The organism is Streptosporangium amethystogenes subsp. fukuiense, from assembly GCF_042665875.1.
GTDB lineage: Bacteria > Actinomycetota > Actinomycetes > Streptosporangiales > Streptosporangiaceae > Streptosporangium > Streptosporangium fukuiense.
This window is the reverse complement of the sequence record NZ_JBHTEE010000001.1, coordinates 5496490-5727175: the sequence shown is the minus strand read 5'-3', so window position 1 is coordinate 5727175 and position 230686 is coordinate 5496490. Positions and strand designations below refer to the sequence as shown.

Here is a 230686-nt window from a genome sequence, read left to right as displayed (position 1 = left end):
CGAGGGTGGCCAGGGCGAGCGAGCGGTCGAGGGTGACCAGGTCGCCGTCGCGGAGCAGGCCGAGCGCGGGAGCGTCGGGGTCGAGGGGGCGTCCGTCCAGCCAGAGCGCCGGGGGCTCGGCCCCGGCCGCGTCACGGCCCAGCCCGTACGGGGCCTTGCTGCGCGTCAGCCGCACCACGTTGCTCGGACGCTCGCCGCCCTGGCCCGCGAGTGACTCGGCGAGCCGTGCCACCGTGGTCGTCTCGTCGCCCTCGACCACGACATCGCGGTCGGCGTGCTCGCTGAGCACGGTGAGCATGATCCGCATCGACGCTCTCCTCGGGTCAGGCCCCCGGGGCCACCGTACAGAGGGAAAACGGGGTCGGAGAGGGTGTTCGCGGCAATCTCATGGCCCGCGACCCGGTATGTGGAAAACATCCCAGCCTGTGGATAACTCTCCGTAGGTAGCGGCTGTTTATACCGATTTATGGGGATATTTGGTGATTTATCGCCTCGTGGGCGCCGGCCTGCCCGAGGTGCGGAGCTGTGGAAAACCTGTTCGGAGAACCGGCGGAACGGCGGGCCGAGGCCCGGGCCCGAAGCTCGCCCGTCTTCTCCTCCAGCAGCCCGGCGTACGCGCTGACCTCGGAGGTCACCTCGGCCAGCCCGACGGCCACGCGGTGCAGCCCCTCGATCATTCGCTCGGTCATTCGCTCCGTCGCGGGGGCGGCGGTGAGGCGTTCGGCCCCGCGACGGCGTATTCGCCCGGCCGCCGCGCGGAAAAGGAGCCTGACGCGTCCCCCGCCCGAGGCGTCACGCCCGGATGATGTGGCCATATCTCCAGGGTGCCACATTTTGAACAGGTTCAGGGTTAAGGAGGGCGCACACCCGTGAGCGGAGAAGGGTGACGGGACGCCGTAATGACGGAGGTAAATGCTGTGACGATTGGTGCAAGAGTTAATTACCGTCCATATCACCCGGATAAGTGTTCCGTCATCTAGCGAAACCGCCACTTTCTTCTGAAGCGGCGTTGACAGACGTGTTCCTATCAAACGAGCATGGGTTCTGGTTTTTGTCCGGCAGCCCGTCGGCATGGTGCGCATAATGGCGTAAATTCAACCAGTAGTCCCCATATTTATGATCACTCTGGGAGTCCCCCTACCCATGAGGACCAGTCAACGACCCCCTCCCGAAGGAGGGGACTTGAGGCGCAGCGATGCGCCTGACAAGCCCCGCGTTGACCAGCCCTGGCCATCAGCTCAAGGAGGTGCGTTGTGATGGCCACGTTGAACACAAGATCGCAGACCCACCGGCGGGTGCTTCCTCAGCCTGCCGCTCTGGAATCCGTGGGAGCAGACACGCCCGAGGGTGGGCACGAAACGGCTCACGGACACCGCCTCGCGGCGGTACCTGGTGTTCGACCTGGGCGAGGGGAGACCGAGCAGGCCGGCACCCGGTCTGCTCGGCGTCACCCCGAGGACGCTTCGGCGCCTGAGGGAGCGAACCGTGAGGTTCACCCCGTCGTGTTCGTCCTGGATGTCCGCGGCCATCCGCTCGACCCGTGTCACCCTGCCCGTGCCCGTCGTCTGCTGGCGGCCGGGCGGGCGGTGGTGGTGCGTCACACCCCGTTCGTCATCCGTCTCAAAGACCGGTCGGTAGCCGACTCCACCGTGGCAGGCGTACAGGTCGGTATCGACCCCGGCAGCAAGCACACCGGCCTGGCCGTGTTCACCGGCCACGGTGGAAGCCGGGGTGGACGGTACGCGATCCAGCTCGACCACCGGGGCGCACTGATCCGCGACAGGCTCGCCGCCCGCTCACGGTATCGACGGCGACGCCGTAGCGCGAACCTGCGCTACCGCGCACCCCGGTTCCTCAACCGCACCAAACCGAAAGGGTGGCTCGCGCCGTCCCTGCAACACCGGGTGGACACCACCGTGTCGTGGGTCGCGCGGTTGACCCGGTGGGCGCCCGTGGCCACTGTGCACGTGGAGAAGGCCTCCTTCGACACTCACACCCTGTCGGCGGGCAAGCCGTTGGAAGGCGTGGAATACCAGCAGGGCACCCTGGCCGGGTACGAGGTCCGCGAATACCTGCTGGCCAAATGGGGCCGGGCATGCACGTACTGCGGCGCGAGCGGCGTACCGCTCAATCTCGACCACATCCACCCGCGCTCCCGGGGCGGCTCGGACCGGGTCGGCAACCTCACCCTGGCCTGCATCCCATGTAACCAGGCCAAGAACGCCACCCCGATCGAGGAATTCCTCAACGGCAGGCCCGCCCTCCTGGCAAAGATCCTCCGACAGGCGAAAGCACCGCTGCGCGACGCCGCCGCCGTCAACGCCACCCGGTGGGCACTGTGGCGGGCACTGAAAGCCACCGGCCTGCCCGTTCACACCGCCTCCGGAGGGCGCACCAAATGGAACCGCTCTCGCACCGGCGCGCCGAAGTCCCACACGTTGGACGCGTTGCACGTCGGCGAACTGGAGACCGTGACCACCTGGCCGTCCACGATCCTGGTGGTCACCGCGACCGGGCGCGGCAGCTACGCCCGCACCACCCCCGACCGCTACGGGTTCCCCCGTCTTGTCCGGCCACGGACTAAGCTGCACCGCGGCTTCCAGACCGGCGACCTGGTCCGGGCGGACATCCCGGCAGGCAAGAAGGCCGGAGTTCACACCGGGCGAGTCCTGGTCCGCTCCTCCGGCTCCTTCGACATCACCGCCCGGTGCGGTCGCGTCGCGGGGATCAACCACCGGCATGTCCGTCATCTTCAACGCGCGGACGGCTACGGCTACACGACCCGGAAAGAAGCCGATCGACATGACTGACCGGTCAGGGCACGCTCGGGCCTTGACAGCCCTCCCGCTCCCGATTCCTCCCCGGCCTGAAGGCCGGGGCACCCTCGGGAGGTTGCGGTGAATCCCGTGAACGCCGAGCGTCGGTCGTCGGCGGGCACCCTGTCCGGGCCGGCGTCGCGCAAGCTTCCCGTGCCCCCACGCGAGCGCAAACCAGCCCTCGCCGCCCTCGCCGTCCTCCTCATCCTGGGCGGCGCCCTCGCCACCACCCTGCTCGTGTTGCGCAGCGGCGACCGCGTCTCGGCGATCGCCGTCTCCCAGCAGATCGGTGCGGGCCAGCAGTTCACCGAGGCGATGCTCAAGGAGGTCCAGATCGCCGACACCGGCATCGGCTACGTGGCCTGGTCCCAGCGCGCCCGCGTCGCGGAGAACTTCGCCCGCGTCACCCTCATCCCCGGAACGCTCCTGACCCGCGAGATGGTGGTCTCCGCCAGCAGGGAACTGGGCCCCGGCAAGGCCCAGGTCGGTCTCGCCCTCAAACCCGGACAGTCACCGGGCACCCTGGAGCGCGGAGACCGGGTCCAGGTCGTCTACGTGCCGAGCAGGGGCGGCGGCGCCGGCCAGGAGCGGCGGGTGCTGGCGCAGAGCGCACTGGTCCACCAGATCGGCACGCCCGGCAGGAGCGGCGCGAACGGCCTGGTCACCATCATCGTGGACAGTTCCATCTCGCCGGAGGTCGTCGCGTACGCCTCCACCGGTGAGATCGCGCTCGCCGAGCTGCCGGGAGCGCGCTGACGTGGCGCTCATCGTGCTGGCCGCGGACAAGGGCGCACCCGGGGTGACCACGGCGGCCACCGCGCTCGGCGCGATCTGGCCGCGTCCGGTGCTGCTCGCCGAGTGCGACCCGGCGGGCGGCGATCTCGCCTACCGCCTGCCCGCGGCCGACGGCGGCGTGCTCAACCCGGCCAGGGGCCTGCTCACCCTGGGGGCCACGGCCCGGCGCGGGCTGCACCCGGAACAGATCCACGAGCACACCCAGAAGATCATCGGTGGTCTGGACATACTGGCGGGACTGACCCACGGCGAGCAGGCGGCCGGGCTGACCTGGCTCTGGGGTCCGCTCGGCCGGGCACTGGCCACGATGCCCGGCGCCGACGTGCTGGCCGACTGCGGACGCCTCGGCGGCCACCCCCAGCTGGCCGAGCTGACCGCGGAGGCCTCGCTGGTGGTGCTGTTCACCAGGGCGAGCCTGGACCACGTCGCCCACCTGCGGGAACGCCTGCAGATCATGCCTCGCGAGCCGCAGGTGGGCGTGGTCGTGATCGCCGACCCCCGGCAGTACCGCACGACGATCGAGGAGGTCCGCCGGATCGTCGTGGGCACCGGCAGGAACCTCGCCTTCGTGAGCGGGCTCGCGCACGACCCCAAGGGCGCGGAGCTGCTGCGCGGCCAGTGGGGCGGGCGCCTGGACCGCTCCCTGCTGATCCGCACCGCCCGGGAGCTGGGCGGCCGCCTCGCCGCACAGGTCAGCGCTCCCGAGCCGGTGATGGGCATGCCCGTCGAGCCGTCGAGCGGAGCCAGGCCGTGACCATCGACCACACGCTGGTCAAGCGCTTCCGGCAGGACGTCGGAGACAGGCTGGCCCACCAGCGCCGCCTGGACCAGGCCAGCGGCCTGCAGCCGATGACCGGTGAGGACGAGCGCCAGTTCGCCCGCGCGCTGATCGCCCAGATCCTGGAGGAGTTCGCCCGCGGCGAGATCGGTGTCGGCAGGACCCCGCCCACCGCCGAGGAGGAGGAGGCGCTGGCCGCGGGGATCCACGCGGCCCTGTTCGGCGTCGGCCGCCTCCAACCCCTGCTGGACGACCCCGAGGTCGAGAACATCGACATCAACGGCTGCGACCGGGTGTTCGTCGGCTACGCCGACGGCCAGGAGATCATGCGTGAGCCGGTGGCCGAGTCCGACGAGGAACTGGTCGAGCTGATCCAGATCCTCGCCGCCTACAGCGGCCTGTCCAGCAGGCCGTTCGACACCGCCAACCCCCAGCTCGACCTGCGCCTTCCCGACGGCTCCCGGCTCTCGGCCGTGATGGACGTGACGGTCCGCCCGTCCATCTCCATCCGCCGCTCCCGGCTGGGCAAGGTCTTCCTCAGCGACCTGGTGGGAAACGGCAGCCTCACCCCGGAGCTGGGGCGGTTCCTGGCGGCGGCTGTGGCGGCCAGGAAGAACATCATGATCTCGGGTTCGACCAACGCCGGGAAAACGACACTGCTGCGCGCCCTGGCCAACGAGATCCCGCCTTCCGAGCGGCTCATCACCGTCGAGCGCGCCCTCGAACTCGGCCTCGACCAATTCCCGGAACTCCACCCCAACGTGGTCGCCTTCGAGCAGAGGCTGCCCAACTCCGAGGGCCAGGGCGAGATCACCATGGCGGAACTGGTCCGCCGCTCCCTGCGGATGAACCCGTCCAGGGTGATCGTCGGAGAGGTCCTCGGCGACGAGATCGTCACCATGCTCAACGCGATGACCCAGGGCAACGACGGCTCGCTGTCGACGATTCACGCCAACTCCTCGATGGAGGTCTTCAACCGCATCGCGACCTACGCGCTCCAGGCCACCGAGCGTCTGCCGATCGAGGCCACCCACATGCTCATCGCGGGCGCGATCGACTTCGTGGTGTTCATCGAGAAGCGCAACGACTACGCGGTGGGAGGCAGGCTGCGGCGCTTCGTGTCGAGCGTGCGCGAGGTGGCCGGGGTGGACGGCAGGGTGCTCTCCTCGGAGGTGTTCGCCATGGCGCCCGACGGCCGGGTCGTGCCGCACGCGCCGCTGTCCTGCCTGGAGGAGCTCGCCCACTTCGGCTACGACCCGGGAGGCTGGACATGACCTCCCTGCCTCCGGGCCTGTTCGACCCGCTGGTGATGCTGGCCGGCATCGCGATCGGCGCGGGGCTGTTCCTGCTCGTCGTCGCGCTGTACGGGGTGCGCCCCCGCCCGTCGTCCCCCGGCAGGAAGGCGGGCAGGCGCGAGTTCGTCCGCGCCCTGTCCACCCGTACCGCGGTGGGGGCCATCGTCGGGGTGGTCGTGCTGGTGGTGACCGGGTGGCCGGTCATGGCGGTCGGAGCCGTGCTCCTCGCCCTGGCCTGGCGGGGCCTGTCCGGCGGAGCCGCCGAGGAGCGGACCGCGATGCGCAGGCTGGAGGCCCTGGCCGCCTGGACCGAGTCGCTCCGCGACACCATCGCCGGAGCGGCCGGGCTGGAGCAGGCGATCCCGTCCTCGATCCGGGCGGCGGCCCCCACGCTCCGCCCGCACCTGCGGTCGATGGTCGACCGCCTGCACACCAGGATGGCGCTGCCCGACGCGCTGCGGCGCTTCGCCGACGAGCTCGACGACCCCTCCGCCGACCTGGTCGTGGCCGCCCTCATCCTCAACTCCAAGCTGCGCGGCCCCGGCCTGCGCGACGTGCTCGGCGCGCTGGCCGTCTCCGCCCGCGAGGAGCTCGACATGCGCCGCCGGGTCGAGGCCGAGCGCCGCTCCACCCGGCGGAGCGTGCAGATCGTGGTCGGCACGGCCATCGCCTTCGCCGTCATGCTCGTGGTGTTCAACCCCTCCTACGTCGAGGAGTACGACAACGCGCTCGGCCAGGCCGTGCTCGTGGTGGTCGCCGGGCTGTTCGGCGCGGGGTTCGCCTGGATGCGCCGCCTGGCCCGCTTCGACAAGCCCGCCCGCCTGCTGGGCCTGCCCTCCGGGGGGGAGGTGTCCGATGACTGAGGCACTGCTGGCGGGCTCCGTGCTCGGGATGGGCCTGTTCCTGTTGTTCCGGGCGCTGTTCCCGGCCCGCCCGGGACTGGTGACGCGGCTGCTGGCGCTCGACGCGGCCCGCGAGGGCACCGACGCGCCTCGCGCCCGGCTCATCCTGCCCGACGAGGAGGTCAGCGTCCTGCGGCGCGGCCTGGGGGAGCGGATGGCCCGCTTCTACGCGGCCAGGGGCTGGGAGGCGCGCTCCGCCAGGGCCGACCTGGCGCTGCTCGGCAGGTCGTTCGAGGGTTTCCTGGCCACCAAGGTGCTGCTGGCGGTCTCCGGGCTGCTGGCCTTCCCGCTGCTGGTCGGCTGGCTGGTACTGATGGACTGGGGCGTCTCCCTCACCGTCCCGCTCTGGGCGGCGCTCGTGGTCGCCGGGGTCTTCTTCGTCCTGCCGGACCTGCAGGTCAAGCGGGACGCCGCGCGGATGCGCCGCGACTTCCGGCACGTCGTCGGCTCCTTCCTGGACCTCGTCGCGATGAACCTGGCGGGCGGGCGCGGGGTGCCCGAGGCGCTGATGATGGCGGTCTCGGTGGGCAGCCCCGGCCCCGACGAGGAAGGCGCCAACTGGGCGATGTCCCGCATCCGCGAGGCGCTCGGCAACGCCAGGATCGTCGGCATCACCCCCTGGCAGGCCCTCGGCCAGCTCGGTGACGAGATCAACGTGGACGAGCTGCGCGACCTGTCCGCGGCGCTCGGCCTGGTCGCCGACGACGGCGCCAAGGTCCGCTCGTCCCTCACCGCCCGTGCCGCGACCATGCGCCGCCGCGAGCTGGCCGAGATCGAGGGGCAGGCGGGCGAGCGTTCCCAGTCGATGCTCGTCGCCCAGCTGCTGCTCTGCGCGGGTTTCGTGATCTTTCTAAGTTTTCCGGCCGCTATGAAGATGTTGGGGTCCTGACCATGCTGAGCCATCCGTGGATCACTTACGCGACCGCCGTTCTGAGCGTCCGGATCGAAAGGGCGCGCAACGCCCCCACCAGGGGGGCCTCCGCCGTCGAATGGGTCATCATCACGGCCATCATCGCCGGGGTGGCGCTCGGCCTCGCCACGCTCATCAAGACCCTCGTCGAGGGGAAGCAGGCGGAGATCTCCAGTCAGTTCGGCGGCGGAGGCGGCGGGGGCGGGGGCGGCGACCTTGGAGACCCGTGACCGTGAGCGGGGCCGCCCCGGGAGCGGGGGGGCCAGGCCAGGCCGGGACGGCGGCCGGGGTGACGAACGCGGCGCCACGGGGCACGGTGCGCGTCCGGCCGCGCGCCGACGAGGCCGGGCCGGTGGCCGGGGCGGTGAGCGCGGCGCCACCGTGATCGAGTTGGCGATCATCATGCCGGTGGTGCTGGTCGTCATCCTGCTCATCGTGCAGTCCGCCCTCTGGTTCCACGGACGCCAGATCGCCGACGCCGCGGCCAGGGAGGGGGCGCGGCTGGCCCGGGTCGACACCGAGTCCTGGCAGCAGGACGCCGAGTCCCGCGCCCAGGAGGTGATCCGGACCGTCGGCCCGAAGCTCCTGGAGGGCGCCACGGTCACCGCCTGGGCGGAGGGCGACCAGCGGGGTGTCGAGGTGACCGCCTCGGCGGTCCAGGTCGTCCCGCTGCTGCCCTCCACCACGTTCACGGTCACCGCGCGCTTCGGCGGTCCCGTCGAGTGTTTCCGGCCCGACGACGGAAGCGAAGGATGCCAGTTAGCCGACTGATCCCCGCGATGGGGAACGATCGAGGGTCGCTCAGCGCCGAGACGGTGCTGCTGGCCCCGGTCTTCCTGCTCTTCCTGCTGTTCCTGGTCGGCGCGGGAAGGGTGGTGGAGGCCCAGGGCGAGGTCAACGGCGCCGCCAGGGACGCGGCCAGGGCCGCCTCCGTCGAGCGCACGTTGGCCGATGCCGAGGACGCCGCGGCCGAGGTGGCCCGTGCCGCGCTGTCCGGCGAGTGCGAGCCCGAGGTCAGCCTGGCCGGCACGGACTGGAAGGAGGGCGGCCGGGTCCACGCCCAGGTGACCTGCTCCCTGGATCTGGAGTTCCTCGGCTTCGGCGCCGCCAAGGAGATGAGGGGCGACTCGGTGGTCCCGCTGGAACAGTTCCGGAGGGTGGAGTGAGACTCACGGGCCCGTCCCCGGCACGCCGGGGCCCCGGGCACCTCGGGCGTTCGGCGCGGTCGGCGCGTTCGGGTGGCGGTGGGGGACGCCACGGTGAGCGGGGATCGATGTCGATCTTCACGGTGATCTTCTCGGTGGTGGTGTTCCTGCTGGCCGGGCTGCTCGTGGACGGCGGGGCCGCCATCAACGCCCGGCTGCGGGCCGCCGACATCGCCGAGCAGGCCGCCAGGGCCGCCGCGGACCAGATCGACGTCGAGCACCTGCGCGCCACCGGCCAGGCCCGGCTGCTGGGAGAGGGGGAGGTCTGCGCGAAGGCCGAGGAGATCGTCTCCGCGCACGGCGCCGGCGACGTCCGGCTCACCCGGTGCGCGCTCGGTGGCGCCCAGGCCGAGGTCACCGTGAACGTCTCCGTCGGCTGGAAGGCGTTCTTCCTGGCCGCGTTCGGCTTCCCCGGCTCGGACATGGAGGCCCTGGCCGCGGCGGGGCCGGACATCGGGGCAGACCAATTGCCGTGAATCGCTGGCCCACCGGTTGACCGACGACGAATCTGGACGGGGAGGGAGACGAATGCCCACGCGACAGCCCGTGCGTATCAAGGACAGGCGCACACCGGGAGACCTGCTGGCGGGCCTTGGCGCGCTGGCCGTCCTGGTCGCGCTCATCGCGGGGGTCCCCTACGCCCTGTTCCGGCTGGCCGGGCCGCCGCTCCCGCCCGAGCTGCGCGACCTCGACCTGCTGACCAGCCAGGTGGGCACGAGCACGATCGTGGCGATCCTCGTGCTGCTGGTCTGGCTCGCCTGGCTGCAGATGGTGGTCTGCGTACTGGTCGAGATCTACGCCGGAGTGCGCCGGGTGGGGATGCCGGCCCGGGTGCCGTTCTCCGGGGGCACCCAGATGTTCGCCAACCGGCTGGTCTCGGCGGCCATGCTGCTGTTCACCGTCTCGGCGGTGGCCCTGCCGATCGCGAAGCTGACCAGCCTGCCACCCGCGACCTCCTCGGCCATCGTCTCGACCGGGCTGTCGGCGGCGTCGGCCGCGGCGGACGCCGAGCGGGTGGAGTTGGCGCCGGTGCAGAAGGCCAAGAAGGTCTACGTGGTGCAGCCGCCGCACGGCCGTCACCACGAGAGCCTGTGGGAGATCGCGGAGAAGTGCCTCGGTGACGGGCGGCGGTATCCGGAGATCTACCGGCTCAACCAGCACAGGGAGCAGCCGGACGGCAGCCGCCTGCGGATGGCCGACCTGATCAGGCCCGGCTGGGTGCTGGACATGCCGGACGACGCGCGCAACGTGCACATCGTCCCGGCGTCCCAGCCGCGCGACGACACCCTCAAGGACCACCCCGGCAAGCCCGCCGAGCTGGACGGCCGTACCCAGACCTTCACTCCGGGCGGTGCGGACCTCCCGGCGGAGCCCGCACCCGAGATCTCCACTCCCGGCGAGGGTGCGGACCAGGCGCGGGAGAGCGGGCGCCACGACACGGCCGAGCGCCGTCCCGACGCCGCCGAGCGCGGCGCCTCGCACGACCCGCGCCAGGTGCCCGTCCCCAGGGCGACCGCCGAGCGCGGTCCGGACACGGCGGCCACCACGGCGGCCACCACCGCGCCCGGCACCAACGCGCCCGAGCGGCGGAATTCCGGTGCGGCGGACCCGGGAGCGGCGGTGGCGGGGCCCGCGGAGAACGGGCAGAACACCGGGCTGGAGATGCTCGACTATCTGGCCGGGGCCTCGCTGGCCGCGGCCGGGCTGCTGCTGGCGCTCGGCCGTAAGCGCAGGCGGCAGCTCTGGCACCGGGCGTTCGGGCGCCGGATCACCCGGCCGAGGGACGACGCCGCCCAGGCCGAGCTGGCGCTCAGGCTCGGCGCGGACGCGCCGGGCAGCCGGATGCTCGACGTCGGGCTCCGGCTGCTGGGCAGGTCCCTCGCCGCCCAGAACCGCGTCCCGCCCACGGTCTACGCGGCCCACCTGTCGCCGCGGACCCTCGACCTGTGGATCCACCCGCCGGACCCCGACGCGCCCGCGCCCTGGAGTGCCCATGACGGAGGCCAGGTCTGGCGGCTTCCCGCGCACGAGGGCCGGATGCTCGACGAGCAGGCACTCGCCGACGCGCCCGCGCCGTACCCGGGGCTGGTCTCGCTCGGTTCCAGCGGTGAGGGCAGGGTGCTCGTCGACCTGGAGGCCGCCCACGGTCCGATCAGCATCGGGGGCGCCCAGGCCACCGCGGCTCTGGCGGCGCTCGCCGTGGAGCTGGCGACCAACCGCTGGTCGGACCGGATGCGCGTCACGCTGGTCGGCTTCGGCGAGGAACTGACCGTGATCGCCCCCGACCGGATCAGGTACGTGGGCGGCCTGGCGGAGATCCTGCCCGAGCTGGAGGCGTCGGGCAAAGGCGGCGGTAACCGAGGTGAGGTGCTCACCGGCAGGATCCACGGACGCGCCGCCGACCCGGTCTGCACCCCGCACTACCTGCTGTCCGCGATCGCCCCCACCGAGGAGGAAGGCCGCCGCCTGGCGCTGCTCGCCAGGAAGGGCGTCAGGACCGCCGCCGGGTACGTCATCGCGGGTGACGTGCCGCACGCCACCTGGAACTGGACGATCACCGAGGAGGGCCGCGCCAGGGTGGACGCGCTCGGGTTCGACGTGGCCGCGCAACTGCTGCCACGGCGGCAGTACCGGGCACTGATCGATCTGTTCCTGGCGACCGAGCGGCTGGAGGGCGAGCCGCTCGCCGACGAGCCGGAACCGGTCACCGGGACACCCTCGGTCGAGGTGCGGATCCTCGGCCCCGCCGAGGTCGTCGGCCCCTCGCCGATGGAGGAGGGGCGAGCCGTGATCGCGGTCGAGCTCGTCGTCTACCTGGCGACGCACCCCGGCGGCGTCCACCCCGTAGTGCTCGGCGGCATCCTCTGGCCACGTGGCGTGCAGGCGGTCGTCAGAGACGCCACGATCGCCAGGGTCGTCGCGTGGCTGGGCACCGACAGCCAGGGGCGGCCCAACCTCTACGCCGACACCTCGGGGCGCCTGCGGCTCGGCCCCGAGGTGCGCACCGACTGGATGCTCTTCCGCGACCTCGTCCGGCGGTCGCACGCCAACCCCGGCGGGCATCCCGAGCTCCTCGACCGGGCACTGGGCCTGGTACGGGGTCCGCTGCTGAACGACCGCCCGCGTGGTCGCTACGCCTGGCTGGCGGCCGACGACCTGGAGTACAACGTGGCCGCGGGCGTCGCGGACGCCGCGCACCGGCTCTGCGAGGTACGGCTGGCCCGTGGTGAGACCGACCAGGCGGTGGCGGCGGTGCGGGCCGGGCTGCTGCTGGCCGCCGACGACGAGGGGCTCTGGCGCGACCTGCTGCGGGCCACGCATCTCACCGACGACCCCGTCCGTCTGCGTGCCGTGGCCGACGCCCTGCACCGGCGGGCCGCCTCCCACCCCTACGGCGGCGGGATGGCGCCGGAGACCGAGGCCCTCATCGACGAGCTGCTGCCCGCGTGGCGGATGCGCTCGGCTCCGACGGCATGACGGGCCCGGCGGGTCCGGTCCGCGCGTCGGAGGTCACGCGGGGGCGTGGCACGGTGGGCCGCCGGGTACGGGGCGAGGGCGGCGGGGGAGCCATGCCGAATCGTGCATATCGGTGGTTCCGGGCGGCGGGCGCCCCTAGCGTGATCGGTGTGCGTGTGGTGATCGCGCTGGTCATGCTCCTGACGGCGGCCTGTACCCCGTCGGAGGCTCAGCCGTTCACTCCCGTCGATCTTTCGGACACCTCTCCCGCCGAGACCTCCTCGCGAGCTCCCGCGGGGTCCTCCCCGCAGGACCCGGCACGGCCGGCCGCGCCGCGAGAGGAGACGGTCGAGGTCGCGCCGGGAGTGCGGGTGGTGGTCGAGTGGCCCGCCGCGCCCGACGCCGACACGACCACGATGATCGAGGTTCTCCGCGACTACTTCGCCGGAGCCTTCCGGGCGGTCGTGAGCGGGGGCCGTGACACCGGCTACCTCGACGTGGTCGAGTACGACGCGGTCGACGACGCGTCCTTGTGGGTGGGGGTGTTTCTCGACGAGCGCAGGTCGGTGCGGGGGACCGCCCGGCTGTACGCCCTGAACGTCAGCGCGGTCAGCGGCTCGGGCGACGACCGGGGGGCGCAGCTGGACGTCTGCGTCGACGAGTCGAAGATGCGCCTTCTCGACTCCTCCACCGGCAAGCCCGTCACCAGGCAGCCCGACTGGACCAGGAAGCCCTTCCTGCAGTCCGCCGTGATGGGGCGGGCCGCCGACGGGGGCTGGCGTATCAGGCTCTTCCGCCACGCGAAACTCCCCGACGAGCGCGCGAAGGGCTGCCTCAGATGACTCTCTGCCCGCTGCCGGGACCCGGTCCCCACACCGGAGGTGTTCGATGATCGGAAAAGTGATCCTCGCGGGGGCGCTGCTGTTCGCCCCCTCGGTGTCGTCCGCCCCGCCCGACACCGGGGGAGTGACCGGCGAGGCCCATCAACGCGGCCGCGAGGCCGGGGTCACCCTCAAGGACTCCCGGATCGTCGTCACGGGCACCGGGCTCAGCGGGAAGAGCGACGGATATCGGATCAAGCGCCCCTGCTGGTACGAGCCCCGGGGCAACGCCGCCGACATGCTGGACTCGCAGCGAGACGCCCTTCCCGACGCACTCCCCGGGCAGGAGTGGGAGAGGCGGAAGGAGGCGCTGGAGCCGTTCGAGGCCCGGATCGGCCAGGAGGGCACCTGGTGGCAGCGCGCCTACAACTCCGCCGACCCGAACGGGCTGGCGTGCGTGGCCGCGCTGGGCGAGCCCTACGTGTTCGCCCCCCCGAACACCACGCCGCCCGCCGGGATCACCATCGCCGAGCTGGTCGAGATCGCCCGCGCCGCGCTGACCGTGCCCGAACCGAAGATCGAGCTCAACCCGGACGCCAGGAGCTACGTCAACCTGCCGACCTGGGTCTGGCTGAGCGGCATCGGCGAGACCACCAGGTCCGTGACGGCGACGCTGCCCGGGGTGATGAGCGCCACCGTGACCGCCACCCTCGAGGACATCCGGATCGACGCGGGCACCACCGCCGACCGGGCGGAGGTCAAGGAGGAGTGCGGCCCCGGCGGCAAGCCGTACGCGAAGGGCGCCGCGTTCACCTGCGGCGTGCGCTACCTGCGAGCCTCGGTCGATCAGCCGCGTGACGCCTACGTGCTGACGGTCACCTCGGTCTGGCCCATCGAGATCGAGGACGACGTGGTGCCCTTCGCCTACGACCCGGTGGAGGTCGGGGTCACCCGCGACGTCCCGGTGGGCGAGGTACAGAGCACCGTCAGGAAGACCGGCTGAGGCGGTCACCCGCACCGTCCGGGCCGACCTCGACGCCTTCGACGGCGGGAGGCAGGTGAGGCTGCCTGGCCGGACACCTCCGCTCGCGCTACTCGCCGGCGATCGCCTTCTCATGGGTGAGCAGCCACCGCTTGACCGGCGTGCCGTAGTAGTAGCCGCCGAACCCGCCGGTGGACGGCAGGATGCGATGGCAGGGGACGAACGGCGCGATCAGGTTCTGCGCGCACGCGCCCCCGGCCGCCCTGGCCGCCGTCCTCGGCAGGCCCGCCCGCTCGGCGAGCTCGGCGTAGCTGATCGTGGCGCCAGGCGGGACCTCGCGCAGGGCGGTGAGCAGCCGCTGCCGCGTGGGGGTGCCCGGCTGTTCCAGCGCCACGGAGTCGAGGGCCGCGAGGTCGCCGTCCAGGTAGTCGCGTACGGCACGCGCCGGGTGGCCCAGGTCGGCGGTCAGGGTCAGGCCCTCCGACCGGAGGCCGGGGGAGAGGCGCGCGAACATCTCGTCCGGGGCTTCGGTGAAGCCCGCCGCGACCAGGACGCCCTCGCGGGCGAGTAGGGCCAGCGGACCGATCGGGGTGGTGAGTACCTGTGCTTCTATCATTCGGAACTCCAAAGGTGCAGTGCGGCGTACGCCCGCCATGGACGCCACCGCTCGATGTGGTCTTCCGGGATGCCCAGGCAGGCCATGGCCCGCCGCAGGCCGAGGTCTCCGCCGGGCCAGGCGTCCGGGTCGCGCAGCGCCCGCAACGCGATGTAACCCGAGGTCCACGGCCCGATCCCGGGAACCTCGAGCAGCCCGGCCACCGCCTGGGCGGGTTCCTGTGCCCCGTCCAGGTCGATCTCGCCGTCCGCCACCCTGGCGGCGAGCGCCTTCAGCGTGGCCACCCGCCGCCCGGTCAGGCCCAGCCCGCCCAGATCCGCCTCGTGGAGCTCGGCGGCGGTCGGGAACAGGTGGGTCAGCCCCTCGTCGCCGTCCGTTCCGTGATGCGGGCGCCCGGCCCGGGCGGTGACGCGCCCGAGGATGGTGCGGGCGCCCGCGACGGAGATCTGCTGGCCGATCACGGCGCGGACGGCCACCTCGAAGCCGTCCCACGCGCCGGGCACTCGCAGCCCGGGGCGGGCGGTGACGAGCGGTTCCAGCGAGGTCTCGCCAAGGGCGGCGGAGATGGCCGCGGGGTCCGCGTCGAGGTCGAGGAGGCGGCGGCAGCGGGCGACGATCCTGGCCAGGTGGCTGGTGTCGTCGACGCTCACGTCCAGCCGGACGTGGTCCACCTCGGGGGTGAGGGTGACCGCGCCGCCGGGGACGGCGCGGCGGTAGGACGTGCCGTCCGTATGCTCCAGACCGGGGATCGCCCGCGCGGCCAGGAACCGCATCAGGGTCGCGGCGTCGTACGGCTCCCTGCGGTGCAGCCGCAGGGTCAGCGCGTCGCCCGAGACGTCGGTGCTGCGTCGCGTGGTCGCCCGCAGCTCGCCCGGGGTGAATCCGTAGGTGTCCTTCATGGTCGCGTTGAACTGCCGGACGCTGCCGAAACCCGACGCGAACGCCACGTCGACGATCGGCAGCCCGGTCTCGGTCAGCAGTTGCTTGGCCAGCAGCAGGCGCTTGGTCCTGGCCACGGCCAGCGGCCCCACGCCGATCTCCGTGGTGAACAGCCGGTGCAGGTGCCGCCCGGTGATGTGCAGCCGCCCGGCCAGCCGGGCCATCCCGCCGTCGTCCGCCACGCCCTCGTCGATCAGCCGGAGCGCCCTGCCGACCAGGTCGCCCCGGTGGTCCCAGCCGGGGTCGCCGGGGCTCAGCTCGGGCCGGCACCGCTTGCACGGCCGGAACCCGGCCGCCTCGGCGGAGGCCGCGTGACGGTAGAACCGCACGTTGCGGCTGGCGGGGGTGCGTGCCGGGCAGATCGGCCGGCAGTAGATACGGGTGGAGGTGACCGCCGTGTAGAAGCGCCCGTCGAACCGGGCGTCCCTCGCGGCCACCGCGCGGTAACAGGCGTCGAAGTCGAGCTCTCTCACGGACATGCTGACGACGCTACTCGCAGCCCATCCCGTACGGCTGGCGGGAATCGGACATGGTCGTGGCGGCCGTCGGGGGGAGGGCCGTGTCCCGCTGAGTCGTGCCTCGCGGGCGCGTCACTTGGAGGAGACGCCGACCCCGATCTCGAACTCCCGGTAGACGCGGGCCCAGAATCCGTCGCGCAGCCAGACGCGTGCCTCGGGGTAGGGGCGGAGGGAGTGACCCAGCTCCTTCTCCGCCTCGATGAGCAGCTCGGTGTCGATGACGGTGGGCAGGATCGGCCCCGGGAGCAGGTCGCGGATGTTGTCGCGGCCACGGGTGAGGATCCACTTCTGGGCCACGTGCTCGCCGACCTCCTCGACGCGCGGGCGGCTCGGGCCCAGCTTGGTGACCTGGCCCGCGGGGGTCTTGGGCTTGGCGGTGGCGGCGGTGCGCCCGGCGAAGACCTGGGCGGGGGAGGGGGCGATCGGGGCGGCCGGCACCGGGACCGGTGCGGGGGCCCGGCTGAAGAAGGAGCGCAGGAAGTCGGCACTGATGATCTCGACGGTGTCGGACTCCCAGACCAGGCGCTCGGCCTGGTTGGTGCCGTACGGTGGCTCCACCCCCCACAGGTGGATCCGCACCCCGTAGGCCTGGGCGGCCTCGACGGCGGGGACCATGTCCTCGTCCCCGGCCAGCAGAATGGTGTCGCTCACCGCGTGGTGCCTGGCCAGCGCCTCCAGGTCGCTCCTGATCTGCGCGTCCACGCCCTTCTGCTGGCCTCTCGCGTTGAGGTTGCCCAGGCGGACCTTGACCCAGGGGAGCTGCGCGATGACCCGCTGGTCGACGGTCGGCACCCGGTCGCGGGCGGCGTCGTACCAGTAGATCCTCAGCAGCTCGCCGTGGATCCGCTCCTCCGCGTGCTTCTGCAACGCCTGGATCAGTTCGTCCGCCGCGACCCGGTACTCCTTGCGCTCCTTGGCACTCAGAAGCACCTCTCCCGCCGCGGCGTACAGGTACCCGACGTCGACCAGGACGGCGTACTTCGCGGCGATGGGGTGTGACGTGAGGTCCAGGATGGTCATGTCGTCCTCCAGGCCTCGGAACTAGCTGATCGGCTGACTATATGCGCCCATTTCTTAGATGGTCCCAACTCTCGTGCAAGTTGACACCCCGTTCTGAGGATCTATCTCGGCAGTGCGCTCGATCTCCATGCGCCTTGTCCGGTAGGAAGATGTTTTCGCATGCGATGTGAGTGATTGCTCCAGGATTTTGGCGTCTGCAGGGCTTTCGGGCTCGAAGTCGCGGCCGCGGTATGCACGGAGAGAGCGATCACCACCGCGGCGATCTCCTCGGGGGTCGCATCCCCTTTAATGATCTTCAGGTGTCTCACAGCGGGATGTTCCCATGCTTCTTCGGCGGCAGGGCCGCGCGCTTGTTGCGCAGGGTCCTGAGCGCCTTGACGATCTGGACTCGGGTGGCGGAGGGACGGATCACCGCGTCCACATACCCACGTTCGGCCGCGAGATACGGGTTGGCGAGCGTGTCCTCGTATTCGGCGATGAACCGGGCCCGCTGGGCGTCCGGATCGGCGGCCGAGGCGAGCTCGCGCCGGTAGAGGACGTTGACCGCGCCCTGCGCTCCCATCACCGCGATCTGCGCGGTCGGCCAGGCCAGGTTGATGTCGGCGCCCAGGTGTTTGGAACCCATGACGTCGTAGGCTCCACCGTACGCCTTGCGGGTGATGACCGTGACCAGCGGCACCGTCGCCTCGGCGTAGGCGTAGAGCAGCTTGGCGCCGCGGCGGATGATCCCGTTCCATTCCTGGTCGGTGCCGGGAAGGAATCCGGGGACATCGACAAATGTCAGTACCGGAATGTTAAAGGCATCGCATGTACGTACGAATCTCGCGGCCTTCTCCGAGGCCGCGATGTCCAGCGTGCCCGCGAAACTCATCGGCTGGTTGGCGACGATCCCCACGGAGCGCCCTTCGACCCGGCCGAAACCCACCAGGATGTTCGGCGCGAACTGCGCGTGCACTTCAAGGAATTCGCCGTCGTCCAGGACGTGTTCGAGAACCTTGTGCATGTCGTAGGGCTGGTTCGCCGAGTCGGGGATCAGCGTGTCGAGCTCCCGGTCGGAGTCGGTGGTCTCCAGCACCACCTCGGTGTCGAACACCGGGGTCTCGTCCAGGTTGTTGGACGGCAGGTAGGAGAGCAGTGCCCTGGCGAACTCCAGGCAGTCGGCCTCGTCGGAGGCCTCGTAGTGGGCGACACCCGAGCGGGAGTTGTGCGTGTGCGCGCCGCCGAGCTCCTCGAACGTCACCTCCTCGCCGGTGACCGTCTTGATCACGTCGGGGCCGGTGATGAACATGTGCGATTTCTCCGACACCATCAGCACGAAGTCGGTGAGGGCCGGCGAGTAGACGGCGCCGCCCGCGCACGGGCCCATGATCAGCGAGATCTGCGGGATCACTCCCGAGGAGTGCACGTTCCGCTTGAAGATCTCGGCGTACAGGCCCAGCGAGACGACACCCTCCTGGATGCGCGCCCCGCCGGAGTCGTTGATGCCGATCACCGGGCAGCCGGTCTTCAGCGCGTGGTCCATGACCTTGACGATCTTCTCTCCGAAGACCTCGCCCAGGGAACCGCCGAAGACCGTGAAGTCCTGGGAGAACACCGCCACGGGGCGGTCGTCGACGGTGCCGTATCCGGTCACCACCCCGTCGCCGTACGGACGCTCGCGCTCCATGCCGAAGCTCGTGGACCGGTGCCTGGCCAGTTCGTCGAACTCCACGAAGCTGCCCTCGTCCAGGAAGGCGAGGACCCGCTCCCTGGCGGTCATCTTGCCCTTCGCGTGCTGTTTCTCGATGGCGCGCGCGGAACCCGCGTGGGCGGCCTCGTCCAGACGGCGTTCCAGATCGGCCAGTTTGCCGGCCGTCGTACGGACATCGGGTTCGGCGGCTGTGGTCTCGGCGCTCAGAGGCTCGCTCATGCCAGCAGGGTAAACCGCCCTCTGGCAGTGCGAACTATCGGGGGCGACCGTTCGTTTTCCGGGTGAGTCGGCTGATCGCCGGAGCCGTGACCCTGGAAGGGGGGAACATGCCGGACGCCATCGAGGCGGTGCGAACGCAGGGGCTGTTCAAGAGATTCGGGCAGCAGGTGGCCGTGGGAGGCGTCGACCTCGTGGTGCCCAGCGGCAGTTTCGCCGGACTGGTCGGTCCCAACGGGGCGGGAAAGACCACCACGCTCAGCATGGTCACCGGCCTGCTGCGTCCCGACGGGGGCTCGATCCACATCGGTGGTGTCGACGTCTGGCGCGACCAGGTCGCGGTCAAGAGCCGCATCGGCGTGCTCCCCGAGGGGCTGCGCCTGTTCGAGCGGCTCTCCGGCAGGGAGTTGCTGTCCTACAACGGCCAGCTCCGAGGCATCCCCAGGGCCGAGGTGGAGCAGCGGGCCGACGGGCTGCTGAAGGTCATGGGCCTGACCGAGGCGGCGGACAAGCTCGTCGTGGACTACTCGACGGGTATGCGCAAGAAGATCGGCCTGGCCGCCGCGCTGCTGCACAACCCCGGTGTGCTCTTTCTCGACGAGCCGTTCGAGGGCGTCGACCCGGTCAGTGCCAACACGCTCGTCGAGGTGCTCAGGCGCTACACCGACTCCGGCTCGACCGTCGTCTTCTCCAGCCACGTCATGGAGCTCGTCGAGCGCCTGTGCGACTGGGTCTCGGTGATGGACGGCGGGCGGATCGTCGCCCAGGGGCCGCTGGACGAGGTCAGGGCGGGCCGCAGCCTCAACGAGGCGTTCCTGGGGCTGGTCGGCGCCCGGGGTGACGGCGCGAGCGGGCAGGAGGGCCTGTCATGGCTGGGCGCGACCCCGGCATGAGCGCGCCGGACCGGCGAGGAGCCGCGACAGGAGCCGTGCCCGGGACCGTGCGGGTGGGGCCCTCGGTGTTCGTACGGCTCAAGCTCCGGCTCGTCGCCGGCAACCTGCGCGGCAGCGTCCAGCACCTGCTGGGGTTCGTCTTCACGGTGATCGCCGCGATCGTCTTCGCCGCCCTGGGCTTCTTCGCCATGACCACGCTGCGCCTCGCGTCCGCCGAGGTCGCGGGCGACGTCGTCACCGTACTGTTCACCGTCTTCCTGGTGGGCTGGGCGGTCGTGCCGCTGCTCGCGTTCGGGCTGGACGACACGCTCGACCCGTCGCGGCTGGCGCTCTTCCCGCTGCGGACCGGCCTGCTCGCCACCGGCATGTTCGCCGCCTCGATCACCGGTGTCTGGCCGATCGCCACGCTGGTCGTCATGATCGGGGCGGTGGCCGGCCTGGCGGGCGGGGCAGGCGGGGTGCTCCTGGGCACGGTGGCGGTGCTGCTCCACTTCGCGCTCTGTGTCGTCCTCTCCCGGCTGGTCACCACGGCGCTCTCCGGCGTGCTGCGCACCCGCAGGGGCCGCGACGTGCTGGCCGTCTCGGTGATCTTCGTCGTGCTGGGGGCGCAGCTGCCCAACCTGCTGCTCAACGGCGGCCTGTCGGCCGACCCGGGGGCGATGCTGCGCGGTGTCGCCTCGGTGCTGCGCTGGACCCCGTCGGGTATGGCGGCGCACGCCGTCGCCGACGGAGGAGCGGCGGCCCTCCTGGCGATCGTCGTGCTCGCCGCCCTGGTCGCCGGGGTGGGGTGGCTGTGGATCGCGGCGCTGCGCCGCGCCCTGGTCTCCCCTGACGCCTCCACCCAGAGCTCCTCGGTGCGCAACTCCCGGGGCCTGCTGGCCGGGGTCCTGCCCGACGGCCCGCTCGCCGCGGTGGTGGGCAAGGAGCTCAGGTACGCCCGCCGCGATCCGCGGGGCAGGGTCGGCTGGTTCGCCGCCGTCGCGGTCGCGGGCATCATGGCCTTCTCGCTGAACGGGGAGGGCGGTCCGACCGGGGTCGCCCTGGCGGTCGCTCCCGCCTGCATCGGGGCGGCGCTGATCAGCATGCAGTGGTGCAACGCCTTCGGCATCGACGGCCGCTCGCTGTGGATGAACGCCGTCGCCTACGGCACCGACCGCGACTGGCGCACGGACATCGCGGGGCGGCACCTGGCCGTGGCGACGATCGGCGTGCCGTTGCTGCTGGTGCTCTCCCTGGTCGCGGCCCTGCTCGCCGGGTCCGCCGAGGGCATCGTCTGGGCGGTCCCGGCCACCCTGACCGCCTGGGGCGTCCTCGGGGTCGGGCTCGGGGTGGGCGCGCTGACCAGCGTGCAGATGCCCTACACCGTGCCGGAACGCCTGAACGCCTTCACGGGTGCGGCTCCGGGGCAGGGCGGCATCGCCTTCGTCGCCTCGTTCGGCGCGCTGATCGGCACCGGCCTGCTCTCGCTGCCGATCGTCCTGCCGGTGCTGCTCGGCCTCACCTGGGTCTCCGCGCTGGCGGTGCCGTACGGGCTGCTGCTCTCCGCAGGCGGCCGGAGGATCGCGGGTAAGGCCGCTTTCGCCAGGTATCCAGCGCTGTTGCAGGCGACCTCCAGGGCCACCTGAATGGTCTAGTCCAATGGGTGAGACCGGTCTCCGCCGGAGAAAACGGACTGGGTACGCTGACAAACATGCCAGCCACCGTGTCTCATCAGGTAGAGCGCTCCTCCGCTGTCACCGAGATGCCCGACGAGCTGCGCGCGGACGTGCGACTGCTCGGTGAGCTTCTGGGGCAGGTCATCGCCGAGCATGGTGGCGATGACCTGCTCGCCGACGTCGAACGGCTGCGCAAGGCGGTCATCGGCGCCCGCCGCGGGCAGGTGTCGGTCGACGAGATCACCGCGATGGTGGCCGAGTGGCCCGTCGATCGCGCGGTACAGATCGCCCGCGCGTTCACGTGCTACTTCCACCTGGCGAATCTGGCCGAGGAGCACTTCAGAATCCGCACGCTCAGGGTCCGCGACACCGGCGAGGAGCCGCTGCCCGAGTCCCTGGCCCAGGCGGTCCAGGAACTCGGCGGCGAGAAGGTCGCCGGCCTGGTCGAGGGGTTGCGCCTGCACCCGGTGCTGACCGCGCACCCCACCGAGGCCCGCAGGCGTGCCGTGGTCACCGCGATCCAGCGCATCAGCGGCCAGCTCGCCCTGTACAACAGCCCGGAGCGGGGGGCCGCCGAGCGGGCGGAGACCCGCCGGCGGCTGCTGGAGGAGATCGACCTGCTCTGGCGGACCGCCCAGCTCAGGTCCACCAAGCTCGACCCGCGAGACGAGGTCCGCACCGCCATGGCGGCCTTCGACGAGACCCTCTTCCGGGTGGTCCCGCAGGTCTACCGCGCCCTGGACGCCGCGCTCGGCGGGGGCGGCGGCACCGAGAGGCCCCGGGCCCGCGCCTTCATCAGGTACGGCAGCTGGATCGGCGGCGACCGCGACGGCAACCCGAACGTCACGGCCAAGGTGACCAGGGACGCCGTGCTCATCCAGGCCGAGCACGTGCTGATCGCCCTGGAGACCGCCACCGGCCGGATCGGCCGCTCGCTGACCCTCGCCGCCGGCTACGCCCCCGCCTCGCCCGAGCTGCGGGCCGCGCTGTCCGCCGCGGTGAACGACCACCCCGAACTGGTCTCGGAGATGGCCACCCGTTCCCCGCAGGAGCCGCACCGGCAGTGGCTGATGTTCGTCGCCGCCCGCATCGCGGCCACCAGGCAGCGCGGGCTCGACCTGGCCTACCGCTCGCCCGAGGAACTCCTGGGCGATCTGCGAATCGCCCAGGAGTCGCTGGTCGCGGCCGGGGCGAGGAGGCAGGCGTACGGGGAACTGCAGCACCTCGTCTGGCAGGTGGAGACGTTCGGCTTCCACCTGGCCGAGCTGGAGGTCCGCCAGCACTCGCAGGTCCACGCCGCCGCGCTGGAGGAGATCGCCGCCGGGCGTACCTCCGAGCGGACCGAGGAGGTCCTGGCCACGATCCGCACGATCGCCTGGATCCAGGAGCGGTTCGGGGTGGCCGCCTGCTCCCGCTACGTCGTCTCCTTCACCCGCTCGGCCGACGACATCGCCGCCGTACACGCGCTGGCCGCGCACGCGCTGGGCGAGCGGGCCCCCCGGCTCGACGTGGTCCCGCTCTTCGAGTCCGGCGCCGACCTGGCGGCCGCCCCCACCGTGCTGTCGGGGATGCTGGAGATCCCCGAGGTCCAGGCCAGGCTGGCCGACGACCGGCGCCTGGAGGTCATGCTCGGCTACTCCGACTCCGCCAAGGAACTCGGCCCGGCCGCGGCGACGCTGAAGCTGTACGAGGCCCAGGAGGCGCTGGCCGCCTGGTCGGCCGAGCACGACGTGCCGCTGACGCTCTTCCACGGCCGGGGCGGCGCCCTGGGCCGGGGCGGCGGCCCCGCCAACCGGGCGGTGCTCGCACAGGCCCCGGGGTCGGTGGGCGGCAGGTTCAAGGTCACCGAGCAGGGCGAGGTCATCTTCGCCCGCTACGGCCACGACGCCATCGCCCGCCGTCACATGGAGCAGGTCACCTCCGCGGTGCTGCTCGCCTCCACCCCGTCCATCGAGGCGCGCACGGCCGAGGCCGCGGGACGCTTCCGGGCGGTGGCCGAGCAGGTCGCCTCCGCCTCGGAGAAGGCGTACCGGCTGCTGACCGAGGCGCCCGGCTTCCCGGAGTGGTTCTCCCTGGTCAGCCCGCTGGAGGAGATCGGCTCGCTCCGCCTGGGCTCCCGCCCGGCTCGGCGCGGCCTCGGCGCGCCCCGGTCCCTGGACGACCTGCGGGCCATCCCGTGGGTCTTCGCCTGGGCCCAGACCAGGGTCAACCTGCCCGGCTGGTACGGCCTGGGCAGCGGCCTGGAGGCGGTCATCTCCGAGGCGGGCCTGGGCGAGCTGCGCGCCGCCTACCGGGAGTGGCCGCTGTTCGCCTCGCTGCTGGACAACGTGGAGATGTCGCTGGCCAAGACCGACCGGGACATCGCCGCCCGCTACCTCGCGCTCGGCGCCAGGGACGACTTCGTCGCGCAGGTCCTGACCGAGTACGACCTGACCCGCCGCCTGGTCCTGGAGATCACCGGCCACACCCGGCTGCTGGAGGACCGCAAGGTGCTGTCCCGCGCGGTACAGCTCCGCGACCCGTACGTCGACGCACTCTCCCACCTGCAGCTCCGCGCCCTGTCCACGCTCCGCGCGGACGAGGGGCTGTCGGAGGAGGAGCGCGAGCGCCTGTCCACGCTGCTGCTGCTCTCGGTCAACGGCGTCGCCGCCGGCCTGCAGAACACGGGCTGATCCGCTCGCCACCGCCCGCCGGCCCCCGCACGGGGCCGGCGGGCGGGGCTCACGGGCCGACGCGGTGCGCTCCCGCGTAGAGGTTGAAGCGCTCCTCGCGCAGGAAGCCGACCAGCGTCATCCCGAACTCCCTGGCCAGGTCGACGGCCAGGGAGGAGGGCGCGGAGACCGCGCAGACGACGGGCAGGCCCGCGGTGAGGGCCTTCTGCATGATCTCGTAGCTGGTCCGCCCGCTGACCATGAGCAGGTGCCCGCCCAGCGGCAGCCTCCCGGCCATCATGGCCCAGCCGACCAGCTTGTCCACCGCGTTGTGCCGTCCCACGTCCTCGCGGACCGCGAGCGGCTCGCCTTCCGCGGTGAACAGCCCGGCCGCGTGCAGCCCCCCGGTCTTGCCGAAGACCCCCTGGGCCCGCCTCAGCAGGCCGGGAAGGCCGTACAGGACCTCGGGGGAGACGCGCAACGGGTCATCGGCGGCGGGCAGCGGTGAGCAGCGGTCCCGCAGCGCGTCGAGGCTGGCGGTGCCGCAGACGCCGCACGCGCTCGACGTCATGAAATGCCGGTCGAGCGAGGGCAGATCAGGCAGGGCGTCGCCGTGCAGCCGCACGGTCACCGTGTTGTAGCGGGCCTCGGGCGGCACGTCGTCGTCCGTGCAGTAGGCGATGGACGCCACGTCGGCGGGTGCCGCGACGCCCTCGCCGTACAGGAACCCGGCGGCCAGTTCGAAGTCGTGCCCCGGGGTGCGCATGGTGATCGCGACAGTGCGGCGCCGCTCACCCGCCTGGATCCGGATCTCCAGCGGTTCCTCGGTGGCCAGGTCGTCCCGGCGCTCGTGGAGCGTCCCCGAGCGCATCTGCCCGACCCGTGCCCGCGTGGTGGGTCCCGGCCTCCGCACGGCCTCCACCTCGATACCGTCCCGCGGGTCAAGGTCTCTGCTCATGCGGTCTTTTTCTCTTTCGCTGCCGTCCGAATGCTTTCATCCCCGTTCGGAAAGCCGGGCTTCGCCTGCGCGCCCAGACTTCGTTAATAGTATTCCCTGGTCATTGCCCTAATTCGGTAACAGGGGGTCGTTAGGGGAGGCAAGATGGCTAAGTGCTCGACTCGCCCTTCACTGATCTCGACCGTCCGCCGCTCTCCCAGGCGGCGCTCACCCGCGCGCTGGTCCGCCCCGGCGGCCTCTGGTCCGACATCGCCGTCGTCGCCAGGACCGGATCGACCAACGCCGACCTCGCGCAGGCCGTCCGCGACGGCGCGCGGCAGGGAGCCGTCGTCGTCGCGGAGGCTCAGTTCGCCGGGCGCGGCAGGCTCGGCAGGGCCTGGAGCGTCCCGCCGCGCTCCGGCCTGACCTTCTCGGTGCTCCTGCGCCCGGACCCGCCCCCGACCAGGCAGAGCTGGCTGTCCCTGCTCGTCGCCCTCGCGGTCGCGTCGGCCGTGCGGAAGGTCGCCGAGGTCGACGTCCGGCTCAAGTGGCCCAACGACCTGCTGATCGGCGGGCGCAAGGTCGCCGGAGTGCTCGCCGAGCGGGTCGACAACGCGGTGATCGTGGGCGTCGGGCTCAACGTGAGCGTGCGCGCCGAGGAACTGCCGGTGGAGACCGCCACCTCCCTGGCCATTGAGAAGGCCGCCTGCGTCGACCGCGACCCGATCCTGCGGGCGGCGCTGCGGGAGATCGAGCTCCACTACCGGGAGTGGTCGGAGGCGGACGGCGACGCCGAGGCGTGCGGCCTGCGGGCCGCCTATCTCGCGATCAGCGCCACGGTCGGCCAGGAGGTCCGGGTGGAGCTGCCGGGCGAGCGGGTGCTCACCGGCACGGCCACCGGCGTCGACGGCGCCGGCCACCTGCTTGTCAGCTCCAAGGGGCAGGAGCACGCGCTCAGCGTGGGAGACGTCGTGCATGTTCGTCCGCACGGCTCATGACGTGGAGCACGAAGGCGTGTCACGATTTGCCCCATGGGTCTACCCGATCACCACATGACGGAGGGGGAGCGGCGCATCCGGTCGTTCCACCCGCACTGGAAGCGCCTCATCGGCCCGTTCCTCGCGTTGATTCTGATCATCGCGGGGTCCGGTGCCGCCATTTTCTTCATGCCCGCCTTCGAATACGACTCCTACGCGCGCATCGCGGTGGCCGTGGTCGCCGTCGGCCTGCTGACCGTGTGGTCGTTCGTGCCGTACCTGAGGTGGAAGAACACCTCGTACGTGCTCACCTCGCACCGGTTCACCATCAGTACTGGGGTGCTGAACAAATCCATAGACGACATCCCGATGGCCAAGGTCAACACGGTCAGCGCCGACCAGACCCTGATGGAGAGGGTCCTCGGCTGCGGCACGCTCGTCGTCGAGTCGGCGGGCGACCACGGCCGGATCACGCTGCGGGACATCCCGCGGATCCAGGACGTGCGGGCCGAGGTGTTCCGCGCGCTCGACGACGCGATCGACGGGGAGCCATCGGAACACGGCGGGCGGTGACCGGCGGTGGGGCGTAACCTTCTGGGCCGGGGTGAAGGCGCGGGTGAAGAGGGGGAGGTCTTCACCGGCCGTCCCACGGCCGAGCAGATCGAGCACCTGTTCGTCGGCACCTCTCCCCGCTACACCCGGATCCAGGTGGCCAGCCTCGCCGAGCTTCCACAGGAGCTCACCGAGCGGATCTGGCGCGCGCTGGGGTTCGCCACGCTCCCCGACGACGAGGTGGCCTTCACCGACGCGGACGTGACGGTGCTCAAGCGGGTCCGGATGATGATGGAGAGCGGCCTGCTGGACGACCGGGCCGTCATCCGGATGGCCAGGGCACTCGGTCAGACCACGGCCAGGCTCGCGCAGTGGCAGGCCGAGATCATGATCGGCGCCATGCTCGACCCCGGCCGGCGTCCCACCGACGAGGACCTGGCGGGGATCATGGAGACCTCGCGCCGGCTGCTCCCCGACTTCGAGCAGGTCCTGATCCACGTCTGGCGGGCCCAGCTCGCCGCCGCGGGGACCCGCCTGCTGACGATCACCGACATCACCGACGAGATCGTGCCGACCCGGCTGACCCTCGCGGTGGGCTTCGCCGACCTGGTGGCCTTCACCCGGGTCGCCCGCGAGCTGGACGAGCGGGGCCTGGCCGAGCTGGTCGAGGGCTTCGAGGCACGGGCCTCCGACGTGGTCGCCGAGCACGGGGGGCGGCTGGTCAAGACACTCGGCGACGAGGTGCTCTTCACGGCGGTCGACCCGCGGACCGTGGCCATGATCGCCCTGGATCTGGTCGGCGTCATCCAGCGGTACGGGCTCGACGTGCGGATCGGGCTGGCGTACGGTCCGGTGCTGCCGATCATGGGCGACGTCTTCGGGACCACGGTCAACCTGGCCGCCAGGCTCACGGCCATCGCCCGCCCCGGCACCGTCGTCGTCGACAGCGAGCTGGCCGAGGCGCTGGAGGGCGCGCCGGGCGTCGAGGTCGGCCGTATCCGGCGGCGGCCCGCCCGAGGTCTGGGGGTGGTGCAGCCGTACGTGTTGCGCCGGGCTGGTAATGATTGAGGCGGGCCTTTCCAAGGCCGTTCGACCAGTAAGCGAGCCCGTACGGCTCGATGAGTTTCACGACAGATGAGGTGCAGGACATGCCGTACACCGTCCAAGGCGTGGTCGCGCGTGGCAAGGGCGAGCCCGTCTCGCTGGAGACCGTTATCGTGCCTGATCCGGGGCCGGGCGAGGCCGTGGTGACGGTACAGGCCTGTGGTGTCTGTCACACGGACCTGCACTACCGCGAGGGCGGCATCAACGACGAATTCCCGTTCCTGCTCGGCCACGAGGCCGCCGGAGTGGTCGAGGCCGTCGGCGAGGGGGTCACGGAGGTGGCACCCGGTGACTTCGTGATCCTGAACTGGCGGGCCGTCTGCGGCAACTGCCGGGCGTGCCTGCGCGGCCGTCCCTGGTACTGCTTCAACACGCACAACGCCACCCAGAAGATGACCCTGGAGGACGGCACGCCGCTCAGCCCCGCCCTGGGCATCGGCGCCTTCATCGAGAAGACCCTGGTCGCGGCCGGGCAGTGCACCAAGGTCGACGCGTCCGCGCCGGCGCAGGTGGCCGGGCTGCTCGGCTGCGGCGTGATGGCGGGCCTGGGCGCGGCGATCAACACCGGCGGGGTGACCCGCGGCGACAGCGTGGCGGTCATCGGGTGCGGCGGCGTCGGCGACGCGGCCATCCTCGGCGCCAGGCTGGCGGGCGCCTCGAAGATCATCGCGGTGGACGTGGACGACCGCAAGCTGGAGTGGGCCAAGGAGTTCGGCGCCACCCACACGGTCAACTCCGGCGCCTCGGACATGGTCGAGGCGGTCAGGGAGCTCACCGGCGGCAACGGTGCCGACGTGGTCATCGAGGCGGTCGGCCGTCCGGAGACCTACAAGCAGGCGTTCTACGCCCGTGACCTGGCCGGGACCGTGGTCCTGGTCGGGGTGCCGACCCCGGAGATGAAGCTGGAGCTGCCGCTGCTCGACGTCTTCGGCCGCGGTGGCGCGCTGAAGTCCTCCTGGTACGGCGACTGCCTGCCCAGCCGTGACTTCCCCATGCTCATCGACCTCTACCTGCAGGGGCGGCTCGACCTCGACCGCTTCGTCTCCGAGACGATCGGCCTCGGCGACGTCGAGGACGCCTTCGCGAAGATGCACCGCGGCGAGGTCCTGCGTTCGGTGGTGGTCCTGTGATCGACAAGGTGGTCACCTCCGGCACCTTCTCGCTGGATGGCGGGACGTGGGAGGTCGACAACAACGTCTGGATCGTCGGTTCGGCCGATGAGGTGGTCGTCATCGACGCCGCGCACGACGCCGCCGCGATCGCCGAGCGGGTCGGTGACCGCGAGGTGAGGGCCATCGTCTGCACCCACGCGCACAACGACCACATCGACGCGGCGGCCGACCTCGCCACGCGGGTGGGCGCGCCGATCCTGCTCCACCCGGCCGACCAGGTGCTGTGGGAGATGGTCTACGCCGACCTGCCGTACACCCCGCTGAAGGACGGTCAGGTGATCTCGGCCGGAGGCGTGGACCTGACCGTGCTGCACACGCCGGGTCACGCTCCGGGCGCGGTCTGCCTGTACGGGGCGGAGATCGGCGCGCTCTTCAGCGGCGACACCCTGTTCCGCGGCGGTCCCGGCGCGACCGGGAGGTCCTTCTCCTCCTTCGACACGATCATCGAGTCGATCAAGGGGAAGCTGCTGACCCTGCCGCCGGAGACGGCCGTGTACACCGGCCATGGCGACTCCACCTCGATCGGCGAGGAGGCCGGGCATCTGGAGGAGTGGCTGGCCAGGGGACACTGACCGGCGAGTCCGCCGCGAACGCGCCCCGGCCCGCGCCGGGGCGCGTTCGCATGTCCGGTGTCGTGCGTGATGGGGGAGATCATGGCTGTGTGTCGTATCTCACGTAGGCAAGCCTAACCAAATGAGTTACTTTAGGTGTGCCTAACCTATGGTACTCTCCTGAGAGGTCGCACCCCCGTGTATGTATGCGTCTGCCGCGCGGTCACCGAGAATGAGGTGCACGACTGCATCTCGGCAGGGGCGAAGAGCGCTCGCCAGATTCGCGACGCTACGGGTGCCGGTGGCGACTGCGCTTCTTGCGTGCGCAAGATCTGTGCGATCCTGAAGCGGTCTGAGGATCTGATTCCGACCGCATAGCACGAGGAGCCCGCCATGCAGGGCGACAAGAAAATCATCGAGCTGCTCAACGAGCAGTTGACCGCGGAGCTGACCGCGATCAACCAGTACTTCCTGCATGCCAAGATGCAGGAGAACTGGGGATACACCAAGCTCGCGAAATACACTCGCGAAGAGTCCATGGACGAGATGCGGCATGCGGAGAAGCTCACCGACCGCATCCTCTTCCTTGAAGGACTGCCCAACTACCAGAAGCTGGGCATCCTGCATATCGGCCAGACCGTCGCGGAGCAGCTCCGCGCCGACCTGGACGTCGAGCTTGAGGTGGTCGGCCGTCTGAGGCCCGCCATCGCCCTGATGCGTGAGAAGGGCGACATCACCTCGGCCCGCATCTTCGAGGAGATCCTTGAGGACGAGGAGCACCACATCGACTATCTGGAGACCGAACTGGGGCTGATGGACAGTCTCGGGGAGCAGCTCTACCTCGCCCGCTACGCCGAGCCGCCGTCGCCGTCTTGAGGTGAATTGACTAGAACACGCCCGCCGGATCCCCTCTGGTAGGGCGTGTTCTGCTTTGCCGGTCAATCCTTTGGTACGCCTGTGCTTTCGAGGGACTTCCAAGGTGGGAGACCTACTCCGAAAGCCTCGGCCGTTGCGGGATGACTATCCGGGATTTATCAGTGTTTGCCCAGGTCAATGGATAGGTCAACGACGAGTCAAACCGCGCGCTGTACCCGGGAAACGATCCTCTAAGGTCCTACGATCGCAACATGACCTGTGTACTACTCGCCGAGGATGACACCTCGATTTCCGAGCCACTGGCGCGAGCTCTGCGCCGCGAGGGTTATCAAGTAGAGGTGAGCCCTGACGGCCCGCAGGCTCTGGAGCGGGCTCTGTCGGGTGGCATCGACCTGATCGTTCTCGACCTCGGGCTGCCCGAGATGGACGGCCTGGAGGTGGCCAGGCGCATCCGCGCCGAAGGCCATGGAACTCCGGTGTTGATCCTCACCGCCCGCGTCGACGAGGTCGACACCGTGGTGGGCCTCGACGCCGGGGCCGACGACTACGTCACCAAGCCGTTCCGCCTCGCCGAGCTGCTGGCGCGCGTCCGTGCCCTGCTGCGGCGCGGCACGTCCGAGACGCCCGTGGTCCAGGGCGTGCGCATCGACGCCGACTCCCGTCGGGCGTGGATGGGCGACAAGGAGCTGCATCTGACCACCAAGGAGTTCGACCTGCTGAGGGTCCTGGTCCGCGACGCCGGAAAGGTGGTCACCCGCGAGCAGATCATGCGCGAGGTGTGGGACACCAACTGGTGGGGCTCGACCAAGACCCTGGACATGCACATCTCGTGGCTACGCCGGAAACTCGGTGACGACGCCGCCAAGCCCCGGTACATCACAACCGTTCGAGGGGTCGGCTTCAGGTTCGAGCGCGAGTAGGAAATGCGCCGACGCCTGCTCTCCTCAACCCTCCTCGTTGCGGTCATCGGGGTGTTGCTGCTTGGCATACCCCTCGCCGTGGCGGTCAACAGGCTCATCGAGGAGGAGGCGACCCAGCAGCTCGCCTCCCATGCCAAGAGCCTGCTGGGGGAGGTCGAGTACGCCCGGATCCAGGATCAGCCCATCGACGAGCAGCAGCTGGAGCGTAAGTATTCCCAGCTTTACATTCAGATCTATGCAAAAGGCACGCCTCCCCAGGTGATAACGGTGGGCACCGAGCCTCCCGAGAGTCAGAAGATGACCGCGGACGCACAGTCGGAGAACGGCGTGTACGTCGCGGTCAGCCGGGACAAGACGGGGGTGGAGCGTGAGGTCCGCGCATGGCTCTTCCTCATCCTGGGGCTCGCCGCGGCTGCCCTCGCGGTCGCGGTCGGGCTTGCCATCGTGCAGTCGCGCCGCCTGACGTTACCGCTCAGCGACCTTGCGATGATCGCTGAGCGGCTCGGCTCCGGTGACGCGAGGCCGAGCAAGCACCGCTACGGTATCCAGGAACTCGATCGGGTGGCCGAGGTGCTCGACCGTAGCGCGACCCGCATCTCCGATCTCCTGGCCAGGGAGCGGGAGTTCGCGACCGACGCCTCCCACCAGCTCCGCACCCCGCTCACCGGCCTGACCATGAGGCTTGAGGAGATCGTCGCCGCCGCGGACGAACCGGGAATCGTCAAGGAGGAGGGCGAGGCCGCCATCGTGCAGGCCGAACGGCTCACCGCGGTCATCGACGAGTTGCTGGCCACCGCCAGGCGACAGCGTCAGGCGCAGGCCGAGAGCGTCAAACTCGATGCGCTGCTCGACCAGCAGTTCATCGAGTGGGGCCCGGCGTTCCGCAGGGCCGGGCGGCAGCTGAGGCTGGCGGGCACACGTGGGCTCCAGGCACTGGGCACCGGCGGCGGCATCAGTCAGGTGATCTCCACCCTGCTGGAGAACTCGCTGGAGCACGGCGGTGGCACGGTGACCGTGACCACCAGTGCCAAGGACAAATCCATCGTGATCGAGGTGGCGGACCAGGGCAGGGGCATACCCGAAGACCTCGCCCCGAGGATCTTCGAGCGGAACGTGAGCGGGGCCGGCGGTACAGGTCTCGGCCTGCCCCTGGCGAGGGCGCTGGCCGCCGCCGACGGGGGGCGCCTGGAGCTGGTGCGGCCGCGTCCCGCGGCGTTCGCCTTCTTCCTGCGCGAGGTGGGCGACACGGGCAGGAACCGGGTCGTCCGGGGACCAGCCTGAGCGGGCCCTAGCGGGGCAGGGTCGGCGGCGAGTTCTCCTCCGAGCTCTTGTTCAGCAGGTACACGTGGCCGTTGACCTGGCTCTTCGACGCCGTCGGCGGACTGGCGTCGACACCGGGCAGGAAGACCCACTTCTTGTACGACCAGAACCTGAAGAGGGTCCCGAGGGCGGTGCCGGTGAGCATGGCGATGTTGTAGCTCAGCGGATCCTGCAGGCCCAGGGTGTAGGTCACGAAGCCGATCACCAGCAGCGAGATCAGCAGGCCGATGGCGTTGAGTATGAAGAACAGGGTGTACTCGCGGGCCAAGCCACTCTGCTCCCGGTGCCTGAAGGTCCAGTAGCGGTTGCCGAGATAGGCGAAGGTGGCCGCGACGATCGTGGCGATGACCTTGGAGGTGAGCGGCCCCCAGCCGATGCCGAACCGGAGCAGGTTGGTGCCGCCCGTGTCGATCACGAAGGCGACCGCACCGATCGTGCCGAACTTGGCCAGTTCTCGCGCCAGTTCGGCGAGCCGCCGGTAGGCCTGTCGGAGAAACTCCACGTTTCCTGCACGGTCCTTTCGGGGTCGGCCACTGATCCGCCACGTTGGAGGACCTCGAACACTGTCGAGCCAGGTTACCGGTGCTCGGCCACGCTCCGCGCGGCATCGCTCCACCGGAGCACATAGTCGTCATCAAGCGCTATTTCAATAAATATCGCATAACGCCGGTTAAATCGGCTCGTCCGACGTTACGCTAATCCGGTAGATCACGGAATGCCGCTGGAGAACCGTGATCGGTCCTGACGGACTGCCGTACGCGACGGCCACTACCCCGGGGATCAACCCTTGCGCCGCCGACTCCTCGCTCTGATTCTTGGTCTGTCGATGATGACCGGTTGCGGCGCGAAGAGAGACGCTCAAGGCGCCGCCCCCGAGGCCGACCCGTCGCGCGAGACGTCCGCCGGGGTGGAGCTCGCGGAGGCGATCCAGGCCTTCACGCTGCTGAGAAGGCTTGACGACGCCTGGCGTGACCGGGACTGCGCGGCCGTCGGCAGGCTCACCACCTGGGCGGAGCATGCGCTGGGCGGTCGTGCCTGTGAGGCGACCCGGAACGGCCGCCCAGCCCCCGCCAGGAAGTCCTACACCGAGGCGGAGTTCTACCTGCCCGGCACCGCCGGCACCGACCGCTGGTTCGTCGCCCTGGCCCGCGAGCCCGACCCGGCCTACTTCCTGTTCGTCCATGAGGGGGGCGAGTGGCGGCTCGGCGCGGGCCCCATCCCGATACGGGGCGAGGTCCGCGAGCCGACCGAGGGGGCGGTGCCCACCGACGATCCCGCCATGGGGGTCAGGGCCCGTCTCGTCCCGCAGCGCTATCTGACCTACCTGACCGACCCCGCGGGGGTGAGCGGGGTGACCTTCCCCAAGGACGACCCGGTACGCGGCCTCTTCGACGAGTTGGTCAGGCGCCCGCAGAAGGTACGGCCCGACCGGCTCACCGCGGACGTCCGCCTGCTCGTCGGCCCGCAGCGCGCACTGCGACTGCCCGACGGCGGCGCGCTGGTCATCCACGCCCTGGAGATCGAATACCGGCAGCGGTCCCGTTCCGGCCGATCCTCCCTGGCCCACCCGATCTACGGCAAGGCCGACCTGCGTGGCTTCACCGGCCGTGCCAGGGCGGCCGAGCTGACCGGGACCGAGATCGCGCTCGTCGCCACCGAGATCGCCGGTACGGGTGCCAGGCTCACCACGGCCGGCCTCCGCCGCGGCCTCGCCACCCTCACGGCGAGCTGAGAGCCGCGGCAGGGCCCCACGACGGGGGCCCTGCCGGGGCCCCCGGCGGGCGAGCCGCCTTCACGACGGCCTGTCGCCGCACCGGGAGCGGTTGCCGGAATCGGCCGAGAGCCTCCCACCGGCCGCTCCCGGTCCCTGCCCCCGTGCCGTGTGCCGGTAAACTTAACCCCCGTGAGCAGCCCTTCCTTGGCCAGTCCCATCGGACCCGTCGTCGGCGTGATCGGAGCGGGCCAGCTGGCCCGGATGACCCAGCAGGCGGCCATCGCCCTGGGCGTCGAGCTTCGGGTCCTGGCCAACTCGTCAGACGAGAGCGCCGCCCGCGTGATCGCCGACGTACGCCTGGGCGACTACCGGTCCCTGGCGGACCTGCGCGACTTCGTCAAGGGGTGCGACGCGGTCACCTTCGACCACGAGCACGTGCCCACCGAGCACATCCGTGCCCTGGTCGAGGACGGCTTCGTCGTGCATCCCGGCGCCGACGCGCTCGTACACGCCCAGGACAAGGCGGTGATGCGCGAGCGGCTGACCGGGATCGGCGCCCCGTGCCCGCCGTGGCGGCGGGTCGAGACGGCCGCCGACATCGAGGAGTTCGCCGCGGAGAACGGCTGGCCGGTCGTGCTCAAGGCGATCAGGGGCGGTTACGACGGGCGTGGCGTCTGGATCTGCCGCTCCGCGGATGACGCGGCCGAGCCCCTGGCCTCCGGGGTGCCGCTGATGGCCGAGGGGTTCGTGCCGTTCGAGCGGGAGCTCGCCGTGCTGGTCGCCCGGTCGCCGCACGGCCAGGGCGTCAGCTACCCGGTGGTGGAGACCGTCCAGCGTGACGGCATCTGCGTCGAGGTCCTGGCCCCCGCACCCGGCCTCGATCCCGAGCAGGCCGCGGTGGCCCAGCGGATCGCCCTGAACATCGCCAAGGAACTGGGCGTGACCGGGCTGCTGGCCGTGGAGATGTTCGCCACCTCCTCGGGCCTGGTGGTCAACGAGCTGGCCATGCGCCCGCACAACAGCGGCCACTGGACGATCGAGGGGGCCCGCACCTCCCAGTACGAGCAGCATCTGCGCGCGGTCCTCGACCTCCCGCTCGGCTCACCCGCGCCGGCCGCCCCCGTCGTGGTGATGGCCAACCTCCTGGGCGGTGACGACTCCGACATCTTCTCCCGGTACGAGCACGTGATGGCCCACGACCCGGGGATCAAGATTCACTTCTACGGCAAGGAGGTGCGGCCGGGGCGCAAGATCGGCCATGTCACCGCGCTCGGCACCGACCTGGAAGAGGTCCGCGCGCGCGCCCGGCACGCCGCCGTCTACCTCACCGAGGGAAGATACACCTGAGCCGGCAGGCCGGGCTGTTCCTCAAGGACACCTCGTCGTCGGCCGCCGCGCCGGGATCATCGCCGGAAGGCCCCGGGCCCGCGAGGGCTTCGAGGCCGCCCAAGGCTCTGGCAGCACAGAAAGCCGCCGCCCCGGGGCGGAGCACGGCACCATCGCGAACGCGCGGCCGGTCGGCCGCGAGGCATAGGGAGAGAACATGACCACCGTCGGCATCGTCATGGGCAGCGACTCCGACTGGCCGGTGATGAGGCTCGCCGCCGAGGCGCTGGCCGAGTTCGGGGTGGAGTTCGAGGCCGACGTGGTCTCCGCGCACCGGATGCCCGAGGAGATGATCGCCTACGGCGCGCAGGCGGCCGGGCGCGGGCTGAAGGTGATCATCGCGGGTGCCGGGGGAGCCGCGCACCTGCCGGGCATGCTCGCCTCGGTGACCCCGCTGCCGGTGATCGGCGTGCCGGTCCCGCTGAAATACCTCGACGGCATGGACTCCCTGCTCTCGATAGTCCAGATGCCCGCCGGTGTCCCGGTCGCGACGGTCGCCATCGGCGGCGCCCGCAACGCCGGCCTGCTGGCCGTCCGGATCCTCGCCGCCGCCGACGAGGAACTGCGGGCGAAGATGGAGGCGTTCCAGCTCGCTCTGGCTGAGCAGGCCCACGCCAAGGGCGCCAGGCTCCGCGCCGAGGTCGCCCAGCTCGGCGCCTGATATCGCCATCTTTGCCCGATAGCTTGGTGGTATCGGGGATATACGAGGACTCGTAGGGAAGGGGGGAATCGACAGAGACTTTGGAGGTTGAGAATCATGAGGAACGCGATCCGCGCCCTCCTCGGGATCACGACGGCCATACTGGCGGTGTTCGGAAGCCTGGGCGCCGGCGAGAGCCACCGGCCCGCCGGCTCTGACGTAAGCTCCGTATCCGCGCATTAGCCATGAGTCCGTTCGACGCCTCTGTCATTGCGGGCGTCAAAGGCGGCCCGGGTACTGTATTTGTGGAGGGCACGTCACAGACCATCCCCAGGGCATGACGAGACGTGCGAGCCTTACGGAGCGATCCGCCCGTACGGGCGATCGGCGGCCTCAGAGCGAAGGGGATGACGACATGGAAGCGGACCTGAGCAACGCCGTCTGGCGCAGGGCGGCTCCGGGCGACGACGTCGGCGGGGACTGCGTCGAGGTGGCCGTGGTGGACGGTCTCGACGAGGGGCACAAGGCCGGTGCCGGTCCCCTGTACGTGTTGCGCGACTCCAAGAACCCCGACGGGCCGAAGTTGTTCTTCACCCAGTCGGAGTGGGACGCCTTCGTCGGTGGCGTGAAGCTCGGCGAGTTCGACAACTGACGGAGCCAGGCTCGAAGACCCCCGTCCGAGACGGGGGTCTTTCCGTTCGGTGGTCCATCGCCTTCCCGAGGCGGTCGGTGCCTGCATGGAGGCCCGTCCGGCCTTTCTGGTCTGTGCGGCCTGGCCCTGCTCCTTTCCCGGCCTTGAAGGAGGAGCCCCGACCTGTCCCTCCCGGAACCCGGACTCCCTGCCCCGACCTGGGTGAACATTCGACCAGCCGAGCCGGTGGGATCGGCCATGCGCGTGAGATCGGCCGGGCGTTGTTGAAAATACAATATTCCCCAAAAGCATTCTTATACTAAATTAGGAGTGTTTTTGTGAGTTTGTGTGGATATGGCGTATATGGTGATTGTTGGGGGATTAGCAGGATTGGCATGAGGGGGGGTTATGAACTTCAACATGATCTTTCCTGGAGGGGATCGGCCCGAATGCTGCGGCTGGAGGCGCCGCCGCTGGCACCGCCGCTGGCGCAGGCGTTACTGGGACTGGTGGTGGTGAGGCTCCCGAGCGGTCAACGCGCGTTCGAACGGGTTCCCGGCACGTGCCGGGAACCCGTTGTCGTGTTCGGAGGCGGTTCACGTCGTCCGCCCATCCTGAAGATCCTCCGCCGTTCCGGCTTCACACTCGTCCACCTGCGGCATCGAATGCCGGGATGTGGGGAGCGCGTCCCGCATGGTGCTCCGGCCGGCCGTCGGGATGTCGCCACGGCCCGCTCCGCGTATCGCGGAGCGGGGGCCGTGACGGAAGAGGCGACGGGTACGTCAGGGGCGGCCGAGGGCGCGGTAGTGCCAGCCTGCGGCTCGCCAGGTTTCGGCGTCGAGAGCGTTGCGGCCGTCGACGATCTTGCGGGAGGCCACCACGGAGCCCAGCTCCTCGGGATCCATGGTGATGAACTCCTGCCACTCGGTCAGCAGCAGCACCACATGGGCGTCCCTGGCCGCCTCCAGGGCGGAGGTGCCGTAGGAGAGCCGGGGATGGGCCCGGCGGGCGTTCTCCTGGGCGACGGGGTCGTAGACGGTGACCTGGCCGCCCTGCTCACTGATCTTGACGGCGACGTCCAGGGCCGGGGAGTCGCGGATGTCGTCGGAGTTGGGTTTGAACGCGGCGCCGAGCACGGCGACGGTGCAGTTGCGGAAGGAGCCTCCGGCCAGCTCGCGGGCCAGGTCGACCATGCGGGCCCGGCGGCGCATGTTGATCGCGTCCACCTCGCGCAGGAAGGTCAGCGCCTGGTCGGCACCGAGCTCCCCGGCGCGGGCCATGAAGGCGCGGATGTCCTTGGGCAGGCAGCCGCCGCCGAAGCCCAGCCCGGGGTTGAGGAACTTGCCGCCGATGCGGTCGTCGAAGGAGAGCGCCAGGGAGAGTTGCTTGACGTCGGCGTGCGCGGCCTCGCAGACCTCGGCCATCGCGTTGATGAAGGAGATCTTCGTGGCGAGGAAGGCGTTGGCGGCCACCTTGACCAGCTCGGCCGTGGGGTAGTCGGTGATCACCATCGGGGTGCCCATCTCCAGCATGGAGGCGTACACCTCCCGCATGACCTTCTCCGCCCGGTCGGAGGCGACGCCGAGCACGATCCGGTCGGGGTGCAGGGTGTCCTTCACCGCGAAGCCCTCGCGGAGGAACTCGGGGTTCCACGCCAGCTCGGCGCCCGCGCCGATGGGGGCCAGCCGTGCCAGCTTGTCGGCCAGGCGCTGGGCGGTGCCGACCGGGACCGTGGACTTGCCGACGACCAGGCACTCGCGCGTCAGGTGAGGGGCCAGCGACTCGATCGCGGCGTCCAGGTAGGACACGTCCGCCGCGTACTCTCCCGGCTTCTGGGGGGTGCCCAGGCACAGGAAGTGCACGTCTCCGAAGGCCGCGGCCTCCTCGTACGAGGTGGTGAAGCGCAGTCGCCCGTTGGCCAGGTTGCGCCGCAGCACCTCTTGCAGGCCTGGTTCGTAGATGGGCAGGTCACCGGCCTGTAGGCGGCCGATCTTCTCCGCGTCCACGTCGAGGCTGAGGACTTCGAAGCCCAGCTCGGCCATGCAGGCGGACGTCGTCGCACCGAGGTATCCGGTTCCCACCATGGTCAGGCGGTAGGCCACTGGTGCTCCTTTCGGTTCTGCCCGATTATTTGCCGCCAGAGTATCGGCATCTGGCACTTCCACTTTGCCACCTGCATAAACGCGGGAGGGCATACCACATGAGGTGGAGCGCTCCAGTGTTTGTTGGACGTCCTACTATTTCCCTATGAGCTACCCTCTCTACGCACTGCCCGAGGAGCACCAGATGCTCCGCGAGACGGTCCGCGCCCTCGCCGACGAGAAGATCGCCCCTCATGCCGCGGAGGTCGACGAGGCCGGGGAGTTCCCCTCGGACGCCTACAAGGCGCTCGTCGCGGCGGACCTGCACGCCGTGCACGTTCCCGAGGAGTACGGCGGCGCCGGTGCCGACGCGCTCGCGACGGTCATCGTCATCGAGGAGGTGGCGCGGGCCTGCGCCTCGTCCTCGCTGATCCCCGCCGTCAACAAGCTCGGGACCGTCCCGTTGCTGCTGTCGGCCTCCGAGGAGCTCAAGCAGCAGTATCTTCCGCCGGTCGCGCGGGGTGACGGGATGTTCTCGTACGCCCTGTCGGAGGCGGAGGCGGGCAGCGACGCCGCCGCCATGAAGACCCGCGCGGTCGCGGACGGCGACCACTACGTGCTCAACGGCGCCAAGATGTGGATCACCAACGCCGGCGTGTCGGAGTACTACACGGTGATGGCCGTCACCGAGCCGGGCGTCGGAGCCAGGGGCATCTCCGCGTTCGTCGTGGAGAAGGCCGACGAGGGCGTCAGTTTCGGGGCCAAGGAGCGCAAGCTCGGCATCAAGGGCTCTCCGACCCGCCAGGTCATCCTGGAGAACGTGCGGATTCCCGCCTGGAGGATGATCGGCGCCCCCGGCACCGGTTTCAAGACCGCCCTGGCCACCCTGGACCACACCCGCATCACCATCGCCGCCCAGGCGCTCGGCATCGCCCAGGGCGCGCTGGACTACGCGATCGGCTACATCAAGGAGCGCAAGCAGTTCGGCAAGGCCGTCGCCGACTTCCAGGGCGTCCAGTTCATGGTCGCCGACATGGCCATGAAGCTGGAGGCCGCCCGCCAGCTCACCTACGTCGCCGCCGCCAAGTCCGAACGTGCCATGCACGGTGAGCCGCAGGCCGACCTCACCTTCGTCTCCAGCGCGGCCAAGTGCGCCGCCTCCGACGCCGCCATGGAGATCACCACCGACGCCGTCCAGCTCCTCGGCGGGTACGGCTACACCAGCGACTACCCGGTCGAGCGCATGATGCGCGACGCCAAGATCACCCAGATCTACGAGGGCACCAACCAGATCCAGCGCATGGTGATGGCCCGCCAGCTGCTGAAGTAAGCCCTGAAGTGCACGAACCCCGCCTCCATCTCTTCGGGGGTGGGGTTCGCCGTCTCCTGGTTTCGACGCCGAACGATCACTGTTCCGGGAGTGCCCGGCCGGCGCAGCGCTCCCGCACCTGCTCCGGCGGCTGGTCCCAGGCATGATCCCGCCCATGACGGCGCCTCGCCGGCGGCACTGGTGGGGGAGTGAAAGGCGCACTAAGGTCATTTCGTGCTGCCTCTCGCGCCTGCGGATCCGGGTCAGATCAACGCCTTCCGGCTGAGCGGTGTACTCGGCCGAGGCGGGCAGGGGTCGGTGTATCTGGGGCAGGACGCCGCCGGGGCGAAGGTCGCGGTGAAGGTGCTGCACGCGCGGATGGAGGATGCGGAGACGCATCGGCGGTTCATCCGGGAAGCGGAGGCGGCGCGGCGGGTGGCGCCGTTCTGCACGGCTCGGGTGCTGGACGTCGGGGTCGCCGACGGCCGACCGTACATCGTGAGCGAGTTCGTCGCCGGGCCCTCGCTGGAGCGGCTGGTGAGAGGCGAGGGGGTGCGGTTCGGCAGCGGGCTGGAACGGCTGGCGGTGACCACCTTGACCGCGCTGGCCGCCATCCACCGGGCCGGGATCGTGCACCGGGACTTCAAACCGAGCAATGTGATCATGGGGGCCGAGGGGCCGGTCGTGATCGACTTCGGGATCGCCAGGGCGCTGGACCAGACCGCCACCAGCAGTGTGATGGGGACGCCCGCGTTCATGGCGCCCGAGCAGTTCGCGGGGGTGGTCGGGCCGGCGGCGGACCTGTTCAGCTGGGCCGGCACGATGGTGTTCGCGGCCACCGGGCAGCAGGCGTTCACGGGGGACACGATGCCCGCCCTGATGCACGCCATCCTGACCACCGAGCCAAATCTGTCCGGGGTGCCGGAGGGGTTGCGGCCGCTGCTCGCGCGCTGCCTGGCCAAGGACCCGGCGGCCCGGCCCGGCACCGAGGAGTTGCTGGGCCTGCTGACAAGGCAGGGGCCGGGGGCCGCGGCCGGATCGTGGCCCGCGCCGGACCGCCCGGCGCCCCCGCGGTCCGGGACGTTGCTGCTGCCCGGCCCGGGATCGCAGGCAACGGGGAGCCGGGCTCACTCCCATGCCCCGCAGCCGGTCGCCTCCGTGGTGGCGCTGGTCCTGATGACCCTGCTCGCACTGACCCTGTTCGCCCAGGGGCTGGACTTCCTCGCGGGGTGGGTCTTCGAGGGCCACAGGTACCTGCTGAGCCTGCCTGTGTGGATCATGGTCAGCATGGGCTGCCTGATCCCGGTGGTTCCCGCCTTCTGCGCGGCGGTGTGGCGGCACAGTGTGGCCTCGGCGATCAGCATGGCGCTCGTGATCCCGCTGGCACTGCTCTTCCTGTTCTGGGGGCTCGTCCTGGGCGCCGAGGACGACCTGCCCGAGGTGCTGGTCGCGATCGTCCCCGCCGTCCTGCTGGGCGTGGTGGTCGCGGCGGCCGCACTCCTGCTGTGGCGGCTGAACGCCTTCGTCGCGGTGCTCGGCGGGATCGGCGGCCTGCTGATGTCGGTGGAGACCGTCGGTCACTTCGTGGACCTGATGCCGGGGCCGACGGGGCGTACCTTCAAGGTCCTGATGATCGTGGTTCTCCTGCTCACCAGGTTCACGCTCGGTGCCTGGCTCATGCTGCTGGGCGGCATGCTCACGCTGCGGGCCGTACAGAGCAGAGGAACATCAGGTCGCGGGCACGGCTGAAGACCGTTTTCTGGCCCGTACGGCCTGCTCGCCCTCTCCTGGCCAACGCTCTGAGCTGCACGTTCTCCCCTCGGTACCCCTGGCTGTACCCCCGTTGGGGTGTACGCGGGAACGACCGGAAGGGCCCGCTCCTGGTGTGCTGATCGCTGTCAGTCAAGCTCCGCCAAGGGGAAGATGAAATGGCAGTCAACAGCCGGCCGAGTGTCGGGCGATATCCGAGTCGGACCGGGTTCCGGGGTTTCATCCGTAGCCGTCCACTGATCAGTTTCTTCGTCCTGGCCAACCTGATGAGCTGGGTCGCCTGGGTCCCCTACATTCTCTCGGCGACCGGCCTGGGGGTGTGGGACTTCACGTTCCCCTCGCTGCTCGGCACCACGCAGTTCGCCGGCGTTCTCCCCGGCGCCTATCTCGGACCCATCCTCGCCGCGTTCATCGTGACCGCGGTCGCGGACGGCAGGGAAGGTGTCCGTCGCTGGGTCGGGCGGATGACGAAGTGGCGGGTCGGCTGGGTCTGGTACCTCGTGACCCTCGTCGGCGTTCCCGCCGTCATCATCGTCACCGGTCTCGCGGTGTCCGAGGGCGACATCCACCTGCCGCCTGTCGCCGTGCTGGCGGCCTACCTGCCGAGCCTGCTGATCCAGATGGTCACCACCGGTCTGGCGGAGGAGCCCGGCTGGCGTGACTTCGCGCTGCCCCGCATGCAGCGCAGGTTCGGCCCGCTGGGCGGCACCCTCGTCCTCGGCCCGCTGTGGGGCCTCTGGCACATGCCGCTGTTCCTGAGCGAGTGGGGCGGGTGGCCGGACGTCACCTGGATGAGGGTCGGTGAGTTCGTCGCCTTCTGCTGCGTCTTCAGCGTGATCGTCACCTGGGTGTTCAACCGGACCGGCCAGAGCCTGCCGCTGGTCATGCTGCTGCACGTCGGCGTCAACAACTTCATGTCGATCGGCTACGCGGACATGTTCCCGTCGATCGCCACCGCCGAGCAGGCGTCCCAGGTCACCCTGCTGGCGGGCACCACGGCGGCGATCGTGGTGCTCGCCGCGACCCGTGGCCGCCTCGGCTACCGTCCGACCGAGGAAACCGAGGAACCCGTACCGGAGGTCGCCCGTCAGAGCTGAACGACATGTCGCAGTGCGTCGGCGCCCCGGCCGGGTCCGGCCGCTTCCGCCGGCTGCCGGGGGTCGGGGCCGTCGTCGGGTATAGGTAAAGCCATGATCTTCCTGAGGCGGACAGCCCACGTCGCCGTACTCACCCTCGTACTCACCCCGATCACCTCCGCCCTCGCCACCCCGCAGGCGGCGGCCGAACCGCGCGAGCGATCATCGGCAGAGGCCACGGCCCTCGCCCGGCGCATGCTGGCTCAGCTCAAGGTCGCCAGGCCCCTGTCCATCCGGGGCTACAGCCGCGAGCGGTTCCAGCCCCGATCGGCGCACCGCAAGGGCAGGTGCAGCACGCGGGAGCTGGTCCTGGCCCGCGACGGGCGGAACGTACGCCGCGACGCGGCCTGCCACCCGGTCAAGGGGCTCTGGTACAGCCCGTACGACGGCAAGTGGCTGAAGAGCGAGAAGTACGTGGACGTCGACCACGTGGTGCCGCTCGCCTATGCCTGGCGCTCGGGCGCCAAACGATGGAGCCAGGCCAAGCGGCGCGCCTTCGCCAACGACCTGATCCGCCCCGAACTGCTCACCGTCAGCCACTCCGCCAACATCGCCAAAGGCGGCAAAGGCCCGCAGGGCTGGCGCCCGCAACGCCGCGCCCACTGGTGCCGGTACGCGACCTCATGGATCACCGTGAAGCGCCACTACCGGCTCTTCGTGACCCGCAAGGAGAAGGTGGCCCTGCTCAACATGCTCCGCACCTGCCGAAGCTAGCGTTTGCCGGTGTTCCTTGGACGGAACTCCGCCTGGAGCACGTCGTGAAGATGCCAGGGGAGTTCTGCCGGGAGTACATCCCGCACTCGACCGTGAACCCGCTCCCCGAGGCCGGTCACGCCATCTTCGGTTACTTGGTCCAGACGGCCTGGGCGCCACTGTGGCCGGCACGCACCACCTCGATGGTGCCTACGACGCCGCCGATCAGGGCGAGGGCCGCCAGGGCGACCACCGTTACGGCATGCCACCGCGATCGGGGGCCGGTGCGCTCCGTACGCGACCGCGCGCTGTGTCCCATGAGACGGGCCCTCAGGGAGATACCCAGGGTCGCGAGCCAGAGCACGATGACGAACGGCAGCACCTGCTCGCTCTGCTCCGCGTGGGCTTCGACGAGCGCGCTCTCTCCGACCTTCTCCTCAAGCGTCTCGCCGCTGCTGGTCGACAGCGGCACGGCGGCCAGTGCGATGGTGGCGACGAACAGCACCGCCGGCCACAACCGGCGTGCCGCGGCCGGCCAGAACGCCATCAGGATCGTGCCGAGCGCCGCGAGCGGCACGCACACCACGACGGCGTGGACGACCAGTGGATGCAGAGGTAGACCGAAGAACATGTTCGCTCCCTGTCTTGCCCGGCCCGAAGCACGGGTGATCGCGGCTGGGGAGAAGGCGGCGAGGCCGGGAGCAGTGACGGCGTGTACGCGTACGGCATCGCCCGGACAGTCCTGTGCCCCCTCGGGCAAGCCGGTCACGGCCCGCTCAGGGCAGCCGGTCCAGCGCCTGCTGGAAGGCGCGGGCGTGCCCGGCCTCGTCTTCGGCGTTGTTCGAGAAGAGCGCGGCCGCCTGGTTGTCGCCCGCCGCCTTGGCGCGTTTGGCGAAGGTCGGGTACATGGTCTGGGACTCGTACCGCTCGCCGGCGATGGCCTTGGTCAGGTTGGCGCGGGTCGTCCCGACAAACCCGGCCATGTCTGCCGTGTCGGCGAAGTGCTCGTGCAGTTCCACATCGGCGCTGCCCCGGAACAGCTTCGCCACGGCCGGGTTCTTGGAGTGCTCGGCGTACTGCTGGTACTTGGCGTACGCGAGTGCCTCACCGTGCATGGCCGTGTCCAGGTTGGTCTTGGTCTGCTGCGCGTGGACTTTCGGCGGACCCTGCGGGACCTGCACCGGCTTGGCCTTCGGCGGTGCGGGGACGTTTCCCTGGCCGGATTCGACGGCGCGCAGCGCGGTGCCGAACGCCCGCGCGTGCCCCCCTTCGTCACGGGAGATCTCGGAGAAGAGGGTGGCCGCCGTGCTTTCACCGTCGGCCCTGGCCTGCCGCGCGAACCCGGGATACAACTTCTGGGACTCGTACGTCTCACCGGCCATCGCGGTACGCAGGTTCGCGGCGTCGTCGCCCACCAGGCCGCTCAGGGCGGCCCCCTCCTTGAAATGCTCGCCCAGCTCCACATCGGCCGTGCGCTCGAACAGACGGGCCACCGACGGCAGCCCCTCCCGCTGGGCCTGCGCCGCGTAGAGCCGGTAGGAGGCGTTGGCGAACGCCTCACCCCGCATCGACTGCGCCAGGTCCGCGCGGGTTTGCGGGCTCGGTGCGTCCACCGTGCCGGCGGAGGTGCCCGCCGGTACGGCCGAGGCGGCGAGCGCGCCGCTTACGGGAGTGCTCAGTGCGATCGTGAACGCGCCGGTCATGAGCGCGCGTACCGGGAAGGGGATCATGCCTCGACCTCCGCCAGTCGGAGTGTGCGTGGACATCTGCTGGCCTTCATCGAGTATCTAACCTGGTGAAGTGATCGATAACGACCCATCGCGGCATAACTGCGTAATGCTTATGCGGTCAACGTAAAGCATGTCCTGTGCCCCCGGATGTCCCCGGATACAGAGGTCGGCCGCGTTCCCGTACCGATTCAGGGCCCACGGTGCGGGTCTGGGCGCCGGTCCGGCCCAGGGCGGCTTCCAGACAGGTGAGGAGTGCCGGGGGGTGAACTTCTCCGGTGCGGGGCGGGCGGGAGGAGTCGGCCGCCCGCTGTTCCGCCGAAGATCGAATGATGCCCGTTATCCGGCATCATTACGGTGTGATCGAGATGCCTGACACCGGCTGGTACGCGGTTCGATGTGTTTTCCGCTGGGGGGCGCCACACGACACCTATGAGGAACGGGTCACCCTGTGGAGGGCCGGTTCGTTCGACGAGGCCATTGTCATGGCGGAGCGCGAGGCCGCGAGGTACGCCACCGGTACCGCGTTCGAGTATCTGGGACTGGCGCAGGCGTACCGGCTGTCAGACGACGTGATCGAGCCGGGCACGGAGGTCTTCTCCCTCCTCCGGGACAGCGATCTCGAACCGGAGGAGTATCTCAGCACCTACTTCGACACCGGTGACGAGCGGCAGGAACAGACCTCGTAGGGCCGCGCCCGGTCGCCGGCGCCTGTTCACCCGCCGAGAGCGGCGGGGCCGCGCGGGTTTCCCGGCGAGCGTGCCCGTCACGACCGGTCGGCGGGTCAGAGTCGCGTGACGGATCCCGGGTCAGCCCGGGGAGGAACTCGGCTTGGGCGACGGAGGGGTTTTCGAGTACTCGGCGCACTTGGCGTCCCACTCGGGGATGCGGAGCAGTGCCGGGTTGGCGACACCGCTCTCGCCGCGTGCCCCGCTCGACGTGCTGGCGAAGGCCAGGCCCTCGACACAGATCCGGGCGACGTTGGGGAAGTTGTCGGCGTTGCGGAAGACCTCGATGTAGTCGACGTCGCCGACCCTGTCAGGCGCCGCGTTCTCCTTCCCACCGCGATCGCCCAGCTGGTCCGAGGAGCAACCGGTCAGCAGGAGGGCGGCGACAACCGCTCCTGTCCAGGCGACAGCCACCGAGCGTGCCATTAGTCACTCCCTGTAACCGGCAAGGTCATCTCGAATATCGGGCGCCGATCTTCCCGACACGGCCAGCATATCCACCGCCGGTCGGCGGTGATCGGCCGACGAATCCCCCATTGAGCCGATCTGGTGAACGGCACCGAAATCACCCTTGAGTCGTCCGCCGAACCCGCCGTGCCTCGCCGGCGGGCAGGAGGCGGGGGTGCCTCCTGCCCGTGGGTGGGCTAGCTGTAGACGCCGAACTCCCAGAGGGAGTGGCCGTACGCGGTGCCGCGCTGGGTGAGGTTCACCCGGACGTATCTGGCCGACGCGGTGAGGTCGATGGAGTCGAACCCGCCGTCGCCGGTCGTGGTCGAGTAGGCGTTGCTCCAGGTCGAGCCGTTGGCCGAGGTCTGGATCTGGTACGCCTTGCCGTACGCGTCCTCCCAGCCGAGTCGGACGTGCCTGATGGCGGTGGTCGCGCCGAGGTCCACCTGGATCCACTGCGGGTCGGCCCACTCGCTGGCCCAGCGGGTCGAGAAGTCGCCGTCGGTCGCCCGGCCGGGGGTGAACGGGCCGCCGTCGCCGGTCGCCTGGTAGCTGGAGGCGGTGGTCGGCTTGCCGAGCGCCACGTTGGTTCCGGCGACCGCCGGCGGGACCACGCGGAAGGAACGTTGCTCGATGCCGACGTTGCCGTGCCCGTCGAAGGCGTACACGTACACCTTCCACACGCCCATCCGCTCCGGCGCGGTCACCGAGAACCTGCCGGGGCCGGTCTGGGTGAACCTGACGTGGTGGAAGCCGCGGTTGCCGTTGACGTGCTTGTCGCTGAACATCAGGTTGTGACGGATCAGGTCGTTGTCCGGGTCGGAGGCGGCGACCTCGACGGTGAAGGGCTTGCCGGCCTGGACCGCGGTCTGCGAGCCGACGGTCATCGAGGTGATCTCCGGGGGCGTGTTCGCCGAGGGCTGCCCGGTGTAGGCCGCCTTGAGCGCGTGGTAGCCGTGCCGGCGCCAGCCGCCGGTGGTGGTGTTGAGCCACACCCCGCCGAAGTCGTTCTCCAGACCGTAGTGGAACTCGGTGGCACCGAGCGCGACGCCCGGGTGGCCCCTGACCGCGTTCCAGGAGGCGGTGTACTGATCCCGCTTCCGCAGGTCGGTCGGCTCGTCGGGCACGCCGTTGACGTCGTTTGGAACCTCCCACTCGCCGTCCGGTCCCGCCTCGGTGACGATGTACGGCTTGGTGTACCCGCCGCTGACCCAGTCCTGCCTGACCGTGTGGATGGCGCCGTAGGAGTTGACCGCGAGCAGGTCGAGGGCGGGGGAGTGGGCCCTGTAGTAGGTCCAGGCGTGGGTGTAGGCGTCGGTGGAGGTGACCGGGTGGCCGGGGTCGGCGGCGTGGATCGCCTCCGCCACCTCGTTGACGAACTTGGCGTACGCCACCCGTCGCTGCTCGACCAGGTCGGCCGGCAGGCCGTGGTCCTGCATGGTGAGGATGACCTCGTTGCCGACGTCCCACATGAGCACGCCCTGGCGGCCCTTGAGGGCGTTGACCCGGGCGACGATCTCGTTCTTCACGCTGGTCTTGTACGCGGTGTCGTTGACGTAGTCGGCGCCCTGGTTGAGCCAGTGCCCGACGATGACCTTGATGCCCTGCCGGGCGGCCCGATCCAGCAGGGCCGGGGTGTGGGTGTCGTCGACGCCCCAGGTACGGATCGTGTTGACGCCCATGGCCGCGAGGTCGCGCATGTAGCCGTCGGCCGCGGCCTGCGGCGGGCCGTAGGTCAGGCCCTTGATCACATACGGCGAACCGTTCACCTGGAGCTGCCAGTTGCCCTGCGAGCCGGTCACCCTGACCGTGCTCGGGCCGGCCGGGGTCACCGGGTCGGTCATGGCGGCGGGGACGGTGCCGGTCTGCCTGGAGACCGAGACCCGGTCCACACTCAGCACGCCGCCCGAGGTGGTGGCGGCGGTCGGTGTGGTGACGCCCGCGAGCGCGTTGGGCAGCGAGCCGCCGATGGCCAGGTCGAGGCGGAGGTAGAAGCCGTGGTGCAGGGCGGCCTTCCAGGCGGCGACGCCGACCTGGCTCTGGCGCACGACCCAGGTCTGCCTGCCGTCGAGGTAGAAGCGGATCTCCTCGTCGGTCCTGGTGCGGTCGACGACCTGGGTGTACTCGTGGTAGCCGCTCTGGCAGCCGTCGCAGGTGGCGAAACCGCTGGTGCGGCCGTCGTACTCGTTGCACACGCCCTCGGGGGCGGTGCCGCAGTGCAGGGTGTTGGCCAGCTGGTCGCGGCCGTTGACGCCGGTCATGATGTCGGTCTCGCCGACCGAGGGCCAGTTGTTGTAGTCGCCGCGGTAGGCGGCGCCGGTCGCCCGGAAGCCCGGCCAGTAGCCGAGGGCGTTCGCGACGTCGGGCTGCTTGAGCCGGGCGCTGAACCTGAGCATCTCGCCGGGCCTGGGCTCGAAGTCGGTGCGCTGGGTCTCGATCCGGCCCGAGGTCCAGTTGCCCGCGCCGTCCTTGATCGCCCTGATGTTCAGGTTGCCGGCGCCGTCGAGGAAGACGTTGGCCGTCCCGGCGCTCATGGTCTCGACCTCGCCGGTGCCCCAGTTCGCGGCGCCGCCGGGATAGGAGGTGCCGGTGCGCAGGATCCAGTCGGCGGCCGAGGGGGAGGTGCCGGCCGCTCCGTCGAAGTCGTCCTTCCACACCTCGGTCCAGGTGCCGGGCTGCTCGGGGCCGCCGGTGCTGCCGTAGATCTGGAACTCCCAGAGCGAGTAGCCGTAGCCGGTGCCCCGGGCGGTGCCGTACATCCGCACGTAGCGGCCGGTGCTGGTCACGTCCAGGGTCTGGGTGCCGCCGGTGCCGGTGGTGGTCGAGTAGACGTCGGTCCAGGACATGCCGTTGCCGGAGACCTGGAGCTTGAACGCCCTGCCGTACGCGGCCTCCCAGGTCAGCACGGCACGGCTGATCGTGGCGGTGGCGCCGAGGTCCACCTGGAGCCACTGCGGATCGCTGAACGCGCTGGACCACCGGGTGCCCGTCAGGTTGCCGTCGACCGCCGCCGCCGCCTCGTAGGCGGCGCCCTCGGACGACGAGGCGGTCGCCGTCCTGCCCTGTGACAGCAGGGTGTCGGCCGCCGCCGCAGGACTGACGAGCGCCAGACCGGAGACGACCAGGGCCGCGAGGGCGGCGATGACCAGAGCTGACCGGAATCGGCCCGAACCACGAGCTGGATGCACGATCTCTCCTCAGAAAGGGGATGCCTGCCGTCGACACGGCAGGGGGGAGAGCGCTCTCCGTAACCGAGGGTGCTGCCGGAGATCGAGCGGTGTCAAGGTCCTTCCTCGCGTGAGCCCGAAACGCGCCGTCGGAAACCTGCCCCCGGCCGAGACGCCCTCTCGGGGGCCGCAGGGGACGCACTCCATGTGTCACGAACATGAACGACGGGCTTCGGGTTGGCTGCCATCCCGCCTTGACAATCCGCAACAAAAGGGATCAACCTCATAGGAGAGCGCTCTCCGTGCCGCCGTTTCCGACGGCCACCCCCCACAGAAGGAGAGGCAATGCACCCATCCCGAAGCCCGGTCAGGCTCCGCCTGGGACTGGTCGTCGCCACGCTCACCGCGCTGGTCGCGGCCGGTCTGGCGATCATCGCCCCGGCCGCCGCGGCGGACGCCCTGCTCTCGCAGGGCCGGCCCGCGACCGCCTCCTCCACCGAGGGAGGCGGGTACGGTGCCGGAGCCGCCTTCGACGGCAGCGACGGGACCCGGTGGTCCAGCGCCGCCGCCGACCCGCAGTGGCTCCAGGTGGACCTCGGTGCCACCGCGACCGTCTCCCAGGTGGTTCTCAACTGGGAGGGCGCCTACGGCAGGGCGTTCAAGATCCAGGTCTCCGGCAACGGCATGTCCTGGACCGACGTCTACTCGACCACCGCCGGCACCGGCGGCACCCAGACCCTCGCTGTCTCCGGCTCCGGCCGCTACGTGCGGATGTACGGCACCGCCCGGGGCACCGGATACGGCTACTCCCTCTGGGAGTTCAAGGTGTACGGCACCGGCGGCGCCGGGAGCACCCCGAGGCCGAAGCCGACGTTCACCGACGAGGTGACCCACCACGAGTTCCAGGCCAACTGCTCCTGGACGGCGGACCGGCCGGACGACCCGATCGTCTACCCCGGCCTGCCCGGCGCCTCGCACATGCACACCTTCGTCGGCAACAACACGACCAACGCGAGCAGCACGGCCTCCTCGCTCCTCGGCGGCGGTACCTCGTGCACCAACCCGCACGACAGGTCGGCCTACTGGTTCCCGAGCTTCTACAAGGGCGACCAGCTGGTCCGGCCGACCGGCGACCAGGTCATCTACTACAAGTCCGGCATCCTCGACTACTGGCAGGTGCAGCCCTTCCCGCAGGGTCTGCGCTTCGTCGTCGGCAGCCCGACCGCGACGCTGGCGGAGTTCCGCGACTCTCCCGGCACCGTCGAGGGCTTCGAGTGCGGCGACCTCTCCCACAGCTGGGACATCCCGACCTCCTGCGTGGCGGGCAGCCAGGTGAACGTCCGCTACCAGTCGCCGAGCTGCTGGGACGGCGTCAACCTGGACAGCCCCGACCACAAGAGCCACATGTCCTATCCCGTCGACGGCTACTGCCCGGCCGGCCACCCGGTGGCGGTGCCGATGCTGGAGTTCAAGATCGCCTTCCCCGCGAGCGGTGACCTGTCACAGGCGCGGCTGGCCAGCGGCCGCGGCTACACCTGGCACTACGACTTCTTCAACGCCTGGGACAGCCCCGCCATTCTCGACGCACTGGTGACCCACTGCATCAACGGTGGTCTCCAGTGCAACCCGCGTGGCTACGACCTGTACAAGCCGCACCGCGGCGCCGCCCTCACGGAGAACTTCGAGCTCCCCTGACCGCGAACGCCAGGTCCCGGCCCGGCGGCCGGGGCCCGGCACCCGCCCCTGACAGGAAAGGCCCAGATGAGACGTGCCGGCGCGATTCTCACCCTGCTCCTCGTGTCCGGCCCGGTCGCAGGCTGCGGTGCCCACTCCCCGGCGGCCGCGCCGGGCCACCGACATGAATCCCCGGCCCCGATCGTCTCCACCGCCCCGGCCGCCACGCCGGCGGCCGGTTTCAACACCACGGACACCGCGTGGCTCCAGTTGATGATCCCGATGGACGAGCGGACGCTGCCCCTGCTCGACCTCGGTGCCGAACGCGGGCACGACCCGGCGGTGCGGCGGCTGGCCGCCCGGATCAGGAAGGCCCATCTGGCCGAGCTCGAACGCCTCAGGGAGACACTGGGACGTACCGGGCTGCCCGCGACGAACGTGCACGAAGGGCATGACATGCCGGGTATGGCCACCGCCGCCGACCTGGCGGCGCTGAGGAAGGCCACCGGCCCGGCCTTCGACCGGCTCTTCGCCGACCGCCTGCGCGAGCACCTCGACCAGTCGGCCGCGGTCGCCCGCTCCGAGCAGGCCGCGGGTGCCGACGAGGGGACGAGGGCTCTGGCCGCCGCCGTCGAGCGGACCCGCGCCGCGCAGCGCGACCTGCTCGACGGCATCCGCTGACCGGATCCCCGCCGTCGGGGCCACCGTTTTCGGACATTTACCATGCGCCGGCGGCATGACGTATTGGAGAGCGCTCTCCGGAAGTGATCTCCAACAGCGAAGGGAAACCAGGTGAGCATCGACGAGCTCGACCGACTGGTGGAGAAGCGGTGGACATCCCGGCGCGGGCCTTCCAGCACTGGTCTGCCGAGCACCACGGCCTGGCGGACTGAGGAGGGCGCCTTCGCGGTGCTCGCCGGACGCTCGGCCGCCGACCTGCCGTTGAGCGTCGGGGTCCTCGCCGGTGAGCAGGCGCCGGCCCTGCGGAAGCCCTCGGGAGAGCGCTCTCTCGTTGTGCTATAAAAGCTTATCGACGTACTCCCACAGCTGAGGCCGGGGGTCTCCACGCTTAAGGAGAGGCGATGGTGTCGGCACCCCCCACACTGGAGGATGTGGCACGGGCGGCGGGGGTCTCCCGGGCCACGGTCTCGCGCGTGATCAACGGAATTCGCAACGTCGATCTCGCGATCCAGGAGAAGGTCAGGCAGGCGATCGCCCGCACCGGCTACGTGCCCAACCAGGCGGCGCGCTCGCTGGTCACCCGGCGGACGGGGGCGATCGCCCTGATCGTCTCAGGGGCCGGCGGCGACGAGGAGAACCCGTTCCCCGGCCATGTCTTCGCCGACCCGTTCTTCGGGCGGGTGGCCGGAGGCGTCGTCGGTTTCCTGCGCCCGCTGGGCATCCACCCGATCCTGATGTTCGCCGACACCCCGGAGAGCCGCGACCAGGTCATCGCCTACCTGCGCCAGGGCAACGCCGACGGGGCCATCCTGGTATCCATCAGTGCCGAGGACACGCTGCCCGGACTGCTCGCCGAGGCCGCGCTGCCCACCGTGCTCTTCGCCAGGCCGGTCAGGCCGATCCCGATCAGCTACGTCGACGTCGCGCACCGGGCCGGGGGCAAGCTGGCCGCCGACCATCTCGTCGCCCGGGGCTGCCGCCGGCTGGCGACCGTCTCCGGCCCGCTCGACGTCCCGGCCGGCCAGGACCGCCTGGCGGGCTTCCAGGAGGCGATGGCCGTCCACGGCCATCCCTACATTCCCTGTGTCGAGGGCAACTTCACGCTTGCCAGTGGCGAGGCGGCGATGGAGCGGCTGCTCGCCGAGCACCCCGACATCGACGGCGTCTTCGCGGCCAACGACCTGATGGCCCAGGGTGCCCTGCTGGTGCTGCGCCACCACGGGCGCCGGGTGCCCGACGACGTGGCCATGGTGGGCTTCGACGACAGCAGTGCGGCGCTGGTCTGCCGCCCGCCGCTCACCACGGTCCGCCATCCCGTCGAGGACATGGCCGCCGAGATGGGACGGCTGCTGCTGGCCCATATCGAGCGGCCGGACCACCCGGTGACCTCACGGATCTTCGAACCGACCCTGGTGGTCAGGGAGTCGGCCTGACCCTGGAGACCGCCACACCGGCGGAGGCGGCCGTGGTAGCCCGCCTCCGCCGGTATGGCGGGGCCGCCTACCGGTCGGCGAGGGGGGTGATCGCCTGGGCGGGCGGTGCGTGCTGGGGGCGGCTCGGCGGGGGGCCCATCGTCTCCGAGCGGGAGATCACCGTGAAGGAGGCATCGAGATGGGTGAGCTTCAGCAGCTTGAGGACCACGGGTGGCGCTCCGGCCAGGAGCAGCGGGGTGTCGTGCTCGCGCGCGTACCGCTTGATGCCGATCAGCGAGCTCAGGCCGCAGGCGTCGATGAAGGTGACCCCGGAGAGGTCGATGATGACCGTGCCGTGGCAGGCGTCGATGGCTTCCTGTACGCGGTCGGACAGTTCCGGCCTGGTGGCCAGGTCGAGCTCGCCGGCCACCGTGATGACCACGAAGCCGCTCGCGTGTTCGCTCGTGAGTTGAAGTGCGTTCATCGCCCACTTCCCTGCAGGCTCACGTGAATGTACGTATCCGGCCGGGGAGTGTCACTCTGACGTCCGGCCTCAGCTCGTCCTCCAGGTCGCGTCTTGCCCGGCGCGAAGAAGGATGGACGATCTGAAGCCACGATACTCCCTAACGGTGCGAACCATCGCTTTCCGTGATCGTGTAGCTTCGAAGCGAAGTGTAGATGCCTACCCGTATATGTGCCAGCTATTCGAGGAAACAGTTTGCGGGTGGCGCGTGCCGGCCCTCGGCCGGAGGGCTCGAAAAGGGTTGGGGCGGTGGTGCGAGAGTTGGCGAAGAGGGCGGTGATTCGGCTGGGAAAGGTGCTCTGAGCTGGGGTGATTCAGTTCGGCGAGTGGCTTGGGGCCAGCGCGTCCAGCGCCTCGCGCAGGCTGCCGCGTACCTCGAAGTGCCGGTCGAGATTGGTGATCGTCAGCAGGTGGGTGATCATGCCGGGGCCCACCACCAGGATGAGGCGGCAGTGGGCCTCCCTGAGCCGGGTGAGGGTGCCCACCAGGACGCCCAGCCCCACCGAGTCGCAGAACGGCACCTTGGTCAGGTCGACCACCAGGCCCGGGACGCCGGCGCCGTCCAGGACGCGGTCGATCTCCGCGCGCAGCCGGGGAGCGACGGCCAGGTCAAGCTCGCCTGTCGCCCGCACGACCGCGCAGGGGCCGCTGCGCCATGTCTGAACGTCGAATGTTGAGATCACGGTCATCACCTCCGTGCCTCGCTGACTGCCCTGGCCGAAGATTGTTATGCGTATAAGTCACTTTTTGCAGATGTTCTCCGTGGCCGTCCTCGCCGCCGGGGTCGCCGAAGGGGAGGCGGTCGGAGTCGCCGGTGCGGCCGGCTCCTTCACGGTGACCTTCTTCGGCGGCTCGTGTTTCAGGCCGACGACCACCTCGATCGCGTCACCGAGGCTCTCCACCTGGCGCGACTCCGCGCCGGGCAGCGCGGCGGCGACGGTGCGCGCCGAGTCCTCGCGGCCCGGGCCGTACCGGACGACCGTCCTCTCGAAGCCCTTCTGCGGGGTGTTGCCGGCCGTCTCCGGCACCAGGAATCCGACCTTCTGCAGCTCGGCCCTGGTCTGCGCGCCCAGCCCCTTGATCGTGGTGCCGTTGAGAACCCGGAGGGAGATCCGCGCGGGCGGTACGGTCAGCGCGGGAGCCGAGGGGGAGGCCGAGGCGCTCGGGGTGGGTGTGGACTTGGCGGGTTTGGTCGGTTTGACGAGCGTCTCGTCGGCGGCGATCCGGCGGAACAGATCCTTGGCCGCATCCTTGTCCCAGAGCACCGCGGACTCGCCGGTCGGCGTCCGGTAGTCGACGTCGGCGAGCGGGACCGTGGCGAAGGCCACGTCGTCCGTGGAGACGTCCTTGAGCTGGTCGGCCAGGCCGAGCAGGTCCTTGCGGAGCGCGTCGTCCACCCGGACCGTGTCGAGGGCGGTGTCGACGAAAGAGGCCAGCCTGATCGGGTTGGTGAGCGTGTCGCCGCTCAGTGCCTGGTTCAGCAGCGCGGAGATCACCTGTTGCTGGCGGTCGATGCGGTCCAGGTCGGAGCGGGCGGTGGCGCGGGTGCGGGCGTAGGAGAGGGCCTTGACGCCGTCGAAGGAGTAGGTGCCCGGCTCCAGGTTGAGCGCGGTCTTCGGGTCGTTGATCGGGACCGGTGTGCAGACCGAGATGCCGCCGAGCGCGTCGACCACGTTGATAAAGCCGAGCACGTTGACCTCGACGTAGTGGTGGAGGGTCAGGCCGGTGGCCGCCTGCACCGTGCGTGTCGCGAGCTTCGGGCCGCCGAGCTGGTAGGCCGCGTTGATCTTGTGCTGGCCCTTGCCGGGGATCGTCGTCCAGGTGTCGCGGGGGAGGCTGACCACGGTGACCCTGCGGTGGTCCTCCGACAGGTGGATCACCATCATGGTGTCGGTGCGCTCGCCGCTCTCGCGGCCCAGCTTGAGCTGGTTCTGCTGCTTGCGGGTGAGATCGTCGCGCCTGTCGACGCCGACCACCAGGATGTTCATCGCGCCGGTGCTCGGCCGCGACTCCTGCAGCCCCGCGTCGACCGACTTGATCTTTGTCGTCGCGTAGTTCGTCAGCGCCCAGGTCACTCCGGAGCTGCCCAGGACCAGGCACGAGAGCGTGCCCGCGATGACGAGACCGCGTCGCCTGGTGCGGGCACCCCTGGCTGACCTGCGGTCACGTCTCGGGTTCAATCGGACGCTGCCGTAGGCGTCGCCGCCCACGTGCACACCCGAATCCTCATGCGGGTCACGCATGCATGGCCCCCTAGGCTCCTGCTGGGTCGATGAGGTACCCGTTCGTACAGTAGCGTGAGCGACGCCATGAAGCAGTTCCCCGACTCGCCCGCGCCGGCGTCGTCTTCCGAGACACGTGTCTGGCCTCCGATCTCCATCGTCATCCCGGTGCTGAACGAGGAGCGCCATCTGCGGGAGGCGGTGCGCCAGGTGTTGTCGCAGCGGTACGAAGGACCGATCGAGGTCGTCCTCGCGATCGGCCCCTCCCGCGACCGCACCCAGGAAGTCGCCGACGAGATCGCCACCGCCGACCCCCGTGTGATCGTGGTCCCCAACCCCACGGGCCGCACTCCCAACGCGCTCAACGCCGCCATCGCCGCGTCGAGCAACAAGATCATCGCCAGGGTGGACGGCCACGCGATGCTCCCCGACGACTACCTCCGGGTCGCGGTCGAGACCCTTGAGGAGACCGGCGCGGACAACGTGGGCGGCATCATGGCCGCCGAGGGCGTCACGCCGTTCGAGCAGGCCGTGGCCCGCGCGATGACCTCCAAGATCGGTGTCGGCGGCGCCAGGTTCCACACCGGCGGCACCGCGGGCCCGGCCGACACGGTCTACCTCGGCGTGTTCCGCCGGGAGGCGCTGGAGCGGGTCGGCGGTTACGACGAGCACTTCCAGCGGGCCCAGGACTGGGAGATGAACCACCGCATCCGCGAGACGGGCGGCCTGGTCTGGTTCCAGCCCCGGATGCGCGTCTCCTACCGGCCGAGGCCCAACCTCAAGGCCCTCGCCAAGCAGTACTTCCACTACGGACGCTGGCGCAGGGTGGTCGCCCGCACCCACGAGGGCACGATCAACCTGCGCTACCTGGCGCCGCCGCTGGCCGTGCTGGCCATCCTCGCCGGCCTGGTGGTCTCCCCCTTCCTCTGGCCGGGCCTGCTGATCCCCGGCGGCTACCTGGCGGCGATCCTGGCCGGCTCCGCGGTCACCGGCAGCGGCCTACCGGCTCAGGCGCTCATCCGGCTGCCGCTGGTCTACGTCACCATGCACATGTCGTGGGGCTGGGGTTTTCTGACCAGTCCGAGAAGGCTCGGCAAGCCGGGCTGACCCACTTCACCGAGGCGGGAACCGGTCAGGGGCGGGCGTCGACCACCTGACCGGTGACACCGGAGGCGAGCACGTCCAGCGAGGTGCGGGCGACGGTGCGCGGGGCGTCGCTCCGCCCGGGGACGACGCAGTTGACCCGCACCCCGCAGCAGGCCCATTCCCCCGCCAGCGCCCGGGTCAGACCGGCCACCGCGGCACCCGCGGCGGAGCGCAGGCCGTCATCGGCGCCCTCGACCCGGGCGGGGGCGTGGAACAGCAGATGGCCCCGGGTCTCGCGAAGATGGGGGAGGGCGGCCCTGGCGATGTTGACCGGGCCCAGGTGGTGCACGTTCACGCTCTCGGCGATCGCGGTGTCGTCCACCGCGTCGAGCCGGCCAGAGGGCGCGGCTCCGGGGGCGTTGACCACGTAGTCGATCCCGCCCGCCTCCTTGGCGGCGTGGGCGAGCGCGTCGGCCACGGCGCCGGGGTCCTCGACGCGCACCCCTTCGAGCGCCCCGGGGAGGCCGGACGGCCCGGGGAAGCGGAACACGCGGGCGCCGTACTCTCCGGCCAGCTCCGCCACCTCGGCGCCCGCGCCGAAGACCACCACGGTCCTGCCCTCCATCGCCTCGCGCAGGGCGAGGGCCGAGGCGGCGGGAACGTCGCTCGCGGCGAGCCGCAGGAGCGTGTCGGCGATGAGGAGGTCCACCGGGTGGGTGACCTTCATGTTCCGCTCGCTGCCGGTCACCACGTGGATCGGCACCTCGGGCAGGTAGCGCAGCAGCACGCCGCAGTCGTCGGTGGGCGGCCGGTCGCCGAAGCCGGGGTCGGCGAAGGCCCGCTGGTACGCCTCGCGGATCACCGAGAGCCGGAAGCACTGCGGGGTCTGGACGCGGCGCAGGGTGGCGCGGTCGGGGACGTCACGGACGATCTCCCCGTCCGGCCCCTGCGAGGTCACCACGATCGTGTCGGAGCTCGGGATCGCCACCTCGACGGCCGAGCAGGTCCTCAGCGCCTCGACGCAGTCGGCGATGATCCTCCTGTCCGCCAGCGGGCGCACGGCGTCGTGCAGCAGCACGTCGCACTCCCGCGGCCCCAGGGCCCGCAGCGCCCGCCAGGTGGTCTCCGGGCGGCTCTGGCCGCCCTCCAGGACCTGAGAGACCTTCGCGAAGCCGTTCCGCTCGACGATCCGCTCCACCTCCCCGGTGAAGCCGGGCGCCATCAGCACGATGACCTCGTCGATCTCCGGTGCCTCCTCGAACAGGGCGAGGGTGTGCTCCAGGATCGTCCGGCCCGCCACCTCCAGCAGCTGCTTGGGGGTGCCGAGGCCGACGCGCCGGCCGACGCCGCCTGCCAGGACCACTCCGACGGTTCGAAGACGCGGTTCACGTTCGGCCAAGACCAGATTCCTTTGACAGTTCGGATATGGCGAGCGTAATGGGTGCGTACCTGATCGTCCGGCGCGCTCCCGTGCTATCCCGTCAAGATCTAGCTACCCTGAGTGCGCACTCCCCGATTCGTACGGTGATCCCGTCGGATACGAAGGAGCCCGGATTGCCTGACTCTCACGCCACCTCCCAGACGGCCGCGGTCGTGCTCGCCACCACCGAGGCGTCCGCGCTGCGCTGTCCCGCCGGAACGCTACTCGACAGGCTGACCGGACAGCTTGCCACACTCTCGGTGCGTGAGGTGCACCTGGTGGCCCGCTCCAGCGACATCATCCACGCGCCCGGCGGCACCCACATGATCGGGGCCGAGGGGTCACGGGGGCTCGCCGACGACCTGCGCAGGGTGGCGAAGGTGGCCCGCTCGTCCATCGGCCCCGTGCTGCTGGTCGCCGGTGACCTGGTGGCGCACACCGAGGCGCTGGCCATGCTCACCGAGCATCCGGCCCGTGACACCCGCGCACTGGTGAGCGAGGCCGACGGGGCCGCGCCGGGGCCGTCACGCCCGCCGGTCAGGATCGACGGCGGGAACGTGGTGGCCGCGGGCACCTCCTTCCACGAGGTGGGCGAGGCGGGTGGCACCTTCAGGGGCGCGCTCCAGGTGGGCGTGTCCGACCTGACGCGCCTCGCCGAGGCCGCCGAGGCGCTCGCCGAGCTCGCCGAGGCGGGCGGCTTCGGCCCGATGGAGGGCGGCGAGGCCCCGCAGCTGCTCCTGGTCGGCCTGGTCCGCGCCGGTGTCCCGGTGCGCGCGGCCGGGCTCGGCCGGCTGCACGGCGACCGGATGGTCGAGCAGGCGGACGTGGACTCGGCGGTGCCGAGGCTGGCGGAGGTCGACGAGGCCGAGGCCCGGCTGGACGGCGCGGTCAAGACCAACGACGGCTTCTTCGCCACGTACGGGGTGAGCTCCTGGTCCAGACACCTGGTGAAGCTCGCCGCCGGACTCGGCCTGACGCCGAACGCGATCACCGGCATGTCCGTCGGCCTGGCCGCGCTCGCCGCGATCTGGTTCTCCACGGGCACCCGGCAGGCTCTGATCGCCGGGGCGGTACTGCTCTACCTGTCGTTCGTGCTCGACTGCGTCGACGGCCAGCTCGCCCGCTACACCCGTGCCTTCTCACCGTTCGGGGCCTGGCTGGACGCCACCTTCGACCGGGTCAAGGAGTACGCCGTCTACGTGGGCCTCGCCTTCGGGTACGCGGCCGGGCTGGACGCCACCGGCGGCGGACCCGACGGCATCTGGGGGCTCGCGGTGGCCGCGATGATCCTGCAACTACTCCGGCACATGATCGATTTCTCGTACGCGGGGGCGCGCGGCGACGCGGCCCGGGTGGGCGCGGCCTGGGCCAGGACACCGGGCTCGCTGGGCGACCCGGCCGACGACGCCAGACGGCCGGTGCCGCTCCGCGAGCCGGAGCGGCGAGCCGCGCCGGCGGGTGCCGGTGCCGTGCGGGCCGCGGACGGCGGGGCCGGGCAGGACACCGGGAGAGCGGCCGGGGACGGCGGCGGGCCGGGCATGGGCAACGCGATCGTGCGGCTCTCGCGGACCATGGAGAAGGCGTCCCCCACCCGCTGGTTCAAGAAGATCATCGTGCTGCCCATCGGAGAGCGGATGGCTCTGATCGCGGTGACCGCCGCCCTCTTCAACGCCCGGGTGACCTTCGTCGCGCTGCTGGTCTGGGGCGGGATCGCCGCGACCTACACCCTCGCGGGCCGGATGGGCAGGTCGTTGAGCCGGTGACCGGAGACGACGGGCGGGCGGCAGGGCGGGGTGGACCCGCCACGGGACGGAAGAGCCCGGGGCGGCGGCTCCCGCCGAGTCGGCCTGCCAGGGGGCAGGCGGTGTCCGTCGCGGGGCGGGCAGGAACGGTCGGGATTTCCGCGGGGCGGCTGGAAGAACGGATGTGATCATGGTTTCTGTGCATATGGCGCCGGTGCCGCGTAGTGCCGTGGTCGCCTACCGGGACGACGGGGTGCCGTCGAGGGCCATGGGCGCGCTGGTCGCCGGGCAGCTACCGCCGCTGCCGCCCGCCATCGTCGGGATGTTCGTGACCGGGGTGCTGCTGCTGGTCGGCGTGGCCGGCACCGACGGGCCGGCGGTCTTCGCCCCCGCGGTGGCGCTGCTGCTCGCCGGTCCGGGCAGCTCCCACCCGCACGACGGCCGGCTCGACTGGCTGGTGCCGCCGATCCTGCGCCTCACCGAGTACGGCTTCGTGGCCTCGGTGGGTTTCGCGCACGACGTGCCGCCGTGGTTGATCCTCCTGCTGCTCGGCGCGATGGCCTTCCATCACTACGACGTCGTCTACCGCCTCCGGCAGCGGGTCTACCCGCCGACCTGGCTGGCCACATCCGGCCTCGGCTGGGACGGCAGGATGCTGCTGGTCGCCCTCGGCGGCCTCGCCGGGCAGGTCACGCTGATGTTCGTGCTGCTCTCGCTGTACCTGTGGTGCCTTTTCGGCTGGGAGAGCATCACCTGCTGGCTGGCCGCCCCGAGGTTCGGGATGGACGCGGCCGACCTCGGCGCACACGATTGAGAACGCCCGGCAAACCCTCGATTACACGATCAGGGCCTGAAGGCAACTAACCTTTGGGGCCTAGGAGTGCCCGCCGGGAGGCTCTCACCCGAATGAGGAGTGCGCGTTGCTGGGAATGGTGCTGGCCGCCGGGGCCGGACGGCGTCTGCGGCCGTACACGGACACGCTGCCCAAGGCGCTCGTGCCGGTCGACGGCGACACCACGATCATGGACATCTCGCTGCGCAACCTCGCGGCGGCCGATCTCCGCGATGTCGTGGTCATCGTCGGCTACCAGGCACAGGCCGTACACGAACGCAAGGCCGAGCTGGAGCGGCGGCACGGCGTGAAGCTCACCCTCGTGCACAACGACAAGGCCGAGGAGTGGAACAACGCCTACTCCCTGTGGTGCGCGCGCGACTACTTCGACCAGGGTGTGCTCCTGGTCAACGGTGACACGGTGCACCCCGTCTCGGTGGAGGAGACGCTGCTCTCCGCGCCCGCGACCACCGACATCCTGCTCGCGGTCGACGACGTCAAGAAGCTCGCCGACGAGGAGATGAAGGTCACCCTCGACGGCGGCCGTCACCTGCGGCTGATCACCAAGCTGATGGACCCGGCCGAGGCCGCCGGTGAGTACATCGGCGCCACGCTCATCCGTCCCGGCATCGGTGAGCGCCTCGCCGACGCCCTCCAGGCCACCTTCGAGCGCGACCCGCAGCTCTACTACGAGGACGGCTACCAGGAGCTCGTCGCCCGAGGCGAGAAGATCGCGGTCGCCCCGATCGGCGACGTTCCGTGGGTCGAAGTAGACAACCACGACGACCTCGCCAAGGCGCGGGAGATCGCGTGCCGATACTAGCCAGGATGCTCCCGGCCCCCCTGTCCATGGAGGTGCGCCGGGGCGCGATCGCCCAGCTCGGATCGTTGCTGGCGGACAGCCGGGTGGCGACCTCCGGGCGGGTGGCGGTGGCGGTGGGGCCGGGCCAGGGAGACCGGATCACCTCGGTGATCGCTCCCTCACTCGACGAGGCCAGGTTCTTCCGGGTCCCCGACGGCTCGGTGGACGAGGCGGTCTCGCTCGGCGCCGAGCTGCGCAAGGGCGCGTACGAGGCGGTCGTGGGCATCGGCGGCGGCAAGACCATCGACGTGACCAAGTACGCCGCGTCGCTGGCCGGGATCCCGATGGTGGCGGTGGCCACGAACCTGTCGCACGACGGGATCTGCTCGCCGGTGGCCTCGCTGACGCATGACGGCGGCAAGGGCTCCTTCGGTGTGCCCATGCCGCTGGCCATCATGGTGGATCTCGATTTCGTCCACGACGCGCCCGCCTCGCTGGTCCGTTCCGGGGTCGGCGACGTGGTCAGCAACCTCTCGGCGATCGAGGACTGGCAGCTCGGCGCGAGCGAGCGCGGCGAGCCGATCGACGGCCTGGCCTGCGCGATGGCCCGCACCGCGGCGGAGGCGGTGATCGGCAGGGCCGACTCGATCGAGGCCGACGCGTTCCTGACCGTGCTGGCCGAGGCGCTCATCCTGTCGGGCATGTCGATGGTGGTCGCCGGATCTTCCCGTCCTTCGAGTGGCGGAGACCATGAGATCCTGCATGCCGTGGATCAGCTTTTTCCCGGCACCTCCAACCACGGCGAGCTCGCCGGGATAGGTGCCGCGTTCTGCTTCTTCCTCCGCGAGGACTCACGGAGGCTCAACCAGGTCGTCGACTGCCTGCGCGGGCATGAGCTGCCGGTCAGCCCCACCGACGTGGGGCTGACCGCGGCCCAGTTCACCGAGGCGGTCATGCTGGCGCCGGCCACCCGTCCCGGCCGCTACACGATCCTTGAGCACCTGCGTCTGTCGGAACCGGAGATTCGCGATCGGGTGGAGGATTATGTCCGGGCCGTCGGTCGCTGAGCTCCGTGCGGTGGCCCAGCCGCACTCGACCATGGAACGCAACAGCGGCGAGCACTGGGCCGGCGTGCTCTACATGCGCAAGTTGTCGATCTACGTCACCTGGTTCCTCGCCAAGACGCCGATCACGCCCAACCAGACCACCTGGCTGATGATCCTCACCGGGCTGCTGGCCGGAGCGGTGCTCGCGCTGCCCGGCCTCTGGGCCGCCGTGCTGGCGGCACTGCTGGTCCAGCTCTACCTGCTGCTCGACTGTTCCGACGGCGAGCTGGCCCGCTGGACCCGGCGCACCTCCATCACCGGTGTCTACCTCGACCGGGTCGGCCACTACTTCGCCGAGGCCGCCCTGCTCATCGGGCTGGGGTTCCGGGCGTCGGAGATCCTGCCCGACTGGTACACCGTGGCGGGTTTCGCCGCCGCGCTCGGCGCCATTCTGATCAAGGCGGAGACCGACCTGGTCGACGTGGCCCGCGCCCGCTCCGGGCTGGTCGCGGCGAGTGAGGCCTCGGCCGAGCACTTCCAGTCGCGCGGTCTGGGCCTGGCGCGTAAGGCCGCCGCGGCGCTGAGGTTCCACCGGATCGTGCAGGCGGTCGAGCTGTCCCTCCTCGTCGTGGTCGCGGCGATCTGGGACGCGATCAACGGAGGGTCGGCCGCGACGAGGGTGCTCGTGGTGGCCTGCGTGGTCGTCGCGGTGCTGCAGATGATTCTGCATCTGATCAGTATTCTGGCGTCCAGGCGGCTTTCATGAGGAACCGGATGGCGTCCGGGCGCGTCGTAGGTGCGAACACCTTACTGTTTGGCAGGTGTTCGCCGACGGTTCCGATACGCTTGTTTCCCGGTAAACAAGGAAGCATTGACCCCGCCAGAATTGCCCGATCCAGCAGACTCGGTGATCATGAACGTATGCTCCGTACGTGCTTTCGACGCGTCAAGGCGATGACCCGTTGAAGATCTCGTGCGTCATCCTCACCATGGGCAACCGGATCCCAGAGCTGGACCGGGCGGTCGAGTCCGCGCTGAACCAGGTCGACGGCGACGTCGAGGTGGTCATCGTCGGTAACGGCACCGATGTCCCCGAGTTGTCGGCCACCGTGCCCGAAGGGTCCTCGGCCTCGATCAGAAGCGTGCGGCTGAGCCACAACACGGGCATTCCCGCAGGCCGCAACCGCGGCGTCGAGGAGTGCACGGGCGATGTCGTCCTCTTCCTCGACGACGACGGCTGGTACGCCGACCAGTGGCTCGTCTCCCACCTGCGGGAGCGCTTCTCCACCGAGCACGACCTCGCGGTCGTCTCCTTCCGGGTGAAGGACCCCGACGGCGGCATCGGCCAGCGCCGCCACGTTCCCCGCCTGCGGGCGGGCGACCCCGAGCGATCCTCCCCGGTCACCACCTTCCTGGGCGGCGCGTGCGCCATCCGCAGGTCGGCGTTCCTCCAGGTCGGCGGGCTTCCCGAGCGCTTCTTCTACGCCCATGAGGAGACCGACCTGGCCTGGCGGCTCCTCGGCGAGGGCTACCGCATCGAGTACGACGCCAAGACGGTCATGTACCACCCGCAGGTCCCGCCGACCAGGCACACCGACTTCTACCGGCTCAACGCCCGCAACCGGGTCTGGCTGGCCCGCCGCAACCTTCCCTGGGTGCTCGCGACGCTCTACCTGCTCAACTGGAGCGTGCTGACCCTGATCCGCGAGCGCTCGGGGCCCGCCCTGCGCGCCTGGTTCAAGGGCTTCGGCGAGGGGCTCAGGGAACCCGCGGGGGAGCGCCGCCCGATGGGCTGGAAGACCGCCTGGCGCATGCTGCGCCTCGGCCGCCCGCCGATCGTCTGAGTCCGGTCCGGTATGGACGTCTACACCCTCGGCGAGGCCTTCGGCGTGGTCACCAGCGGCCGGATCCGCCATGAGCACGAGGCCAGGCTGGACGTCGCCGGAGCCGAGTTCAACGTCGCGATCGGGCTGTCCAGGCTCGGCCACCGGGTGAGCTGGCTGGGCAAGGTCGGCGGTGACGAGCTGGGGTCCAGGATCCTCACCGTGCTGCGCGGCGAGGGGGTGGACGTCTCCGACACCCGGGTGGACGAGGGATCGCCGACCGGGATGCTCCTGAAGGAGACGAGGCTCGGTCAGGCCGCCAGGGTCACCTACTACCGCACGGGCGCCAGGCTCGCCCAGGGGAACGTTCCCGTCGACCGGGTCGCGGCCTCGCGCGTCCTGCACGTCAGCGGGATCACCGCCGCGCTGAGCGCGCGCGACGCCATGCACGCCGCGGTACGGGCCGCGCGGACCGCGAGGGTCCCCGTCTCGGTGGCGATCGACTACCACGACCAGCTCTGGCCCGACCTGCGGGAGGCCGAGGAGACTCTCAGCGTGCTGGCCTGCTCGGCGGACGTGCTGTTCGTCCGGCAGAGCGAGCTCGACCTGGTCAAGCCCGCGCTCGCCGGAGACCGCGAGGTCATCGTGATACGCGGTGCCCGGGGGGCGAGCGTCCGGGTCGACGGCGTCCGTCATGACGCCGCCGGCGTCTCCGCGCCGGTGGTCGATCCCAACGGCTCGGGGGACGCCTTCGTCGCGGGCTATCTCAGCGCGGCGCTGGAGGGACTGCACCCGACCGACCGGCTGCGCCGCGGGTTCCTGCTCGCGGCCTTCGCCTCGTCCGGCCCCAGCGACTGGCAGGGCCTCCCGACCAGGGCCGAGCTGCCCCTGCTGGAACTCGACGGCTGACTCCGTACCCGACCCGTCAGTGGGCCGGAGCCGTTCACCCGGTCGTTATCGGGTCGCTCGCCGCCCTCCGTTGAGTGATCATTGACGTATGTCCGCACGTGAGATCGTTGTGCTCGGTTCCGCCAGTGCGGTTCCCACCCGTACCCGTAATCACAACGGCTATCTGCTGCACTGGGACGGACAGGGCCTGCTGTTCGACCCGGGAGAGGGTACGCAGCGGCAGATGATCCACGCCGGGCTCAGCGTGCACGACATCGACTGGATCTGCCTGACCCATTTCCACGGCGACCACTGCCTCGGAGTGCCGGGAATCGTCCAGCGGATGTCACGTGACGGGGTGGCCGAGGCGAACGCGGCCTTCCCCGCCAGCGGTGCGCTCTACTGGGAGCGGCTGCGGCACGCGACGATCTTCCACGACACCATCCGGATCCGCGAGCAGCCGCTCGGCGGCTCCGCGGTGGAACTCGACACCGCCGACGCGCCGTTCACCCTGACGGCCCGCCGGCTCGACCATCCGGTGGAGGCGTACGGCTATCGCCTGGTCGAGCCCGACGGCATCACCATGCTGCCGGACGAACTCGCGGCCCGAGGCGTGCACGGCCTCGCCATCCGCCGGCTGCGGGAGGACGGCCAGGTCACCGCTCCGGACGGTACGGTGGTGACCCTGGGCGAGTGCAGCGTGCATCGCCCCGGGCAGCGGTTCGCCCTCATCATGGACACCCGCCTCTGCGACCCGGTCTTCGAGTTGGCCGACGGGGTGGACCTGCTGGTCATCGAGTCGACCTTCCTGGACGAGGACGCCGCGCTGGCCCGTGACTACGGCCACCTCACCGCCGGCCAGGCCGCCAGGGTCGCCGCCGAGGCCGGCGTCCGGCGGCTGGTCCTCACCCATTTCTCCGAGCGGTACCGCGCCGAGGACGAGCACCGCTTCGCCGACCAGGCGGCCGCCGTGTTCCGTGGCGACGTCGTCGTCGCCCACGACCTCGACCGCATCCCGGTCCCGCCCCGCAGACGACCGTGAACACCGGGCCAGGCCGCGGGCATCAGGTTGCCGGGGCCTCGGTCCGGGGCGGTTCCCAGGTCCAGGTGATCGTTCATGGTGCGAAGGTCACGGCGAGCGGACAGGCTGGAGGTGTGAACACCCGGTCGCGGTACGCCGGTCGCCGTGTTCACCTCGTGCCTGCCGACCCGAGTGAGCCGACCGGGCCTGTCGCGGGGGCGTGGAACTCCCCAATCCGGGCCTTCGCGGTACTAGGGCTCCTTGGCCTCGTTGAAGGTCATGGCCATGTGGGAGACCGTGGCCGTGGCCAGGGCTCGTTTGGGCAGGCCGAGTTCGCTCAGTTCCTTGGCGATCGGGTGGTTGCCCAGGCGGATCAGGGCGCCGCCGGGGCGGGTGCGGATGCCGTGGGGGGACATCGACCACGGGATGCGGCGGGTGACGCCGTCTGAGTGACTGTAGGCGTCGAGGGCGGTCATCATGCCGGTGCCCGGCACCGGGACGCCGGGTTTGATCAGCAGGTCCAGCACCAGGCGGCCGTCCTTACGCAGGATGCACCGCTTGTAGGGGGAGGAGGTGCGCAGGTCGATGTCGGCCAGTTCCTTGGGGAAACCCCAGATCGTGCGGCCCGCCTCCAGGGTGAGGCCCTGGTCGACCGGGAGCCAGTGGACGAACGCCCCGGCGCCGGTCCTGCGTAGCTCGGACAGGTTCGCGCGCAGTCCGCCGCCGGGGGCGTGGTCCGCGCCGGGTGGCCTGGCCAGGAAGGCGATGCCGAACTCGTGGTAGGGGCCCAAATCGCCGTCGCGGTAGTCGGCGAACATCAGCGTGCACAGGGCCTTGCCGGGCAGCACCTCGGCGACGTCGAGGTGGGAGTAGGCGATCACGGCCCGTGCGGCGTCCGCCCGGACCAGATAGGAGGCGCCGCAGACCATGGCGTCTCGGACGCGGACCGGCATGGCGATCTCGCGCCCCTGAATCAGATGGCGTGCCATGCCTCCAGTAGACCAATCTCCAGGCCGGACGTCACCGGTCTGCCCGCCCATTCCTCCAGCTGCCCGACGAACGCGCCCGCGTGGTCCGGCCAGTTGTGGTGGGCCAGGGCCTCGGCGTGGCCGCGCCCGCCCATCTCCGCGGCACCGGTGGGATCGTCCCGCAGCGCCAGCACCGCGCGCGCCACCGCCCCGACGTCGCCGAAGGGCACGACGACCCCGCAGCCGGTGCGCTCGACCAGGGCGGCACCGGCGGGCAGCGGCGTGGTGACCACGGGGACGCCCCGGGACATGTAGTCGATGATCTTGGCCGGTACGGGCCGGCGACCGGGCGCGTCGCGCGGGAGCGACAGCCCGGCGATCGCCCCCTCGGCCATCCGCAGCGCGTGCCGGTTGGGCACGTAGCCGTACCAGTCGAGCAGGCCCTCCCGCTGCGCGTCCCGGAGCAGCGGCCTGACCCCGGCGTCGGCGGAGCCGATCAGGTCGAGCCTGATCCCGTGGGGGAGCAGCCGCCTGGCCGTCTCGATCAGCTCGGCCACGCCTCCCGCCTCGGAGAGGTGACCGATGTGGACCACCCGGTCACGGCCGGGCCGCGCGGGCGGGTTCTCGGGTACGCAGGCGGTGTCGGGGACGACCGGGTGGGGCAGGGAGAAGCGGTCCCGGTAGGAGTCGTCGGCCAGGATGAGGCGCAGCCGGTGTTCCGCTCGGGCCTCGGCCCGGCGTGCCGGCGAGGGCAGGACCCGGCGCGGGGATGTGGCGCCGGCTTCACCGCGTACGTCCCAGACGGTGGCGGGGCGGCGCCTGGGCAGGCGGGAGAGCAGTTCCGGGTCGTACACGATCAGCAGGTCGGCGCCCTCGACCCCGCGGCTGAGAGCTCCCCTGGCGGCCTTCAGCGCGCGCCTGCGGTGGTTGCCGATCGCCCGGGGCACGTCGATCGCCCGGATCCGCGGATCCGGGGTGACGTTGCAGTCGGTGAAGGGGGCGACGTAGGTGATGTCGTGCCCGGCGTCGAGAAGCGCCCGGATCTGCCGATGCGCGATCCGGGCGTCTTCTGGATGATGAACGATTGTCGCGACGCATACCCGCATATGCCGATGCTGGGCGGCTGTTCCGTCAGCACCGGATGCGTTGAGTTAATTACCGGGGAACTGCCGCTGAACTCTCCTTGGCGGTGGGCGCGGCCTCGGCGGTGGGCGCGTCCTTGGCGGCGGGGGGCGGGGAAGGTCGCCGGTAGAGCCATACCAGCCTGGGTTCGAGCAGCCACTTGAAGAGTTTGCGGGTCTCCGGCAGGCAGAGCACGATGGCCAGGGCCAGCGAGCTCGACGCGATCGCCGCCACGCCCAGCGGGCCGTACAGCCAGGGGAAGCTCAGCCAGCCCTGGTCCTTGGCGATGACCACCACGACGCCGTGCAGCAGGTAGGCGTACAGGGTGCGGGTGCCGAGGTCGGAGAACCAGGTCTCGCGGCGGGGCACCAGCGCGAGCACCGCGGCCGTCATGATCAGCGCCGCGACCAGTACGGCGGCGCGCACGCCGAAGCCCATCCACCAGGACATGTCCATGGCCTTGAAGCTGTAGCGGAAGTAGATCGGGTCGCGCGGGACGTGCGGCGCGATGAGGATCGCCACCCCGGCGGCCCCGACCAGGACGACAGCTGAGGTGATCTTGACCCAGGTGGGCTTGAGCAGGTCGAAATGCTCGGGCTTGAGCAGCAGGCCGAGCACGTAGAACGGCAGCAGGCCGAAGAAGCGGTCGATGCTGAAGTCACCGGAGATCTCGGAGAAGCCCGCCGCCATGTAGATGACCACCGCGACCAGCAGCGGTTGCCGCATCCGGGTCCAGATGGGCGTGGAGATCCGCCAGAGGACCAGGGCCACCAGGTACCAGTTCAGCCAGGCCGGATCAATTATCGTCAGCGTCCACTTCTGGCCAAGCCCGTAGCGGAGCAGCGCGTAGCCGATCTCCACGACCACGTACGGGATCAGCAGTGTGTCGACCAGCTTGTTGATCTTCGCGTTGGAGTGCCAGAAGTTGCGGCCCAGGTAGCCGCTGATCAGCACGAACGCCGGCATGTGGAACATGTAGACGAACAGGTACACCGAGCTCGCCGAGTGCGCCTTCAGGGTGGGAACCAGCGAGTGGCCCATCACCACCAGGGCGATCAGGACGAACTTCACGTTGTCGAGATACGGCTCGCGCTTCTTCTTGGCAGGGGGGGGCCGCGGGCTCCTCCTCGACCTGCGGCTCGCGCTCCCGCTCCGCCCGCAACTCCTGCTCGGCCTGCGGTCCCTGGTTCCAGAACGAGGATTCGCTCTCCCGGCGGTTGTTCTCCCAGTAGGAGAAGGGGCGTTCGCCGCCCGCGGGCGGTGCCTGCCGGGGGGGCGTGGCGGCCTGCGGGTGCCCGGCGCCCGGGAGCGCCCCGGGCTGCCCGAGAGCCTGGGGCGCTCCCGGGCCGGGTGCCTGGGACTGGGGGGCGCCATAGGGGTGCGCGCCCGTCTGCGGCTGTGACACGGGCGGCGGGGCCCAGTCAGGCCGGGGGAGTGGTACCTGGGGGGCGCCCTGCGGGGAGGAGGCCTCCCGCACCCAGGACGGCTCCTGGGCCCACACCGCGCTCTCCTGGGCCCATGCGGCGCTCTCCTGGGGAGCCCATGCGGCGCTCTCCTGTGCCCAGGCCGGGCCGTCCTGAGTCCACGGCTGGGGCGTCTCGCGGGCCCAGGTGGACTCCTGGGGCACCGGTTCGGGCGCCAGGGGCTTGGACAGGTCGAGCGGGTCGCCGGGGTGGGGCTCCCGGTATGCCGGGTAGCCGCCCCACTCGGTGACCTCGCCGGGGCTCTCCTCTTCCCGGGCGTACCGGGACGGGCGGCCGGCGGCCGGGCCACCGTCCGGCGGCTCCGGCCATGTGGGCTGGTGTCCGCCGGGCGCCTGTGCCTGGCCGGGCATCGGCCACGGGGCGGGCTTCCGGCCCTGTCCGCCGGCGGACCCGCCGTGGCCGTCGGAACCGCCGTCGTCCTGGGGGGCCGGCACCTGGAAGGATCGGATGTCGCTCACGAGGGGAAGGCTCAGCTATCTGTCGGAGACCGGGGAGTAGTCGGGCAGACTGGCGGGGGCGCCCGGGGCTGGCCGGGGGTGTGGCCGGGCGAGCGTTCGCCTCGCCGCCTCGACCACCCTAGACCGACTGTGAGCCCGCTGTCGCACGCACGCACTCTGATTCGGGAGGTTCTCGGGTAATCGTGACTGTCCAAAACCCGGGAACGGCGGGTGCTCGCCGTTTTCCCGGGCGGTGGCGTCCCGCTGTCCGGTGACGGGTGTCCGGTTCGCCTGGTTCTGCGGTGGCACCCGGTCGTCCGGACGCCGTGGCCTCGCGGCTCGGCCAGGTCACGAGGCCCGGTCACGAGGCCCGGTCACGAGGCCCGGTCACGAGGCCAGGTCGCGAGGCCCGGCCGGGGTGTCCGGGCACAGTGCCGCCTGGACGCCCTCGCCCGGTCGCGTGCCGGGCGAGGATGTCAGGTGCAGGGGTTGGTCTTGCTGTCGACGACCTTGTCCGTGAGGGCGTCCGGGATCTTGGGAAGGACCCGGACCCCCGGCCAGTCGGCGCCGATGATCAGCTGGATGACCGGTCCGGTCGGGGCCTTGGCACCGGGGGTGGGTTTGGGGGCCGTGGGCGGCGTGTACTTGTCGGTGGTGACCGGTTTGACCTTGCCCGCGACCGGGGCGCGCTTGTCGCCGGAGAGCCTGGCTGCCACCGCGTCGCCGTAGGCGGGGCCGTCCACGGTGTCCTTCTTGGCGTAGCGCACCGTGGTGGTGGGCACGTTGCCGGCCGCCGGGCGGGCGTTGCCGACGTGGGTGACCACGAAACCCTGCTCGGCCAGCTCGTCGGCCACCTGCTTGGCCCGGCCCGGGGTGTCCGTGCCGTTGAACACCTGGAGCCTGACCTGCTCGCGGTTGACGGTCTTGACCTTGGTGTCCGGGGGCGGGGTGACCTCGGTGTCGTTCTTGATCGCGGCGAAGAGCTGGTCCGCGTACGGCTGCACCCAGGCGACCCGGTTCTTGTCGTCCGGGTGCGGGCCCCACGGGACGGTGATCAGCTTGACGCCGTTCGCGGTCAGCTTCTGGGCGCTCTGCCCGATCTGGAGCAGGGTGCCGGTGTCCTTCGCAAGGTCCTCGTCCATCCGGACGGACTGGGCGGCGACCTTGATGAAGTTCTGCAGTTTGAAGGGGTCGGTCAGCAGCTCGCTGCTGGTGGCCTTCTTCACCACCTGGCTGAGGAAGACCTGCTGGCGCTTGATCCGGCCGATGTCGCTGCCGTCGCCGTAGTTGCGCAGCCGGACGTAGCCCAGCGCCTTCTCACCGGCCAGCAGATGCCAGCCGGCCGCGAGGGTGAGCTTGGACTTCTTGTCGTCGACCGGCTTGGTCAGGCAGATCCGGACACCGCCGAGAGCGTTCACGATGTTCTTGAAACCGGTGAAGTCGACCTCGACGAAGTGGTCGATCCGGATGTCGGTGAGCGCCTCGATGGTGGAGATCGTGCAGGTGATGCCGCCCTCGTTGTAGGCGGCATTGATCATCTCGGTGCGGGCCGCGACCGGCGCGCCGGTCTCGGACGTGCAGGCGGGCATGGCGACCACCGAGTCGCGGGGGAAGCTGACGAACGTCGCCTTGTCGCGGTCGGGCGCGATGTGCATGAGGATGATCGTGTCGGTGCGCTTGCCCGCGTCGGCCATCTTCTGGCCGTACTTCAGGTTGTCGCCCTCGCGGGTGTCGGAGCCCACGATCAGCACGTTGAGCGCGCCCGTGGCGTTCACCGGCCGATTGTTGCCGAGTTTGCCGGTGAGGCTGATCGTCTCGACCTCGCCGAGCGTGTCCCGGTAGACCTTGTAGCCGCCCAGGGTGCTGAGCACCAGCAGGCCGGTCGCCGCGATGCTCGCCCAGGCGCCGATGCCGAGCCGCTTCTGCTTGCGGCCCCGGCCCTTCGGCGGACTCTCCTTCGGCTGCGGTGGAGGGGCCGCCGGGGGAGGGCCTTCTCCGCCCGCGCGCCGGGCCCCTCTGCGGCCGTGGGAGGCGGGTGCCGTCCGCTGGTCTCTCGCGGAGGCCTGCCGGTGGTCGCTCATCCGATTCCCCTGCTTGGCGGCATCGTCCGGTTCTCGCGCAGCTCGCTCATCGCGCCCAGAGAGTAGATCACGAGGGGCGCGCCAGGAGACGTGATGATGCGAACTTGGCCAAGACCGCCCCCTGCCACCGCCGTGATGATCCGGCGGCCAGCATACTCAAATGCGGACATTTAGTGGAATGTTACTGAAATTAGGTTTACGTACGGCCAGTGCTGCCGCGAGGCAGGCGGCGGGTACGGCCGGCAGGACGTACCGGTAGTCGAACTCCGCCACCGCGGGGGGCATCGCGAGCAGCACCACCGCCACCGACCAGGGCAGCACCCACGCCGTGCCGGCCGGGCGGAACCGCCGGACGCACGCCGCCGCGGGTGGCAGCAGCAGGATCACCAGCACCGCCGCGCCGGGCAGTCCGGCGCCTTTCTGGTAGGTACGGATCCAGCCCGCGTACGGTTCGACGATCCGGGTGGTGATCGGACCCCGCTGGTAGCGCTCCGCGGCCTGGGCGCCCACGGTCGCCGGGTGGCGCCCGGGCGGCGCGGGCGGCGTCGCGGGGAACAGGTAGTGGTCGTAGATCTCCTGATCCGGGTAGACCGGGCGGCCCACGGTGAACGAGCGGGCCAGCTCCGAGGCGACCGAGCCCAGGTAGTCCAGCGGCTGGCTCCGGATCGCCAGTGACGCGAACCGCCCGGCCAGCGCGTCGTTCCCGCGGCTGAAGGTGATGCCGGGCAGCCTGACCAGCGGCGAGTCCTGCGCCCAGACGTACTCCTGCGCGGGCGGGCGCAGGGCGGGCGGGCGGGGGTCGCAGAGCACCGCCAGGTCCGGTGGCGGGCGCATCACGTCGCAGTCGGCGAAGGTCATCGTCTTGGCGTAGAGGAAGACCCCGTTCGCGCCCACGATGCCGATCCGCTGGTACGTCGCGTGGAACCAGGCCCCGTACCCGAGGATCGGCACCGCGGCGGCGGCGATCATCACCCCCGCCGCGGCCACCCGGCCCCGCTGCTTGAAGATCAGCCAGGCCGCGAAGAGCGCGACCAGCGGCAGCCCGACGGTCCTGGTCAGCGTGGCCGCCGCGAGCAGCAGCCCGATCCCGCACGCGGTACGCCGGCCGACGGATCGGCGCACGGCCAGGCAGACCGCCGAGAGGACCAGGACCGTGAACAGGGTGTCGGAGACCAGCAGGTGTTCCAGCTCGATCTGGTAGGCGTCCAGCAGGGAGGGGACGGACGCGAGCGTCGCGGCCCAGGCGGGCGCTCCCAGCCGCCGCGCGGTGAGGTAGACCAGCACGCCGACACCCAGCCCCAGCAGGTGCTGGGCCAGCGCGACGAGGGCGAAGTCGTGGAACGGTTCGAGCAGTCGCAGGAACATCGGGTACCCGGCCGGGCGGACCAGGTCGGGCCGGGGCTTCAACGCGGTGACGACGTAGGTGTAGGAATCGGGGAACCAGAGCGCGGGCCGGTAGCCGAGCATGGCGATAACCCGCAGCACGGCCCCGGCGCCCAGCACGAGCAGGAACCAGCGGTGCTCGGAGAACCGGCGACGGTCCGGGAACCGCCGCCGACCGGGGGGCCGGCCACGTTTCGGGAGCTCGCGAGGAGCGGGGAGGACGTCGTCGCTCATGCGGTGGCCACGAATCCCGGCCGGGTTCCGGTCACCGCCCCGCCGAGGCCGCCGTGCGAGATCGCGAGTCGCCGGTCCCGGCCGACACGCGCGGTCACCGTCCCCCGGGACCGGTGATGCCGCAGCCCAGCCCACCCGACCACTCTTCTCTTCCCCCTTCTGACGCGCTGCGCGTACGCTACCGGCTTCCATACCCGGGAGACGCCGGGCGGCACGGCGCCGCCGTCCCGCGCGCCCGTGCCCGGCGCGGGCCTCGGTTGCCAGTACGCTCGGGTCGAATCATGACCACCGGCCGGCTGGATCGTACGCGCGGGCCCTCGGCGGGCCTCTCGGCGGGCAAGGTGCTCGCCGTGGTCTCGGTCGTGCCCGCACTCGTCCTGGCGGGCTGGCTGCTGGCCGGGCTGCCGCTGCTGCTGCTCGGCTGGTTCCGGCCGCTCGCCGCGGTCCCGCTGGGCCTGCTGGCCGCCGCACTGCTCTGCCGGTACGGTCTGCGGCGCCTGCCGGAGGCCGTACCGGCGACGGCGTGGCAGGTCATCGGGGTGATCGCGGTCGCACTGGCCTCGGGGGTCTTCAACGGCCTGTTCCGCAGCGAGCAGCTGATCGTCCGGCGCGACCCCGCCACCTACGCGCAGTACGGCCTCTGGCTGGCCGGGCACGGCTCGCTGCCCGTTCCCTTCCAGGAGCAGGCCTTCGGCGGCCTCGACCCGGCGCTGCACTTCGACAGCGTGGGCTTCTACGGCTTCGACGGCGCGGTCGTGCCGCAGTTCATGCCGGGGGCGCCGATGCTCCACGCGGTGGGCGCCTGGCTCGGTGACGTCGCCGGGCTGCTGCTGGTGCCGCCGGTGCTGGGGGCGGCGGCGGTGCTGGTGCTCGCCGGGGTCGTGGCCCGGCTCGTCGGGGCCCGCTGGGCGCCTCTCGCCGCCCTGGTCTTCGCCGTCAGCCTGCCGATCCTCTACACCTCGCGGACCACCTTCAGCGAGATCCCGTCCCTGATCCTGCTCTTCGGCGGCCTCGCCCTGCTGTACGACGCCGAGGCCGGGCTCCGCTCCGGTGCCGTCGCCTCGCCGTCCGAGCCCTTCGGCACCGGACCGGCGGCGATCCGCTCCGCGCGGACCGGGGCCGCCCTGGCGGGGCTGGTGTTCGGGCTGGCCGTCATGGTCAGGATCGACGGGCTGCGCGACGTGCTTCCCGTGCTCGTCTACGCCGGGCTGCTCATCGCCGTCCGCCGGGCCGGGAACCGCGACGCGGGACGGCTGGGCGTGCCGCTGCTCGGCGGGCTGGCGGTGGGGGCCGGGCTGGGCTTCGCCGCCGCCTATCTGCTCTCCCGCCCCTACCTGAAGTACCTGTCGGGCTCGCTCGTCCCGCTGCTGGCCATCTGCGGCGCGGTCGTGGTGCTCACCGTCGCGGTGGCGGCGCTCGCTCCCCGGCTCGCGGCGCCGCTGCGGCGCGTCGCCCGGATGCCGAGGCTGCCCGAGATCGCCGGCGGCCTGGTCGTGCTGGTCGGGGCGGCCTTCGCGGCCCGGCCCTGGTTGCAGACCGTGATCCGGCCGCCCGCCACCGTCGAGGACCGGCTGACCGCCGACTTCATCGCCGGGGTCCAGCGGGTCAACGGCCTGCCGATCGACGGTTCCCGGCTCTACTACGAGAACTCGGCGTACTGGGTGATCTGGTACGTCGGGCTTCCCGCGGCGCTCCTGGCCACCTTCGCCGCGGCGCTGCTCGCGCGCAGGCTGGTGCGGGGGGCGGCTCCGGAGTGGCTGCTGCCGCTGGCCGTCATCGTCTGGACCACGGTCACCACGCTCTACCGCCCCGGGATCACTCCCGACCAGCCGTGGGCCGCCCGCCGGCTGGTCCCCGTCGTCATCCCCGGCCTGATCCTGCTGGCCGTCTGGGGCCTGGACCGGGTGCGCGAGCGGGCCCGCAGGTCCGGGTACGGTCCGCGGGCCCGCAGGGGCCTCGCCATGGCCGGTGCGGTCCTCCTCCTCGTCCCGGTGGCGTTCGTCTCGGGGGGGACCGCCTTCACCCCGATCGAGCGCGGCGAGCGTGCCGCGGTCGAGGCGCTGTGCGCGGCCCTGCCCGCGCGCGCCTCGGTGCTCGTCGTCGAGCGCGTCACCGCCGCCCGCTTCACCCAGCTCGTCCGGAGCAGCTGCGGCCTGCCCGCCGCCCGGGTCACCCTCTATCGCACCAACGTCCCCAGGAAGAGCGACGTCACCCGCCTGGCGGCCCGTATCCGGGCGGCCGGCCGCGTCCCGGTCCTGCTGGCCGCCGAGGCCCGCCAGGTCTCCGGGTACGGCACCCCCGTCCACATCATGAACCTCCGCGTCCGCCAGGACGAGCGCTCCCTCGTCGACCCCCCCAACGGCACCTGGTCCCTGGCCGCCGACGTCTGGATGACGGTGCCACACGGGGATCGGAAAGCCTGAATGACCCTGCCATCTCGGCGTGACGCGTCGTGGGCGGCCTAGTGGTACTTCCCGATGTGACCCGGCCCGCTTGGATCGTCGGGTGAGTCCGGGAACCCGCTCTGTTGCCGGTGATCAAAGATCAGGCGTTTGTGTCGGGATATGTAAATATCGGGTTATTGCGGTGAGTGGCGTGTTGAATGCTTGCCGGATCGGAAGCCCTTACGCCAGGACATCAACATGATGTTGGCGGTGGGGAAGGGGCCGTTCGCGGAGCGAGCGAGGACGACGAGGTCTCGTCGTCCTGGTCAACAGGCGGCGAGTACGTCGATGGCGCGGACGGAGTCCGCCTTTTCCGCCTCCCCGAGGTGGCGGCCGACATGGCTGGAAAGCCGTCCGGGGCATGTGATGTGCGCTCGGCTTCCGGCTGGGCAGAGTATCCTCGCCCGTCGGAGAGCATGCCCGAGAGCCCGAGAGTGGATCAGCTGTGGACGCAACGCCGTACGTGACCATCGTCCTGCCCTGTTACAACGAGCAGGACCACGTCATCGCCGAGGTCGAGCGCATCTGCGAGGCGATGGACCACAGCGGATACACCTACGAGCTCGTGGCGGTCGACGACTTCTCCACGGACCGGACCCTGGCCAGGCTCGAAGAGGCCGCGCCGAGGTTTCCGCACATGCGGATCAGGGCCTTCCACCGCAACGGCGGTTCCGGCACGGTGCGCAGGATCGGCACCCAGGAGGCGCGCGGCGAGATCGTCGTGTGGACCGACGCCGACATGACCTACCCGAACGAGCGCATCCCCGAGCTCATCCAGATCCTGGAGAAGGACCCGGCGATCGACCAGGTCGTGGGCGCGCGGACCAGCGAGGAGGGCTCGCACAAGTTCCTCCGGGTGCCGGCCAAGTGGTTCATCCGCAAGGTGGCCGAGCGGCTGGCCGGGCAGAAGATCCCCGACCTCAACAGCGGGCTGCGGGCGTTCCGCAAGTCGGTCGCCAAGCCCTACCTGCGGCTGCTGCCGCCGGGCTTCTCCTGCGTCACCACGATCACGCTGTCGTTCCTGTCCAACCAGCACGACGTCTACTACCTGCCGATCGCCTACAGCAAGCGGGCCGGTAAGTCGAAGTTCAGCTTCGTCTCCGACGCGTACCGCTACATCCTGCAGGTACTGCGGATGATCATGTACTTCAACCCGCTCAAGGTCCTCATGCCGCCCGCGATCTGGCTGATCTGCATCGGGCTGGCCAAGGGGGTCTACGACAACGTCAAGACGCCGTTCTACCTGGCCAGCAACACTATCGTGATCTTCATCTCCGGCCTGCTCATCGGCTCGCTGGCGCTGCTGGCCGACCTCATCGTGCGCTCCAGGAGCGAGTAGATGCGGATCGCCGTCGTCGGGCCGACGTACCCCTACAAGGGGGGCGGCGCCGCGCACACCACGGAGCTGGCCCATCGGCTGAGAGCGGCCGGGCACGACGTGGTGATCGAGTCGTGGCGGGCGCAGTACCCCTCCTTCCTGTACCCGGGGCAGCAGACCGTCGACACCCCCGACGGTGAGCCGTTCCCGCACGTCCGGCGTGACCTCGACTGGCGCCGCCCGGACGGCTGGGTCCGCGCCGGACGACGGCTGCGGGGCGTCGACCTGGTCGTCCTCGCCGTCCTCAGCCCGGTGCAGGTCCCGTCCTACCTGGGCATCCTGTACGGCCTGGGGCGCAGGACCCGGGTCGTGGCGCTCTGCCACAACGTCCTGCCGCACGAGCGCAAGCCGTACGACACCCCGCTGATGAAGGCGCTGCTGCGCAGGGTGGACGCGGTGCTCGTGCACTCCGGGCGGCAGGCCGCGCAGGCCCGCGAGCTGACCGCCGCGCCCGTGCGGGTGGCCGAGATGGCTCCGCACCTGCCGTCGGGAAACGCGGGGCGCGGCCCCGCGGAGGGCGTGCACGACCGGCTGCTGTTCTTCGGCCTCGTGCGGCCGTACAAGGGGCTCGACCTGCTCGTCCGAGCGCTGCCCGAGGGCGTGTCGCTGCGGGTGGCCGGGGAGTTCTGGGGTGGCCAGGAGGAGGCGACGAGGGCGCTGGTCGCCGAGCTCGGGCTGACCGGGCGGGTGGAGCTGCGGCCGGGCTACGTGCCGGCGGCGGACGTGCCCGAGCTGTTCGCGGACGTGGACGCGCTGGTACTGCCCTACCGGAGCGGGACGGCCAGCCAGCAGGTGTGGTTCGGACACGAGCACGGGGTGCCGGTGATCGCCAGCCGGGCGGGCACGCTCGGCGACCACGTCACCGACGGGGTGGACGGGCTGCTGGTCGAGCCGGGTTCGGTGGAGGAGCTGCGCGCCGCGCTGGCCGCGTTCTACCGCCCCGGCGAGCCCGAGCGGCTCCGCGCCGGGGTCAAGGCGGTCGACCCCGAGCCGTACTGGACCTGCTACGTCGAGGCACTGGTCTCGCGCTGAGCCGGGCCGGGTCTCAGGCGGTGCCCTCCCGCGTCGCCACGGGCTCGGGGCCCGCCTGCCGGCCGGGCTCCCCGGCGGCGCCGGAGACCCTGCCCCACAGGAAGCCGATCCCGGCCCAGCTCACGTCGGCGAGGGTGAACATCACCCGGGACACCACCGCGGCCACCAGTGCCCTGGGGGAGTCGAGCACCGGGGCCAGGGCGAGCACCATCGCCCCCTCGCGGACGCCGATCCCGGCGGGGACGACCACGGTGAGAATGCCCGTCGCCCAGGCCAGCGCGTACGCGCCGGTGGCCACCAGGTACAGGGAGTCGCCGGAGGCGCCCAGGTCCGCCATGGGAAGCAGCAGGTGGGGGCCGTAGGTCAGCCAGCCGGTCACGGTGAGGGCCACCGCGGTGAGCACGGCGCGGCCGCTGAGCAGCCGGCCCTGCCCGAGCGGCTCCTGACGGGCGATCCGCATGGCCAGGTTGAGCCCGAAGGTGAGCACTCCGGGGTGCAGGCAGACGGCGATGACCGGGATCAACGCCAGCAGGTACCACGCCTGGGTCATGGTCTCGCGCAGGGTCACCGCCGCCACGACGAGGGCGCAGCCGAGGGAGACCAGCACCGACAGGGTGATGGAGCCGAACATGCGCCGGGGCGGGACGCGGTGGTCGCGGCCGAGTTCGATCATCGCGGCGTACGCCCAGACGCTGCCCGGCACGTACTTGCCGAGCTGGCCGATGAAGAAGATCCTCGCGGTGGTCCCGAGGGGCAGCGGGGAGCCCATTCCGGCCAGCAGCGCCCGCCAGGCCAGCACCATCAGACCGATCCCGGCCATCACCGACAGGTAGGACCCGGCGAGCGACCACCAGGAGAGCTGCGAGATCGCGGCCACGGTCTCGTCGCGGTTCCTGGCCAGGCCGTAGCCGAGGAAACCCACCGCGACCAGCGCGAGCAGCACTCGGAGCAGGCGGCTTGACCGCAGTCGGCTGAGCATCCGCCAAGGGTACGACGCTCTTCTTACTCGGCGGTAGGGTCACCGGTCACCGGTACTCTTGGGCGGCGTGGTGGCGCGCCCGCGGGCGTCGTGCGCGGTCCGGCACCATCCGGAGGGGAAGTCCCGGCGGCACGCGAACCGGCGGCACGCGAGGGGGGAAGAGGAGCGGTGAGCGAGTGATGAGCGCCGAGCGGGTCGCACAGCTTGAGTACTCCGAGTTCCAGGCGGCGATGCTGGACGAGGAGAAGCGCCGCAGGAAGGCGGCGAAGATCGTCGCGGTGCTCGGGCACTTTCTCGGCAGGGAAGAGGACGTCCTCGCCGGTCTGACCGTCGCCGACATCGGCTGCTCGGCGGGGTTCATCGCCGACGAGCTGGCCGCGGCGGGCGCGAGCCGGACGTTCGGCGTCGACATCGACGTGCCGGGCCTGCGCAAGGCGGCCCAGCGGTTCGGCGAGCGGGTCGAGTTCGTCTGCGCCGACGGCACCGCACTGCCCTTCCCCGACGGTTCGATCGACGTGCTGGTCTTCAACCACATCTACGAGCACGTGGTCGACCCGGACGCGATCATGGCCGAGATGCGCCGGGTGCTCTCCGCGGACGGCGTGCTCTATCTCGGGCTGGGCAACCGGCTCGGCGTGATGGAGCCGCACTACAAGCTGCCGTTCCTGTCCTACCTGCCGCCCGCGGCGGCCGACCGCTACGTGCGGCTCTTCGGCCGGGCCGACAGCTACTACGAGCGCTATCGCACCCGGCGCGGCCTGCGCAAGATGGTGCGCGGCCTGCGGGTGTGGGACTACACCTTCCCCGTGCTCGCCACCCCGGCGGCGTTCGCGGGCGACGAGCTCTTCGGCGGTGTGGCGGGACGGGTGGCCGGTGGCGTGCTGTCGCGGCTGCCCCGTCCGGTGCTGCGCGCCCTGCTGCCCGTGGTGCCCACCTACCTGTGGGTGGCGACCAGGGGTGAGCGCCGCCCGGCCGGGCGGTCGCTGCCGCAGCCGCCCGAGCCGGTACGTCCCCTGTGAGCCTGCGGTGAGCGAGGACGGAGGCGCCGTCCGATCCGGCGCCTCCCCACTGAGACGGCTGGCCCGCGTCGCCTTCCTGCTCCTCGCGCTCGGGTTCGGCGCCTGGGTGGTGCTGGGTCAGTGGGACGACATCCGCGCGGGGTTCGCCCGGCTGTCCGTGTTGTCGCTCGTGTTGTCGCTGCTGGCGGTGCTCGCCGCGCTGTGCGGCGGGATGATGACGTGGCGGGCGCTGCTGGCCGACCTGGGTTCGCCGCTGCCGCTGCGCGCGGGGGCGAGGGTCTTCTTCGTGGGCCAGCTCGGCAAGTACATCCCCGGTTCGCTCTGGCCGGTGATCGCTCAGATGGAGATGGGGCGGGAACTGGGCGTTCCCCGGTCGCGCAGTGCGGCGGCGTTCTTCCTGACGCTACCGGTGCAGCTCGGCAGCGGTCTGGTGGTCTCGGGGGTGACGCTGCTGGCGGCCCGGCCGGGGGCGGCCGCGCCGTACGCCTGGGCGTTCCTGCTGATCCCCGTACTCGCGGTGGCCTTCGAGCCGAGGGTGGTCAACGCGGTCCTCGGGTTCGGGCTGCGCAAGCTGAGGCGCGAGCCGCTGGAGCGCCCGCTCACCCGCAGGGGCATGTTCACCGCGCTGGGCTGGGCACTGGGCGGCTGGATCGCGTACGGACTGCACCTGGCGGCGATCGTGCACGACCTCGGACCCTCCGGGTTCTCCGCGGTCCTCTTCTCCGTCGGCGCGTTCGCCCTGTCGTGGTGCCTGGGCATCATGACGTTCGTCGTCCCGGCGGGGGCGGGCGTGCGGGAGGTGGCCATGGTGGCCGTCCTGGCGCCCGTGCTGGACCAGGGGTCGGCCATAGCGGCGGCGCTGTGCTCCCGGATTGTGATCATTCTTGGCGATCTCGTCTGCGCGGGTCTCGCGGGTCTGGCCGCGCGCCGCGCCACGGCTTCCAATAAGGACCACGCTTCGGGAAAAGCCGTGTGATTTCCCCCATGATTTCGGAGACTCTGGCAATAGAGTGAACGAAGGAGGGGGACGGCCGTCCCGTGTGAATCATGAGGGGAGCGATCCTTCTTGACGCCTAGAGTGCTCGTCGACGCGGCCGCGGTTCCGGCCGATCGCGGTGCGCTGATCAGGTACGTCGATGGACTCGTCGCCGCGCTGGACAGGGCGGGCGCTGATCTCGTGGTCGTCTGCCAGCGTGCCGACGCCGCCCGATATGCCGGACTGGCGCCCTCCGCGCGGATCGTGCCGGGGCCTCACGGGATCACCAACAGGGCCGCCCGCCTGACCTGGGAGCAGACGGGGCTGCCCTTCCTCGCCCGGCAGGTCGCCGCCCAGGTCATCCATGCCCCCTACTACTCGATTCCGCTGAGCTCGGGCCTGCCGACCGTGGCGACGGTGCACGACCTCACCTGCTTCACCGAGCCCCTGCAGCACGACGCGGTCAAGGCGGCGTTCTTCCGCGCGGCGACCCGCACGGCGGTCCGGCACGCCACCCGGGTGATCGTCCCCTCCAAGGCGACCAGGGACGAGCTGATCAGGCTGCTCTCGGCCGACCCGACCCGGATCGACGTCGCCTACCACGGTGTCGATCCGGCGCTGTTCCATCCGCCGTCCGAGCGTGAGGTCAAGCACGCCTCCGACCGGCTCGGCCTGCACGGCACCCCCTACGTGGCCTTCCTCGGCCCGCTGGAGCCCCGCAAGAACGTGCCGAACCTGATCCGGGGCTTCGTGCGCGCCGTCGAGGACATCGCCCACCCGCCCGCCCTGGTGCTCGCCGGGGGGGGTCCGCGACGTCGAGGTGGACGCCGCGGTGGAGCAGGTCCCCTCGACGGTGCGGGTGCTCCGTCCCGGCTTCCTGTCCTTCGCCGACCTGTGCGGTTTCCTCGGCGGGGCGGTGGTCGCGGCCTTCCCCTCGCGGGGTGAGGGTTTCGGGCTGCCGGTGCTGGAGGCCATGGCCTGCGGCGCGCCGGTGCTCACCACGCACCGCACCTCTCTGCCGGAGGTGGGGGGCGACGCGGTCGCCTACACCGAGCCGGACGCCGAGAGCATCGCCGCCGCGCTGCGCACGCTGCTCTCCTCACCCGAGCGCAGGGACGTGCTGTCCGCGGCGGGTATCGCCCGTGCCAAGGAGTTCACCTGGGACGCCTCGGCCGAGGCACACCTGCTCTCTTACCAGCGCGCGGCCGAGTAGTGAGTTAACCTCTCGGAATGATGGAGACACCTTTGCCGGACCTAGAGGCGATTCTCCTGGTCGGTGGACGAGGGACGCGTCTGCGTCCGTTGACGCTGGACACCCCGAAACCCCTGTTGCCCACGGCGGGAGTGCCCTTCCTCTCCCACCAGCTGGCCCGGGCCAGGGCCTTCGGGGTGCGGCGCATCGTGTTCGCCACCTCCTACCGGGCGGAGATGTTCTCCGAGGCGTTCGGGAACGGCGAGGCGTTCGGCCTCGAACTCGAGTACATGACGGAGGAGGTCCCGCTCGGCACCGGAGGGGCCATCCGCAATGCCGCCAAGGCGCTGACCTGCGGCCCCGACGACCCGGTGCTGGTGCTGAACGGCGACATCCTGTCCGGTCACGACATCGGCGACCAGATCGCGACGCATGTCGCACGGGGGGCCGCGCTCACCCTGCACCTGACCGAGGTGGACGACCCCTCGCGCTTCGGCTGCGTGCCGACCGACGATGACGGGAGGGTGACCGCCTTCCTGGAGAAGACCCCGAACCCGGTCACCAACCGGATCAACGCCGGATGTTACGTCTTCACCCGCTCGGTGATCGACACGATCCCGGAGGGGCAGGTCGTCTCGGTCGAGCGCGAGACCTTCCCCGGCCTGATCGAGGACGGCGCCCTGGTGCTCGGCTACGCCGACGCGTCCTACTGGCTCGACGTGGGCACGCCCGCCGCCTTCGTGCAGGGCTCCCGCGACCTGGTCCTCGGCCGGCTCGTCTCGCCCGCTCTGCCAGGTCCCACCGGTGACTTCCTCGCCCTGCCCGGCGCCATGATCTCGCCCGAGGCCAAGGTCTCCGGCGGTTCGGTGATCGGCGCCCGCGCGATCGTGGAGTCGGGGGCGCAGGTCGGCGGCAGCGTGCTCGGAGACGACTGCATCGTGCACTCGGGCGCGGTGGTGGTCGACTCGGTGGTCGGCATCGGCGCGCGCGTCGACTGTGGAGCGGTCCTGAGGGATGTGGTCGTCGGCGACGGCGCGGTGGTCGGCCCCGGGAACGAGCTGCTCGCGGGCAGCCGGGTCTGGCCCGGTGTGGTGCTCCCCGAGTCCGCGATCCGCTTCTCCAGCGACATCTGACCGGTCCCGCCGTACGGCGTGCGGGAGATCGTGGCGGATCGGTCGCGCCCGCTCTCTCAAAGAACGCGGGGCCGGCCGGCCGCCAGGGTCGGGCGGTGCGCGGCCATCCGCTCGCGGGCCGTGGCCGCCCGCGCGTGACCGGTGGTCGTGCTGAGGGCCCCCTCGTCGGGGGAGGGTTCCAGGCGATGCCAGTCGAGGCTGTCGCGGGTGTCGGCGCCCACCAGCGGGGCGAGGACGGCGACGGCGACAAGGGCAAGGAGAAACCAGAACATTTTCGGCTCCTGGGGGTGGGGTCCGAGGTAGGTGCCTCGGAGGAGGGCCGGGGATCTTCGCGGCTGCGGAGGTTCCGGCTGACATGTCTAATCTATGTATCTGCAAGCATTTATGTCTATCGAGACCTGCTTGTGGTGAGTCTTTAGCGAATCTGAAATGTCGGATCGAGGCCCGGTACCCGCCGCCGGGCATGTGAGCGCCGCGCCGTACTGTGACGTCATGAGTCCCAACCCCACCGACAACGCGATGCGCCGGGCTCTGGCCAGGGCACGCGATGGCAAAACTCTTGATATCGCTGAGGCCACAACCCTGTTGCATGCCAGGGACGCACATCTGGAGACCCTCCTTGACCACGCCGGGAGGGTCAGGGACGCGGGTCTGGAGGCGGTCGGACGACAGGGGATCATCACCTACAGCCGCAAGGTCTTCATCCCCCTGACGAGGCTCTGCCGGGACCGCTGCGGTTACTGCACGTTCGCCACCGCCCCGCACAGGCTGGAGAGCCTGTTCCTGAGTCCCGACGAGGTGCTGGAGATCGCCGCGCAGGGCGCGGCCATGGGATGCAAGGAAGCGTTGTTCACCCTGGGGGACCGGCCGGAGGACCGCTGGCACCAGGCCCGCGAGTGGCTGGACGCGCACGGCTACGACGACACGCTCTCCTACGTCCGCGCGATGGCCGTGCGGGTGCTTGAGGAGACCGGGCTGCTGCCGCACCTGAACCCGGGCGTCATGACCTGGCGGGACCTGCAGCGCCTCAAGCCGGTCGCGCCCTCCATGGGCATGATGTTGGAGACGACCTCGCGGCGGCTCTTCGAGGAGAAGGGGCAGCCGCACTACGGTTCGCCCGACAAGGACCCCGCCGTGCGGCTGCGCGTGCTGGAGGACGCCGGGCGGACGAACGTGCCGTTCACCAGCGGCATCCTCATCGGCATCGGGGAGACGGTCCCCGAGCGCGCCGAGTCGCTGTTCGCGCTGCGCAAGGTGGCGCGCGAGTACGGCGGCATCCAGGAGATCATCGTCCAGAACTTCCGCGCCAAGCCGGACACCGCGATGCGCGGCATGCCCGACGCGGACCTGCAGGAACTGGCCGCCACCATCGCGGTGACCAGGCTGGTGCTGGGGCCGAAGACGAGGGTGCAGGCCCCGCCGAACCTGGTCGACTCCGAGTACGAGCTGATGATCAGGGCGGGTATCGACGACTGGGGCGGCGTCTCGCCGCTGACGCCCGACCACGTCAACCCCGAACGCCCCTGGCCGCAGATCGACGACCTCGCCGCCCGCACCGCCGCCGCCGGGTTCACGCTACGCGAGCGGCTGACCATCTACCCCGAGTTCGTGCTGGCGGGGGAGCCCTGGCTGGACCCGAGGCTCAACGCGCACGTGGCCGCCCTGGCGGACCCCGACACCGGCCTCGCCCGCGAGGACGCGGTCGTGACCGGCCGCCCCTGGCAGGAGCCCGACGGGGGCTTCGTCTCCCTGGGCCGCGTCGACCTGCACACGGAGGTCGACACCGAGGGCCGTACCGCCGACCGCCGTGACGACTTCGACCACGTCTACGGAGACTGGGAGGCGCTGAAGGAGCGCCTGCCCGCCGCGGAGGACACTGCCGGGGGCGGCGCCGTCAGGGGCGATGTGCGGGAGGCGCTGCGGCAGGCCGAACGTGACCCGGCGGGACTGAGCGACGCCCAGGCGCTCGTCCTCCTCGACCTCGCCGGAGACCCGTCGGGCGCCGGCGCCGACGACGCCGCGCTGGACGAGCTCTGCCGGATCGCCGACGGCCTGCGCAGGGAGGCGGTCGGCGACGACGTCACCTACGTGGTGAACAGGAACATCAACTTCACGAACGTCTGCTACACGGGCTGCCGCTTCTGCGCCTTCGCGCAGCGCCGCACCGACGCCGACGCCTACACCCTCTCGCTGGACCAGGTCGCCGACCGCGCCTGGGAAGGATGGCAGGCAGGGGCGACCGAGGTGTGCATGCAGGGCGGCATCCACCCCGACCTGCCGGGCACCGCCTACTTCGACATCGCCAGGGCGGTCAAGGCCAGGGTGCCCGGGATGCACGTCCACGCGTTCTCGCCGATGGAGGTCATCAACGGGGCCAGCCGCACCAACCTGTCCATCGAGGACTGGCTGGTCGCCGCCAGGGAGGCGGGCGTCGACTCGCTGCCGGGTACCGCGGCGGAGATTCTCGACGACGACGTCCGCTGGGTGCTGACCAAGGGCAAGCTGCCCACCGCCGAGTGGGTCGAGGTCATCTCCACCGCGCACCGGGTCGGCATCTCGACGACCTCCACGATGATGTACGGCCACGTCGACAACCACGCGCACTGGGTGCGGCACATCCGGCTGATCCGCCGCATACAGGAGGAGACCGGCGGGTTCTCCGAGTTCGTGCTGCTGCCGTTCGTCCACCACAGCGCGCCCATCTACCTGGCGGGGATCGCCCGCCCGGGGCCGACGGCACGGGAGAACCGGGCGGTACACGCGCTGGCCCGCGTCCTGTTGCACGGCGCGATCGCCAACATCCAGTGCTCCTGGGTGAAACTCCAGGACGGGCTCTGCCGCGAGGTGCTCATGGGCGGGGTCAACGACCTGGGCGGCACGCTGATGGAGGAGACGATCAGCAGGATGGCCGGGTCGGAGAACGGGTCCTTCAAGACGATCAGCGAGATCGAGGCCATGGTCGCCCCGACCGGGCGGCCGGTCCGGCAGCGGACCACCTCCTACGGCGTGCCCGACGCCGAGCGGCTGGCCGCGGCCAGGGCGAGCGACGGGGTCTGCCGGAGCGTCCGCCCCAACGCCCTTCCACTGCTCTCGCTGGAGGCGTCGACAAAATTATAACAAGTTCTATATTTGCTTGCCTTGCGTGAGGGGTTCGTTGACACAATCGTCTTTCTCCTCTAGCGAGAGGTCTCCGTGTGCCCTCCTCCGGTCGACACCGTGTGGCCGTCGGCGCTGAGCGGCGTCGACGTCAGGTCCTGCTGCGTCTGTCGCTGGCGGCGGTCGCGATAGCGGTCGCCCTGGCGGGGAGCACCGTCCTGGTGCTCGACCAGGCGGGGGGTTCGTGCTCGGCCCGCGACCCGGTGCTGGTCGGGGTCGCCGCCGCCGTCGACATCGCCCCGACCGTCATGGAGGCGGCGGGGCGGTTCAACCAGAGCAGGGTGGGCGTCGACGGCCGGTGCGTGCTGGTGCAGGTGACCGAACAGCCGCCCGCCACGGTGCTCCGCACCCTGCTCGGCGGCACCGCGGGAGTACTCAGTGAGCGTCCGGACGGCTGGATCTCCGACTCCTCGGCCTGGATCCGGCTCGCCCGCAAGCAGGGGGCCGCGAACCTGGCCGGCACCGAGACCGTCATGGCGACCTCGCCCCTGGTCTTCGCCACCCGTAAGTCCCTGGCCCGGCGTTTCGCGGTCGGTAAGACCGACATGAACTGGCGGATGGTCTTCCCCGCGACCACCCGTGGCCGGATCCGGCCGACCGAGAACGAGCCCGACGTGGTCCGAGTCCCCGACCCGTCGCTCGCGGGTGCCGGGATCGCCACCGTGGCCGCGGCCAGGGACGTGGTCGGCAGCGGCGCGGAGGCCGACCGCGCGCTCACCGCGTTCGTCCGCTGGGCGCAGGCGGGGGCGGCGCCGGACTACCGGACCATGCTCGCCGCCGTCGACGACCGCTCCTTCTGGCAGCGCCCCGTGGTGATCGTTCCCGAGCAGTCGGTCTGGGAGCACAACCGCCGGCCGTCGGACGACCCGGTGACCGCCCTGCATCCCCGTGAGGGGACCATCAACCTCGACTACCCGTACGTGGTCACCTCCTCCGACGAGGCCAAGGCGAGCGGGTCGAGGGCATTCGCGGCCTGGCTGCGCTCCCCCGAGACACGGGAGGCGGCCCGCAGGGCGGGCTTCCGCTCGCCCGACGGCTCCCTGGGGCCGTACTCACCCGGTCCCGACATCCCCACCGAGGCGCCCCGCACCCGCCCGACCATCCTGCCCGGCATGATCGACGAGGCGCTGGCGGCGTGGAGCAGGCTCGCCCCGCCGACCAACATCCTGGTCCTGGCGGACAGCGGCAAGCACATGGCCGGGCCGATCAACGGGCAGCGGGGGAAGACCCGGCTGACCGTCGCCCTCGACGCCGCCAGGCTCGGCCTGCAGCTCTTCCCCGACTCCACGCACATGGGCATGTGGGAGTTCTCCTCGGCCAAGGGGGAGGACCAGCGTGAGCGGGTGCGCCTCGGCCCGATCACCGAGCCCGACGGCGGCCAGGTCATCCGGCGCAGCCGTCTGGAGGAGCTGACCCGGACCCTGCGCGCCGACCCCAAGGAGCCCAGCGCCCTGTACGACTCGGTCATCGCCGGGTTCCGCGCGCTGACCGAGTCCTATGACGAGACCATGAACAACACCCTGCTCGTCATCACGGCGGGCAAGGACGACGGCAAGGGCATCTCCGGCACCAAGCTGGTGGAGCGGCTCCGCGGTGACTGGAACCCCGAGCGCCCCGTCCAGATCGTGGTCCTCGCCTTCGGCACCGACCTCGACCGCGCCGCCCTCACCCAGATCACCTCGGTCACCAACGGCTCCCTGCACGTCGCCCAGCGTCCGGAAGAGATCATCGACGTCTTCCTGTCCGCTCTGGCCCGCCGCCTCTGTCACCCCACCTGCGCCAAGGCCCCGTAATCGGCCGTCGCCGGGTGGCGAACGGCGGCTCGGGCCGCAGATCTGGATCGTTCCAGCGCGAGATCGGGGAGGGTGTCTGGAATTTCAGTAGTCATTGGCCTACTCTTAGTGACGAAATCCTGCTTCTCTCCAGGTGGGGGGTACATCCATGGAAAGTGCCGACGGCCGAATCATGGCGCTCATCGTGATCGCGACGATCGTGTTCGCCATCTCACGGCTCTGACAGTCCCCCGTATGCCGGCAGTGACGAGAATCCTGCTTCCCCCGGTAGGAGTGCGACGTGGACAGTTCGAACGGCCGGATCCTGGCCCTGGTCGTAGTGGCCACGATCGTGTTCGCCGTCGGACGGCGTTTCCAGCGGACGATGGACGCCTGGGCAGGATGGGGCAAGGCGATCGAAACGGCCGCCGAGGCCGCGTCGAAGATCCCCGGCGCTAAGTCGGCGGCCTGGAAGGCGGTCCGCCGCATGATCGGGGTCGCCCTGATAACGCTGATCGTGCTCGCGGCGGCCGCGAGCACGATCAGGCATATATAGGGCAGTGAGCGTTTCCCGCGAGGAGAACCGGCCGTGACCGCCCGGTGTGCGGGGATGGCTAGCGGACGACGACGAAGTCCGATGCCTGGCGGGGGGCGCGGTCGCGGGGCGGGGCCGCGGGGTGGCCGATGGCGACGGCTCCCATCGGGTCCCAGCCGGCGGGCAGGTCGAGGACCTCGCGGACGACGTCGCGGCAGAACATCGTGGAGGAGACCCACGCGGAGCCCAGCCCCTCCACAGCGAGCTGGACGAGGAAGTTCTGCACTCCCGCGCCGGCCGCGACCACGAACATCTCCCGCTCGGCGGCGTTGCGCCGGTCGTCGCGGTAGCTGTGCGAGCCGTCCATGACCAGGCAGGGTACCGCCAGGTACGGGGCCGCGCGCAGTACGTCGCCCCGCCTGACCCGCCTGGCGATCGACTCCTCTACGAGGCCGTCGCCGCGCAGGTCGGCGATCCAGGCCTCGCGCATGGCGTCCAGCAGCTTCTCCCGAGCCCCCGCGGACTCCAGCAGGACGAACCGCCACGGGGTCGTGTGGTGCGGGGCGGGCGCGGCGATCGCGGCGTCGACGGCCCTGCGGACCTTGGCGCCGTCCACGGGCTCCGCGGAGAACTCCCGGATGGTTCTGCGGGCGAAGACCACGTCGCGGGAGCCGTACCGGAACATGTCGTCGGCGGACGGGCGGACCAACTCGCGGATGCCAGGCCCGTCGTCCTCGGTGGTGTACTCGGCGAGGCCCCTGATCACCGCCACCGGGGTCTGCGCGACCTTCCCCTTGACCAGGTCTCCGGCCGCGGCGAACTCGTCGGCGACGGCGGTCAGGGTGACCTCCAGCGCGTTGCCGTAGTCGTCGGACATGCCTCGGTAGTCGAGAGAGGGAGTCACCCCGGCGACGCCGACGGCCATGTCGGTCTGGCCGTTGCGCCACGGGCGGCCGAAGGTGTCGGAGATGATCACGCCGACCGACACGCCGAGCAGTTCCGCGATGCGCGCCCTGACCGCCGAGGCGGAGGCGTCCGGGTCGAGGGGCAGCAGGACCACCGTGTCCGGCCGGGTGTTGGAGGCGTCGACCCCGGCGGCGGCCATGACGAACCCGTGCCTCGTCTCGGCGATCACGGTCTCGCCCCTGCGGGCGACCACCCGCCTCGTCTCCGCGCCGACGGCCTCGGCGCGGTTCACACCGTGCAGGACCCGGCCCTCGGCCTTGCTTGAGATCTTGGAGGTGACCACGAGGATGTCGCCGTCACGCAGGTCGGGCAGGGCCGTGACGATCAGCTCCCCGACGTCGTCGCCCTCGTGGACCTCGGGTATGCCGGGAACGGCGAAGATCTCCACCTTGACGTCGGCGGGACTCCGCCGCCCGCGCCTGCTCCGGCTCATCGCGAGCCCTCCCCACCGGCGGGGGAGGACGCGAGCCGCGTGGCCATGTCCAGGGCCGCGCGGGCGATGGCGGCGGCGGCCTCGGCGTCGTGCATGATCAGCGGGCGGGCCTCGACGTCGACGCCGGCGAGGGCCACCCCGGCGTCCTCCTCCGCGACCAGCCAGCCGTTCACCAGCGGTGACCCGTACAGCTCCAGGACCGCCTGCGCGGTGGTCCGCACGCCGATCGCGGTCAGGCAGGCGTCGGCCATGCCGCGGACGGGGGCGCCGCCGATGATGGGGGAGACACCGACGACCGTCTTGCCCTCCAGGGCCTCGCGGATGCCCTTGATCTGCAGGATCGTGCCGATGCTGACGACCGGGTTGGACGGCGGGAGGATGACCGCGTCGGCGGCGGCGATGGCCTCCAGTACGCCGGGGGCGGGGGACGCCTGGTCGGCGCCGACCAGGATGATCTGCTCGGCGGGAACCGAGGCGCGCAACCGCACCCACCACTCCTGGAAGTGGATGGCGCGGCGGCCCCGCTCGTCGGTGATGACCACGTGGGTCTCGGTCCGGTCGTCGCTCATCGGGATCAGGTGCACGCCCGGCTGCCAGCGCCGGCACAGTGCCTCGGTGACCGCCGACAGCGGGTATCCGGCGTCGAGCATCTGGGTGCGCACGATGTGGGTGGCGAAGTCGCGGTCGCCGAGGCCGAACCACTGCGGCTCGACGCCGTAGGCGGCCAGTTCCTCCTTGACGACGTGCGACTCCTGTCGTCGTCCCCAGCCCTGTTCCTCGTCGATGCCACCGCCCAGGGTGTACATAACAGTGTCGAGGTCGGGGCAGACCCGCAGGCCGTAGAGACTGATGTCGTCACCGGTGTTGCCGATGACGGTGATCTCGGAGTCGGGGGCGGCGGTGAGAAGACCCCGCAGGAAGCGGGCACCACCGATTCCGCCGGCGAGGGACACGATGCGCATGCCGTCCAGTGTTCCACTAGGTCGTCACGGATGTCGGCGGGGTGCCGGGAGAGGGGGGCGTAGTCTTTTCATGATCGTTATGAGGGCTGTCCGTGCTGGCAGAATCGCCTGTCCTGGTGCCCGAATTAGGGGCATATAAGGTGCAATGGAGCACTTATGGGGTTGGTGGGCTTCCTGGGACTACCAACAGCAAAGTCAGCCATGTGCAAAACTGGCCCGGGTTTACCTAAAGACCCTATGGGGGTAGTTGTGATCAATGTCGAGGCGGGCCGGCTCCGGGAACCGGCGGCGTGGCTCATGCTAGCCGTCGCGTCCGCGAGCGTTCTTGTCGGCATCGAACGCCTGCTGTTCGGTGGATCGTCCTTCGCCGTGCGCGCGACGGGCTACCTGGGTCAACTCACCTCGCCGACAACCGCCGCGCTGCTCGTCGGCGCCGTGCTGCTGGCCACCCACCTCGGTCCGGTGATCGAGCGGCTGAAGCCGATGGCCCTCGTGGCGGCCGGTACGCTCGCGCTCTCCGTGCTCTTCGGCGCGATCAGCCTGCTCACCGCGCTGTTCGGGGGGGTGACGGATCTCCAGGAGAAGATCGAAATTCTCCTCATCCACCTGCCCGCCCTCGCGCTGATCACGGTCGCACTGCTCTACGTGCTGCCGAAGGCGATCCCCGCCGGTTCACGCGCCGGTGCCCTCCGCGCCGAGGACGGTTTCGGCCGCCCCGCCGAGCACCCCCGGGAGCAGGGGTACCACCCCCAGCAGCCCGTTCCCGCGCAGGGACCGGTCCCCTTCCAGGACCATCCGCAGGGACAGGTCCCCTTCCAGGACCACCCGCAGGGGCCGGGCGGGTACCCCCAGGGCCAGATGGTGCAGCAGGGTGTCCACCACCCGCAGGATCAGGCTCCGCCGGGCGGCCACGGTTACTCGCAGGAGGCGCCGCCCGCCCAGGCTCCGCAGCCTCCGCAGAACCTCCCCGCGCTTCCGCCCGCGCCCGCGCACGTCTCCGAAGGGTACGGGCAGCAGGCGGCCTCCTACGCGCCGTCCGCGCCGCAGGCGGGCGACGGGCAGCCCCAGCCTCCCTACCAGCCGCCCGCCGAGAGCCAGCCGTACGCTCCCCCGCCCGGTTCCTACGCGCAGTCCCCCCAGCAGCCGGAGCCGCAGGGGCAGGGGTACCCGCAGTCCATGCCGCAGCCGCCACAGCCCGTCTCCCAGCCCGTCGCGCAGACCGGGGGCTACACCCCGAGCCCGTACATCGCGGCCGACGTCCAGCCCCCGGCCCCGGCCAAGCCGTACGAGCCGTCGGCGGCCGCCTATGACCCGCCGGTCTACGCCGCTCCGGTGGATCAGCAGCCCCAGACGGAACCCCGGCTGCCGAGCTATTCTCAGTTCCCCGACTCGGCGTACGGGCAGCCCGAGCCGCAGGGCTTCGGCCGGCAGGCCGACCCGCCGGCGTACGGTCAGGAGTCGCAGCCGGTGAGTTCCGGGCGGCACTCCAGCCCGAGTCTGCCGAGCTATCCGCAGTTCCCCGACTCCCCGGCGTACGGACAGCCGGAACCGCAGGGCTTCGGCCGGCAGGCCGACTCCTCGGCGTACGGCCTCCGCCCGGAGCAGCGGCAGCCGGACTACGGGCAGGCCGATCTTCCCGGGTACGGGCAGCCCGAGCCGCAGGGCTTCGGCCGGCAGGCCGACTCGCCGGCGTACGGCCAGGAGTCGCAGCCCGCGGGCTCCGGCCGGCGCTCGGAGTCGCAGGCGCAGGGCTACCCGCAGGCCGAGCCGCACTCCGAGCCGCCGGCCTACCAGCGGCCCGAGCCGCAGGGCTTCGGGCAGCAGGACTCGCAGCCGTCCGGCTACGGCCACCAGTCCGAGCAGCAGGTCCCCGCGCCCTACCCGCCGGTCGACGGCCGCCAGGGGCCGGCGTTCGACGGCCAGGCGCAGCCCTTCCCGCAGCCTCCGGAGAACTATGGCCAGCCGTTCGGCGGTTACCCGAGCGCGGAGTTCGCCCGCCCGGCCGAGCCGGGCCCGCAGTATCCCGCGCCCGATCCGGTGGACCTCAGATCACAGCAGATGGCCCAGGCGTACCAGCAGGCGGAGAGCTACCAGCAGCAGGCCCAGGGCACCGAGCCGCAGCTTCGCGTCCCCGAGTACGGCTCCTCCGGCTACGACGGCCCGTTCGGGCATCCGCAGCAGGCGCCCCAGGTTCCGCAGAACCCCCCGGCCCCGCAGGCCCCGTACCAGCCGCAGGGCGGCGGTCACCAGTGGGACCCGCGCTCGGAGGCGACGCTCAGGTTCGACCCGAGCACCTACACCGGAGACCCGCTGAGCGACCCCGCGCTCGCCGTCAGGACGTGGGACTCGCAGCCGATAGACCCCACCGCGATCTACAAGCCCGAACAACGCCCAGGTCAGGGCATGGATTAGCAAAGCCCGGATAGAGAGAGGGTGGGCCCCGGTCAGGATCAGAACATGTCCTGGTACGGTTCCGACCGCCGAGAGCACTGAGCCCCTGGCGATCGCGGCGATCACCTGGTGCAATTGCCGTCGTGGCAGGCACACGACCCACAACCGGGGAGAGCAGGTCTTTCCCCGGATACCAGCATGCCGCTTGACGCCACACCGGGCACGCGCGTGTAATTACACACGTGTTGTTACGCCTTTCTCTGGGTGGGTAAGGGGGAGGCGTTCATAGGGGGGCTCCATTTGCGGGCGTGCGGCAGGGAGGTGTGCAGTGGCCGACCTGGTCATCGCACAGGAGAGCATCGCTGAAGAGCAGCTTGGCTGGCAGGAGCGCGCCTTGTGCGCGCAGACCGACCCGGAGGCGTTCTTCCCGGAGAAGGGAGGCTCCACCCGCGAGGCCAAGAAGGTTTGCCGCTCCTGCGAGGTGCGTGCCGAGTGTCTTGAGTACGCGCTGGAACACGACGAGCGGTTTGGAATCTGGGGTGGGCTGTCGGAGCGGGAGCGACGGCGGATCAAGCGTGAGGCGGTCTGAGCCGTCCGCGAAGCGGACGGCTGTAAGGCTTGGGCACGCCGAGGTCCGGACGGTCTGGAAATCCAACCACTGAAGAACACCGAAGAAGTATGTGACGCCCCTTCGGGGGCGCTTGACGAATATGTCCATGGGGCCACGTGACCGTCGGTCGCGTGGCCCTTTTTCATGCGCGCGACCAGGTGTAAGACATAGTCAGACATAGGGTGTCGTATCGTTGTCGCGCCGATCATCAACACCTCCTGAACACGGGACGTATGTCCATCACCGACTCCCAGCGCCCCCATCGCCCCCACCACACGGTCACCGCGATCGTCGTCTCCCACGACGGCTCCCGCTGGCTGGGGGAGACCCTGGAAGCCCTGCTCCGGCAGACCCGTCCGGTGGACCGGGTCGTCGGGGTCGACAACGGCAGCAGGGACGGCAGCGCCGCGCTGCTGACCGGAGCCCTCGGCTCCAGAGCCGTGCTCACCCTGCCGCGCTCGACCGGCTTCGGCGAGGCCGTCGCCGAGGTGCTCGACAAGCTCGGCCCCGGCGGGGGGCAGGAGTGGATCTGGCTGCTGCACGACGACTGCGCGCCGGACGTCGATGCCCTGCGGATCCTGCTGGAGGCCGCCGAGGCGGATCCCCGGGCGGCGGTGCTCGGCCCCAAGCTCCGGGACTGGCTGGACCGGCGGATCCTGCTGGAGGTCGGCGTCACCGTCGACCGCACCGGCCGCAGGAACACCGGGCTGGAGGCCCGTGAGTTCGACCAGGGGCAGTACGACGGGATCAGGGACGTGCTCTCGGTCTCGACCGCGGGCATGCTGATCCGCAGGGATGTCTGGGAGGAGGTCGGCGGTCTCGATCCGGCCCTGCCGCTCTTCCGTGACGACCTCGACCTGTGCTGGCGGGTCAGGGCCGCCGGATACCGCGTGCAGAACGTCACCCGGGCGGTCGCCTGGCACGCCGAGGCCGCCACCAGGCGACGCCGCCGGATCACCGCCAGCGGTGACCACCCCCGCCGCCTGGACCGGCGTAACGCCCTCTTCGTCGTCATGGCGAATCTGCCGCTGAGGCCGCTGCTGTGGGCGCTGGTACGCAACGCGTTCGGCTCCGTCTTCCGCACGGCGCTGTTCCTGGTGGCCAAGCAGCCCGCCAACGCGCTGGACGAGTTCCTCGCGTTCGGCTCGGTGTTCGGCCATCCCATTCGGATGATCAAGGCTCGGCGGGTGCGGGCCAAAGGGCGCAGGCAGGCGTACCCGGCGATCAGCCGGTTGCTCACCCCACCCGGTGCCGGCTACCGGCGGCTCGTCGACCGGGCCCAGAACTATCTGGCCGGGGGCGGGTTCGTGGAGTCCGAGGGGCGCCACCACGCGGTGGCGGCCTCGCCGCACCCGCAGCAGGAGGACGGCGAGGAACTGCTCACCGACGCCGGTGTGATGCAGCGCGTCTTCGGAAACCCGGGCGTCCTGCTCTTCCTGGCGCTCGCCCTGGTCACGCTGATCGCCGAGCGCGCCCTGACCGGCGGCGCCAGGCTGGGCGGCGGCGCGCTCGTCCCGGTGATCGGCGGGGCCTCCGACCTGTGGGATCTCTACCGTGAGAGCCACCACCAGACGGGGCTGGGCACCGACGCGTGGGCTCCGCCGTACGTGGCGGTGCTGGCCGTGCTCTCCACGGTGCTGTTCGGCAAGACGTGGCTCGCGGTCTCGCTGCTGCTGCTCGGCTGCGTGCCGCTGGCGGGGATCTCCGCGTACGCGGCCACCCGGTCGATGATCCCGGGTCGCTGGACCCGGGTCTGGCTGGCCTCCTCCTACGCCCTCCTGCCGGTGGCCACCGGCGCGGTCGCCGCGGGCCGGCTCGGCACCGCGGTGGTCTTCGTGCTGCTTCCCGTCTACGCGGCGCTCGCCACCACGGTGCTCGCCGGGGAGCGGCGCCGCGCCCGCCGCGCCGCCTGGGGCCTGGGGCTCCTGCTGGCCGTCGGCACCGCCTTCGCCCCGCTGGTCTACCCGCTGACCGCGATCCTCGGCGCGCTGGCGGCGCTGGCCTTCCCACGCCGGGGCGTCGCCGTCTCGATGCTCGTGGCGTTCGCCGTGCCCGTGGTCCTGCTGTTCCCCTGGCTGGCCCAGCTGGTCGCGGATCCCAAGCGGCTGCTACTGGAGGCCGGACTGCACCAGCCCGCGCTGGTCGACCCCGGGCTGCCCGCGCAGTCGTTGCTGCTGCTCAGCCCGGGCGGGCCCGGCATGCCGCCACTCTGGGTGACCGGCGGTCTCATCGCCGCCTGCCTGCTCGCGCTGCTGATGCGCCGCAACCGGATGGTCATCGCGGTCGGCTGGGGCGTCGCCCTCTTCGGCGTGCTGGTGGCCATCCTGGTCAGCAGGACCCCCGTCACCTCGATCAACGGCGACGTCGAGGCTCCCGCCTGGCCCGGTGTGCCACTGGCCTTCGCGGCCACCGGCATGCTCGTGGTGGCCGCGCTCACCGCCGACCGGGTCGTAGAGTTCCGGGCGGCCGGCGGGCTGCGCAGGCTCGCCGCGCTCGGGGTCGTGCTGGTCGCGTTCTCCACACCGCTGCTCGCCGCGGGCATGTGGATCGCCGAGGGGGTGAACGGCCCGATCCGCGGAACCGTACGCGACGTCATGCCCGCCCTCGCGGCGGTCAACTCCGCCGGTGGCGAGCGGACCCTGCTGCTGCGCACCTCGCCGAACGGTCTGCTCTTCACGGTGCTGCGCGGACGTACCCCGGTGATCGGCGAGGCAGACATCCCCGTGCCCGAGGGGCCCAGGGAGCGGGTCCGCGTCGCCACGGCCGGGCTGGTGTCCGGCAGGGGCGGCGACGACGCCCGGGTGCTGGCGGCGCACGGTGTCCGGTTCGTCGTGATGACCGCGCCCGTCGACGCGGCGATCAGTGCCGCCCTCGACTCGCAGCCCTCGCTGGCGAGGATGAGCCTGTCCCGCTCGGTCGGCGTGTGGCGGCTGACCCAGCCGATCGCCGTTCCCGTCACCCCGCCCGGCGACCCCTGGCACAGCCGCTGGCTGTGGGTACAGGCCGCGCTGGTGCTGGTCGTCCTGGTGCTGGCCGCGCCCGGCTCGCGCACCGAGTCCGACCAGCCCGCCGCCCCGCAGGACCTGCCCGAGTCCCGTAGAGAGCTGGCCCCCCGGTGAAATCCCTGATCGAGAACCGGTTCAGCCTGCTGGTGCTGGTGCTGGTGGCCCTGCTCGCCCTGTACGGGGTGGCCTCCGCCACCCAGCCGCAGACGGCCGCCACCTCCGCGCCACAGGCTCAGAAGGTTCCCGTCGCCTCGGTGACGACGGTCTGCCCATCGCCCGGGGACGCCTCCGTCGGCGTGGTGGCCCCGCCGGGCAGCCGGGCACAGGGGACCGCGGCACTCGTCACCGGTGACAGGACCCTCGCCACCCTCGACACCCCAGGCCGCCTCTGGCATGAGAAGATCCCCACCTCGTCACCGCCCCTTGTCATCACGGCCACCGGGAGCATGGCGGCGGGCCTGGAGGTGGCGCAGACCCGCAAGGAGAAGTCGGGCAGGCAGCGGGGACTGGCCGGGGTGCGCTGCACCGAGCCGGTGGCGAGCACCTGGCTGGTCGGCCCGGGGCCGGCCGCGGCCGAGGTCACCCTCTACCTGACCAACGCCGACCTCGCCCCGGCCATCGTGGAGATCATGGTCTATTCGGGCGAGGGTCCCGTGGTGGCCGACAGCGGTGGTGTGTTCACCCTGAAACCCGGTGAGAACCGTTCGATCAAGGTCGGGGATCTCGCGCCCTCGGCGCTCGCCCTGGCGATCCAGGTGCGCACCAGCTCCGGGCGGGTCACCGCCGCGGCCAGGGCGATCATGAACGGTGGGCGCGGCGTCGACTGGTTGCCCGCCTCCGCGGCCCCCGCCACCCGCGTCGTGGTGCCGGGCATCCCCGGCGGTGGCGGGAAACGCGAGCTGCTCGTCGCCTCCGACGCCGAGGTCGACACGCTGGTCGAGGTCAGGGCGCTCACCCCCGAAGGGACGTACGCGCTCAAGGGCCGCGAGCTCGTCGAGGTACCCGCCGGTTCCGTCGCCACCCTCGACCTGTCCACCGGGATCGGCGGCCAGCCGTCCGCGCTGCTGCTCACCTCGGAGACCCCGATCGTCGCGGGGCTCGTCGCCACCGGCACCGGGGCGAAGGTCGACGTGGCCTTCACCGCCGGGGCGGACCCCGTCGACCTGGGAAGCGTCGTCGCCGACAACCGCACGGAGGGCAAGGTGACCTCCCGGCTGCTGCTGACCGCGCCGGACACGGCGGGAAAGGTGAGCGTGCAGGTGGTTCCGCGCAAGGGCGAGCCGGGCGAGCCGTTCCAGGTGGACATCTCCGCCTCGCGTACCAAGCAGGTCAAACTGCCCAAGGTGGACGGGGTCTTCGCGGTGGTCGTGCAGCCGATGCCCGGCTCGGGACCGGTCTACGGCGGGCGCGTCATGGACGAGCGGCGGAAGGGCGGGCCGGCGCTGACCGTGCAGCCACTGGCCGCGGCCCGGATGTGGGCGCTGATCCCGCCGGTCGCGGAGTCCGCCGCGACGGTCCTGCCCTGACAGGCGGTTCGGACGGGTCAGTCGTGGTCGTCGAAGCCGGGGTCGATCGATTCCGGAGAGAGTCCGAGCAGGCCCGCCACCTGCTCGACCACCGCCTCGTGCACCATCGCGCCGAGGTGGTCGCGGTCGCGGGACCGGCTCTCCAGGGGGCGGCGGTAAATGATCACAATGGCCGGGCGGTTCCCGTCGGCGGGCTTGGCCCGTCCGAACGGGATCGGCTCGCCGGCCGGCAGCCCGGGGCCGTCGCCCAGCTCGCTGATCGGCGGGACCTCCTCGACCGCGAACTCCACGGCCGCCAGTTGCTTGGCCCACCGGGGCTTGAGCCGGTCGACGGCGTCCAGGACGAGATCGTCGAACCGCTCGCTGCGGGACTTGGCGATCGGCACGTGCGAGGGCGCGAGCGGACCGCGCAGGCCGCGGCCGTGCCTGTCGCGCCTGCGGGGAGAACGAGGTCTGCCGGGTGCCGGGCTCACGGCCCCAGCTTAGACGTGACCCGAGCGGGGGTGGGAGTGCCGGTGACGGAAGGTGGCGTATCGAGTGCGTGGGGCGGTGGTGCCGTGCGTCGGGTGTGGGACCCGAGCAGCCGTGTGGCGGGAGCGCGGAGGAGGGGCGTAAGCCATACAGGCGGGTGGAAGCCGGGACACGTGTCCGAATTGTGGCGACACGCTCGTTAAGAGCGCTCAGATAGTGGCGCCCCGGACGCTTACCGGATACGGTCCCACCGTGAGCCCCGTCCGCCGCTGTTCCCGCACCGCGTGCAGTCAGCCTGCCGTTTTCACGCTCACGTACGTCTACGCCGATTCGACCGCTGTTCTCGGGCCCTTGGCGACGTACGCCGAGCCGCACTGTTACGACCTGTGTGCCGAGCACGCCGAGCGGCTCACCGCCCCCCGCGGCTGGGAGGTGGTCCGCCTGCCGACTGACAGTGCCACACCGAGTACGGACGATCTGGAGGCCCTCGCCAACGCGGTCCGCGAGGCCGCGAGACCCGCCCCCAGCGGCGGCACCGAACCGGTCGGTCAGGGCGTCGAGGTCGGGCGCCGGGGTCATCTGCGGGTGCTCCGCTCCGCTCAGCCCCAGCGCGACCGCTGACCCTACTAGGGTGGGGAGTAGGAGCTGCTCGGATATGAGCGCGCGCCGTTATGCTTTGACATGCTTGGGAGAGTGGTACGGCCTGTTGACCGTGGCTTCGCCGTGGCCGGCGAGGGTTTTGGTCTCCTGAAGCGTTGATCGTGCTCACGGTCAGGTCGCCCAGAGTTGCGGGGAGACTTTAAACGCTCGTGGAGTCGGTGTGAGACCGGGCCGCAAGGTCAGGCGGTCGGCGGTGAAGCGAGAACTCCCACGAGGGAGAACGTTCGCGTCGTAAGGCGCGGACTGCCCGACAATGCGCTGACCAGCGTTAACTGGAAGGCAACGGCAGCGGACACGACGCAGAGGGTGGAGCTGGAGTGGGCGACCTTGTCAAGATCTTCAAAGCGTACGACGTTCGTGGCGTCGTGCCGGACGAGCTCGACGAGGAGACCGCCGAAGCGGTCGGCGCGGCCTTCGTGGAAGTGACCGGGGCCGAGACCGCCGTGGTGGCACACGACATGCGCGAGTCGTCGGCGCCGCTGGCGGCGGCCTTCACCAGGGGGGCCGCCTCGCGGGGAGCCGACGTGATCCACGCCGGGCTGGGCTCCACGGACCTGCTCTACTACGCGAGTGGCAGCCTCGGCCTGCCCGGGGTGATGTTCACGGCCAGCCACAATCCGGCCCGCTACAACGGCATGAAGATGTGCAGGGCCGGCGCCGTGCCGATCGGCGGTGAGACCGGGCTCATCGAGATCCGTGACCGGGCCGCCGCGATCCTGGCGTCGGGCGGTCTCGGCGGGCAGGGGGGTGGGACGGTCTCCGGGCGCGACCTGCTGCGCGGTTACGCCGATCACCTGCGCGGCCTGGTCGACCTTTCCGGCATCCGGCCGCTGCGGGTCGTGGTCGACGCGGGGAACGGGATGGGCGGGCACACGGTCCCGACGGTCTTCGAGGGGCTGCCCATCGAGCTGACCGCCCTGTACTTCGAGCTCGACGGCACCTTCCCCAACCACGAGGCCAACCCCATCGAGCCGGACAACCTGCGCGACCTGCAGAAGACGGTGCTCGATGTGGGCGCCGACATCGGACTGGCCTTCGACGGCGACGCGGACCGCTGCTGGGTGGTCGACGAGCGTGGCGAATCGGTCTCGCCGTCCACGATCACCGCGCTGGTCGCCGCCCGGGAACTGGTCAAGCACCCCGGCGCCGTGATCATTCACAATCTGATCACCTCCAGGGGCGTTCCGGAGATCGTCACCGAACTCGGCGGCCGGCCGGTCCGCACCCGGGTGGGTCACTCGTTCATCAAGGCCGAGATGGCCGAGACCGGCGCGGTGTTCGGCGGCGAGCACTCCGCCCACTACTACTTCAGGGACTTCTGGTTCGCCGACTCCGGCATGCTGGCCGCGCTGCACGTGCTGGCCGCGCTGGGCGAGCAGGAGAAGCCGCTCTCGGAGATCCTGGCCGGATACACCCGCTACGCGGCCTCCGAAGAGATCAACAGTACGGTCGCCGACCAGGTCGCGGCGACGGAGCGGGTTCGCGAGGCGTTCGCCACCCGTGACGGCGTCACCTTCGACGAGCTGGACGGCCTGACCGTCTCCGGCCCGGGATGGTGGTTCAACCTCCGTCCGTCCAACACAGAGCCGCTGCTCAGGCTGAACGCCGAGGCGGCAGACGAGATTCAGATGGCAGCGATCAGGGACGAGGTCCTTGCTGTCGTGAGGAGCTGAACGAGTGAAGATCGACGACTGGTTGCTGGAGATCCTGGCCTGCCCCAACTGCAAGTCCCCGCTGCGAGCCGAGCCCGAGGTGGACGAGCTGTCCTGCACCTCCGCCTCCTGCGGCCTGGTCTACCCGGTCCGGGACGACATCCCGGTCCTGCTGGTCGACGAGGCCCGGAAGTCGTGAACTGGGAGCCCGATCGGCTCGACGACGGAAAGCAGCCGGCCGACGGTGACCCGTCGGGCATGCTGCGGGCGGTGGCCGACTCGGCCGCGCAGGTCCGCACCTCCCACCGGGTCGCCATGGAGTCGGGCCTGTCCGCACTCGCCGAGGACGGCCGGCCCCGGGCGATCGTGGTCGCCGGCGTGGGCGGTTCCGGCATCGCCGGTGACGTCCTCGACGTGGTGTGCGGCCACGGTGCCCCGCTGCCGATCGTGACGGTCAGGTCCTACCGGCTGCCCGGCTGGATCGGCGCGACCGACCTGGTGATCGCGGTGTCGCACTCCGGCAGAGCCGAGGAGACGCTCACGGTTGCCGCCGAGGCGGTCCGCCGCGGTTGCCGCCTGCTCGCCGTCGGCGCCCCCGAATCTCCGCTCCACGCGATCGCCAGGCAGGCGGGAGCGCCGTTCGTGCCCGTCACGGCCGGCGGCCGGCCGCGTGCCTCGCTGTGGGCGCTGTCGGTCCCGCTGGTCGTCGCCGCCGCCGGATTCGGTCTGGTCGAGGCGGGCGAGCAGGTGTTCGAGGGGGTGGCCAAGCGCCTTGAGGACCTCGCGCACCGCTGCCGTCCGACGAGCGAGTCGTTCATCAATCCCGGCAAGTCGCTCGCCATGGAGATCGCCGAGACCGTGCCGATGATCTGGGGATCCTCCCCGGTGGCGGCCGTCGCGGCCCACTGGTGGGCCTGCGGGCTCAACATGAACGGTAAGTATCCGGCGATGTGGGGAGAACTCCCCGAGGTCGACCACAACCAGGTGGCCGCCCTCGACGGCCCGCTCGCCCACCGCGACATCTTCGCCGACGAGAGCGGCAGGTCGCTCCGGCTGTTCGTGCTGCGCGACGTGGACGAGCACCCCCGGGTCGTACGGCACCGGGAGGCGTCGGTGCGGCTGGCGGAGGATCGTGGCGTTCCGGTCACCCAGATCGCCGCCGAGGGGGAGCACCCGCTGGAGCGGCTCGCCACGCTGATCGCACTCGGAGACTTCGCGAGTACCTACCTCGCCCTCGGGTACGGGATCGACCCGACCACTGTGTCGGCGATCACAGAAGTCAGGTCGAGGATTTCGCAATAGGATCCTGTCTCATCTTTACCAGAGCAAATGAGCTGAGCGGAGGCTGCCGTGAGCGCGGGCGGCGGTACCAAGGCAATCATCGCGGCGTTGGCCGCCAACCTGTCGATCGCGGTGGCCAAATTCGTGGCGTTTCTCTTCACGGGTTCGTCATCGATGCTCGCCGAGTCGGTCCACTCGGTGGCCGACTCGGGCAACCAGGCCCTGTTGCTGGTGGGCGGGAAGCGCGCGCAACGCGCGCGCACGCCCCAGCATCCCTTCGGGTACGGCCGGGAACGCTACTTCTACGCGTTCGTGGTGGCGGTCGTGCTGTTCACCATCGGCGCGGTGTTCTCGCTCTACGAGGGCTGGCACAAGATCTCCGAACCGGAGGAGCTCACCTCCCCGATATGGGCCTTCGGTGTGCTGATCTTCGCGATCATCGCCGAGGCGTTCTCGTTCAGGACGGCGATCATCGAGTCCAACACGGTCCGGGGGAACCAGTCGTGGGTGCAGTTCATCCGCCGCGCCAAGTCGCCCGAACTGCCGGTCATCGTGCTTGAGGACCTGGGGGCGCTGCTCGGCCTGCTCTTCGCGCTCTTCGGCGTGACGATGGCCGTGGTGACCGGCGACCCCGTCTGGGACGGCATCGGCACCCTGATGATCGGTGTGCTGCTGGCCGTCATCGCGGTCATCCTGGCGATCGAGACCAAGTCGCTGCTGATCGGCGAGGGCGCCGGTCCCGAGGTCGAGGTGCGCATCGCGCAGGCCCTGGAGAGCACGCCCGAGGTGACCCGGGTCATCCACATGCGCACGCTCCACCTGGGCCCGGAGGAGATCCTGGTCGCCGCCAAGATCGCGGTGGATCACGACGACACGGCCGCCGAGGTGGCCAGAGGCATCGACGAGGCCGAGCAGCGCGTCCGCGCCGCCGTCCCCGAGGCCCGGGTCATCTACCTGGAGCCCGACCTGGACAGAGCCAGGGTCAACGACTCAGTCTGAACCCGGACGGGACGCCTGAGGACGCTGGAGCAGTCGCAGCGCCTTCTCCTTCTCGAAGTCCAGGGCCCTGCGGGGTGCCTGGAGACGGCCGATCCGCAGCCCCAGGTCCCTTACCGCCTGGGCGACCGCGGGCTCGCTCAGCGTTCGCAGCGCGAAGGCCAGTTCGGCGGGGGAGATGTCGAACCGTTTCTCCAACTCGACGCTCTGGGCGACGGCGGAGAGCTCCTCGGGGCCGAACCGCCGGTGCGCGCCCTGGTTTCTGATCTCCGGGAGCAGGCCGAGCGCCTCGCGGTAGCGGAGCATCCGGGGGGACATGCCCAGCCTCCTGGCGGCCTCGGTGATCCGCATCGCCGCCCCTCTCTGATGAATTTTCGGGAAAGCTTACATTCTTGTGTCAGGTTACCCGCTCAGAGGGTGCGCGGAGGCTCCCCGGACGCCTAAACTCGCAACCGTCGACTTTTCCGGTGGAGTGGCGAGCCCGGCCCGAGAGCGAAGCGTGATCGCGAGACGAGCGCGATCGGCGAGGGTGTGAGGCGGACGCCGCCCATCAACCAGAGGGGTAACCACACATGGACTTCAAGGTCGCCGACCTTTCCCTTGCGGCCTTCGGGCGCAGGGAGATCCAGCTCGCCGAGCACGAGATGCCGGGTCTGATGGCCGTCCGCGAGGAGTACGCCAAGGCCCAGCCGCTGGCCGGGGCGAAGATCATGGGCTCGCTGCACATGACCATCCAGACCGCCGTGCTCATCGAGACCCTGGTCGCGCTCGGCGCGGAGGTCCGCTGGGTGAGCTGCAACATCTTCTCCACCCAGGACCACGCCGCCGCCGCCGTGGTCGTCGGCCCCGAAGGCACCCCCGAGGACCCCAAGGGCGTCCCGGTCTTCGCCTGGAAGGGCGAGACGCTGGAGGAGTACTGGTGGTGCACCGAGCAGGCACTGGCGTGGCCCGGCGGTGACGGCCCCAACATGATCCTCGACGACGGCGGCGACGCCACCCTGCTCGTCCACAAGGGTGCCGAGTACGAGAAGGCCGGCGCCGTGCCCAGCACGGGAGAGGACGACCCGGAGGAGTGGGGCATCATCCTCGACCTGCTCCGCCGCACGGTCACCGACGAGGGCCGCTGGACCCGGATCGCCTCGCGCATCAAGGGCGTCACCGAGGAGACCACCACCGGTGTGCACCGCCTGTACGAGATGTTCAAGGCCGGCACGCTGCTCTTCCCGGCGATCAACGTCAACGACTCGGTGACCAAGTCCAAGTTCGACAACAAGTACGGCTGCCGTCACTCGGTGCTCGACGGCCTCAACCGCGCCACCGACGTGCTGATCGGCGGCAAGGTGGCGGTCGTCGCCGGCTACGGCGATGTCGGCAAGGGCTGTGCCGAGGCGCTCAAGGGCCAGGGGGCCCGGGTCATCATCACCGAGATCGACCCGATCTGCGCGCTTCAGGCCGCCATGGATGGCTTCCAGGTCACCACGCTGGACGAGGTCGTCGGCATCGCCGACATCTTCGTCACCACGACCGGCAACTTCAACATCATCACGGCCGACCACATGGCGCAGATGAAGCACAACGCGATCGTGTCCAACATCGGTCACTTCGACAACGAGATCGACATGGCCGGTTTGGCCAGGATTCCCGGCATCGAGAAGACCGAGGTCAAGCCGCAGGTCCACACCTGGCGCTTCCCCGACGGCAAGCAGATCATCGTGCTCGCCGAGGGCCGCCTGATGAACCTGGGCTGCGCCACCGGTCACCCCTCGTTCGTCATGTCCAACTCCTTCACCAACCAGGTGATCGCGCAGATCGAGCTGTTCACCAAGACCGGTGAGTACCCGATCGGCGTCTACGTGCTGCCCAAGCACCTGGACGAGAAGGTCGCCCGCCTCCACCTCGACGCCCTCGGGGTGAAGCTCACCAAGCTCACCAAGGCGCAGGCCGAGTACATCGGCGTGGACGTCGAGGGTCCCTACAAGCCCGAGCACTACCGTTACTGACACCTGCGGTTGAGTCTCATCGGGCCCCCGCGGCGTCGCGGGGGCCTTCGGGCGATCTGGCGGGCGATCTGGGGAGAGACGTGGACAGCGCTCTGGTGGCCGCGGGTGAGCGGAGGATCGGGTGGGCGGCGCGGGCGATGCCGGTGCTCACCGCCCTCGGTGAGCGGTTCGCCGCCGAGCGGCCGCTGGAAGGGCTGCGGATCGCCGCGTGCCTGCACGTCACCGCCGAGACCGCGGTGCTCATGGGCACGCTCAGGGCGGGCGGGGCCGAGATCGCCCTGGCCGCGTCGAACCCCCTGTCCACCCAGGACGACGTCGCCGAGGCGCTCCGTGACTACGGCGTCGTCGTGCACGCGCGGGCGGGGGTCACCAGGGACGTCTACTACCAGCACATCCACCAGGCGCTCGACATCGCCCCCGACATCGTCCTGGACGACGGCTGCGATCTGGTCAACATCCTGCACACCGAGCGGACCGAGCTGCTGCGGACGGTGTCCGGGGGCTGCGAGGAGACCACCACCGGCATCATCAGGCTCCGCCAGATGGCCGCTGAGGGGGCACTGAGGTTCCCCGTGGTGGCGGTCAACGACACGCGGACGAAGCGGATGTTCGACAACCGCTACGGCACCGGCCAGTCGACCATGGACGGCATCATGCGCGCCACGAACACGCTGCTCGCGGGTAAGACCGTGGTGGTCGCCGGCTTCGGCTACTGCGGCCGGGGCGTCGCCGAGCGGGCCAGGGGCCTGGGCGCGCGGGTGGTGGTGACCGAGATCGACCCCGTCAAGGCGCTGGACGCCCTGCTGCAGGGCTACGACGTACGGTCGATGGCGGCGGCCGCTCGCGCCGGAGACGTGTTCGTCACGGTCACCGGCAACCGCGACGTGATCAGGGGCGAGCACCTGGCGGAGATGAAGGACGGTGCGATCCTCGCCAATGCCGGACACTTCGACGTCGAGATCGACGTCCGCGCCCTGGACGGCCTGGCGCAGGAGATCCACCGGGGGGTACGCCCCAACACCGATGAGTACGTTCTCGTGGACGGTCGCAGGATCCTGCTGCTCGCCGAGGGCCGCCTGGTGAACCTGACGGCCGCCGAGGGGCATCCCGCCGCGGTCATGGACATGTCCTTCTCCGCGCAGGCGCTCTCGGTGGCCTGGCTGGCCCGTGAGCGGCTTCGGCTGGAGCCCGGGGTCTACGACGTGCCGGGGGAGATCGACGTGGAGGTGGCGCGGCTCAAGCTGGCCGCGGCCGGGATCGAGATGGACGAGCTCACCTCCGAGCAGGGGGAGTACCTCCACTCGTGGCGGCTCGGCTCGTAGTCACGCCCGCGCTCCACGCATCGCCCTGAACGCATCGGGCAGGCCGCGCGGGGGTTCATGACCCTGTCGCCCTGGCGACGGAGCCGTTCCACGAAGGGGAGCGGTTCAGAGTTCGGCCTGCATCTCCCGCATCCTGCGGATCTCGGCGCTCTGGGTGACCGAGACGTCGTTGGCCAGCTCCTCGATCCGTACGTGTGAGCCGGAGGTCAGGACCTGCTCGGACATCGTGATGGCGCCCTGGTGGTGCGCGGTCATGAGCTGGAGGAAGAGCCGGTCGAAATCCTTGCCAGAGGCGGCCTTGAGCGCCTCCATCTGCCCGGGTGTGGCCATGCCGGGCATGTCGCCGTGCCCGGCGTGGTGTTCGGGAACCCGCTGACCCTGCTGCTGGAGCCAGGTGGTCATGAACTGGATCTCCGGCCCCTGCGCGTCCTTGATGCGAGAGGCCAGGCTCTTCAGTTTGGTGTGCTCGGACCGGGCCGGGGCCAGGGAGGACATGTCGAGGGCCTGACGGTGGTGAACGATCATGTCCTGGACGTACTTCACGTCGGCCGCGTTGGGGGTGGGCAGGGGCACGAGCGTGGCGGCCTCGCTCGGGTCGACGGTCCTGGCGACCTCACCCGGCCTGCCTGGGACGATCACCGGCGCCGAGGCCTGGGGGGCCGCGGACGGTTTCGGCTCCGAGGTGCACGCGCTGAGGGACAGTGCGGCGATCACGGCGATGAGCGCGATGCGCACCCGGTCTCCTTGCTGAATGTCCATTGACGTCCTTCCACGGCCGGAAGGCCGGGGATCTCGGCTTCCGATCTGCCGGTCGGATCTGTCGATCCGCAGGCCGGCGCGCCCGAAGCCGCCCCGCACGGACACGGCATCTGGAACGCCATGTCCAACGTGGCCGCCGCGGAACACCCCAACCCTAACGGGTCGGGCCGATGTGACGAGAGGGGGCTCGTCACCGAAGATACGCGGCATTTCGGACGGTCTGTCCAGTGCCGCAAGACCGTAAACCCTCTTGGGGCGGTCCGTAAAGGCCGCATGTCGAAAACAGTTGCTGACACTGTGACGGCTTGCCTGACCGGCTGTGCAGGATGAACGATTTAGGTATTTATGCACGCTTTATCAGTGCATGTAGCTAGGAGGTTCACGAGTGTCCACCCCCTCTGGGAAGGGCCTGACCGGCCGTTTCCTGTTCGTGGCCGGAGTCGCCGTCGCCACGGTGCTGGCCGCGGTGCCCGCACAGGCCGCCGACATCCCGGCGCCCGGCGAGATCGCCAAGAGCGCGAACATCGAGCACGTCACCAACGTGCCCAAGCCTGCCAACCTGACGGACATCAACACCGACATGGCGTTCCAGGGCGACTACGCCTTCGTCGGTAACTACAGCGGCTTCTCGATCTACGACATCAAGGACCCGAAGAAGACCTCGGCGGTCAGCTCGGTGGTCTGCCCCGGCGGCCAGATGGACCTGTCGGTCTACGGCGACCTGCTCTTCGCCGCGGTCGACTCCTCGCGTAACAACGACTCCTGCAGCAGCGTCGGCCAGAGCGCCGCGAACAAGGACTCGTGGGAGGGCGTCCGGATCTTCGACGTCAGCGACAAGAAGAACCCCCAGTACGTCAAGGCGGTCGAGACCAACTGTGGTTCGCACACCCTGACGGTGGTTCCCGGCAAGGGCAGGGACAAGAAGAACGTCTACGTCTACGTCTCCTCCTACAGCCCGAGCGCGTCGTTCCCCGACTGCCAGCCGCCGCACGACAAGATCTCGATCATCAAGGTGCCGGTGAAGGACCCGGCGTCCGCCTCGGTCGTGGCCACGCCGGTCCTGTTCCCGGACGGCGGTAACCCCGGCGAGAGCCTGCCGTACCCCTACCGCACCTCGGCGACGAGCGGCTGCCACGACATCACCGCCTACCCGGAGAAGAACATCGCGGCCGGCGCCTGCATGGGCGAGGGCATCCTGATGGACATCTCCAACCCGGTCGACCCGAAGGTCACCGCCACGGTCCGTGACGACGAGAACTTCGCGTTCTGGCACTCGGCGACCTTCAACAACGAGGGCACCAAGGTCGTCTTCACCGACGAGCTCGGCGGCGGCAGCGCGGCCACCTGCAACGAGGCGATCGGCCCGAACCGCGGCGCCAACGCCTACTACGACATCGAGGGCGGCCAGTTCGCCTTCAAGGGCTACTTCAAGATTCCCCGCCACCAGGACGACACCGAGAACTGTGTCGCGCACAACGGCTCGCTGATCCCGGTCAAGGGCAAGGACATCATGGTCCAGGCCTGGTACCAGGGTGGCATCTCGGTCGTGGACTTCACCGACTCGGCCAACGCCAAGGAGATCGCCTTCTTCGAGCGCGGCCCCGACAGCGCCCACCGGCTCAGCGGTGGCTTCTGGTCCGCGTACTACTACAACGGCCACATCTACGGCAGTGACTTCAACCTTGGTCTTGACGTTCTGAAGATCAATGACAAGCTCACCGACAAGGCCGACAAGGTCAAGTTCAAGGACCTGAACCCGCAGACCCAGGGCTCCTACCACCCCGACAACAAGGGTCACTGACCTTTGAGCCGATGGCCACCGGGCACCCGTCGGGTGCCCGGTGGCCACCACCCGTGACGGGGTGGAGTGCCGGGGGGAATCGAAAAAGGAGGTAGACCGTAAACTTTTCCAGGGCCTCTGTAAAGAGACTGAATCATATTTTATTGTGACAAAGTCATGTCTTGTTGATCTGGGTGTCAGAGCAGACGGTTTGCTAATTTATGCATGCCTTATGTCTGTTCCAAGGAGGCACCCGAGTGTTCGCTCCACGAAGGACCGTCAGGGCATTGGTCGTGGCGGCGACGGCCGCCGCGATGCTGATGACCACGGTCTCCGCGCAGGCCGCCGACATTCCCCCGCCCGGTGAGGTCGTCACCAGTCCCAACGTGACGCACGTGGCCACCCTGCCCAAGCTTCCCGGCCTTGAGACCACCGTCAACAGCGACATCGCCTTCCAGGGCGACTACGCCTACGTCGGCAACTACGGCGGTTTCTCGATCTACGACATCAGGGACCCGAAGCGGGCCAAGCTCGTCAGCGGCGTGCTGTGCCCCGGTTCCCAAATGGACGTCTCCGTCTACGGCGACCTGTTGTTCGGCGCGGTCGACAACTCCCGCAGCGACGACTCCTGTAACAGCGTCGGTCAGGGCGCCGACATCAAGGAGTCGTGGGAAGGCGTCCGGATCTTCGACATCAGCGACAAGAAGAACCCCAAGTACATCAAGGCGGTGGAAACCGCCTGTGGCTCGCACACCCTGACGCTGGTTCCCGGTAAGGGCAGGGACAAGAAGAACGTCTACCTGTACGTCTCCTCCTACGCCCCGAGCGACTCGTTCCCCGACTGCCTGCCGCCGCACGACAAGATCTCGATCATCAAGGTGCCGCTGCGCAAGCCGACCGACGCGGCCGTGGTCAGCACGCCGGTCGTCTTCCCCGACGGAGGCAACGAGACGCAGCCCGGCCTGCTGCGCCCGACCAGCGGCTGCCACGACATCACCGTCTACGCGGAGAAGGACATCGCGGCCGGAGCCTGCATGGGGGACGGCGTCCTGTTCGACATCTCCGACCGGGAGAAGCCGGTGGTCACCGCGCGGACCACCGACCCGAACTTCGCGTTCTGGCACTCGGCGACGTTCAACAACCGGGGCACCAAGGTCATCTTCACCGACGAGCTCGGCGGCGGTGGCGCGGCCACCTGCAACGAGGCGATCGGCCCGAACCGCGGTGCCGACGCCATCTACGACATCGTCCGCGGCAAGCTGGTCTTCAAGAGCTACTTCAAGATCGGCCGCTACCAGGCCGACACCGAGAACTGTGTCGCGCACAACGGCTCGCTGATCCCGGTCAAGGGCAAGGACATCCTGGTCCAGGCCTGGTACCAGGGCGGCGTCTCCTTCGTGGACTTCACCGACTCGGCCCGCCCGCAGGAGTTCGGCTTCTTCGAGCGCGGCCCCGAGCCGAGCGGCGGGGGCGGTGGCATCTGGTCGGCGTACTACTACAACGGCTATGTCTACGCCAGCGACTTCTACCGGGGCCTGGAGGTCATCAAGATCGACGACCGTCGCACCGACCCGGCCAGGAACGTGCGCCTGGACCGGCTGAACGTGCAGACCCAGGCCTCCTACCAGGGCGGTCACTGAACGTCCTGAGGTGAGTTCGCAGGTCTGCTGAGAAGAGGGATGGCGGGTCTCCCGCCATCCCTCTTCGCCTGCCGGGCACCGGTGGCACCGCGTTCCCCTGACTCGCCCGCGGACGGCGTACGAGCGGTCGTCGTCGGGGAACGGCGAAGGCGATGTCTCGCCGCCCGTACGAGGTGCCTGTCCGGGACGGTCAGGCCGGAGGGACGAAACCGCCCGGCGTGGGGCCGGGGGCCTGCTCGACGGGCCGGGTGCGGGGCGGGGGCGCCGGATACGACGGCCCGGCCGGGGGCGGGAGCGGGATCCTCGGCTGTGACGGCCGGTAGGCCGGCCGGCCGTAGGGCTCGGGGGCGGCCCCGGGAGGGGCGTACGGCCGCTCTCCGCTTCCGGGAGGCGCATAGGGCTGGGGCGAGGCGTGGCCGGGCCACTGCTGGGCGGGCCGGTGCGCGCCGGTCCGCTGCGCCAGGCGCGCCTGCTCGCGGCGCCGGCGTTCGGCCAGGACGGCGGTGAGGTAGGCGAACGGCGGCACGCCGGGCGGGGCGGGCGGGGACACGAAGGCCGACATCTCGGTGGCGATGCGCACCCCCATCCCGTGCTGCACCGCGGGGGCCAGATCGTGCCAGCGCATGAGGTACTGCCGCGCGGTGGCCGCGACCTGCTCGGGCAGCCGCGACAGCTCCAGCGTCGCCGCCCAGGAGGCGAGCTGCGGCGGCATGTCCAGCGGAGGCCCGTACTGCCGCGGGGCACGCTCGGAGATCACGATGGTGCCGGAGAAGACGTCGCCGAGCCGCTTGCCCCTCTCCGAGATCAGCGAGCTGATCAGCGCGGGGGCGCCGCTGAGCATCCAGAACTCCAGGACCCCGGCCAGCCCGCGGAACAGGGCCTGCCGGAACCGCTCGGGACCGCCGTCATCGCTGACGACCCGAAGCCCGAGGGCGAGCTTGCCCAGGCTGCGCCCGCGCGTGAGCGTCTCGAACACCACCGGGTATCCCACGATCACGAGCACGGTGAGCACGAGGTAGACCATCGTGGTCAGGGCCGGGTCGCTCAGCAGGCCCAGGCTGCCGACCAGCAGGGAGATCCCCAGCAGCATCAGGACCTGGACCGTCATGTCGATCAGCAGCGCCGCGGCCCTGCTCGGGAGCTGGGCGACGCGGACCTCGACGACCACGGCCTCGCCGGTTACGACATCGGACACAATCAGCACCCTACCCGTGACTGGATAGGCTGCCCGCGTGGACATCGACGCCTTCGTCACCGCGCACCGGCCCGCCTGGGACCGCCTTGAGGATCTGGTCCGGCGGCGTGGCTCGCTGGACGGCGCGGAGGTCGACGAGCTCGTCGACCTCTACCAGCGGGTGGCCACGCACCTGTCCCTGGTCCGCTCGGCCTCGGCGGACCCGATCCTGGTGGGCCGCCTGTCGGCGCTCGTCGCCCGCGCCCGTTCGGCGGTGACCGGGGCGCACACCCCGGCCTGGCGGGAGTTCGTCCGCTTCTTCACCGTCTCCTTCCCGGTGGTCGCCTACCGGGCCCGCTGGTGGTGGATGGCCACCGCCGCCGCCTTCCTGCTGGTCTCCACGGTCGTCGCCGTCTGGGTGGCGCGAAACCCCGGCGTCCAGGCGGCGATCGCCACCCCGGAACAGATCACCCAGCTTGTCGAGCACGACTTCGCCGACTACTACTCGGAGAACCCGGCGACCTCCTTCGCCGGCCAGGTCTGGGTGAACAACGCCTGGGTCTCGATGCAGGTCATCATCATGTCCATCCTGCTCGGCCTGCCGATCCCGTACGTCCTGTGGGAGAACGCGGCCAACGTGGCCGTCTCCGCCGGGTTGATGGCCTCGCGCGGCAAGCTCGACATCTTCTTCGGCCTGATCACTCCGCACGGCCTGCTGGAGCTGACCGCGGTGTTCCTCGCCGCCGCCGTCGGCATGCGCCTCGGCTGGACGGTCGTGGACCCCGGCCCGCGCAGGCGCGTCGAGGCCCTGGCCGAGCAGGGCAGGGCCGTGATGAGCGTGGCGCTCGGCCTGGTCGTGGTGCTGCTGGTCTCCGGGCTGATCGAGGGGCTGGTCACCCCCTCGGGGCTGCCCACCTGGGCGCGGATCGGCATCGGGGTGGTCGCGGAGGCCGCCTTCCTGGCCTATGTGATCTTCTTTGGCCGCCGGGCCGTGGCCGCCGGCGAGACCGGCGACGTGGAGCGCGCCCCCGACCTCGCCCCGAGCGCCGGCTGAGCGCCCCGCCGGGCCTCCCGGGCCCGCCGGCCTCGCCGAACATGACGATCCCCGGACTCGGACCCCCGGACGCGCCTCCAGGGCACCGGGACGACGATCAGAGCCGCCCGGACGCCTTCAGCGCCAGGTAGGCGTCGGCCAGGGCGGGGGCGAGCTGCTCGGGGGCGGCGTCCACCACCTCCACGCCCTGGCGGCGCAGCAGGGCGGTGATCCGCCGCCGCCCCGCGCTCAGCCGCTCGGCCGCCGCCGCGCCGTAGACCAGCTCGGAGGTGCCGCGCCCGGCGGCCATCTCGGCCACCTGCGGGTCGGAGACGGCGGCCAGGAGCACCAGATGCCGGGCGGAGAGCTGGGGGAGCACCGGCAGCAGGCCCTCCTCCAGTGCCGCCGGGTTGAGGTCGGTCAGCACGACGACCAGGCAGCGCCGCCTGGCCCGTGACATGACCGCGGCGACCATCGAGGCCGAGTCGGCCTCGACCAGCTCGGCCTCGATCGGAGCCATGGTGTTGACCAGCGAGGACAGCAGCTCCGTACGGCCGGCGCCGGACACCCAGGCGCGCACCGCGCGGTCGTGGGCCAGGAAGTCGACCCGGTCGCCCGCGCGGGAGGCCAGCGCGGCCAGGAGCAGTGCCGCGTCCATCGACCAGTCGAGGCGGGGCCAGCCGGGCACCACCCGCGACCTGCCCTGCCGACCGCTCCTCGGTACCTCGCCGGCCAGCGGGATCGGGGCGGTGCCCACCCGCCCGGCCGAGGTACGGCCGGTGTCGAGCACGATCAGCACCCGCCGGTCGCGCTCCGGCCGCCAGGTGCGGACCACGACGTCGTTGCGGCGCGCGGTGGCCCGCCAGTCGATCGAGCGTACGTCGTCGCCGACCACGTACTCCCGCAGCGAGTCGAACTCGGTGCCCTGCCCCCTGACCATCGACGGATGCCGGCCCTCCAGTTCCCTGAGCCTGGACAGCTTGGCGGGCAGGTGCTTGCGGCTGAGGAAGGGCGGCAGCACCCGGACCGACCAGGGCACCCGGTGCGAGCCCTGGCGGCCCGCGATGCCCAGCGGCCCCAGCGCCCGCACCGTCACCGTGACCGCCTCGCGGTCACCCCTGCGGGTGGGGGTGAGCGTCGTGACCAGCCGGCGGCGCTCGCCGGCCGGCACGTCCAGCGGCAGGTGCCGGGGGGCGGCCCCGGCGGACGGGGGCCAGGCGTCCCTGAGCACGCCGCGCACCCTGCGGGGACCGGGGTTCTCCACGATCAGCTCGACCGCGACCGACTCACCGAGCCGTACCAGCCGCTCGCCCGAGCGGGTGAAGCGCAGCGGGCGCACGCTTCCGGCCAGCAGCAGGTCGATCACGACCAGCACCGCGATCAGCAGCGCCACCCCGGCCACGGCGGGCCCCCCGCGGGGGGCGAACAGCACGACCAGGGTGCCCAGCAGGGCCAGCAGCGCGGCCCGTCCTGTCAGCGCCATGGGTCAGCGGGGTACGGGGACGGAGGCGAGGACGGCGTCGATGAGGCCGTCGGCGGTCGCGCCCTCCAGTTCGGCCTCGGGGCGCAGCTGGATCCGGTGCCGCAGCGCGGGCCTGGCCAGTGCCTTGACGTCGTCGGGCGTCACGTAGGCGCGGCCCGACAGCCATGCCCAGGCCCGCGCCCCGGCCAGCAGCGCGGTCGCGCCACGCGGTGAGACGCCGAGCTGGAGCGAGGGCGACTGGCGGGTGGCCCTGGCGATGTCCACGATGTAGCCGAGCACCTCGGGGCCCGCGTGCACCTGGCTGACCGCCGTGCGTCCCGCGGCGAGGTCGGCGGCGGTGGCCACGGCCCTGATGTGCGACAGGTCGCGCGGGTCGAAGCCGAGTGCGTGCCGCTCCAGCACCGCGATCTCCTGGTCGCGGGGCGGCAGCGGGACGGTCAGCTTGAGCAGGAACCGGTCGAGCTGCGCCTCGGGCAGCTGGTAGGTGCCCTCGTACTCGACGGGGTTCTGGGTGGCGGCCACGATGAACGGGTCCGGCAGCCCGCGCGCCGTCCCCTCCACGCTGATCTGGCGCTCCTCCATCGCCTCCAGCAGCGCGGCCTGCGTCTTCGGAGGGGTTCTGTTGATCTCGTCGGCGAGCAGCAGGTTGGTGAAGACCGGCCCCTCGCGGAACTCGAACTCCGAGGTCTTCGCGTCGTAGATCAGCGAACCGGTGATGTCGCCCGGCATGAGGTCGGGGGTGAACTGCACGCGCTTGAAGTCGAGAGAGAGCGCCGCCGCCAGGGTGCGCACCAGCAGGGTCTTGGCGACGCCCGGCACGCCTTCGAGCAGCACGTGGCCCCGGCAGAGCAGCGCGATCACCAGCCCGGTGACCACGGCGTCCTGGCCGACGACCGCCTTGGCGACCTCGGCGCGCAGGGCTCCCAGCGCCTCCCTGGCGCCGTCCGCGCTCTGTGCGGCGGGTGCGCCGGGCGCGGTCCTGACGACGGAGGTCGCCTCGGCGAGATCGCCGTTCCCCGGTGGTGTGGTCACGACTTTCCGACCTGCCTTTCCACGATGTCCATGTATTCGGCCAGGGCTACCAGCCCCGCCTCGTCGAGTGGCGGAGGTCCGTACAGGGCGGCGCCCACATGTGGCGCCGGCTGGCCGGTCCGCTCGGCGATCGCGTTCACCAGCGCGTCGGCTCCCGCCCTTGAGGGCAGCCCGAGACGGGGGGTCACCCGGTCGATGAAGCCGGCGCGCAGGGCCGCGGCGGCCCGATCGCGGGCACGCCTCGCACGGTAGAGCCTGGCACGTCCCTCGACGGTCTCGGCCGCCCTGACGACGACGGGCAGCCGCTCGGCCACCACGGGCCCGAGCCTGCGGCCCCGCCAGAGCGCCAGCAGCAGCACCGCGACGAGCACCTGCACCACGGCCCACTTGACCCCGGCGGGGATCAGATCGTAGAAATCCGCCTCACCACGTGCCGCCGAGGTGGTCTCGGGGGGCGTCAGCCAGATCAGGGTGGGGCGCCCGCCGGCGAGGTTCATCGCCAGCGCGGCGTTGCCGTCCTCGGCGAGCCGCAGGTTGGTCATGAACTGCCCGTCGCCCGTGACGGTGACCTTCCGGTCCCCGGTGGGGTGGAAGACCAGGGTGGGCCGCCCGTCGGCGGGGTAGCAGCCGGTCGCCCCGGCGGGCAGGGTGAACGCCGTGCCGCCGAGGTAGGCGCTGCCCGCCCTCGCCGCGGCGGGCAGCGCGCACCGGGGCTCGCGGGAGCGCGCCCGCACCTCCCGCGCCGGGCCCACCCCCGGTGCGAGCCGCTCCAGATGTGACCGTACGCCCACCAGCAGCAGGTCCGACGGTGTCGCGGCGAGCCGATCCGCCTTCGCCTCGTCGAGCGGGAAGGCGTCGCTCACCAGCAGGGTGCTGCCGGTGGAACCGGCCTGCCCGGCCTGGGACTCGGCCTCGGCGACCGAGGTGACCCGCGCGACCCGCACGCCCCGCGCCTGTAGCAGCCGGGCCAGGCCCTTGCCGCCGGACAGTGAGGTGTCGGCGGGGTCGAGGGGCCTTCCCGCCGGGCCGGAGCCGCCGAGCAGCACGCCGACGACGGCGACGGCGACCACCAGGATCGCCACCAGGAGGGCCCCCCTGCCGCCGCGCCAGAGGCCGCGGGCGGTCGGCGAGGTGGAGGTCGACCCGGCTCGCTCGGGCGCGGCCAGGCTCATGGTGTCCCCATCCGTACGGGCGACGCCGGGCGGGCGGCGCGCAGGTGCTCGTCGAGAGCGCACATGACCCGGTACGCCTCGGGCGTGCCGGGCACCTCGCCGTAGGTGACGTCGTCGAACACCCGGGCCGCCGCGGCCAGTTCGGCGGCGAGCGCGGGTAGCGCGAGCCCGGCCTCGGCCGCCAGCTCCCCGGCGGTGCGGCCGGGCGTGGAGTCGACGATCACGCGGTCCTCCAGGTCGCGGGCGACGGCCCGGAGCCGCTCGCGGACCGCCTCGGCCCACCGCGCCTCCGCGGCCAGCCGCTCGGCGGCCTCGCGGTGTTCGGCGGCGGTGAGGCGGCGGTCACCGAAGAGACCCTCCGCGCGCGTGGAGGTACTCCTGGCGGTTCTGCGGGCGACCAGGAACACCGCGACGGCGATCCCGATCACGATCACGATGAGGACGGCCCGCGCCGCCAGGCTGCCGACGACGCCCGCGGACTCCTGGTCGAGCAGGTCGCCGAGGAACTGGTTCACCCCTCGCCACAGGCGGTCGACCAGGGGTTCCTTGGCGTACTCGGCTCCGAGCAGCTCCTGGATCGCCCGGCGTCGAGCCTCCTCGCGCCCGATGTCGATCGGGGACGCCGGGAACGGGAACGTCAGGAGTGGGACCACGGAGCTCCCTGATCGGGGGACCCGTGCCGCGCGGGGCCGGGGGGCGTGACGGAGGGATCCCACAGATCGTCGGCCGAGGCGTGCACCCAGCCCTGCCGTCGCTGCTCGATCGCCGCGGTCTGGAGCACCAGGTCGAACGCCTCGGTGCGCATCCGCCGGTCGGCGTAGAGCAGGCCGTTGACCGCGGCCTGGAAGGGGTAGGTGATCATCGCGCCGACGGTCGCGCCCACGGCGATGAGGACCGCCGTGGCGATCTGCGCCCCGAGGGAGCCTCCGCCCAGGAGGCCCAGGAGGCTCCCGCCCAGGGTGAACGGGAAGGAGAGCAACGTGCCGACCAGACCGGCGAGGATCTGGGTGAGCAGCAGGATGCCGAGTGTCCGCCAGAAGCCGCCGGAGACCAGGTTCCAGGACCTGCGCAGGGAGTCGACGACGCCGCGCCGTTCCAGCACCGCGGCCGCGGGGGCGAGCGCCAGCCGGGTGGTGATGAACAAGGCGTACGCCACGTAGGACAGCAGCGCCAGCAGGCCCACGATGACCACCGCGGGGAGTCCGGCACCGGCCGCGTCGAGCGCGGCGAACAGTCCGACGAACAGGAGCATCGGGGCGAGTACGGCCACCGTGCTGACGATCACCAGCCCGAACAGCGTGGGCACCCGGCTCCGGGTCAGCGCCCAGGCCTCGCCCGTCGTCATCTTGCCGCCGAAGACGGCGCGGCCCAGGATGCGCGTCAGCACGCCGGTCAGCAGCGTCACCGCCACGAGCTGCACCGCGTAGGAGAGCAGGGTGCCGCCGTACTGGGAGAGGAAGCTCATCTCCGGAAGGTTCGCCGACGCTTCCGGGTCGCTCAGGCTCTCCAGGGTCACCGCGGTGTCGCCCAGCAGGAGCGCCTGCCCGATCGCCACGGGGATCGCGCTCAGCGCCGCGGCGATCGCGGACAGGCCCAGGACGCTCTTGGGGTTGGAGCGGATCAGCTTGATCGCGCCGTCCAGGATGTCGCCCAGGCCGAGCGGGCGCAGCGGGATGATCCCGGGGCGCATCGCGGGGGGCTCCTGGCGCACGCCGTAGGGCGGCGAGCCATGGGGCGGCGGGCCGTAGGGGCCCTGCTGGTGCGGTGCCTGGCCGTGGGGTGGCCCGGGAGGCGGCGGGCCCGCGGGGGAGCCGGGGGCCGAGCCGGGTGCGGTCCACGGCGATCCCGGGGCATCGCCGTACGGCGGAGGTTGGTTGGACGCCCAGCCCGGGGGCGTACCGGGAGCGGAGCCGTGACCGTCTGACATATCCCAATCCTGGCATGTGGTCACACCGTTCGTGGTGATCGGGTGATCACGCGGACGTTTCATCTCCCCGAAGAGCGGCGGAGATGCCAGAGGGATGGCCGAGACGCCGTCGTTTACCGCAGACTGGGAGCGTGGTCATCGCCGCCCGGCGTTCGCAGTCGCCGGGACCGGTGGTGATCGTGCGGGGGCACCATTGCGCGCTTCGCGTTGTGTACGCCTAAAGTTCGTCATTTGGAAGGCTGGTCGTTGGCCGGTGTCATCTACTCGACGGGCAAGGGTAATCTTCGACGACCGAGCGGTTTATCCCAATAACTCCCGAACTGCGTAAAACGAATGAGGGGCCATGAAAGGACGCGTGCTGGTCGTCGACGACGACGCCGCTCTCGCCGAGATGCTCGGTATCGTGCTGCGCGGGGAGGGTTTCGAACCTTCCTTCGTCTCCGATGGTGACAAGGCGCTCGACGCGTTCCGCGACACTCGGCCGGATCTTGTACTGCTCGACCTGATGCTGCCCGGCGCCGACGGGATCGACGTCTGCCGCCGGATCCGGGCCGAGTCCGGGGTGCCGATCGTCATGCTGACGGCCAAGAGCGACACCATCGACGTGGTGCTCGGCCTGGAGTCCGGGGCCGACGACTACATCGTCAAGCCCTTCAAGCCCAAGGAACTCGTCGCCAGGGTGCGGGCCAGGCTGCGCCGCACCGACGAGCCGACGCCGGAGATCCTGCAGATCGGCGACATCACCATCGACGTCGCCGGACACTCGGTCAAGCGGGAGGAGGAGACCATAAACCTCACCCCGCTGGAGTTCGACCTGCTGGTCGCCCTCGCCCGCAAGCCGCGCCAGGTCTTCACCCGCGAGGTCCTGCTCGAACAGGTCTGGGGCTACCGCCACGCGGCCGACACCCGCCTGGTCAACGTGCACGTCCAGCGACTGCGAGCGAAGATCGAGAAGGACCCGGAGCATCCCGAGATCGTGGTGACGGTCCGGGGGGTCGGTTACAAGGCCGGCCCGGCCTAGCCGAGACTCCCCCCGGAGCCCGAGATGCCTCCCGCGCCGAAGAAACGCCGCCGCACCCCGCGCCAGTTGCTGCGGGGTGTCCGGCGTCGTACCCGGCGGGCGGCCGGAAGGGTGCGCCGCGTCTTCTGGCGCTCGCTCCAGCTGCGCGTGGTCACCAGCACGATGGTCATCTCCATCGTGGTCGTCGCCGTGCTCGGCGTCTTCCTCATGCAGCAGATCGTCAGGACCACCCTGGAGACCAGGGAGAGCGCGGCGAAGAGCGAGGCCCAGGCCGACCGGAACGCGGTGCTCGGCTATCTCAACCAGCCGGCCGAGGCCGCCAAGCAGCCCGTCGAGTCGGGCCAGGCGCTCCAGCCGGGGGGAAGCAGCCCGCTCAGCCAGGCCACCGAGGCGCTCGCCCGCCGGGCCGGGTCGGCCAGCCGCTACTCGGTGATCATCCGTAACGAGGGGCTGTCGGGGGAGTTCTACGGCACCACGAACATCGACCCCGTCAGCATCCCGGCCAGGCAGCGCGACGAGCTGTTCAAGAAGGAGGCGGGCGAGGACAGCACCTGGTACACCCCGCTGTACTACAAGGGGCAGCCCGACCAGCCGGTGCCCGGGATGATCATCGGCACCCGCCTCGACACCTGGGGGACCAGGCTCGACTCGTCGTATGAGATCTACCACCTCGTCCCGCTGGACAAGGAGGAGAAGACGCTCGCCTCCGTCCAGCAGATGATCATCCTTGTCGGCGCCGGCCTCGTGCTGCTGCTGGCCGCGATCTCCTCCCTGGTCACCCGCCAGGTCGTCACGCCGGTGCGGCTGGCCAGGCAGGCCGCCGAGCGGCTGGCCGCAGGGCGCCTGGACGAGCGCCTGAAGGTCCGCGGCGAGGACGACCTGGCCCGCTTGGCCACCTCCTTCAACGAGATGGCCGCCAACCTGGCACTGAAGATCCACCAGTTGGAGGAGCTCTCCCAGGTCCAGCGGCAGTTCGTCTCGGACGTCTCACACGAGCTGCGCACCCCGCTGACCACCGTGCGGATGGCCGCCGACCTGCTCTACGACGCCCGCGAGGACTTCGACCCGATGGCGGCCAGGTCGGCCGAGCTGATGCAGAACCAGCTCAACCGGTTCGAGGCGATGCTCGCCGACCTCCTGGAGATCAGCCGCTACGACGCCGGCGCGGCTGACCTCGACGTCGACTCCGTGGACGTCAGGGATGTGGTGCTCCGCGCCGTCGCCGACTCCGAGGCGCTGGCCGAGCGCCACTCCACCCGTTTCGACCTGCGCCTGCCCGGCGAGCCCTGCATGGCGGAGATGGACAGCCGCAGGGTCGAGCGCATCCTGCGCAACCTGCTGTTCAACGCGATAGAGCATGGCGAGGGCCGGGACATCGTCGTCTCGGTCGCCGCCGACAGGGACGCGGTGGCGGTGGCCGTACGCGACCACGGGGTGGGGTTGAAACCCGGCGAGGAGAACCTGGTCTTCGACCGGTTCTGGCGGGCCGACCCGTCCAGGGCGCGCACGATCGGCGGTACGGGACTGGGCCTGGCGATCTCCAGGGAGGACGCCATCCTGCACGGCGGCTGGCTGCAGGCCTGGGGCTCGCACGGGGAGGGGTCGCAGTTCCGGCTCTCGCTGCCCAGGGTGGCGGGGGCGGTCCTGCGGGGCTCGCCGCTGCCGCTGGTACCGCCGGAGGTGGAGATGCGCCGCACGTGGCGCGGGCACATGACGCCGGTGCTGTCGCCGGCGGTGGCCGACGGGGGACGCGATGCCGACTGAGCGCGCGCGGAAGGCGGGGACGGCGATCCTGGCCGTCACCCTGGTCTGTGGGGCGTCGGCCTGCTCGGTCATCCCCACCGGCGGCAAGTCCGTCGTCGCCGTCGACAACGAGCGCAAGGGCAACCCGCTGGGCGACCCGTACGCGCGGGTCATCGCCATGCCGCCGAAGGCCGCCTGGTCGCCGGAGGAGGTCGTCACCGGCTTCCGCGCCGCGATGGCGAGCCCCGACGACCCCGACTTCCAGATCGCCCGGCAATACCTCACCGGCGACTTCGCGAACAACTGGAACCCGCACAGCGGTGTCACGGTCTACCGGCAGGGTGACTACGAGAAGTTCGCGCCGCTCCGGGAGGGGGACAAGCACGCCCAGGTCACACTCAAGGGCACCAAGACCGCCATCATCGATCAGGACGGCCGTTACCGTCCGAGCGGCGGCCCGCTGAACCAACCCTTCACGCTCGCCAAGGAAGCGGGCGGGGAGTGGCGCATCAGCGCGGCCCCCGACGGGCTCCTGCTCTCCGAGGCCGACGTCGCCCGCGGCTACCTCCCCGTGGATCTCTATTTCCTCGACTCCCACTGGAAGGGGTTGGTGGTCGATCAGGTGCGGGTACCGATCGACCCGGCCGCCAACTTCGCCAAGACGACCGTGGAGCGGCTGCTTCAGGGACCGAGCAGCTCCCTCAAGGGCTCGGTGCGCTCCGCCCTCGCCGACACCGAGCTCATCGACGTCACCACCGAGAACAACCGGGTCGTCGTCGACCTCACCAGGCGGGTGGACCCCGACCTGATCGACCCGATGTCGGCCCAGCTCGCCGCGACGCTCACCGCGCTCACCAAGGGCGGCTGGGGTTTCGAGGTCAAGGTCAACGGCGAGTCGTACTACGCCGACACGCCGCTGCAGATCGACGCCCAGGAGCAGTCGAACTTCGACCCGTGGACGACCCCCGACACCGTCACCTCGTTCTATCTCGCCGACGGCGCCCTGTGGCTGCTGGACAAGGAGAACGTCGGACGGCCGGTGCCGGGCAGGGCCGGCCAGAAGAAGAACGCGCTCACCCGCCCGGCGATCAGCGGCCAGCCGGTGCAGCAGGTGGCGGCGCTCGCCCAGGACGGCAGGAGCGTCTCCGTCGCGCCGCTCGCCGCGGGCGGCGAATGGCGGGTGTGGGCCACCGGCGAATCCCTCATCCAGCCGTCCTGGGACCGCTACAACACGCTCTGGACCGTCGACCGGCCCAACGACCACACCTCGATCGTGACCAGGCACGACGGTGACAACAAGCACCGCTACCGGGTGTCGGCCCCCGACCTGGAGACGGCCTACGTCAAGTCGCTGAAGGTCGCGCGGGACGGCGTGCACGTCGCGGTGGTCGTCAAGGACGGGCTGGGCGAGCAGGTCCACATCGGCACCGTCATCGGTGAGCGGGAGAACACGCGCATCGCCAACCTCCAGACCGTGGTGGACAGTGAGGGCAAGCGGACGATCAAGGACATAGCCTGGAAGGACGGCAAGACCCTCTACGCGCTCACCGGCAAGTCGGAACTGCTGGAGGCGTCGGTCACCGCGGAGCCGAAACCCCTGGCCTTCGACTCGCGGATAGGGATAGAGAGCATCACCGCGCTGGACAGCATCCTGCTGGCCGGGGCCAAGGACGACCAGGGCAACCGGCAGGTCCTCTACTGGACCTCCACCAAGTGGGAGCCACTGGTCAAGAACGAGACCGGTTCGACGGACTTCACCGAGAACGGCCCGTCCGCGCCGGCCTTCCCCCTGGGCTGAGCCGCCTTGACCGCGGGCCGGTCCCGGGCCGCCCCGGGCCTCCCGCGGCGGGGGCGGGCTCCCGGCCGATGCTCTGGGCTGGGCTTTTTGTCGGTGCGAGATGACACATTGGGGTGGTGACGACCGCCATGCTCGACCTGATCCTGCCGCCCCGCTGCGCCGGATGCGACGCGCCGGGCTCCCTCGTCTGTCCCCGCTGCGCGGCGGAGCTGCACGGAACGCCCGCGCGCCGGATGCCCGACCCCGCCCCGCCGGGCCTGCCGGAGTGCTGGTCGGCGGCCGAATACACCCCCGCCGTACGGCGGGCGGTCATCGCCTACAAGGAGCGCGGCCGCACGGTCCTGGCACCTCCCCTGGCCGGGGCCCTGGCCCTGGCCGTCGCCACGGCGGCCGGCGAGCGGCCGGTGCTGCTCGTGCCGGTGCCCAGCGCCCGGCCGGCCCACCGGCGCCGCGGGCACGATCCGGTGGCCAGGCTCGCGGAGCTGGCGGCCGGTTGCCTCCGCCAGGCCGGCTGGCCCGCGACCGTGGCGAGGGTCCTCGTCCAGCGGCGGCGGGTCGCCGACCAGGCGGGGCTGAGTTCGCTCCAGCGGGCTGCGAATCTGTCCACGGCCTTCTCTGTCACGATCGGCCGCAACGCGCCTGTGCCGCGTTCCTGGGGTGGCACAGAGGCGATTGTGCTGGTCGACGACATCGTCACCACCGGAGCGACGCTCGCGGAGGCCGCGAGGGCGATGCGCGAGGTCGGCGTGACGCCGTCCTTCGCCGCCACGGTCGCCGCGACACGCCGGAGAGTCCGAACCGGCGGACGCGACGGAGGGTGAGAGGCTCGCGGAGCCGGTGGCCGGTCGCCTCCGCCAGGCCGGCCCTCGCCGCGACACGCCGGAGAGTCCGAACCGGTGAACGTGACGGAGGGTAAAGAACGGTCTCGGCGCCCCACCTCACTCCGAGGCCACACCTCACTGTCCCCATCGTGCCTTCTGGGCTGCTCAACGGTGGCGAACGGCCCTCGCCTCCGGCGCCGCCCACCCGTGGGACAGGGTCTTCGGTGATCGGCCGCCAGGCGGTGAAGCACACAAAGTGATCCTTGACACGATCGCCAAGCTGACATTCGGCCGGGATGCGGATAGCGTCTGAGCCATGGCACCCGCTCGGGTCCGTGGTTGCGCCGGACCGACCCCCGACAGGGGGCCGGCACGGCTAGCCGATGCCAGCCGCAGGCCAAACGGTCCACGTAAGACGACTTTTCGTCGATCGATCACGGTGCGGCTTAGAGGTAAGTCCTGCCTTCCCGGGGAGCCAGATGTTCCTCGCCAGAAGAGAAGGGCATGTAGTGGCAAAGAGCTGCGAAACCCTCAGCAGGCGGATGTGGGGACGAAGACCAGGTCGGCCGAGCGGGTGCCGCAGTACCACCGTCGAGATTCGAAGGGGGGCCGTGCATGGAGATCATCGTCAAGGGTCGGCACACCGGAGTGAGTGACCGATTCCGTGACCACGTGAACACCAAGCTGGCCAGGATCGAGCGTTTGGACCACAAGCTCATTCGCGTTGACGTGGAGGTGTCCAAAGAACGTAATCCCCGTATCGTCGATCAGCGAGAGCGTGTCGAGCTCACCATTCATTCACGTGGTCCAGCGGTCCGGGCGGAGGCCTCGGCCGACGACCGTTTCGCCGCCCTTGACATCGCACTCGGCAAGCTCGAAGGACGGCTGCGGCGTCTCGCCGACCGGAGAAAGATCCACCACGGCAACCACTGCCCCCCCTCGGTCGCCGAACTGACGGCCACCGCGCTCGCGGAGACGTTCGAGAGCGCCCCGGACCGGTCGCTCACCGAGCAGGCCGAGACCGACCTTTCCGAGGACAAGACCATCATCCCGATCCAGATGGACGGGGATGGGCCGCTGATGGTCAGGGAGAAGTTCCACAAGGCCGATCCGATCACGATCGACCAGGCACTTCTGGAGATGGAACTGGTGGGGCACGACTTCTACCTGTTCCGTGACAAGGAGAGCGGGCAGCCGAGCGTCGTATACCTGCGTCAGGGGTACAACTACGGCGTGCTGCGGCTCGTCGAGCCCTGACGAACGCGCTCAAAGATCCTCTCCGACCAACCGAGGACCATGAAACCCGTGTAATCATGGCGGTCCACCGGCTCTGGCCCCCCGAGGAGGAGGCGTGACGGAACCCGACGACGCAACCAGCCCGACCGGACGCGGCGAACCGATCCGCGTGCTGATCGTTGACGATCACGCGCTGATCCGCCGCAGCCTGGAGATGGCGCTGGCCGCGGAGACGGACATCGAGGTTGTCGGCGAGGCGAGCGACGGACAAGAGGCGGTCGAGCTCGCCGACCGCCTCACTCCGGATGTCATGCTCATGGACGTCCGGATGCCACGGAGAAGCGGTATCGAGGCCACTCGTGAGATCAAGGCCTCGGTGCCGAGCACGCGGATCATCATGTTGACCGTGAGTGACGAGGAAGAGGACCTCTTCGAGGCGATCAAGGCGGGCGCCACCGGCTACCTGCTGAAGAACGTCCAGCTCGACGAGGTGCCGGAGGCCGTACGCGGTGTCCACGAAGGACAGTCGCTGATCAATCCGGCGATGGCCGCCAAACTCATCAGCGAGTTCGCCAGCATGAGCCGCAAGGAGGCCGAGCGGCCCCCGCAGCTCCCCGTCCCGCGCCTGACCGACCGGGAGATGGAAGTGCTTCGCCTGGTCGCGAAGGGGATGAACAACCGCGAGATAGCCAAGCAGCTGTTCATCTCCGAGAACACGGTGAAGAACCACGTCCGGAACATCCTGGACAAGCTGCAGCTCCACTCCCGGATGGAGGCGGTGGTCTACGCGGTCCGCGAGCGGATGCTTGAGATCACCTGACCCGCCCCCGGTGCGGTGACCGCGGGACGGTCACCGCACCCGTGCCGCCGTACGGGTGCGGCGGCCGGGGCCCTGCGGCGCCCGGGCGGCCCAGCGGGGCTCAGCGTCATGGTCCGGCGTCACGGTCCGGCGTCGCGGCTCGGCGAGATCGGCTCGGTGCGTCCGTGCTCAGGGCACCCGGCTCAGGGCGTCCTGAAGGGGGCCGGCCAGCAGGGGATCCACCCGCTCGACCCGGACGGCGTCGCAGCCGACCCAGCTCGCCGCCTCCCAGAGCGCCCCGGCCAGCGAGGCCGCGCCCCTGCCGGGCGTGACGCCGGGTTCAAGGCTCACCTGGCGGGCCACCAGGGTGGCACCCTCGCGGGCGGGGTCGACGCGCCCGATCAGCCGGCCTCCGGCCAGGACCGGCATCGTGAAGTAGCCGTGGACGCGCTTCTCCCTGGGAACGTACGCCTCAAGGCGGTGGTTGAAACCGAACACGCGGGCGGTGCGCGCGCGATCCCAGACGAGGGAGTCGAACGGGGAGAGCGGGGTCGTGCGGTGCCGGCCTCTGGGCTCGGTCTCCAGCGCGGCGGGATCGGCCCAGGCGTCCGCGGCACGCTCGGGCCATTCGGGGACGCGGACGGGGACCAGCCCGGCGGACCCGTCGCGCAGGCAGCTGTCGAGCAGCAGCGCCTCGGGTGCCTTCAGCCGCAGGAAGTCGACGAGGTCGGCGCGGGTGGCCACCCCGAGCGCGCGCCCGGCGATGCCGGCGAGCCGGGTGACGCACTCGGCGTCGGACGGCTCCTCGGCCAGCAGGTGCCCGGGGACCGCGCGCTCGGCCAGGTCGTAGACACGGCGCCAGCCCACCCTGCGCGTGCAGACGACCTCGCCGGTGTCGAGCAGCCACTCAATGGCGATCTTGGAGTCGGACCAGTCCCACCACGGGCCGCCCTTCTTGGCTCCGCCGATGTCGGCGGTGGTGATCGGGCCGCTCTCGCGGACCCGCTGCAGCACCGCCTCGACACTGTCGGGCACCTCGTGCCAGCGGAACTTCCTGGCCCGGAAGTACCTCCGCCTGAAGGCGTACAGCGGCCAGTCGTCGATCGGCAGGACGCAGGCGGCATGACACCAGTACTCGAAGGCCCTCGCGGGCTCGTCCCAGTAGGCCCGCTCGACCTCCCGCCTGCCGACGGCGCCGAGGCGGGCGTACGCGACCAGTTCGTGGGAGCGGGCCAGCACGGAGATCGTGTCGAGCTGGACGGCACCCAGGCGGCGCAGGGCCGCGGGGGCGCCGCCGCGTCGGGACTCCGCGCCGAGGAACCCCTGAGCACGGAGGATGATACGACGGGCCTCGTCTGAGGAGAGGGAGAGCTTCATGACCGCCCCGGGAGGAGACAACACGGTGTGCGGCTGAGGCTAGCGCCTGACACCGACAAAAATGCTATGCCGGTGTCAGGGCGTCGCCGGGCGGGGGGACCCGGATCCGGTGACGGCGACTCCGGCCGGCGTCAGCCGAGGACGCCCCGGGCGGTCCGGTCGCGCGTCGTGCGGGGCCTGTCCACGACGACGTCCTGGAAGACCCGGAAGACCAGCACCAGGATGGCCCCGATGACGCAGACCGCCGCGCCCGCCCACAGCAGAAACCAGTTGGGACCCGTGCAGAGGCCGGTTCCGGCGATGGCGGAACCCAACATGATCACGGTCACCGCCAGCCAGGACGACGCCCTGCCCCAGTGGTCATCCCTCGCCGTCACGGCCTCTCCCTCCGAGAGGGCTGTGTCGAATTCACATGATCACCTGATACGAACATGACAAAAGACGACATACCCTTTGAAGTTGGCCGTACTCTCTCAAAGAAGCGGGCAAGGAACTCCACAGGCCACAAGAGCGTCTTTCAGGGTGGCTGTGTCTGGTGGCGGAACCGCCTACGATGGCAGCGGAGAACCATGTCTCGTCCTCAGCCGGGCCGGTCCGGCCGCGGAAGACCTGCGAGGAGCTTTACCTAAAGTGCCAGCCTTTCTCGATAAGATTCTTCGCGCCGGCGAAGGCAAGCTTCTGCGTAAGCTCAAGCGGATCGCCGACCAGGTCAACTCCATTGAAGACGACTTCACGAGCCTGACCGATGCCGAGCTTCGCGCACTGACCGCCGACTACAAGCAGCGCTACGCCGACGGCGAGTCTCTCGACGACCTGCTTCCCGAGGCCTTCGCCACCGTTCGCGAGGCGTCCCGGCGGGTGCTGGGCAAGCGCCACTTCGACGTGCAGATCATGGGCGGGGCCAACCTGCACATGGGCAACATCTCGGAGATGCGCACCGGTGAGGGCAAGACCCTCACCTGTACGCTGCCCACCTACCTCAACGCCATCTCGGGCAAGGGCGTCCACGTCATCACGGTCAACGACTACCTGGCCAAGCGCGACGGCGACGAGATGGGCCGCATCCACCGCTTCCTCGGTCTCGAGGTCGGCGTGATCCTGGCCAACATGCCCTCCGACGAGCGCCGCAAGCAGTACAACGCCGACATCACGTACGGCACGAACAACGAGTTCGGCTTCGACTACCTGCGCGACAACATGGCATGGTCGCTGGAGGAGTGCGTCCAGCGCGGCCACCACTTCGCCGTCGTCGACGAGGTCGACTCGATCCTCATCGACGAGGCCAGGACGCCGCTGATCATCTCAGGGCCCGGTGAGCAGTCCGGCAAGTGGTACTCCGAGTTCGCCAAGATCGTTCCTCGGCTCCGCAGGGGCACCGAGGGCAAGGACGGCGAGGAGAACACCGGCGACTACGCCGTCGACGAGAAGAAGCGCACGGTCGGCATCTTCGAGTCCGGCGTGGAGAAGGTCGAGGACTGGCTCGGCATCGAGAACCTCTACAAGCCCGAGCACACCCACCTGGTCGGCTTCCTCAACAACGCGCTGAAGGCCAAGGAGCTCTACAAGAAGGACAAGGACTACATCGTCGTCGACGGTGAGGTCCTGATCGTCGACGAGTTCACCGGTCGCGTCCTGCACGGCCGCCGCTACAACGAGGGCATGCACCAGGCCATCGAGGCGAAGGAAGGCGTCAAGATCAAGGACGAGAACCAGACTCTCGCCACGATCACGCTGCAGAACTACTTCCGCCTCTACGAGACGCTCTCCGGCATGACCGGCACCGCGGCGACCGAGGCCAACGAGTTCCACCAGACCTACAAGCTCGGCGTCGTCCCGATCCCGACGAACCGGCCGATGATCCGCAAGGACCAGGCCGACGTGGTCTACAAGACCGAGGACGCCAAGTTCCTGGCCAGCGTCGAGGACATCAAGGAGCGCTACGAGAAGGGCCAGCCGGTCCTGGTCGGCACCACGAGCGTCGCCAAGTCCGAGCGCCTGGCCAAGGAGCTCAAGCGCAAGGGCATCAAGCACGAGGTCCTCAACGCGAAGAACCACGCCCGTGAGGCCGCGATCATCGCCGAGGCGGGCCGCAAGCACGCCGTCACCGTGGCCACCAACATGGCCGGTCGAGGCACCGACATCATGCTCGGCGGCAACCCCGACTTCCGTGCCGACCTGGAGCTGCGCAGCCGCGGCCTCGACCCGGTCGAGACCCCGGAAGAGTACGAGAAGGCCTGGGGCGAGGCGCTGGAGAAGGCCAAGGAGGCCGTGAAGGCCGAGCACGACGAGGTCACCGAACTCGGCGGCCTCTACGTCCTGGGCACCGAGCGGCACGAGTCGCGGCGCATCGACAACCAGCTCCGCGGCCGTTCCGGCCGTCAGGGAGACCCGGGTGAGTCGCGCTTCTACCTCTCGCTCGAGGACGACCTCATGCGCCTGTTCAACTCGGCCAGGGTCGAGATGATCATGACGCGCCTCAACATCCCGGACGACGTGCCGATCGAGTCGGGCATCGTCTCCAAGGCCATCGCCTCCGCGCAGCACCAGGTCGAGCAGCAGAACTTCGAGATCCGCAAGAACGTTCTGAAGTACGACGAGGTCATGAACCGGCAGCGCAAGGTGATCTACGCCGAGCGTCACCGGGTGCTGGAGGGCGCGGACCTGCACGAGCAGATCCGCGGCTTCGTCAACGACGTGATCGACGAGTACATCGCGGGTGCCACCGCCGAGGGCTTCGCCGAGGAGTGGGACCTCGACAAGCTGTGGAAGGCGCTCGGCCAGCTCTACCCGATCAGCATCACCGCCGACGAGCTCATCGAGGAGGCCGGGGGCCGCGAGGAGCTCACCGCCCAGTTCCTCAACGAGCGGGTGAAGGCCGACGCGATGGCCGCCTACGACCGTCGCGAGGAGGAGATCAACGCGCAGGCCATGAACCCGGAGGGCATGCGGGTTCTGGAGCGCCGCGTCATCCTGTCGGTTCTCGACCGTAAGTGGCGCGAGCACCTCTATGAGATGGACTACCTCCAGGAGGGCATCGGCCTGCGCGCGATGGCCCAGCGCGACCCGCTGATCGAATACCAGCGCGAGGGCTTCGAGATGTTCTCCCAGATGCTCGAGGGCATCAAGGAGGAGTCGGTCGGCTACCTGTTCAACCTCGAGGTCGAGGTGCAGAGCAACCCGATCGTCGAGGAGGCCGAGCCTTCCGAGGACGTAGCGATCGCGGAGACCCGCTCGATCATCGCCCGTGGCCTGCGTGGCCCGCAGCGCCCCGCCGAGCTGGAGTACACGGCTCCGGGGGAGAGCGGTGAGGTGGAGCACACCCGGATCAGGACCAAGGCCGAGCGTGACGCGTACGGCAACGTCGAGCGCAACGCGCCGTGCCCCTGCGGTTCCGGCAAGAAGTACAAGCGCTGCCACGGCGACCCCAAGAACGTCGAGGTCTGATCGCTGATCGGAGGGCCCGCACCCATGGGTGCGGGCCCTCCGGCGTGTCAGGGAGTCGTCTCGAACTCGGTGCAGAGCCACCGCACGCCCCTGCGCTCCAGCCTGAGTGCCAGGACGCGCGAACGGTCGCCGCAGTCGACCACGGCGCACATCTCCACCACCCCGTCCTCGGGCTGGGAGATGTGGGCCCTGCCCGCCCGGGGCGGGCGCGCGCTGTTGATGATCTTCCCGCTCCTGGTCAGCTCGGCCTGGGCCCTGCCGGTCAGGTGACAGGAGACGCTCGCCGGCGGCCGCCTGCCGGACAGGATCTCGGCGACGGCCTGGGCGAGGGCGCGCAGCCGCCGCTCGTCGGGGATCGCCCCCGGCGGGCCCCAGATCAGTGGCCTCCCGGTCGGAGGTGCCGGAGTCTCGGGTTCGAGGGAGAGGGCGAGGGTTCCCTGCACGTACGGAGGCATGGCCGGGATGTCCGTCGTGGGGCGGTCCTCGTCGTAGGGGGGCTCGGCGGCGGGGGACGGCGCGATCCGGGGGAGCGGCGCCGGACGTCGTGGGGGCGACATGGGTGACTCCGATGGGGCTCGGCTTGCGGGCGGAGAGACTGACACATGAAGGAGTTTCCGGCCCACTGCCCAGATACGCGGTCCGCCAACTTTCTGAAAATCCCGGTTGGTTCGTCCCTTCGGGCGGAGAAGGTGACCTTGAGCTGGAGTGGTCCATCCCCGAGGGGAGCGGGTTACGGCCCGAGCTGTGATCTTCGCTGGACGGCCGAAACCACTTCAGGAGCCGGGCGGTCCGGAGTCAGGGCCGCCAGGCGCCGCGCCGGGGGGCGCGGCCGGCTCGCCGGAGTCGATGTCGGGTTCGGGCTCGCGGCCGGGGGTCATGATGTTCAGCTTCCTGATCAGGAAGCTGAACACGGAGTAGTAGATCACCGCGTAGACCAGCCCCATCACGATGACGATCGGTATCCCCCGGGCGTTGGGCGCGGTCCCGTACAGGCCCAGGTCGATCAGCCCTGAGGAGAAGCTGAAGGCGAGCTTGGCGCCCAGGGCGGAGGCGAGGGCCATGGAGATGCCGGTCAGCACGATGTGGATCACGAACAGCACCGGAGCCACGAAGATGAAGGCGAACTCGATCGGCTCGGTGATCCCGGTGAGGAAGGCGGTGAGCGCCGCGGAGATCATGATCGAGCCGACCGCGGTACGCCGGTGCGGCGGTGCGGCCCGCCAGATGGCGATCGCGGCGGCCGGCAGGCCGAACATGAGGACCGGGTAGAAGCCGGCCTCGAAGCCGCCGTAGCCGACGGCGCCGCTGTTGAAGCAGATCATGTCCCCGGCGAGTTTCTTGCCGTCGACCACGCACTCGGGGACCTGGGTCCAGATCACGTTGTTGACGATGTGGTGCATGCCGAGGGGGAGCAGGGCGCGGTTGACCATGCCGTAGATCCCGGCGCCGAGTTCGCTGTTGGAGGCGAGCCAGGTTCCGGAGGCGCGGACCCAGCCGCCGAGCACCGGCCAGACGAAGCCGAGGAACACCCCGATCACGAGTCCGGCGAAGGCGGTGAGGATCGGCACCAGACGGCGCCCGCCGAAGAAGGCCAGCCAGGTCGGCAGCCTGGTGCGGTGGTAGCGCTGCCAGAGCAGCGCCGAGACCAGGCCCATGATGATGCCGCCGAGCACCCTGGTCGGGTTCTGCGCGCCGAGGTCGAGTACCACGCTGGGAACGCCGGGGGTGGCCCGCTCGAACACCTCGGTGGTGATGGACTCCCTCAGGTCGGCGTCGAACAGGATGAAGAACATGTTCATGCTGACGGCGTGGAAGACCAGATAGCCGACGAGCGCCGCCAGGGCGGTGGAGCCGTCGGCCTTGCGGGCGAACCCGATGGCGACACCGATCGCGAACAGGATGGGCAGGTTGTCGAAGAGCGCGCCGCCCGCGGTGCCGACGACGCGGGCCACATCGTCGAGCAGGGCGCTGTCGGTCCGGCCGAGAAGGTCGTCCCGTCCGAGCCTGAACAGCAGGCCCGCGGCGGGCAGGACCGCGATCGGCAGCATCAGAGAACGTCCCAGGCGCTGGAGCACGCTCATCGCGGCGGATCCGGGCCGGTGGACGGCGGACAGGCCCGCGTCCGCCGTGGGGGGACTCATCGGGCTTTCCTCCAGGGGGTGAGGGGGAGGAGTGCGGCGAAGGGCGGGGTCAGGCGCGGCGGGTCGGTAGCTCCAGGATCGTACGGAGCTGGTAGCGGTCGGCGCGATAGGTGGAGACCCCGAGTTCGGCGCAGACGCCTCCCGCGTAGGAGCGCCGCTGCAGCAGCAGCACGGCCCCGCCGCGGGGCAGCTTCAGCAGATCGGCGTCGCCGGGATCGGCGATGCCGCCGTCGATGGTGAGCTCACCGGCGTCGAGCACCAGGCCGTAGCGGGTCTCCAGCAGGGCGTAGAGGGAGCGGCCTGTCAGGTCGTGGGTGTCGAGGTCGGGTGCGATGGAGACGGGAATGTGCGCCCGCTCGATGCACATGGGCTCGCCCGCCGCGGTCCGCAGCCGTTCGATGAAGTGGACCTCGTCGCCCGGCTGGATGCCGAGTTCCCTGGCCAGGTGCGCGCTGGCCCTGACCACCCGGCGGTCCAGGTCGCGGGAGCCGGGTTCCATGCCCCTGGCGCGCATCTCCTCGCTGAAGGAGGTCAGCCGCAGGGCCATCTCGATCTTGGGGCGGGCCACGAAGGTGCCCTTGCCGGCGACCCGCTGGAGCCTGCCCTCGGAGACCAGGTGGTCGACGGCCTGCCGGACGGTCATGCGGGACAGGCCGAAGCGCTGGCAGAGTTCGCGCTCGGACGGGATCGCGGTGCCGATCGCCAGCTCGTTGTTCTCGATGAGGTCGAGCAGGATCTCCCGCAGCTGGAAGTACTTGGGCACCGGGCTGTCCGGGTCGATCTGGGCCACGGGATCCTCCCCCCTCGATCTGAGGTGTCTGATGAGTTATGGTTCGTACTGGTCTAGTCCGGACTAGACCACAGGCCGGAAAAGGGTGTCAACGTACGGACCGGAGACGGATCGATAACGGCCCGATCTCGTCCGTCCGAGCTGAAGGATGAGCGCGAGATGACGACCAAGATGCGCAGCGAGATAGCCGAGCAGCCCGCCGCGTTGCGAGCCACGCTCGACGCCCTTCTCCCCAGAACAGGGGAGGTGGAGCGGCTCGCGGGGCAGACTCGCCAGCTGCTGTTCATCGCCCGTGGCACCTCCGACAACGCCGCAGTCTACGGCCGTTACCTGGCCGAGGCGCACACGGGCAGGCTCTCCACGCTCGCCGCCCCCTCGATCGCCACCACCTACCGGCGCAGGCTGGACCTCGACGGCGTGCTGGCCGTCGCCCTCTCCCAGTCGGGCAGGACCGAGGAGATCGTCGAGACCCTCGCCTGGGCGAAGGACTGTGGCGCCCGGACCGTGGCCATCACCAACGGCGGAGAGCGGAGCCCGCTGGCGCAGGCCGCGGACCTCGCCCTGTGCACGGTGGCGGGCGAGGAGAAGGCCGTCCCCGCCACCAAGACCTACACCACCCAGCTCGCCGCCCTCGCCGTGCTCGCCCTCGGTCTCGGCGCGGACGTCGACCCCGGCGACCTGCGGCGGGTTCCGGACGCGGTGGAGAAGCTGGTGGGTGACCCGGGCGACCTGGAGGCGATCGTCGAGGGGCTGGCGGACAAGCCCGGTGTCGTGGTCTCCGGCCGGGGGCTGGCCTTCTCCACCGCGCTGGAGCTGGCGCTCAAGCTCAAGGAGGCGTGTTACCTGCACGCCATGGGCCTGTCGTACGCGGACCTGCTGCACGGCCCGATCGCCGTGGTCGACGCGGACACCCCGGCGATCCTGGTCGCGGCGGGTGAGGGCCCGACCCTGGCCGGCACCGTGGCGCTCGCCGAGCGGGTGACCGGTGCGGGAGCCTCGGCCTACACGGTCGGCGGCGGTACCGCGCTCTCCTCGGTCTCCACCGCCGCGCTGAACGGCCCCGACCTGCCCGAGTGGGTCGCGCCGCTGGGCCTGATCGTCCCCGGTCAGCTGCTCACCGAGGCGCTCGCGCGCAGGCTGGGGATCGACCCGGACGCTCCGCGTGGTCTCAACAAGGTGACCCAGACCGAATGATCGCGATACCTCCTCTAGCCTGCCCATAGCCCTGGGGACAGGGTGATCACAACTGGAGGGCGACATGGCGGCCGACGCCGACGCGATCATCGCTGGACTCGGTGGTGCGGACAACATCATCGAGATCGAACCGTGCATCACCCGGCTCCGCACCGAGGTGCGTGACGCCTCCAAGGTCGACCAGGTGGCCCTGCGGGCGGCCGGCGCGCACGGCGTGATGGTGGCCGGCGGTGTCGTGCAGGTGGTGGTGGGCCCCGAGGCCGACATGATCGCCGGCGACATCGAGGACATCATCGGCTGAGGGAGGTGCTCTCGCGGACGGGGGCATGCCGAGGGGAGTGCGGTGACCACGGTTCTGGCACCGGTCGCGGGGGTGGCGGTGAGACTCGACTCGGTACCCGACCCGGTCTTCTCCGAGGGCCTGGTCGGGCCCGGCATGGCGATCGAGCCGGACAGGGCGCCCGGCCGGGCCTTCTCTCCCATCGCGGGCACCATCGTCAAGCTGCACCCGCACGCGTTCGTGGTCGTCGGCGACGACGGCAGGGGGGTCCTCGTCCACCTGGGCATCGACACGGTTCAGCTCAGGGGCGAGGGCTTCGAGCTGCTGGTCGCGGAGGGCGATCGGGTGAGCGCCGGGCAGCCGGTGGTGGCGTGGGACCCGGCCGGGATCGAAGCGGGCGGGCGCCGCCCGATCTGCCCGGTCGTGGCGCTGGACGCCACCGCGGGCGCCGTGACCGGCCTCGCCGAGGGGACCGTGGACGCCGGTGACCGGCTTTTCGAGTGGAGCGATCCGGTCTGACGGCCCGCGGGGCCGGAGATGGCGAAGAATGTGAAATGGTGTTGAGCCATCGGATGGCCAAAGGCCGGCAAACACGCCGTGTGGTCTAGACCGCGGCGTCGATTCTCAAGGAGGAGCACGTGGCCGAGCGCCATGTCACCGTCACGGCGGAGGTCGGCCTGCACGCCCGGCCCGCCGCGACGTTCGTGCAGGCGGCGACCAAGGCGTCCCTGGACGTCACCATCGCCAAGGGGGCCGGCTCGCCGGTGAACGCCAAGAGCATCCTGTCGGTCCTCGCACTCGACGTCAGGAGAGGGGACGTGGTGGTGATCAGGGCCGAGGGTGAGGGCGCCGAGGAGCTTCTCGACCAGCTGGCGGGCATCGCGTCGGCGCCGTGAGCCGAGGTGCCTCCGATTCACCGGCCGATTCGCCGCGCGGGCACCGGGGCGTCCGCCCGGATAGCGTAAGGGGCATGGCTCGGTGGATGTGTGTGACGGGGATCGCAGTGATCGCGACGATGGCGGCCGGGTGTGTCGGCACCGGAAGGGCCGCTCCACCGGCGTCCGGCGCGGTCGGGGGCGGGGAGTCCTCCGCGAGCGCGAGCCCGGCGGCCACGCGCGCCGAGACGGCCACGCCCGGGACGGCGAGACCGGGAACGGCGAAGCCGGCCGATGTGGAGGCCGTGCTCGCCTCGATGAGCCTGGAGGAGAAGGTCGGCCAGCTCTTCATGCCGGTGCTCTACGGTCAGGCGGCCGACACGGCGTCGGGGGAGAACCAGGCGCGGTTCGGCGTGGACACCCCGGCGAAGATGGTCGCCCGCTACCGCCCCGGTGGGGTGATCCTGTTCCCCTGGGCGGGCAACGTCAAGAACGTCAGGCAGGTCGTGGCACTGACCAACGGGCTGCAGAAGGCGTCGCCGGAGATCCCGCTACTGATCGGCGCGGACCAGGAGAACGGCCAGGTCTCCCGGCTCGCCCCGCTGGTCACCAACCTGCCGGGAGCCTCGGTCATCGGCTCGACCGGCGACCCCTCGCTGGCCCGCCGGGCCGCGGAGGTGACCGGTAGCGAGCTGCGCGTCCTGGGCATCAACCTCGACTTCGCCCCTGTCGCCGACGTCAACATCAACCCGCGCAACCCGGTGATCGGCCCGCGTGCCTACGGCTCCGATCCGAACAAGGTCGCGCCGATGGTCGCCGCCGCGGTCCGCGGCTTCCATGACGCGGGGATCGCGGCCACCGCCAAGCACTTTCCCGGCCATGGTGACACCAACGTCGACAGCCACACCGGTCTGCCGGTGATCAGGCACTCCCTGTCCCAGTGGAAAAGGCTGGACGCCCCGCCTTTCGCCGCCGCCATCGGCAGGGACGTCGACGCGATCATGAGTGCGCACGTCGTCATGCCGAAGCTCGACCCCTCCGGCGACCCGGCCACCCTCTCCAGGCCGATCCTGACCGGGCTGCTCAGGGAGAGGCTCGGCTTCGACGGGGTCGTCTCGACGGACGCGCTGGACATGGCGGGGGTGCGCAAGAGGTATGACGACGGTGAGGTGGCGGTACGGGCGATCCAGGCCGGGGTCGACCTGCTGCTCATGCCGCCGGACTACCGAGAGGCCCGTGGGGCGCTGCTGGCCGCCGTGAAGTCCGGGAAGATCTCGGAGGCGCGGCTCGACCAGTCCGTCCGGCGCCTGCTGAAGCTGAAGGCCGCCCGTGGCCTGCTGGAGAGGGCGCCGGTCGCCGACCCGGCCAAGGCCGAGCGGGTACTGCGTTCGGCCGGGCACCTCAAGGTCGCCCGGCTCATCAACTCGCGGGCCCGCTGAGCGGGCTTCCGGTCGTGACCGTGGCCTGGGCCCCGGTCACCGTGGTCGCGTTCCCGGTCATGATCCGCTCACGGCACGGCCGGGCCCGTGCCGCAGGACCGGGTCAGGCGGCCTGGAGGCTGCCGGTCCTGGCCAGCGAGACGACGAGCGACTGGATGACGCGCATGAGAAGGGCCTCGATCAGCATGACCGTCGCCTTGGCGAGCACCGTGGAGAAGAATCCGTACATAACAACCTCATAGGGAGAAGGATCGCTTAATGCGATAATCCATACCAAACAGGACTAAGTCACCCTCTAGGAGATTACCGTTTGGTGAACGTTGGGTGACACCTGTCGGTTGGATGCCTGGAAGACGACTCCGGCGGCCGTGGTCGCGGCGGCACTGCTCAGGGCGATGAACCACCCCACCGGCCCGAGGGGACGGCAGCCGAAGAAGTGGCAGAACCCGGGAACCGAGACGCTCATGCCCAGAACGCCGAGGGACAGGAGCGAGGCCAGCACCACGGTGCGGTCCCGGCTGCCCAGGGCGAGGGTCTGCAGCAACTGCGTCGACACCAGCGCGACCAGTCCCATCGTGTCCGCCCGCCCACGCGTGCCGGTCATCCGGCCGATCGCCCAGGCCGCGCCCGCCGCACTCGCCGTGGTGGCGGCCCGCAGGTAGATGTCCCGGGTCAGGGAGGCCCCCAGCGAGGCCTCCGGGCCCTCCTCCAGCAGTTTCTCCGGACTGGCCGCGGCCGGCGGCCGGGAGGCCACCGCCATCGCGGGCAGCATGTCGGTGAGCAGGTTGACCAGCAGCAGCTGCCGGGCGTTCAGCACGTTCCGGCCGCTGATCAGGCTGGATCCGACCGCGAAGACGATCTCACCTATGTTGCCGCCCAGCAGGATGCTCAGGGCGTCGCGGACCGACCCCCACATGGCCCTGCCCTCGATGATCGCGTCGACGATCGTCTCGATGCGGTCGTCGGTCACCACGATGTCGGCCGCGGCCCTGGCCGCCGGGGTCGCGTGGGAGCCGAGGGCGATCCCCACGTCCGCGAGCCGGATCGCGGGGGCGTCGTTGGCGCCGTCCCCGGTGACCGCCACGACCTTGCCGGCCCGGCGCAGACAGCCGACGATCCTGGCCTTGTGGGCCGGAGTGGTCCTGGCGAAGACCGTCACGTCCGGCAGCGCCTCCAGCAGGGTGTCGTCGTCCATCCCGTCCAGCTCGGGCCCCGTCATGATCTGCCCGCCGTTCAGCACGTTCAGCTCGACGCCGATCGCCTCCGCCGTGCTCGGATGGTCACCCGTGATCATGACGATGCGTACGCCCGCCCGGGTCAGCCGGCCGACGCTTTCGGCCGCCGTGGGCCTCACCGGGTCGGCCAGGCCGAGGAAGCCCAGGAAGCACAGGCCCTGGATACGGGACTCGTCGAGGTCGCGACGGTCGGAGGCGGCGCGCTCCGCGACCGCGAGCACCCGGTAGCCCTGCCGGGCGAGCTGGTCGAGCTCCTTCTCCAGCTCCGCCTCGAGGGAATCCGTGAGGGGGACCACCTCGCCGTCGCGGAGTACGGACGTGCAGCGGGTGACCACGACCTCCGGAGCGCCCTTGACGCTCAGCAGCGGCCCCGAGTCGTTCGCGCCGAGTACCGCGTGGTAGCCGCGTCCGGGCTCGAAGGGAAGCTCGTCGACCCTTTCCCAGCTTCCCGCGCCCTCCCTGGGCACCACGCCCAGCCGCTCGGCCCCGTTCACCACGGCGCGATCGGTGGGGTGCGCGATGGGACGCCCCTCATCGTGCCGCGGGCACGCGCGCAGCCCCGCGGCCACGATGTGCCTCATCTCGGGTGTCAACGCCTCGACGAGACGTTCGTCCTGCCCGTCCGAGACGCACCGCAGGCTGATGCGCCCCTCGGTGAGCGTCCCGGTCTTGTCGAAACAGAGCACGTTCACCCGGCCGAGGGCCTCGATCGTGGAGGGGTTGGGCACCAGGGTGTCGCGGGTCGACAGCCGCCGGGCGGCGGCGAGTTCCGCGACCGAGGCGACGAAAGGCAGCCCCTCGGGCACGGCCGCGACGGCGAGGCTCACCGCGGGCGCGAGCGCCTCGATCATCGACCTGCCGCGCAGCAGGTCGGCGGCGAGCAGGACGAAGCCGGAGCCGATCGCGACCGGAAGGATCCGGCGGCTCAGCTTCCGCAGTCGCAGCTGCACGCCCGAGACGGGTGGCCGCTCCTTGGCGAGCCTGGCGGTCCTGGCGGCCTCGGTCGCCTCGCCCGCCGCGACCACCACGGCCAGCCCGCTACCGGCCGCGACGGTCGTACCCTCGTAGACCATCGAGCTCCGGTCGGCGACGGCGGGCGCGTCGACGGGCGCCGGTGACTTGGTGACGAGCTGGGACTCGCCGGTCAGCGCGGCCTCGTCGATCTCCAGGCCCGTCGCCCTGAGCACCCGGCAGTCGGCCGGCACGGTGTCGCCCGCGCGCAATTCGAGCACATCGCCCGGCACCAGGTCCTCGGCCGTCACGCTCACGCCCTCGTTGGGGCGGCGAAGCCGGACCCGGATCGCGACCGACTCGGTGAGGCGATGCAACGCCCGTTCGGCGCTGAACCGCTGGCCTCCTCCGATGAGCGCGTTGGCGAGCACCACGGTGGCTATCATCGCCGAGTCGGAGATCGAGCCGACCAGGGCCGACAGGCCCGCCCCGGCGGCCAGGACCGGGGTCAGCGGGTTGGCCAGTTCCTCGGCGGACGCGCGGAGCAGCGAGGCGGGACGCTCGGACTCCGAGGCTCCCGCCGAGGTCCTGCGCCGGACGGCCTCGGCCTCGGTGATTCCGCTGGGCGAGGATCCCAGCAGGGACAGGACGTCCTTGGTCGACATCGCGTGCCAGGGGGTCTGGTCCACCCGGACCGGCGGCGTCTCCTGCCCGGCGTGCCAGCCTGCCCACACACCCGTGACGATGGCGGCCATCGCGGTGCAGTCACTTGAGAGCTGCGCCCTGCCCAGTGACCGCGACGGCGGCCCGAGGGCGGTCAGCACGCCTCCGGCGGTCGCTCCCGTGGCGTCGAGCCAGGCGCACCGCTCGCTTGTCCTCCTCGCCGGCGCCAGGCAGCTCAGCAGCAGGTGGATCTCCTCGAGTTCGCCGATCACGTCCGCGTCCCAGGGCACCCGGGCCGAGCGGGACAGCACGCCGATACCCAGGTCGGCGTGGGCCAGTGCGGTCATGTGGCGTCCCGACACCACGGCGACCCCGCGGCCGTCCGCCTGGAGCGCGCGGACCGACCGGGTCAGCCGGGAGGCGTCCGGTACGAACTCGTCGACGCCGAGCCGCCGACCGAGCCCCGGATCGCCTCCCGCCAGCAGCACGGTGCCCGCGGCCTTGGCCGCGGTGACGATCGCGTCGGCCAGCGGGTCCACCTGCGGTGCCATGCCGACCAGGGCGACGGGCTCGCCCCGCCTCGCCACGCGGACGGCCCGGAGTCCCCGAGCCTCCCATTCCTCGGTGTCCGCCGCGATGAGCCCGGCCGGGCCCGGCACCGGCTCGGCGGTCCACTCCTCGTGCTCCCGCCGCGCGCCGGGGTCGGTGAGGTCGAGCAGGGCGTAGAGCCGCGCGTGCAGCCCGTCGGTGTCGGCGTCGCCGAGGGACACGATGCGGTCGATCTCCCAGGAACCCGTGTCGAGCACGTCGGCGTCGAGGATGACCGTGTCGATGCCGTCCATGTGGCGTAGGGCGCGGCTGTTGAGGACGACCGCCCCGCGCCGCGCCAGGGCGCGCCCGATCGCGGAGGCGAAGGATTCACGGCCCAGCTTCGCGGCGTTGGGGGTCGCCGCGGTGAGCATGGCGATGGTCCGTTCCCGGTTCTTGCCGAGGAGGTACGTCAGCCCGGTGGCGCCCACCGTCACCTGGCTCGCGACGTGCTCGAACCGTCGTACGGGGCTGGTGGTCATGGGGGCCGGGCGTGGTTTCCTGGCCACCCGGATGTGGTGGTAGGAGCCCTCCCACGAACCCAGTTCGTGCTCGTGCCTCTCCCAGGCCCGTCGCGTGTCGCGCGTCTCGAGGTAGCGGCCGACCGCGGTGGCCGACTGGACGAGCATTCCCAGCGGACGCAGCGCCAGCGTGTAGGCGACGATGTCCGCCGTTTCGAGCAGGGCGGCGGCGGTCGGGACGCCGAGGTGGCGGTCCAGCTCGGTGCGGACCTTCGGGGTGGACTCGGCCAGGCTCAGCAGGGCGGGAACGATCGGAGTGAGCGGCAGCACGTGCATCACACGCCCGGCCAGCGCCATTCCCGTTCCGACCAGGCTCCCGCCGAGCCGGATGCCCATGCGCGTGTGGCTCCGCACCGGGTTGGCGATGCGGTGCTCCGCGTATTCGGAGGCGAGGGACACCGGGCCCGGCAGTGAGTCGTCGAACTCGGCGTCCTCGTCCACCTCCGGCTCGTCGCCGTCGCCGTCGCCGTCAGCGTTGTCGAACGAATCGACGACCGCCACCAGCTCCTCCAGGTCGACCGAGTCGGGGTCGCACCCCACGAACACGGTCCCGAGGGCGCCGTTGACCTCCGCCCGCTCGATCCCCTCCACCTTCAGCAGCGAGCTCTCCAGCCGTCGCGCCGCCCGCCCGCTGCCAGGACCGCCGATCACGTACAGGTCGATACGGAGCCCGCCGGGACAGATTCGCCTCCCTCGGGAATGCCTCAGGGCGTTGCGGATCACCTCGGGCATGGCACCCCAGAGAGTTTCCGCGGGAAGCGAGAGCAGACGGGGTACGAACATCCGGGTCTCCAGTAGACGAGATGACAAGGCCGATCAGGCCGTGGTTACACGTGGCCCGATCGGCCCCATCACTGTGATCACTTGGAGCTGCTCCTGCGGGGCGAGGTCTTCTGGCGGGCGGCCGACCTGGTGGACCTGGAGGTGGAGCTCGCGGCACGGGAAACGGGCGCCGAGGTCCGCGACGCGGATCCGGTGGCGCGCGCCGCGGTCCTGGCGGTCCGCGAGGTGGTGCCTGCGGCGCGTGATGTGGATCTGGTGGCGCGTGATGTGGTCTTGGCGGTCCGCGAGGTGGGTTTCGTGGTCCGGGATGTCGTCGCCCGTGAGGTGGTGCCTGCGGCGCGCGCCGCGGGCCTGGCGGTCCGCGAGGTGGTGCCTGCGGCGCGTGATGTGGATCTGGTGGCGCGTGATGTGGTCTTGGCGGTCCGCGAGGTGGGTTTCGTGGTCCGGGATGTCGTCGCCCGCGAGGTGGTGCCTGCGGCGCGTGTCGCGGGCCTGGTGGCGCGTGATGTGGTCTTGGCGGTCCGCGATGTCGTGCCTGCGGCGCGTGAGGTCGTGCCTGCGGCGCGTGAGGTGGGTTTCGTGGTCCGCGAGGTGGTGGCCGCGGCGCGTGACGTGGGCCTGGTGGTGGTGCCCGCGGCTCGTGTCGCGGGCCTGGTGGCCCGTGTCGCGGGTTTGGTGGCCCGTGCCGCGGGTTTGGCGGCCCGTGCCGCGGGTTTGGCGGCCCGTGCCGCGGGTTTGGCGGCCCGCGCGGTGGAGGCCGAGGTCCGGGCGGCGGGTTTGGTGGTGCCCGCGGCTCGTGAGGTGGGCGTCGGAGTCCGGGGCGCGGAGACCGGGGCCCGGCCCCTCCCGCGGGCACGCTGAGCGATCATCGTTCCGACCCCGATGGCGGCCGCCACCGGCCACTCGATCAATCCCGCCACGGCCAGGGCGCCGAGCCCTCCGTAGTAGACGATGCGCTCAGGCGGCGGGAGGAAGGACCTGGCGGCGTCGACGGCTTGGCCCGCTTCCTGCCGGCTGACGTGTGGCATGTGAACATGCGGCGGCCGGAACTGCACGGTCATCATTGGCAGGTTCAACTTCAGTGAGGGGTTGTCCTGCTTCCGGCCTGACGGTGTGTGCGTGGTGGACGCGGCGGGTGTGGTCGGCTTTTGCGCCGTATGGGCGCGTGACCGGCTCGCCTGAGCTACTGCCATGATCCCTCCTCATGGGAACCGAGGGAAGGTGCAAATGGAGCCCGCAGGAGGCCGATCACGCCTTCTACGTGCAGTTATATGGCCTGAGTGCCATGTCCGTAATCTTCCTCGAATTGGGGCCGTGAAACTCGTACCGGCCTTTGAATCGGATATTGGGGGAGGAATCTCCGATCCAGTGGACCGTATGCGCCCTGTTCCGGGGCGTCTAGGAGAGGTACGGCTTGAGCTCGCGACGGGCCACGGTGCGGATGTGAACCTCGTCCGGGCCGTCGAATATGCGCATCGCGCGGGCCTGGGCGTACATCGTGGCGAGCGGGACGTCGTCGGCGAGACCCATGCCGCCGTGGACCTGGATGGCGCGGTCGATGACCTCGCACGCCATCCTCGGAGCGACGACCTTGATCGCGGAGATCTCCGAGGCGGCCGCCTTCACGCCGACCGTGTCGATCATCCAGGCGGCCTTCAGGGTGAGCAGTCTGGCCTGCTCGATGGCCAGCCGTGACTCGGCGATCTGCTGCTGTACCACGCCCTGCTGGGCAAGCGTCTGGCCGAAGGCCACCCGGTTGGCGGCGCGGGTGCACATCAGCTCCAGGGCGCGCTCGGCCATGCCGATGGCACGCATGCAGTGGTGGATGCGACCGGGGCCGAGACGGGCCTGGGCGATGCGGAAGCCGTCACCCTCCTCCGCGATCAGGTTCGAGGCGGGCACCCGGACGTCCGTGAAGAGGATCTCGGAGTGGCCGTGCTGCTCCTGGTAGCCGAAGAGCGGCAGGTGACGGACGATCTCCACGCCCGGCGTGTCCATCGGGACCAGGATCATCGACTGCTGGCGGTGCGGGGGGGCGTCCGGATCGGTCTTGCCCATCACGATCAGGATCTCGCAGCGCGGGTCGGCGACCCCGGTGATGAACCACTTGCGGCCATTGATCACGTACTCGGAGCCGTCGAGCCGGATGGAGGTGGCGATGTTGGTCGCGTCGCTTGAGGCCACGGCGGGCTCGGTCATCGCGAACGCCGAGCGGATCTCCCCGGAGAGCAGGGGCTTGAGCCACCGGTCCCGCTGCTCGGGCGAGCCGAACATGTGCAGGACCTCCATGTTCCCGGTGTCGGGGGCCGCGCAGTTCAGTGCCTCGGGCGCGAGGTCGATGGAACGGCCGGTGACCTCGGCCAGAGTGGCGTAGTCAAGCACCGACATGTTCGACTCATCGGGCAGGAACAGGTTCCAGAGGCCGCGCGAGCGCGCCTCGGACTTGAGTTCCTCCACCACCGGCGGTAGTTCGTGGTTGTCGTAGCCCTTGGCCTGGCGCCACGCATGGTAGACCGGCTCCGCCGGGTATACGTGGGTTGCCATGAAATCGGTCAGATTGGCGAGGTATTCCTGAGCCTTGTCGCTGAGCGCGAAGTCCATGGCGGCAAGTTTGGCACCACCCCTTCTCCGATCGTTCACCGGCCACACTTAACCTGGAACCCGTTCCACTAAGGAGGACAGATGCTCAAGGGCGTGCTGATCGACTGGGGTGGCGTGCTCACCGTCGGTCTTTCCGAGGCGGTCGCGGAGTGGATCGTCGCCGAGAGGCTCGACGCGGACCACTACCGGCAGGTGATGCGCGAGCTGATCGTCCACGCGTACGAGGGCCTGGAGAACAGCGAGAACGTGATCCACGCTCTGGAGCGGGGGGAGATCTCCGGGCTGGACTTCGAACGCCACCTGGCCGCCCGGCTGGTCACCACGGACGGCGTGCCGCCGGTCGCCGAGGGGCTGCTGGACAGGATGTTCTCCCGCTTCCACCGGGTCGAGCCGATGTACGAGATGCTCCGGGTGGCCCGTGCGGCCGGGCTGCGCACCTGCCTGCTCTCCAACTCCTGGGCGAACGAGTATCCCCGCGAGGGCTGGGACGACGTCTTCGACGAGGTCGTCATCTCGGGAGAGATCGGCATGCGCAAACCGGAGCAGAGGATCTTCGAGCACGCGCTCGGCAGGATCGGCCTGGCCGGTGAGCAGTGCGTGTTCGTCGACGACATCGAGGCCAACATCGAGGCCGCCCGGCGACTCGGCATCGTCGGCGTGCACCACCGCGACCCTGAGGTGACCATCGGCGAGTTGGAGACCCTGTTGCGGGTCTCGCTGCGCTGAGGCCCGTCCGGTCCGGAGCGGATCGGTCACTCCGCGCGGGCGGTACCACCGCGGGTCGCCGGTACTGGCACACTCGATGCGTGAACCGGCGCCGAACCGGCGCCGATGCTTAAGAGATAGATCGAGGCATGGATGCGCGTCTACCTGCCGTGTACGCTCCCGGCGCTGGCCCGCGTGGCCACCGTGGGGGAGCTCGGCCCGGCCCCGCTGACCGGCTACGCGGTGACACCCGCGTTGATCGAGTGGTACGTCTCGGGTGACACCGAGGAACTGGAGTACGTCGCACTGACCGAGGCGGCCAGAGACTCCCTGCGAATGCTGGCCGCCGACCGCGCGGACGGGGTGGAGGTCGTCGCGCGGCGGGTGGTCGTCGCCGTCGACGTACCGGAGGGTGACGTGAGCGTGAGCGCGGACCTGGACGAGCGAGCCCGGGTGCGACTCGCCGCGGCGGTCCCGCTGGCGCGGATCGCCGCCGTCCATGTGGACGACCTGTCGGCGGTGAAGGACGTCGAGGCCGCCGTCGCGGCGCTGCCCGCGGCCGACCGGGGCGACGACGACGCCAGGTTCACCGTGGACGGTGTCGAGGCCAACGAGCTCCTCTGGTACGCCACCCAGGAGATTCCCGACCTGGTCGGCTGACCCTCTCGCGTCCGGAGTCCGGAGAGCGGGCCGGCCATCCTGTGGTGGCGCCGCTCCAGCACGGGTTTTCGCTATCCTGGGAGGCGATATGAGACACATCGTTTGGGATTGGAACGGCACGCTCTTCCACGACATCGACGCCGTCGTCGGTGCGACGAACGCGGTGTTCGAGCCGTACGGGCTGGGCTCCTACGACGTGGACCGTTTCCGTGCCGTCTACACGCGCCCGATCTGGGCCGCCTACGAGCGCATGCTCGGCCGTGCCCTCCACGAGGGCGAGTGGGAGATGCTCGACCTGGGCTTCCATGACAACTACCACCGGCTGATGCTGGAATGCGGGCTGGCCGACGACGCGCTCTCCACCCTGGAAAGCTGGGGGAACGCGGGAGGCAGGCAGTCGCTGCTGTCCATGTGGGCGCATGACCGGCTGGTTCCCAAGATCTCGGAATTCGGCATCGACCACCACTTCAGCCGGATCGACGGCCTGCGCAACGCCCCCGGCGGGCACAAGGCCGAGTCGATGGTGGCCCACCTGGCCGCGCTCGGCATCGACCCGGCCGATGTCCTCGTGATCGGCGACAGCCTGGACGACGCGCACGCCGCCCAGCACGTCGGCGCGCACGCGGTCCTCTACACCGGTGGTATGACCAGCCGCGCCGACCTGATGTCCTGCGGCGTCCCGGTCGTCGACACCCTCGCGAACGCCCTCGACCACGCCTAGGCCCTGCCCTCAGGCTCTGCCCCCAGGCCCTGCGCAGGCCGCCATCCGAAAAATGGTCGAGGGAACGGCGGGGTTTCCCCGGTCGGCGTGGCGAACGGGTCACCGTCGCAGGGCAACCCCCCCAAAACTAACGTTTTCGGCATTGGAGGCGGTCGCCATCCGCCTCGGGTCGTACTCTGGGCATCCGCACCCATTCCGGGAGGCTCCGATCAACCGCCTCGTTCTCTGGAACATCGACCTCACCCTGGTCGACGTGTCCATCGTCACCCGCGAGGCATACGCGGAGGCCTTCCGCGCTGTCACCGGCAGGCCCCTGGTCAAGCTGACCCAGCCCAACGGGCGCCCGGACTCTGAGATCGTCTTCGAGATGCTCGCCATCAACGGGATCGTCGCCGGGGACGACCACCTCCCCAGGTTCCTCGACGCGCTGGCCGAATCCTTCGGGACCAGGCGCAGGCGCCTGGCCAAGGACGGCCGGATGATGCCCGGGGCCCGCGACGCGCTGAAGGCGGTGGCAAAGCTCGACGGCGTGGTCCAGTCGGTACTCACCGGCACGATCAAGAGCAACGCCGTGCACAAGCTGACCGCGTTCGGCCTCGACGAACACGTCGACTTCGAGATCGGCGGCTATGGCGAGGAGGTCTATCCCAAGGCCACCCTCCTGCAGGTCGCGCAGGGCCGGGCCAAGCAGAAGTACGGGGCGATCTTCGACGGGAGCAACACCGTGCTGATCGGCGACTCGGCCAGGGACGTCCAGGCCGCCAGGATCGCCGGGGCCGCGATGATCGGCGTCGCCTCCGGGCGCTCCCTGGCGGCCGAGCTGCGCGAGGCCGGGGCGGACGCGGTCCTGCCCGACCTCGCCAACCCCTCGGAGGTGGTGGCCGCCGTCGCCGGCCTCACCTCCCCGGCCCGCCACGCCGGCCACTTCCCCGCAGGCCGCTGACTCCCGCCAAGCGGGCGGGCGGCATGAACCCGACAGCGCGATGGGCCGTCGGCAGCCGATTCCCGCATTCCCGGTCAGCCACCTCGGCAAGATGGTGATCAACCATCAGCGGTCCGCCGGTGTGGGTCATCGCTGGGGGAGGCCGGTCAGGAAGCGGCTCGCGATGGGGGCGGCCACCGTGGAGCCGGCGCCGCCGCCCTCCACCACGATGGAGAAGGCCAGGTCTCCCCGGTAGCCGATGAACCAGGCGTGCGACGGCGGTTCCTTGCCCGAACCGAACTCCGCGGTCCCGGTCTTGCCCGCCGTGCCGGAGGGGAAGGAGACCGCGCTCGCGGTGCCCTCCACCACCACCGCGGGCATCAGCGTGCGCAGTGCCCGCAGGATCTCGGGTTCCAGCTTCCGGGGCTCGGCCTCGGGCAGCAGGGAGGCCGCCACCAGGCGGGGCGGACGCCAGGAGCCGTCGGCGATCGCCGCGGCGACCGTGGCCATGTTGAGCGGGCTCGCCAGCACCCGGCCCTGGCCGATCGAGGCCGATGCGAGGTCGGTGTCGTCCTTGGGCGCGGGGAACTCGGCCCGTACCGCGGGCACGCCGGGTTGGACGGGGGCACCGAACCCGAAGCTCCCGGCGAGGGCGGCGAGCCGCTGCCCGCCGAGCCGGTCCACGGTGAGCGCGCCGAACGTGGTGTTGCACGAGTGCGCGAACGCCGTGCTGAACGGGAGCGTGCCGTAGTCCTTGAATCCGGCGTTGTGGAAGGCGAAGCCGCCGATGTTCTGCTCGGCCGGGCAGCTCACCCGCTCGTCCGCGGTCATACCGTCGGCGACCAGGGCCGAGGCGGTGATCACTTTGAAGGTCGAACCCGGCGGGTAGTGGCCCAGCAGCGCCCGGTTGAATCCGCCCGGCTTGTTGACCACGGCGAGGATCTCGCCGGTCGACGGCCGGAGCACGACCAGTGAGGCCGGCTTGTCCACCGCCTCCAGGGCCGAGGCGGCGGCGCGGTGGACGTCCAGGTCGATGGTGGTGCGCAGTTCCCGGCCCGCCTTGGCGGTGGCGGTGGCGAGCGTGGCGACCTTCTGAGTGCCCTTCACCAGATCGACCCGCGCGGACGCGGTGCCGGTGAGGCGGGAGGCGTACGTCTGGGTGAGTCCCTCGACGAGCTGCTGCACCGAGCCTGGCGTGGCAGGGGTGTCGATCCGGGTGCCGTCGGCGGCGAGGATCGGCGCCCGCTCGGCCTTGACCAGCGCGGTCTTGATCCGCAGGCCCGTTCCGAGCCTGGGGTGGACGGCGGCCGGGCTCCACTTCACCCGCCAGGTGCGCTCGTGCTCGACCAGCTTCAGCGACCCCTCGTAGGCCCAGTCCACGGGCCCCTCCAGCGCCGCGCGGAACCCGACGGTGACCGGCTCGCCGTCCCGGGCGTCTCCCAGCACCCTGAAGGTGGCCCCCGTCAGCTTCAGGTCGGTGCGGAAACGCCGGTACCAGCGCTCGAAGTCGTCCGGCGGCTTGACGGTCAGCGCACGCATCGCCGTGTAGTCCTGCCGGCCCCACGCGGTCAGGAACATCTCCGCGGTCTCCTCGGGCGAGCCCTCGGTGCGCAGTGCCCATACAGTGCCCGCGCTCGCGGTCACCAGCACCAGCGTGGTCGCGGTGATCAGATGTCTCAGCCTCATGGCAGTGGTCGCCCTTCCTCGTCGGGGACAGAGAAGACCAGAGAGTTGTCCCTTATGTCCAATATTTGGGACATGGTGAGATCGATATCCGAATGGATATCGGCGCTGGTGGTGACGGATTTCCCAGAGGTGCCGGCGAGGGCGTGTGTGGTCGGCCCACACGGTGTGCCGGGGCGATATGTGAACCTCGGGGATGACATTCGGCTGGGGCGCCGAGAGGATAGGGCCATGGTTGAGGAAGGTGCGCTGCTCTGGGAGCCCTCCCCGGAGGTTGTGAGGAACGCGAAGGTCACCCGTTATGCGGAGTGGCTGGGCCGGGCCGGTGACTACGAGTCCCTGTGGCAGTGGTCGGTTGACGCCCCGGCCGAGTTCTGGACGTCGATCTGGGACTACTTCGGGGTCGCGGGGGAGCGCGGTGACGGGCCGGTCATATCGGGGGAGATGCCCGGCACGGAATGGTTCGCCGGGTCGACGGTGAACTACGCGGCCAACGCGCTGCGCGGGGCCGTCTCCGACCCCGGGCGGCTCGCGGTGGTCGCCCGCGACGAGGTGGGCGGGCGGCGGACGTTCACCAGGGGCGAGCTGGCCGAGGAGGTGGCGCGGGTCCGCGCGGGCCTGGTGGCACTGGGGGTCGGACGGGGCGACCGGGTCGCGGCCTACGTGTCGAACGTTCCCGAGGCGCTGATCGCCTTCCTGGCGACCGCCTCCCTGGGAGCCGTCTGGTCCTCCTGCTCGCCCGACTTCGGGGCGTCCAGCGTGATCGACCGTTTCACCCAGATCGAGCCGAAGGTGCTTATCGCGGTCGACGGCTACGACTACAACGGCAGGAACTTCGACCGAGGCGCGGTCGTCGACGACATCGCGGCCAGGCTGCCGACGCTGGTGGCGCGGGTCCGGATCTCGGCCGAGGACGTGCGGGGCGCGGACACCCCCGACGGCTCCGGCGCGGCGGCCGCGCGGGAGACCGCGGCGGACGCTCCGGTGCCCGGGATCGGGGTCCGTACGGTGAGCTGGGCGGAGCTGCGCTCCGTCGCGGGGCCGCTCGACTTCGAGCCGGTGCCGTTCGGGCATCCGCTCTGGATCGTCTACTCCTCGGGCACCACCGGGCTGCCCAAGCCGATCGTGCACGGCCACGGCGGTGTGGTGCTCGAACACCTCAAGGCGATCTCCTTCCACCAGGATCTGGGCGAGGACGACGTCTTCTTCTGGTACACCACCACCGGCTGGATGATGTGGAACTACCTCGTCGGCGGCCTGCTGGTCGGCTCGACCGTGGTGCTCTACGACGGGGCGGCGACCTATCCTCAGACTGACGCGCTCTGGCGGCTGGCCGCCGAGGAGGGGGTCACCTACTTCGGTACGGGTGCTCCGTACGTGATCGCGTCCATGAAGGCCGGCCTCAAGCCGTCGGGCCTCGACCGGCTGCGGGGGCTCGGGTCCACCGGCTCGCCGCTGCCGCCCGAGGGGTTCGGCTGGGTGCACGACGCGCTGCCGGACGTGCAGCTCGGTTCGTTCTCCGGGGGCACCGACGTGTGCACCGGCTTCGTCGGCGCGGTCCCGCTGCTCCCGGTCCGGGCGGGTGTGATCCCCTGTCGCTGCCTGGGGGCGAAGGTGGAGTCCTTCGATCCGTCGGGCAGGCCGGTGATCGGCGAGGTCGGCGAGCTGGTGGTGACCCTGCCGATGCCGTCGATGCCGGTGATGTTCTGGAACGACCCGGACGGGTCGCGCTACCGCGACAGCTACTTCTCCGAGTACCCCGGGGTCTGGCGGCACGGCGACTGGATCAAGATCCTTCCTGACGGGGGTTCGGTGATCTACGGCCGCTCCGACTCGACACTGAACCGGGGCGGGGTGCGGATGGGCACCAGCGAGTTCTACCGCGTGGTGGAGGGTTTCGAGGAGATCGCCGACAGTCTGGTGATCGACACCGGCCAGCTCGGGCAGGAGGGCCGCCTGCTGCTGTACGTCACCCTGGTCGAGGGGGAGACGCTGCAGGACGCCCTGATCATGCGCCTGCGCCGGGAGCTCAGGGAGAGGCTCTCCCCACGCCATGTGCCGAACGAGATCATCGAGGTTCCCGGCATTCCCCGCACGCTCAGTGGCAAGAAGCTGGAGGTCCCGATCCGCAAGATCCTGCTCGGCGTTCCCCCGGAGAAGGCCGCCAACCTCGACGCCATGGCCAACCCCGAGGTCCTTCCCCACTTCGTTCCGGAGGCCGACACCGCCCGGCGCTGACCGCCGTGCCAAGCCCCGTCACGTCACGTCACCGGGCACGGTCTCCTCGGGCACCGGCTTTTCGGGGACCGGCCCTTTCCGGGCCGTCCGAACCGCGGAGGCCGCCGTGGCGCGCCCGAGGCGCGCTCCTGGGCTGCGTTTCGAGTGCGTCCCGGGGACGCGGCGGGGTGGTCCCGGGCTCCGGGGACATTTCTCCCGGGAACCGGGGGCATCGGCCCAGGCGGCCTGGGACGGGATCCGGGTTCGCTGTCCAGGTGATGAAAAATCCTGATTCGTTCCGCCGGATCGTCGCCGGAATCGCCCTGCTCGTCTGGCCGCTGCTGGAGTTCCTCGCCTTCCTCACCTCGCCGCCGGGAAAAAGCCACGCCCCCGCGATCTTCCGTGAGAACGCGACGACGGTGCAGGTCAGCGCGCTTCTCTACCTGTGGGCCGCGCTCGCCCTCATCCCGGTGACCTTCGCCCTGGCCCACCTGCTGCGCAGCCGCGCCCCGAGGACGAGCAACGTGGGGGCCGCGATCGGCCTGATCGGCTCCGGGCACGCGCTGACGCTCTTCACCACCGACTTCTACGACCTGGCCCTGGCCCAGACGCTGCCCGACGCGCAGGCGGAGATGGTCACGGCGCGGGCCGGTGAGCTGTGGGGATTCCTGTTCGGCATGCTGCTGCCCGCCTTCCTCGCCCACGTCGGGCTGTTCACCCTGCTCATCGCGCTGGCCGTGGTCAGGATCGCCCCCTGGTGGGTGCCGGTCGCCGCGTTCGCGGGAACGCTGGTCCCCTTCCTGGCCGTCGACCAGGCGCCGGCCGTGCAGGCGACGGGCGCCCTGTTCCACCTGGCCGCGTACGGCTGGATCGCGCTGCGCGTGCTGCGGATGCCGGACGCCGAGTGGGGCGGGAAGGCCGGTGGGGAGGTCACAGCCCCGCTTCCCGCGCGCGCATGATCGCCTGTGCCCGGTCCGCCACCTGGAGCTTGGTGAAGACGGCCGACACGTGATTGCGCACGGTCTTCTGGCTCAGCCCGAGCCTGGCGGCGATCTGCGGGTTCGTCAGATGCTCGGCGACCAGGCCGAGGATCTCCCGCTCCCGTCTGGTCAGCTCGGGCAGCGCCTCCTCCCGCCCCTGCTCGCGCCCCTGCTCGCCGAAATAGCTCACCAGCCGGGTGGCGATGGCCGGGCCGAAGATGGCCTCGCCCTCGGCCACCGCCTGCACGGACCGGACGATCTCCGCCTTCCTGGCGCCCTTGAGAACGTAGCCCTTGGCGCCGGCCCGCATGGCCGCGAACACCGAGTCGTCGTCGTCCGACATGCTGAGCACGACCACCCGGATGTGCGGGTGGTCGTGGGTGAGCCGCTCGGTGGCCGCGACCCCGCCCATCCCCGGCATCGCCAGGTCCATCAGGACCACGTCGGGCTGCGCCCGCCCGACCAGGGCCAGCGCCTGCTCGCCGCTGGCCGCCTCGTCGGCGACCTCGATCCCCTCGGCCGTCGCCAGCAGGGTCCGCAGCCCCGCGCGAAAACCCGGATGGTCGTCAACCAGCAGGACCCGGATCACCGCTGTCTCCTTCCTCGGCCGCCGGCAGCGCGACCCTGACCAGGGTCCCGCCTCCCGGAGGCTCCTCGAACACGCATGATCCGCCCAACTCCACGGCACGCTCCCGCATCGACGCCAGCCCGACCCCCACCCGGCCCGGCCCCGCGGGACCGCCGGGGACGGGCACCTCCTGGCGTATCCCCCGGCCGTCGTCGGAGACCTCCAGCCTCAGGGTGCCGTCCGACACCTCGATCCGCAGCTCGGCGCGGGTCGCTCCGGCGTGCCTGCGCACGTTGGCCAGCGCCTCGGACGCGATCCGGTAGGCGGCGACCTCGGTGGCGGCCGGCAGCGGCGGCAGGTCGTCCGGGGCGCGCAGGGCCACGCGCAGGCCGGACGGCTGCCGGACCGTGTGGGCGCGGAGCGCGCCGAGCAGCCCCAGGGAGTCCAGCGCGGGTGGGCGCAGGCCGTCCACCAGGGTCCGCACGTCGGCCACCGCGGCCTCGGCGTCGGAGACGATCTCGGCCAGCAGCCGCCGCGCGTGCTCGTCCTCGACCAGGTCGTACACGGCCTCGGCACGCATGGTCAGCCCGGCCAGCGTGGGTCCGAGCCCGTCGTGCAGGTCGCGCCTCAGCCTGCGCCTCTCCTCCTCGCGGGCCATCACCAGCCGCTCCCGCGAGCGTCGCAGGTCGGCGGAGAGCCGTACGGCGTGCACGGCCACCGCGATCTGCCTGGCCAGGTCGGCGAGGACGCGCAGGTCACGGGGGCCGAATCCGCTCTCTCCCGGCCGGGGCGACAGGATGAGGTCGCCGGCCCGCTCGCCGTTGTACGTCAGCGGCAGCCGCAGGAGCTCCCCGCCGGGCGTGCCGGACGCGTACCGTGCGCCCTCGGCCGTCTCGACCGCCGCGTACGGCAGGCGCAGTGCCTCGGTGACCGACCGGGCGACCCCCGGCAGCACGGTGCCCGGCTCGGCGGTGCTCTCCAGCCTGCGGCCCAGGCGGGTGAGCACCGCGTACGGGTCGTCACGCTCCCCGTAGGTCAGCAGGTTGACCCAGCCCTGCAGCCGTTCCCGCAGCGGTGCGAAGGCGAGGGCCACGAGCCCGGCGGCCAGGATCGAGATCGGCAGGTCCCCGGCGGGGAAGAGCGCGCCGAGGTAGCCGACCACGACCACGTACCCGCCGGTCACGCACCCGGACAGCAGCGCGTAGACCAGCGTCCGGTTGATCACCAGGTCGATGTCGAAGAGCCGGTGGCGCAGGATCGCGACGCAGATGGCGACCGGCAGGAGGGTCATGCCCGCCCCGCCGGCCAGCTCCCACAGGGTGTTGGTCGCGGGCCAGATGGAGCCGGGGAGGTCGTCGGTCAGCCCGGCCGCCAACCTGGCCGAGACGAGCACCACCTCGATGCCGATCACATAGACCAGCCAGGCGATCTGGCGGCGCTTCCGGCCGCCGCTCCGGAGAGCACGCGCGCTCAGGTCCAGCGCGCCCACGGCGAAAACCACGGCGAACAGGGCGGTCGTCGCCGTCTCCATCACCGGCGCCGTGTCCGCGAGGCCGGCCACTCCAAGCGGGTTGACCACGCCGCTGCCCGCGGTGACCTGACTGCTCTCGCCGGGCCGGAGCGCGCCGGCCACCACGGCCATCGCTCCCACGGCGGTGGCGCCGATCACCAGGCGGCGCGCTCCCGATGAGGACAGTCGCCCGTCGGGGAAGAACAGCGGGATAAGACAGGCCGACAGGTTCGCCGGCACCCAGAGCCAGGTCTGCGGCCAGGCCAGGGCTTCGGCCAGTGGCAGCCCGGGGCGGGTGACGAGGCCGAGGATCGCGTACTGCCCGGAGAACTCCATGAGCGCGAAGCAGAACGCGCTCACCGTCAACAGCCGGCCCACCCCGTGCTCGGGGCGGCGCGAACCGATGAGGCCGCCCGCCAGCGCGCAGGCCGCCACGAACAGCAGGTGGGACAGGACGAGCGGATTCGTCCCGTTGAGGATGGTCAGGACGACGGCGAGCACGGTCAGCACCAGGGTCAGGGCACACCATGACCACGCGATGCGCGCCGCTGCCGCCACTGTGCCTCCCGAGCCGGTCGCCACACCGTATCCGGCCCGGGAGGACGATGTCTCGGGGCGGGACCCGCCGATCAGCCGGTGGTCCGGGCGGTCCCGGGGTCAGATTCCCTGGGGGAGCCGGAACAGGCGGCCCGGGTCGCGGGCGGCCTTGATCTGGGCGAGCCTGGTGGCGTTCGCCCCGTAGTAGGCCGTGCGCCAGCCGCCGAGCTCGGGGTCCGTGTAGTTGACGTAGGCGTGGTCGCCGAAGTGGGGTCGCATCGCCGCGTGCGCGGTCCTGGCCCAGGTGGCCGCTCCGGCGCGGTGGGCGTAGTACTGCACGCTGTAGAGGGCGGTCCGGTGCGGGAAGGCGGTGGCGTCGGGGCGGACCCGGGCGACGGCGCCGCCGAGGGCGTCCAGTAGCACGGTGTGGTTGCCGGGGCGGGCGACCTGGGCGACCAGGGCCCCGGCCCCGGCCTCGGAGAGCGGGCGGTAGGCCATGTGCGACTTGGCGGTGAAGGTGTCCCTGGACAGCCGTCCGCCCCTGGTCTGCCCCGGCAGGGACCCGCCCAGGTGGCACTGGGCGACCGAGAGCGAGCCGCAACCCGCCATGGTCAGCATGGCCTGGCGGTAGGAGGTCTGCCGGACGTAGCTCGACGAGGGCGACCCGGCCGCGTCGGCCAGCCGGTCGAGCAGCCGCTCGCAGTCGGCCCTGCCGCCGAGGTAGAGCCCGACGACCTGCACGTCCGTCCCGCCGTCGCGGCTGAGGTGCATGCCCGACCACAGGGCGTCCGGGGCCGAGGGGCCCCACGCCTGCCAGGCGCGCAGCGCCCTGACCGCCTTCGACCACGGCCAGTGCAGGAAGAACACCGTGACCTCGCGGGCCGGGTGGGTCCGGAACTCGAAGGAGACCGCCACGCCGAGGTTGCCCCCGCCGCCACCCCGTGAGGCCCAGTACAGGTCGGCGTTGCGGTTCGCGTCGCAGGTCAGCAACTGTCCATCGGCCGTGACGAGCTGGACGGACTCCATCACGTCGCAGGTCAGGCCGTACTTCCTGGAGACCACGCCGATACCGCCGCCCAGGGCCAGCCCGCTCACCCCGACCGTGGCGCAGGTCCCGGCGGGGATGCTGACCCCGCTCGCGGCGAGCCTGTCGTAGACGTCGATCAGCTTGGCGCCCGCCCCGACCCTCGCCCGCCCGGCGGCGTGGCTCACCTTGCTCATCCGGGACACGTCCAGGACCAGGCCGGTCCCGGTGGACCAGCCCGCGTAGGAGTGCCCGCCGGACCGCACGGCCAGCGGCACGTTCAGCCGGCGTGCGAAGCCGACGCACTCGGCGACGTCGGAGGGGTTGGCGCAGTAGGCCACGCCCGCGGGCCGCACCGCGTCGAAGGTGGGGTTGAACAGCCGTCGTGCGCTGTCGTACGAGGCGTCGCCAGGCCGGATGACCTTGCCGGCCAGCCCGTCGGCCAGGGCCCGCCAGTCGGCGGGCCGCGGGCCGCTCACGGCGCCCGTGGTATCCCGGCCGGTCATGCCGGCGGTGGCGCCCAGGGCGGGTGCGCCCTGAGCGCCCAGTGCCAGAGCGGCCAGGCCGCCGGTACGAAGGAATGCCCGCCTGTCAGGAGCGGTCCGCATGCGTTCTCCCCGAGGTTCCGTGTCGACTACCCGATAGGACGACCGCACCCATCACCTGGTTGGTCACATTCACATCACCCTTCGCGCGACGGGTCTCGACGGGGTCAGGTCCCCCGCACCACGCGCAGTGCGAGGGCGGGGCACATCTCGACGGCCCTGCGGGCCATCCGCCGGAACTGGGCGGGTACGGTGTCGCGGCCGAACACCGGGTAGCCGTGCTCGTCGAGCCGGACGAGGTCGGGGGCGAGCCGGGCGCACAGGCCGTGGCCCTGGCAGCGGGTCCAGTCCACGGTCAACCTCACCTCGGGCTCGTTCTCCTGCGGGGGAAGGGGGAGCACGCCGTGCACCGGGCGCCCGCAGGTGCCGTGCAGGAGGTGTTCCTCGATGTCGTCGGGGAAGGCGTCCAGCGCCGACAGCACGAACCCGGCCGTACCGTCGGGGTGGAAGCACGCGCCCCTGCCCTTGACGCTCGCCGCCCTGGCGCGCAGTTCGTCCAGGGCGGCGGCGGAGCCGCCCATGAACTCGGCCATCGACCGCGCGACGTCCGGGAGGCCGAGACGGCACGGGCCGCACTGCCCCGACGACTGGTCGGCCAGGTATCGCGCCACCCTGACCGTCTCGCCCAGCGGGCAGGTCTCCCCGCCGAGCGGCACGATGATCCCGGCGCCGAGCCGGCCGCCCGCCTCGGAGATGCCCTGCCGGGAGACGGTCGCCACGGCCGCGGCGTCCGGGTGGAGCCATCCGCCGTGGTAGCCGCCGACCAGCACGCCGTCGCCGGTGGAGGCCTGGCAGGCGTCCAGCACGGCGTAGAGCGGCGTGCCGGTCGCGACCTCGACGACGGCCGGGGCCTTGGCCGAACCTCCCACGGTGAGCAGCACGGTGCCGGGCTCGCGCGCCGTGCCGACGTCGGCGTATCGCTCGGCGCCCAGGGTCGCGAGGACCGCGAGCTGGGCGTAGGTCTCGGCGTTGGACAGCAGGGTGGGCAGCCCGTTCACCCCGCTCTCGACGGCCCTGACCTTGCGGCCCGGCGGCTCTCCGATCTGCCCGTTCACCGACCTGACCAGGGCGCCGCCCTCACCGGAGATGAACCGTTCGACGATGCCGGCCACCCGGACCTGGTCGCCGATGCCCCGCTCCTCGACCGCGGTGGTGACGGAGGTCTGGCCCATGCCGCCCTCGACCGTCGCGATCACGACCTGCTTGGCGCCGATCGCGCCCGCCGCGAGCAGCGCGCCCTCGATGACCAGGTGGGGGGTCCTGGTGAGCAGCATCGTGTCCTTGCTGCTGGCCGGCTCGCCCTCGGCCGCGTTGACCAGGACGATCTTCTCCGGCTTCTTGTCCATCACCGCGCGGACCTTGCGGGCGAAGGGGAAGGCGGCCCCGCCCCGCCCGCGCATGTCCACCTCGTCGGCCAGCGCCGCCAGCTCCTCGCCGGACATGCCGGGCGCCGTGCCGTGCATGTCGCGGTGGGCCGCGAGGTCCATCCTGCGGCAGTCCTCCAGCCCGGCGGTCAGCCGGGCCGGCCCCAGCTGCCGGACCGGGGGAACGCGGTAGGGGATCATCCGACGCCTCCGATGCGGCGAAGCTCCGGTGGGTTCTCGCGCACCTGGCGCGGGATGCGGCCGACGATGCTCGTGGGCGGGGTCAGCTCCGCGGCGGCGGGCACCTCCACGGTCGCCTCCTCGCGCACCGGGACCTGCTCGGGCTGCAGCTCGGAGATCACCCTGATCAGCAGGGCGGCGCCCACCGCGACCAGGCAGATCACGTAGCTCCAGGTCACCCACTCGGCGGGACGGCGGCCCGCGGTCAGCCCGTGCAGGACCGCCAGCGGCCACGCCAGGTAGGCGGAGCCGTGCAGCAGCCGCCAGAGCCACGGCCTGCTGTTCTCCGCGAACCTGGCCCGGGCGACCCCGGTGAGGAAGACGAGGATCATCAGGTCGGAGGCGATGGCGCCGAAACCGACGTACAGCCCCTGGCCGCCGGTGGCCAGCGGGACCACGGCGGAGGCGGGAGAGGTCCTGCTTTCGATGATCTTCATGGTGACGTGGATGCCCAGGAAGCCCATACCGATCATGGCGGTGGCCCGGTGCGCGAACTGGGAGCGGATCCGGCCCAGGACGGGCAGCACGATCCGGTCGGCCGACAGCAGGCCGAGTGCCACGGTCGCGGTGAACGACACGAGGGCGATCACGCCCCCGAAGAACGAGAAGACCCCGCGGACGGTCGCGGCCATCTCCATGCCGGGCGCGGTCCGCCCGAGCATGAGCAGGCCGACCACGGAGACCGTGATCGTGGCACCGAGACCGATCCTGGCGGGTCTTCGGTCGAGACTCGTCCCGGCCTCCGAGCGGGTGTGTCGCGGAGTCCGTCTGTTACCCACCTGTTGCTCCTGTCTGCGAAGCGGCTCGACGACGTCTGCGTGCGAGGGGGATGGACTCGGGTACTGCGAGATGCCGCTCCCCGGCCTCCGCGGGGGGTGGAAGAGGCGCGGAGACGGGGAGCGGCGGCTCCGGGGGACGCCCTCAGCGGCGACGTCAGCAGCGACGCCCTCGGTTGATGCAGTCGACGGCGAACCTCATGAGCCGGTCGGGCATCACGTTCGCGAAGTCGGCGTGGTCGGTGACGGGGTTGTGACGCTGCTCGGGGAAGGCGTCCAGCGCGAAGGAGGCCGTGCGCGGGGTGGAGTAGACCAGGGTCATCCGCAGCTGCGGGATCGGCCTGGTACCGGACGGGCAGGCGCCGCCCGCGTCGGGGAACAGCACGTGCGTGCGGTGGTTGGCGCTGTCGGTGTTCTGGCCGTCCCAGCAACTGGGGAAGTCCAGGATCCGCACGAGCAGGCTGCCCCGGGGGCAGAGCGGGTACTTGGTGGTGATCCGGTTGGTGAACCCGGTGCAGGTCCACTTGGCCAGGGCGTTCGCACCGCCGTTCGTGGCGGCCTTGGCGTCACCGGTGATCATCCTGATGAAGCGCGGCATGGCGGTCACCCTGGCCACCGGGTTGCCGCGGAACTGCAGGCTCACCTGGCGGGCCCGCAGGATGGTGCCGACGTTGCCGTCCGGGTCCTGGGCGTTGGCGTCGGACGTGCGGTCGCGCAGGACCGGCCAGAAGTAGGTCGAGCGGTCGCCGAGCGCGCACGTGGTGCCCGCCGCGGCCAGGGACTGGTCGGTGCTGAAGGCGTCGGTCGACAGGTTCCCGACGTAGTCGTGGATGTGGTGGGCGCCGTTGCTCACCCCCGGGGCCACGATGAAGTTGTCCGGGTTGCGGTGGCCGTTCTCGTTCCTGCCGCACCGGGAGGTGAAGGTGCCGCCCGAGCCGCCGCGCCGTGTCCTGACGTCCTGGAAGTTCCGCTGGACCTGCCGGATGTCTATGAAGTCCTCGGAGAACGGCCCGAGGTCGGCGCACTCCTGCTCGTCCTGCGGGGGAGCGGGCGTCTGGCCGGGGGGAGCGTCCGTGGGCGTGTCGGCCGGCGGGGCATCGGTGGGCGCCTGAGTGGGCGCCTGACTGGGGGCCTGCGTGGGCTGCCTGCGGCGGAAGGAGTCGGTGCTGTTCTGGGCGGCCTGCTGGTCGGCGGACTCCTCGGGGGCGGTCGGCGGCTGTGTGGGAGCCGCCTGGACGAGGCTTCCGGCCGCGGGGGGCGCGTCGGCGGCCTGGTCCTGGGCGGCCTGGTCCTGGGCGGGCGGGTTCTGCGCCGGCTGGTCTTGCGCGGGCTGGTCCTGGGCGGGCTGGTCCTGTGCCGGAGGACTCTCGGCAGGGGCGTCCGTCGGGGGCTCCTGGTTCTGCCGCTGGTTCTGGCCCTGTTCGGCGGGGTCGCAGTGGTCGGCGTAGGCGGGGGCCGGGCGCGCCACCGTGAACGTGACGGTGGTGAGCGTGCCGGTGGCGAGCGCCAGCGCCGACAGAGAGACGAGCGGGCGTTTCATGTGTTTCATGCGTGTTCTCTCCTCACAGGTGTGTCGAGAGCGGCTGTGACGGGCGGCGGCGAGGGGGCGGGAGGCTCCGGCAGGGTCGAGTAGTCGACCAGCCCCGTGCTCTCCAGCAGGGTCATGTGCTTCATGACCACCTCCACCGCCCGCTGGGCGAATGGCCGGACCAGGTCGTTGCGGGTGCCCGCGCGCACCGCGGCGACCACCGTGAAGACCTTGCCGTGGGCCTGCCGCAGCAGCCGGGTGAACAGCAGGTCGTACTCGGCGCCGGCGTTCACCGCCGCCAGTTGCGCCATCCAGGACTGCTGGTCGGTGTTGGGCCGGCTGGGCAGCGGCACGTTCAGCTTGGCGGCGAGGGCGCGGACCTCCTCGTCGAGCTTGAGGTGGTCGGTCATCAGGTGCATGCCGACCTCCTTCACCCGCTTGCTCGCGGCCCGCTGCTGGGCCTGCTGGCCGCTGGGGATCTCCCAGAGCCCGGCCAGACGGACCTTGACCAGCAGATCGCGGTCGGCCGGCCCCAGGGGCCCCTGCGGGGTCTGGGTCCAGCCCTCGGTGGCCAGGGACACGGTGCCGCCGGGTGGGGTGATCAGGACGACCGCCACCGCGGCGACCGCGATGAAGACCACGAACAGCAGGGGTTCGCCGTTCTTGAAGCGGCGGAACAGTGATCTGGACATGGCCCGGTTCCGCTCTCAGATACCGGCCTTCGACAGGGGCCTCTCGGCGTCCGGTGCGACGGCGAACGTGCCGCCCGGCCCGAGGGGGACCGGGTGCGCCGGGAGGAGGGCGGTTCCGACCGGCCACGGGATGTGCCGCACTGCCATGTCGTTTCCTTTCCCCGAGGCCCGCCGGTGCGGGCGCACTTGGTGGGAGGTACGCGGTGCCGCCCGGGGTGGTTCACAGGAAGTGAGCGGATAGTCAGAAATGACTGGAGTTGTAGGAGTTGCAGACGTGACTGATAACGAAGGTGTAAAGATGTGCCCGTGCGTCGTCAACTCGACAGTCGGTTCGAGAGCACGGACACCGATGTCGTCCTGGTAGAGGACCTGTATCGGGAGTTCGGTGTCCCCTTGCTCCGTCATGTGCGCAAAGCCACCGGCAACGACCTGCAATGGGCGGAGGACGTCGTCCAGGAGACGCTCGTCCGAGCCTGGCGCAACGCAGGGAGGTTGCAACGAGAGCCGGGTCTGCTGTGGGCCTGGCTCCTCACTGTCGCCCGCCGTATCGTCATCGACGGTCGTCGCAGGCGAGGGACCAGACCACAGGAGGTCGAACCCGCCGACGCGAACGCCGTGCCGGTTCCCGACGGAGCCGATCGCGCGCTGGAGGCGATGATCGTCGCCGAGGCGTTGCGAGAACTGTCCCCAGAACACCGCGAAGTCATCGAGCAGACTTACCTACGGGATCGTACGATTAACGAGGCGGCGGAGATCCTCGGGATACCGCCGGGTACGGTCAAGTCCCGGCTCTACTACGGGATCCGGGCTCTCCGAAAGGTCCTGAAGGAGAGAGGTGTCGCGAGCTGATGTTCCCCTCCCCGCATCATGACGTGGCGGCGTACGCCCTCGGGGTGCTCGACGAAGAGGACCATGAGGCGTTCCAACGTCACCTCATGACGTGCGAGGAGTGCCAGATCGAGCTCCGGGAACTGAGCGAGGTTCCCGGATTTCTCGATGGGCTCCGGCGGGACCGCTCCAACTCCATGGACGACGGCCGAATGTCACATTGACGTTTGGCCGGTTTTCGGGTGATATCAGTAACGGTGGTGTGCCCCGGTCAACGAGGATCGGGGAAAGGGCCACTGGAGGTGTCGTGCCACGGGCCAAGCCCGATGGGCGGAGTGCGGGCCGGACGGCCCCGCCCGCCGGGCGAGGTGCAGGGAGCGAGACCCGACTCGCCCGGCTGCGCCGTAGCCTCGCCGAGGCGACCCTGTGGAATGATTGCCCTACCGCCATCTCCCGGGGAGAGTCCGTCGTCTCCGACTCGGAGACCTTTCGTTCTCCGCGGGCGACGGTGAGAGATCTCGGCTCACATGACGAGCCGAGGCGACTGGCCGGAACCCCACCCACCCGTGACGAGACGGCCACCATGTGGCGGGCGTTCCGCGCCCCGGTTCTCCGAACGAGGAGCGTGACCGGGAACGGGCGGCCCGAAGAGGGCGCCGAGCACCGGAACTCGGGTGTGGAGACATCACTTTCTCCCTGGCGGGAATCATGAGTTTCAACATGATTCCTCATCAAAATGTGCAAAATCCCTCACAAAGGAGTGAGAGCGACATGCCGCTCGACGAGGCCAAGGACGAGCTGCTGAGGAGTGCCGCCGAGACGTGCGCGCACACACCTGGCAGCGACCATGTGAGCGTGGAGGAGGCGCTCGCCTTTCTGCGGCTCTACTACCGGCATGTCGCCCCGGAGGACCTGCTGAGCCGGAACCCGGTCGATCTGTACGGCCCGGCCATCGCCCAGCGGCAGCTCGCCAGGGAGCGCCCCCAGGGCCGAGCCCTGGTCCGGGCCTACACGCCGAGCCTGGAGGAGCACGGCTGGGACCCCGGGTTCTCCATTGTGGAGATCGTCACCGATGACATGCCCTTCCTCGTCGACTCGGTGACGATGGAGCTCGACCGCCACGACATCGGTACCCACCTGGTCATCCACCCGCAGATGCGGGTGCGCAGGGACATGACCGGCAAGCTGCTCGGCCGCGGCCAGGAGGACGTCACCGGGCAGATGCTCGCCGAGTCCTGGATGCACTTCGAGATCGACAGGCAGACCGACCTCGCCGTGCTCAGGTCGATAGAGGCCGAGCTGCAGCGCGTCCTGGAGGATGTGCGCGGCGCCGTCGAGGACTTCGTCAAGATGCGCGCGCTCGCGCTGCGGACCGCCGAGGACATCTCGGCCAACCCGCCGCCCCTCGACCCCGCCGAGGTGGAGGACAGCCTGGAGCTGATGCGCTGGCTGGCCGACGGGCACTTCACCTTCCTGGGCTACCGCGAATACCGCCTGGAGGAGGGCGAGAAGGGCGACAGGCTGCACCCGATGCCCGGGGCCGGGCTGGGCATCCTGCGCAGCGACCGTGCCGACTCCGGTAGCTTCGCCGCGCTCCCTCGCGAGTTGCGCGCCAAGGCCCGCGAGAAACAGCAGATGCTGATCATCACCAAGGCCAACACCCGCGCCACGGTCCACCGGCCCGCCTACCTCGACTACGTGGGCGTCAAGCTCTTCGACGCCTCGGGCGAGGTCGTCGGTGAGCGGCGCTTCCTCGGCCTCTTCACCCACGTGGCCTACAGCGAGTCGATCTCGCGCGTCCCGGTGCTCCGGCGCAAGCTGGCCGAGGTGATCGTGCTCGCCGGCCTGACCGCGGACAGCCACGACGGCAAGGACCTCATCGAGATCCTGGAGACCTTCCCCAGGGACGAGCTCTTCCAGACCTCGGTGGAGCAGCTGCTGCCGATCGCGCTCGGTGTGCTCAGGCTCCGCGAGCGCAAGCAGGTCAAGGTCTTTCTCCGCCCCGACGACTACGGTCGCTACGTCTCGTGCATGATCTACCTTCCGCGCGACCGCTACACCACCAAGATCCGCGTCAAGATGCAGGACATCCTGCTCAGGGCGCTCGGCGGCACCTCCTTCGACTACAGCGCGATGATCGGCGAGTCGGCCCTCGCCCGGCTGCACGTGGTCGTGCGCGGCGAGCGCGGCAGGCCGCTGCACGCCGACGCGGTGAACGTCGAGGAGCTGGAGGCGAGGCTGGCCGCCGCCACCAGGTCCTGGGAGGACGACCTGGCCACCGCGATCACCGAGCTGAGTCCCGAGGACGAGGCCCCCGGACTCGTCCGCCGCTACGCCTCGGCGTTCCCCGAGGGGTACAAGGCCGACTTCCCCGCCCGGATGGCGGTCGCCGACCTGCGCCGCCTGGAGGCGCTGGCCAACTCCTCCGACGAGATCGGGATGAACCTCTACGAGCCCTACGACGCCGCGGAGGGAGAGCGTCGCTTCAAGCTCTACCGCCTCGGCGCGCCCGTCTCCCTGTCGAGGGTGCTGCCGCTGCTCCAGCGGATGGGCGTGGAGGTGGTCGACGAGCGGCCGTACGAGATCGACCGGGACAACGACCCGGCGACCAAGGACGCCTGGATCTACGATTTCGGCCTGCGCTACACGCCCTCGCCCGAGGTGGACAGGGACGAGTTCAAGCGGCTCTTCCAGGACGCGTTCGGCGCCCTGTGGGCCGGGCGGGTGGAGAGCGACGGGTTCAACGGGCTGGTCCTGACCGCCGGCCTGACCTGGGAGCAGGCCGAGATCCTGCGGGTCTACGCCAGGTACCTGCGCCAGGCGGGTACCACGTTCAGCCAGCAGTACATCGAGCGGGTGCTGATGGGCAACGTGCGGCTCGCGCGGTTGCTGGTGCGCCTGTTCGAGGCCAGGCTCAACCCCCGGCGCCCGGTGGAGGTCCGCGCGGACCTGGCCGCCGCGCTGCACGAGGAGATCCTCGCGGCCCTGGACGACGTGGCCTCCCTGGACGAGGACCGGATCCTGCGGGCCTACCTGGAGATGATCGGGGCCACCCTGCGGACCAACTACTTCCAGCAGGTCGACGGCGAGCGCAAGCCGTACGTCAGCCTGAAGCTGGACTCGCCGTCGATCAGCGTGCTGCCGCTGCCCCGGCCGAAGTTCGAGGTGTTCGTCTACTCGCCCCGGGTCGAGGGTGTTCACCTGAGGTTCGGCAAGGTCGCGCGGGGTGGGCTGCGCTGGTCGGACCGGATGGAGGACTTCCGCACCGAAGTGCTCGGGCTGGTAAAGGCGCAGATGGTGAAAAACACCGTCATCGTTCCCACCGGCTCCAAGGGTGGCTTTGTCGTCAAAAATCCGCCGAAGTCGGGGTCGCGGGAGGAGACCCTGAACGAGGGCATCGCCTGCTACCGGATGTTCATCTCCGGCCTGCTCGACCTCACGGACAACCTCGTCGACGGTCAGGTCGTCCCGCCCGTCGACGTGGTCAGGCACGACGAGGACGACACCTACCTGGTGGTCGCCGCCGACAAGGGCACCGCGACGTTCTCCGACATCGCCAACGCCGTGTCCAAGGAGTACGGCTTCTGGCTGGGCGACGCCTTCGCCTCCGGCGGCTCGATCGGCTACGACCACAAGGCCATGGGCATCACCGCCCGAGGCGCCTGGGAGTCGGTCAAGTACCACTTCCGCACGATCGGTGTCGACGTCCAGAACACCGACTTCACCGTGGCCGGAATCGGCGACATGTCCGGCGACGTGTTCGGCAACGGCATGCTGCTCTCCCAGCACATCCGGCTGGTCGCGGCGTTCGACCACCGGCACGTCTTCGTCGACCCCCACCCGGACGTCGCCCGGAGCTACGCCGAGCGTGCCCGGCTGTTCGCGCTGCCCCGCAGCTCATGGGCCGACTACGACGACTCGCTCATCTCCACCGGAGGCGGCGTCTGGCCCCGTACGGCAAAGTCGATCCCGATCTCCGCGCAGATGCGCGCCGTGCTCGGCCTCGACGACGACGTGACGTCGCTGGCCCCGGCCGACCTGATCAGCGCCATCCTGCGGGCCCCGGTCGACCTGCTGTGGAACGGCGGCATCGGCACCTACGTCAGGGCGTCGAGCGAGTCCAACGCCGACGTCGGCGACAAGGCCAACGACGGCCTGCGGGTCACCGCCGCCGAGCTGCGCTGCAGGGTGATCGGCGAGGGCGGCAACCTGGGCTTCACCCAGCTCGCCCGGATAGAGTTCGCGCTCAACGGCGGGCTGATCAACACCGACTTCATCGACAACTCCGCAGGTGTGGACACCTCCGACCACGAGGTCAACATCAAGATCCTTCTGGACCGGGCGATCCGGGAGGGGGAACTCACCGACAAGCGGCGCAACCAGCTCTTCCTGGACATGACCAACGAGGTGGCCCAGCTGGTCCTGCGTGACAACTACGACCAGAACGTGGTGCTGGCCGCCGCCCGCGAGCAGGCGACCGACATGCTGCACATCCACTCGCGCCAGCTGCGCAAGCTGGAGCGGGCCGGCCTGCTCAACCGGGAGCTGGAGTTCCTGCCGTCGGACAAGACGCTCGCCGAGCGCCGCCAGGCCGGGATCGGGCTCACCGCGCCGGAGTTCTCGGTGCTGCTGGCCTACACCAAGCTGGTGACCGACGCCGAGATCCTCGCCTCCGACCTGCCGGACGACCCCTACCTGACGTCCTGGCTGGTGTCCTACTTCCCCTCGGCGCTGCGCGACGGGGAGGTCCGCGCCTACATGGACACCCACCCGCTCCGGAGGGAGATCATCACCACCGGTGTGGTGAACGACCTGGTCAACTCCAGCGGGACCACCTTCATGTTCCGCCTCGGTGAGGAGAGCGGCGCGTCCACTCCCGACATCGCCCGCGCCTACCTGGTGACGCGCGAGGTCTTCGACCTGCCCACCCTCTGGCGCCAGATCGAGGAACTGGACAACAAGGTCGACACCTCCGCCCAGATCGCCATGGAGCTGGAGGCCCGCAAGCTCGTCGAACGGGGCACCAGGTGGCTGCTGGGCAACCGGCGTCCGCCGCTGGACCTGGCCTCCACGGTCGACTTCTTCGCCAAGGGCATGAACGGCCTGCTGCCGCACCTGCCCAAGCTGCTGACCGGGGCCGACCTGGCCGCGTTCGAGGAGCGGCGCGACGGTTTCGTCTTCCGGGGCGTCCCCGCCGAGCTGGCCGAGCGCGTCGCCGCGATGGTGCCCGCCTACTCCACGTTCGACCTGGTCGAGGTGGCCGCACGCACCGACAGGCCGGTGCACGACGTCGCCGAGGTCTACTTCGACCTCGCCGACCGGCTTCAGCTCTCCAGGCTGCGCGAGCGCGTCATCGCGCTGCCCAGGGACAGCCGCTGGAACTCCATGGCGCGGGCCGCGCTCCGCGACGACCTCTACGCCGCGCACGCGACGCTCACCCACAACGTCCTGGTGCACAGCGCGCCGGGGCTGTCGCCCGAGGAGCGCCTGGCGCGCTGGGCCGAGGCCAACTCGGCCGCGGTCTCGCGGGCGAAGCAGACCCTGTCGGAGATCTGGGAGAGCGACAACTTCGACCTCGCGACCCTGTCGGTGGCGCTGCGCGCGATCCGCACGCTGGCGGCCACCGTCAACCTCCCGCACGCCGAGGCGTGAGCCGTCCGCCCGGGTCCCCCGCGGGGGACCCGGGCGGACCGGTCAGCTCACGATGACCTTCGTGAGGCCGCCCAGGTAACCGATGACCCTGGCGGGCCGGCCGCTGTCCTTGGCCGGGACCGTGCTCACGTACAGCTGTGTCTCGACGGTGCGCAGTTCCTCGCGGATGAAGCTCTCCGTCGTCAGCTTCCTGGCGTCCGGCGGGATACGGGCGTCCGACGCGCACGGATCTATCTTGACGCTCCTGGTCGTCGTCCTGATCAGCGAGTAGACGACCAGCGCGCCGCCGTCGGCGGTGCGCAACGCGTGCACCGGATAGCTGCTCGCGGCGAAGATCGAGTCGTAGCCCAGGCACTCGCTCTTCCCGTCCGTGCGCCGCTTCGCGATCTCGTCGGCGAAGCCGGTCGTGTGCGGGCTCTTCTCGATCAGTCCGGCCGCGAACCCGCGCTCGCCCTCCTCGGCCGAGGTCGCGTGCAGCGGGGCCATGAGCCGTGGGCTGATCGCCACGGTCGTGTCCTCCTCGCCCAGCGCCGTCGCGTACCCGTCGGCGTCCTTGGCGACCTCGGGGGGCCGGATGCCCTCGTCGAGCAGCGAGGTCGAGCTGAGCCGCCAGTCCTCCCCACCCTGTCGGATGAGGGTCAGCACGGCGGTGCGGACCTTGCCCGAGGGCTCCTCGCGGTCCACGATCGCGGTGAACCAGAGGGGCCCCTGCTGCACACGCGGGACCAGTAACTCGGGGGTGCCCCACGTGTACGGGGGGAGCGCCTCGACGGCGCCGCTGAAGACCGCCGCGGTGAGGGCCTGCTGCCCGTCGCGGGTCTGCTCCAGCATGAGCCTGCGCTCGACGTCCAGGCGCGGGGTCGCCGCGCCCAGCACCCCGTCGGCGCCCAGGAAGCCGGCCAGTGCCCTCGCCGCCTCGTCGAGCGTGACCGGAGGCGCCGGGAGTGACGGCGTCGGCGTGGGGCGGGCGGCCGACGTGTCACCGGCCGGAGATCCCGACGGGCTCCGCCCGGACCGGGCGTCACCGGAGACGGAACGGGGATCGGAACACGCCGCGGTCACGGCGACCAGTGCCAGTGCGAGCGCGAGCACGCCCCTTCGCCTGTGTCCGCGCACGTTCACCTCCCGATGCTCCCCGATGCGGGCCATGCTAGCCATGGTGGGGGAGAGTGCCGTACACGATCGGGTGCGAAGGTCGCGTACCCTTTACAGACGTGGCACTCATCGATCCGGCAGAACAGATCAACGAGCTTACCGGGACGCTGAACAGCATCCAGGACGTGCTCGACCTCGGCGCGATTCGCAAGCAGATCGAGGAGCTGGAGGATCAGGCCGCCGCGCCGGACCTGTGGAACGACCAGGAGCGCGCACAGAAGGTCACCAGCAAGCTCTCCTACCTCCAGGGCGAGGTCAACAGGGTCGAGTCGCTGGGACGGCGGCTGGACGACCTCTCCGTGCTGTACGAGCTGGCCGCCTCCGAGGACGACGAGGACACCCAGCAGGAGGCCGACCGCGAGCTGGCGTCCCTGAGGAGCGACATCGGCGCGCTGGAGGTCCGCACCCTGCTGTCCGGCGAGTACGACGCCCGCGAGGCGGTCGTCACCATCCAGTCCCAGGCCGGTGGCGTGGACGCCGCCGACTGGGCCCAGATGCTCCAGCGGATGTACCTGCGGTGGGCCGAGCGCAAGGGCTACCCGACGGACGTCTACGAGACCTCCTACGCGGAGGAGGCCGGGATCAAGTCGACGACCTTCACGGTCAAGGCGCCGTACGCGTACGGCACCCTCCGCGGCGAGCACGGCACGCACCGCCTGGTCCGGATCAGCCCGTTCGACAACCAGGGCCGCCGCCAGACCTCCTTCGCGGGCGTCGACGTGGTGCCGGTCGTCGAGACGACCGATCACATCGACATCAACGAGGACGACCTGCGCGTCGACGTCTACCGCTCCTCGGGCCCCGGCGGCCAGGGCGTCAACACGACCGACTCCGCGGTCCGGCTGACCCACCTGCCCACCGGCATCGTGGTCTCCTGCCAGAACGAGCGCTCACAGCTGCAGAACAAGGCGACCGCGATGGCGGTCCTGCAGTCCAAGCTGCTGGAGCGCAAGCGGCAGGAGGAGGCGGCGGCGCTGAACGAGATCCGCGGCGAGTCGACCACGTCGTGGGGCACCCAGATCCGCAACTACGTGCTGCACCCCTACCAGATCGTCAAGGACCTGCGGACGGGCGCCGAGGCGGGCAACCCGAGCGCGGTGCTCGACGGAGACCTGGACGGCTTCATCGAGGCCGAGATCCGCTGGACCCGCCGCCAGGAGGCGGGCGTCGAGGGCGGGTAGGCCCCGCGTCTCGCCTCACGGGCGCCTCCGGGCGTCCCGTGAGGCCGTGCCCCTTCAGAGACGCCGTCAGGCCCCGCTGAGGTGTCTCAGGGCCAGGGTGAGGAAGAAGAGCGCGATCAGCACCAGCGCGATGAACGCGGGGGTCATGCCGCCGAACGGGCCGTGGTGGTGTTGAGCGCGGTATGCGCGGCAGCGGGGGCAGCGGCCCTCGGCCACGGGGTGAGCGCACCCCGCGCAGACCAGGTCTTCACAGCTCATGCCGTCCTCCCTCTTCGAGGTCAGAACCACTTTATCCGCTCGTTACCGGGCGCCGAATCGTTTTGTTTCCGTTATGGGCTTTCCGTGTCAGTCTTCCCCCTAGACTGGGCACCGGCCAACCGGAACGTCGATCAAGCGTAAATGACCGGCGCCCCCCGACCGGCAAGAGGTGGAAGTGGCCCTCTGCCACTCCTGCGACCGTCCTACCCCCTAGACTGGCATGCCGTGATGCGCCCGTGATCCATTTTGATAATGTCACCAAGGTCTACGCGAACCAGAACCGGCCCGCGTTGGACCACGTCAGCGTCGATGTCGACAAGGGCGAGTTCGTGTTCCTCGTTGGCCCCTCGGGGTCCGGGAAATCGACCTTTCTCCGCCTGGTCCTGAAGGAGGAGCGCCCCAACTCGGGCGCGATCCACGTGGCCGGCAAGGACCTCGCCCGACTGTCCAACTTCAAGATCCCGCACCTGCGCCGCCGGATCGGCTGTGTCTTCCAGGACTTCCGGCTGCTCCCGAACAAGAACGTGTACGAGAACGTCGCGTTCGCTCTGGAGGTGATCGGCAAGCCACGGCGTTTCATCCGTAAGGTGGTCCCCGAGGTCGTCGAGCTCGTCGGCCTTGAGGGCAAGGCACACCGGATGCCCGACGAGTTGTCCGGTGGCGAGCAGCAGCGGGTCGCGATGGCCCGGGCGTTCGTCAACCGGCCGATGATCCTGCTGGCCGACGAGCCGACCGGAAACATCGACCCCGCGACGAGCATCGGCATCATGAAGGTGCTCGACCGGATCAACCGGACCGGCACCACTGTCGTCATGGCCACGCACGACGCGGCCATCGTCGACTCCATGCGCAAGCGGGTGGTGGAACTGGAGGACGGCAAGATCGTCCGTGACCAGTCGCGGGGCGTGTACGGCCAGGCGTACTGACACCAGGACCGGAAAGAGCGACAGGAAGAGCATGCGGGCAAACTTCATCTTCTCCGAGGTCTGGATCGGCCTCCGCCGCAACCTCACGATGACCATCGCGGTCATCGTGACCGTGGCGATCGGCATGGCGTTGCTGGGCGTCGGTCTGATGATCAACTCCCAGATCTCCAGCATGAAGGACTTCTGGGCGGACAAGGTCGAGGTCTCGGTCTTCCTGTGCAAGAAGAACGACCCCTTCCCGCAGTGCAAGGGCAGCGGCGGCGTCAACGCCCAGGAGCAGGCCGAGCTGAAGGCGACCATCGAGGCCATGCCGCAGGTCGACACGGTCACCGTGGAGAACGCGGCCGAGGCCTACAAGAACTTCCGGGCGCAGAACGCCAACAACACCGTGCTGCTCTCCGCCATCCAGGTCGAGGACATGCCCGAGTCGCTGCGGGTCAAGCTCAAGGACCCGGAGGCCTACGGGCCGGTGATCGAGGCGGTCAAGGGTGCCCCGGGCGTCTCCAACGTGGTCAACCAGAAGGAACTCCTGGAGAAGTTCTTCGGGCTGCTGGAGAAGCTCCGCTGGGCGGCCCTGGTGGTGGCGATCATCCTGGTCTTCGCGGCCACACTCCTGATCGGCAACACCGTCAGGCTCTCCGCGTACAACCGCAGGCGTGAGACCGGCATCATGCGCCTGGTGGGCGCCTCGAACCTCTACATCCAGCTCCCGTTCGTGATGGAGGGCGTCATCGCCGGCCTGATCGGCGGTGTGCTGGCCGCGGTGATGCTGATCGTCAGCAAGGTCTTCCTCTTCGACGGGGTGCAGCTCTACCTCTCCCCCAACAGCCAGCTCTCCTGGGAGACCGTCGCCTCGGTGATCAGTGTCACCATGGTCTTCGGCGTGCTCATCTGTGTGCTGGCCTCCTTCGTCACGCTCCGCCGCTACCTGCGGGTGTGACGTCCCCGGGCCCCTCCAGGACCGTCGTGCGGGCGCCCGGCGCCCGCGCGCCGCTCTCGGGCGCGGCTCGCGGCCCCGCTGACCGGTAGGCTCCAGACATGCCACGTGAGACCGGGCGGAAGGTAATAGCCCAGAACAAGCGTGCCTGGCACGACTACCACATCGAGGACACCTACGAGGCTGGTCTTGTGCTCCAGGGCACGGAGGTCAAATCGCTGCGGCTCGGCCGCGCCTCCCTCCTCGACGGGTACGCCGTCATCAAGGACGGCGAGGCATGGTTGATCAACGTCCACATCCCCGAATACACCATGGGTACCTGGACCAACCACGCCGCACGCCGCACCCGCAAGCTCCTGCTGCACCGCAAGGAGATCGACAAGCTGGTCGCCAAGACCAAGGAGGGCGGCCTGACCCTGGTGCCGCTCGCCATCTACTTCAAGGACGGCAGGGCCAAGATCGAGATCGGCCTCGCCAAGGGAAAGAAGGACTGGGACAAGCGGCAGACGCTGGCCGAGAACCAGGCCAAGCGGGAGATGGCACGCGCGCTCAGGCACAGGAACAGATGACGGTGCGAGGAAGGGCCAGGCGTGCCGCCTCCGCGGCGCTCGCGCTGGCGGTGACGGCTCCCATGCTGTCCGCCTGCTTCGAGGAGCCCTCGGCCCACGAGGCGGTGCGCGACTTCCTGATCGGCTGGCAGACGGGCGACTACGCCGCGGCGGCCAGGCGTACCGACGGCGACGAGAAGGTGGTCAGCAAGGCGCTCGAAGACGCCAAACTCCAGCTCGACGCGGCCTCGTTCCGTTTCGACGTCAAGAGCATGCGGCGCGCCGCGGACGAGGTCGAGGCCGACTTCGACGCCGAGGTCGACCTGGGGGAGAACAACCCCCTGTGGGAGTACGAGGGCAAGCTCCCGCTCCACCTGGTCGACGGCAGCTGGAAGGTGCGCTGGTCGCCCAGCGTGCTCCACCCCCAGTTGCGCGAGGGGCAGCGGTTCGCCGTGAAGGTCACCCCCGAGGGGCGCCAGCCGATCCTCGACCGCAACCGCGACCCGCTGCAGGAGAAGGCCGTCCTGCACGTGGCGAGCGTGGTTCCGGCCAACCTGAAGAACGACGAGGCGGACAGGCTCTGCCAGCGGCTCTCCAAGATCACTGGCTTTCCGCATGACCGCCTGCTGAGCCGGATCCGTTCCGCCCAGCCCAACCTCCAGGTCCCGCTGGTCACCTTCGGCCGTACGAAGTTCGGGCAGCTCCGCGCCCAGCTGGAGGCGATCCCCGGCATCATCCTCTCCGAGCAGGAGCAGTCGGTCGCCCCCGCCTCGCCCACCCAGATCGTCGGCACCGTCACCGCCGTCACCCCCGAGACCGAGCAGCAGCTCGGCGGCCCGCAGCGGGCCGGGGACACGGTCGGCAGAGCCGGTCTGCAGAAGGCCTACCAGGAGCACCTGACCGGCTCGACCGACACCCGTGTGATCACTGTCGACCTCAAGACGCTCAAGGTGACCGAGCTCAAGAAGTGGCGGCCCGACCGGTCCACCTCGCCGGTGCAGACCACGCTCGACCGCGCCCACCAGAAGGCGGCCGACAGCGCGCTGCTGGGCGGGTCCGGCATGATGGTCGCGGTTCAGGCCTCGACCGGCGACATCCTCGCGGTGTCCAGCAGCAACGAGTACAACCAGGAGAAGCACGCCCTCGCCGGGAGGTTCCCCGCGGGAACCGCGTTCTCCATCATGTCCGTCGAGGGCATGCTCAAGGCGCGGATCAGCCCCAAACAGAAGCTGGCCTGCCCCGCGGACCGGAGCGTCGGCGGTGTCCCGTTCCATCAGGAGGGCGCGCCCGTCGGGGTGACACCGACCCTTCAGGCCAACTTCGCCACCGGTTGCGTGACCGCGCTCGCCTCGCTGGCCCGCAGGATCGACGGCTCCGAGCTGGCGTCCGCCGCCGCGAAGTTCGGCATCGGGGCGCCCTGGGCCCTGCCGCTGAAGGGGTTCAGCGGTTCCATGCGGCCGCTCAAGAACGACGCCGCCACGGCGAAGGCGCTCGCCGGACAGAACGTGCTGGTCAGCCCGCTCTCCATGGCGCTGGTCGCCGGGGCGGTCGCCTCGGGCACCTGGCGTCCGCCGGTCCTGGTCACCGATCCCCGGACCAGCGACCCCACGACGGAGACCGAGCCCTACAAGGCGCCCGATCCGATCAAACTGGACGACAAGACCGTCGACACCCTCCGCACCTTCATGCGCAGTGGCGTGACCGCGGGCTCGGCACGTGCCGCCGCGGCTCCCGGTGACCCGGTCCACGGCATCACGGCCGCCGCCTCGCAGAACCGCAAGCCGCTCGCCTGGTTCGTCGGATGGCAGGGAGACGTGGCCGTCGCCGTGCTGATGCAGAGCCCCGACCCCGGGGCGGGGGCGGCCGCCGCGGGACGGTTCTTCCAGGGGCTCCACGCTGGGCTGTGACCTCCCGGAATATTCTTTTCATCCTGAGCAACCGAAGGGTGCCTCGTTTGCGTCCTTCTAAGTGACCGAGCACCGCTTGGGGGGTTGCGGACTCGGTCGCTGTGATGAGATCAGGGCCTCATCTCGGGGGAGGCCCTGCCCGTCAGGACCGGCTCGACCCTGCCGGTCGACCCCGGGGGCGCTCGCGATTCGCGGGCGTCCCCGGGGTTTCCGCGTTCCCACCCGGTGTTCCCGACCGGTGCCCGCACTCCGCCGCGTCCCCACCGCCATACGATGCCGCCGCCGCCTCGCCCGGCGCACCGGGCGGGAATTCGATTGGCGTTACCTCTGTTGTAACAGGTATCTTCGGATAGCTCGCCCCTTCGGGGACGGGTTGAAAATTCAACAGGGGGGTGACTGGTTTCGACTTTGGCTTTGCAAGCCAGGTGAAGCGGGTCGAGGACTGCGGACATAACCTCGTTAACACTGTGACCGCGACCAACAAGTGCCAATAAGACGCACTCCGAAGTCAGCCAGGGCAACCTGGCACTCGCCGCCTAAGCAGCGAGTGACTTCTGCCGGCCCGGGAGCGCCTCCGGCCCGGATCCGGCATCGCTAGGAGGCTCAACCGATCGACCCGGCCACGGGGAAGATCGGGAAATCTTACAGTGGCTGAGCCCGTCGGCGACTTGCCTGCGTGATCGCCGGGGCTGAGAAAAGCACAGCAGGCTGCACCCGGAGAAGCCCTGTCTTGGAGTTGAAGGACGCGGGTTCGATTCCCGCCACCTCCACCCCCGTTCCGCGCCCGAACCGTGCGGAACAGCTCGCCGAAGGGCGGCCGGGGCGGCGATCTCGCCGCCCCGGCCGCCCTTCGTTCATACGGGGGCGTCCGCTGTCAGCACGATGACCTCTCTCGCCCTCGTCGGAGGCGCGGCCCCGCAGGATGTGGCGGACTCGCGCGCCGGGCTCCGCACCAGGCGGCGGTTCTCCCGGGCCTGGACGGTGAGCGAGCCCTCGACGCGAAGCGGCGGAGCGTACGGAGCAGGGCGTTCAGGACACGTCGACCCAGTTGAGAGTGCGCTCCACCGCTTTCTTCCAGCCGGCGTAGCCGACGGCCCGCTGCTCCTCGGACCACTGCGGCTCCCAGCGGCGGCCCTCCTGCCAGTTCTGTTTGAGCTCGTCCTTCGACTTCCAGAAGCCGACGGCCAGCCCCGCCGCGTAGGCGGCCCCCAGCGCGGTCGTCTCGGCCACCACGGGCTTGGAGACGGGTACGCCGAGCAGGTCGGCCTGGATCTGCATGCACAGGTCGTTGGCGGTGACGCCGCCGTCGACCCGCAGGACGTCGAGGGTGACGCCGGAGTCCTGCCGCATCGCCTCGACCACGTCGCGGCTCTGGTAGCAGATCGCCTCCAGGGTGGCCCGCGCCAGGTGGGCGTTGTTGTTGAAGCGTGACAGGCCGACGATCGCGCCCCGGGCGTCCGACCGCCAGTACGGCGCGAAGAGGCCGGAGAAGGCGGGCACGAAGTAGACGCCGCCGTTGTCCTCGACCTGCCGGGCGAGCGACTCGCTCTGCGCCGCCCCCGAGATGATGCCGAGCTGGTCGCGGAGCCACTGCACGGCGGAGCCGGTCACGGCTATGGAACCCTCCAGCGCGTACACCGGCGGCTCCTCACCGAAGCGGTAGCAGACGGTGGTGAGCAGGCCGTGTTCCGAGCGGACCAGATCTGTGCCGGTGTTGAGCAGCAGGAAGTTGCCGGTGCCGTAGGTGTTCTTGGCCTCGCCCACCTCGAAGCAGACCTGTCCGACGGTGGCGGCCTGCTGGTCGCCCAGGTCACCGGAGAGCGGGACCTCGCCACGCAGCGGGCCGCCCCGCCTGGTGGTGCCGTAGAGACCGGGGTGGGACGAGGGGGCGATGGCCGGCAGCATCCGGCGGGGGATGCCGAAGAACGACAGCAGCTCGTCGTCCCAGTCGAGGGTCTCCAGGTCCATCAGCATCGTGCGGCTGGCGTTGGTGGGGTCGGTGACGTGCACGCCGCCGTCGGTACCGCCGGTGAGATTCCACAGCAGCCACGTGTCGGTGTTGCCGAAGATCGCCTCTCCGGCCTCGGCCGCCTCGCGTACCCCGTCGACGTTCTCCAGGATCCACTGGATCTTGCCACCGGAGAAGTACGTCGCCGGGGGGAGGCCCGCCCGGTGGCGGATGACGTCGCCCCTGCCGTCGCGGTCCAGGGCCGAGGCGATCCGGTCGGTGCGGGTGTCCTGCCAGACGATCGCGTTGTGGTACGGGCGTCCGGTGGTCCGGTTCCAGACCACCGTGGTCTCGCGCTGGTTGGTGATGCCGAGCGCGGCGAGGTCGGCGGCCACCAGACCGGCCCTGTTCAGCGCCGTCTCGATCACCGCCCTGGTGCGCTCCCAGATCTCCGTGGGGTTGTGCTCGACCCACCCCGCCCGCGGCAGGATCTGCTCGTGTTCGAGCTGGTGCCGGGCTATCTCGTTGCCGCCGTGATCGAAGATCATGAAACGGGTGCTCGTCGTGCCCTGGTCGACCGCTCCGACGAAGTCAGGCATTGCGTGGTGCCTCCTTGGTGAGACTCTCCGGCAGATCTGCTGCTGTTCTTACCCGCGGTCGCCGCGCGCCCGTTCAGGGGTGGCGCGGGTCTTCGGGCGTCACCCGCCCCACCTCGGGGCCGGCCTCCTCGGGAGGAAGGAATCTGGCCACCAGGATCTCGTAGAGGAACGCCCCGATCAGCCCTCCGATGAGGGGCGCCACGATCGGCACCCAGAAGTAGAGCTGCCCGTACTGGTCCTGCCAGGCGGTCTCGTACCCGGTCAGGAACGAGGCGAGTCGCGGTCCGAAGTCGCGGGCGGGGTTGATGGCGTAGCCGGCGTTGCTACCCCAGGCCATGCCGATGGCCACCACCACCAGGCCGGTCATGAAGGGGGCGAGGTTGGCCATGGGGGCGGTGTTGCGCGTGTCGGAGAGGGCGAGGACGAGCAGGAGCAGGATGGCGGTGCCGATCACCTGGTCGCGGAAGGCGCCCCAGGTGCCGACGGGCAGGGACCCGTTGCCCGGCAGGGTCGAGAAGACGAGCTGGGTCTTGATGGTGAGCCCGGGGTCCGCCTTCTCCAGCACCTCGCCGTAGTTGAAGCGGACGATGAGCGCCGCCACGAACGCGCCCGCGGTCTGCGCCAGGCAGTACGGCAGCACCTTGCGCCAGGAGAAGCCCTTGAAGGCGGCCAGCGCGACGGTGACGGCGGGGTTGATGTGGGCGCCGCTGGTGCGCGCCGCGACGTAGACGCCCAGCGTCACCCCGAGCCCCCACGCCCAGGCGATGCTGTCGTGGTCGCCGATCCCGGCCGCCACGACCTGGGCCACCACCGCGACCCCGAACAGGATCAGAACCAGGGTGCCGGTGAACTCGGCCGCCATCTCGCCGAGAAGCCCACGGCTCCTCAGTCGCTCCGCCATCTCTCCTCCTCACGATGCCGCCTCACGACGCCGTCTCAGATGCCGTCTCAGATGCCGTCCGGTTCCCGCCCGGATGCCCGGACGGTAGGCGCGAAATAGAGGGAGGTCAACGGTAACGTGACTAAATTGTTGAATAATGGTCAACAGAATTGGTCATCGGTAACACCGTCAAATACCGGACGACGACTGTCACCCGTGGCTTCCACACCGGGTGAGAATCCCGCCGCCGGTCGATTCTCCACGGCGGACGCCCCTTCCGGGCGGGACCGGTGCGACACGGAAAGGGCAGTGCCCGCGTGACGTCGCCGAAAGTGGCTCCGGCGCGAACCTTTGCCAGTGGCGGAGGTCAACTCGCAGGTCAGAGGGGGATGAGAAGCGTATCGTCAGCGCGCTTGGAGGATTCGATGGGCCGTCTCAGAATAGGCAGGGCCGGTGTGGTGGTCGTCGCGGCGGGAGTCGTGCTGGCCGGATGCGGTTCGGGACAGGACGAGGCCGACGAGCAGAAGGCGAAGCTGGCCGCCGCGGCCAAGGCGTCGGCCGCCGCGGCGGCCTCGCAGGCCAACCTCCTCAAGGCCAGGACGGCGGCCGCCGCCAAGGTCAAGGCCAACGAGCTCGGCCAGGTCCCCGTTCTCATGTACCACCGGGTGGTCGACAAGCCCGCGACCCAGGACGACCGCACTCCCAAACAGTTCCGCACCGAGCTGGAGCGGCTGGCCAGGGAGAACTACGTGCCCGTCACCGCGGCCGAGTTCGTCACCGGGCGCATCGACATCCCGGCGGGCAAGCACCCCGTCGTCCTCACCTTCGACGACTCCTCGCCCTCGCAGTTCGAGCTGGACGGGGTGGGCGTCCCCCGGCCGAACACCGCGGTCGCGATCCTGCAGAGCGTCGCCAAGGCCCACCCCGGCTTCCGCCCGGTCGGCACGTTCTACGTCACGCGCGACATGTTCGGCAAGGAGACGCCCGAGGAGGGGGCGCAGATGCTCCTCTGGCTCACCGACAAGGGCTTCGACATCGGCAACCACACCCGCGACCACCTCAACCTGCGCGGTAAGGAGAAGAAGGCGGTGAACGCGGAGGTGGCGGCGGGCCACCGGCTCATCACCGGGTTGATCAAGACACCCCCGGTCACGCTGGCGCTGCCGTACGGCAACCAGCCCGACACCAAGGAGTGGGGTCTCAAGGGCTCCTCGGGTGATGTCTCCTACAACTACGGCGGTGTGTTCCTCGCCGGTTACACTCCCGCGCTGTCGCCGTTCAACAAGAAGTTCGACCCGCTCGGCATCCCGCGCATCCGCTCGATGGACAAGACGGGGGACTGCGCCAAGTTCTGCTCCGTGGCCTGGCTCGACTGGCTGAAGGCGAACGCCGACGAGCGTTACACCTCCGACGGCGACGCGAAGACGATCGCCTTCCCCAAGTTCAAGGCGCCCTTCGTGGCCAAGTCCTTCAGCGATCGCGTCCTGCCCTACTGAGCCCGGTCCCGCCCCGGCTCAGCTCCCGTGCAACTCCTCAAGAGGAACGGAGAGGGTGGTCGTCGAGCCGTCGGGGCGTATGATCTCGACCTTCGCGTCCTCGCCGGGCTTGAGGGCCGACAGGACCGTCGACAGGTCCTGGGTCGACGGGGTGGGCGTACCGTTGATCGAGACGATCAGGTCTCCGGCCTTGAGTCCCGCCCGCTGCGCGCCGCTGTTCTTCATCACCCGTACGACGCTGACGCCCGCCGGCTGCCCGCTCATGTCGATCACGGTCCGTACCACGACGCCGAGCGCGGCCCGGTGGGTGTTGGTGACCTTGCCGTCCCTGATGATCTGCGTGGCGACGTCCTTGACGGTGTTGGAGGGGATCGCGAAGCCGATGCCCGCGGCCTGGGCGTTGCCGAGTTCGGGGTTGACGGCGGTCAGGGTCGGCACGCCGATGACCTCGCCCGCGAGGTTGACCAGGGCGCCGCCGCTGTTGCCCGGGTTGATCGGCGCGGAGGTCTGGATGGCCCCGCTGATCGTCGCTCCGGGCGAGCTCTCGTTCGAGGGTTCGGTGACGGTGCGGCCGAGCGCCGAGATGATCCCGTTGGTGACGCTGCCGGACAGGCCCAGCGGGTTTCCCATGGCCATCACGATCTGGCCGACCCGCAGCCGGGCGGAGTCGCCGAAGACGGCGGGCTTCAGCCCGGTCGGGTCGTCCACCTTGATCACGGCCAGGTCGCCCAGCTCGAACGAGCTGATCAGTCTGGCCGACCGGGGGGTGCCCCCGGTGGCGAGCGTGACCTCGAACCGCTTGTTGCCCCCGACCACGTGGGCGTTGGTGATGATGTGGCCGGCGGTGTCGTACACGACCCCGGAGCCGAGGCTGTCCCTCGTGGTGATCTGCACGATGGACGGCAGCACCTTGGTGATGATCTGCTCGTAGGCGGCCTCCAGGGAACCCGGACCGCTTCCGGGAGCCGGTGTGGCCCCGGGCGAGCCTTCCGCGGAGACGCCGGGGGAGGCGCTCGCCGAGACACTGGGTGAGCCGGCCACCCCGGGTGGTTGCAGACCCGTGCCCTGGCCGCAGCCCGCGAGCGTCATGACGGCGGTCGCGAGCAATGCGACGCCTGTCGTCGATCGTCCCATGCATGGGTATCTTCCCAGCTCAGGCAGGAAGATACGTCTCACGAAGGCCGCTGCGGCTGAGCTTGCCCGTGGGGGTGCGCGGCAGCCGGTCGCGATATTCGATCACCCGGGGGTGCTTGAGGCGCGCCAGCCGGGTCGCGCAGTGGGCCAGCAACTCGCCGGTGAGGTCCGCGCCGGGCACGGCGTCCGCCGAGGGCTGGACCAGCGCGACGACGCGCTGACCCCATTCGGGGTCGGGTACGCCGATCACGGCGACGTCCGCCACCGAGGGGTGTTCCTGGAGCACCGCCTCGATCTCGGCGGGGTAGATGTTGACCCCGCCGGAGATGATCAGGTCGGTGCGCCGGTCGCAGAGGAACAGGTAACCGTCGGTGTCCAGATAGCCGATGTCACCGGGGGTGTAGAGGCGGCCGCGCATCGCCGAGGCGGTCTTGGACGGGTCCTGGTGGTACTCGAAGCGGTTGATGCCGCCGATGTAGACCAGGCCCGGCTCACCGGGCGGGAGTTCGGCGCCGTCGTCGCCGACGATGGTGAACTCCATGCCGTCGATGGCCCGGCCGACCGTGCCGGGCCGCTGCAGCCACTCCGCCGAGGAGACCATGGTGACCACGGCGGCCTCGGTCGAGCCGTAGTACTCCCACAGCACGGGGCCGAGCCAGTCGATCATCGCCTGCTTGGTGGCGGGCGGGCAGGGGGCAGCGCCGTGAAAGAGGCGCGTTAACGACGATAAATCGTGCTTTGTTCTGACGGAGGCGGGCAGGGCCAGCAGCCGGTGGAACATGGTCGGCACCATGAAGGCGTTGGTCACCCGGTGCCGCTCGATGAGCGCCAGGGTCTCCGCGGCGTCGAACCGCTCGGTCACCACCACCGTGTGGCCGAAGTGCAGGGCCATCATCGTCTGCCCGTACGGCGCGGAGTGGTAGAGCTGCGACAGCAACAGGTGCACCCCGCCGGATTCGAGCCCGAAATGCCGCCAGCTCTTGCGCATCAGGATCGGGTGGAGGCCCTCCGGGGGCAACTCGATCAGCCGCCGCCGTACGCCCTTGGGCCTGCCGGTGGTGCCCGAGGTGTAGAGCATCATCGACCCGGCCCTGCGCCCCTCCGGCGGGGTGGTCGGCCGCCCCTCGGCGAGGGCGCCGGTCTCCACGAACCCGCCCGGCACGGCGTGCCCGTACCGCTCGGAGCCGACCACCACCCGCGCGGCGCAGTCGGTGATCACGTAGCCGATCTCCTCGGCGGTGTAGTGCCAGTTCACCGGGACGTGATAGGCGCCGATCTGGTACGTCGCGAGCATCATCGTGATCGCGTCGATCCCGTTGGACAGGACCGTCACGACCGTGTCGCCGGGCCGGGTACCGCGCGCCAGAAGGCCGTGCGAGACCTGGTTGACCCGATCGTGCAGTTCGCCGTAGGTCACGCTGTCGTCCGCGACGACGGCGACGCGCCCGGGATCGGCCGTTGCGATCTCGTAGAAGCCCTTCATAGGCGCGACCATACAGAACGAGATTCTGTTCATGGAAGGGGAGCGGCGGTTACCTGGGCTGATGCACATCCCGTGGCCGAAGCGTAATAAACGACGATGCGTCGAATCTTTCCCAGGTGACATACCCTGACGCGTATGGCGGACGTCGGCGGCAACTCCTCCGGGCGCTCTAACGAGAGATATATCCCCTCATATGACGCGCCCACGGCCCCCATTCCCGCCATTCCCGCTGAAGACGGTTCGGTCATCAGCCCCCGGGTGCCCAGAAGATTTCCCATCGGAGACGGTGAGGAGACCGTGTTGGTCTCCAGACCAACGCCGCCTGGATCGTTCCCCTACTCGTCGCCGCCCGGCTCCGGCCGTCCCGACGCGACCTCCGGGGGCGGGGCGGACGATCCGGAGGCGGAGACCGACCAGGTGCGCGAGTCCGGTGGACTCGGGACGATCCCGGTCAGGCGGATAGGCGGCTCCGCGGGACCCTGGCGTCCCGACGGGGCCGGTGCTCCCGGTAGGACGGGCACGTCCGGTCAGGCCGGCACGTCCGGTCGGGCGGGCACGGAGGGCGGGGCGGACGGCGGTGTCGCGACGGGGTGGCCCGGCGCGTCGCAGCGGCCCGGCGTGTTCGGCGAGCCGGGGACGCAGGGCCGACCGGCCGGGCAGGCCCGGCCCGGTGTGCCGGGCGGAGCGGGACGGAAGTCCGGTGGCCTGCTGATGCGGATCGGCGACATCCCGATCCGGGTCGCCTACAGCCTGGGCGCCGCCGTCATCACCGGTGTCATCGTGGTTCTGATCTTCATACTCTTCTCCGGCGACGAGCCCTCGGACCCGGTGGGGGTCCGCCGGAGTGCGGCGCCCACGGCGCAGCCCTCGCCGACCGTGTCTCCGATCACGCTGCCCGCCCTGCCGGACCCGACGGCGCTGAAGGCGCTGCCGGGCACGCCGAGCGTGGTGCTGGGCGCGGTGACCGACGCCAAGTCCGCGGTGACCTATGCCAGCCTGGGCAAGCCGTGGGCGGTCAAGGCCGTGCCGTCGTTCTCCGTCGGCCAGCAGGTCGGTTCGGCCGGGCTGCCGCGCACGGTCATCGCCTCGGGCACCCTGCCCGGTGCCACCCCGGCCAAGCCGCTCAAGAGCGACGCCGACTACCGCAGGGCGGCGTTGAGCGCGGTGAAGTGGACGATCCGCAACCACCACCCCGAGGGAGGCAAGGTCACCTGGACCGCCTCGCAGCGCCTGGCCACCGGCAAGGGGTGGGTGCTCGCCTACCGGGTGACCTACGAGGTCAAGGGCAAGAAGCGTACCTCCCAGGCGGCGCTCGCGGTGATCGACATCGGCCGCCGCAAGCCCTCGGTGCTCTTCGTGACCGTGCCCGACACGCGCAAGCGGCTCTGGGCCGACATCGCCCCCGTGATGGCGAGCGTCCGCGCGCTCTGACGCCCCCCGGCGGCCAGGCCTGTTCTGTGTGAGCCGGGCTCTCCGCGATCACCGGTGTGCCCGGGGCGGGGCCGCGCGTTGTGATGGAAGCACCTTCTAGAATATGATTCTGTCACTGAATCGCGTCTGGAGGCTGTCATGGCGATCGGATTGAGCGAGGAGCACGAGGCGCTCCGGGAATCGGTGACCGGGTGGGCGGAGCGCAACATCCCGTCCGAGGTCGTGCGTGCCGCCATCGCGGCCGAGGGCGAGGAGCGCCCCGGCTTCTGGCCGGGACTGGCCGACCAGGGCCTGCTCGGCCTGCACATCCCAGAGGAGCACGGCGGCAGCGGCTACGGCCTGCTGGAGACCGCCGTCGCCGTTGAGGCCCTCGGCGAGCGCGTCGCGCCCGGACCCTACGTTCCCACGGTGCTCGCCAGTGCCGCGATCCTCGCCTCCGACGGCAAGGCGCACGGCGAGCTGCTGCCCGGCCTCGCCGACGGCACGCTGACCGGTGCGGTCGCGCCGTTCTCCTCGATCACCGCCACCCGCGGCGAGGACGGCGCCCTGACGATCGGCGGCACCGTGGATCTGGTGCTGGGCGGCGCGCTGGCCGACATCCTGGTGCTCCCGGTGAGCACCGACCGCGGCGAGGAGTGGGTCGCGGTGGACGCCTCCGCGGCGACCGTGACGCCGGTCGACTCGCTCGACCTGACCCGGGGCGTGGCCAAGGTCGAGCTGGACGCGGTCACCGTACCGGCCGGTCGGGTTCTCGACGGGCTGCAGGCCTCCGAGGTCCACAACCTGGCGGTGATCCTGCTCGGGGCCGAGGCCGCCGGCGTCGCCTCGTGGTGCGTGACCGCCGCCGCGGAGTACGCCAAGGTCCGCGTGCAGTTCGGCCGTCCGATCGGGCAGTTCCAGGGGGTCAAGCACAAGGCGGCCCGGATGCTCGTCGCCCTGGAGCAGGCCCGCGCGACGGTGTGGGACGCCGCCCGCGCCGCGGACGGAGGCGACGTCTCGGCGGACGAGCTGGCCTACGCCACCGCGATCGCGGGTGTGGTCGCCCCCGACGCGGCCGTGCTCTGCGCCAAGGACGCCGTGCAGATCTTCGGCGGCATCGGCTACACCTACGAGCACGACGCCCACCTGTACTACCGGCGCGCGCTGACCCTGCGCGCCCTGCTCGGCTCCTCGGCGGAGTGGGCCGAGGTGGTCGCCGAGCTGGCGCTGAACGGCGTGAGCAGGGAGCTGGAGATCGAGCTGCCCGAGGAGGCCGCCGAGCTGCGCGAGAGCATCCGGGGCGAGGTCGCCGCCTTCGCCGCGCTGGAGGGCAAGGAGCAGAAGCGGGCGCTGGCCAAGGCCGGCTACGTCATGCCGCACCTGCCCAGGCCGTGGGGCCGCGACGCCAAGCCGCTGGAGCAGGTGCTCATCTTCCAGGAGCTCAAGGCGGCCAGGGTCAAGCTGCCTCAGATGATCATCGGTGCCTGGGTGGTGCCGTCGATCGCCGCGTACGGCACCCCCGAGCAGCAGGAGCGTTTCCTGCCGCCCACGCTGAGCGGCGAGATGATCTGGTGCCAGCTCTTCTCCGAGCCCGGCGCCGGCTCCGACCTCGCGTCCCTGCAGATGAAGGCCGAGAAGGTCGAGGGCGGCTGGCGGCTCAACGGCCAGAAGATCTGGACCTCGGTGGCGCACGTCGCCGAGTGGGGCATCTGCATCGCCCGCAACTCCTCGGAGGGGTCCAAGCACGAGGGCATCACCTACTTCATCGTCGACATGAAGGCCCAGGGCGTCACGGTCAGGCCGCTCACCGAGATGACCGGCGAGAACCTGTTCAACGAGGTCTTCCTGGACGACGTGTTCGTCCCGGACGAGCTGGTCGTCGGCGAGGTGGGCCAGGGCTGGAAGGTCGCCAGGAACACCCTGTCCAACGAGCGGGTCTCGCTCTCGGGTGGCTCGGGCGGCACCGGCGCGTCCGTTCCCGACCTGCTCGGCCTGGCCGGGCGCCTCGGCCGGGAGTTGACCGTCGCCGAGCGCCAGGAGCTGGCGCGGGTCGTCTGCGAGGGGCACTCGATCGCCGCCCTCGGCCTGCGGGTGACCCTGAAGCAGCTGACCGGTGCCGAGCCCGGTGCCGACGCCTCGGTCCGCAAGCTCCTGTCCACCTCGCATGCCCAGCACGTCTCGGAGTGCGCTGTCTCGCTGCTCGGCCCCTCGGCCGTCGTCGCCGCCGACATGAAGCTCGGCGACGCCGGTTACTGGAACCGCGCCGTGCTCGCCACCCGCGCCATGACGATCTACGGCGGCACCACCGAGGTGCAGCTCAACATCATCGGCGAGCGCATGCTCGGCCTGCCCCGCGATCCCGAGCCGGGTAAGTAGTCCGCAGCTCCGGATATATGCACGTATATCCGGAGCAAGCACATAAAGTCGGTCAGCATGGGCGGCGAGTGGGGCGAGACGGCGAAGCGGTTCGCGCCCGCCCTGCTCGGCCTGCTGTTCGGGCTGCTCGCGCTCTGGCCCGCGCTGGGACCGGGGTTCGTGCTCAGGTACGACATGGTGTTCGTGCCCGACCCGCCGCCGATGCTGCCCGGGGAGGGGTTTCCCCGGGCGGTGCCCAGTGACCTGGTGGTCGCGCTCCTGTCCCGGGTCGTCCCCGAACAGGTGGTCCAGAAGGTCGTCCTGCTGGGTGTCTTCGTGCTGGCCGCGTCCGGCGCGGCCGCGCTGGCGCCCTCCCGGAGGCTGGGGCCCCGCCTGGCGGCGGCGGCCTTCTACAGCTGGAACGCCTACCTCGCCCAGCGGCTCCTGCTCGGCCAGTGGGCACTGCTGCTGGGGGTCGCCGGACTGCCCTGGGCGGTGCGCGCGGTGGCGCTCGGCGGGCGGTCGCGGCTGGTCGCCGCGCTGCTCCCGGCGGCGGTGGGCGGATTCCAGGCGATGCTGGTCGCCGCGCCCGCCCTGCTCGCGACGGCGGCGACGGCGCCGGTGAGAGTACCGGCGACGGCCGCCGGCGGGGCCGCGACGCCCGCCGGGAGGGTGCGGGTCCGGCGGGTGCTGGAGGTCGCGCTGGTCATGGCGGTGCTGAGCCTGCCCTGGCTGGTGCCCGCGCTGAGCAGCCGGGCCGCGACCGATCCGGCCGGGGCCTGGGCGTTCGCGGCCAGGGCCGACGGCCCACTGGGTACGGTCGGCAGCCTGCTCTCGCTCGGCGGGATCTGGAACGCCCATGCCGTCCTGCCCGGCCAGGAGACCTGGTGGTCGGCGATCGTACGGCTGCTGCTCGCCGCGGTCGCCGTCTGGGGGTTCGCCCGCCTGCCGGGCTCGCCGGCGCGTCACGGTGCCGGGGCGGTTGGGCCGCCCCGGGCTGGGCTTGCGGTGGCGGCGGTGGCCGGGCTCGCGGTGGCGCTGACGGGGGCCTTCGCCCCCGGCGTGCTGGGCGGCCTGATCGGCTGGTGGCCCGGGTTCGGGCCGCTCCGCGACGGGCAGCTGTACCTCGCCCCGTTCGTCCTGCTGCAGGCGGTGGGCCTGGCCGCGGTCGTCGCGCGCTGGAACTCGCGAGCCGTCACGGCCGTCGCGGTGGCCGTCCCGGTCCTGGTCCTGCCCACCTTCGCCCTCGGCGCGTTCGGCAGGCTGTCGGCGGTGGACTACCCGGACGAGTGGCGAGAGGTCCAGGCGATCGTGAACGCCGACCCCGCGCCGGGGGCGTTGCTCTCGCTGCCGTGGGGGGCGCACCGGGCGTTCGGCTGGAACGACGACCGGGTGATCCTCGATCCCGCGACCAAGATGTTCCGGCGCCGGGTGCTCTGGAACGACGCGCTGCTGGTGGGGTTGCCCGGCGGAGGCAGACTGCGGGTCGCGGCGGAGGATCCGGCTTCCGCCGAGGTGGAGGCGGCGCTGGGTGTCGAGCCGGGTGGGCGGATAGCGGCACTATCAGGACTGAATGTCCGTTATGTTCTTATTCATGGGGGCGACAACCCGTTCCAGATCCCGGGGGGCGATGACTCGCTCCACGGGGCCACGACCGTCTTCCGCGGGCCCGAACTCCGGTTGCTGCGTCTTGACGCACCTTCCTGAGCTGGGCGTATCCCCAGACCTCCGCACTACCCGGTGGTAACTTTATTTGTCACATTTTCCCCAAAGCTATGGCTTATGAGATGAATCACGTTCTACTCTCGGCACACTGTCCGAATTCTGGAGGGAGAGCTCAGTGTTACGAGTGATCGCAGCCTTGGCCGTTGGCACGGTGCTTGCGGTGGGTGCCTCCGTGGCAGTGGTGAACGTGGCCGCCCCCACACCGGAGCCGCCCAACCGGCCCCTGTACAACTACGGCGACAGGTGATCCGAGGGGCCGGACAAGGGCCCCTCGGACGCGGTCTTTCCCCAGCCGCTCAGGCTGAACACCAATGGCAGTACGGAGCGTGGCTCCGCCATGCCCCGAGCCGGGCGCGCGTCGCCGTAGAGGATCGAGGAGACAGTGTGGCCGACACCGTGGCCTTTTCCGGCGGGAACGTGAACGCCGGACCCCGTCTGTTCAACCCATCGTGGCCCAACCTGAGCATGGAGGTCACCGAGACCCCCGAGACGTCCCTGCGCGGGGTCCGGGTGGCGGTGCTGAACTTTCGCGAGCCACAGCAGTCGGCGGCCGGCGGCGCCGAGGAGTACGCCTGGCAGGTCAGCCGCTACCTGATCGCCCAGGGAGCCCTGGTCCACTTCGTGACCGGCCGTGAGCCCGGCCAGGCCAGAGCCGAACGGCGCAACGACGTCGAGCTGCGCAGGATGGGCAACCGCTACCTCGTCTACCTGCTCGTGCCGCTCTGGCTGCTGCTGCACCGCCGCCGCTTCGACGTGGTCATCGACTCGATGAACGGCATCCCGTTCTTCTCCCCCCTCGTGGTACGGCGCCGCACCACGGTGATCTGCCTGGTGCATCACGTGCACGACCGGCAGTTCCACGCATTCCTGCCCTCCTGGCTGGCCAGGATCGGCTGCTTCATCGAGGGGCCGGTGGCCCGGCTGCTCTACCGCCGCCGCACCACGATCACGGTCTCCGAGTCCTCCAGGACGGACCTCCGCGCCAGGCTGCGCTGGCTGGCCCCGATCCAGGTCGTCCCCAACGGCAGCCCGGCGGCCCGCTCGGTCACGCGGCATCCCCTGCCCGGCGACCCCGCCGTGGTGTACCTGGGCCGGTTGGTCGGTCACAAGCGGGTCGACCGCGTCGTCGGCCTGGCGGCCGAGCTGGCCGAGAGCCGTCCGGGGCTGCGGGTACACGTGGTGGGCCGCGGACCTGAGTCCGACGCCCTCGCGGCGGTGGCGGCCAAGCTCGGCGTCGCCGACCGCGTGCACCTGCACGGGTTCCTCAGCGAGCCGGGCAAGAACGCGGTGCTCGGCTCGGCCCTGCTGAACGTGACCGCCTCGGAGTTCGAGGGCTGGGGTCTCACCGTGATCGAGGCGGCCGCCTTCGGCGTGCCCACGGTCGCCTACGACGTGGCCGGGCTGCGTGACTCGATCAAGGACGGGGTGACCGGCTGGCTGGTCCGGGACGGCGAGACGCTCGCGGACGCGGTGGACCGGGCGATCGGGGAGCTGGCCGACCCCGTGCGGCGCGCGGCGATCCAGCAGGCCTGCCGGACCTGGGCGGGCGAGTTCACCTGGGGAAGAACTGGCGCTACTATAACCAGACTTATCGCCACAGAGCTCGCCGTAGCCGCCCGCCGACAGCAGCCCGTGAGCGCGGTGAGCTCGCCGGTCAGGACCCCCGACCTCCATCTCGCCATGGGTGAGACCGACCCCATTTGAGCACCGCATTGACCCCTGACAGCACGGACACCGGGCCCGCCCGGCTTCGACACCGGCTGCACCTGCTGGCCGGCTGCCTCCTGCTCGGGGCCATCGCGTTCAACACCTCGCCCGGCCAGGTCATCTCCGAGACCAAGCTCGACATGGCGCTCAACCCCCTCGGCTTCCTCGCCCGGGCGATGCACCTGTGGGACGGCGCGTTCTTCGGTCACCTGCAGAACCAGGCGCACGGCTACCTGTTCCCGATGGGCCCGTTCTACGCGCTCTTCGAGGCGCTGGACATGCCCCCCTGGAACATCCAGCGCCTGTGGATGACCCTGGTCCTGTGCGCCGCGTTCGTCGGCGTCGAGCGGGTGGCCCGTGCGATGGACATCGGCACCCCCGTCACCCGCGTACTGGCCGGGCTCGCCTACGCCCTGGCGCCGCACGCCGTCACGCTGATCGGGGTCAACTCCTCGGAGTTCCAGCCGAGCGCGGTGCTGCCCTGGATCCTGCTGCCGCTCGTGCACGGTGCCGGGCAGCGGGCGAGCCCGCGCAGGGCGGCGGCCCTGTCGGCGCTGGCCCTCCTGTTCGCCGGCGGGATCAACGCGGTGGCCGTGCTCGCCGTGCTCGTCGTGCCGCTGCTGTACCTGCTGACCCGTGAGCGAGGACCCCGCAGGAGGCACCTGCTGCTGTGGTGGCTGGGCTGTGTGGGCGCGGTGTCGATGTGGTGGCTGCTGCCCCTGCTGGTGATGGGCCGCTACATCTTCTCCTTCCTGCCCTTCATCGAGACCGCCGACGCCACCACGTACGTCACCTCGCTGATCAACGTCCTGCGCGGCACCTCGGGCTGGATCGCGTTCCTGCCGGTCGACGGGGCGGCGTTCCTGCCCGCGGCGTTCGAGCAGGCGACCGGACCCGTGATGATCGCGCTGACCGCGCTGGTCGCCGGGCTCGGCCTGGCCGGGATCGCCGCCCGCTCCACCCCGGAGCGGGGATTCCTCGCGATCAGCCTGCTGGCCGGGGTCGTGATCGTCTCCGCCGGCCACGCCGACGTGCTCGCCCACCCGTGGACCGAGCAGGTGAGGGCGCTGCTGGACGGTCCCCTCGCCCCTTTCCGCAACCTGCACAAGTTCGACGCGCTACTGCGGCTCCCGCTCGCCCTCGGCCTGGCCGCCCTGCCACTGGCCGGTCCCGCGCGGCTGCGCAGACCCGTCCTCGCGGCGTCCGCGGTCCTCGTCGCACTCGGCGCGCTGCCCGTCGCCACCGCGGGCGTCACCCCGACCGGCGCGTTCGAGGATGTGCCGTCCTACTGGCGGGACGCCGCGACCTGGCTGAACCGGAACACCGGGGACGGCATGGTGCTGGCCGCCCCCGGGTCGCGCCGGGGCGAGTACCTGTGGGGCCGTCCGATGGACGAGCCCATGCAGTCGCTGCTGACCGTGCGCTGGGCCACCCACACCAACGTCCCCTGGGGGTCGCCGGGACTGGCCAGGCTGGTCCAGGCGGTGGACGAGCGCTTCGCCACCGGCAGGGGCTCACCGGGACTCACCTCGGCGCTGCGCCGGATGGGGGTCACCTACCTGCTCGTCCGCAACGACCTGGCCAGGGAGAGCCTGGGCACCGCCTGGCCCGCGCGAGTACACGAGACCATCACCGAGTCCACCGGCCTGGAACGGGTCGCCGCCTTCGGCCCGGAGCTCGGCACCAGGGCCAGCACGACGGCCGCGGGCTGGTTCGAGCAGCCCTACCAGGCGCTGGAGGTCTACGCGGTCCCCGACCCCGCGCCGCTCGTCGCCACGGTGCCCCGCGAGGGGACCCTCAGGGTGACCGGGGCCCCGGAGGCGGCGCTGGCCCTCGCCGAGGAGGGCCTGCTCGACGATGACCGGCCCATGCTGGTCGGCGACGAGCCGGGCGCGGGCGCGACGTCCCCCGAGCACACCGTGATGACCGACACGCTGCGCCGCCGCGAGATCGTCTTCGGTGACCTGCGCCGGATCGGCACCGCCACGCTCACCGAGGACCAGCCGCTGGAACGCGGCAGGGAGAGCGACCTCACCGACCCCGCCTGGACCGCCGCCACCGCGACCGCCCGCTACTCCAGCGTCCTCGACGTGCGTGCCTCCTCCGCCGAGTCGCAGATCGGGGCCGCCGACCGGCGCGACCCCGGACGGCAGCCGTACGCGGCGTTCGACGCCGACCCGCGCACCGGATGGCGCTCCGACGGCTGGGGTGGAGCCGTCGGGGAGTGGCTGGAGGTACGCCTCGTCGAGCCCGTCGACATGCCGAGGATCACCGTCGCGTTCGAGAGGGGGAGGCTCGGGCCCGCCGTGGCGGAGGTCGCCCTGGAGACCGACGCGGGAACGCGCCTGGTGCCGGTCGCGGACTCGGCGGACCCGCAGCTGCTGAACCCGCCGGCCGGCAAGACCTCCCGATTGCGGATCCGGGTCACCAAGCTGGCCTCGGAGCCCGCGTCGCGGGTCGGCACCCGGGTCGGCATCACCGAGGTCGCGATTCCCGGTGTGCGGGCGACGCGCAGCATCGTCGTTCCCGCCGACGGCGAGCGGGATCCCGGCACGGTGCTGCTGACCCGCCAGGGGACCGCGTCGCCGTGCATGCACGGCTCGGCGACCTGGACCTGCTCGCCGTCCCTGGAGATCACCGGCGAGGACGGCTCCGGCTTCGACCGCACCTTCACGGTCCGGGACGCCGGGGAACGCGCCGTCACCGGCAGGACGGTGCTCACCGACCCCGCCTCGGCTCAGCTGCTCACCACCATCCCAGGCGTCTACCCCCAGGTGAGCGCCTCCTCCACGCTGGTCGACCACCCGGCCGTGCTCGGCCGCGCGGCCATGGACGGCGACCTGGACACGGCCTGGTACGCCCAGACCGGCGACCGCCGTCCGACGCTGACCGTCAAGCTCGGTAAGAAGATCACGATCTCGCAGATCATGGTCCTCTTCCCGGACTCGTTCCTGGGGCAGCCGCCGATCAAGGTGAGCGTGCGCGGCGGCGGCCGTACCGCGCAGGGCTGGGTCGGCCCCGACGGGCGCGTCTCCTTCGCACCGATCCGCGCCGATCGCCTGGAGATCGGCTTCATCGCCCCGGCGTCCCGGACGGTCGAGGTATCGGAGATCACCATTCCGGGGGTGAAACCGATCGGCTCCCTGGCGTCCTTCCCGCTCAGGCTGCCCTGCGGCTACGGTCCCACGCTCACCGTGAACGGCAACCCGGCGGCCACGGAGATCGTCGGGGGCACGCTGGACGACGTGGTCAACGGCCGCCCGCTCGGCTACCGGACCTGCGAGCCGGTCGAGCTGGGCGCGGGGGAGGCGCGGATCAGCGCGTCCCCCAGCGACGCCTTCAGGATCGAGTCGATGGTGGTGCGGGCGTCCGGCGACGGTACCCGGAGCGCGGTCGCGGCCACGCCCGCCACCGCGCGGGTGTGGGGGCAGGGGGAGCGTCAGGTCCAGGTCTCCACCACGGTCCCCTCCTACCTGGTGGTCAACGAGAACCACAACGTCGGCTGGCAGGCGTCCCTCGACGGCAGGCAGCTGAAGCCGGTCAGGCTGGACGGCTGGCGACAGGCGTGGGAGCTGCCTGCCGGCCAGGGTGTCGTGACCATGCGCTACGAGCCCGACTTCACCTACCGCACGGCGCTGGCCGGCGGCTGGACGCTGGTGCTGCTGGTGGTGGCGCTGGCGCTCATCCGTCCCGCCCGGCCGGCCCGGTCGCCGGGGACGGGGCCCGCCGCGATCCGGGCGCTCTGGGTCTGGCCGTTCGTCCCGCTCCTCGGTCTGTGGGCCGGAGGCTTCGCGGGCGCCGCGATCGTCACCGGGGCGGCGGTCCTGTTCGCCTGGCTGGGGGCGATGGCCCAGGCCAGGCACGCCCGGCTCGGCGTGCTCCCCGGCCTGGCGGGCGTGGTGGCCACCCCCTGGGCGTCGGCCGTGCCGCTCGGCCTGGCCGGTCTCGCGCTCGCCGCCGGCACCTTCTACGGCGGGGTCGACGCGACCGAGGCGTTCACCGGGCCGCTGACCGGTGTGGTGCCGCAGGTGCTCTGTCTGCTGGCGCTCGCCTGGCTGACGGCCGCGCTTCCCGATCACGCCCCGGCCGCGTCGCCCGCTCCGCCGCGCCGCACGGCGGCCCGCAGGCCCGAACCCGAGTCCGAATCGGTGGTGGTGGGCCGGTGACCCAGGCCAGGATCCCACGGACGGTGTTCGTGGGCGCGGGCGCCTTCCTGCTCACGCTCGCCGCCCTGTTCCGCTTCTACGTCTACGAGAGCGTGCTGGTCCTGCCGCTGGAGCAGGGCAGGACCTACCGGATGGTCGCGCAGGACGCCGACTACTTCGACACGGGCACGCTGACCGCGCACACCGGCGTCCCGCTGGTGTCCACCACGACGTTGAGCGGGGACGCGGGAGCCGGGAACGCCAACGTGGCGGTGTGGGTGGAGTTCACCTCGCTGACGACCGCCGCTGGGAACAGGATCGACTACCACGAGCGCCGGACCGCCTTCGACCGCCGTACCGGGATGGCCGTCGACTGCTGCGAGAGCTATGTCGACGAGGACCCCGAAGCCCGGCAGTCGGGCCTGGCCTTCCGCCTGCCGTTCCGCGCCGAGCCGCGCTCGTACCCGATGTACGACACGACGCTCCGGTTGGCCGTTCCGCTCCACTACGAGCGCCAGGAGCAGATCAACGGTCTGCGGACCTACCGTTACACCTACACGGCCGGCCCGGTGAAGATCGAGGACTTCCCCCAGCAGTTCCCGGGAAAGGTGCTGGGGCTGCCCGCCTGGCGGGCCATCGGCGTCTCCCGCTACGCCCAGGTGACCCGCACGCTCTGGGTCGAACCGGAGAGCGGCCTGACCGTGAAGGTGGAGGAACGACACCGCCAGGGACTGCGCACCCCCGACAACATCGAGCGCAGGGAGAGTCTCAGGGCCGACCTGGTGATGTCCGAGGAGGACGTCGAGGTCAGGGTCTCCGATGTCCGCGCCTTCACCCGCTGGGTCCTCGTCGTCCGCGACCTGCTGCCCGCCGTCTTCCTCGCCGCCGGACTCCTGCTGGGGCTTTGGGGCCTGCGTCGCCGCAGACCTCCCCGGGCTCCGGAGCCTGCCGGTGCCGGTCCGGGGCCGGCCGAGCTCGCCGAGCCCGCTCAGTCCGCCGGCGTCGTCATGGAACGGGTGTGGCCTCCCAAGCCCGTCGGCGTCGTCATGGAGCGGGTGTGGCCTCCCAGTGCCGCCGGTGCCGGATCGGAGCGTGAGCGCGGATGAGCGGCGGCCAGGTGGAGGTGGAGCTGCGGCTGCCCGGCTGGACGCGAAGTCCGTTCACCCGGCGGCACGGGCTCACGGTCGCGGCGCTGCTTCTGCTGCTCGCCGGGCTCGTGGTCAAGGGGTGGCTGCTCAGCCGTTCCCACTTCGCCGAGGACGACATCGTCTTCGTCGGCAGGGCGCTGGCCGAACCCTTCGGCTGGGACCACCTGTTCCGGGTGCACATCGGCCATCTGATGCCGGGCGCCCTCGCCCTGGTCCGGGCTTTGACGGCGATCTCCGCCTACGACTGGGGCCTGGTCTCGATCGTGATCATGGCGCTGTACGCGGGCGCGGCCGTGGCGCTCTACCGGTTGCTGCGCCTGCTCTGCGGCGCCAGGCCGCTCATCCTCGTCCCGTTCACCCTCTTCCTGTTCGCGCCCGCCAACTTCCAGGCCGGCACCTGGTTCGCGGCGGCGCTCAACATCCTGCCGCTGCAGATCGCCATGATCATGGCGATCCGCTCCCAGCTGCTGCTGATCCGTACCGGCCGCGCCGGGCACGCGTTCACCGGGATCGCCTGGACGTGCGCCGGGCTGCTCTTCTTCGAGAAGGCGCTGCTCATCCCGCCGGTGCTGCTGCTGTTCACGGTGCTGCTGCTGGCCCGCGAGCACGGCGTGGCCGGGGCGGTGCGCAGGCACTGGGGACTCTGGCTCGCCTACCTGGTGGTGGGCGGCGCCTATCTGGCCGGGTACCTGCTGGCCTCGGGGCGGAGCGGCGGGCGGGGGTTCGCGCTCCCCGAGTTCTACACGGCCGTGGAGTACCTCGGGGACTTCCTCGGAGGCACGGTGCCGACGCTGCTCGTGGGCGGCCCGCTGAGCTGGGGGGCGGAGACCACGGCGGGTCCCCTGGTCGCCCACCGGGCCGTCGAGGTCATCGTGGCCTGGCTGGTCCTGGCGATCGTCGTCGTGAGCACCTGCCGCAGGCGCCCCGAGGCGGCCGGTGCCTGGGCGCTGGCCGCGGGCTACCTGCTGGTCGCGGACGCACTGCTGATCATGTTCAGCCGGTCGGGGTCGGCGCAGCACGCCTTCGAGAGCCGCTACATCGCCGACGCGACGCCGGTGCTCGCCGTCTGCCTGGCCCTGGTCCTGATGCCGTGGCGGAAAGCCGGGCCCCCGGGGCAGGACTCGCCAGGGAACGGCGCGGTCTCGCCGTTCGTTCTTCCCGCCGCGTGCGCCTACGTGGCGCTCACCCTGGTGTCGGCCGCGGGATTCGCCCAGGGGCTGCCGGGCGAGCGCAACCGCGCCTACTTCGACGCGGCCCGCGCGGACCTGGCCGGGCTCGACCCCCAGACGGGTGTCTACCCCGCGCTGATACCCGACAGGATGCTCTTCCCCTGGCAGGCCGTCGAGGACCGGCTGACCTCCCGGGCGCTCAGCCCGCTCGCCGAAGGCGCTCTCGGTGAGCGGATCAGGTACCCGGGTGTGGCTCATCGTGCGATGACCTTCGACGATCGCGGCCATCTGGTGCCCGCCGCGGTCTTCGGAGCCCAGATGACCGCCGGGGACGGCGGCTGCCTGCCGGTGAGCGACCGCACCGCCGTCGCCGATCTGCCCGACGGGCGCGCGGGGAACATCCTCCGCATCGACTACCGGGTGCCGAGGGACACGCGCGCCACGGTGTTCAGGGGCGGGTGGCGGACCGAGGTCCCGCTCAGGGCCGACCGGGACCGGGTCTACCTACCGGCCGGGGTCGCCTCGGGGCCGGTACGGATATCGGTCCAGGACGGCGGGACCTGCCTGCGCGCGGTGGTGCTCGGCATGGCGGTGCCGGAGGGGGTGCTCAGTGGCGGCGCAGGATGAGCAGCAGGTTCCAGCTCACGATCTCGCGCAGCCCGGGAACGCGGATCACCGGGGTCGCCCAGCGCGGGTGGTAGCGGGGCAGGGCGTCCAGGACCGTGGCGTCCGGCTGCCGTCTCGCCCAGCGCAGCGCCGCGCCGATCGAGACCGGGTAGAGGCTCTCGCCGTAGCGGTTCTTGGGCGGCTTACCGTACCTGCGGGTGTAGCGTTCGGCGGCGCGGTGGCCGCCGAGATAGTGCCAGGGCGAGGTCTCGTGGCCGCCCCAGGGCGAGAGCCAGTTGGTGAAGGACAGATAGATCACGCCACCGGGACGGGTCACCCTGACCATCTCGTCGGCCATCCGCCACGGTTCCGGCACATGCTCCAGCACGTTGGAGGAGAAGCAGACGTCCACCGAGCCGGTCGCCAGCGGCAGGTCGAGCGCGCTGCCCAGCACGGCGCCCTCCGGAGCGGCGCCCTGGCGGGCCATCATCTCGCCCGCGTCGCAGTCCACGCAGACCGGCCGGGCGCCCACGGAGCGCAGCACGTCCGTGAAGTAGCCGGGGCCGCCGCCGACGTCCGCGACGAGCGCGCCGTCCAGTTCGGTGTAGGAGGCGAGCTGGGCCACCGTGTCCCTGGCCAGCATGCCGTAGAAGAAGTCCGGGTCGCTCTGCTCCTTGCGGAAACCGCTGAGCAGGGCGACAGACCGGCCCAGGGTGGCACGGAACGATGCCGGGTGGGTCTCCAACGCTGCTCCTCTACGGAGTAGAACAAACCAGGTGGGGCGGAGCATAACACCGCATCGCCAGCGAACTTTTCACGATCGTAGGGTGTTCCGCCGGAACACGGGGATCAGCAGGGGAGGGCCAGTGGAGGCCACGGAGACAGAACGGCCGGAGCGGCCGGAGCCACCGGCGCTGCGGATCGTGCTGCCCGGCTGGCTGGCGGCCCTCCGCAGCCCGGTGCTGCTCGGCGCCGCCCTGCTCATCGTGGCATCGCTGGTGCTGCGGCTGCTGATCCTGCGTGACTCCTACTTCGTCGAGGACGACCTGCTCTTCGTCGGCGACGCCTACCGGAGCGACCTCACCCTCGACTTCGTGACCCGGGTGCACAAGGGCCACTTCATGCCCGGCGCCCTCGCGCTGACCTGGGTGCTCTCGCGCATCGCGCCCTACGACTGGCTGCTGGTGGCCGGGGTCACGTTCGTCGCGCAGGCGCTGTTCAGCGTGCTGGCGCTCCGGCTGCTGCGGAACCTGTTCGGCACCCGGCCGGCGATCCTGCCGCTGCTGATCCTGATCCTGTTCTCCCCGCTGGCGATCCCGGCGTTCGGCTGGTGGGCGGCCGCCATCAACGCGGTCCCGCTCCAGCTCGTCCTCGTCCTCGCGCTGACCGACCAGCTCCGCTTCAGCCGGGGCGAGGGCGGCCGGTACGGCTGGCGTGCGCTGGCGTGGTGCGGGGTCGGGATGGCCTTCAGTACCAAGGGGGTCTTCGTCACGTTCCTGCTCTTCGCCCTGACCACGGCCTTTCTGCGAGAGAGGGAGACGGGCTGGATCGCCTCGGCGTTCGGCGAGGTACGGCGGCACTGGCGGCTCTGGTCGGCGCACGTGCTGGCGCTCGCCGCCTATACGGTCCTCTACCTCGCCAGGAGGGGCACCGCGCCGGGAGAGGGCGCGTCGATGCCCGATCCCGACGTGACCACCGAACTGCTCTCGCTCCTGCTGGGCCGGACGTTCCCCAGCGGGGCGATCGGTGGCCCGATCGACTGGTCGCCGACCGCGGTCGGCGGTCTGGCCGAGCCCTCCGACGCCCTCGTCATCGGCTCCTGGGTGATCCTGGCGACCCTGCTGGTGGTCACCGTCCTCCACCGGCGCCGCGCACTGCGGGCCTGGATCGTCCTGGCCGGCTACCTGCTGCTCGCCGACGCCGTCCCCACGGTGATCGCCCGGGGCAGCTACACGTCACTGGTGGGCCTGGAGACCCGTTACGTCGCCGACGCCGTCGTGATCCTGGCGATCTGTCTGGGGCTCGCCCTGCTGCCGGTCGAGGGGGAGAGCGGTGCCTACCGGCGCGCGCTGCCCGCACCGTCCTCGCTCTCCCTGGTCGCGGGATTGACCTCGGGCGCCTACCTCATCCTGTCGATGGTCTCGATCGGGGCCTATCGGGACACCCTCACCGGCGACCGGGTCCGGGCCTACCTGGAAACGGCGAGGGAACAGCTCGCCGCGGCGCCGGAGAACGTGGTGATCTATCCGACCCCGCTCCCCGACGACATCGTGCTGCCGGTGAACGGTGAACGGCGGCTCAGCAGCCACCTGCTCGCTCCGCTGGCCCGCCCGGCCATACGGGTCAGGATGACGCATCCGGAACCGTCCGAGGAGGCGCGGGTCTTCGACAAGGACGGCAAGCTGGTGCCGATGAGCGTCTTCGGCTTCTTCGCCGCCCGGGGCGAGGGCGAGCGGTGCATGCCGACCCTGGACGGCACCGCGTTCTTCCCCGACGCGATCTCCTTCGGGGGGAAGGCCACCGCGGGCGCGCTGGCCTACATCTCCGATCGGCCGGTCTCGGTGACCGTGGAGGTCGGTGAGGAACGGATCGTGCTCAGCCTGAAGGAGACCTCGGGCGGGCTCGTCCACTTCCCGGTGACCGGGGTGAGCAGGGGCATGAACATCGTGATGAACGACCCGACGGCCCCGCTCTGCCTGACCGGTGTCGCCCTCGGGGCCCCGGTCCCCCAGGGCGGGCAGCCCTCCTAGCCCTAGGGGCGCCGCTCCGATCCCTCGGCCGGTTCTGGGCGGAGGGGCGGGCGCATGAGGCGGTTGAGGCGCTGGGCGGGCTGTTCCACGAACCGGTAGGTCAGGGTGGCCATCACGAGCGTCATGACGGTGACGGGCACCAGGTTGCCCAGGAAGTTGCCGGAGAACTGCTGCTGCTCGGTGAAGCCGTACCACAGGTAGATGGCCACGAACTGCCAGAGGAAGACGCCGTAGGAGATGCGGCCGAGGAAGCTCATCACCGGGTTGGCGAGCAGGACCTTCACCGGTGAGTCGCCCGGCGGCGGCAGTGTGGCCGGGACGAGCAGGCACAGGGCCACGATCGCGTAGAGGGTCAGCTCGAACAGGCCCGACCAGACGCCGTCGATGCCGAGGAAGCGGGTTCCGGTCACGGGGGAGGCGGCGACGGCGTACGCCAGGGCGGCGACCAGCCACCACGAGCCGGGGGAGGCCCACACCGCCCGTTCGAAACGCCGGGCGGGGGAGTCGGCGTCCGGGGTGGCGCGTATCCAGGCCAGCACCACGGCCAGCGCCATCCCCACCGCGAAGAAGATCATCGAGCGGGGCGGCCAGCTGTTCAGGAAGGGACGGTACTCCGGGTAGTAGGTCAGCAGCGTCCAGACGTAGGAGAGCGCGATCAGCGCGCCCAGGCCCGCCAGCAGCCGCCGGGCCCGCCGGTGCACGTCCGCTCCGCCGCGCCGGGCGAAGGCGGCCAGGCCCGCCGCGAGCAGGGGGAGCAGGACGTAGAAGGCCACCTCGACCGAGAGGCTCCACATCTGGGCCAGGCCCTTGGGCCCCAGGCCGAACCACCAGGCCTCGGTGACGTAGTTCTGGTTGAGGGTCAGCAGCGTCAGCCAGCTCCAGGCGTCGGAGGTGTGGTCGCGTGACCAGATGAACATGGCCACCACGACCACCAGCCAGTAGGCGGGCAGGATGCGCACCGCCCGCTTCCACAGGTAGGCGAGGGTGTGGACGGCGGGGGTCCGGCACAGCAGCGCGGCCGCGTAGGGCCGGTAGAGCAGCAGTCCGGAGAGCGCGAAGAAGATCGGCACCGCCACGTCGCCGCGGGAGAGCAGCGCGCCGGTGAAACCCTCGCGGAGCGCGGCACCGGACTCGCTCGCGACGTGGAAGACGAGCACCGCGAGCGAGGCGACGGCGCGCACGCCGTCCAGAGTGTCCAGATGACCGACTATTTTGGATGGAGCCTGCGGAGAGAGCCGTTCCGATCTAGAACTTGTTTCGGTCACTTTTCCGCATCCCCCGGTGACGTCGATCACTCCCTGCACCTAACATACTGGTCAGTAGCCTTGTCAATCCACATATTTCCCCCCAAACCCCCCATGCTGTAATCCCCCAGGAGGGTAGATGCGTCGGGTCGTCGGAGTAATCCTGTTAGCCGTCGGGGCGTTCCTCATCGTGCTCGCGCCGCTGGTGCGTTTCCAGATCGGCGGCAGCCTGATCGCGGCCCCGGCCGCCCAGTACGGGATCAGTAAGCTGGAGGCCACCGGCGCACAGTACTTCAGCGCCAAGGACCTCAAGGTGATGACCGGCGACCTCGCCATCACCGTCACCACCCGTGGGGATGTGTCCCAGTCCCAGGGCGACCGGGTCGTCTGGGACGAGTTCACCGCGGTCAACGACGCGACGAACGGTAACCCGGGTATCTCGCTCGGCGAGCGGCGCAGCGCTTTCAACAAGTACACCGGCGAGGGCATCAACTGCTGCGCGGTGAACATCGACAAGAAGCCCAGCAAGCTCGAAGGCCAGATCTACAAGTTCCCCTTCGACGTCGAGAAGAAGACCTACAAGGTCTTCAACTCCACCGCGGGCATGGCCTTCGACGCCACGTTCGTCGGCGAGGAGGACGTCAACGGCCTGCCGGCGTACAAGTTCGAGCAGGTGGCTCCGGAGACGAAGACCGAGACCCGCACCGTCCCCGCCTCGATCATGGGCGTGACGGACGTGACCGGCGACGTCCAGGTGGACCGGTTCTACGAGGGCAAGAACACCTACTGGATCGAGCCGGTCACCGGCTCGCCGGTCAAGCAGGAGCAGCAGCGCAACGACGTGCTGAGGACCCAGGACGGCGCCCACAGCATCATCGCCTTCGCGGCGACGGCCAAGATGACCCCGCAGACCGTCGACGAGCTGGTGCGCAACGCCACCGAGGGCAAGAGCCAGATCACCCTGCTCAAGGTGACGATCCCGGTGATCCTGCTGCTGGTGGGCCTCGCCCTGCTGGTCACCGGATTCCTCCTGGTCCGCAGGACCGGCCGGGGCTGACGATCGGAATGCGGTGAGCTCCGGCGACCGGATCCTGGCGAGTAAGGATCCGGTGAACGAGAAAGCGCCTGCCACGTGGCCGTCGGCGAATCCGCCGGCGGCCGCTCTGGCCGCGCCGGAGCCCACCTCCCCCGGCGCTCCGGAAGCGGGCGCCCGGCGCTTCTCGCCCGTCGCCCTCGTCCGGGCCTGCCGCCCGCGCCAGTGGCTGAAGAACGCCCTGGTGTTCGCGGCCCCGGCGGCGGCCGGCGTACTGGGGACCGTCCAGGGCCTGCTCGGCGCGCTGATCGCCTTCTTGGCGTTCTGCCTGGCCGCCGGCGGCACCTACCTGCTCAACGACGCCGCCGACGTCGAGGCCGACCGCCGCCACCCGCGCAAGCGCCACCGCCCCATCGCCGCCGGTCTGGTCTCGGTACGGCTCGCATGGACCGTCGGAGTCCTGCTCGTCGTGCTCGCCCCGGTGTTCGCCGCGCTGTCGGGTGACTGGCGGCTGCCGGCCGTGGTCGTCGGATACCTGGTGCTGACCTTCGCCTACACCTACTGGCTGAAGCACGAGGTGGTGGTGGACCTGGTCGCGGTCGCGGGCTGCCACGTGATCCGCGCCTTCGCCGGGGCGGTCGCCGTGGACGTGCCGGTGACGAGCTGGTTCCTTGTGGTGATCTCGCTCGGCTCGCTCCAGCTCGTGGCGGGCAAGCGGGAGGCCGAGCTGCGCGCCGCCGGCGGCGGCAACTCCACCCGCGCCATCCTGGCCGCCTACACTCCCGGCTACCTGTCCGGCGTCCGGCTGATGTCGTCAGGCGCCATGATCGTGACCTACTGCCTGTGGGCGCTCAACGACCACCCCGGCCCGTTCTACGGGATCAGCATCGTGCCCTTCCTGCTCATCGTGCTGCGGCACAATCTGCTGGTGGACCGGGGCGTGGGGGAGGAGCCCGAGGAACTCGCCCTGCGCGACCGGCCCACGCAGGTGTTCGTCGCGCTCCTGCTCGTCTCGCTCGCCTTCGGGATCTACCTGCCTTGACCTCCTGCCCGGGGCCGAGGCCCGAGTTCTGCACGCTCAAGGAGGTTCGATGACCTTCCTGACCGGCTGGGGCCGTACCGCGCCGACCCCCGCGCGGCTGGCCAGGCCCCACTCCGCCGAGGAGGTCGCCGAGCTGGTACGGCGGGCACCGGGCCGGGGCGTCGCGGTCCGGGGACTCGGCCGTTCCTACGGCGACGCCGCGCAGAACTCCGGCGGCCTGGTCCTCGACTGCACCGCGCTGACCTCGTGGTCCCTGGACGGGACGACCGGCCTGGTCACCGCCGCCGGCGGGCTGAGCCTGCACGATCTGATGACCGCCCTGGTGCCCCTGGGCTGGTTCGTCCCGGTCACCCCGGGCACCAGGTACGTGACGGTCGGCGGGGCCGTGGCGGCCGACGTGCACGGCAAGAACCACCACGCCGACTCCTCCTTCGGCGCCCACCTGCGCTCCCTCACCCTCGTCACGGCCGACGGCGTCGGCCGTACGCTGGCACCGGGCGACGACCTGTTCTGGGCCACGGTCGGCGGGATGGGGCTCACCGGTGTGATCACCGAGGCGGTGTTCCAGTGCCTGCCGATCGAGACCTCCCGGGTACGGGTGGACGTGACGCGCACCCGGGACCTGGACCACACGCTGGAGACGATGGCGGCCACCGATCACCGTTACCGCTACACGGTCGCCTGGATCGACCTGCTCGCCGCGGGCGCCCGGATGGGCCGCAGCGTGCTCACCAGGGGAGACCACGCGACCCGCGACGAGCTGCCGCGCGGCGCCGACCCGCTGGCGTTCGCTCCCGGTTCCGTGGTGAGGGCCCCCGCCTGGGCGCCGAACGGGCTGCTCAACCAGGTGACCGTACGGGCCTTCAACGAGGCCTGGTACCGGAAGTCGCGCCCCGGCACCGGTCTCATCCAGGGGCTCGCGCCGTTCTTCCACCCGCTGGACTCGGTGGACGGCTGGAACCGGGTCTACGGCTCGCACGGCTTCGTCCAGTACCAGTTCCTGGTGCCGTTCGGCGAGGAGGCGACGCTGCGGCGGATCGTCTCGCGGCTGTCGGCTCTCGGGGTGGTCTCCTTCCTCACGGTGCTCAAGCGGTTCGGGCCCGGCACGCCGGGGATGCTGTCGTTCCCGGCTCCCGGCTGGACGCTCGCCCTGGACATCCCCGCCGGCCGGCGAGGGCTGGCCGGGCTGCTGCGCGAGTTCGACGGCTGGGTGGCCGGGGCGGGCGGGCGGATCTACCTGGCCAAGGACTCGCGGATGTCGGCCGAGACGATGGCCGCGATGTACCCCCGGCTGGCGGAGTGGCGGGCGGTCCGTGACGAGGTGGATCCGGGCGGGGTGTTCCGCTCGGACCTGGCGAGAAGACTCTCCCTGTGAGAACCGGTTCCGGGACGCCGATGAGGAGGTTGGTCGGATGAAGAACGCCCTGGGCACGGTGGACACCGTGCTGCTGCTGGGCGGGCGCAGCGAGATCGGGCTGGCGATCGTCGAGCGGCTGGTCCGCGACGGTGCCCGCCGGGTCGTGCTCGCCGCCCGTGACGCCACCGCCGGACCGCCCCCGGTGATCGGGGCCGCCGAGGTGCACCTGCTGGACTTCGACGCCTCCCGGCCCGAGACGCACGGCGAGGTGATCGAGGCCGCCGCGAAGCTGGTCGGCGACCTGGACGTGGTCATCCCCGCCTTCGGCGTGCTGGGCAGCCAGCGGACCTACGACGCCGATCCGGTGGCCGCCGCCGAGGCGGTCGCGGTCAACTACGGCGGGCACGTGTCCGCCGGGCTCTTCGCCGCGCGGCGGCTGCGCGAGCAGGGCCACGGCACGCTGGTGGTGCTCTCCTCGGTGGCCGGGGTACGGGTGCGCCGGGCCAACTTCGTGTACGGCTCGGCCAAGGCGGGCCTGGACGGGTTCGCGCAGGGGCTGGGCGACGCCCTGCACGGATCGGGTGCCCGGGTGATGGTGGTCCGGCCTGGTTTCGTGATCGGCAGGATGACCGAGGGGATGTCTCCCGCGCCGATGTCGTCCACTCCGGGCCAGGTCGCCGACGCGGTGATCGCCGGGTTGCGCGTCGACGCCGAGGTCGTCTGGGTTCCCGGCAGGCTGCGGGTGTTCTTCGCGGTGATGCGCGTGCTGCCGCGCGCGATCTGGCGCCGAATGCCTCGGTGAAACAGGTTCTCGTTGTGCTTTCCCGGCATTGTTTTGGTTTCCCAACAATACCGACGAAACATTCTAGACTAGAACACGTTGCAGTTTGTTGGGGGCGGGTCGTACCGTGGGCGCATGCGGACACGTGTCACGGACATGCTCGGGATCGAACTTCCGATATTCGCCTTCAGCCACTGCCGGGACGTCGTCGTCGAGGTCAGTCGCGCCGGCGGGATGGGCGTGCTCGGCGCGCTCTACTTCACCCCGGAAGAGCTCGAGATGGAGCTCAAGTGGATCGACGACCACGTCGACGGCAAGCCGTACGGCGTCGACGTGGTCATGCCCGCCTCCTACGCGGGAGCCGACCTGGGTGTCGACTCGCCCGAGGATCTGCTGGGACGGCTCCAGGGGATGATCCCCGAGGGGCACCGCGCGTTCGTCGACAACCTGCTGACCTCGCACGGCGTCGGCCCGCTGTCCGGCGAGGAGGCCAGCCGGGCCCTGCTCGGCTGGACCGACGCCACCGCCAGGCCGCAGGTCGAGGTGGCGCTGCGGCACCCGATCGCGCTGCTGGCCAACGCCCTCGGCCCGCCGCCCGCCGATGTGGTCGAGCTGGCGCACGCCAAGGGCGTGAAGGTGGCGGCGCTGGCGTCCACCCCCAGGCACGCGGTCAAGCAGGTCGAGGTCGGCGTGGACATCGTCGTCGCGCAGGGCACCGAGGCGGGCGGGCACACCGGGGAGATCTCCACGATGGTGCTCATCCCGCAGGTGGTGGACGCGGTGGACGTGCCCGTACTGGCCGCGGGAGGCATCGGCAACGGCCGCCAGATGGCGGCGGGCATGGCGCTCGGAGCCGAGGGGGTATGGACCGGTTCCATCTGGCTCGCCGTCGAGGAGGCCGACACCCCCGCGATGGCCAAGCAGCGCATCCTGGAGGCCACCTCACGCGACACCGTGCGCTCCCGCTCGTGGACGGGCAAGCCCGCCCGGCTGCTCAGGAACGAGTGGACCGACGCCTGGGAGGCGCCCGACTCGCCCGGCACCCTGCCGATGCCGCTGCAGTTCATGCTGATCTCCGACGCGCTCCGCCGCATCGCCCGCTCCGACGCCGCCGAGCTGGCCACCTTCCCGGCGGGTCAGATCATCGGGACCATGAACCAGGTACGGTCGACCAAGGACGTGGTGTTCGGGCTGGTGGAGGAGTACATCGAGGCCACCGAGCGACTGGGTCGGCTGACCGGGGACTAGCGTGCCGTGTCACGTGCCCGTGGTCAGCGAGTGGTCGCGGCGGACGGCCAGTACGGCGAGGTCGTCGCGGAGGTTGCCCAGGGTGTGCCGGAGCAGTTCGGCGCGCAGGGCCCTGACCACCTGCTCGGGGGAGGCGTCATGCCAGTGGGCCAGGTGCTCCTCCAGGGGGTAGAAGGCGCCGGACGGGTCACGGGCCTCGGTGACGCCGTCCGTGCAGAGCAGCAGGGTCGCGCCGGGAGGGAAGTCGAACCATTCGACGGCACGTGGTTCCGAGGCGAGGGAGCCCAGCCCCAGGGGGACGCCCGGATCACGGAAGAGAACCGGGCCGGTCCGCTCGCCGTACAGGATGTACAGCGGAACATGGCCGCAGTTGACGGCCTGGGCCTTGTACCCGCTGTCGACGCTCAGCACGAGGGCGGTGACGAAGCGTTCGGGGTCGCCGGTCTGCTTCGCGAAGGCGTTGTGCCGCAGCACGGCGTTCTCCAGGGCGTCCACCACCGCGGGGAGAGCCGGCTCCCGGAAGGCCGCCTCCCGGAAGGCGCCCAGCACCGCGAAGGCGGTGCCGATGGCGGGCAGGCCCTTGCCCTGGACGTCGGCGATGAGCACCCGGCTGCCGTACGGCGAGGCCACCACCTCGTAGACGTCGCCGCCGACCATGCTGTCCTCCTCCGCGGGCTCGTACAGCCCGTCGACCAGGAGCTGGTCGGTGAGCAACGGCAGCGGACGCAGGATCTGCCGTTGCAGGGCCGCCGACGCCGAGCGCAGCCGGGCGATCTCCTCGTTCTTGCGGATCCGCCACCGGCACCCCGCGACGCTCAACCCGCCGAGCACGATGGAGAAGGCGATCAGTGACAGGTTGGCGGCCGTCTGCAACGGGTGGTAGAGCACCGAGCCGATAACGACGAGGACGACCCATCCGGCGGTGAGGAGGGTCTGCCGCACCGTCCCCACCCCGGCGACGAAGGCGGGCAGGATGATGAGGAAGGGGACCAGCCGGCTCTCTCTGTCGCTCAGGTAGCCGGACACCACGAGAAGCACGGTGAGGCCGAGGAGCCAGTACAGCAGAACGGTGGAACTGAGCGCGGAGGAGGCGGTCTCGCTCCGTTTCCCGCCGTTCCCCGACGGGCCGTCAGAAGTGCGCACCGTTGCCCCTGCTCTCCGCTGTCGAGGTTCTGCCGGGGGTCTCGTCATGTGCCCGGTCTCGGCGGAACGGCACGCGCCATCTCATGGTGCGCGGGGGGCGGCGTTCCGCTTTTCTCGCATCGTAGAACGGACTCCGGTGACTCTCACGTCCACGCGTGCCGCTCGGCGTGGTTCCGCTCTACCTGGTTCGTTCGAGGGGCCTGGTCGATCCCTCGGCGTCACCCGCGTTCAGCTGACCGTCGCGCGCGCCGGGCGCGGGGAGCGATGAGTTGGCCGGTCGGGTGTGCGCGCTCCGGTGGGTGGGTGTTCCGGGCGGCCGTCTCAGTTGCCGTCTGGTGTTCTCAGGCCTTCGGCCTGGCGGGCGCGGTGGTTTCGGGATTTTATACGCCGCCCGGAACACCCACCCACCTCCGCGCCATCCGGTCCCGCCGTACCGGAGCGGACCGTAGTCGCTCCCTTTCGGATCGTCCGGTGTTCTCCGTACGGCTGAAGCGATCCGTACGAGATCGCTCAGCGTGAATCGCCGTAGCTGAAGCGTCGTTTCCGAAAGGAGCGCAGGGTTGCCCGCGGTGCGCTGTAGGGCCGGAGCAAGGTCTCGTGGTGGGGTCGGTGCCTTCGTGTCATCCGCCGCTGCCGTAGGGGCGGGTGATTATTTCCAGGTTGTGCCGGTTCGGGTCCTCGAAGTAGAGGCCTCGGCCGCCGTCGTGGTGGTTGATCTGCCCGGCCTGCCGGTGGAAGGGGTCGGCGTAGTAGGTGATGCCGGCCTGCTGGATCCGTCCGAAGATGGCGTCGAACTCCTGCTCGGAGACCAGGAAGGCGTAGTGCTGGGCGGTGATCTGTTCCTCGTGGCTGTCGGCGAAGTCCAGGGTGACGCCGTTGCCGGTCGCCACCGGGATGAAGGGCCCGTAGGGGGCCCCGACCTCAAGGCCCAGGACGCCCGCCAGGAACTCGGCGGACGCCTTCTTGTCCCGGGCCGCCACGATGGTGTGGTTCAACTCAACTGACATGCTGAGATCCTTCCCCGAAACACCCGGAGCGATCGGCCTCTGAGGCTCCTGCCCAGGAGATGGTGCGCGGATGGCCGCGCCTATGGGTCGTCCATCGTCACCGGGCCGAACTTGCCCGCTGCTTGGGGTCGCGACCAGGACGTCCGTGGCGCGGGGCGCTGCTTCCAGCCGCAAGACCGGAGCCCCGGTCACACGCTCGTTGATCGCTTAAGACCACTGATCACATCGGACCTATTCATCTAGGATCATCCGCTGTGACGGCATACGGACTTCCCCCCGTGCTCGGTCTTGAACCCGCCGACCCGATCGCGCTCGGTCCCTATCGCATCGCCGGACGCCTGGGCAGGGGCGGGATGGGCACGGTCTACCTCGCCGAGGGGCCGTCAGGGCCGGTAGCGATCAAGGTGATCAACACGAATCTGGCCGCCGACCCGGAGTTCGTGGCGCGGTTCAGGAACGAGGTGGCCGCGGCGCGGAAGGTCAGCCGGTTCTGCACTGCTCCGGTCCTGGACGCCCGGCTGGAGGGTGAGCCGCTCTGGGTCGTGACGGAGTACGTCGCAGGCCCCGACCTCGCCCGCGTGCTGCGCGACCACGGCACGCTGAGCGGGGCCAACCTGGAGGCGCTGGCCGTCGGGGTGGCGCTCGCGCTCACCGCGATCCACGGCGCGGGAATCATGCACCGTGACCTCAAGCCCGCCAACGTGCTGCTGTCACCGCTGGGCCCCAAGGTGATCGACTTCGGCATCGCCCGTGCCCTGGACGCGAACGGCGGGCAGACCTCGACAGGCCACGTCATCGGCACCCCCGACTATATGGCTCCCGAGCGGTTCTCCGGAGGAACGTCGGGCCCGCCCGCCGACATCTTCGCCTGGGGCTGCGTAGTGGTCGCCGCCGCGACGGGGAAGTCTCCCTTCGCCGCCCGGAACATGCCCGAGGCGCTCTACCGGGTCATGAACCACACCCCGGACCTGGAGGACCTCGATCCAGACCTGCGTGATCTGGTGAAGGCCGCACTCGACAAGGACCCTGCGGCCCGGCCGACCGCCCAGAACCTGCTGTCCGGCCTGGTCGGACGGAACGACGCGGAGGACACCGCCAAACTGGCGGGCACGCTGCGGCTGAACCTCTTCGGCCTGCTCCCGCCGACCGTGCGGGCGACGGATCCGGCGGAGCGGGAAGCGAGCCGGACACCGCCGTGGTTCCGGCAGCGTCCGGTGGTCGTGGGCGGTGCGATGGCCGGTGCCCTCCTGCTGGCGGTGGCCGCCGTAATCGGGATCCGTGCGCTCCCCCAGGACCCGCCCGTGAGCGCCGACGTGCTGTACCGGGACGACTTCGGCAATGACAAGTCCGGCTGGCCCAACGACGGAACCCGGGTGGACACATCCCGCGGGTACACCGGAGACGGCCGCTACACGCTGGCCACCGACATCTCCAACAGCGACCGCTGGACTGATGCGCCCGTCAACGCGGAGCCCCCCGAGCGCGCGCTGGTCACCGTTCGGATCAACATCACCGACGGAACACCCTGGAACGCCTGGACCGGGATCTCCTGTGACTACAAGCTCGACGACGAGCACCTTCACTACTACACCCTGGAGATCCGTCCGGACGGACGTGCAAGGATCCGCAAGAGCACCAGCGCGACCGCGTGGGACATGACGTCCGACCTCCTCGCGCCCGCCTTCTCCAAGGAGAAGGCGACGCTCCGGGCCGAGTGCTCCCGGGACGGGGGCGAGGTGCGCCTGGCGCTCTGGGTGGACGACCGTCTCGTGGCCGAGACCGTGGACGAGGACGCGCGCGGGGCCAAAGGAAGACCCCGGTTCGGGCTCACCGTGGGAAAGCGGCCAGGGGATTCTACGGAGACCCGGGCGTACTTCGACGACTTCGAGATCGGCCGGCTTCCCTGAGAGCGGTGAAGGGGGACCTTCACGCGGCGGATTCAGTCCTGCCCGGCCAGCTCGCGGATGCCCTTCAGTAGCCGGTCCACGTCGGACTCGTCGGTATAGGGCGCGATTCCGGCGCGGATGGCGCCGGTGTCGCCGAGGCCCAGGTGGCGGGAGCACTCCAACGCGTAGAAGTGGCCGGCGGGCGCGTTGACGCCGCGTTCGGCCAGGGACAGGTAGGCGTCGGCGGGCCTGACGCGGTCGATGGAGAAGAGCGTCGTGGGGGTCCGCCTGCGTGCGGCCGCGCCGTACGAGGTCACCCCGCCGATCTCGGCCAGGCCCGCGTCGAGCCGCCCGAGCATGGCCTCCTCGTGCCGCTCCAGCGCGGCCATCGAGCGGGTCAGGCGTTCGCGCCGGGTGCCCGGGCCCGGTACCAGGCCGGCGAGGAAGTCGATCGCCGCCGTCGTGCCGGCGAGCAGCTCGTAGGGGAGGGTGCCCAGCTCGAAGCGTTCCGGCACCGCGTCGCTGGAGGGCGACAGCTTGTCCGGGCGGAGGGTCTCCAGTAGCGCGGGGGCGGCGGCGAGCACGCCCAGGTGCGGGCCGAGGAACTTGTACGGCGAGCAGGCGTAGAAGTCGGCGCCGAGCCCTTGGAGGTCGACCGGGCTGTGCGGCGTCAGGTGCACGCCGTCTACGTAGAGCAGCGCTCCGGCCGCGTGTACCCGCTCGGCGATCGCCGGAATGTCCGGCCGGCTGCCCAGCAGGTTCGACGCGGCGGTGACGGCCACCAGCCGGGTGCGCTCGGTGAGCAGGCCGGCGATCGCGGTGACGTCCAGCTCGCCGCGCTCCGGATCGAAGTCGGCCCAGCGGACGGTGACCCCGTGCGCCTCGGCGGTCTGCACCCACGGGCGGATGTTCGCGTCGTGGTCCAGCCTGGTGACCACGACCTCGTCACCGGGACGCCATTCCTTGGCGAGCGTGCGGGCCATGTCGTAGGTGAGCTGCGTCATGCTCCGGCCGAACACGACGCCGGTCGGCGTGCCGCCGAGCAGGTCGGCCATCGCCTGGCGTGCCTCGGCCACGATGCGGTCGGCCCGGCGCTCGGCGACGGTTCCGGCACCGCGGTTGGCGACGGCGGCCCGCAGGACGCCGGCCACGGCGTCCGCCACCTGCTCGGGAACCTGCGAGCCTCCCGGCCCGTCGAAGTGAGCCGCGCCCTCGTCGAGGGCGGGGAAACACGCCCGTACGGCTGTCACGTCGTATGTCATGGGACCTCCCGGATCGCCGTCGGCCCGACCGGGGCCGATCCGCTCGCGAACGGCTTGGCCGAAGCCTATCCAGCCGGGTCCCGGAGGAATCCGCGGGGACCTTCGTCCGGCGGGAATCCATCCGCCGGGCAGGCTCCGCGAGGGCGGCCGACCGGCCCGGACGCGGGTCCACACGAAGCGGGACGGCGCCTCGCCGACCTCCTTGCCCGCCGCCCGCGACCACGAGTCGCCCGGCCTCGGGCACGGCCAGGTGATCGACCGCCGGCGCCGACATGGCCGCGGTGCGGATCTGCGTCTTCCGCGCGAGTCCCCGGCGAGAACGGCCTGCCTCAGCACCTCCACGGCCGCCGTGCCCGGCTGTCCACCGGTCGGGAACGGCGGGTTCTCCGAGTCGTCCGCCCTATCGGTCCGCTCTCTCGTTCCGGGAGCCGGTGGGATTCCCGGCGACTGCCAAGCGTGGGAGCCAGGACACCAGGTGCGGGTCACCAGTCCGCCCGAACGCCGCCGGTAGGCGTCATCCCCCGGGGCGGCCGCCGCTCGTGAGTGGAGGGTTGTCTTTTCAAACTAACTGCTGTTACGGTCCTCCCGTTGGGTTAGTTGGAAAATCCAACCCTACGGGAGAATCGTGAACTCACCGGATACCCGGACCGTCGTACCTCCTGAGATCCCTGCCCGGCCCAGGCTCGGTGTGGTCTTCGCCGTTGTCGCGGCGGGGGTGGCGATGTCCAACCTGGACGTCTTCATCGTCAACGTCGCGCTGCCCCAGATCGGCGGGCACTTCGCCGACGCCTCGCTGTCGTCGCTGTCGTGGGTTCTCAACGCCTACGCGGTGGTCTTCGCCGCACTGCTCGTGCCCGCGGGGAACCTCGCGGACCGTACCGGGCCCAGGCGCGCCTACCTCGTCGGCATCGCCGTCTTCACCGTGGCCTCGGTGCTGTGCGCGGTGGCGCCGGGAGTCTGGACGCTGGTGGCGGCCCGGGTGGCGCAGGCGGCCGGGGCGGCCCTGCTGATGCCCGCCTCGCTGGGACTGCTGCTGGCCTCGGCCCCACCCGAGCGGCGCGGTTCGATGGTCCGCGCCTGGACGGCGATCAGCGGACTTGCCGCCGCGCTCGGTCCCGTCGTGGGCGGGGTGCTGACCCAGTTCGACTGGCGCTGGGTGTTCCTGGTGAACGTGCCGATCGGTGTCGCCGTCCTGGTCGCGGGACCGCGGGTACTTCCGCGGACGGCAGGCGGGGGCCGGGCCGACACGGCGCGCCCGGATCTGCCGGGGGCGGCCCTCCTCACCGCCGCGATCGCCCTCCTCGCCCTCGGCCTGGTCAAGGGGGACGACTGGGGCCCCGGCGGGGTCGCCGGGACGCTGGCGGTCGCCGCGCTGCTGTTCGCCTGGTTCGTGTACCGGTCGGGGCGCCATCCGTCGCCGGTGCTGCCGTTGCCACTGCTCCGCGTCCCCGGTTTCGGCCCGGCGACCGTGGCGAACGTCCTCTTCGCGGTGGCCTTCGCGGCGATGCTGCTCTCGGTGGTCCTGTGGTGTGAGCAGATCTGGCACTGGTCCGCACTCCGCACCGGCCTGGCCATCGCGCCGGGGCCGATCATGGTGCCGGCACTGGCCATCGGCGCGGGTCCGATCGTGCGGCGGGTGGGCGCGGGCCCGATCGCGGTGGCCGGGTGCGTGTTCTTCGCCGGCGGTATCGCCTGGTGGGTCTGGCGGCTGACGCCGGATGCCGGATACGCCCAAGGGATGCTGCCGGGCATGCTGCTCACCGGCATCGGGGTCGGCCTGACCCTGCCCACGCTGATCGGCGCCGCCGTCACCGCGCTCCCGCCGCGGAGCTTCTCGACAGGTTCCGGCGTGGTGACCATGGCGCGGCAGGTCGGCACGGTGCTCGGTGTCGCGATGCTGGTCGCCGCACTGGGCGTGCCCCGTGGTACGGCGGAGGCGCTCGACGCGTTCGACGCCGGCTGGCACCTCACGCTGCTGGCCACGGCGGCGGCCGCCGTGGCAGGCCTGTGCGTACGTCGTCGTTCGGGAGGGGAGAACTCGTGACCGCGGAAGTCGCCGCCCTGCTCAGGAAACCGGTGGACGACCTTGTCGATCCGGGAAAGCAGCTGTGGGGTTTCGGTGGGGTGCACGGTGGCCTGACGCTCGCGCTGCTGACGGCTGCGATGGGGGAGCAGGTGCCGGGTGCGCTGCTGCAGAGCAGTACGGCGCGCTACCACCGCCCCCTCTACCGGGAGTTCCGCGTCGAGGTCTCGCCGGTGCGCTCCGGCCGTACGCTCTCCTCGCTCGCGGGCCGGGCGACGACGGGACAGGGCGTCCATGTCGACGCCTCGGCGATGTTCGGGTCTCCCGGCCGCGCCTCCTGGCCGGTCGTCTCGCCCGTCGCACCGGCCGCGCCGCGGCCGGAGGACTGCGAGGTCTTCACGATCCCGCCCGGGTTCGTGGCCATCTCCACGGCCATGGAGATCCGTGCGGTGGGGCCGAACCGTCCGTATTCGGGCGGAGCCGATGCCGAGCTGACCGCCTGGATCCGCCTGGTGGAGGACTCCGAGCCGCCGGACGCGCATCGCCTGATCCTGCTGATGGACGGGCTGGCGCCGTCCTACTCCGCGGTCCTGCCGGAATTGCTGCCCATTCCCACCGTCGAGTTCACCGTACGGCCGGGTGCCGGGCTCGCGCGGGCGGAGTCGCCGTGGGTACTCCTGCACGCCCGTACACATCAGGCGGGCGCCGACGGCTGGCTCGACGAGCGGATCGACGCCTGGGGGCCCGACGGGGACCATCTGGGTGCCGCCCGGCAGCTCCGCCTGGTGACGGATCGAAGGCTCTGAGCCATGGGCCGGCCGGGTCCGGTGAGAACGGCGGCTAAACTGCACGGCATGCCAAAGGAGGCTCAGCCGCGCGAGTGCTCCATCGCCGACACCCTGGACCTGGTCGGCGAGCGGTGGAGCCTGCTGGTGATCCGCGAACTCAGCTACGGCGTGCGGCGGTTCGACGGCATCGTGCTCAACACCGGAGCCTCCCGCGACATCCTCACCGCCCGGCTGCGCAAGCTGGAGGCGGCCGGGATCATCCGGCGGGAGCGCTACAGCGACCACCCCGTACGCTTCGAATACCACCTCACGCCCGCGGGCGTCGAACTGTGCGACGTCCTGATCACGCTCATGAGGTGGGGCGACCGCCACCTGCATCCCGACGACCCCCCGGTCCGCTGGCGGCACTCCTGCGGCGAGGCCCTCGACGCGCTGGTCATCTGCCGCCACTGCGGCGGCGAGGCCCGCGTCGGCGCTCACTCACCCACCGGCCGCGGGGCGAGAGCGGGAAATGCCCCGCACATGGAGACCGCCGAGTAGCCGTTGTTCCCGCGGTGCGGTGAGTCACCCGCATTCGACGATTCTCGGGACGGTCGGTGAACGGTCAGTCGAGTGGGGTGCCGCCCATTTGGGCGAGGAGTTGTTGCATGCGGTCGATCTCGATGCGCTGGTCCGCGTCGACGTCGGTGGCGAAGCGGTAGGTCTCGGGCTCCTGGCCGCCGCCGTCGGCGAAGAGTTTCTCCACCATGCTCAGCGCGCCCGTGTGGTGGCGGATCATGAACTGGACGAAGAGCTTGTCGAACTCGGCACCGCTCGCCTTCTCCAGTTCGGTGAGCTGCGCCTCGGTGAGCATCCCGGGCATGATCCCGCCGTGCGCGTGGCCGGAGGATCCGTTCGGCACCTGCTTGAGGCGTGCCCGGAGCCAGTTCTGCATCAGCAGGATCTCGTCCTGCTGTGATGCCTTGATCCGCTTGGCGAGCAGTGACAGGTCCTTGCGGGTGCTGCGGGCGGGGACGAGTTCGGCCATCACCAGGGCCTGCGCGTGGTGCGGGATCATCCCCTGCATGAAGCGTACGTCGGCCTCGGTGTACCGCTGCTCCTCGGGTTGGGGCAGCTTCTCGCCGGTGAGCACCTGACCTGACTTTCCGGGGACGCCCGGCTGTACGACCACGGGGGCGCGTTCGGCGGTCTGCTCGGGGTTCTCGGACGTGCAGGCGGAGAGAATTGTCACGACAAGAATAAGAGATATGACTTGCCGTAGCGGGGGTGGTGAGAACATGATATAAACCCGCTTTCGACTTATTGGTGCTGAAAGTCCGTAATCAATCGATATCGCAGGGTATAGCACATCTCTCGACACTCCGTTACTGTTTCTATGCTGACGTGCTGATCTTGGATGCTTGTATAGATATGGGCTTTGAGGTCCCCTATCGCACTGCGATGGGTCACGTCAATGGAACACTAGATAAGGAGCAGCGACCCATGAGTGAGGGCCGTGCGGCACGTTGGGGACGTGCCAAGTTGAGCAAGCTAGGGGTGGTGATCGCTACGGGGGCGGTCGTGGTCGGGATGTTGCCCGCCATGGCCGTGGCGGCCGACGTCGATCCGCGGATCGGTCTCGGTGCCGGATGGCTGGACGCACAGGAGGCCAGTGCCGGACTGCAGCTTCAGGCACACCGCGACAAGCCCGAGGGGTTCTTCCAGCCGACGAACGTCGGCAGTCTTTCGTACGCCAACTCGGACATGGCGTTCAGCGGCGACCATGCCTTCGTGGGCAACTTCCATGGTTTCAACATCTATGACATCTCCACCCCCGCGAACCCGACCCTGACCACCTCGGTGGTCTGCCCGGGTGGACAGGGTGACGTGTCGGTCCACGGCAACCTGCTGTTCATGGCCGTCGAGGAGACGCGCGGTCGGCTCGACTGTGGCACCCAGGGCGCCAGTGGCACCGTCAACCCCGACAGGTTCCGGGGTGTCCGGGTCTTCGACGTCAGCGACGTCCGGAACCCGGTGCAGGTGGCCGCGGTCCAGACCTGCCGCGGATCGCACACCCTGTCGCTGGTGACCGGCAAGAACGACCCGGACAACCTCTACGTCTACGTCTCGGGCACCTCCAGCATCCGGTCCGGCAGCGAGCTGGCCGGCTGTGTCAACGGGGCCGCGACGGACCCGAACACCGCGCAGTGGCGGATCGACGTCATCAAGGTGCCGCTGGCCGCGCCGCAGAACGCGGCGATCGTGAGCCAGCCCCGCCTGTTCGCCGACCGGGAGACCGGTGCGATCAACGGCCTGCAGAACACCCCGCCCGCGCCTCGGCACCCGTCCGGCTCGACCTGGTCGCCGCAGCCGGTCACGACCCACTGCCACGACATCACCGCCTACCCGGCGATCGGCCTGGCCGCGGCGGCCTGCGCCGGTAACGGTCTGTTGCTCGACATCTCCGATCCGGCCAACCCGGTCAGGCTGGACGAGGTCACCGACCCGAACTTCGCCTACTGGCACTCGGCGACCCTGAACAACGACGGGACGAAGATCGTCTTCACCGACGAGTGGGGTGGCGGCACCGGTGCGCGCTGCCGGACGACCGACGATCCCTCGTGGGGCGCGAACGCCATCTTCGACATCGTCGACGGCAAGATGCAGTTCCGTAGCTACTACAAGCTCCCGGTGCCTCAGGTCAACCAGGAGAACTGTGTGGCCCACAACGGGTCGCTCGTCCCCGTGCCCGGACGCGACATCATGGTCCAGGCCTGGTACCAGGGCGGCATCTCGGCCTTCGACTTCACCGACTCGGCCAACCCGAAGGAGATCGCCTTCTTCGACCGCGGCCCGGTCAGCGCGACCTCGCTGCTCACCGGCGGGTTCTGGTCCGCGTACTACTACAACGGTCACGTCTACGGCAGCGAGATGTCCCGTGGCTTCGACACGTTCGCGCTGACGCCGAGCGAGCACCTGGACAAGGCCGAGGTCGACGCCGCGGCCCTGGTGCGCTTCGACGGCTTCAACGCGCAGACCCAGCCGAAGGTGACGTGGGCGCCGAGCTTCGAGGTCGTGCGGGCGTACTACGCGCAGGCACTGCGTACCGGCACCATGCAGCAGGACACGGCCGACAACGTGCGGAAGTTCGTCGACCGGGCCGAGAAGTTCAAGGACGGCCCGCAGAAGAACGCCGCCGTGGCGCAGCTGAGGGCTGTCTCCAACCAGCTCGACGCCGCCGACAGCGCGCAGGCCGCGCTGATCAAGGCTCTTCGCGACCTGGCGGACGCGCTCAGCTGAGCTGAGTCGCGACAACCCGCGATGAACCGATGAGAGGGGGCGCCCGCCGGGCGTCCCCTCTTCCGTATGGGGCCTCCCGAGCCTGGCGGTCTCACTCGCCCCGGTAGACGGCCGGGCGCTTCTCGCGGAAGGCGCGGGAGCCCTCCTTGGCGTCCTGTGAGCCGATGACCGGCCAGCCGATGCCGTCGGAGACCTTGAGCGCCTCGGCCTCGGGCATGCCCAGGGTCTCGCGGTAGGTGCGCAGGATGGCCTGGACGGCGAGCGGGCCGCACTCGGCGACCTGGGCGGCGATCTCCAGCGCGACGGCCAGCGCCTGCCCGTCGGGGACGACACGGTTGACCAGGCCCATGCCCAGCGCCTCCTGCGCGGTGACGGCACGGCCGGTCAGCAGGATGTCCATGGCGAAGGCGTACGGGATCTGGCGCGGGAGCCGGATCGCCGAGCCGCCCATCGGGAACAGCGCGCGGCGGGCCTCGAAGAGGCCGAGGGTGGCGGACTCGGCGATCACCCGCAGGTCGGTGCCGACCAGCAACTCGGTGCCACCGGCCACGGCGTATCCCTCGACCGCGCAGACGATCGGCTTGGTCGGCAGCGCGTCCGAATCGCGGAGCAGGCCCTTCCAGTGGAAGTCGGGGATGGCCGCGGCCCGCTCCCTGACCCGGGGGTCCTGCGAAGGAGTGCCCATGGCCTTGAGGTCGGCGCCCGCGCAGAACGTCCCGTCCGCACCGGTCAGCACGGCGACGCGGACCTCGGGCTCGCCGGAGACGTAGGCCCAGGCGTCGGCCAGGCCGACCAGCATGTCCGACGAGAGCGCGTTCCTCGCCTCGGGCCGGTCCAGGGTGACGACGACGACATGACCGTCGCGCTCGATCCGGCAGTGCGGCGTGCTGATCGGCAGAAGTTCCACGGGAAGACCTCCGTTACTTTACCAAGCGCTTGGTAGGCAATCCTAGATCCGGCGCGGTCCGCACCGCCAGGCCGCCCGGTTGTGAGAAGTCCGCCCCGGACACCTTCCGGGGGCCGGATCATCGTGAAATGGTCAAGGTCCATCCAGTGGCCAGGGCGTGTATCAAGCGCTTGCTAGGTGTGCTTCCTGGGGTTAGTCTGCCCATGCGTACAAGAACAGATTCCTGTTCTATTTACCCCTTTCCGCCAGGGCTTGTCGCCATAAAGAGAACATGATTCACTCCGGCGAGCCGGGGCCTTTCGACAGAGAGGATTTCCGATGGGTACGCTCGGTTTCTGGAGACTGGCGCAGGCGGACCCCGAGTGGGTGGCCGCCGTTGATCCCGACGGCACGGAACACCGTTCCGGTGACCTCCTCGCCCGCGCCAACCGCCTCGTCCACGGGCTGAGAGAGCTCGGGCTGAAGACCGGCGACGGCATCTGCGGGCTCGTGCCCAACGGCTCCGACGGGCTGGTCCTCTACCTGGCCGCCCTGCAGGCCGGCTGGTACTACACCCCGATCAACTGGCACCTCACCGGTCCCGAGATCGGCTACATCGTCGCGGACAGCGAGGCACAGGCCTTCTTCATAGACGAGCGCCACGCCGTCGAGGGACTGCGCGGCGTGACCTCCTCGGGCATCGCCGGGGACCGCGTCTTCGCGTTCGGCCAGGTGGACGGGGTGCGGCCCGCCGCGGAGCTGACGGACGGGCAGCCGGACACCGCACCCGCCGACCGTACGGCGGGCGCCACCATGCACTACACCTCCGGCACCACGGGCAAGCCCAAGGGCGTGCGCCGCCCGCTCAACGGCATGGACCCCGACGACGCCGCCGAGCTGATGACCTTCCTGCTCGCCCTGTTCGGCATCACGCCGGGCAAGGAGAACGTCCACCTGGTCACCTCACCGAACTACCACACGGCCGTCACCCAGTTCGGCGGGACGGCCCTGCAGATGGGGCACACGCTCGTATACATGGACAAGTGGGATGCCGAGCAGACGCTCCGGCTCTGCGAGAGGTACCGCGTCACCAACTCGCACATGGTCCCCACCCACTTCAAGCGGCTGCTCGCGCTCCCCGACGAGGTGAGGTCACGGTACGACCTCTCCTCCCTCAAATGGATGATCCACGCCGCGGCCCCCTGCCCGGTCCCGGTCAAGTGGGCCATGTTCGAGTGGTGGGGCGACTGCATCTACGAGTACTACGCGGCGACCGAGGGCGGCGGCACCATCGCCACTCCGGAGGGCTGGAAGAAGCACCCCGGCACCGTCGGCACCGCCTGGCCGATCAGCGAGCTGCTCATCGTGGACGAGGACATGGAGCCCGTCCCGACCGGGACCCCCGGCACCGTCTACATGAAGATGATGGGCGTCAGGTTCGAGTACAAGGGCGACCGAGAGAAGACCGAGGCCGGCCGGTTGCAGGACTACTTCACCGTCGGCGACATCGGCTACCTGAACGAGGAGGGCTTCCTCTTCCTCTGCGACCGCAAGGCCGACATGATCATCTCCGGCGGGGCCAACATCTATCCGGCCGAGATCGAGAACGAGCTGATGGTCCACCCCAAGGTCGGCGACGTGGCCGTGTTCGGCATCCCCGACGAGGAGTGGGGCGAGCAGATCAAGGCGGTGGTCGAGCCGGCCCCGGGAGTGGCGCCCTCGCCCGAACTGGCCGCCGAGCTCATCGAGTCGCTGAGAGGCCGCCTGTCGAAGATGAAGTGGCCCAGGTCCATCGACTTCATCGGCGAGATGCCCCGCGAGCCCAACGGCAAGCTCCTCAAACGCAAGCTACGTGACCCGTACTGGGAGGGACACGAACGTGCCATCTAGCGATCCAACGACCCTGCGGGCCCGGCACACGCTGGAGTTCCCCGGCGGTTACACGCGTACGACGGGACCGGTGATCGGACGTTTTCTCACCGAGCTGCGGGACGGACGCGTCGTCGGGGTCCGTACGGCGGCCGGGCGGACCCTGGTGCCGCCGCTGGAGTACGACCCCGACACCGGCGACGCCGTCACCGAGGAGTTCGTCGAGGTCGGTCCGGCCGGGACCGTCGAGAGCTGGGCGTGGGTGAACACCCCGAGGAAGGGCCATCCGCTGGACCGGCCGTTCGCCTGGGCACTGATCCGGCTGGACGGAGCCGACACCGCGCTGGTGCACGCGGTGGACGCGGGAGACGTCAAGGCCATGCGCCCCGGGCTGCGGGTACGCCCCCGCTGGCGGGCCGAGCGCACCGGGCACATCACCGACATCGAGAGCTTCGTTCCCGAGGTCACCAGGATCGTCTCCGAGGTCCGCGTCGAGTACTCGCTCCGGCCGGGCCTGGCGCTGGCCCGGTTCCTGCAGGGCGTCGCCGAGGGTGTCCTCATCGGCTGCCGGTGCGGCGGCTGCCACAAGGTCTACGTGCCCTACCGGCTGTCCTGCCCCGAGTGCGGAGTCCCGATCACCGAGGAGGTGGTCGTCCCCGACACCGGCACGGTCACCACCTTCGCCATCAACAACCTGCCCGACCCGCGCGCCCCCGAGGTGCCGTTCGTCTCGGCCTACATCCAGCTCGACGGCACCGACATCCCGATGATCGCCCTGGTCGGCGGGATCGCGGCCCACGAGGTACGCCAGGGCATGCGGGTGCGGGCCGTGTGGGTGCCCGAGGAGGAACGGACGACGTCCATGTCGAACATCAAGTGGTTCGCCCCCACCGGCGAGCCGGACGTGGAGCTGTAGATGCGTGAGATAGCGGTCGTCGCGTTCGCGCAGACCCGGCACAGCGCCGTCGACGAGGGGCAGAGCGAGTCCGAGCTCATCCTGCCCCTGCTGGAGACGGTCAGAGCCGCCACGGGGCTGCGGAAGTTCGGCTTCACCTGCTCGGGGTCGTGTGACTACCTGGCGGGCGCCCCGTTCTCCTTCGTCTCCGCGCTCGACGCGCTCGGTGCCTGGCCGCCGATCTCGGAGAGCCATGTCGAGATGGACGCGGCCTGGGCGCTGTACGAGGCCTGGGTCAGGCTGCAGCACGGCGACGTCGACTCGGCCCTGGTCTACGGCTTCGGCAAGTCCTCCCAGGGGGACCTACGGGAGATCATGACGCTCCAGCTGGACCCGTACTACCTGGCCCCCCTCGGCCTGGACCAGGTCTCCTTCGCGGCGCTCCAGGCGTCGGCCACCGGGGCGGAGCGGGCCGAGCTGGACGAGATCGTGCGGCGCAGCCGCGCCGACGGGAGAGCCAACCCCTACGCCCTCGACCTGCCGGAACCGGCGGGGGAGGGGGCCGAGGTCGAGCCGCTGCGGCCGTACGACATCGCCCCGATCACCGACGGCGCCGCCGCGGTGGTGCTGGCGGCGGGAGACCTGGCCAGGGAGCTGTGCGAGCGCCCCGCGTGGATCACCGGGATCGCGCACCGCATAGAACCCCATTACCTGGGCATGAGGGACCTCGCCCGGTCGATCTCCGCCGCCGATGCCGCACGAGCGGCGGGGGTCGGCAAGGGTGACGTCGAGGTGGCCGAGCTGCACGCCCAGTTCAGCCACGAGGAGATCATCCTGCGCCGGGCGCTGGAGCTTCCCGGGGGCACCCGGGTCAACCCGAGCGGCGGCCCCCTGGCGGCCAACCCGGTCATGGCCACCGGCCTCATCAGGATCGGCGAGGCGGCCCGGCACATCCTGGACGGCACCGCGAGCCGCACCCTCGGACACGCCACCAGCGGCCCCTGCCTCCAGCACAACCTCGTCACCGTGATGGAGGCCTGAGCGATCATGAGTAATCCCTGTGCCGTCATCGGCGTCGGCCAGACCCGCTACACGACCAAGCGGCGCGATGTCTCCATCGCCGGCCTGGTCCGCGAGGCGGCCCTGCGTGCTCTCCAGGACGCGGGCCTGACCTGGAAGGACATCGACGCGGTGGTCATCGGTAAGGCGCCCGACCTGTTCGAGGGCGTGATGATGCCCGAGGCGTACCTGGCCGACGCGCTGGGCGCCGCGGGCAAGCCGATGATGCGGGTGCACACCGCGGGCTCGGTCGGCGGCTCCACCGCGCTCGTCGGCGCCTCGCTGATCCAGGGCGGTGTGCACGACCGGGTGCTGGTGGTGGCCTTCGAGAAGCAGTCGGAGTCCAACGCGACCTGGGCACTCTCCACCCACCTGCCGTTCAGTGCCTCGCTGGTCGTCGGCGCGGGCGGCTACTTCGCCCCGCACATCCGCGAGTACATCCGCCGCTCCGGCGCCCCCGAGCACATCGGCCACCTGGTGGCCGTCAAGGACCGGCAGAACGCCCTGAAGAACCCGTACGCCCATCTGAGGATCCCCGGGATCAACCTGAAGATGGTCGAGTCGACCCCGATGCTCTGGGAGCCGATCCGCTATCTCGACACCTGCCCGTCCTCCGACGGCGCCTGCGCGATGGTGCTGTCCGCCGCCGGCAAGCTGACCGACAGCACGCCCGCCTGGGTCCTCGGCACCGCGATGCGTTCCGAGCCGATCTTCCGCGCGGGCCGTGACACGGTGAACCCGCAGGGTGGCAAGGACTGCGCGGCGGACGTCTACCGGCAGGCCGGCATCACCGACCCGCGCAGGGAGATCGACGTGGCGGAGGTGTACGTGCCCTTCTCCTGGTACGAGCCGATGTGGCTGGAGAACCTCGGCTTCGCCACCGAGGGGGAGGGCTGGAAGCTCACCGAGTCCGGGGCGACCGCGCTGGACGGCGACATCCCGTGGAACGCCTCGGGCGGCGTGCTGTCGAGCAACCCGATCGGCGCCTCCGGGCTGATCCGGTTCGCCGAGGCGGCGCTCCAGGTCAGGGGGATGGCGGGGGAACACCAGGTGGACGGCGCCAGGCGGGCCCTCGGGCACGCGTACGGGGGAGGCGCCCAGTTCTTCGCGATGTGGATGGTCGGCAGCGACAGACCCTGATCCCCCCGGGAGGGGCACATGGAGTTCAACCACGCAGATCTGTTCGAGGGGATCGTGGACGCGGTCGGGGACCGCACCGCCGCCATCTGCGGAGATGATCGCCGGACCTACGCGGAACTGGACGCGGAGGCCGACCGGCTCGCGCACTACCTGCTCGACCGGGGCGTCTCGGCCGGTCAGCACGTGGGCATCCATCTCTACAACGGCATCGAGTACCTGGTGGGGATGCTGGCCGCGCTCAAGATCCGGGCCGTGCCGATCAACGTGAACTACCGCTACGTAGAGGCCGAGCTGCGCTACCTCTACCAGGACTCCGACATCGTGGCACTCCTGTTCGACGTGGAGTTCGACGGCCGGGTGGCGGCCACCGTCCCGCAGGTCCCGCGGCTCCGGCACCTGATCGCGGTGGGCGGGGTGTCCGAGGTCGAGACCGCGGTGCCGTACCAGGAGGCACTGGCGGCCGGGTCGCCGGAGCGCGGGTTCCCCGCGCGGTCCGGCGACGACGTCTACATCATCTACACCGGTGGCACGACCGGCATGCCCAAGGGCGTGATGTGGCGGGTCGAGGACCTGTTCTTCGCCTTCGGCGGCGGCAATCCGGGTGGGGAGCCGCGGGCGACGCCGGAGGAGGTGATCGAGGCGGCGGTGGCCTCCGGGCCCGTCACCATGCTGGCGGCGGCCCCACTGATGCACGGCGCGGCCCAGATGGCCACCTTCATCACCTGGTGGATGGGCGGGACCATGGTCTACGTCCGCAAGTTCGACGCGGCCGAGGTACTGCGCGCGATCGAGCGGGAGGGGGTCCTGACGATCAACATCACCGGCGACGCGATGGCCCGTCCGCTGATCGACGAGCTCGCGGGCGGCGGCTACGACCTGTCGTCGCTGTTCGTGCTCAGCTCCACCGGCGCCATCCTGACCGGCTCCCTCCGTGACCGCCTGGCGGAGCTGCTGCCCGGCAGGATGATCCTGGACAACTTCGGGTCCAGCGAGTCCGGATACACCGCCTCGGCGGTCCCCGGCTCCTCGCCCGAGTCGGGCCAGCGCTTCCAGGCCAACGTCGCGGTCAACCTGGCCGTGCTCAACGAGAGGCTGGAGCCGGTCAAGCCCGGCGGGGGTGAGCTGGGCATGGTCGCCAGGAGCGGCCGGATCGCCTACGGCTACTACAAGGACGACGACAAGACCGGCAAGACCTTCGTGACCGACTCGGGCGGCGTGCGCTGGCTGCTCACCGGCGACATGGGCCAGGTCGAGGAGGACGGTACCATCACGATCTTCGGGCGAGGCTCGGTCTGCATCAACACCGGCGGTGAGAAGGTGTTCCCCGAGGAGGTCGAGGCGGTGCTCAAGGGGCACCCGGCGGTCTTCGACGCGGTCGTCACCGGCATCCCCGACGAACGCTGGGGCAGCCGGGTCGCCGCGGTGGTCGAACTCCGTCCCGGCACGACCCCTTCGGCGGCGGACCTCGACGCGCACTGCCGGGCGAGGCTCTCCGGCTACAAGGTGCCCAGGACCTTCGCCTTCGTCGACGAGATGGTCCGCTCCCCGGCGGGCAAGGCCGACTACCGCTGGGCCAGGGAAACCGCCCAGGCCGCCAGGTCCTGACCCGCCTCCGGTGGGGGAAAGGCGGGTGAACCAAGTCGGTTCCCGGGTCGTCACAGTGGTGTGATCCGTTCTCTGCTGGCCGCCGTGCTCCTGCTGACCGGCTGTTCCGCGACCGCCGAAACCACCGCGACCCTCGAAACCACCGCGACCGTCGCGCGGGCAGGAGCTCAGGCCGACGACGTCGTGGTCCGGTTCCTCAGGTGCGGCCCGATGACCTGCGTCGGCGGTGACAGCCTGAGCGTCACCGGTGACGGGCGGGCCGTCTCGCTGCGGGACGGGGAGCTGGTCGCCGTCCGGCTCTCCGCGACCGAGCTGGGGGACCTGCGGGCCGGGCTGGTCGAGGCCCTGGCGGGACGGGAGGGCACCCTCGACCGTACCGGGGGAGCCACCGACCAGCCCTTCGCCGTCATCACCGTGACCGGCCAGGACGGGAAGGTCCACGAGAACCGGCTGGAGGGGGCGCCGCTGGTGGAGGACGAGCGGATCGTCGCCGCCGGTGAGCGGCTCACGGCGCTGACCGGCCGGATCCGGGCCACCGGCACGCCGGACCGCACCGCGCCGATCACCGTGACCCTGTACGAGGGCCGCGGTGTCCGGCCCGTCCGGCAGGCGAGCTGGCCCGAGGGTGTCCTCGCGCCGGTGCTGGACCAGGCTTCCGGGAACCCCTCCTCCCGGACGTACCGGGGAGAGGAGGCGAAGGCGCTGCGGACCGCCCTGGGCGCGGCCGGGGAACAGGTGGCGGTGCTGGTCGGGGGCCGGACGCTGATCGCCGGCTGGGAGGCGGAGCTTCCCTAGCGCCGGTCCGCGGGGTGGCCGCTGTTGCGGAAAGCGCTTACCGTAGGAGGGTGGCCCAGCGAGCCATGACAGGCTCCACCGAGGAAAGGCTCCGTGTTGATCCACTCAATTGACCCCAGGACCGGCGAGTTCGCCGGGGACCCCTACCCCCTGACCTCGGACGGCGAGGTGGACGCGGTCGTCGGAGCCGCCCACACGGCGGGGCCCGCCTGGCGTTCCGCCGACCGGGCGCCGGTGCTGGAGGCGGTCGCGGCGGCACTGGAGGGAGGCGTCGAGGAGCTCTGGCGGGCCGCCGACGCCGAGACCGCGCTCGGGGAGACCCGGCTCCGCGGCGAGGTGGGGCGGGCCGCGGGCCAGTTCCGGCTCTTCGCCCAGGTGCTGCGGGACGGCGGGCACGTGGAGGCGGTGATCGACCACGCGACGGCCCAGCCACCGGCCCCCGACCTGCGGCGGATGAACCACCCGCTGCCCGGCGTGGCCGGCGTCTTCGCGGCGAGCAACTTCCCGTTCGCCTTCTCGGTCGCGGGCGGTGACACCGCCTCGGCACTGGCCGCCGGATGCCCGGTGGTGGTCAAGGCGCACGACGGGCACCCGCGCACCTCGGAGCTGTCACAGAAGATCATCCAGAGCGCGCTGCCCGATCCGGCACTCCTGGGCCTGGTCCGCGGGCTCGACGCGGGAAAGCGGCTGGCCACGCACCCTTCCGTGGTGGCCGTGGGGTTCACCGGCTCCATCCCCGGCGGTAAGGCCGTCCAGGCTCTCATCGCCGAGCGTCCCGACCCCATCCCCTTCTACGGCGAGCTGGGCAGCGTCAACCCCGTCGTCGTGCTGCCCTCGGCCGACCGCGAAGGACTCGCCCAGGGGTTCGCCGCCTCGCTGACCCTCGGCACCGGCCAGTTCTGCACCAACCCCGGACTGGTCTTCGTCCCCGACGACGCCGAGCTGCTGACCGCCATCACCGAGGCGGTCTCCGCGACCGCGGGCGGGCCGATGCTCACCGAGCGGATCCGGGGCGGCTTCCTGCACGGGCTGGCCAGGCTCGGCAAGCTCACCACCCTGGCCGAGGGGCGGCCGGGCGAGGGGGCCTTCGCGGTGGCGCCGCAGGTGTTCGTCACCGACCTGGCGTCGTTCGCCGGCGCCCTGCCCGACATCGCCGAGGAGTGCTTCGGCCCGGCCTCCGTCGTCGTGGTCTACGACGACGCGGCGGAGCTGCCCGCCGTACTGGAGAGGCTGGACGGCTCGCTGACCGCCACGATCCACGCCACCGACCCCGGCGAGGCGCGGGAGAGCGCCGAGGTGCTGCTCAGGAAGGCGGGCCGGCTGATCTGGAACGGCTGGCCGACCGGTGTCGCGGTCCGCTGGGCCATGCACCACGGCGGCCCCTGGCCCGCGAGCACGGCCGCCGCGCACACCTCGGTCGGCGCCGCCGCGATCCGCAGGTGGCTGGTCCCCACCGCCTACCAGGACTGGCCGGCCGAGCTCCTCCCGCCCGAGCTGCGCGACGACAACCCCCTCGGCATCCCCCGCCGGGTCGACGGGGTCGTCTCCTAGACGCGGGTCACCTACCGGCCGTTGCTCCTCCGACCTGCCCGGTGGCGTGTGCCCCCCTCGCGGGGGCTGGCCGCCGACGGACGCAGGACCGCCTCGCCCGACACGGCTTCGCGACCTGCTGGACGAGCAGGCCGCGGAGCCGCATGCGAGGTCCGTGGCTTAGGGCGGTCGCCGACGACCCGTCGATGACCTCGTTCCTGCCCGACCGGGCGTGACAACGGGGTGTTCTGGGCGCGTCAGGCAAGCGCTCTGGCCGCAGTTCCTGAACCGGAACGGGTTGTCCAGATCGTGTCAGCCACTGCGGCGATCGTCGAGGGCACGGGATCGGCTCGACTGCGTCAGGAGCTGAGGGAAATCCCTCGCCGCGCGACTGCTTGGGCAAGCACCTCGTCTGGCAGAGAACTGAATGAGATCATCTCCCAGTTCAACTGACTGCATGACGCGGAGATACCGATGACCCCTCAGCCGTTGTCCGAAGAGCAGATCGTCGCCCATCTGGCCGAGCTGCCAGGGTGGGAGCGTGAGGGGCAGGCCATAGCCCGGACGTTCAAGCATGCTTATCACGAGTGCGTACATCTGGCCATGTACGTCGCGGCCAAGGCTCGCGAAGTCGGCCACCACCCTGATATCCACATCACCTGGCAGCGGATCCGATTCGTGATCACTACTCACGACGCCGGGAATCGCCTCACAGCCAAGGACTTCGAACTCGCCCGCCACATTGACGTGATCGCCGCCGGTCATGGCGCCGAAACGGTCTGAACTCACGATCGGAGCGATCTCGCTGTGTCACGGAGTCTCCCAGTCGAAAAGGTGCCGGACACGTTGGTAGGTGTCCGGCACCTTTCGATATGTTGCGGGGCGGCTGTGACCGGCCCGTTCGGTCTGCCGGGCGCCCCTGGGGGCCGCCGCAGAAGCCGCTCACCGCGTTCAGGTTTCCGACCGCGCGTTCGCGATCTCCACGCGGGTACGGAGCGTTAGCCGATCTTGCCTGAGCCCGCGTGCCGGGAGACGGACCGGCGTACCTCCGGGGCCGGTTCGATCGC

General features: G+C 70.7%; 194 protein-coding genes and 1 other RNA gene (2 of these 195 running past the window's edge). 128 read left to right on the top strand and 67 right to left on the bottom strand.

The genetic code is table 11. The features are described from left to right. Positions 1-307, bottom strand: the start of a protein-coding gene (locus ACFQVD_RS24420; protein ID WP_386272123.1) for an FtsK/SpoIIIE domain-containing protein. Its footprint begins 4265 nt before the window's first position; the window shows 307 of its 4572 coding nt (coding positions 1-307); its start codon is at positions 305-307; the stop codon falls past the left edge of the window. Between the two features lie 157 nt (positions 308-464). Beyond that, on the bottom strand, positions 465-689 hold the full coding sequence (locus ACFQVD_RS24415; protein WP_343973873.1) for a hypothetical protein: 225 nt from the start codon (positions 687-689) through the stop codon (positions 465-467). A gap of 813 nt (positions 690-1502) precedes the next feature. Here ACFQVD_RS24415 and iscB point away from each other — a divergent pair. The 14 genes from iscB (at position 1503) to ACFQVD_RS24345 (ending at position 13981) form a co-directional block, all read left to right on the top strand. Beyond that, positions 1503-2810 (top strand): RNA-guided endonuclease IscB, encoded by a 1308-nt coding sequence (gene iscB, locus ACFQVD_RS24410; protein WP_343973876.1) that lies wholly within the window; start codon positions 1503-1505, stop codon positions 2808-2810. An 87-nt stretch (positions 2811-2897) separates the two neighbouring features. Then, complete coding sequence (locus ACFQVD_RS24405) at positions 2898-3572, top strand: hypothetical protein (protein WP_343973880.1); 675 nt, start codon at positions 2898-2900, stop codon at positions 3570-3572. Next, positions 3535-4365: a hypothetical protein gene (locus ACFQVD_RS24400; RefSeq protein ID WP_386272120.1), complete on the top strand. Its 831-nt coding sequence runs from the start codon at positions 3535-3537 to the stop codon at positions 4363-4365. Before ACFQVD_RS24405 ends, ACFQVD_RS24400 begins: the two co-directional genes overlap by 38 nt. Next, entirely contained in the window at positions 4362-5663 is a 1302-nt protein-coding gene (locus ACFQVD_RS24395; protein ID WP_343973886.1) for a CpaF family protein, read from the top strand. The genes ACFQVD_RS24400 and ACFQVD_RS24395 overlap by 4 nt, the downstream gene beginning before the upstream one ends. Continuing rightward, positions 5660-6547: a type II secretion system F family protein gene (locus ACFQVD_RS24390; RefSeq protein ID WP_030907642.1), complete on the top strand. Its 888-nt coding sequence runs from the start codon at positions 5660-5662 to the stop codon at positions 6545-6547. The genes ACFQVD_RS24395 and ACFQVD_RS24390 overlap by 4 nt, the downstream gene beginning before the upstream one ends. Next, positions 6540-7475 carry a type II secretion system F family protein gene (locus ACFQVD_RS24385; RefSeq protein WP_343973893.1) on the top strand — a complete coding sequence of 312 codons (936 nt, stop codon included), beginning with the start codon at positions 6540-6542 and terminating at the stop codon, positions 7473-7475. The genes ACFQVD_RS24390 and ACFQVD_RS24385 overlap by 8 nt, the downstream gene beginning before the upstream one ends. Positions 7476-7477: 2 nt before the next feature. Then, positions 7478-7726, top strand: a complete 249-nt coding sequence (locus ACFQVD_RS24380; RefSeq protein WP_343973896.1) for a Flp family type IVb pilin — start codon at positions 7478-7480, stop codon at positions 7724-7726. Continuing rightward, positions 7723-7881, top strand: a complete 159-nt coding sequence (locus ACFQVD_RS24375) for a hypothetical protein (protein ID WP_364147213.1) — start codon at positions 7723-7725, stop codon at positions 7879-7881. Before ACFQVD_RS24380 ends, ACFQVD_RS24375 begins: the two co-directional genes overlap by 4 nt. Beyond that, the gene (locus ACFQVD_RS24370) at positions 7878-8267 is read left to right on the top strand and encodes a TadE/TadG family type IV pilus assembly protein (protein WP_343982740.1); all 390 of its coding nucleotides are present in this window, start codon (positions 7878-7880) and stop codon (positions 8265-8267) included. The genes ACFQVD_RS24375 and ACFQVD_RS24370 overlap by 4 nt, the downstream gene beginning before the upstream one ends. Beyond that, positions 8249-8662: a TadE/TadG family type IV pilus assembly protein gene (locus ACFQVD_RS24365; protein WP_343982737.1), complete on the top strand. Its 414-nt coding sequence runs from the start codon at positions 8249-8251 to the stop codon at positions 8660-8662. The genes ACFQVD_RS24370 and ACFQVD_RS24365 overlap by 19 nt, the downstream gene beginning before the upstream one ends. Before the next feature lie 107 nt (positions 8663-8769). Beyond that, complete coding sequence (locus tag ACFQVD_RS24360) at positions 8770-9177, top strand: pilus assembly protein TadG-related protein (RefSeq protein WP_343982734.1); 408 nt, start codon at positions 8770-8772, stop codon at positions 9175-9177. A 52-nt stretch (positions 9178-9229) separates the two neighbouring features. Further along, positions 9230-12178: a hypothetical protein gene (locus tag ACFQVD_RS24355; protein ID WP_386272113.1), complete on the top strand. Its 2949-nt coding sequence runs from the start codon at positions 9230-9232 to the stop codon at positions 12176-12178. 149 nt (positions 12179-12327) lie between these two features. Next, a complete protein-coding gene (locus ACFQVD_RS24350; protein WP_343981318.1) occupies positions 12328-12999 on the top strand; it encodes a hypothetical protein in 672 nt (223 codons plus the stop codon). Between the two features lie 46 nt (positions 13000-13045). Beyond that, positions 13046-13981: a hypothetical protein gene (locus ACFQVD_RS24345; protein ID WP_343981314.1), complete on the top strand. Its 936-nt coding sequence runs from the start codon at positions 13046-13048 to the stop codon at positions 13979-13981. An 88-nt stretch (positions 13982-14069) separates the two neighbouring features. Here ACFQVD_RS24345 and ACFQVD_RS24340 read toward each other — a convergent pair whose 3' ends face one another. From ACFQVD_RS24340 to ACFQVD_RS24320, 5 genes are all read right to left on the bottom strand, one after another. After that, entirely contained in the window at positions 14070-14576 is a 507-nt protein-coding gene (locus ACFQVD_RS24340; protein WP_343981311.1) for a methylated-DNA--[protein]-cysteine S-methyltransferase, read from the bottom strand. After that, positions 14573-15994, bottom strand: a complete 1422-nt coding sequence (locus ACFQVD_RS24335) for an AlkA N-terminal domain-containing protein (protein ID WP_343981308.1) — start codon at positions 15992-15994, stop codon at positions 14573-14575. The genes ACFQVD_RS24340 and ACFQVD_RS24335 overlap by 4 nt, the downstream gene beginning before the upstream one ends. 111 nt (positions 15995-16105) lie before the next feature. Then, complete coding sequence (locus ACFQVD_RS24330; protein WP_343981305.1) at positions 16106-17053, bottom strand: NYN domain-containing protein; 948 nt, start codon at positions 17051-17053, stop codon at positions 16106-16108. Positions 17054-17154: 101 nt separating this feature from the next. Beyond that, entirely contained in the window at positions 17155-17361 is a 207-nt protein-coding gene (locus ACFQVD_RS24325; protein ID WP_364147223.1) for an acyl-CoA carboxylase subunit epsilon, read from the bottom strand. Then, positions 17358-18962: an acyl-CoA carboxylase subunit beta gene (locus ACFQVD_RS24320; protein ID WP_343981302.1), complete on the bottom strand. Its 1605-nt coding sequence runs from the start codon at positions 18960-18962 to the stop codon at positions 17358-17360. The genes ACFQVD_RS24325 and ACFQVD_RS24320 overlap by 4 nt, the downstream gene beginning before the upstream one ends. 107 nt (positions 18963-19069) lie before the next feature. Here ACFQVD_RS24320 and ACFQVD_RS24315 point away from each other — a divergent pair, with 107 nt between their 5' ends. The 3 genes from ACFQVD_RS24315 to ACFQVD_RS24305 all read left to right on the top strand — a co-directional run bounded on the left by ACFQVD_RS24315 (position 19070) and on the right by ACFQVD_RS24305 (position 24179). Next, the gene (locus ACFQVD_RS24315; protein ID WP_364147229.1) at positions 19070-19852 is read left to right on the top strand and encodes an ABC transporter ATP-binding protein; all 783 of its coding nucleotides are present in this window, start codon (positions 19070-19072) and stop codon (positions 19850-19852) included. Further along, positions 19828-21477: a hypothetical protein gene (locus ACFQVD_RS24310; protein ID WP_343981297.1), complete on the top strand. Its 1650-nt coding sequence runs from the start codon at positions 19828-19830 to the stop codon at positions 21475-21477. Before ACFQVD_RS24315 ends, ACFQVD_RS24310 begins: the two co-directional genes overlap by 25 nt. Before the next feature lie 65 nt (positions 21478-21542). Beyond that, positions 21543-24179, top strand: a complete 2637-nt coding sequence (locus ACFQVD_RS24305; RefSeq protein ID WP_343981294.1) for a phosphoenolpyruvate carboxylase — start codon at positions 21543-21545, stop codon at positions 24177-24179. Positions 24180-24228: 49 nt separating this feature from the next. Here the strand turns inward: ACFQVD_RS24305 and fdhD are convergent, their stop codons facing one another. After that, a complete protein-coding gene (gene fdhD, locus ACFQVD_RS24300) occupies positions 24229-25116 on the bottom strand; it encodes a formate dehydrogenase accessory sulfurtransferase FdhD (protein ID WP_343981291.1) in 888 nt (295 codons plus the stop codon). 152 nt (positions 25117-25268) lie between these two features. Here fdhD and ACFQVD_RS24295 point away from each other — a divergent pair, with 152 nt between their 5' ends. From ACFQVD_RS24295 to ACFQVD_RS24255, 9 genes are all read left to right on the top strand, one after another. Further along, complete coding sequence (locus tag ACFQVD_RS24295; RefSeq protein ID WP_343981288.1) at positions 25269-26093, top strand: biotin--[acetyl-CoA-carboxylase] ligase; 825 nt, start codon at positions 25269-25271, stop codon at positions 26091-26093. Between the two features lie 33 nt (positions 26094-26126). Beyond that, a complete protein-coding gene (locus ACFQVD_RS24290) occupies positions 26127-26645 on the top strand; it encodes a PH domain-containing protein (RefSeq protein WP_343981285.1) in 519 nt (172 codons plus the stop codon). Between the two features lie 6 nt (positions 26646-26651). Then, a complete protein-coding gene (locus ACFQVD_RS24285; RefSeq protein ID WP_343981282.1) occupies positions 26652-27692 on the top strand; it encodes an adenylate/guanylate cyclase domain-containing protein in 1041 nt (346 codons plus the stop codon). An 80-nt stretch (positions 27693-27772) separates the two neighbouring features. After that, positions 27773-28858 carry an S-(hydroxymethyl)mycothiol dehydrogenase gene (locus tag ACFQVD_RS24280; protein WP_343981279.1) on the top strand — a complete coding sequence of 362 codons (1086 nt, stop codon included), beginning with the start codon at positions 27773-27775 and terminating at the stop codon, positions 28856-28858. Then, complete coding sequence (locus ACFQVD_RS24275) at positions 28855-29472, top strand: MBL fold metallo-hydrolase (protein ID WP_343981276.1); 618 nt, start codon at positions 28855-28857, stop codon at positions 29470-29472. Before ACFQVD_RS24280 ends, ACFQVD_RS24275 begins: the two co-directional genes overlap by 4 nt. A 135-nt stretch (positions 29473-29607) precedes the next feature. Continuing rightward, on the top strand, positions 29608-29829 hold the full coding sequence (locus tag ACFQVD_RS24270) for a (2Fe-2S)-binding protein (protein WP_342666797.1): 222 nt from the start codon (positions 29608-29610) through the stop codon (positions 29827-29829). A 15-nt stretch (positions 29830-29844) separates the two neighbouring features. Continuing rightward, entirely contained in the window at positions 29845-30327 is a 483-nt protein-coding gene (bfr, locus tag ACFQVD_RS24265; protein WP_030907574.1) for a bacterioferritin, read from the top strand. A 251-nt stretch (positions 30328-30578) separates the two neighbouring features. Further along, complete coding sequence (locus ACFQVD_RS24260) at positions 30579-31247, top strand: response regulator transcription factor (RefSeq protein WP_012888073.1); 669 nt, start codon at positions 30579-30581, stop codon at positions 31245-31247. Between the two features lie 51 nt (positions 31248-31298). After that, positions 31299-32528: an ATP-binding protein gene (locus tag ACFQVD_RS24255; protein WP_343981268.1), complete on the top strand. Its 1230-nt coding sequence runs from the start codon at positions 31299-31301 to the stop codon at positions 32526-32528. Positions 32529-32535: 7 nt separating this feature from the next. On the opposite strand, the gene ACFQVD_RS24250 is transcribed toward ACFQVD_RS24255, so the two are convergent. Then, a complete protein-coding gene (locus ACFQVD_RS24250; protein ID WP_343981265.1) occupies positions 32536-33069 on the bottom strand; it encodes a GtrA family protein in 534 nt (177 codons plus the stop codon). Between the two features lie 285 nt (positions 33070-33354). Between ACFQVD_RS24250 and ACFQVD_RS24245 the strand changes: the two genes are divergently transcribed. From ACFQVD_RS24245 to ACFQVD_RS24230, 4 genes are all read left to right on the top strand, one after another. After that, positions 33355-34299 carry a hypothetical protein gene (locus ACFQVD_RS24245; protein ID WP_343981262.1) on the top strand — a complete coding sequence of 315 codons (945 nt, stop codon included), beginning with the start codon at positions 33355-33357 and terminating at the stop codon, positions 34297-34299. A gap of 171 nt (positions 34300-34470) precedes the next feature. Next, positions 34471-35628: a 5-(carboxyamino)imidazole ribonucleotide synthase gene (locus tag ACFQVD_RS24240; RefSeq protein WP_343981259.1), complete on the top strand. Its 1158-nt coding sequence runs from the start codon at positions 34471-34473 to the stop codon at positions 35626-35628. Between the two features lie 196 nt (positions 35629-35824). After that, entirely contained in the window at positions 35825-36328 is a 504-nt protein-coding gene (purE, locus tag ACFQVD_RS24235; RefSeq protein ID WP_343981256.1) for a 5-(carboxyamino)imidazole ribonucleotide mutase, read from the top strand. A gap of 394 nt (positions 36329-36722) precedes the next feature. Beyond that, the gene (locus ACFQVD_RS24230; RefSeq protein WP_343981253.1) at positions 36723-36959 is read left to right on the top strand and encodes a DUF397 domain-containing protein; all 237 of its coding nucleotides are present in this window, start codon (positions 36723-36725) and stop codon (positions 36957-36959) included. Between the two features lie 761 nt (positions 36960-37720). On the opposite strand, the gene ACFQVD_RS24225 is transcribed toward ACFQVD_RS24230, so the two are convergent. Next, positions 37721-39022, bottom strand: coding sequence for a UDP-glucose dehydrogenase family protein (locus ACFQVD_RS24225; protein ID WP_343981327.1), 1302 nt, complete (start codon positions 39020-39022; stop codon positions 37721-37723). Between the two features lie 163 nt (positions 39023-39185). On the opposite strand from ACFQVD_RS24225, the gene ACFQVD_RS24220 reads away from it, so the two are divergent. From ACFQVD_RS24220 to ACFQVD_RS24205, 4 genes are all read left to right on the top strand, one after another. Then, positions 39186-40349, top strand: coding sequence for an acyl-CoA dehydrogenase family protein (locus ACFQVD_RS24220; protein ID WP_343981250.1), 1164 nt, complete (start codon positions 39186-39188; stop codon positions 40347-40349). A gap of 213 nt (positions 40350-40562) precedes the next feature. After that, complete coding sequence (locus ACFQVD_RS24215) at positions 40563-42077, top strand: serine/threonine-protein kinase (protein WP_343981246.1); 1515 nt, start codon at positions 40563-40565, stop codon at positions 42075-42077. A gap of 179 nt (positions 42078-42256) precedes the next feature. Beyond that, on the top strand, positions 42257-43195 hold the full coding sequence (locus ACFQVD_RS24210) for a CPBP family intramembrane glutamic endopeptidase (protein ID WP_343981243.1): 939 nt from the start codon (positions 42257-42259) through the stop codon (positions 43193-43195). A gap of 93 nt (positions 43196-43288) precedes the next feature. After that, positions 43289-43948, top strand: a complete 660-nt coding sequence (locus ACFQVD_RS24205; protein WP_343981240.1) for an HNH endonuclease family protein — start codon at positions 43289-43291, stop codon at positions 43946-43948. A 130-nt stretch (positions 43949-44078) separates the two neighbouring features. Here ACFQVD_RS24205 and ACFQVD_RS24200 read toward each other — a convergent pair whose 3' ends face one another. Beyond that, a complete protein-coding gene (locus tag ACFQVD_RS24200) occupies positions 44079-44558 on the bottom strand; it encodes a DUF2231 domain-containing protein (RefSeq protein WP_343981237.1) in 480 nt (159 codons plus the stop codon). Positions 44559-44703: 145 nt separating this feature from the next. Next, positions 44704-45657 carry a rubrerythrin family protein gene (locus tag ACFQVD_RS24195; RefSeq protein WP_343981234.1) on the bottom strand — a complete coding sequence of 318 codons (954 nt, stop codon included), beginning with the start codon at positions 45655-45657 and terminating at the stop codon, positions 44704-44706. A 356-nt stretch (positions 45658-46013) separates the two neighbouring features. Between ACFQVD_RS24195 and ACFQVD_RS24190 the strand changes: the two genes are divergently transcribed. Next, complete coding sequence (locus ACFQVD_RS24190; protein WP_343981231.1) at positions 46014-46343, top strand: hypothetical protein; 330 nt, start codon at positions 46014-46016, stop codon at positions 46341-46343. A gap of 120 nt (positions 46344-46463) precedes the next feature. Here the strand turns inward: ACFQVD_RS24190 and ACFQVD_RS24185 are convergent, their stop codons facing one another. Further along, positions 46464-46808, bottom strand: coding sequence for a hypothetical protein (locus ACFQVD_RS24185; protein WP_343981228.1), 345 nt, complete (start codon positions 46806-46808; stop codon positions 46464-46466). A 218-nt stretch (positions 46809-47026) separates the two neighbouring features. Continuing rightward, a complete protein-coding gene (locus ACFQVD_RS24180) occupies positions 47027-50017 on the bottom strand; it encodes a galactose-binding domain-containing protein (protein WP_343981225.1) in 2991 nt (996 codons plus the stop codon). Between the two features lie 324 nt (positions 50018-50341). Here ACFQVD_RS24180 and ACFQVD_RS24175 point away from each other — a divergent pair, with 324 nt between their 5' ends. The 4 genes from ACFQVD_RS24175 (at position 50342) to ACFQVD_RS24160 (ending at position 53784) form a co-directional block, all read left to right on the top strand. Beyond that, on the top strand, positions 50342-51691 hold the full coding sequence (locus ACFQVD_RS24175) for a DUF1996 domain-containing protein (RefSeq protein ID WP_343981222.1): 1350 nt from the start codon (positions 50342-50344) through the stop codon (positions 51689-51691). A 66-nt stretch (positions 51692-51757) separates the two neighbouring features. After that, positions 51758-52351, top strand: a complete 594-nt coding sequence (locus ACFQVD_RS24170; RefSeq protein WP_343981218.1) for a DUF305 domain-containing protein — start codon at positions 51758-51760, stop codon at positions 52349-52351. A 111-nt stretch (positions 52352-52462) separates the two neighbouring features. Continuing rightward, positions 52463-52693 (top strand): hypothetical protein, encoded by a 231-nt coding sequence (locus ACFQVD_RS24165; protein WP_343981215.1) that lies wholly within the window; start codon positions 52463-52465, stop codon positions 52691-52693. A 59-nt stretch (positions 52694-52752) separates the two neighbouring features. Continuing rightward, positions 52753-53784, top strand: coding sequence for a LacI family DNA-binding transcriptional regulator (locus tag ACFQVD_RS24160; protein ID WP_343981212.1), 1032 nt, complete (start codon positions 52753-52755; stop codon positions 53782-53784). A gap of 67 nt (positions 53785-53851) precedes the next feature. Here ACFQVD_RS24160 and ACFQVD_RS24155 read toward each other — a convergent pair whose 3' ends face one another. The 3 genes from ACFQVD_RS24155 to ACFQVD_RS24145 all read right to left on the bottom strand — a co-directional run bounded on the left by ACFQVD_RS24155 (position 53852) and on the right by ACFQVD_RS24145 (position 56529). Beyond that, positions 53852-54247 carry an STAS domain-containing protein gene (locus tag ACFQVD_RS24155; protein WP_343981208.1) on the bottom strand — a complete coding sequence of 132 codons (396 nt, stop codon included), beginning with the start codon at positions 54245-54247 and terminating at the stop codon, positions 53852-53854. Between the two features lie 353 nt (positions 54248-54600). After that, the gene (locus ACFQVD_RS24150; protein ID WP_343981205.1) at positions 54601-54969 is read right to left on the bottom strand and encodes an STAS domain-containing protein; all 369 of its coding nucleotides are present in this window, start codon (positions 54967-54969) and stop codon (positions 54601-54603) included. Positions 54970-55026: 57 nt separating this feature from the next. Further along, positions 55027-56529, bottom strand: coding sequence for an LCP family protein (locus tag ACFQVD_RS24145; protein ID WP_343981202.1), 1503 nt, complete (start codon positions 56527-56529; stop codon positions 55027-55029). 66 nt (positions 56530-56595) lie between these two features. Between ACFQVD_RS24145 and ACFQVD_RS24140 the strand changes: the two genes are divergently transcribed. After that, positions 56596-57615 (top strand): glycosyltransferase family 2 protein, encoded by a 1020-nt coding sequence (locus tag ACFQVD_RS24140; protein WP_343981324.1) that lies wholly within the window; start codon positions 56596-56598, stop codon positions 57613-57615. Between the two features lie 25 nt (positions 57616-57640). Here ACFQVD_RS24140 and ACFQVD_RS24135 read toward each other — a convergent pair whose 3' ends face one another. Further along, a complete protein-coding gene (locus ACFQVD_RS24135) occupies positions 57641-58993 on the bottom strand; it encodes a bifunctional cytidylyltransferase/SDR family oxidoreductase (protein ID WP_343981199.1) in 1353 nt (450 codons plus the stop codon). 155 nt (positions 58994-59148) lie between these two features. Here ACFQVD_RS24135 and ACFQVD_RS24130 point away from each other — a divergent pair, with 155 nt between their 5' ends. The 8 genes from ACFQVD_RS24130 (at position 59149) to ACFQVD_RS24095 (ending at position 67189) form a co-directional block, all read left to right on the top strand. Then, positions 59149-60777, top strand: a complete 1629-nt coding sequence (locus ACFQVD_RS24130; protein WP_364147282.1) for a CDP-alcohol phosphatidyltransferase family protein — start codon at positions 59149-59151, stop codon at positions 60775-60777. Between the two features lie 169 nt (positions 60778-60946). After that, entirely contained in the window at positions 60947-61570 is a 624-nt protein-coding gene (locus tag ACFQVD_RS24125; protein WP_343980393.1) for a DUF5941 domain-containing protein, read from the top strand. A 106-nt stretch (positions 61571-61676) separates the two neighbouring features. Continuing rightward, positions 61677-62411, top strand: coding sequence for a phosphocholine cytidylyltransferase family protein (locus ACFQVD_RS24120; protein ID WP_030907488.1), 735 nt, complete (start codon positions 61677-61679; stop codon positions 62409-62411). 5 nt (positions 62412-62416) lie between these two features. Further along, on the top strand, positions 62417-63457 hold the full coding sequence (locus tag ACFQVD_RS24115; RefSeq protein WP_030907485.1) for an iron-containing alcohol dehydrogenase family protein: 1041 nt from the start codon (positions 62417-62419) through the stop codon (positions 63455-63457). Continuing rightward, a complete protein-coding gene (locus tag ACFQVD_RS24110) occupies positions 63435-64202 on the top strand; it encodes a CDP-alcohol phosphatidyltransferase family protein (protein ID WP_343980387.1) in 768 nt (255 codons plus the stop codon). Before ACFQVD_RS24115 ends, ACFQVD_RS24110 begins: the two co-directional genes overlap by 23 nt. A 196-nt stretch (positions 64203-64398) precedes the next feature. After that, on the top strand, positions 64399-65280 hold the full coding sequence (locus tag ACFQVD_RS24105; RefSeq protein WP_343980403.1) for a glycosyltransferase family 2 protein: 882 nt from the start codon (positions 64399-64401) through the stop codon (positions 65278-65280). A gap of 12 nt (positions 65281-65292) precedes the next feature. Continuing rightward, positions 65293-66168, top strand: a complete 876-nt coding sequence (locus ACFQVD_RS24100; RefSeq protein ID WP_343980385.1) for a sugar kinase — start codon at positions 65293-65295, stop codon at positions 66166-66168. An 88-nt stretch (positions 66169-66256) separates the two neighbouring features. Continuing rightward, positions 66257-67189, top strand: coding sequence for a ribonuclease Z (locus tag ACFQVD_RS24095; protein WP_343980382.1), 933 nt, complete (start codon positions 66257-66259; stop codon positions 67187-67189). 230 nt (positions 67190-67419) lie between these two features. Here the strand turns inward: ACFQVD_RS24095 and ACFQVD_RS24090 are convergent, their stop codons facing one another. The 5 genes from ACFQVD_RS24090 to ACFQVD_RS24070 all read right to left on the bottom strand — a co-directional run bounded on the left by ACFQVD_RS24090 (position 67420) and on the right by ACFQVD_RS24070 (position 74877). Further along, positions 67420-68157, bottom strand: coding sequence for an acetoacetate decarboxylase family protein (locus ACFQVD_RS24090; protein WP_343980379.1), 738 nt, complete (start codon positions 68155-68157; stop codon positions 67420-67422). After that, on the bottom strand, positions 68142-69242 hold the full coding sequence (locus ACFQVD_RS24085) for a glycosyltransferase (RefSeq protein WP_343980376.1): 1101 nt from the start codon (positions 69240-69242) through the stop codon (positions 68142-68144). The genes ACFQVD_RS24090 and ACFQVD_RS24085 overlap by 16 nt, the downstream gene beginning before the upstream one ends. Positions 69243-69291: 49 nt before the next feature. Then, complete coding sequence (locus tag ACFQVD_RS24080; RefSeq protein WP_386368650.1) at positions 69292-70632, bottom strand: acyltransferase family protein; 1341 nt, start codon at positions 70630-70632, stop codon at positions 69292-69294. A gap of 1023 nt (positions 70633-71655) precedes the next feature. Further along, positions 71656-73260: an LCP family protein gene (locus ACFQVD_RS24075; RefSeq protein ID WP_343980373.1), complete on the bottom strand. Its 1605-nt coding sequence runs from the start codon at positions 73258-73260 to the stop codon at positions 71656-71658. Positions 73261-73416: 156 nt separating this feature from the next. Then, positions 73417-74877, bottom strand: coding sequence for a hypothetical protein (locus tag ACFQVD_RS24070; RefSeq protein WP_343980369.1), 1461 nt, complete (start codon positions 74875-74877; stop codon positions 73417-73419). 281 nt (positions 74878-75158) lie between these two features. On the opposite strand from ACFQVD_RS24070, the gene ACFQVD_RS24065 reads away from it, so the two are divergent. The 3 genes from ACFQVD_RS24065 (at position 75159) to ACFQVD_RS24055 (ending at position 79731) form a co-directional block, all read left to right on the top strand. After that, the gene (locus ACFQVD_RS24065; protein WP_343980366.1) at positions 75159-77300 is read left to right on the top strand and encodes a hypothetical protein; all 2142 of its coding nucleotides are present in this window, start codon (positions 75159-75161) and stop codon (positions 77298-77300) included. 466 nt (positions 77301-77766) lie between these two features. Continuing rightward, positions 77767-78660: a glycosyltransferase family 2 protein gene (locus tag ACFQVD_RS24060; protein ID WP_343980362.1), complete on the top strand. Its 894-nt coding sequence runs from the start codon at positions 77767-77769 to the stop codon at positions 78658-78660. Beyond that, positions 78661-79731: a glycosyltransferase family 4 protein gene (locus ACFQVD_RS24055; protein ID WP_343980359.1), complete on the top strand. Its 1071-nt coding sequence runs from the start codon at positions 78661-78663 to the stop codon at positions 79729-79731. 13 nt (positions 79732-79744) lie between these two features. On the opposite strand, the gene ACFQVD_RS24050 is transcribed toward ACFQVD_RS24055, so the two are convergent. Further along, positions 79745-80710 carry a lysylphosphatidylglycerol synthase domain-containing protein gene (locus tag ACFQVD_RS24050; protein WP_343980356.1) on the bottom strand — a complete coding sequence of 322 codons (966 nt, stop codon included), beginning with the start codon at positions 80708-80710 and terminating at the stop codon, positions 79745-79747. Positions 80711-80889: 179 nt separating this feature from the next. On the opposite strand from ACFQVD_RS24050, the gene ACFQVD_RS24045 reads away from it, so the two are divergent. The 5 genes from ACFQVD_RS24045 to ACFQVD_RS24025 all read left to right on the top strand — a co-directional run bounded on the left by ACFQVD_RS24045 (position 80890) and on the right by ACFQVD_RS24025 (position 85030). Next, positions 80890-81729, top strand: coding sequence for a class I SAM-dependent methyltransferase (locus ACFQVD_RS24045; RefSeq protein WP_343980352.1), 840 nt, complete (start codon positions 80890-80892; stop codon positions 81727-81729). Positions 81730-81736: 7 nt separating this feature from the next. Further along, complete coding sequence (locus tag ACFQVD_RS24040; protein ID WP_343980349.1) at positions 81737-82705, top strand: lysylphosphatidylglycerol synthase transmembrane domain-containing protein; 969 nt, start codon at positions 81737-81739, stop codon at positions 82703-82705. 90 nt (positions 82706-82795) lie between these two features. Next, the gene (locus tag ACFQVD_RS24035; RefSeq protein ID WP_386368646.1) at positions 82796-83650 is read left to right on the top strand and encodes a glycosyltransferase; all 855 of its coding nucleotides are present in this window, start codon (positions 82796-82798) and stop codon (positions 83648-83650) included. Next, positions 83622-83918 (top strand): glycosyltransferase, encoded by a 297-nt coding sequence (locus tag ACFQVD_RS24030; RefSeq protein WP_386368644.1) that lies wholly within the window; start codon positions 83622-83624, stop codon positions 83916-83918. Before ACFQVD_RS24035 ends, ACFQVD_RS24030 begins: the two co-directional genes overlap by 29 nt. 32 nt (positions 83919-83950) lie before the next feature. Then, positions 83951-85030, top strand: coding sequence for a nucleotidyltransferase family protein (locus ACFQVD_RS24025; protein WP_425580531.1), 1080 nt, complete (start codon positions 83951-83953; stop codon positions 85028-85030). Positions 85031-85086: 56 nt separating this feature from the next. Here the strand turns inward: ACFQVD_RS24025 and ACFQVD_RS24020 are convergent, their stop codons facing one another. Then, entirely contained in the window at positions 85087-85302 is a 216-nt protein-coding gene (locus ACFQVD_RS24020) for a hypothetical protein (RefSeq protein WP_343980340.1), read from the bottom strand. Positions 85303-85549: 247 nt separating this feature from the next. Here ACFQVD_RS24020 and ACFQVD_RS24015 point away from each other — a divergent pair, with 247 nt between their 5' ends. From ACFQVD_RS24015 to ACFQVD_RS24005, 3 genes are all read left to right on the top strand, one after another. After that, positions 85550-88147 (top strand): bifunctional FO biosynthesis protein CofGH, encoded by a 2598-nt coding sequence (locus tag ACFQVD_RS24015; RefSeq protein ID WP_386274370.1) that lies wholly within the window; start codon positions 85550-85552, stop codon positions 88145-88147. A gap of 101 nt (positions 88148-88248) precedes the next feature. Then, positions 88249-89979: a substrate-binding and VWA domain-containing protein gene (locus ACFQVD_RS24010; RefSeq protein WP_343980334.1), complete on the top strand. Its 1731-nt coding sequence runs from the start codon at positions 88249-88251 to the stop codon at positions 89977-89979. A gap of 280 nt (positions 89980-90259) precedes the next feature. Further along, positions 90260-90514 (top strand): hypothetical protein, encoded by a 255-nt coding sequence (locus ACFQVD_RS24005; RefSeq protein WP_343980331.1) that lies wholly within the window; start codon positions 90260-90262, stop codon positions 90512-90514. A gap of 58 nt (positions 90515-90572) precedes the next feature. Here ACFQVD_RS24005 and ACFQVD_RS24000 read toward each other — a convergent pair whose 3' ends face one another. Together ACFQVD_RS24000 and cofD are read right to left on the bottom strand one after the other, a co-directional pair. Continuing rightward, positions 90573-91892, bottom strand: coding sequence for a coenzyme F420-0:L-glutamate ligase (locus ACFQVD_RS24000; RefSeq protein ID WP_343980328.1), 1320 nt, complete (start codon positions 91890-91892; stop codon positions 90573-90575). Continuing rightward, on the bottom strand, positions 91889-92854 hold the full coding sequence (gene cofD / locus ACFQVD_RS23995) for a 2-phospho-L-lactate transferase (protein ID WP_343980325.1): 966 nt from the start codon (positions 92852-92854) through the stop codon (positions 91889-91891). The genes ACFQVD_RS24000 and cofD overlap by 4 nt, the downstream gene beginning before the upstream one ends. A 237-nt stretch (positions 92855-93091) precedes the next feature. Here cofD and ACFQVD_RS23990 point away from each other — a divergent pair, with 237 nt between their 5' ends. From ACFQVD_RS23990 to ACFQVD_RS23975, 4 genes are all read left to right on the top strand, one after another. Next, positions 93092-95266: a hypothetical protein gene (locus tag ACFQVD_RS23990; protein WP_343980321.1), complete on the top strand. Its 2175-nt coding sequence runs from the start codon at positions 93092-93094 to the stop codon at positions 95264-95266. Between the two features lie 307 nt (positions 95267-95573). Then, positions 95574-95834 carry a WhiB family transcriptional regulator gene (locus ACFQVD_RS23985; protein WP_037969494.1) on the top strand — a complete coding sequence of 87 codons (261 nt, stop codon included), beginning with the start codon at positions 95574-95576 and terminating at the stop codon, positions 95832-95834. A gap of 254 nt (positions 95835-96088) precedes the next feature. After that, positions 96089-98974 carry a glycosyltransferase family 2 protein gene (locus tag ACFQVD_RS23980; protein WP_343980318.1) on the top strand — a complete coding sequence of 962 codons (2886 nt, stop codon included), beginning with the start codon at positions 96089-96091 and terminating at the stop codon, positions 98972-98974. After that, positions 98971-100386, top strand: a complete 1416-nt coding sequence (locus tag ACFQVD_RS23975; protein ID WP_343980314.1) for a DUF5719 family protein — start codon at positions 98971-98973, stop codon at positions 100384-100386. The genes ACFQVD_RS23980 and ACFQVD_RS23975 overlap by 4 nt, the downstream gene beginning before the upstream one ends. Before the next feature lie 17 nt (positions 100387-100403). Here ACFQVD_RS23975 and ACFQVD_RS23970 read toward each other — a convergent pair whose 3' ends face one another. Beyond that, positions 100404-100859, bottom strand: coding sequence for a metallopeptidase family protein (locus tag ACFQVD_RS23970; RefSeq protein ID WP_343980311.1), 456 nt, complete (start codon positions 100857-100859; stop codon positions 100404-100406). A gap of 250 nt (positions 100860-101109) precedes the next feature. Here ACFQVD_RS23970 and ACFQVD_RS23965 point away from each other — a divergent pair, with 250 nt between their 5' ends. The 5 genes from ACFQVD_RS23965 to ACFQVD_RS23945 all read left to right on the top strand — a co-directional run bounded on the left by ACFQVD_RS23965 (position 101110) and on the right by ACFQVD_RS23945 (position 105449). Further along, positions 101110-101478, top strand: a complete 369-nt coding sequence (locus ACFQVD_RS23965) for a DUF3499 domain-containing protein (protein ID WP_343980308.1) — start codon at positions 101110-101112, stop codon at positions 101476-101478. Positions 101479-101834: 356 nt separating this feature from the next. Next, the gene (locus tag ACFQVD_RS23960) at positions 101835-103190 is read left to right on the top strand and encodes a phosphomannomutase/phosphoglucomutase (RefSeq protein WP_343980306.1); all 1356 of its coding nucleotides are present in this window, start codon (positions 101835-101837) and stop codon (positions 103188-103190) included. 4 nt (positions 103191-103194) lie between these two features. Then, positions 103195-103368: a Trm112 family protein gene (locus ACFQVD_RS23955; RefSeq protein WP_012888128.1), complete on the top strand. Its 174-nt coding sequence runs from the start codon at positions 103195-103197 to the stop codon at positions 103366-103368. After that, on the top strand, positions 103365-104471 hold the full coding sequence (locus ACFQVD_RS23950; protein ID WP_343980299.1) for an SIS domain-containing protein: 1107 nt from the start codon (positions 103365-103367) through the stop codon (positions 104469-104471). Before ACFQVD_RS23955 ends, ACFQVD_RS23950 begins: the two co-directional genes overlap by 4 nt. A gap of 48 nt (positions 104472-104519) precedes the next feature. Beyond that, complete coding sequence (locus ACFQVD_RS23945; protein WP_343980296.1) at positions 104520-105449, top strand: cation diffusion facilitator family transporter; 930 nt, start codon at positions 104520-104522, stop codon at positions 105447-105449. On the opposite strand, the gene ACFQVD_RS23940 is transcribed toward ACFQVD_RS23945, so the two are convergent. Further along, positions 105441-105797: a MerR family DNA-binding transcriptional regulator gene (locus ACFQVD_RS23940; RefSeq protein ID WP_037969490.1), complete on the bottom strand. Its 357-nt coding sequence runs from the start codon at positions 105795-105797 to the stop codon at positions 105441-105443. The genes ACFQVD_RS23945 and ACFQVD_RS23940 overlap by 9 nt on opposite strands. A 221-nt stretch (positions 105798-106018) precedes the next feature. Here ACFQVD_RS23940 and ahcY point away from each other — a divergent pair, with 221 nt between their 5' ends. Continuing rightward, on the top strand, positions 106019-107446 hold the full coding sequence (ahcY, locus tag ACFQVD_RS23935; protein WP_343980288.1) for an adenosylhomocysteinase: 1428 nt from the start codon (positions 106019-106021) through the stop codon (positions 107444-107446). An 80-nt stretch (positions 107447-107526) separates the two neighbouring features. After that, complete coding sequence (locus ACFQVD_RS23930) at positions 107527-108768, top strand: adenosylhomocysteinase (RefSeq protein ID WP_343980285.1); 1242 nt, start codon at positions 107527-107529, stop codon at positions 108766-108768. A 105-nt stretch (positions 108769-108873) separates the two neighbouring features. Here the strand turns inward: ACFQVD_RS23930 and ACFQVD_RS23925 are convergent, their stop codons facing one another. Further along, positions 108874-109527, bottom strand: a complete 654-nt coding sequence (locus ACFQVD_RS23925) for a DUF305 domain-containing protein (RefSeq protein ID WP_343980281.1) — start codon at positions 109525-109527, stop codon at positions 108874-108876. 385 nt (positions 109528-109912) lie between these two features. On the opposite strand from ACFQVD_RS23925, the gene ACFQVD_RS23920 reads away from it, so the two are divergent. Both ACFQVD_RS23920 and ACFQVD_RS23915 read left to right on the top strand, forming a co-directional pair. Then, positions 109913-111328 (top strand): LVIVD repeat-containing protein, encoded by a 1416-nt coding sequence (locus ACFQVD_RS23920; RefSeq protein ID WP_343980277.1) that lies wholly within the window; start codon positions 109913-109915, stop codon positions 111326-111328. A 236-nt stretch (positions 111329-111564) separates the two neighbouring features. Then, positions 111565-112947 carry an LVIVD repeat-containing protein gene (locus ACFQVD_RS23915; protein ID WP_386272090.1) on the top strand — a complete coding sequence of 461 codons (1383 nt, stop codon included), beginning with the start codon at positions 111565-111567 and terminating at the stop codon, positions 112945-112947. 190 nt (positions 112948-113137) lie between these two features. Here the strand turns inward: ACFQVD_RS23915 and ACFQVD_RS23910 are convergent, their stop codons facing one another. Next, on the bottom strand, positions 113138-114142 hold the full coding sequence (locus ACFQVD_RS23910) for an RDD family protein (RefSeq protein WP_343980274.1): 1005 nt from the start codon (positions 114140-114142) through the stop codon (positions 113138-113140). A 37-nt stretch (positions 114143-114179) separates the two neighbouring features. On the opposite strand from ACFQVD_RS23910, the gene ACFQVD_RS23905 reads away from it, so the two are divergent. After that, on the top strand, positions 114180-115175 hold the full coding sequence (locus ACFQVD_RS23905) for a stage II sporulation protein M (protein ID WP_343980271.1): 996 nt from the start codon (positions 114180-114182) through the stop codon (positions 115173-115175). Between the two features lie 97 nt (positions 115176-115272). Here the strand turns inward: ACFQVD_RS23905 and ACFQVD_RS23900 are convergent, their stop codons facing one another. The 5 genes from ACFQVD_RS23900 to ACFQVD_RS23880 all read right to left on the bottom strand — a co-directional run bounded on the left by ACFQVD_RS23900 (position 115273) and on the right by ACFQVD_RS23880 (position 120768). After that, positions 115273-116637, bottom strand: coding sequence for a DUF58 domain-containing protein (locus ACFQVD_RS23900; protein WP_343980268.1), 1365 nt, complete (start codon positions 116635-116637; stop codon positions 115273-115275). Between the two features lie 3 nt (positions 116638-116640). Next, the gene (locus tag ACFQVD_RS23895) at positions 116641-117564 is read right to left on the bottom strand and encodes an AAA family ATPase (protein WP_343980396.1); all 924 of its coding nucleotides are present in this window, start codon (positions 117562-117564) and stop codon (positions 116641-116643) included. Between the two features lie 101 nt (positions 117565-117665). Then, on the bottom strand, positions 117666-118841 hold the full coding sequence (locus ACFQVD_RS23890; RefSeq protein ID WP_364147335.1) for a DUF4350 domain-containing protein: 1176 nt from the start codon (positions 118839-118841) through the stop codon (positions 117666-117668). Beyond that, positions 118838-119494 carry a DUF4129 domain-containing protein gene (locus ACFQVD_RS23885; protein WP_343974466.1) on the bottom strand — a complete coding sequence of 219 codons (657 nt, stop codon included), beginning with the start codon at positions 119492-119494 and terminating at the stop codon, positions 118838-118840. The genes ACFQVD_RS23890 and ACFQVD_RS23885 overlap by 4 nt, the downstream gene beginning before the upstream one ends. After that, complete coding sequence (locus tag ACFQVD_RS23880; RefSeq protein ID WP_343974463.1) at positions 119479-120768, bottom strand: hypothetical protein; 1290 nt, start codon at positions 120766-120768, stop codon at positions 119479-119481. The genes ACFQVD_RS23885 and ACFQVD_RS23880 overlap by 16 nt, the downstream gene beginning before the upstream one ends. A 343-nt stretch (positions 120769-121111) precedes the next feature. Between ACFQVD_RS23880 and mtrA the strand changes: the two genes are divergently transcribed. The 6 genes from mtrA to ACFQVD_RS23850 all read left to right on the top strand — a co-directional run bounded on the left by mtrA (position 121112) and on the right by ACFQVD_RS23850 (position 128207). Next, complete coding sequence (gene mtrA / locus ACFQVD_RS23875) at positions 121112-121789, top strand: MtrAB system response regulator MtrA (protein ID WP_030907316.1); 678 nt, start codon at positions 121112-121114, stop codon at positions 121787-121789. A 24-nt stretch (positions 121790-121813) separates the two neighbouring features. Beyond that, positions 121814-123553, top strand: a complete 1740-nt coding sequence (gene mtrB / locus ACFQVD_RS23870; RefSeq protein WP_343974448.1) for an MtrAB system histidine kinase MtrB — start codon at positions 121814-121816, stop codon at positions 123551-123553. Then, complete coding sequence (locus tag ACFQVD_RS23865; protein WP_343974445.1) at positions 123543-125330, top strand: LpqB family beta-propeller domain-containing protein; 1788 nt, start codon at positions 123543-123545, stop codon at positions 125328-125330. Before mtrB ends, ACFQVD_RS23865 begins: the two co-directional genes overlap by 11 nt. Before the next feature lie 116 nt (positions 125331-125446). Beyond that, complete coding sequence (locus tag ACFQVD_RS23860; RefSeq protein ID WP_386272086.1) at positions 125447-126151, top strand: ComF family protein; 705 nt, start codon at positions 125447-125449, stop codon at positions 126149-126151. A 615-nt stretch (positions 126152-126766) separates the two neighbouring features. Further along, the gene (gene hpf / locus ACFQVD_RS23855) at positions 126767-127408 is read left to right on the top strand and encodes a ribosome hibernation-promoting factor, HPF/YfiA family (RefSeq protein ID WP_343978963.1); all 642 of its coding nucleotides are present in this window, start codon (positions 126767-126769) and stop codon (positions 127406-127408) included. Between the two features lie 94 nt (positions 127409-127502). Further along, complete coding sequence (locus ACFQVD_RS23850) at positions 127503-128207, top strand: response regulator transcription factor (RefSeq protein WP_343978966.1); 705 nt, start codon at positions 127503-127505, stop codon at positions 128205-128207. Between the two features lie 168 nt (positions 128208-128375). Here ACFQVD_RS23850 and ACFQVD_RS23845 read toward each other — a convergent pair whose 3' ends face one another. Next, positions 128376-129563, bottom strand: a complete 1188-nt coding sequence (locus ACFQVD_RS23845) for a winged helix-turn-helix domain-containing protein (protein WP_343978969.1) — start codon at positions 129561-129563, stop codon at positions 128376-128378. A 131-nt stretch (positions 129564-129694) separates the two neighbouring features. Beyond that, positions 129695-129940: an HGxxPAAW family protein gene (locus ACFQVD_RS23840; RefSeq protein ID WP_343978972.1), complete on the bottom strand. Its 246-nt coding sequence runs from the start codon at positions 129938-129940 to the stop codon at positions 129695-129697. 253 nt (positions 129941-130193) lie between these two features. On the opposite strand from ACFQVD_RS23840, the gene secA reads away from it, so the two are divergent. After that, positions 130194-133007 (top strand): preprotein translocase subunit SecA, encoded by a 2814-nt coding sequence (secA, locus tag ACFQVD_RS23835; protein WP_343978975.1) that lies wholly within the window; start codon positions 130194-130196, stop codon positions 133005-133007. Between the two features lie 47 nt (positions 133008-133054). Here the strand turns inward: secA and ACFQVD_RS23830 are convergent, their stop codons facing one another. From ACFQVD_RS23830 to ACFQVD_RS23820, 3 genes are all read right to left on the bottom strand, one after another. Next, positions 133055-133564, bottom strand: coding sequence for an Rv3235 family protein (locus ACFQVD_RS23830; protein WP_343978977.1), 510 nt, complete (start codon positions 133562-133564; stop codon positions 133055-133057). 216 nt (positions 133565-133780) lie between these two features. Beyond that, positions 133781-135148, bottom strand: a complete 1368-nt coding sequence (locus ACFQVD_RS23825; protein WP_343978980.1) for a PTS transporter subunit EIIC — start codon at positions 135146-135148, stop codon at positions 133781-133783. 49 nt (positions 135149-135197) lie between these two features. Continuing rightward, entirely contained in the window at positions 135198-135938 is a 741-nt protein-coding gene (locus ACFQVD_RS23820) for a GntR family transcriptional regulator (protein ID WP_030907291.1), read from the bottom strand. Between the two features lie 159 nt (positions 135939-136097). Between ACFQVD_RS23820 and ACFQVD_RS23815 the strand changes: the two genes are divergently transcribed. The 5 genes from ACFQVD_RS23815 (at position 136098) to ACFQVD_RS23795 (ending at position 139726) form a co-directional block, all read left to right on the top strand. Further along, on the top strand, positions 136098-137132 hold the full coding sequence (locus tag ACFQVD_RS23815) for an SIS domain-containing protein (protein WP_343978984.1): 1035 nt from the start codon (positions 136098-136100) through the stop codon (positions 137130-137132). 64 nt (positions 137133-137196) lie between these two features. Beyond that, on the top strand, positions 137197-137433 hold the full coding sequence (locus ACFQVD_RS23810; RefSeq protein ID WP_343978987.1) for a glucose PTS transporter subunit EIIB: 237 nt from the start codon (positions 137197-137199) through the stop codon (positions 137431-137433). A 42-nt stretch (positions 137434-137475) separates the two neighbouring features. Further along, complete coding sequence (locus ACFQVD_RS23805) at positions 137476-137931, top strand: PTS sugar transporter subunit IIA (RefSeq protein WP_343978990.1); 456 nt, start codon at positions 137476-137478, stop codon at positions 137929-137931. A gap of 119 nt (positions 137932-138050) precedes the next feature. After that, the gene (locus tag ACFQVD_RS23800; RefSeq protein WP_343978993.1) at positions 138051-138308 is read left to right on the top strand and encodes an HPr family phosphocarrier protein; all 258 of its coding nucleotides are present in this window, start codon (positions 138051-138053) and stop codon (positions 138306-138308) included. Between the two features lie 74 nt (positions 138309-138382). After that, positions 138383-139726 carry a glycoside hydrolase family 3 protein gene (locus ACFQVD_RS23795; RefSeq protein WP_343978996.1) on the top strand — a complete coding sequence of 448 codons (1344 nt, stop codon included), beginning with the start codon at positions 138383-138385 and terminating at the stop codon, positions 139724-139726. Between the two features lie 103 nt (positions 139727-139829). Here ACFQVD_RS23795 and ACFQVD_RS23790 read toward each other — a convergent pair whose 3' ends face one another. Both ACFQVD_RS23790 and ACFQVD_RS23785 read right to left on the bottom strand, forming a co-directional pair. Beyond that, positions 139830-139955: a hypothetical protein gene (locus ACFQVD_RS23790; RefSeq protein ID WP_343978999.1), complete on the bottom strand. Its 126-nt coding sequence runs from the start codon at positions 139953-139955 to the stop codon at positions 139830-139832. Between the two features lie 66 nt (positions 139956-140021). After that, on the bottom strand, positions 140022-144467 hold the full coding sequence (locus ACFQVD_RS23785) for a cation-translocating P-type ATPase (RefSeq protein ID WP_343979002.1): 4446 nt from the start codon (positions 144465-144467) through the stop codon (positions 140022-140024). A gap of 81 nt (positions 144468-144548) precedes the next feature. Between ACFQVD_RS23785 and ACFQVD_RS23780 the strand changes: the two genes are divergently transcribed. After that, complete coding sequence (locus ACFQVD_RS23780) at positions 144549-145328, top strand: hypothetical protein (protein WP_343979005.1); 780 nt, start codon at positions 144549-144551, stop codon at positions 145326-145328. 537 nt (positions 145329-145865) lie between these two features. Here the strand turns inward: ACFQVD_RS23780 and ACFQVD_RS23775 are convergent. Continuing rightward, positions 145866-147068: an acyl-CoA dehydrogenase family protein gene (locus tag ACFQVD_RS23775; RefSeq protein ID WP_343979008.1), complete on the bottom strand. Its 1203-nt coding sequence runs from the start codon at positions 147066-147068 to the stop codon at positions 145866-145868. Between the two features lie 81 nt (positions 147069-147149). Here ACFQVD_RS23775 and ACFQVD_RS23770 point away from each other — a divergent pair, with 81 nt between their 5' ends. The 4 genes from ACFQVD_RS23770 to ACFQVD_RS23755 all read left to right on the top strand — a co-directional run bounded on the left by ACFQVD_RS23770 (position 147150) and on the right by ACFQVD_RS23755 (position 150097). Then, complete coding sequence (locus ACFQVD_RS23770) at positions 147150-147794, top strand: HAD family hydrolase (protein WP_343979011.1); 645 nt, start codon at positions 147150-147152, stop codon at positions 147792-147794. Positions 147795-147926: 132 nt separating this feature from the next. After that, positions 147927-148433, top strand: a complete 507-nt coding sequence (locus ACFQVD_RS23765; RefSeq protein ID WP_343979014.1) for a DUF6912 family protein — start codon at positions 147927-147929, stop codon at positions 148431-148433. An 88-nt stretch (positions 148434-148521) separates the two neighbouring features. After that, positions 148522-149154 (top strand): HAD family hydrolase, encoded by a 633-nt coding sequence (locus ACFQVD_RS23760; protein WP_343979017.1) that lies wholly within the window; start codon positions 148522-148524, stop codon positions 149152-149154. A gap of 208 nt (positions 149155-149362) precedes the next feature. After that, positions 149363-150097: an HAD family hydrolase gene (locus ACFQVD_RS23755; RefSeq protein WP_343979109.1), complete on the top strand. Its 735-nt coding sequence runs from the start codon at positions 149363-149365 to the stop codon at positions 150095-150097. Positions 150098-150223: 126 nt separating this feature from the next. Here ACFQVD_RS23755 and ACFQVD_RS23750 read toward each other — a convergent pair whose 3' ends face one another. Then, positions 150224-151762, bottom strand: a complete 1539-nt coding sequence (locus tag ACFQVD_RS23750) for a penicillin-binding transpeptidase domain-containing protein (protein WP_343979020.1) — start codon at positions 151760-151762, stop codon at positions 150224-150226. 228 nt (positions 151763-151990) lie between these two features. Between ACFQVD_RS23750 and ACFQVD_RS23745 the strand changes: the two genes are divergently transcribed. Together ACFQVD_RS23745 and ACFQVD_RS23740 are read left to right on the top strand one after the other, a co-directional pair. Continuing rightward, on the top strand, positions 151991-153997 hold the full coding sequence (locus tag ACFQVD_RS23745) for an acetoacetate--CoA ligase (protein ID WP_343979023.1): 2007 nt from the start codon (positions 151991-151993) through the stop codon (positions 153995-153997). 257 nt (positions 153998-154254) lie between these two features. Beyond that, the gene (locus tag ACFQVD_RS23740; protein WP_343979026.1) at positions 154255-154935 is read left to right on the top strand and encodes a hypothetical protein; all 681 of its coding nucleotides are present in this window, start codon (positions 154255-154257) and stop codon (positions 154933-154935) included. Here ACFQVD_RS23740 and ACFQVD_RS23735 read toward each other — a convergent pair. The 8 genes from ACFQVD_RS23735 to ACFQVD_RS23700 form a co-directional block, all read right to left on the bottom strand. Beyond that, positions 154907-155545: a response regulator transcription factor gene (locus ACFQVD_RS23735; RefSeq protein ID WP_343979029.1), complete on the bottom strand. Its 639-nt coding sequence runs from the start codon at positions 155543-155545 to the stop codon at positions 154907-154909. The two genes, ACFQVD_RS23740 and ACFQVD_RS23735, sit on opposite strands and share 29 nt — an antisense overlap. Beyond that, on the bottom strand, positions 155523-157592 hold the full coding sequence (locus ACFQVD_RS23730; protein WP_343979032.1) for a sensor histidine kinase: 2070 nt from the start codon (positions 157590-157592) through the stop codon (positions 155523-155525). Before ACFQVD_RS23730 ends, ACFQVD_RS23735 begins: the two co-directional genes overlap by 23 nt. 99 nt (positions 157593-157691) lie before the next feature. Then, positions 157692-159203: an FAD-binding oxidoreductase gene (locus ACFQVD_RS23725; RefSeq protein WP_343979035.1), complete on the bottom strand. Its 1512-nt coding sequence runs from the start codon at positions 159201-159203 to the stop codon at positions 157692-157694. Between the two features lie 104 nt (positions 159204-159307). Continuing rightward, positions 159308-160765 carry an NADH-ubiquinone oxidoreductase-F iron-sulfur binding region domain-containing protein gene (locus tag ACFQVD_RS23720; RefSeq protein WP_343979038.1) on the bottom strand — a complete coding sequence of 486 codons (1458 nt, stop codon included), beginning with the start codon at positions 160763-160765 and terminating at the stop codon, positions 159308-159310. After that, positions 160762-161583, bottom strand: coding sequence for a hypothetical protein (locus ACFQVD_RS23715; protein WP_343979041.1), 822 nt, complete (start codon positions 161581-161583; stop codon positions 160762-160764). The genes ACFQVD_RS23720 and ACFQVD_RS23715 overlap by 4 nt, the downstream gene beginning before the upstream one ends. 154 nt (positions 161584-161737) lie before the next feature. Beyond that, positions 161738-163129, bottom strand: coding sequence for a DUF1996 domain-containing protein (locus ACFQVD_RS23710; protein ID WP_343979044.1), 1392 nt, complete (start codon positions 163127-163129; stop codon positions 161738-161740). Continuing rightward, positions 163126-163800, bottom strand: coding sequence for a DUF4142 domain-containing protein (locus ACFQVD_RS23705; protein ID WP_343979047.1), 675 nt, complete (start codon positions 163798-163800; stop codon positions 163126-163128). Before ACFQVD_RS23705 ends, ACFQVD_RS23710 begins: the two co-directional genes overlap by 4 nt. Positions 163801-163815: 15 nt before the next feature. Then, entirely contained in the window at positions 163816-163947 is a 132-nt protein-coding gene (locus tag ACFQVD_RS23700; RefSeq protein WP_343979050.1) for a hypothetical protein, read from the bottom strand. 153 nt (positions 163948-164100) lie between these two features. On the opposite strand from ACFQVD_RS23700, the gene ACFQVD_RS23695 reads away from it, so the two are divergent. From ACFQVD_RS23695 to ACFQVD_RS23685, 3 genes are all read left to right on the top strand, one after another. Further along, positions 164101-164649 carry a sigma-70 family RNA polymerase sigma factor gene (locus tag ACFQVD_RS23695; RefSeq protein WP_425580522.1) on the top strand — a complete coding sequence of 183 codons (549 nt, stop codon included), beginning with the start codon at positions 164101-164103 and terminating at the stop codon, positions 164647-164649. Then, the gene (locus tag ACFQVD_RS23690) at positions 164649-164852 is read left to right on the top strand and encodes a zf-HC2 domain-containing protein (protein ID WP_343979053.1); all 204 of its coding nucleotides are present in this window, start codon (positions 164649-164651) and stop codon (positions 164850-164852) included. The genes ACFQVD_RS23695 and ACFQVD_RS23690 overlap by 1 nt, the downstream gene beginning before the upstream one ends. Before the next feature lie 547 nt (positions 164853-165399). Then, entirely contained in the window at positions 165400-170280 is a 4881-nt protein-coding gene (locus ACFQVD_RS23685; protein WP_343979057.1) for an NAD-glutamate dehydrogenase, read from the top strand. Between the two features lie 42 nt (positions 170281-170322). On the opposite strand, the gene ACFQVD_RS23680 is transcribed toward ACFQVD_RS23685, so the two are convergent. Beyond that, positions 170323-171429: a hypothetical protein gene (locus tag ACFQVD_RS23680; RefSeq protein ID WP_343979060.1), complete on the bottom strand. Its 1107-nt coding sequence runs from the start codon at positions 171427-171429 to the stop codon at positions 170323-170325. Positions 171430-171494: 65 nt separating this feature from the next. Here ACFQVD_RS23680 and prfB point away from each other — a divergent pair, with 65 nt between their 5' ends. Then, the gene (gene prfB / locus ACFQVD_RS23675) at positions 171495-172616 is read left to right on the top strand and encodes a peptide chain release factor 2 (RefSeq protein WP_343979063.1); all 1122 of its coding nucleotides are present in this window, start codon (positions 171495-171497) and stop codon (positions 172614-172616) included. 66 nt (positions 172617-172682) lie between these two features. Here prfB and ACFQVD_RS23670 read toward each other — a convergent pair whose 3' ends face one another. After that, positions 172683-172874 (bottom strand): hypothetical protein, encoded by a 192-nt coding sequence (locus ACFQVD_RS23670; RefSeq protein WP_343979066.1) that lies wholly within the window; start codon positions 172872-172874, stop codon positions 172683-172685. Positions 172875-173110: 236 nt separating this feature from the next. Between ACFQVD_RS23670 and ftsE the strand changes: the two genes are divergently transcribed. The 5 genes from ftsE (at position 173111) to ssrA (ending at position 177965) form a co-directional block, all read left to right on the top strand. Beyond that, on the top strand, positions 173111-173800 hold the full coding sequence (gene ftsE, locus ACFQVD_RS23665; protein ID WP_012888192.1) for a cell division ATP-binding protein FtsE: 690 nt from the start codon (positions 173111-173113) through the stop codon (positions 173798-173800). A gap of 31 nt (positions 173801-173831) precedes the next feature. Continuing rightward, complete coding sequence (ftsX, locus tag ACFQVD_RS23660) at positions 173832-174740, top strand: permease-like cell division protein FtsX (protein ID WP_343979078.1); 909 nt, start codon at positions 173832-173834, stop codon at positions 174738-174740. A 98-nt stretch (positions 174741-174838) separates the two neighbouring features. Further along, positions 174839-175306, top strand: a complete 468-nt coding sequence (gene smpB / locus ACFQVD_RS23655) for an SsrA-binding protein SmpB (protein ID WP_326636230.1) — start codon at positions 174839-174841, stop codon at positions 175304-175306. Then, positions 175303-177192, top strand: coding sequence for a penicillin-binding transpeptidase domain-containing protein (locus ACFQVD_RS23650; protein ID WP_343979083.1), 1890 nt, complete (start codon positions 175303-175305; stop codon positions 177190-177192). The genes smpB and ACFQVD_RS23650 overlap by 4 nt, the downstream gene beginning before the upstream one ends. A gap of 388 nt (positions 177193-177580) precedes the next feature. Beyond that, positions 177581-177965, top strand: a transfer-messenger RNA (tmRNA) gene (gene ssrA / locus ACFQVD_RS23645). A 256-nt stretch (positions 177966-178221) separates the two neighbouring features. On the opposite strand, the gene glpK is transcribed toward ssrA, so the two are convergent. Beyond that, positions 178222-179739: a glycerol kinase GlpK gene (glpK, locus tag ACFQVD_RS23640; protein WP_343979086.1), complete on the bottom strand. Its 1518-nt coding sequence runs from the start codon at positions 179737-179739 to the stop codon at positions 178222-178224. 73 nt (positions 179740-179812) lie between these two features. Beyond that, the gene (locus ACFQVD_RS23635) at positions 179813-180640 is read right to left on the bottom strand and encodes an MIP/aquaporin family protein (RefSeq protein WP_343979090.1); all 828 of its coding nucleotides are present in this window, start codon (positions 180638-180640) and stop codon (positions 179813-179815) included. 404 nt (positions 180641-181044) lie between these two features. On the opposite strand from ACFQVD_RS23635, the gene ACFQVD_RS23630 reads away from it, so the two are divergent. Then, positions 181045-182115 carry a polysaccharide deacetylase family protein gene (locus ACFQVD_RS23630; protein WP_343979094.1) on the top strand — a complete coding sequence of 357 codons (1071 nt, stop codon included), beginning with the start codon at positions 181045-181047 and terminating at the stop codon, positions 182113-182115. An 18-nt stretch (positions 182116-182133) separates the two neighbouring features. On the opposite strand, the gene ACFQVD_RS23625 is transcribed toward ACFQVD_RS23630, so the two are convergent. Together ACFQVD_RS23625 and ACFQVD_RS23620 are read right to left on the bottom strand one after the other, a co-directional pair. Then, entirely contained in the window at positions 182134-183249 is a 1116-nt protein-coding gene (locus ACFQVD_RS23625; protein ID WP_343979097.1) for a S1C family serine protease, read from the bottom strand. A gap of 19 nt (positions 183250-183268) precedes the next feature. Beyond that, on the bottom strand, positions 183269-184732 hold the full coding sequence (locus ACFQVD_RS23620) for an AMP-binding protein (RefSeq protein WP_343979100.1): 1464 nt from the start codon (positions 184730-184732) through the stop codon (positions 183269-183271). A 300-nt stretch (positions 184733-185032) separates the two neighbouring features. Here ACFQVD_RS23620 and ACFQVD_RS23615 point away from each other — a divergent pair, with 300 nt between their 5' ends. The 7 genes from ACFQVD_RS23615 (at position 185033) to ACFQVD_RS23585 (ending at position 199018) form a co-directional block, all read left to right on the top strand. Beyond that, on the top strand, positions 185033-186163 hold the full coding sequence (locus ACFQVD_RS23615) for a hypothetical protein (RefSeq protein ID WP_343979103.1): 1131 nt from the start codon (positions 185033-185035) through the stop codon (positions 186161-186163). Between the two features lie 138 nt (positions 186164-186301). Next, positions 186302-188518 carry an acyl-CoA dehydrogenase gene (locus tag ACFQVD_RS23610; protein WP_343979106.1) on the top strand — a complete coding sequence of 739 codons (2217 nt, stop codon included), beginning with the start codon at positions 186302-186304 and terminating at the stop codon, positions 188516-188518. 57 nt (positions 188519-188575) lie between these two features. Next, positions 188576-190204: a hypothetical protein gene (locus ACFQVD_RS23605; protein WP_386272059.1), complete on the top strand. Its 1629-nt coding sequence runs from the start codon at positions 188576-188578 to the stop codon at positions 190202-190204. A gap of 402 nt (positions 190205-190606) precedes the next feature. Next, entirely contained in the window at positions 190607-191926 is a 1320-nt protein-coding gene (locus ACFQVD_RS23600; RefSeq protein WP_343973679.1) for a glycosyltransferase family 4 protein, read from the top strand. Continuing rightward, on the top strand, positions 191923-196095 hold the full coding sequence (locus ACFQVD_RS23595; RefSeq protein WP_343973676.1) for an alpha-(1->3)-arabinofuranosyltransferase domain-containing protein: 4173 nt from the start codon (positions 191923-191925) through the stop codon (positions 196093-196095). Before ACFQVD_RS23600 ends, ACFQVD_RS23595 begins: the two co-directional genes overlap by 4 nt. Further along, a complete protein-coding gene (locus ACFQVD_RS23590; RefSeq protein ID WP_343973673.1) occupies positions 196092-197180 on the top strand; it encodes a DUF3068 domain-containing protein in 1089 nt (362 codons plus the stop codon). The genes ACFQVD_RS23595 and ACFQVD_RS23590 overlap by 4 nt, the downstream gene beginning before the upstream one ends. Further along, a complete protein-coding gene (locus tag ACFQVD_RS23585) occupies positions 197177-199018 on the top strand; it encodes a hypothetical protein (protein WP_343973670.1) in 1842 nt (613 codons plus the stop codon). Before ACFQVD_RS23590 ends, ACFQVD_RS23585 begins: the two co-directional genes overlap by 4 nt. On the opposite strand, the gene ACFQVD_RS23580 is transcribed toward ACFQVD_RS23585, so the two are convergent. Continuing rightward, entirely contained in the window at positions 198999-199787 is a 789-nt protein-coding gene (locus ACFQVD_RS23580) for a class I SAM-dependent methyltransferase (RefSeq protein ID WP_386272054.1), read from the bottom strand. The two genes, ACFQVD_RS23585 and ACFQVD_RS23580, sit on opposite strands and share 20 nt — an antisense overlap. Before the next feature lie 76 nt (positions 199788-199863). Between ACFQVD_RS23580 and ACFQVD_RS23575 the strand changes: the two genes are divergently transcribed. Next, positions 199864-201747 carry a hypothetical protein gene (locus ACFQVD_RS23575; protein WP_343973664.1) on the top strand — a complete coding sequence of 628 codons (1884 nt, stop codon included), beginning with the start codon at positions 199864-199866 and terminating at the stop codon, positions 201745-201747. Between the two features lie 2 nt (positions 201748-201749). Here ACFQVD_RS23575 and ACFQVD_RS23570 read toward each other — a convergent pair whose 3' ends face one another. Beyond that, positions 201750-202928, bottom strand: coding sequence for an acyltransferase family protein (locus ACFQVD_RS23570; RefSeq protein ID WP_343973661.1), 1179 nt, complete (start codon positions 202926-202928; stop codon positions 201750-201752). Positions 202929-203130: 202 nt separating this feature from the next. Here ACFQVD_RS23570 and ACFQVD_RS23565 point away from each other — a divergent pair, with 202 nt between their 5' ends. The 5 genes from ACFQVD_RS23565 to ACFQVD_RS23545 all read left to right on the top strand — a co-directional run bounded on the left by ACFQVD_RS23565 (position 203131) and on the right by ACFQVD_RS23545 (position 208452). Next, entirely contained in the window at positions 203131-204048 is a 918-nt protein-coding gene (locus tag ACFQVD_RS23565) for a DUF3068 domain-containing protein (protein ID WP_343973658.1), read from the top strand. A gap of 52 nt (positions 204049-204100) precedes the next feature. Then, complete coding sequence (locus ACFQVD_RS23560) at positions 204101-205066, top strand: decaprenyl-phosphate phosphoribosyltransferase (protein ID WP_343973655.1); 966 nt, start codon at positions 204101-204103, stop codon at positions 205064-205066. 49 nt (positions 205067-205115) lie between these two features. Then, positions 205116-206441, top strand: a complete 1326-nt coding sequence (locus tag ACFQVD_RS23555) for an FAD-binding oxidoreductase (protein WP_343973652.1) — start codon at positions 205116-205118, stop codon at positions 206439-206441. Positions 206442-206478: 37 nt separating this feature from the next. Further along, on the top strand, positions 206479-207225 hold the full coding sequence (locus ACFQVD_RS23550) for an SDR family NAD(P)-dependent oxidoreductase (protein WP_343973649.1): 747 nt from the start codon (positions 206479-206481) through the stop codon (positions 207223-207225). A gap of 114 nt (positions 207226-207339) precedes the next feature. Then, positions 207340-208452, top strand: coding sequence for an NAD(P)H-dependent flavin oxidoreductase (locus ACFQVD_RS23545; RefSeq protein ID WP_343973646.1), 1113 nt, complete (start codon positions 207340-207342; stop codon positions 208450-208452). Positions 208453-208461: 9 nt separating this feature from the next. Here the strand turns inward: ACFQVD_RS23545 and ACFQVD_RS23540 are convergent, their stop codons facing one another. Beyond that, on the bottom strand, positions 208462-209595 hold the full coding sequence (locus tag ACFQVD_RS23540) for a PP2C family protein-serine/threonine phosphatase (RefSeq protein WP_343973643.1): 1134 nt from the start codon (positions 209593-209595) through the stop codon (positions 208462-208464). 620 nt (positions 209596-210215) lie between these two features. After that, entirely contained in the window at positions 210216-210602 is a 387-nt protein-coding gene (locus ACFQVD_RS23535) for a VOC family protein (protein WP_343973640.1), read from the bottom strand. 254 nt (positions 210603-210856) lie between these two features. Between ACFQVD_RS23535 and ACFQVD_RS23530 the strand changes: the two genes are divergently transcribed. Next, positions 210857-212509, top strand: a complete 1653-nt coding sequence (locus ACFQVD_RS23530) for a serine/threonine-protein kinase (RefSeq protein ID WP_343973637.1) — start codon at positions 210857-210859, stop codon at positions 212507-212509. Positions 212510-212541: 32 nt separating this feature from the next. Here ACFQVD_RS23530 and ACFQVD_RS23525 read toward each other — a convergent pair whose 3' ends face one another. Next, positions 212542-213750: a cysteine desulfurase-like protein gene (locus tag ACFQVD_RS23525; RefSeq protein WP_343973634.1), complete on the bottom strand. Its 1209-nt coding sequence runs from the start codon at positions 213748-213750 to the stop codon at positions 212542-212544. 625 nt (positions 213751-214375) lie between these two features. Between ACFQVD_RS23525 and ACFQVD_RS23520 the strand changes: the two genes are divergently transcribed. From ACFQVD_RS23520 to ACFQVD_RS23510, 3 genes are read left to right on the top strand one after another with little or no spacing between them, the layout of a single operon-like run. Then, positions 214376-215794: an MFS transporter gene (locus ACFQVD_RS23520; RefSeq protein ID WP_343973631.1), complete on the top strand. Its 1419-nt coding sequence runs from the start codon at positions 214376-214378 to the stop codon at positions 215792-215794. Beyond that, the gene (locus tag ACFQVD_RS23515) at positions 215791-216579 is read left to right on the top strand and encodes a thioesterase family protein (protein WP_343973628.1); all 789 of its coding nucleotides are present in this window, start codon (positions 215791-215793) and stop codon (positions 216577-216579) included. Before ACFQVD_RS23520 ends, ACFQVD_RS23515 begins: the two co-directional genes overlap by 4 nt. Positions 216580-216627: 48 nt before the next feature. Further along, complete coding sequence (locus ACFQVD_RS23510; protein WP_343973625.1) at positions 216628-217101, top strand: winged helix-turn-helix transcriptional regulator; 474 nt, start codon at positions 216628-216630, stop codon at positions 217099-217101. Positions 217102-217165: 64 nt separating this feature from the next. On the opposite strand, the gene ACFQVD_RS23505 is transcribed toward ACFQVD_RS23510, so the two are convergent. Beyond that, on the bottom strand, positions 217166-217792 hold the full coding sequence (locus ACFQVD_RS23505; protein WP_343973622.1) for a DUF305 domain-containing protein: 627 nt from the start codon (positions 217790-217792) through the stop codon (positions 217166-217168). A 251-nt stretch (positions 217793-218043) separates the two neighbouring features. Between ACFQVD_RS23505 and ACFQVD_RS23500 the strand changes: the two genes are divergently transcribed. Beyond that, positions 218044-219840, top strand: a complete 1797-nt coding sequence (locus ACFQVD_RS23500; RefSeq protein ID WP_343973619.1) for an LVIVD repeat-containing protein — start codon at positions 218044-218046, stop codon at positions 219838-219840. Positions 219841-219931: 91 nt separating this feature from the next. On the opposite strand, the gene ACFQVD_RS23495 is transcribed toward ACFQVD_RS23500, so the two are convergent. After that, the gene (locus ACFQVD_RS23495; protein ID WP_343973616.1) at positions 219932-220747 is read right to left on the bottom strand and encodes a crotonase/enoyl-CoA hydratase family protein; all 816 of its coding nucleotides are present in this window, start codon (positions 220745-220747) and stop codon (positions 219932-219934) included. A 318-nt stretch (positions 220748-221065) separates the two neighbouring features. On the opposite strand from ACFQVD_RS23495, the gene ACFQVD_RS23490 reads away from it, so the two are divergent. From ACFQVD_RS23490 to ACFQVD_RS23455, 8 genes are all read left to right on the top strand, one after another. Continuing rightward, positions 221066-222616: an acyl-CoA synthetase gene (locus tag ACFQVD_RS23490; protein WP_343973613.1), complete on the top strand. Its 1551-nt coding sequence runs from the start codon at positions 221066-221068 to the stop codon at positions 222614-222616. Further along, the gene (locus tag ACFQVD_RS23485; RefSeq protein WP_343973610.1) at positions 222606-223511 is read left to right on the top strand and encodes a Zn-ribbon domain-containing OB-fold protein; all 906 of its coding nucleotides are present in this window, start codon (positions 222606-222608) and stop codon (positions 223509-223511) included. Before ACFQVD_RS23490 ends, ACFQVD_RS23485 begins: the two co-directional genes overlap by 11 nt. After that, positions 223512-224531 (top strand): thiolase domain-containing protein, encoded by a 1020-nt coding sequence (locus tag ACFQVD_RS23480; RefSeq protein WP_343973607.1) that lies wholly within the window; start codon positions 223512-223514, stop codon positions 224529-224531. It abuts the gene before it with no gap. A gap of 6 nt (positions 224532-224537) precedes the next feature. Further along, entirely contained in the window at positions 224538-225689 is a 1152-nt protein-coding gene (locus ACFQVD_RS23475) for a thiolase domain-containing protein (RefSeq protein WP_343973604.1), read from the top strand. Between the two features lie 18 nt (positions 225690-225707). After that, positions 225708-227294, top strand: coding sequence for an acyl-CoA synthetase (locus tag ACFQVD_RS23470; RefSeq protein ID WP_343973601.1), 1587 nt, complete (start codon positions 225708-225710; stop codon positions 227292-227294). Between the two features lie 60 nt (positions 227295-227354). After that, positions 227355-228089, top strand: coding sequence for a hypothetical protein (locus tag ACFQVD_RS23465; RefSeq protein WP_343973598.1), 735 nt, complete (start codon positions 227355-227357; stop codon positions 228087-228089). Between the two features lie 93 nt (positions 228090-228182). Then, positions 228183-229640, top strand: coding sequence for an aldehyde dehydrogenase (NADP(+)) (locus ACFQVD_RS23460; protein WP_343973595.1), 1458 nt, complete (start codon positions 228183-228185; stop codon positions 229638-229640). Between the two features lie 453 nt (positions 229641-230093). After that, positions 230094-230402, top strand: a complete 309-nt coding sequence (locus ACFQVD_RS23455; RefSeq protein ID WP_343973592.1) for a 4a-hydroxytetrahydrobiopterin dehydratase — start codon at positions 230094-230096, stop codon at positions 230400-230402. Positions 230403-230617: 215 nt separating this feature from the next. Here ACFQVD_RS23455 and ACFQVD_RS23450 read toward each other — a convergent pair whose 3' ends face one another. Then, positions 230618-230686, bottom strand: partial view of a pectate lyase family protein gene (locus ACFQVD_RS23450; RefSeq protein WP_343973589.1) — the 3' portion only. Its footprint extends 1239 nt past the window's final position; only the last 69 of its 1308 coding nucleotides appear in the window; the start codon falls outside the window, past its right edge; the stop codon is at positions 230618-230620.

Bases quoted from the DNA above. Each gene is read 5' to 3' on its own strand.
- ACFQVD_RS24415 (WP_343973873.1), bottom strand. From the start codon at position 689: ATGACCGAGCGAATGATCGAGGGGCTGCACCGCGTGGCCGTCGGGCTG.
- ACFQVD_RS24390 (WP_030907642.1), top strand. From the start codon at position 5,660: ATGACCTCCCTGCCTCCGGGCCTGTTCGACCCGCTGGTGATGCTGGCC.
- ACFQVD_RS24385 (WP_343973893.1), top strand. From the start codon at position 6,540: ATGACTGAGGCACTGCTGGCGGGCTCCGTGCTCGGGATGGGCCTGTTC.
- ACFQVD_RS24380 (WP_343973896.1), top strand. From the start codon at position 7,478: ATGCTGAGCCATCCGTGGATCACTTACGCGACCGCCGTTCTGAGCGTC.
- ACFQVD_RS24365 (WP_343982737.1), top strand. From the start codon at position 8,249: ATGCCAGTTAGCCGACTGATCCCCGCGATGGGGAACGATCGAGGGTCG.
- ACFQVD_RS24360 (WP_343982734.1), top strand. From the start codon at position 8,770: ATGTCGATCTTCACGGTGATCTTCTCGGTGGTGGTGTTCCTGCTGGCC.
- ACFQVD_RS24355 (WP_386272113.1), top strand. From the start codon at position 9,230: ATGCCCACGCGACAGCCCGTGCGTATCAAGGACAGGCGCACACCGGGA.
- ACFQVD_RS24345 (WP_343981314.1), top strand. From the start codon at position 13,046: ATGATCGGAAAAGTGATCCTCGCGGGGGCGCTGCTGTTCGCCCCCTCG.
- ACFQVD_RS24340 (WP_343981311.1), bottom strand. From the start codon at position 14,576: ATGATAGAAGCACAGGTACTCACCACCCCGATCGGTCCGCTGGCCCTA.
- ACFQVD_RS24335 (WP_343981308.1), bottom strand. From the start codon at position 15,994: ATGTCCGTGAGAGAGCTCGACTTCGACGCCTGTTACCGCGCGGTGGCC.
- ACFQVD_RS24330 (WP_343981305.1), bottom strand. From the start codon at position 17,053: ATGACCATCCTGGACCTCACGTCACACCCCATCGCCGCGAAGTACGCC.
- ACFQVD_RS24320 (WP_343981302.1), bottom strand. From the start codon at position 18,962: ATGAGCGAGCCTCTGAGCGCCGAGACCACAGCCGCCGAACCCGATGTC.
- ACFQVD_RS24315 (WP_364147229.1), top strand. From the start codon at position 19,070: ATGCCGGACGCCATCGAGGCGGTGCGAACGCAGGGGCTGTTCAAGAGA.
- ACFQVD_RS24310 (WP_343981297.1), top strand. From the start codon at position 19,828: ATGGCTGGGCGCGACCCCGGCATGAGCGCGCCGGACCGGCGAGGAGCC.
- ACFQVD_RS24305 (WP_343981294.1), top strand. From the start codon at position 21,543: ATGCCAGCCACCGTGTCTCATCAGGTAGAGCGCTCCTCCGCTGTCACC.
- fdhD (WP_343981291.1), bottom strand. From the start codon at position 25,116: ATGAGCAGAGACCTTGACCCGCGGGACGGTATCGAGGTGGAGGCCGTG.
- ACFQVD_RS24290 (WP_343981285.1), top strand. From the start codon at position 26,127: ATGGGTCTACCCGATCACCACATGACGGAGGGGGAGCGGCGCATCCGG.
- ACFQVD_RS24280 (WP_343981279.1), top strand. From the start codon at position 27,773: ATGCCGTACACCGTCCAAGGCGTGGTCGCGCGTGGCAAGGGCGAGCCC.
- bfr (WP_030907574.1), top strand. From the start codon at position 29,845: ATGCAGGGCGACAAGAAAATCATCGAGCTGCTCAACGAGCAGTTGACC.
- ACFQVD_RS24260 (WP_012888073.1), top strand. From the start codon at position 30,579: ATGACCTGTGTACTACTCGCCGAGGATGACACCTCGATTTCCGAGCCA.
- purE (WP_343981256.1), top strand. From the start codon at position 35,825: ATGACCACCGTCGGCATCGTCATGGGCAGCGACTCCGACTGGCCGGTG.
- ACFQVD_RS24230 (WP_343981253.1), top strand. From the start codon at position 36,723: ATGGAAGCGGACCTGAGCAACGCCGTCTGGCGCAGGGCGGCTCCGGGC.
- ACFQVD_RS24225 (WP_343981327.1), bottom strand. From the start codon at position 39,022: ATGGTGGGAACCGGATACCTCGGTGCGACGACGTCCGCCTGCATGGCC.
- ACFQVD_RS24220 (WP_343981250.1), top strand. From the start codon at position 39,186: ATGAGCTACCCTCTCTACGCACTGCCCGAGGAGCACCAGATGCTCCGC.
- ACFQVD_RS24210 (WP_343981243.1), top strand. From the start codon at position 42,257: ATGGCAGTCAACAGCCGGCCGAGTGTCGGGCGATATCCGAGTCGGACC.
- ACFQVD_RS24205 (WP_343981240.1), top strand. From the start codon at position 43,289: ATGATCTTCCTGAGGCGGACAGCCCACGTCGCCGTACTCACCCTCGTA.
- ACFQVD_RS24200 (WP_343981237.1), bottom strand. From the start codon at position 44,558: ATGTTCTTCGGTCTACCTCTGCATCCACTGGTCGTCCACGCCGTCGTG.
- ACFQVD_RS24195 (WP_343981234.1), bottom strand. From the start codon at position 45,657: ATGATCCCCTTCCCGGTACGCGCGCTCATGACCGGCGCGTTCACGATC.
- ACFQVD_RS24185 (WP_343981228.1), bottom strand. From the start codon at position 46,808: ATGGCACGCTCGGTGGCTGTCGCCTGGACAGGAGCGGTTGTCGCCGCC.
- ACFQVD_RS24175 (WP_343981222.1), top strand. From the start codon at position 50,342: ATGCACCCATCCCGAAGCCCGGTCAGGCTCCGCCTGGGACTGGTCGTC.
- ACFQVD_RS24170 (WP_343981218.1), top strand. From the start codon at position 51,758: ATGAGACGTGCCGGCGCGATTCTCACCCTGCTCCTCGTGTCCGGCCCG.
- ACFQVD_RS24160 (WP_343981212.1), top strand. From the start codon at position 52,753: ATGGTGTCGGCACCCCCCACACTGGAGGATGTGGCACGGGCGGCGGGG.
- ACFQVD_RS24155 (WP_343981208.1), bottom strand. From the start codon at position 54,247: ATGAACGCACTTCAACTCACGAGCGAACACGCGAGCGGCTTCGTGGTC.
- ACFQVD_RS24145 (WP_343981202.1), bottom strand. From the start codon at position 56,529: ATGCGTGACCCGCATGAGGATTCGGGTGTGCACGTGGGCGGCGACGCC.
- ACFQVD_RS24140 (WP_343981324.1), top strand. From the start codon at position 56,596: ATGAAGCAGTTCCCCGACTCGCCCGCGCCGGCGTCGTCTTCCGAGACA.
- ACFQVD_RS24125 (WP_343980393.1), top strand. From the start codon at position 60,947: ATGGTTTCTGTGCATATGGCGCCGGTGCCGCGTAGTGCCGTGGTCGCC.
- ACFQVD_RS24115 (WP_030907485.1), top strand. From the start codon at position 62,417: ATGCTCCCGGCCCCCCTGTCCATGGAGGTGCGCCGGGGCGCGATCGCC.
- ACFQVD_RS24110 (WP_343980387.1), top strand. From the start codon at position 63,435: ATGTCCGGGCCGTCGGTCGCTGAGCTCCGTGCGGTGGCCCAGCCGCAC.
- ACFQVD_RS24100 (WP_343980385.1), top strand. From the start codon at position 65,293: ATGGACGTCTACACCCTCGGCGAGGCCTTCGGCGTGGTCACCAGCGGC.
- ACFQVD_RS24095 (WP_343980382.1), top strand. From the start codon at position 66,257: ATGTCCGCACGTGAGATCGTTGTGCTCGGTTCCGCCAGTGCGGTTCCC.
- ACFQVD_RS24090 (WP_343980379.1), bottom strand. From the start codon at position 68,157: ATGGCACGCCATCTGATTCAGGGGCGCGAGATCGCCATGCCGGTCCGC.
- ACFQVD_RS24085 (WP_343980376.1), bottom strand. From the start codon at position 69,242: ATGCGGGTATGCGTCGCGACAATCGTTCATCATCCAGAAGACGCCCGG.
- ACFQVD_RS24080 (WP_386368650.1), bottom strand. From the start codon at position 70,632: ATGGCGCCCCCCAGTCCCAGGCACCCGGCCCGGGAGCGCCCCAGGCTC.
- ACFQVD_RS24075 (WP_343980373.1), bottom strand. From the start codon at position 73,260: ATGAGCGACCACCGGCAGGCCTCCGCGAGAGACCAGCGGACGGCACCC.
- ACFQVD_RS24070 (WP_343980369.1), bottom strand. From the start codon at position 74,877: ATGAGCGACGACGTCCTCCCCGCTCCTCGCGAGCTCCCGAAACGTGGC.
- ACFQVD_RS24065 (WP_343980366.1), top strand. From the start codon at position 75,159: ATGACCACCGGCCGGCTGGATCGTACGCGCGGGCCCTCGGCGGGCCTC.
- ACFQVD_RS24055 (WP_343980359.1), top strand. From the start codon at position 78,661: ATGCGGATCGCCGTCGTCGGGCCGACGTACCCCTACAAGGGGGGCGGC.
- ACFQVD_RS24050 (WP_343980356.1), bottom strand. From the start codon at position 80,710: ATGCTCAGCCGACTGCGGTCAAGCCGCCTGCTCCGAGTGCTGCTCGCG.
- ACFQVD_RS24045 (WP_343980352.1), top strand. From the start codon at position 80,890: ATGAGCGCCGAGCGGGTCGCACAGCTTGAGTACTCCGAGTTCCAGGCG.
- ACFQVD_RS24020 (WP_343980340.1), bottom strand. From the start codon at position 85,302: ATGTTCTGGTTTCTCCTTGCCCTTGTCGCCGTCGCCGTCCTCGCCCCG.
- ACFQVD_RS24015 (WP_386274370.1), top strand. From the start codon at position 85,550: ATGCGCCGGGCTCTGGCCAGGGCACGCGATGGCAAAACTCTTGATATC.
- ACFQVD_RS24000 (WP_343980328.1), bottom strand. From the start codon at position 91,892: ATGAGCCGGAGCAGGCGCGGGCGGCGGAGTCCCGCCGACGTCAAGGTG.
- cofD (WP_343980325.1), bottom strand. From the start codon at position 92,854: ATGCGCATCGTGTCCCTCGCCGGCGGAATCGGTGGTGCCCGCTTCCTG.
- ACFQVD_RS23990 (WP_343980321.1), top strand. From the start codon at position 93,092: ATGGGGGTAGTTGTGATCAATGTCGAGGCGGGCCGGCTCCGGGAACCG.
- ACFQVD_RS23980 (WP_343980318.1), top strand. From the start codon at position 96,089: ATGTCCATCACCGACTCCCAGCGCCCCCATCGCCCCCACCACACGGTC.
- ACFQVD_RS23940 (WP_037969490.1), bottom strand. From the start codon at position 105,797: ATGCGGATCACCGAGGCCGCCAGGAGGCTGGGCATGTCCCCCCGGATG.
- ahcY (WP_343980288.1), top strand. From the start codon at position 106,019: ATGGACTTCAAGGTCGCCGACCTTTCCCTTGCGGCCTTCGGGCGCAGG.
- ACFQVD_RS23925 (WP_343980281.1), bottom strand. From the start codon at position 109,527: ATGGACATTCAGCAAGGAGACCGGGTGCGCATCGCGCTCATCGCCGTG.
- ACFQVD_RS23900 (WP_343980268.1), bottom strand. From the start codon at position 116,637: ATGGCGCTGACAGGACGGGCCGCGCTGCTGGCCCTGCTGGGCACCCTG.
- ACFQVD_RS23890 (WP_364147335.1), bottom strand. From the start codon at position 118,841: ATGAGCCTGGCCGCGCCCGAGCGAGCCGGGTCGACCTCCACCTCGCCG.
- ACFQVD_RS23880 (WP_343974463.1), bottom strand. From the start codon at position 120,768: ATGTCAGACGGTCACGGCTCCGCTCCCGGTACGCCCCCGGGCTGGGCG.
- mtrA (WP_030907316.1), top strand. From the start codon at position 121,112: ATGAAAGGACGCGTGCTGGTCGTCGACGACGACGCCGCTCTCGCCGAG.
- mtrB (WP_343974448.1), top strand. From the start codon at position 121,814: ATGCCTCCCGCGCCGAAGAAACGCCGCCGCACCCCGCGCCAGTTGCTG.
- ACFQVD_RS23865 (WP_343974445.1), top strand. From the start codon at position 123,543: ATGCCGACTGAGCGCGCGCGGAAGGCGGGGACGGCGATCCTGGCCGTC.
- hpf (WP_343978963.1), top strand. From the start codon at position 126,767: ATGGAGATCATCGTCAAGGGTCGGCACACCGGAGTGAGTGACCGATTC.
- ACFQVD_RS23845 (WP_343978969.1), bottom strand. From the start codon at position 129,563: ATGAAGCTCTCCCTCTCCTCAGACGAGGCCCGTCGTATCATCCTCCGT.
- ACFQVD_RS23830 (WP_343978977.1), bottom strand. From the start codon at position 133,564: ATGTCGCCCCCACGACGTCCGGCGCCGCTCCCCCGGATCGCGCCGTCC.
- ACFQVD_RS23825 (WP_343978980.1), bottom strand. From the start codon at position 135,148: ATGAGTCCCCCCACGGCGGACGCGGGCCTGTCCGCCGTCCACCGGCCC.
- ACFQVD_RS23815 (WP_343978984.1), top strand. From the start codon at position 136,098: ATGACGACCAAGATGCGCAGCGAGATAGCCGAGCAGCCCGCCGCGTTG.
- ACFQVD_RS23810 (WP_343978987.1), top strand. From the start codon at position 137,197: ATGGCGGCCGACGCCGACGCGATCATCGCTGGACTCGGTGGTGCGGAC.
- ACFQVD_RS23795 (WP_343978996.1), top strand. From the start codon at position 138,383: ATGGCTCGGTGGATGTGTGTGACGGGGATCGCAGTGATCGCGACGATG.
- ACFQVD_RS23790 (WP_343978999.1), bottom strand. From the start codon at position 139,955: ATGTACGGATTCTTCTCCACGGTGCTCGCCAAGGCGACGGTCATGCTG.
- ACFQVD_RS23785 (WP_343979002.1), bottom strand. From the start codon at position 144,467: ATGTTCGTACCCCGTCTGCTCTCGCTTCCCGCGGAAACTCTCTGGGGT.
- ACFQVD_RS23775 (WP_343979008.1), bottom strand. From the start codon at position 147,068: ATGGACTTCGCGCTCAGCGACAAGGCTCAGGAATACCTCGCCAATCTG.
- ACFQVD_RS23770 (WP_343979011.1), top strand. From the start codon at position 147,150: ATGCTCAAGGGCGTGCTGATCGACTGGGGTGGCGTGCTCACCGTCGGT.
- ACFQVD_RS23765 (WP_343979014.1), top strand. From the start codon at position 147,927: ATGCGCGTCTACCTGCCGTGTACGCTCCCGGCGCTGGCCCGCGTGGCC.
- ACFQVD_RS23760 (WP_343979017.1), top strand. From the start codon at position 148,522: ATGAGACACATCGTTTGGGATTGGAACGGCACGCTCTTCCACGACATC.
- ACFQVD_RS23750 (WP_343979020.1), bottom strand. From the start codon at position 151,762: ATGAGGCTGAGACATCTGATCACCGCGACCACGCTGGTGCTGGTGACC.
- ACFQVD_RS23745 (WP_343979023.1), top strand. From the start codon at position 151,991: ATGGTTGAGGAAGGTGCGCTGCTCTGGGAGCCCTCCCCGGAGGTTGTG.
- ACFQVD_RS23740 (WP_343979026.1), top strand. From the start codon at position 154,255: ATGAAAAATCCTGATTCGTTCCGCCGGATCGTCGCCGGAATCGCCCTG.
- ACFQVD_RS23725 (WP_343979035.1), bottom strand. From the start codon at position 159,203: ATGCGGACCGCTCCTGACAGGCGGGCATTCCTTCGTACCGGCGGCCTG.
- ACFQVD_RS23720 (WP_343979038.1), bottom strand. From the start codon at position 160,765: ATGATCCCCTACCGCGTTCCCCCGGTCCGGCAGCTGGGGCCGGCCCGG.
- ACFQVD_RS23710 (WP_343979044.1), bottom strand. From the start codon at position 163,129: ATGAAACACATGAAACGCCCGCTCGTCTCTCTGTCGGCGCTGGCGCTC.
- ACFQVD_RS23705 (WP_343979047.1), bottom strand. From the start codon at position 163,800: ATGTCCAGATCACTGTTCCGCCGCTTCAAGAACGGCGAACCCCTGCTG.
- ACFQVD_RS23700 (WP_343979050.1), bottom strand. From the start codon at position 163,947: ATGGCAGTGCGGCACATCCCGTGGCCGGTCGGAACCGCCCTCCTCCCG.
- ACFQVD_RS23690 (WP_343979053.1), top strand. From the start codon at position 164,649: ATGTTCCCCTCCCCGCATCATGACGTGGCGGCGTACGCCCTCGGGGTG.
- ACFQVD_RS23685 (WP_343979057.1), top strand. From the start codon at position 165,400: ATGCCGCTCGACGAGGCCAAGGACGAGCTGCTGAGGAGTGCCGCCGAG.
- ACFQVD_RS23680 (WP_343979060.1), bottom strand. From the start codon at position 171,429: ATGGCCCGCATCGGGGAGCATCGGGAGGTGAACGTGCGCGGACACAGG.
- ACFQVD_RS23670 (WP_343979066.1), bottom strand. From the start codon at position 172,874: ATGAGCTGTGAAGACCTGGTCTGCGCGGGGTGCGCTCACCCCGTGGCC.
- ftsX (WP_343979078.1), top strand. From the start codon at position 173,832: ATGCGGGCAAACTTCATCTTCTCCGAGGTCTGGATCGGCCTCCGCCGC.
- smpB (WP_326636230.1), top strand. From the start codon at position 174,839: ATGCCACGTGAGACCGGGCGGAAGGTAATAGCCCAGAACAAGCGTGCC.
- ACFQVD_RS23650 (WP_343979083.1), top strand. From the start codon at position 175,303: ATGACGGTGCGAGGAAGGGCCAGGCGTGCCGCCTCCGCGGCGCTCGCG.
- glpK (WP_343979086.1), bottom strand. From the start codon at position 179,739: ATGCCTGACTTCGTCGGAGCGGTCGACCAGGGCACGACGAGCACCCGT.
- ACFQVD_RS23635 (WP_343979090.1), bottom strand. From the start codon at position 180,640: ATGGCGGAGCGACTGAGGAGCCGTGGGCTTCTCGGCGAGATGGCGGCC.
- ACFQVD_RS23630 (WP_343979094.1), top strand. From the start codon at position 181,045: ATGGGCCGTCTCAGAATAGGCAGGGCCGGTGTGGTGGTCGTCGCGGCG.
- ACFQVD_RS23625 (WP_343979097.1), bottom strand. From the start codon at position 183,249: ATGGGACGATCGACGACAGGCGTCGCATTGCTCGCGACCGCCGTCATG.
- ACFQVD_RS23620 (WP_343979100.1), bottom strand. From the start codon at position 184,732: ATGAAGGGCTTCTACGAGATCGCAACGGCCGATCCCGGGCGCGTCGCC.
- ACFQVD_RS23610 (WP_343979106.1), top strand. From the start codon at position 186,302: ATGGCGATCGGATTGAGCGAGGAGCACGAGGCGCTCCGGGAATCGGTG.
- ACFQVD_RS23605 (WP_386272059.1), top strand. From the start codon at position 188,576: ATGGGCGGCGAGTGGGGCGAGACGGCGAAGCGGTTCGCGCCCGCCCTG.
- ACFQVD_RS23585 (WP_343973670.1), top strand. From the start codon at position 197,177: ATGAGCGGCGGCCAGGTGGAGGTGGAGCTGCGGCTGCCCGGCTGGACG.
- ACFQVD_RS23580 (WP_386272054.1), bottom strand. From the start codon at position 199,787: ATGCTCCGCCCCACCTGGTTTGTTCTACTCCGTAGAGGAGCAGCGTTG.
- ACFQVD_RS23565 (WP_343973658.1), top strand. From the start codon at position 203,131: ATGCGTCGGGTCGTCGGAGTAATCCTGTTAGCCGTCGGGGCGTTCCTC.
- ACFQVD_RS23555 (WP_343973652.1), top strand. From the start codon at position 205,116: ATGACCTTCCTGACCGGCTGGGGCCGTACCGCGCCGACCCCCGCGCGG.
- ACFQVD_RS23550 (WP_343973649.1), top strand. From the start codon at position 206,479: ATGAAGAACGCCCTGGGCACGGTGGACACCGTGCTGCTGCTGGGCGGG.
- ACFQVD_RS23545 (WP_343973646.1), top strand. From the start codon at position 207,340: ATGCGGACACGTGTCACGGACATGCTCGGGATCGAACTTCCGATATTC.
- ACFQVD_RS23535 (WP_343973640.1), bottom strand. From the start codon at position 210,602: ATGTCAGTTGAGTTGAACCACACCATCGTGGCGGCCCGGGACAAGAAG.
- ACFQVD_RS23525 (WP_343973634.1), bottom strand. From the start codon at position 213,750: ATGACATACGACGTGACAGCCGTACGGGCGTGTTTCCCCGCCCTCGAC.
- ACFQVD_RS23510 (WP_343973625.1), top strand. From the start codon at position 216,628: ATGCCAAAGGAGGCTCAGCCGCGCGAGTGCTCCATCGCCGACACCCTG.
- ACFQVD_RS23500 (WP_343973619.1), top strand. From the start codon at position 218,044: ATGAGTGAGGGCCGTGCGGCACGTTGGGGACGTGCCAAGTTGAGCAAG.
- ACFQVD_RS23490 (WP_343973613.1), top strand. From the start codon at position 221,066: ATGGGTACGCTCGGTTTCTGGAGACTGGCGCAGGCGGACCCCGAGTGG.
- ACFQVD_RS23480 (WP_343973607.1), top strand. From the start codon at position 223,512: ATGCGTGAGATAGCGGTCGTCGCGTTCGCGCAGACCCGGCACAGCGCC.
- ACFQVD_RS23475 (WP_343973604.1), top strand. From the start codon at position 224,538: ATGAGTAATCCCTGTGCCGTCATCGGCGTCGGCCAGACCCGCTACACG.
- ACFQVD_RS23470 (WP_343973601.1), top strand. From the start codon at position 225,708: ATGGAGTTCAACCACGCAGATCTGTTCGAGGGGATCGTGGACGCGGTC.
- ACFQVD_RS23455 (WP_343973592.1), top strand. From the start codon at position 230,094: ATGACCCCTCAGCCGTTGTCCGAAGAGCAGATCGTCGCCCATCTGGCC.